The sequence below is a fragment of the Metabacillus sediminilitoris genome (genome assembly GCF_009720625.1).
Lineage (GTDB): Bacteria > Bacillota > Bacilli > Bacillales > Bacillaceae > Metabacillus > Metabacillus sediminilitoris.
This window is the reverse complement of sequence record NZ_CP046266.1, coordinates 100,001-292,500: the sequence shown is the minus strand read 5'-3', so window position 1 is coordinate 292,500 and position 192,500 is coordinate 100,001. Positions and strand designations below refer to the sequence as shown.

The 192,500-nt window shown below is 38.0% G+C and carries 174 protein-coding genes, 32 tRNA genes, 11 rRNA genes, 2 riboswitches and 2 other annotated features (2 of these 221 running past the window's edge); of the genes, 25 read left to right on the top strand and 192 right to left on the bottom strand.

The features are described 5' to 3' along the window. The 5 genes from GMB29_RS01565 to GMB29_RS01545 form a co-directional block, all read right to left on the bottom strand. A protein-coding gene (locus GMB29_RS01565) for an NCS2 family permease (RefSeq protein WP_155443820.1) crosses the window boundary here: on the bottom strand, nt 1-1,164 show its 5' portion. The gene continues 159 nt to the left of window position 1, outside the view; 1,164 of the gene's 1,323 nt are visible here — the first part of the coding sequence; it begins with the start codon at nt 1,162-1,164; its stop codon lies beyond the left edge, outside the window. A gap of 144 nt (nt 1,165-1,308) precedes the next feature. After that, nucleotides 1,309-1,410, bottom strand: a riboswitch (purine riboswitch). Nucleotides 1,411-1,492: 82 nt separating this feature from the next. Continuing rightward, nucleotides 1,493-3,013 (bottom strand): glutamine-hydrolyzing GMP synthase, encoded by a 1,521-nt coding sequence (guaA, locus tag GMB29_RS01560; protein ID WP_406600329.1) that lies wholly within the window; start codon nt 3,011-3,013, stop codon nt 1,493-1,495. Between the two features lie 201 nt (nt 3,014-3,214). Beyond that, a riboswitch (purine riboswitch) is annotated at nt 3,215-3,316 on the bottom strand. Nucleotides 3,317-3,346: 30 nt separating this feature from the next. Further along, nucleotides 3,347-5,557 (bottom strand): DUF4129 domain-containing transglutaminase family protein, encoded by a 2,211-nt coding sequence (locus GMB29_RS01555; protein ID WP_136358417.1) that lies wholly within the window; start codon nt 5,555-5,557, stop codon nt 3,347-3,349. Continuing rightward, on the bottom strand, nt 5,554-6,774 hold the full coding sequence (locus GMB29_RS01550) for a DUF58 domain-containing protein (protein ID WP_136358415.1): 1,221 nt from the start codon (nt 6,772-6,774) through the stop codon (nt 5,554-5,556). Before GMB29_RS01550 ends, GMB29_RS01555 begins: the two co-directional genes overlap by 4 nt. Next, the gene (locus GMB29_RS01545) at nt 6,774-7,736 is read right to left on the bottom strand and encodes an AAA family ATPase (protein ID WP_136358413.1); all 963 of its coding nucleotides are present in this window, start codon (nt 7,734-7,736) and stop codon (nt 6,774-6,776) included. The genes GMB29_RS01550 and GMB29_RS01545 overlap by 1 nt, the downstream gene beginning before the upstream one ends. Before the next feature lie 218 nt (nt 7,737-7,954). Here GMB29_RS01545 and GMB29_RS01540 point away from each other — a divergent pair, with 218 nt between their 5' ends. Continuing rightward, entirely contained in the window at nt 7,955-9,928 is a 1,974-nt protein-coding gene (locus GMB29_RS01540; RefSeq protein WP_136358411.1) for a methyl-accepting chemotaxis protein, read from the top strand. A gap of 68 nt (nt 9,929-9,996) precedes the next feature. Here the strand turns inward: GMB29_RS01540 and GMB29_RS01535 are convergent, their stop codons facing one another. The 4 genes from GMB29_RS01535 to GMB29_RS01520 all read right to left on the bottom strand — a co-directional run bounded on the left by GMB29_RS01535 (nt 9,997) and on the right by GMB29_RS01520 (nt 15,582). Then, a complete protein-coding gene (locus GMB29_RS01535; RefSeq protein WP_319941462.1) occupies nt 9,997-11,136 on the bottom strand; it encodes a CAP domain-containing protein in 1,140 nt (379 codons plus the stop codon). Nucleotides 11,137-11,293: 157 nt separating this feature from the next. Continuing rightward, nucleotides 11,294-12,103 carry an endonuclease/exonuclease/phosphatase family protein gene (locus GMB29_RS01530; RefSeq protein ID WP_136358407.1) on the bottom strand — a complete coding sequence of 270 codons (810 nt, stop codon included), beginning with the start codon at nt 12,101-12,103 and terminating at the stop codon, nt 11,294-11,296. A gap of 3 nt (nt 12,104-12,106) precedes the next feature. Continuing rightward, nucleotides 12,107-13,753, bottom strand: coding sequence for a PTS transporter subunit IIBC (locus tag GMB29_RS01525; RefSeq protein ID WP_136358405.1), 1,647 nt, complete (start codon nt 13,751-13,753; stop codon nt 12,107-12,109). Nucleotides 13,754-13,914: 161 nt separating this feature from the next. Next, nucleotides 13,915-15,582 carry a glycoside hydrolase family 13 protein gene (locus tag GMB29_RS01520; RefSeq protein WP_136358403.1) on the bottom strand — a complete coding sequence of 556 codons (1,668 nt, stop codon included), beginning with the start codon at nt 15,580-15,582 and terminating at the stop codon, nt 13,915-13,917. Between the two features lie 390 nt (nt 15,583-15,972). Here GMB29_RS01520 and GMB29_RS01515 point away from each other — a divergent pair, with 390 nt between their 5' ends. Both GMB29_RS01515 and GMB29_RS01510 read left to right on the top strand, forming a co-directional pair. Then, the gene (locus tag GMB29_RS01515; protein ID WP_136358401.1) at nt 15,973-16,992 is read left to right on the top strand and encodes a LacI family DNA-binding transcriptional regulator; all 1,020 of its coding nucleotides are present in this window, start codon (nt 15,973-15,975) and stop codon (nt 16,990-16,992) included. Nucleotides 16,993-17,158: 166 nt separating this feature from the next. After that, nucleotides 17,159-17,536, top strand: a complete 378-nt coding sequence (locus GMB29_RS01510; RefSeq protein ID WP_136358399.1) for a PH domain-containing protein — start codon at nt 17,159-17,161, stop codon at nt 17,534-17,536. Between the two features lie 133 nt (nt 17,537-17,669). Here GMB29_RS01510 and GMB29_RS01505 read toward each other — a convergent pair whose 3' ends face one another. Both GMB29_RS01505 and GMB29_RS01500 read right to left on the bottom strand, forming a co-directional pair. Further along, nucleotides 17,670-20,015 (bottom strand): Ig-like domain-containing protein, encoded by a 2,346-nt coding sequence (locus tag GMB29_RS01505; protein WP_136358398.1) that lies wholly within the window; start codon nt 20,013-20,015, stop codon nt 17,670-17,672. Nucleotides 20,016-20,368: 353 nt separating this feature from the next. Further along, complete coding sequence (locus GMB29_RS01500) at nt 20,369-22,495, bottom strand: glycoside hydrolase family 3 protein (protein WP_136358396.1); 2,127 nt, start codon at nt 22,493-22,495, stop codon at nt 20,369-20,371. A gap of 360 nt (nt 22,496-22,855) precedes the next feature. On the opposite strand from GMB29_RS01500, the gene GMB29_RS01495 reads away from it, so the two are divergent. Further along, nucleotides 22,856-23,767 (top strand): AraC family transcriptional regulator, encoded by a 912-nt coding sequence (locus GMB29_RS01495; RefSeq protein ID WP_136358394.1) that lies wholly within the window; start codon nt 22,856-22,858, stop codon nt 23,765-23,767. 436 nt (nt 23,768-24,203) lie between these two features. Here the strand turns inward: GMB29_RS01495 and GMB29_RS01490 are convergent, their stop codons facing one another. Continuing rightward, nucleotides 24,204-24,599, bottom strand: a complete 396-nt coding sequence (locus tag GMB29_RS01490) for a hypothetical protein (protein ID WP_136358392.1) — start codon at nt 24,597-24,599, stop codon at nt 24,204-24,206. A 615-nt stretch (nt 24,600-25,214) separates the two neighbouring features. Here GMB29_RS01490 and GMB29_RS01485 point away from each other — a divergent pair. Next, on the top strand, nt 25,215-25,706 hold the full coding sequence (locus GMB29_RS01485; protein WP_136358390.1) for a hypothetical protein: 492 nt from the start codon (nt 25,215-25,217) through the stop codon (nt 25,704-25,706). Between the two features lie 619 nt (nt 25,707-26,325). On the opposite strand, the gene GMB29_RS01480 is transcribed toward GMB29_RS01485, so the two are convergent. The 10 genes from GMB29_RS01480 to GMB29_RS01435 all read right to left on the bottom strand — a co-directional run bounded on the left by GMB29_RS01480 (nt 26,326) and on the right by GMB29_RS01435 (nt 38,634). Further along, a complete protein-coding gene (locus GMB29_RS01480; protein ID WP_136358388.1) occupies nt 26,326-27,927 on the bottom strand; it encodes a phosphodiester glycosidase family protein in 1,602 nt (533 codons plus the stop codon). An 875-nt stretch (nt 27,928-28,802) separates the two neighbouring features. Next, nucleotides 28,803-29,468, bottom strand: a complete 666-nt coding sequence (locus GMB29_RS01475) for a GntR family transcriptional regulator (protein ID WP_136358386.1) — start codon at nt 29,466-29,468, stop codon at nt 28,803-28,805. 216 nt (nt 29,469-29,684) lie between these two features. After that, nucleotides 29,685-30,434 carry a tyrosine-protein phosphatase gene (locus tag GMB29_RS01470; protein WP_136358384.1) on the bottom strand — a complete coding sequence of 250 codons (750 nt, stop codon included), beginning with the start codon at nt 30,432-30,434 and terminating at the stop codon, nt 29,685-29,687. A 17-nt stretch (nt 30,435-30,451) separates the two neighbouring features. Next, nucleotides 30,452-31,246, bottom strand: a complete 795-nt coding sequence (locus GMB29_RS01465) for a PhnE/PtxC family ABC transporter permease (RefSeq protein WP_136358382.1) — start codon at nt 31,244-31,246, stop codon at nt 30,452-30,454. 25 nt (nt 31,247-31,271) lie between these two features. Next, the gene (gene phnE, locus GMB29_RS01460; RefSeq protein WP_136358380.1) at nt 31,272-32,069 is read right to left on the bottom strand and encodes a phosphonate ABC transporter, permease protein PhnE; all 798 of its coding nucleotides are present in this window, start codon (nt 32,067-32,069) and stop codon (nt 31,272-31,274) included. After that, nucleotides 32,062-32,880 (bottom strand): phosphonate ABC transporter ATP-binding protein, encoded by an 819-nt coding sequence (gene phnC / locus GMB29_RS01455; RefSeq protein WP_136358378.1) that lies wholly within the window; start codon nt 32,878-32,880, stop codon nt 32,062-32,064. Before phnC ends, phnE begins: the two co-directional genes overlap by 8 nt. After that, complete coding sequence (locus tag GMB29_RS01450) at nt 32,877-33,812, bottom strand: phosphate/phosphite/phosphonate ABC transporter substrate-binding protein (RefSeq protein ID WP_136358376.1); 936 nt, start codon at nt 33,810-33,812, stop codon at nt 32,877-32,879. The genes phnC and GMB29_RS01450 overlap by 4 nt, the downstream gene beginning before the upstream one ends. Before the next feature lie 783 nt (nt 33,813-34,595). Then, nucleotides 34,596-35,594: a carbohydrate kinase family protein gene (locus GMB29_RS01445; RefSeq protein WP_136358374.1), complete on the bottom strand. Its 999-nt coding sequence runs from the start codon at nt 35,592-35,594 to the stop codon at nt 34,596-34,598. Nucleotides 35,595-35,683: 89 nt separating this feature from the next. Next, a complete protein-coding gene (locus GMB29_RS01440; RefSeq protein WP_136358372.1) occupies nt 35,684-37,078 on the bottom strand; it encodes an MFS transporter in 1,395 nt (464 codons plus the stop codon). A gap of 494 nt (nt 37,079-37,572) precedes the next feature. Then, nucleotides 37,573-38,634 carry an NAD(P)-dependent alcohol dehydrogenase gene (locus GMB29_RS01435; protein ID WP_136358370.1) on the bottom strand — a complete coding sequence of 354 codons (1,062 nt, stop codon included), beginning with the start codon at nt 38,632-38,634 and terminating at the stop codon, nt 37,573-37,575. A 507-nt stretch (nt 38,635-39,141) separates the two neighbouring features. Between GMB29_RS01435 and GMB29_RS01430 the strand changes: the two genes are divergently transcribed. Further along, the gene (locus GMB29_RS01430; protein WP_136358368.1) at nt 39,142-41,664 is read left to right on the top strand and encodes a tetratricopeptide repeat protein; all 2,523 of its coding nucleotides are present in this window, start codon (nt 39,142-39,144) and stop codon (nt 41,662-41,664) included. 380 nt (nt 41,665-42,044) lie between these two features. On the opposite strand, the gene groL is transcribed toward GMB29_RS01430, so the two are convergent. Further along, entirely contained in the window at nt 42,045-43,682 is a 1,638-nt protein-coding gene (groL, locus tag GMB29_RS01425) for a chaperonin GroEL (protein ID WP_136358366.1), read from the bottom strand. 56 nt (nt 43,683-43,738) lie between these two features. Next, the gene (groES, locus tag GMB29_RS01420) at nt 43,739-44,023 is read right to left on the bottom strand and encodes a co-chaperone GroES (RefSeq protein ID WP_026561982.1); all 285 of its coding nucleotides are present in this window, start codon (nt 44,021-44,023) and stop codon (nt 43,739-43,741) included. A 336-nt stretch (nt 44,024-44,359) separates the two neighbouring features. Here groES and GMB29_RS01415 point away from each other — a divergent pair, with 336 nt between their 5' ends. Both GMB29_RS01415 and GMB29_RS01410 read left to right on the top strand, forming a co-directional pair. Further along, nucleotides 44,360-45,103 (top strand): CPBP family intramembrane glutamic endopeptidase, encoded by a 744-nt coding sequence (locus GMB29_RS01415; protein ID WP_136358364.1) that lies wholly within the window; start codon nt 44,360-44,362, stop codon nt 45,101-45,103. After that, the gene (locus GMB29_RS01410; RefSeq protein ID WP_196305219.1) at nt 45,100-45,303 is read left to right on the top strand and encodes a YdiK family protein; all 204 of its coding nucleotides are present in this window, start codon (nt 45,100-45,102) and stop codon (nt 45,301-45,303) included. Before GMB29_RS01415 ends, GMB29_RS01410 begins: the two co-directional genes overlap by 4 nt. Before the next feature lie 6 nt (nt 45,304-45,309). On the opposite strand, the gene tatC is transcribed toward GMB29_RS01410, so the two are convergent. The 4 genes from tatC to moaC form a co-directional block, all read right to left on the bottom strand. Next, the gene (tatC, locus tag GMB29_RS01405) at nt 45,310-46,068 is read right to left on the bottom strand and encodes a twin-arginine translocase subunit TatC (protein ID WP_136358359.1); all 759 of its coding nucleotides are present in this window, start codon (nt 46,066-46,068) and stop codon (nt 45,310-45,312) included. Between the two features lie 17 nt (nt 46,069-46,085). Beyond that, nucleotides 46,086-46,298, bottom strand: a complete 213-nt coding sequence (locus GMB29_RS01400) for a twin-arginine translocase TatA/TatE family subunit (RefSeq protein ID WP_319941459.1) — start codon at nt 46,296-46,298, stop codon at nt 46,086-46,088. A gap of 25 nt (nt 46,299-46,323) precedes the next feature. Next, on the bottom strand, nt 46,324-46,971 hold the full coding sequence (locus tag GMB29_RS01395) for a redox-sensing transcriptional repressor Rex (RefSeq protein WP_136358357.1): 648 nt from the start codon (nt 46,969-46,971) through the stop codon (nt 46,324-46,326). Nucleotides 46,972-47,391: 420 nt separating this feature from the next. Continuing rightward, entirely contained in the window at nt 47,392-47,880 is a 489-nt protein-coding gene (gene moaC / locus GMB29_RS01390) for a cyclic pyranopterin monophosphate synthase MoaC (protein WP_136358355.1), read from the bottom strand. A gap of 195 nt (nt 47,881-48,075) precedes the next feature. Between moaC and GMB29_RS01385 the strand changes: the two genes are divergently transcribed. Continuing rightward, nucleotides 48,076-50,010 carry an ABC-F family ATP-binding cassette domain-containing protein gene (locus GMB29_RS01385; RefSeq protein WP_136358353.1) on the top strand — a complete coding sequence of 645 codons (1,935 nt, stop codon included), beginning with the start codon at nt 48,076-48,078 and terminating at the stop codon, nt 50,008-50,010. 372 nt (nt 50,011-50,382) lie between these two features. Here the strand turns inward: GMB29_RS01385 and tsaD are convergent, their stop codons facing one another. From tsaD to GMB29_RS01275, 22 genes are all read right to left on the bottom strand, one after another. Beyond that, complete coding sequence (gene tsaD, locus GMB29_RS01380) at nt 50,383-51,405, bottom strand: tRNA (adenosine(37)-N6)-threonylcarbamoyltransferase complex transferase subunit TsaD (RefSeq protein WP_136358351.1); 1,023 nt, start codon at nt 51,403-51,405, stop codon at nt 50,383-50,385. After that, entirely contained in the window at nt 51,402-51,854 is a 453-nt protein-coding gene (gene rimI, locus GMB29_RS01375; protein WP_136358349.1) for a ribosomal protein S18-alanine N-acetyltransferase, read from the bottom strand. Before rimI ends, tsaD begins: the two co-directional genes overlap by 4 nt. A 13-nt stretch (nt 51,855-51,867) precedes the next feature. Continuing rightward, a complete protein-coding gene (gene tsaB, locus GMB29_RS01370) occupies nt 51,868-52,557 on the bottom strand; it encodes a tRNA (adenosine(37)-N6)-threonylcarbamoyltransferase complex dimerization subunit type 1 TsaB (RefSeq protein WP_136358347.1) in 690 nt (229 codons plus the stop codon). Next, nucleotides 52,538-53,011: a tRNA (adenosine(37)-N6)-threonylcarbamoyltransferase complex ATPase subunit type 1 TsaE gene (gene tsaE / locus GMB29_RS01365; RefSeq protein ID WP_136358345.1), complete on the bottom strand. Its 474-nt coding sequence runs from the start codon at nt 53,009-53,011 to the stop codon at nt 52,538-52,540. Before tsaE ends, tsaB begins: the two co-directional genes overlap by 20 nt. Nucleotides 53,012-53,026: 15 nt before the next feature. Next, nucleotides 53,027-54,010 (bottom strand): thiamine-phosphate kinase, encoded by a 984-nt coding sequence (gene thiL / locus GMB29_RS01360; protein ID WP_136358343.1) that lies wholly within the window; start codon nt 54,008-54,010, stop codon nt 53,027-53,029. Between the two features lie 212 nt (nt 54,011-54,222). Then, nucleotides 54,223-54,299 (bottom strand) — tRNA-Asp (locus GMB29_RS01355). Nucleotides 54,300-54,303: 4 nt separating this feature from the next. Next, nucleotides 54,304-54,380: transfer RNA gene (locus GMB29_RS01350), tRNA-Met, on the bottom strand. 47 nt (nt 54,381-54,427) lie between these two features. Then, nucleotides 54,428-54,543, bottom strand: a 5S ribosomal RNA gene (rrf, locus tag GMB29_RS01345). A gap of 79 nt (nt 54,544-54,622) precedes the next feature. Beyond that, a 23S ribosomal RNA gene (locus tag GMB29_RS01340) occupies nt 54,623-57,552 on the bottom strand. Between the two features lie 177 nt (nt 57,553-57,729). After that, nucleotides 57,730-59,279, bottom strand: a 16S ribosomal RNA gene (locus GMB29_RS01335). Together the 16S, 23S and 5S rRNA genes with 13 tRNA genes alongside form the textbook arrangement of a ribosomal RNA operon. 102 nt (nt 59,280-59,381) lie before the next feature. Further along, nucleotides 59,382-59,455, bottom strand: a tRNA-Gly gene (locus GMB29_RS01330). Nucleotides 59,456-59,468: 13 nt separating this feature from the next. Then, nucleotides 59,469-59,545 (bottom strand) — tRNA-Pro (locus GMB29_RS01325). Between the two features lie 6 nt (nt 59,546-59,551). Beyond that, nucleotides 59,552-59,628 (bottom strand) — tRNA-Arg (locus GMB29_RS01320). A gap of 95 nt (nt 59,629-59,723) precedes the next feature. Then, nucleotides 59,724-59,809, bottom strand: a tRNA-Leu gene (locus tag GMB29_RS01315). A gap of 11 nt (nt 59,810-59,820) precedes the next feature. Then, nucleotides 59,821-59,906 (bottom strand) — tRNA-Leu (locus tag GMB29_RS01310). Between the two features lie 12 nt (nt 59,907-59,918). Beyond that, nucleotides 59,919-59,994 (bottom strand) — tRNA-Lys (locus GMB29_RS01305). A 6-nt stretch (nt 59,995-60,000) separates the two neighbouring features. Further along, a tRNA-Gln gene (locus tag GMB29_RS01300) sits at nt 60,001-60,075 on the bottom strand. 137 nt (nt 60,076-60,212) lie between these two features. Continuing rightward, nucleotides 60,213-60,289 (bottom strand) — tRNA-Asp (locus GMB29_RS01295). An 89-nt stretch (nt 60,290-60,378) separates the two neighbouring features. Beyond that, nucleotides 60,379-60,450, bottom strand: a tRNA-Glu gene (locus tag GMB29_RS01290). Between the two features lie 13 nt (nt 60,451-60,463). Next, nucleotides 60,464-60,554: transfer RNA gene (locus GMB29_RS01285), tRNA-Ser, on the bottom strand. Between the two features lie 3 nt (nt 60,555-60,557). Next, nucleotides 60,558-60,632: transfer RNA gene (locus tag GMB29_RS01280), tRNA-Asn, on the bottom strand. Nucleotides 60,633-60,752: 120 nt separating this feature from the next. Then, the gene (locus GMB29_RS01275) at nt 60,753-61,211 is read right to left on the bottom strand and encodes a SprT family protein (protein ID WP_136358425.1); all 459 of its coding nucleotides are present in this window, start codon (nt 61,209-61,211) and stop codon (nt 60,753-60,755) included. Between the two features lie 234 nt (nt 61,212-61,445). Here GMB29_RS01275 and cmpA point away from each other — a divergent pair, with 234 nt between their 5' ends. Further along, nucleotides 61,446-61,559 carry a cortex morphogenetic protein CmpA gene (gene cmpA, locus GMB29_RS01270; RefSeq protein ID WP_136358426.1) on the top strand — a complete coding sequence of 38 codons (114 nt, stop codon included), beginning with the start codon at nt 61,446-61,448 and terminating at the stop codon, nt 61,557-61,559. 9 nt (nt 61,560-61,568) lie between these two features. On the opposite strand, the gene GMB29_RS01265 is transcribed toward cmpA, so the two are convergent. The 14 genes from GMB29_RS01265 to acpS form a co-directional block, all read right to left on the bottom strand. Continuing rightward, a complete protein-coding gene (locus GMB29_RS01265) occupies nt 61,569-63,731 on the bottom strand; it encodes a Tex family protein (protein WP_136358428.1) in 2,163 nt (720 codons plus the stop codon). Nucleotides 63,732-63,924: 193 nt separating this feature from the next. Then, the gene (locus GMB29_RS01260) at nt 63,925-64,524 is read right to left on the bottom strand and encodes a PP2C family serine/threonine-protein phosphatase (RefSeq protein ID WP_136358430.1); all 600 of its coding nucleotides are present in this window, start codon (nt 64,522-64,524) and stop codon (nt 63,925-63,927) included. Next, the gene (gene sigB, locus GMB29_RS01255; protein WP_136358432.1) at nt 64,521-65,312 is read right to left on the bottom strand and encodes an RNA polymerase sigma factor SigB; all 792 of its coding nucleotides are present in this window, start codon (nt 65,310-65,312) and stop codon (nt 64,521-64,523) included. Before sigB ends, GMB29_RS01260 begins: the two co-directional genes overlap by 4 nt. Further along, a complete protein-coding gene (gene rsbW / locus GMB29_RS01250) occupies nt 65,278-65,760 on the bottom strand; it encodes an anti-sigma B factor RsbW (protein WP_136358434.1) in 483 nt (160 codons plus the stop codon). Before rsbW ends, sigB begins: the two co-directional genes overlap by 35 nt. Further along, a complete protein-coding gene (locus GMB29_RS01245) occupies nt 65,757-66,089 on the bottom strand; it encodes an anti-sigma factor antagonist (protein WP_136358436.1) in 333 nt (110 codons plus the stop codon). Before GMB29_RS01245 ends, rsbW begins: the two co-directional genes overlap by 4 nt. Nucleotides 66,090-66,145: 56 nt before the next feature. Further along, entirely contained in the window at nt 66,146-67,153 is a 1,008-nt protein-coding gene (locus GMB29_RS01240) for a PP2C family protein-serine/threonine phosphatase (protein ID WP_136358438.1), read from the bottom strand. Between the two features lie 9 nt (nt 67,154-67,162). Further along, nucleotides 67,163-67,564, bottom strand: coding sequence for an anti-sigma regulatory factor (locus tag GMB29_RS01235; protein ID WP_136358440.1), 402 nt, complete (start codon nt 67,562-67,564; stop codon nt 67,163-67,165). Between the two features lie 3 nt (nt 67,565-67,567). After that, entirely contained in the window at nt 67,568-67,930 is a 363-nt protein-coding gene (locus tag GMB29_RS01230) for an STAS domain-containing protein (protein WP_136358442.1), read from the bottom strand. Nucleotides 67,931-67,933: 3 nt separating this feature from the next. Beyond that, nucleotides 67,934-68,764: an STAS domain-containing protein gene (locus GMB29_RS01225; RefSeq protein ID WP_136358444.1), complete on the bottom strand. Its 831-nt coding sequence runs from the start codon at nt 68,762-68,764 to the stop codon at nt 67,934-67,936. A gap of 136 nt (nt 68,765-68,900) precedes the next feature. Then, entirely contained in the window at nt 68,901-69,251 is a 351-nt protein-coding gene (gene ndoA / locus GMB29_RS01220; RefSeq protein ID WP_026562078.1) for a type II toxin-antitoxin system endoribonuclease NdoA, read from the bottom strand. Nucleotides 69,252-69,255: 4 nt separating this feature from the next. Then, nucleotides 69,256-69,537: a CopG family ribbon-helix-helix protein gene (locus GMB29_RS01215; RefSeq protein WP_136358446.1), complete on the bottom strand. Its 282-nt coding sequence runs from the start codon at nt 69,535-69,537 to the stop codon at nt 69,256-69,258. Nucleotides 69,538-69,901: 364 nt separating this feature from the next. Then, complete coding sequence (alr, locus tag GMB29_RS01210) at nt 69,902-71,071, bottom strand: alanine racemase (protein ID WP_136358448.1); 1,170 nt, start codon at nt 71,069-71,071, stop codon at nt 69,902-69,904. A 343-nt stretch (nt 71,072-71,414) separates the two neighbouring features. Continuing rightward, on the bottom strand, nt 71,415-72,434 hold the full coding sequence (locus tag GMB29_RS01205; protein WP_227551446.1) for a LolA family protein: 1,020 nt from the start codon (nt 72,432-72,434) through the stop codon (nt 71,415-71,417). A 346-nt stretch (nt 72,435-72,780) separates the two neighbouring features. Then, nucleotides 72,781-73,143: a holo-ACP synthase gene (gene acpS, locus GMB29_RS01200; protein ID WP_136358452.1), complete on the bottom strand. Its 363-nt coding sequence runs from the start codon at nt 73,141-73,143 to the stop codon at nt 72,781-72,783. Nucleotides 73,144-73,303: 160 nt separating this feature from the next. Between acpS and GMB29_RS01195 the strand changes: the two genes are divergently transcribed. Next, complete coding sequence (locus GMB29_RS01195) at nt 73,304-74,026, top strand: rhomboid family intramembrane serine protease (RefSeq protein ID WP_136358454.1); 723 nt, start codon at nt 73,304-73,306, stop codon at nt 74,024-74,026. Between the two features lie 37 nt (nt 74,027-74,063). Here the strand turns inward: GMB29_RS01195 and GMB29_RS01190 are convergent, their stop codons facing one another. From GMB29_RS01190 to GMB29_RS01165, 6 genes are all read right to left on the bottom strand, one after another. Beyond that, nucleotides 74,064-75,503 carry a PH domain-containing protein gene (locus GMB29_RS01190; protein ID WP_136358456.1) on the bottom strand — a complete coding sequence of 480 codons (1,440 nt, stop codon included), beginning with the start codon at nt 75,501-75,503 and terminating at the stop codon, nt 74,064-74,066. Further along, nucleotides 75,493-75,972, bottom strand: coding sequence for a PH domain-containing protein (locus GMB29_RS01185; RefSeq protein WP_136358458.1), 480 nt, complete (start codon nt 75,970-75,972; stop codon nt 75,493-75,495). The genes GMB29_RS01190 and GMB29_RS01185 overlap by 11 nt, the downstream gene beginning before the upstream one ends. Nucleotides 75,973-76,369: 397 nt before the next feature. Continuing rightward, nucleotides 76,370-77,866, bottom strand: a complete 1,497-nt coding sequence (locus tag GMB29_RS01180) for a degradosome RNA helicase CshA (protein ID WP_406600307.1) — start codon at nt 77,864-77,866, stop codon at nt 76,370-76,372. Between the two features lie 438 nt (nt 77,867-78,304). After that, on the bottom strand, nt 78,305-79,030 hold the full coding sequence (locus GMB29_RS01175; RefSeq protein WP_136358462.1) for an alpha/beta hydrolase: 726 nt from the start codon (nt 79,028-79,030) through the stop codon (nt 78,305-78,307). A 114-nt stretch (nt 79,031-79,144) separates the two neighbouring features. After that, a complete protein-coding gene (locus GMB29_RS01170) occupies nt 79,145-80,506 on the bottom strand; it encodes a UDP-N-acetylmuramoyl-tripeptide--D-alanyl-D-alanine ligase (RefSeq protein WP_136358464.1) in 1,362 nt (453 codons plus the stop codon). A 105-nt stretch (nt 80,507-80,611) separates the two neighbouring features. Further along, the gene (locus tag GMB29_RS01165; RefSeq protein ID WP_136358466.1) at nt 80,612-81,694 is read right to left on the bottom strand and encodes a D-alanine--D-alanine ligase; all 1,083 of its coding nucleotides are present in this window, start codon (nt 81,692-81,694) and stop codon (nt 80,612-80,614) included. A gap of 435 nt (nt 81,695-82,129) precedes the next feature. Between GMB29_RS01165 and GMB29_RS01160 the strand changes: the two genes are divergently transcribed. From GMB29_RS01160 to GMB29_RS01150, 3 genes are all read left to right on the top strand, one after another. Then, nucleotides 82,130-82,570 (top strand): DMT family transporter, encoded by a 441-nt coding sequence (locus tag GMB29_RS01160; RefSeq protein WP_136358468.1) that lies wholly within the window; start codon nt 82,130-82,132, stop codon nt 82,568-82,570. A 14-nt stretch (nt 82,571-82,584) separates the two neighbouring features. After that, nucleotides 82,585-83,166 carry an LOG family protein gene (locus tag GMB29_RS01155; RefSeq protein WP_136358470.1) on the top strand — a complete coding sequence of 194 codons (582 nt, stop codon included), beginning with the start codon at nt 82,585-82,587 and terminating at the stop codon, nt 83,164-83,166. Nucleotides 83,167-83,352: 186 nt separating this feature from the next. After that, complete coding sequence (locus tag GMB29_RS01150; RefSeq protein WP_136358521.1) at nt 83,353-83,826, top strand: divergent PAP2 family protein; 474 nt, start codon at nt 83,353-83,355, stop codon at nt 83,824-83,826. 136 nt (nt 83,827-83,962) lie between these two features. On the opposite strand, the gene GMB29_RS01145 is transcribed toward GMB29_RS01150, so the two are convergent. After that, nucleotides 83,963-84,589, bottom strand: a complete 627-nt coding sequence (locus tag GMB29_RS01145; RefSeq protein ID WP_136358472.1) for a LysE family transporter — start codon at nt 84,587-84,589, stop codon at nt 83,963-83,965. Nucleotides 84,590-84,839: 250 nt separating this feature from the next. On the opposite strand from GMB29_RS01145, the gene GMB29_RS01140 reads away from it, so the two are divergent. Next, nucleotides 84,840-85,823 carry a DMT family transporter gene (locus GMB29_RS01140; RefSeq protein ID WP_136358474.1) on the top strand — a complete coding sequence of 328 codons (984 nt, stop codon included), beginning with the start codon at nt 84,840-84,842 and terminating at the stop codon, nt 85,821-85,823. 245 nt (nt 85,824-86,068) lie between these two features. On the opposite strand, the gene GMB29_RS01135 is transcribed toward GMB29_RS01140, so the two are convergent. From GMB29_RS01135 to GMB29_RS01120, 4 genes are all read right to left on the bottom strand, one after another. Further along, nucleotides 86,069-86,854: an alpha/beta hydrolase gene (locus tag GMB29_RS01135; protein ID WP_136358476.1), complete on the bottom strand. Its 786-nt coding sequence runs from the start codon at nt 86,852-86,854 to the stop codon at nt 86,069-86,071. Nucleotides 86,855-87,042: 188 nt separating this feature from the next. Further along, a complete protein-coding gene (gene ribD, locus GMB29_RS01130) occupies nt 87,043-88,152 on the bottom strand; it encodes a bifunctional diaminohydroxyphosphoribosylaminopyrimidine deaminase/5-amino-6-(5-phosphoribosylamino)uracil reductase RibD (RefSeq protein WP_136358478.1) in 1,110 nt (369 codons plus the stop codon). Continuing rightward, nucleotides 88,145-88,909 carry a GTP cyclohydrolase II gene (locus tag GMB29_RS01125; protein ID WP_136358480.1) on the bottom strand — a complete coding sequence of 255 codons (765 nt, stop codon included), beginning with the start codon at nt 88,907-88,909 and terminating at the stop codon, nt 88,145-88,147. Before GMB29_RS01125 ends, ribD begins: the two co-directional genes overlap by 8 nt. Before the next feature lie 293 nt (nt 88,910-89,202). Continuing rightward, nucleotides 89,203-90,672, bottom strand: coding sequence for an MFS transporter (locus GMB29_RS01120; protein ID WP_136358482.1), 1,470 nt, complete (start codon nt 90,670-90,672; stop codon nt 89,203-89,205). 443 nt (nt 90,673-91,115) lie between these two features. Between GMB29_RS01120 and GMB29_RS01115 the strand changes: the two genes are divergently transcribed. Beyond that, nucleotides 91,116-91,496, top strand: coding sequence for a cytochrome-c oxidase (locus GMB29_RS01115; RefSeq protein ID WP_136358484.1), 381 nt, complete (start codon nt 91,116-91,118; stop codon nt 91,494-91,496). Between the two features lie 99 nt (nt 91,497-91,595). Here the strand turns inward: GMB29_RS01115 and GMB29_RS01110 are convergent, their stop codons facing one another. The 5 genes from GMB29_RS01110 to GMB29_RS01090 are packed head-to-tail and all read right to left on the bottom strand — an operon-like array spanning nt 91,596 to nt 95,707. Further along, nucleotides 91,596-92,789, bottom strand: coding sequence for an FAD-dependent monooxygenase (locus GMB29_RS01110; RefSeq protein WP_136358486.1), 1,194 nt, complete (start codon nt 92,787-92,789; stop codon nt 91,596-91,598). Between the two features lie 35 nt (nt 92,790-92,824). Then, complete coding sequence (locus GMB29_RS01105; RefSeq protein WP_136358488.1) at nt 92,825-93,937, bottom strand: cupin domain-containing protein; 1,113 nt, start codon at nt 93,935-93,937, stop codon at nt 92,825-92,827. Between the two features lie 20 nt (nt 93,938-93,957). Then, nucleotides 93,958-94,455 (bottom strand): DinB family protein, encoded by a 498-nt coding sequence (locus tag GMB29_RS01100; protein WP_136358490.1) that lies wholly within the window; start codon nt 94,453-94,455, stop codon nt 93,958-93,960. 2 nt (nt 94,456-94,457) lie between these two features. Further along, on the bottom strand, nt 94,458-95,414 hold the full coding sequence (locus GMB29_RS01095) for a fumarylacetoacetate hydrolase family protein (protein WP_136358492.1): 957 nt from the start codon (nt 95,412-95,414) through the stop codon (nt 94,458-94,460). A gap of 38 nt (nt 95,415-95,452) precedes the next feature. Further along, on the bottom strand, nt 95,453-95,707 hold the full coding sequence (locus tag GMB29_RS01090) for a YciI family protein (protein WP_136358494.1): 255 nt from the start codon (nt 95,705-95,707) through the stop codon (nt 95,453-95,455). 202 nt (nt 95,708-95,909) lie between these two features. Between GMB29_RS01090 and GMB29_RS01085 the strand changes: the two genes are divergently transcribed. Then, on the top strand, nt 95,910-96,677 hold the full coding sequence (locus GMB29_RS01085; protein ID WP_136358495.1) for an IclR family transcriptional regulator: 768 nt from the start codon (nt 95,910-95,912) through the stop codon (nt 96,675-96,677). Nucleotides 96,678-96,812: 135 nt separating this feature from the next. After that, nucleotides 96,813-97,250, top strand: a complete 438-nt coding sequence (locus GMB29_RS01080) for an SRPBCC family protein (RefSeq protein ID WP_136358497.1) — start codon at nt 96,813-96,815, stop codon at nt 97,248-97,250. A gap of 59 nt (nt 97,251-97,309) precedes the next feature. On the opposite strand, the gene GMB29_RS01075 is transcribed toward GMB29_RS01080, so the two are convergent. The 3 genes from GMB29_RS01075 to GMB29_RS01065 form a co-directional block, all read right to left on the bottom strand. Further along, on the bottom strand, nt 97,310-97,804 hold the full coding sequence (locus GMB29_RS01075; protein WP_227551445.1) for a flavin reductase family protein: 495 nt from the start codon (nt 97,802-97,804) through the stop codon (nt 97,310-97,312). 262 nt (nt 97,805-98,066) lie between these two features. Continuing rightward, on the bottom strand, nt 98,067-99,485 hold the full coding sequence (locus tag GMB29_RS01070; protein ID WP_136358499.1) for a sodium:solute symporter family protein: 1,419 nt from the start codon (nt 99,483-99,485) through the stop codon (nt 98,067-98,069). Beyond that, entirely contained in the window at nt 99,482-100,801 is a 1,320-nt protein-coding gene (locus GMB29_RS01065) for an aspartate aminotransferase family protein (RefSeq protein ID WP_136358501.1), read from the bottom strand. Before GMB29_RS01065 ends, GMB29_RS01070 begins: the two co-directional genes overlap by 4 nt. A gap of 566 nt (nt 100,802-101,367) precedes the next feature. Here GMB29_RS01065 and GMB29_RS01060 point away from each other — a divergent pair. Continuing rightward, nucleotides 101,368-102,249, top strand: a complete 882-nt coding sequence (locus tag GMB29_RS01060; RefSeq protein WP_136358503.1) for a LysR family transcriptional regulator — start codon at nt 101,368-101,370, stop codon at nt 102,247-102,249. A 49-nt stretch (nt 102,250-102,298) separates the two neighbouring features. Here the strand turns inward: GMB29_RS01060 and GMB29_RS01055 are convergent, their stop codons facing one another. The 22 genes from GMB29_RS01055 to GMB29_RS00950 all read right to left on the bottom strand — a co-directional run bounded on the left by GMB29_RS01055 (nt 102,299) and on the right by GMB29_RS00950 (nt 117,964). Further along, entirely contained in the window at nt 102,299-102,736 is a 438-nt protein-coding gene (locus GMB29_RS01055) for an SgcJ/EcaC family oxidoreductase (protein ID WP_136358505.1), read from the bottom strand. Between the two features lie 393 nt (nt 102,737-103,129). After that, on the bottom strand, nt 103,130-103,654 hold the full coding sequence (locus GMB29_RS01050) for an SRPBCC family protein (protein ID WP_136358507.1): 525 nt from the start codon (nt 103,652-103,654) through the stop codon (nt 103,130-103,132). Nucleotides 103,655-103,897: 243 nt separating this feature from the next. Beyond that, complete coding sequence (gene glmS / locus GMB29_RS01045) at nt 103,898-105,703, bottom strand: glutamine--fructose-6-phosphate transaminase (isomerizing) (protein WP_136358509.1); 1,806 nt, start codon at nt 105,701-105,703, stop codon at nt 103,898-103,900. Between the two features lie 497 nt (nt 105,704-106,200). After that, entirely contained in the window at nt 106,201-107,547 is a 1,347-nt protein-coding gene (gene glmM, locus GMB29_RS01040; RefSeq protein WP_136358511.1) for a phosphoglucosamine mutase, read from the bottom strand. Between the two features lie 30 nt (nt 107,548-107,577). Then, a complete protein-coding gene (locus tag GMB29_RS01035; RefSeq protein WP_136358513.1) occupies nt 107,578-108,822 on the bottom strand; it encodes a CdaR family protein in 1,245 nt (414 codons plus the stop codon). Then, nucleotides 108,815-109,636 (bottom strand): diadenylate cyclase CdaA, encoded by an 822-nt coding sequence (cdaA, locus tag GMB29_RS01030; protein ID WP_136358515.1) that lies wholly within the window; start codon nt 109,634-109,636, stop codon nt 108,815-108,817. Before cdaA ends, GMB29_RS01035 begins: the two co-directional genes overlap by 8 nt. A 302-nt stretch (nt 109,637-109,938) precedes the next feature. After that, entirely contained in the window at nt 109,939-110,550 is a 612-nt protein-coding gene (locus GMB29_RS01025; protein ID WP_136358517.1) for an anti-sigma factor family protein, read from the bottom strand. Between the two features lie 12 nt (nt 110,551-110,562). After that, a complete protein-coding gene (sigW, locus tag GMB29_RS01020) occupies nt 110,563-111,126 on the bottom strand; it encodes an RNA polymerase sigma factor SigW (protein ID WP_136358519.1) in 564 nt (187 codons plus the stop codon). Nucleotides 111,127-111,410: 284 nt separating this feature from the next. Continuing rightward, a tRNA-Ala gene (locus GMB29_RS01015) sits at nt 111,411-111,483 on the bottom strand. Between the two features lie 10 nt (nt 111,484-111,493). After that, nucleotides 111,494-111,568: transfer RNA gene (locus tag GMB29_RS01010), tRNA-Gly, on the bottom strand. Nucleotides 111,569-111,574: 6 nt separating this feature from the next. Continuing rightward, a tRNA-Lys gene (locus GMB29_RS01005) sits at nt 111,575-111,647 on the bottom strand. Nucleotides 111,648-111,783: 136 nt separating this feature from the next. Next, nucleotides 111,784-111,858: transfer RNA gene (locus tag GMB29_RS01000), tRNA-Gln, on the bottom strand. A gap of 166 nt (nt 111,859-112,024) precedes the next feature. Next, nucleotides 112,025-112,108, bottom strand: a tRNA-Tyr gene (locus GMB29_RS00995). 15 nt (nt 112,109-112,123) lie between these two features. Beyond that, nucleotides 112,124-112,196, bottom strand: a tRNA-Thr gene (locus GMB29_RS00990). Between the two features lie 7 nt (nt 112,197-112,203). After that, nucleotides 112,204-112,279: transfer RNA gene (locus GMB29_RS00985), tRNA-Val, on the bottom strand. A 16-nt stretch (nt 112,280-112,295) separates the two neighbouring features. Then, nucleotides 112,296-112,370: transfer RNA gene (locus GMB29_RS00980), tRNA-Glu, on the bottom strand. 21 nt (nt 112,371-112,391) lie between these two features. After that, nucleotides 112,392-112,464, bottom strand: a tRNA-Thr gene (locus tag GMB29_RS00975). Nucleotides 112,465-112,466: 2 nt separating this feature from the next. Further along, a tRNA-Asn gene (locus tag GMB29_RS00970) sits at nt 112,467-112,541 on the bottom strand. A 10-nt stretch (nt 112,542-112,551) separates the two neighbouring features. Beyond that, a 5S ribosomal RNA gene (rrf, locus tag GMB29_RS00965) occupies nt 112,552-112,667 on the bottom strand. Between the two features lie 122 nt (nt 112,668-112,789). Continuing rightward, nucleotides 112,790-115,719: ribosomal RNA gene (locus GMB29_RS00960) — 23S ribosomal RNA — on the bottom strand. Between the two features lie 233 nt (nt 115,720-115,952). After that, a 16S ribosomal RNA gene (locus tag GMB29_RS00955) occupies nt 115,953-117,502 on the bottom strand. A 249-nt stretch (nt 117,503-117,751) separates the two neighbouring features. Then, nucleotides 117,752-117,964 carry a hypothetical protein gene (locus tag GMB29_RS00950; RefSeq protein ID WP_136357847.1) on the bottom strand — a complete coding sequence of 71 codons (213 nt, stop codon included), beginning with the start codon at nt 117,962-117,964 and terminating at the stop codon, nt 117,752-117,754. Between the two features lie 122 nt (nt 117,965-118,086). On the opposite strand from GMB29_RS00950, the gene pdaB reads away from it, so the two are divergent. Beyond that, a complete protein-coding gene (gene pdaB / locus GMB29_RS00945; protein WP_136357849.1) occupies nt 118,087-118,851 on the top strand; it encodes a polysaccharide deacetylase family sporulation protein PdaB in 765 nt (254 codons plus the stop codon). A gap of 85 nt (nt 118,852-118,936) precedes the next feature. On the opposite strand, the gene GMB29_RS00940 is transcribed toward pdaB, so the two are convergent. Then, nucleotides 118,937-119,542 (bottom strand): KinB-signaling pathway activation protein, encoded by a 606-nt coding sequence (locus tag GMB29_RS00940; protein WP_136357852.1) that lies wholly within the window; start codon nt 119,540-119,542, stop codon nt 118,937-118,939. Nucleotides 119,543-119,690: 148 nt separating this feature from the next. Here GMB29_RS00940 and gerD point away from each other — a divergent pair, with 148 nt between their 5' ends. Next, nucleotides 119,691-120,326: a spore germination lipoprotein GerD gene (gene gerD, locus GMB29_RS00935; RefSeq protein WP_136357854.1), complete on the top strand. Its 636-nt coding sequence runs from the start codon at nt 119,691-119,693 to the stop codon at nt 120,324-120,326. A gap of 45 nt (nt 120,327-120,371) precedes the next feature. On the opposite strand, the gene GMB29_RS00930 is transcribed toward gerD, so the two are convergent. The 3 genes from GMB29_RS00930 to GMB29_RS00920 form a co-directional block, all read right to left on the bottom strand. After that, complete coding sequence (locus GMB29_RS00930) at nt 120,372-121,433, bottom strand: Mrp/NBP35 family ATP-binding protein (RefSeq protein ID WP_136357856.1); 1,062 nt, start codon at nt 121,431-121,433, stop codon at nt 120,372-120,374. A 91-nt stretch (nt 121,434-121,524) separates the two neighbouring features. Beyond that, nucleotides 121,525-122,238, bottom strand: a complete 714-nt coding sequence (gene cwlD, locus GMB29_RS00925) for an N-acetylmuramoyl-L-alanine amidase CwlD (RefSeq protein ID WP_136357858.1) — start codon at nt 122,236-122,238, stop codon at nt 121,525-121,527. Between the two features lie 83 nt (nt 122,239-122,321). Next, entirely contained in the window at nt 122,322-122,756 is a 435-nt protein-coding gene (locus GMB29_RS00920) for a DUF2521 family protein (RefSeq protein ID WP_136357860.1), read from the bottom strand. A 325-nt stretch (nt 122,757-123,081) separates the two neighbouring features. Here GMB29_RS00920 and GMB29_RS00915 point away from each other — a divergent pair, with 325 nt between their 5' ends. The 3 genes from GMB29_RS00915 (at nt 123,082) to GMB29_RS00910 (ending at nt 126,748) form a co-directional block, all read left to right on the top strand. Next, on the top strand, nt 123,082-124,503 hold the full coding sequence (locus tag GMB29_RS00915; RefSeq protein WP_136357862.1) for an amino acid permease: 1,422 nt from the start codon (nt 123,082-123,084) through the stop codon (nt 124,501-124,503). Between the two features lie 390 nt (nt 124,504-124,893). Then, nucleotides 124,894-125,040, top strand: coding sequence for a CotH kinase family protein (locus GMB29_RS27880; protein ID WP_168733954.1), 147 nt, complete (start codon nt 124,894-124,896; stop codon nt 125,038-125,040). Nucleotides 125,041-125,740: 700 nt separating this feature from the next. Further along, nucleotides 125,741-126,748: a L,D-transpeptidase family protein gene (locus GMB29_RS00910; protein ID WP_319941454.1), complete on the top strand. Its 1,008-nt coding sequence runs from the start codon at nt 125,741-125,743 to the stop codon at nt 126,746-126,748. Nucleotides 126,749-127,722: 974 nt separating this feature from the next. On the opposite strand, the gene GMB29_RS00905 is transcribed toward GMB29_RS00910, so the two are convergent. Continuing rightward, nucleotides 127,723-128,031, bottom strand: coding sequence for a phosphatase PAP2 family protein (locus GMB29_RS00905; RefSeq protein WP_155443819.1), 309 nt, complete (start codon nt 128,029-128,031; stop codon nt 127,723-127,725). A gap of 141 nt (nt 128,032-128,172) precedes the next feature. Between GMB29_RS00905 and GMB29_RS00900 the strand changes: the two genes are divergently transcribed. Next, the gene (locus GMB29_RS00900) at nt 128,173-128,778 is read left to right on the top strand and encodes a site-specific integrase (RefSeq protein ID WP_227551444.1); all 606 of its coding nucleotides are present in this window, start codon (nt 128,173-128,175) and stop codon (nt 128,776-128,778) included. 104 nt (nt 128,779-128,882) lie between these two features. On the opposite strand, the gene rpsI is transcribed toward GMB29_RS00900, so the two are convergent. The 82 genes from rpsI to GMB29_RS00490 form a co-directional block, all read right to left on the bottom strand. Continuing rightward, nucleotides 128,883-129,275: a 30S ribosomal protein S9 gene (gene rpsI / locus GMB29_RS00895; RefSeq protein WP_136357868.1), complete on the bottom strand. Its 393-nt coding sequence runs from the start codon at nt 129,273-129,275 to the stop codon at nt 128,883-128,885. A 20-nt stretch (nt 129,276-129,295) separates the two neighbouring features. After that, nucleotides 129,296-129,733 (bottom strand): 50S ribosomal protein L13, encoded by a 438-nt coding sequence (gene rplM / locus GMB29_RS00890; RefSeq protein ID WP_136357870.1) that lies wholly within the window; start codon nt 129,731-129,733, stop codon nt 129,296-129,298. A 153-nt stretch (nt 129,734-129,886) separates the two neighbouring features. Further along, nucleotides 129,887-130,627, bottom strand: a complete 741-nt coding sequence (truA, locus tag GMB29_RS00885; protein ID WP_136357872.1) for a tRNA pseudouridine(38-40) synthase TruA — start codon at nt 130,625-130,627, stop codon at nt 129,887-129,889. A gap of 9 nt (nt 130,628-130,636) precedes the next feature. Continuing rightward, complete coding sequence (locus GMB29_RS00880) at nt 130,637-131,434, bottom strand: energy-coupling factor transporter transmembrane component T family protein (protein WP_136357874.1); 798 nt, start codon at nt 131,432-131,434, stop codon at nt 130,637-130,639. Next, complete coding sequence (locus GMB29_RS00875; RefSeq protein ID WP_136357876.1) at nt 131,431-132,297, bottom strand: energy-coupling factor ABC transporter ATP-binding protein; 867 nt, start codon at nt 132,295-132,297, stop codon at nt 131,431-131,433. The genes GMB29_RS00880 and GMB29_RS00875 overlap by 4 nt, the downstream gene beginning before the upstream one ends. Beyond that, complete coding sequence (locus GMB29_RS00870; RefSeq protein WP_136357879.1) at nt 132,273-133,112, bottom strand: energy-coupling factor ABC transporter ATP-binding protein; 840 nt, start codon at nt 133,110-133,112, stop codon at nt 132,273-132,275. Before GMB29_RS00870 ends, GMB29_RS00875 begins: the two co-directional genes overlap by 25 nt. A 410-nt stretch (nt 133,113-133,522) precedes the next feature. Next, the gene (gene rplQ, locus GMB29_RS00865) at nt 133,523-133,918 is read right to left on the bottom strand and encodes a 50S ribosomal protein L17 (protein WP_136357881.1); all 396 of its coding nucleotides are present in this window, start codon (nt 133,916-133,918) and stop codon (nt 133,523-133,525) included. 92 nt (nt 133,919-134,010) lie between these two features. After that, entirely contained in the window at nt 134,011-134,955 is a 945-nt protein-coding gene (locus GMB29_RS00860; RefSeq protein ID WP_136357883.1) for a DNA-directed RNA polymerase subunit alpha, read from the bottom strand. Nucleotides 134,956-135,135: 180 nt separating this feature from the next. Beyond that, nucleotides 135,136-135,525, bottom strand: coding sequence for a 30S ribosomal protein S11 (gene rpsK, locus GMB29_RS00855; RefSeq protein ID WP_066330403.1), 390 nt, complete (start codon nt 135,523-135,525; stop codon nt 135,136-135,138). Nucleotides 135,526-135,547: 22 nt separating this feature from the next. Then, nucleotides 135,548-135,913: a 30S ribosomal protein S13 gene (gene rpsM, locus GMB29_RS00850; protein WP_136357885.1), complete on the bottom strand. Its 366-nt coding sequence runs from the start codon at nt 135,911-135,913 to the stop codon at nt 135,548-135,550. 22 nt (nt 135,914-135,935) lie between these two features. Further along, nucleotides 135,936-136,049, bottom strand: coding sequence for a 50S ribosomal protein L36 (gene rpmJ, locus GMB29_RS00845; RefSeq protein WP_003156543.1), 114 nt, complete (start codon nt 136,047-136,049; stop codon nt 135,936-135,938). Nucleotides 136,050-136,084: 35 nt separating this feature from the next. Further along, nucleotides 136,085-136,303 (bottom strand): translation initiation factor IF-1, encoded by a 219-nt coding sequence (infA, locus tag GMB29_RS00840; RefSeq protein WP_047972366.1) that lies wholly within the window; start codon nt 136,301-136,303, stop codon nt 136,085-136,087. 191 nt (nt 136,304-136,494) lie between these two features. Next, nucleotides 136,495-137,241: a type I methionyl aminopeptidase gene (gene map / locus GMB29_RS00835; RefSeq protein ID WP_136357887.1), complete on the bottom strand. Its 747-nt coding sequence runs from the start codon at nt 137,239-137,241 to the stop codon at nt 136,495-136,497. Next, nucleotides 137,228-137,890: an adenylate kinase gene (locus GMB29_RS00830; protein ID WP_136357889.1), complete on the bottom strand. Its 663-nt coding sequence runs from the start codon at nt 137,888-137,890 to the stop codon at nt 137,228-137,230. Before GMB29_RS00830 ends, map begins: the two co-directional genes overlap by 14 nt. A 59-nt stretch (nt 137,891-137,949) precedes the next feature. Beyond that, nucleotides 137,950-139,242 (bottom strand): preprotein translocase subunit SecY, encoded by a 1,293-nt coding sequence (gene secY, locus GMB29_RS00825; protein ID WP_136357891.1) that lies wholly within the window; start codon nt 139,240-139,242, stop codon nt 137,950-137,952. After that, the gene (gene rplO, locus GMB29_RS00820) at nt 139,242-139,682 is read right to left on the bottom strand and encodes a 50S ribosomal protein L15 (protein ID WP_136357893.1); all 441 of its coding nucleotides are present in this window, start codon (nt 139,680-139,682) and stop codon (nt 139,242-139,244) included. Before rplO ends, secY begins: the two co-directional genes overlap by 1 nt. A 31-nt stretch (nt 139,683-139,713) precedes the next feature. Continuing rightward, on the bottom strand, nt 139,714-139,896 hold the full coding sequence (rpmD, locus tag GMB29_RS00815; protein ID WP_136357895.1) for a 50S ribosomal protein L30: 183 nt from the start codon (nt 139,894-139,896) through the stop codon (nt 139,714-139,716). A 13-nt stretch (nt 139,897-139,909) separates the two neighbouring features. Then, on the bottom strand, nt 139,910-140,410 hold the full coding sequence (rpsE, locus tag GMB29_RS00810; protein WP_136357897.1) for a 30S ribosomal protein S5: 501 nt from the start codon (nt 140,408-140,410) through the stop codon (nt 139,910-139,912). Nucleotides 140,411-140,433: 23 nt separating this feature from the next. After that, nucleotides 140,434-140,796, bottom strand: coding sequence for a 50S ribosomal protein L18 (rplR, locus tag GMB29_RS00805; RefSeq protein ID WP_136357899.1), 363 nt, complete (start codon nt 140,794-140,796; stop codon nt 140,434-140,436). Between the two features lie 33 nt (nt 140,797-140,829). Continuing rightward, a complete protein-coding gene (rplF, locus tag GMB29_RS00800; RefSeq protein ID WP_136357901.1) occupies nt 140,830-141,369 on the bottom strand; it encodes a 50S ribosomal protein L6 in 540 nt (179 codons plus the stop codon). Nucleotides 141,370-141,398: 29 nt separating this feature from the next. After that, entirely contained in the window at nt 141,399-141,797 is a 399-nt protein-coding gene (gene rpsH / locus GMB29_RS00795; RefSeq protein ID WP_136357903.1) for a 30S ribosomal protein S8, read from the bottom strand. A gap of 31 nt (nt 141,798-141,828) precedes the next feature. Continuing rightward, nucleotides 141,829-142,014 (bottom strand): 30S ribosomal protein S14, encoded by a 186-nt coding sequence (gene rpsN, locus GMB29_RS00790; protein ID WP_010285078.1) that lies wholly within the window; start codon nt 142,012-142,014, stop codon nt 141,829-141,831. 25 nt (nt 142,015-142,039) lie between these two features. After that, nucleotides 142,040-142,579 carry a 50S ribosomal protein L5 gene (rplE, locus tag GMB29_RS00785; RefSeq protein ID WP_136357905.1) on the bottom strand — a complete coding sequence of 180 codons (540 nt, stop codon included), beginning with the start codon at nt 142,577-142,579 and terminating at the stop codon, nt 142,040-142,042. Nucleotides 142,580-142,604: 25 nt separating this feature from the next. Continuing rightward, nucleotides 142,605-142,916, bottom strand: a complete 312-nt coding sequence (gene rplX, locus GMB29_RS00780) for a 50S ribosomal protein L24 (RefSeq protein ID WP_136357907.1) — start codon at nt 142,914-142,916, stop codon at nt 142,605-142,607. A gap of 36 nt (nt 142,917-142,952) precedes the next feature. Further along, nucleotides 142,953-143,321: a 50S ribosomal protein L14 gene (gene rplN, locus GMB29_RS00775; protein ID WP_136357909.1), complete on the bottom strand. Its 369-nt coding sequence runs from the start codon at nt 143,319-143,321 to the stop codon at nt 142,953-142,955. Nucleotides 143,322-143,360: 39 nt separating this feature from the next. Then, complete coding sequence (gene rpsQ, locus GMB29_RS00770; protein ID WP_095301364.1) at nt 143,361-143,624, bottom strand: 30S ribosomal protein S17; 264 nt, start codon at nt 143,622-143,624, stop codon at nt 143,361-143,363. Between the two features lie 20 nt (nt 143,625-143,644). Continuing rightward, nucleotides 143,645-143,848 carry a 50S ribosomal protein L29 gene (gene rpmC / locus GMB29_RS00765; RefSeq protein WP_066330419.1) on the bottom strand — a complete coding sequence of 68 codons (204 nt, stop codon included), beginning with the start codon at nt 143,846-143,848 and terminating at the stop codon, nt 143,645-143,647. Beyond that, the gene (rplP, locus tag GMB29_RS00760) at nt 143,838-144,272 is read right to left on the bottom strand and encodes a 50S ribosomal protein L16 (RefSeq protein WP_136357911.1); all 435 of its coding nucleotides are present in this window, start codon (nt 144,270-144,272) and stop codon (nt 143,838-143,840) included. The genes rpmC and rplP overlap by 11 nt, the downstream gene beginning before the upstream one ends. Nucleotide 144,273: 1 nt before the next feature. Then, entirely contained in the window at nt 144,274-144,930 is a 657-nt protein-coding gene (gene rpsC / locus GMB29_RS00755) for a 30S ribosomal protein S3 (RefSeq protein ID WP_136357913.1), read from the bottom strand. A 3-nt stretch (nt 144,931-144,933) separates the two neighbouring features. Continuing rightward, the gene (gene rplV / locus GMB29_RS00750) at nt 144,934-145,278 is read right to left on the bottom strand and encodes a 50S ribosomal protein L22 (RefSeq protein WP_136357916.1); all 345 of its coding nucleotides are present in this window, start codon (nt 145,276-145,278) and stop codon (nt 144,934-144,936) included. Between the two features lie 17 nt (nt 145,279-145,295). Next, nucleotides 145,296-145,574 carry a 30S ribosomal protein S19 gene (rpsS, locus tag GMB29_RS00745; protein ID WP_111618103.1) on the bottom strand — a complete coding sequence of 93 codons (279 nt, stop codon included), beginning with the start codon at nt 145,572-145,574 and terminating at the stop codon, nt 145,296-145,298. A 57-nt stretch (nt 145,575-145,631) separates the two neighbouring features. Further along, complete coding sequence (rplB, locus tag GMB29_RS00740; protein WP_136357918.1) at nt 145,632-146,462, bottom strand: 50S ribosomal protein L2; 831 nt, start codon at nt 146,460-146,462, stop codon at nt 145,632-145,634. A gap of 28 nt (nt 146,463-146,490) precedes the next feature. Continuing rightward, the gene (rplW, locus tag GMB29_RS00735) at nt 146,491-146,778 is read right to left on the bottom strand and encodes a 50S ribosomal protein L23 (RefSeq protein WP_136357920.1); all 288 of its coding nucleotides are present in this window, start codon (nt 146,776-146,778) and stop codon (nt 146,491-146,493) included. Further along, a complete protein-coding gene (gene rplD, locus GMB29_RS00730) occupies nt 146,778-147,401 on the bottom strand; it encodes a 50S ribosomal protein L4 (RefSeq protein WP_136357922.1) in 624 nt (207 codons plus the stop codon). Before rplD ends, rplW begins: the two co-directional genes overlap by 1 nt. 27 nt (nt 147,402-147,428) lie before the next feature. Continuing rightward, complete coding sequence (gene rplC, locus GMB29_RS00725) at nt 147,429-148,058, bottom strand: 50S ribosomal protein L3 (RefSeq protein ID WP_136357924.1); 630 nt, start codon at nt 148,056-148,058, stop codon at nt 147,429-147,431. Between the two features lie 43 nt (nt 148,059-148,101). Then, nucleotides 148,102-148,410: a 30S ribosomal protein S10 gene (gene rpsJ, locus GMB29_RS00720; RefSeq protein WP_066330427.1), complete on the bottom strand. Its 309-nt coding sequence runs from the start codon at nt 148,408-148,410 to the stop codon at nt 148,102-148,104. Between the two features lie 477 nt (nt 148,411-148,887). After that, nucleotides 148,888-150,075, bottom strand: a complete 1,188-nt coding sequence (tuf, locus tag GMB29_RS00715) for an elongation factor Tu (RefSeq protein ID WP_136357926.1) — start codon at nt 150,073-150,075, stop codon at nt 148,888-148,890. Between the two features lie 111 nt (nt 150,076-150,186). After that, complete coding sequence (fusA, locus tag GMB29_RS00710) at nt 150,187-152,265, bottom strand: elongation factor G (RefSeq protein ID WP_136357928.1); 2,079 nt, start codon at nt 152,263-152,265, stop codon at nt 150,187-150,189. Nucleotides 152,266-152,318: 53 nt separating this feature from the next. Then, nucleotides 152,319-152,789, bottom strand: a complete 471-nt coding sequence (gene rpsG / locus GMB29_RS00705; RefSeq protein WP_136357930.1) for a 30S ribosomal protein S7 — start codon at nt 152,787-152,789, stop codon at nt 152,319-152,321. 41 nt (nt 152,790-152,830) lie between these two features. Next, on the bottom strand, nt 152,831-153,253 hold the full coding sequence (gene rpsL, locus GMB29_RS00700; RefSeq protein ID WP_026561215.1) for a 30S ribosomal protein S12: 423 nt from the start codon (nt 153,251-153,253) through the stop codon (nt 152,831-152,833). Nucleotides 153,254-153,357: 104 nt separating this feature from the next. Further along, nucleotides 153,358-153,606, bottom strand: a complete 249-nt coding sequence (locus GMB29_RS00695) for a 50S ribosomal protein L7ae-like protein (protein ID WP_136357933.1) — start codon at nt 153,604-153,606, stop codon at nt 153,358-153,360. Between the two features lie 120 nt (nt 153,607-153,726). Continuing rightward, on the bottom strand, nt 153,727-157,326 hold the full coding sequence (gene rpoC, locus GMB29_RS00690) for a DNA-directed RNA polymerase subunit beta' (RefSeq protein ID WP_136357935.1): 3,600 nt from the start codon (nt 157,324-157,326) through the stop codon (nt 153,727-153,729). Nucleotides 157,327-157,530: 204 nt separating this feature from the next. After that, a complete protein-coding gene (gene rpoB / locus GMB29_RS00685) occupies nt 157,531-161,109 on the bottom strand; it encodes a DNA-directed RNA polymerase subunit beta (RefSeq protein WP_136357937.1) in 3,579 nt (1,192 codons plus the stop codon). A 357-nt stretch (nt 161,110-161,466) separates the two neighbouring features. Next, entirely contained in the window at nt 161,467-162,069 is a 603-nt protein-coding gene (locus GMB29_RS00680; RefSeq protein ID WP_136357939.1) for a class I SAM-dependent methyltransferase, read from the bottom strand. A gap of 131 nt (nt 162,070-162,200) precedes the next feature. After that, complete coding sequence (gene rplL / locus GMB29_RS00675; protein WP_078433096.1) at nt 162,201-162,560, bottom strand: 50S ribosomal protein L7/L12; 360 nt, start codon at nt 162,558-162,560, stop codon at nt 162,201-162,203. A gap of 66 nt (nt 162,561-162,626) precedes the next feature. Further along, nucleotides 162,627-163,127 carry a 50S ribosomal protein L10 gene (gene rplJ / locus GMB29_RS00670; protein ID WP_136357941.1) on the bottom strand — a complete coding sequence of 167 codons (501 nt, stop codon included), beginning with the start codon at nt 163,125-163,127 and terminating at the stop codon, nt 162,627-162,629. Between the two features lie 43 nt (nt 163,128-163,170). Beyond that, nucleotides 163,171-163,314: a sequence feature (ribosomal protein L10 leader region), on the bottom strand. Between the two features lie 48 nt (nt 163,315-163,362). Continuing rightward, nucleotides 163,363-164,061 carry a 50S ribosomal protein L1 gene (gene rplA, locus GMB29_RS00665; protein ID WP_136357943.1) on the bottom strand — a complete coding sequence of 233 codons (699 nt, stop codon included), beginning with the start codon at nt 164,059-164,061 and terminating at the stop codon, nt 163,363-163,365. A 111-nt stretch (nt 164,062-164,172) separates the two neighbouring features. Then, on the bottom strand, nt 164,173-164,598 hold the full coding sequence (gene rplK, locus GMB29_RS00660; protein WP_026561207.1) for a 50S ribosomal protein L11: 426 nt from the start codon (nt 164,596-164,598) through the stop codon (nt 164,173-164,175). Between the two features lie 244 nt (nt 164,599-164,842). Next, on the bottom strand, nt 164,843-165,376 hold the full coding sequence (nusG, locus tag GMB29_RS00655; RefSeq protein ID WP_136357945.1) for a transcription termination/antitermination protein NusG: 534 nt from the start codon (nt 165,374-165,376) through the stop codon (nt 164,843-164,845). A 429-nt stretch (nt 165,377-165,805) separates the two neighbouring features. Beyond that, nucleotides 165,806-165,988 (bottom strand): preprotein translocase subunit SecE, encoded by a 183-nt coding sequence (secE, locus tag GMB29_RS00650; protein ID WP_136357947.1) that lies wholly within the window; start codon nt 165,986-165,988, stop codon nt 165,806-165,808. A gap of 59 nt (nt 165,989-166,047) precedes the next feature. Beyond that, a complete protein-coding gene (gene rpmG / locus GMB29_RS00645) occupies nt 166,048-166,197 on the bottom strand; it encodes a 50S ribosomal protein L33 (RefSeq protein WP_136357950.1) in 150 nt (49 codons plus the stop codon). Between the two features lie 97 nt (nt 166,198-166,294). Then, nucleotides 166,295-166,975, bottom strand: a complete 681-nt coding sequence (gene sigH, locus GMB29_RS00640; RefSeq protein WP_406600305.1) for an RNA polymerase sporulation sigma factor SigH — start codon at nt 166,973-166,975, stop codon at nt 166,295-166,297. A 210-nt stretch (nt 166,976-167,185) separates the two neighbouring features. Further along, nucleotides 167,186-167,695, bottom strand: coding sequence for an NYN domain-containing protein (locus tag GMB29_RS00635; RefSeq protein WP_136357954.1), 510 nt, complete (start codon nt 167,693-167,695; stop codon nt 167,186-167,188). A gap of 6 nt (nt 167,696-167,701) precedes the next feature. After that, nucleotides 167,702-168,445 (bottom strand): 23S rRNA (guanosine(2251)-2'-O)-methyltransferase RlmB, encoded by a 744-nt coding sequence (rlmB, locus tag GMB29_RS00630; protein ID WP_136357956.1) that lies wholly within the window; start codon nt 168,443-168,445, stop codon nt 167,702-167,704. Then, entirely contained in the window at nt 168,445-168,870 is a 426-nt protein-coding gene (locus tag GMB29_RS00625; protein ID WP_136357958.1) for a Mini-ribonuclease 3, read from the bottom strand. The genes rlmB and GMB29_RS00625 overlap by 1 nt, the downstream gene beginning before the upstream one ends. A gap of 116 nt (nt 168,871-168,986) precedes the next feature. Next, nucleotides 168,987-170,390 (bottom strand): cysteine--tRNA ligase, encoded by a 1,404-nt coding sequence (gene cysS, locus GMB29_RS00620; protein WP_136357959.1) that lies wholly within the window; start codon nt 170,388-170,390, stop codon nt 168,987-168,989. Then, entirely contained in the window at nt 170,341-171,039 is a 699-nt protein-coding gene (cysE, locus tag GMB29_RS00615; protein WP_155443818.1) for a serine O-acetyltransferase, read from the bottom strand. Before cysE ends, cysS begins: the two co-directional genes overlap by 50 nt. A gap of 126 nt (nt 171,040-171,165) precedes the next feature. Next, nucleotides 171,166-171,423, bottom strand: a binding site (T-box leader). 40 nt (nt 171,424-171,463) lie between these two features. After that, nucleotides 171,464-172,921 carry a glutamate--tRNA ligase gene (gltX, locus tag GMB29_RS00610; protein ID WP_136357963.1) on the bottom strand — a complete coding sequence of 486 codons (1,458 nt, stop codon included), beginning with the start codon at nt 172,919-172,921 and terminating at the stop codon, nt 171,464-171,466. Between the two features lie 241 nt (nt 172,922-173,162). Next, nucleotides 173,163-173,642 carry a 2-C-methyl-D-erythritol 2,4-cyclodiphosphate synthase gene (ispF, locus tag GMB29_RS00605; RefSeq protein WP_136357965.1) on the bottom strand — a complete coding sequence of 160 codons (480 nt, stop codon included), beginning with the start codon at nt 173,640-173,642 and terminating at the stop codon, nt 173,163-173,165. Nucleotides 173,643-173,719: 77 nt separating this feature from the next. After that, a complete protein-coding gene (ispD, locus tag GMB29_RS00600; RefSeq protein WP_136357967.1) occupies nt 173,720-174,391 on the bottom strand; it encodes a 2-C-methyl-D-erythritol 4-phosphate cytidylyltransferase in 672 nt (223 codons plus the stop codon). Between the two features lie 414 nt (nt 174,392-174,805). Further along, the gene (locus tag GMB29_RS00595; protein ID WP_136357969.1) at nt 174,806-175,903 is read right to left on the bottom strand and encodes a PIN/TRAM domain-containing protein; all 1,098 of its coding nucleotides are present in this window, start codon (nt 175,901-175,903) and stop codon (nt 174,806-174,808) included. Between the two features lie 190 nt (nt 175,904-176,093). After that, entirely contained in the window at nt 176,094-177,173 is a 1,080-nt protein-coding gene (disA, locus tag GMB29_RS00590) for a DNA integrity scanning diadenylate cyclase DisA (RefSeq protein ID WP_136357971.1), read from the bottom strand. A gap of 3 nt (nt 177,174-177,176) precedes the next feature. After that, nucleotides 177,177-178,550: a DNA repair protein RadA gene (radA, locus tag GMB29_RS00585; protein WP_136357973.1), complete on the bottom strand. Its 1,374-nt coding sequence runs from the start codon at nt 178,548-178,550 to the stop codon at nt 177,177-177,179. A gap of 229 nt (nt 178,551-178,779) precedes the next feature. Beyond that, the gene (gene clpC, locus GMB29_RS00580) at nt 178,780-181,218 is read right to left on the bottom strand and encodes an ATP-dependent protease ATP-binding subunit ClpC (RefSeq protein ID WP_136357975.1); all 2,439 of its coding nucleotides are present in this window, start codon (nt 181,216-181,218) and stop codon (nt 178,780-178,782) included. Continuing rightward, nucleotides 181,215-182,312 carry a protein-arginine kinase McsB gene (locus tag GMB29_RS00575; RefSeq protein WP_136357978.1) on the bottom strand — a complete coding sequence of 366 codons (1,098 nt, stop codon included), beginning with the start codon at nt 182,310-182,312 and terminating at the stop codon, nt 181,215-181,217. Before GMB29_RS00575 ends, clpC begins: the two co-directional genes overlap by 4 nt. 2 nt (nt 182,313-182,314) lie before the next feature. Beyond that, a complete protein-coding gene (locus GMB29_RS00570) occupies nt 182,315-182,866 on the bottom strand; it encodes a protein-arginine kinase activator protein McsA (protein ID WP_136357980.1) in 552 nt (183 codons plus the stop codon). Nucleotides 182,867-182,881: 15 nt separating this feature from the next. Continuing rightward, nucleotides 182,882-183,343, bottom strand: coding sequence for a CtsR family transcriptional regulator (locus GMB29_RS00565; protein WP_136357982.1), 462 nt, complete (start codon nt 183,341-183,343; stop codon nt 182,882-182,884). A 125-nt stretch (nt 183,344-183,468) separates the two neighbouring features. Next, complete coding sequence (locus GMB29_RS00560) at nt 183,469-184,164, bottom strand: MgtC/SapB family protein (RefSeq protein WP_227551443.1); 696 nt, start codon at nt 184,162-184,164, stop codon at nt 183,469-183,471. 333 nt (nt 184,165-184,497) lie between these two features. Further along, nucleotides 184,498-184,613, bottom strand: a 5S ribosomal RNA gene (gene rrf / locus GMB29_RS00555). Between the two features lie 81 nt (nt 184,614-184,694). Next, a 23S ribosomal RNA gene (locus tag GMB29_RS00550) occupies nt 184,695-187,624 on the bottom strand. 233 nt (nt 187,625-187,857) lie between these two features. Further along, nucleotides 187,858-189,407 (bottom strand): 16S ribosomal RNA (locus GMB29_RS00545). Between the two features lie 181 nt (nt 189,408-189,588). Beyond that, nucleotides 189,589-189,664: transfer RNA gene (locus GMB29_RS00540), tRNA-Ala, on the bottom strand. 18 nt (nt 189,665-189,682) lie between these two features. Beyond that, nucleotides 189,683-189,759 (bottom strand) — tRNA-Pro (locus tag GMB29_RS00535). Between the two features lie 6 nt (nt 189,760-189,765). Continuing rightward, a tRNA-Arg gene (locus GMB29_RS00530) sits at nt 189,766-189,842 on the bottom strand. A gap of 37 nt (nt 189,843-189,879) precedes the next feature. Continuing rightward, nucleotides 189,880-189,968, bottom strand: a tRNA-Leu gene (locus GMB29_RS00525). A 6-nt stretch (nt 189,969-189,974) separates the two neighbouring features. Further along, nucleotides 189,975-190,049, bottom strand: a tRNA-Gly gene (locus tag GMB29_RS00520). Between the two features lie 10 nt (nt 190,050-190,059). After that, a tRNA-Leu gene (locus GMB29_RS00515) sits at nt 190,060-190,145 on the bottom strand. A 12-nt stretch (nt 190,146-190,157) separates the two neighbouring features. Next, nucleotides 190,158-190,233: transfer RNA gene (locus GMB29_RS00510), tRNA-Lys, on the bottom strand. 158 nt (nt 190,234-190,391) lie between these two features. Beyond that, nucleotides 190,392-190,467, bottom strand: a tRNA-Thr gene (locus GMB29_RS00505). A gap of 8 nt (nt 190,468-190,475) precedes the next feature. After that, nucleotides 190,476-190,551 (bottom strand) — tRNA-Val (locus GMB29_RS00500). 31 nt (nt 190,552-190,582) lie between these two features. Further along, nucleotides 190,583-190,698: ribosomal RNA gene (gene rrf / locus GMB29_RS00495) — 5S ribosomal RNA — on the bottom strand. Nucleotides 190,699-190,779: 81 nt separating this feature from the next. Then, nucleotides 190,780-192,500, bottom strand: a 23S ribosomal RNA gene (locus GMB29_RS00490); it runs 1,209 nt beyond the window's last position.

Here is a 192,500-nt window from a genome sequence, read left to right as displayed (position 1 = left end):
AATCGTAAAGAATGCTGGAACTGCAATCTCAAGACGATTCCAATCAATACTCTTTAATGATGAAACCATTAAAATACCAACTACAATTAAGGCTGGTGCTGTTACAGATGGTGTGATAACACCTAATAAAGGTGATAAGAAAAGTGCTAATAAAAATAGAATCGCTGTAACGACAGCTGCAAAACCAGATCGAGCACCAGCAGCAACACCTGAAGATGACTCCACATAAGCAGTAGTTGTTGATGTACCCAAAATTGAACCAATTGTCGTCGCTGTAGCATCAGCAAACAACGCTCTTCCTGCACGCGGTAATTTATTATCCTTCATTAAACCAGCTTGATTTGCAACCGCCACAAGAGTACCTGCAGTATCAAAGAAATCAACAAATAAAAATGTTAAAATGACAACAAGCATTTGAAGAGTAAAGATTTGATCGAAATTTATGAAAGCTTGTCCAAATGTCGGTTCTATACTTGGGACAGCACCTACAATTTGTTTTGGAATATCAATTAAACCAAAGATCATTCCTACTATTGCAGTAAGAAGCATTCCATAGAAGATCGCTGCTTTTACTCCACGTATCATTAAGATGACCGTAATGATGACACCAAAAATCGCTAATAATGTAGCACCGTTGCTGAAGTCCCCTAAACCAACTAAAGTTGCATCATTGTTTACAATAATTCCAGCATTTTGAAAACCAATAAAAGTAATGAACAATCCAATACCTGCGCCCACAGCGTGTTTAAGTTCTGCTGGTATTGCATTAATAATGGTTTCTCGAAGACCAGTAAGAGTCAATAATATAAAGATAATTCCAGAAACGAGTACACCTGAAAGAGCTGTCTGCCAAGGTATTCCGTATGTAAGTACAACAGTAAAAGCGAAAAATGCATTTAATCCCATTCCTGGTGCTAATGATATCGGATACTTTCCAATAACCCCCATTATTAATGAGCCAATTGCTGCAGCGATGGCTGTTGCAACGAAGACAGCACCTTGATCCATTCTCATTGCATCTGGCAGATCAGGTACAGCCTGTAAGGAAAGTGTAATAGGATTAACGAATAATATATAGGCCATTGAAAGGAATGTTGTTAATCCCCCTATAATTTCACGTCGGTAGTTTGTCCCCAATTCATCAAATTGAAAGTACTTTTTCATAATGTTGAAACCCTCCTTTATTTGGTAGCATGCGCTATTACGAAATAAATAGACGAGTCTAAGGTGAGTTATTTAATAAAAATGAAAAAACGCTCCATGATTCGGAGCGCTTGACATTTAAAATATTAACAAAAAGGACTTTTCACCTATTTATCAACACTTCGTAGTCAAGCTCTTTACGGCAGCTTGGTAGAAACTTTCGGGCCATATCCCCAATATTATACGACGTATTTCGACTTATTTAATTCAACTTTATTCTATCAGCCCATTTTCTCAGCGTCAATAAAAAACGAACATTACTTGGTATAATGTTCGTTTCGTTCGTGTTTTATTCCCACTCAATTGTTGCAGGTGGTTTACTTGTAATATCATAAACAACTCTGTTAATATGTTTAACTTCATTCACAATACGGGTTGAAATTACTTCTAATACTTCCCAAGGGATTCTTGCCCAATCAGATGTCATTCCATCAATTGATGTTACCGCACGGATACCGATTGTATAATCATATGTTCTTGCATCTCCCATAACTCCAACACTGCGAATGTCAGGTAAAACTGTGAAGTATTGCCATATATCCCGTTCAAGTCCAGCTTTTCTGATTTCCTCACGTAAGATATAGTCTGATTCACGAACAATTTCAAGTTTTTCCTCTGTAATTTCACCTAGAACTCGAATTCCAAGACCTGGTCCTGGGAATGGTTGTCTCCATACAATTTCATCAGGAATGCCAAGTTCTGTTCCTAAAGCACGAACCTCGTCCTTAAATAATGTGTTTAATGGCTCAATCAATTCAAATTCCATATCTTCTGGAAGTCCGCCAACATTATGGTGAGATTTAATTGTTTGAGCTGTAGCCGTACCACTCTCAATAATATCAGTGTAAAGTGTACCTTGTGCTAAATAGTCAATTCCTTCTAATTTAGCTGATTCATCGTCAAACACGTAAATAAATTCATTACCAATGATTTTACGTTTTTGTTCAGGGTCTGATACACCTTTTAATTTATTCATGAAACGATCTTTCGCATCAACTTTAATTACATTCATATTGAAGCCTTCTCTGAATGTCTTCATTACACCTTCAGCTTCATCTTTACGTAATAGTCCATGGTCAACAAAAATACATGTTAATTGGTCGCCGATTGCTTTATGGATTAAAACCGCAACAACTGAAGAATCGACTCCACCACTTAACGCACAGAGAACTTGTTTATTTCCTACTTTTTCTTGAATTTTAGCAGTTTCAATCTCAATGAAGTTCTCCATTGACCAGTTTCCTGCACACTCACAGATTTTAAATACAAAGTTTTTTAATAAATGGTTACCATATTCTGAGTGACGTACCTCTGGATGGAATTGAACGCCGTAAAATTTACGTTCTTCATTACTCATCGCTGCATACGGACAAGAGATACTAGTTGCATCAACCTGGAACCCTTGTGGGATTTCTTTCACAAGATCTCCATGGCTCATCCATACAACTTGTTGCTCTGGTAATTCCGCAAAAAGTGAAGACTTTTCTTGAATATCAATTGTTGCTTTTCCATATTCACGATGATTTGCCGGTTCAACCACTCCACCAAGTGTATGGGTCATAAGCTGCATTCCATAACAAATGCCTAGTACAGGTACACCTAGATCAAAGATAGCTTCATCACATTTAAATGCATTTTCACCATATACACTATTAGGACCACCTGAAAGAATAATCCCTTTTGGATTCATTTTTTTGATCTCTTCAGCAGTAAGGGTATGCGGGTGCAACTCACTATAAACGCCAAATTCACGAATACGACGAGTAATCAATTGATTATATTGACTACCGAAGTCTAATACTACTACCATTTCTTGAATATTTGCCAAAATCGTCACCTCATCCGTTTAATCACTTCAAAATAAAATATTTATACTAAGAAGACTCTAACGCATCAAACTTTAGGACTTACTATTATTTATCTGCGATATGCTTTAAGATTATGTCTAATTAGCAAAAAAACTAGATTCCTGCCCTCCAATATAAAAAGAAGGCAGAATTCTAGTTTCATGACGAACTTATTCTGCCTTCATAGTCAGGTTATTATCGGTTACCCGGTAGAAACTCTCGAACCATATTATCGAGTATATATGAAGGAATAAATATTATAATTTTTATTATTCTATCAATCTCTTAATAGATGGTCAAGATGAACTCCTTTTAATTAAATTTTCCCACAATTCAACTGATTTTATCCATTCCTCTTTTGCATTATAACGGCGATATAGGGCTCTTTCATAGCGTTTCGTTAATGTTGTCATCTGTTCATTGTGAAAATACCTATCAATATCATGAGCATATTCCCTTAATGTTTGACCTTCTTTTCTTTTCAGTCCGAGACGCTCGTATTGCTTTAATAAAGCATCGTACGCCTGGAAAAACACTTCTTCATCCGCTCGTTTTTTGTATTTCTTAATGTTCATCAATGGTAGCCACTTTATTCTTGTTTTATAGATTGTAAATCCCGCTAGAACAATCATAACGATTGATCCATATACGAACCAACCACCTAGTCGAATATCAAATAAATTTAATTCCTTATTTTCAGGTGATAATGAACGATTTTGTTCTTTGGGCTCTTGCACCTCAGGAGTTTCTTTTTGTTCTTGTTCTATTCTTTTTTCTTGCTCTTCCTTTTGTGCTTGATTCTCTGTATTTTTATACTCATTCGTTAATTCATAAGGATTTTCAAACCCTTTTGTTGGTTCAAATGGTACCCAGCCAACACCTGTAAAGTAAACTTCCACCCATGAGTGCGCATTATTATTTGTCACTTGATATTCTTTTTTATCATCATTAATATTTTTAATGAAATCCCCTTCTGTGTATCCCTTCACCCATCTTGCAGGAATATCAAGTGAACGTAATAATACGATCATCGATGTTGAAAAGTTATCACAATAACCTGCGAATGTCTCAAAGAGAAATTGATCGACATAATCTTGATCTCCCGCTGGGATTGCAACATCCTCCGTTTCATATGAAAACTCGACTGAACCTAGATAATTCTCAATTGCTTTTGCTTTATCGAATTGATTATTTTCTTTCTCGGTAATTTGTAAAGCTAGTTCCCTTACCCGTTCAGGCAGCGATTCCGGGAGTTGAGTATAACGATCAATAAAACCTTCCGGAACATCCGTAAATTCTTGCTGCTTCTTCATCTCATTGATTGGATAAGTTGGGAGTTCATAATGAACTTGATAAGCCATAAAATCTGTTCTAGAACCCTCATTTTCTTTAAAAGGAGTAATCATTTCGGTATTTTGATTAAGGAAATAGCTCATATCATTTTCCGTTTCAATCGATGTTAGTCCTAAGGGATACATAACATGGAGATAACGATATCCTTCATCAATCGAAATAGAAGCTTCTAAGCTTTTCGTTGCAACTCTTTCATCTGTCCAATTGAGCTGATTTTTTACATTTGTTAATTCTTCTAAATCCGCTTCAGGATCTGATACATCCCATCCTTTACCTGTATAAACATCCTTTGTTTCTACTCGCCAATAATGGCGGTCAGCAGATACATGTGTAAAAACTTCTTTATCATCCGCTACAAAGCCGCCACCAAGCTTCTTATCATTTTGACTATAACCGATTTTCTTAAGACTGCCTTCAACTTCCCCCTCTTCCTCACCACCAATGGCTGTAATGAACGGAACTGGATCCGGCCACTGTGGAGAAGCTTTAGGAGCTAATATAGCAAGGAACAATGACAAGATAATAAAAGCAAATAGTGGTAATATCCAACGAAATGAGGTGAATCTCTGCAAATATAAGTTTTCAACCATTTTTAAGCGGTCAAAATAAAGTAAACCGATCATAAAGAAACCAATTAGCACCGTTCGTACAATGGCAAATGTAGCGTCATATGGTGTAAAGGTATCTAGTATGGTTATATATAGTAGGGTTAATACAAAGAAAAACAATATTCGCCTTTGATAGAGAATCCAATAATGAATCAAATAAACGAGTAACCATAATAAGATAAAAAACAAAAGTGTACGATAAGAAGATGTCATACTCATCCAATCAGCACTTTGGATGAATGTCATATTCCCTATAATATCTTTCTTTAAATTTTCCACCCATAAGAAACTAAAAAATACACCTTCATAATAAAGCCCATTGAGGAGAAATAAAATAACAATTAGTTTCACTGGAAATGTAACGTACCAACGCGCCTTTAGAAAAGTTAAGAAAAAACTAATTCCGATGAAAAAGACAAAAATAAACGTGTTTGCTGTATCCGTAATGGCTTGAAGGGGCCGCAGCCATTCCCACAGCAATAAAAAAGCAAATAAATAATAAACAAAGGCAATTGTTTTACCATCATGAGAAGTTTGAGTATTCAAGATCTGCTCACCTCTCTTATCCCTTTTGGACCCTCTAAATCATTTACTAGTTTTACATCAATATGAAGCTTTTTCAGTCTGTCTATCAAGACATTTTCTTCTTTTGTGAGGAGCTGCTTTTCATATTTCACAACAAATAGCTTGTACATTTGGTTCCGGCCTGAAAGGTTTTCAAGTTTTCGTACCAAATCGATTGTCAAATAACTTGTAACAATCATGTGTGTAACATGTTTCATTTCCGTCTTACCTATATCACTTTTTAAAATTGTGGCTAAACCTGTATGGCTATCACATTCAACTAATGCTAAATGATAAAAAAGATGTCTAAGATGTTCCTCATCAGACTGCAATGGAAAAACTTGCTTGTATCTGCCGACAGATACGAGTCCTACACGAGCCCCGCTTTTCATCATTGTCCGTAATAAAGAAGCAGTATATGTAACCATTGTTTCAAATAAAGCAGACCTTTCGCGATCCAATATAATCATGACATCATGACTTTGCATTTGTTCGAACTCTTTGGTCATAATCGAATCTCTTCGCGCGGTTGCTTTCCAATCAATGCTGGATAATTTATCACCAGGCTGATATTCCCTTACACCTACTGCCATCGTAGAGTCCTGCCAATATGTTGCCAGACTCGAGGTTGAGCCTTGTTCAAATTCTCTTCTTGTCGGGCTGTAAACTAAATCAACATATGAAGGATAGACGAGAAAATAATGTTTCACATCAACATACACTTCTTTTTCGATTAAGCCAAAAAGATCACCCGTCTTGATACGAATCTTTGTAAAGTGATGCTCTCCACGAGGTATATTTTGAATGGAATAACTGAAAGAAACTTTTCTTTTAAACCAAGGAAATAGCAACTTCTTTGGTTCTTCTATTTTATTACTTCCTTGCAGTTTCTTAGAAATCACATCTTCTACTATTAGATAAAATAAAGGAAAAGGAACTTTTCTTTTCACCGTTATCGTACCTATAAGTTGTTGACCGACAGTAAATTGTTCTTGATTAATTATTCTTGTTACTTGAAATTGACCAATAGGATAAATCAATAATAAAAGCGAGTAAATCGCAAAAGGTGAAAAACTATAAAAAAGGAACCAACTGACAAATCCGCCTTGAAACATCGCATAGCTAAACGCGGCTAACGTAAAGAACAAGAGGGAAATTAACTTCCAAGCTGTATGGATCTTATTGAATGAAATTTTCATTAACGACTTAACGACCTTTGGACTGGAACATTTGTTGATACGATTAAATCATTTACTAATTCATCCGCTGATTTCCCCTCAAATTTCGCTTCAGATCTTAAAATAATGCGATGTGGCAGGGTATACTGTGCTAAATATTGAATATCATCAGGAATGATATAGTCTCTACCAGTAATAAATGCATATGCTTGTGCAGCCTTCATCAAGGCAATGGATGCACGCGGACTTGCTCCTAAGTAAACAGATGGATGCTTTCTTGTTTTACTTGTAAGATCAATAATATAGTGCTTAATCGTTTCATCTACATAAACCTTTTGAATTTCACTCTGCAGCTTTATTAATTCCTCTTTCGTTATGACACTATCAATTTTATGAATTGGCCTTTCTTTTTCCGCTAATGTCAGAACTTCATATTCTTCACTTTTAGTTGGGTAGCCCATCCTTAATTTAAATAAAAACCGATCCAGCTGTGCTTCTGGGAGAGGATATGTCCCTTCATAATCAATTGGGTTTTGTGTTGCCATGACAAAGAAAGGCTTAGCAAGGATTCTTGTTATTCCATCAACCGTGATGCTTCCTTCCTCCATCCCTTCTAATAAAGCAGATTGAGTTTTCGGAGAGGTACGGTTTATTTCATCAGCTAATATTACATTCCCAAAAAGGGGTCCCTCACGAAACTCAAACTTTTGATCCTTCGGGTTATAGATCGATACACCTGTAACATCTGAAGGGAGTAAATCTGGCGTAAACTGAATTCGTTTAAACTCTACTCCAACCGATTTTGCCAAGGCACGCACCATCATCGTCTTCCCTACACCAGGCACATCTTCTAGTAATACATGTCCATTTGCAAGTAATGCAACAAGACTAAGTATACTTACATCTCTCTTACCAATCATCACATTCCCTATATTTTCAATAACTAATTTTAGTTTTGGATGCAATTCTTCAATTTCAGACATTCTTATCCTCCTAGGATGAATTTAGAGCATAATCTCATTATAGTATTCTGAAAAACTTAGCAAATACCTGTTGATTTTTGCAATCTATCCAAGTTTTTCTATATGTTAGAGTTAAATCTCCCTTTGTTTGTAGTAAAAAAATCCTAGGATCAAGATTTTTTATACGGTATAATTGTCAAATAAATTACGCAACTTCTGCCGTAAAGGGGACAACATGAATGTTACAAACAAAATCTTTGAACAAAAAGCTACTATTTACCCTTTGTTCAACCTCAATTATCCCATTAACTTTGTTAAGTGGGATTCTTTTGTACTATAGCAATCAAGGTTTTTCTACACTTATAAACCAAAGCCAGGAATCTACTAAGCAATCTGTCATTAATAGTCTTGATATAGCTTCAAAGGAACTATTGGATCTTACAAAAATATACGCTCAAGATCCAGAACTTATCGAGGCTTTTCGCTCTAATGATCGTGATTCGTTAGCTAGTACGGCGAAATCCTTTTTTGACCGACTTCAAGAAGAGCAGAACTTAAATGTGTTTGAATTCGGTGATAAAAATGGCATGGTCTATTTCAGAGGACATAACCCTGGAAAATTTGGCGATGATAAAAGTGATCTTCCAGCCATACAAGCAACGTTAAACGGAGAAGATCTTTCTGGTTTTGAATTTGGCAGCAGCGGGTTAGCAATTCGAGCTTTTGCACCTATTCGATATAACAATGAAACCATCGGTACGTTACAAACTGGGGTTGATGATCAGTTTCTAAAAAACTTATCACAAACGAATGACGGTGTACAGCTTGATCTTTATAATGGAACAGGAGAATCAATTGTTTCATCTAATAAAGAACACATTGGCACCATTCTTACTGATCAAGCTTTGATTAAACGTGTCCTATCAGGAAAAGAAATCGTACAAGAAAATGGAGAAGCTCTCCGAACATTCATACCAATGTATGATCCTACAAAAACAAAAGCAATTGGAATAATTGGAATCACCCAAGATATTTCCATCATTAAACAAGTCGAAACAACTACAAAGTGGGTAACTGTAATTGTAGTGGGTCTCACATTACTACTTGTTTCGATTATCGCATTCTTTTTTAGTAAATCAATTTCACATCCAATAAAACAATTAGCTTATTTTATGAATGAACTTGCCAAAGGAAAGTTGGATAAACGATACCAAGGGAAAAATAGAAGAGATGAAATTGGACAATTAACAACTTCTATCCTGCAAATGCAGAAAAATTTTAAAGAAATAGTCATGCAATTGACAAATTCAGCTGCTGTGATTAGTAAGCATAGTACACTTCTTACCCATTCATCACATGAAATCAGTGAAGGCAGTCAGCAAATAGCAGCTACCATGCAAGAATTGTCACATGGAGCTGAATCACAAGCAAATTCATCATTAGAATTAGCTGAATCAATGACGGAATTCTCAAAGAAAATTGAGTTTTCATCAGAAAGTGGTCATGAAATATCTTCAAAAACAAAACAAGTGCTAAGCTTAACAACTAAGGGAAATGAACTTATGTCACAATCTGTTAATGGTATGAGTAACATCCATGAAATCGTCAAAGAGTCAGTTGATAAGGTACAAGCTTTAGATGAACAAGCAAAACAAATTACCGGGATGATAAAGGTTATTCAGGATATAGCTGATCAAACCAATTTATTAGCTTTGAATGCAGCCATAGAAGCAGCTCGAGCAGGAGAACATGGTAAAGGCTTTTCTGTAGTGGCAAATGAAGTACGAAAACTATCAGACCAAGTAAAACATTCAATTAATGATATTACGCAAATGGCAAACAATATCCAACAAGGTTCCAAACATGTAACAGACTCCTTACATGAAGGTTATAAAAAGGTCTCAATAGGGGCAACACAAATTCAAACAACAGGAAAAACGTTTGAGGAAATAACAGATTCTATTTCCTTTATGGCAGATAAAATCAATGATATCTCTACAAACCTATCACATATTAAAAATGAATCAACAACAATCCATGCTATCGTAGAAAATATCGCATCATTTTCAGAGGAATCTGCTGCAGGGATTGAAGAAACAACAGCATCAGCCCAACAAACAAGCAATTCTATGGAACAGATCAGCCATAATGCAAAAACATTAGAAAAACTAGCAATCAATTTAAATGAATTAGTCCATAAATTTACACTTTAGTAAATCAAAAAGGACCGGACCCCGCTTTTCTTTTTATGTAAGGGTTCGGTTCTTTTTTGTATTTTATGTCATTGTGTTAAAAAGTTTTCCGTATAATATGGACGTGATTCTTCATTAAAGGCAACACCAACACCTAGCGACTCAAAACCTGATTGCAAAATGTTTTCCCTGTGGCCAAGAGAGTTCATCAAACCTTCATGAGCAAATATACTGCTAAGTTGACCTGTTGCAAGATTTTCTCCAGCAATACGAAAGGCAATATCGTCTTCCTTCATTCGGTCAAATGGTGATTGACCTTCAAGATTTGTATGGTTGAAGTAATTGTTGTCAGCCATATCTTTACTATGGTTACGGGCTGTTTCTCGTACCGATTCTTCCCAAGAAAGAATTGACAGACCATGATTGACTCTAGCCGCATTTGTCAGGTCAAACAATTGATATTCAAAGCCTTCTTTCAGCTCCTCACTTGGATCAGTAAAGTACTCTGCTTTTTGCTTTTCAAGTTCGTCACTAATGATTTGAATAGCTGTCACAGTCTTATTTTCATGTTTATCATAAAAAATGGTGACAAAATGGTTATCTATGAGAAATGTGTCATATTCTTGATTGTTCTGAATTTGATATGATACAAGTCCTTTTCGAATGCTTTTTAGAGGTTCATTTAATTTTGAAAGGACGATATCTCTTGAACTTTTAAAAGTGATGTCTTTTGTTGAAGATACTAAATCCTGATTTGTATATAGCCCACTTACTTTATTTTGCTGATTATATGCTACCATAAAGAAATTTTGGTAGTTATCATGATACGTAACCCAATTTACACCATATTCATTCAAGGAAGAACGCTTATGCGTGCCTACTTTCCCTTCTACTTCTGAACGGTCGTCACCTAGTTCAACATTATGAACCGAAAATGATTGTTCTGAAGGAGAATCCAATGTAGGTTTTTCAACATTCTTTTGAATCGGTTGTTCCTTATCTGAAAGTTGATCCGTAAGTTCGCTGATCAATAGTTGAAATTCTTTATTCAATGTCTCAAATGCAGCCATTACTTCCGGATTCTCTTTTATACCGTTAACATCTGAGCGAATGTCTTCAAATACACCTTGAACACCAAATTGTTTGAATGTCTCTCCATAAAAATGCCAAAGTCCGCCTGCAACGAGCAATAAAAAGATAATATTTCTTACTTTTGGCAAAATGGACACTCCTGTCTTCATTTTATTTATTTTATAATAAGTATATCAATTTTTTACTAGTCCAAACAAATCAATGGGTTACAATCACAGTATGTTATAAAGATACGCAAACAAAAAACACCTTCAAAGCGTATCAAATACGACTTAAGGTGTTATTGTTTATAGGCTATTCTAAATCATTCTTTTCTAATTCAACTTCAATTTCTACACCAAAATGATCTGAAATAACAGATTTGGACTCACCATTAAAAATAACATTTGAATTTTTTATCCGACGAGGCTGACTTGTTAAAATAAAATCGATTCGTAAATCATGTTTATTTTGATCCCATCCTGCTATCTTTCCTTTAACGGTTATACCCTTATCCTTTTCTTCAGCAAGGTTAAACGTATCATAAAGACCACGGCTCATCAAATAGTCATAGCCTTCTCCCTTAACAAATGCATGATTATTAAAATCGCCCATTAAGAAGTAAACTTCGTCTTTCTGAACAAATTTTAATAGCGAATCTACTTGATTTTTAAACGGTTCTTCTTCATCATGCCACCAGCCAAGATGACATGAATAAAATGCGATCGGTTTATCATGATAAGAAATGTTTGCCCCGACTATTTTTCTTGTTTTCCAGTAGTTGGTATCTTTATTTCCCGATACAAAAAATGAGTATGTTTCTAAGATTGGATGCTTTGTTAAGATGGCAAGGCCTTCCTCATATATTTCATAACCTATGTGGGAAAAGTCCCACACAAGTTGATAATCGGCTACACCAAGCTTTTGAAGCTCATTTAATAATACAAGTCCAAAATTCCCCTTTTTGATATTCCCATCAATGATTTGCTCATTCACCAATTGACTTACCTCTTGTAAAGCAATGACATCATATGATTTTTCTTGAATTGTTTTTGCAAGAATTTTTATTTTAGCTATCTGATTTTCTTCTTGCCACGAATGGCAGTTTAAGGTTAATAGCTTCATCCCTTATACCCCTAAGTGATCTTGAATATCTGATTTTAATACGTCTGCTTTTGGACCATAAATCGCTTGTACCCCTTTATCTTTTACAATTAATCCTAACGCCCCGTTTTGCTTCCATTGCTTTTCTGCAGAAACGGCATTTGCATCTTTTACAGTTACACGTAAGCGGGTCATACAAGCATCAACATCTTCAATATTTTCTCTACCGCCTAATAATCCGATAATTGTTGTAGCAAGTGAGTCATCATTTGTGCTTGCAATATTACCTTCTTGAGTTGATTCTCCATTTTCCTCTTCAATATAGTTTCCTGCACGCCCTGGAGTTGGGAAGTTGAACTTCTTAATTAAAAAGTTTGCAACAAAGAAGTTTAATCCGAAAAAGACTACGCAAGCGATCACAAAATTCAATAAGTCTAACCATAGACCTGCTTTAATAATCATTGGTGTTCGTGTTAAAAGTTCAATAATACCAAATGAGTGAACACGAATATCAATAATATCTACAATGGCGAAAGCCAGGCCCGTCATAATGGCATAAGCGATATATAAGACTGGAGCAGCAAACATGAACATAAACTCAATTGGTTCTGTTACACCTGTTAGAAATACAGCAAGTCCAGCAGATAAGAACATAGACGTATATTTCTTACGCTTATCCTTATCAACATTACGGTACATCGCGAAGGCAATTCCTATTAATGCTGCACAGGAAAGAATCATTTGACCTACTTTAAAACGAGCAGGCGTGACATCATTTAATAATTGTTTATAGCTTTCCGTATCCCCAGCTGCTAAAAAGTTATTTAAGTCAGCAATCCAAGCAAGCCATAATGGATCTTGCCCCGCAACAGTTTGTCCAGCACTTGAGCCTGTCAAGATTGTGTACGTTCCTCCAAGCTCTGTATAGTTCATCGGAACCGTTAACATATGGTGTAAACCAAAAGGTAATAGTAAACGTTCTAATGCCCCAAAGATAAATGGAGCAATAATTGGTGCTGTATCACGAGAAGACGCAATCCAACGACCAAAATCATTCAATAATCCTTGAATAAACGGCCAAACGACGGCTAAAACGACAGCGGTTACAACAGAACCGGCAATGACAACAAATGGAACAAATCGCTTACCGTTAAAGAATGAAAGTGATTGTGGTAATTTATTATAATTATAATATTTGTTGAATAGATTGGCTCCTAAGAAACCAGAGATAATCCCTACAAATACTCCCATATTTAATGCTGGTGCACCTAGAATAGACGTGAAATAATCTTTTACAATTAATTCACTTCCAAATAAGGATTGAACGGTTGCATCAGGATCTGCTAACATATCACTGTTTACACCAAAGATAGCTCCAGTAATCCGATTAATCAAAATAAAAGCAATTAATGCTGCGAAAGCACCGCCCGCACGTTCTTTCGCCCAAGAACCACCAATAGCAACAGCAAACAATACGTGAAGGTTAGTAATAATCCCCCAACCAATATCCTCCATAACACGTGCAATTATTTGGATGAGTGCCAAATCGCTGCCTGTCATACCAACCAATTTCCCAAGAGAAATCATAATTCCTGCTGCAGGCATAACTGCTACAACAACAAGTAAGGCTTTACCAAATTTCTGCCAAAAATCAAATGAAAGAAATTTCATTTCTTATATCCTCCCTATATAGTTCGAAACAAGAAGTAAATCATATTCCTAGGCAAACGTTTGCACATTTGCTTGTTTTAAGTCCTTCATAATGAAGGAACATGAGATTTTATAGCTTAGACTTACTTCATTGTTTCAAAATTAGATTTATTAATAACTACCTACTTTAGTCGATAAACCCTTGCTTCATAAGGTCTTAAGTTAATGTTTTGAATAGCTTCTTCCTCGTTGACTTCATAATTACTAATCAACAACTCTGGTGATTTAAACGGTAAATTTACTGGCAAAATAAAGTCTGCTTCTTGTGGGAATAAGTTTGTCATAACAAGAATTTTCTCGTTTTCAAATGTTCTTGTATACGCATAAATTTGTTCATGATTTTTTAAGATAAGATCATAAGAACCATAAACAAAGACCTCATTCATTTTTCGTAATTTTATAAGTTTCTTATAATAATGATAGATTGATTTTCGATCATCTATCGCTTGTTCAACATTAATTTGTACATAATTCGGATTTACTTTCAGCCATGGAATACCATTTGAAAATCCTGCATTTGGTTCTTTGCTCCATTGCATTGGTGTCCTAGAATTATCTCTGCCACTCATCCAAATGATCTCCATAATTTCTTCGTGGAGTTTGCCATTTTCCTTTTCAATTCGATATAAGTTTTTAATAGCGACATCATTGTAATCTTCAATGGAAGGAAATTGAACATTCGTCATGCCAATTTCTTGTCCTTGATAAATAAACGGTGTTCCTTGCATGAGAAAATACATCGTAGCAAGGCATTTAGCAGATTCAGCCCAGTATTCTTTATCGTTTCCCCATGTTGAAACAGATCGCGGCTGATCATGGTTTTCTAAAAATAAAGCATTCCAGCCATTTCCTTCTAATCCTTTTTGCCATTTCGTAAGTGCGCTCTTTAAAGCATGAATATCAAGGCTATTATCTGCACTTTTATTCCAAAGCTCTAAATGCTCGAATTGGAAAACCATATTAAATTTCCCTTTTTCTTCGCCAACCCAAAGACCAGCATCCTCTACAGTCACCCCATTAGCTTCTCCTACGGTCATAATGTCATATTGATCAAAGGTTTCACGTTTTAGCTCATCAAGAAATAGATGAATTCCAGGGCGGTTCATATGCCCTTCAAAGGATGGCACATATCGTTTATTCTCTGGATTTATTATATCTGGGAATCCAGGTACCTTTTTAATATGTGAGATAGCATCTACACGGAAACCATCAATTCCTTTATCTAACCACCAATTAATCATTTTATATAAATCTTGGCGGACATTTGGATTTTCCCAGTTTAAGTCAGGCTGTTTCCTTGAAAATACATGCAGATAGTATTCCTCTGTATTCTTATCATATTCCCATGCAGAACCGCCAAATATGGATTCCCAGTTATTCGGCTCATCACCATCTTTACCAGGATGCCATATATAATAGTCTCGGTATGCGCTTTCTTTCGATGCACGTGCTTCAATAAACCATGGGTGCTCATCAGACGTATGATTAATAACGAGATCCATGATAAGTTTCATTCCTCTTGCATGAATTTCCTGTAATAACTGATCAAAATCATCGATTGATCCAAACTCTTTTAATATATCTTGATAGTCACTAATATCGTAACCGTTATCATCATTGGGTGATTTATAAATCGGACAGATCCAGATCACATCTATGCCTAAATCTTTTATATAATCAAGTTTTGAAATAATTCCTTGGATATCGCCGACCCCATCACCATTTGAATCCATAAAGCTGCGTGGATAAATTTGATAGGCAACGGCTTCTTTCCACCATTTTTTCATCATGAAGCCCCCTCTCTTACTTAATTAAGAGATTAACATATCCATTTTATTTGCGCAATCGTTTGCGCAAAAGTTTTTTTGGTACATTTTAAAAACTCCTTTTGAAATAACATCTATTTTATCTTGGTCAAAGTGTGCTCACGCTTATCATTGCACATATTCAAATATTTAACTGTAAAGATCTCTTTTTTAGTAGTGTATGATTATATAGGAACTTCAAGATGGTTAATGATAAGATAGGATTTAAGGCTATGAACCCGGACAGATTATCGTTATTATAATTAGCGATAATTTCCACAATCCTAAAATGAACAAAAGAATCTTACAAATACATATCTTTCATAAATTTTTATAGATGCAGTACGTTAACTAGGAGATTTGGAGTGAATTTTTATGGCAGTAACAATTAAAGATGTCGCGAAGCTTGCAAATGTAGCCCCATCAACCGTTTCGAGGGTCATTGCAAACAACCCTCGTATTAGCGAACAGACCAAAAAGCGCGTAAGAGAAGCAATGGAAACGCTGGGATACCATCCAAATTTTAACGCCAGAAGCCTCGCTATTAAAAGTACGAAAGCAATAGGTCTTGTGATGCCAAGTTCAGTTGATAAGGTCTTTCAAAACCCCTTCTTTCCAGAAGTTATAAGAGGTATTAGTACAATGGCACATGAAAGAGAATTTGCCATTTATATGTCAACCGGACAAAATGAGCAGGAAATCTATGATGGTGTTGAACGAATGATTCATGGAGGTCGGGTTGATGGTGTCCTCCTTCTTTATTCACGTATAGATGATAAAATTATGACCTTGCTGCAGGAGAAGAAATTTCCTTTCTCAGTGATCGGTAAGCCATATCAGCATTCTGAGCACATTTCTCATGTCGATAATGATAATTTTAGAGCTGGCAAAGACGTGACTGAATATCTCATTAAGCTTGGCCATAAACAGATTGCCTTTATTTGTGGAAGTTTAGATCTAGTTGTGACCATTGACCGTGTACTCGGGTATAAGAAGGCATTAGAAGATGCAAATATTCCTTATCAAGATGAGTATGTCGTTCAAGAAGAATTCCTAAATGATGGCGGAATGGCAGGATTTAAGAAGCTTATGACATTGCCAGCCCCCCCGACAGCACTTATTGTAAAGGATGATTTATTATCCTTTAGCATTATGGGCATGATCGATAAAATGGGGCTTTCAATCCCTGAAGATATTTCACTCATCAGTTTTAATAATTTGATGCTGAGTGAATTCACAAGACCTCCATTAACTTCAGTTGATATCGATATTTTCAAACTCGGTTATTATGCGGCTGAATGTCTATTGGATCAACTTGATAGCCCCGATCAAGAGGTAAAACAAGTCATTGTGCCTCACACATTAATTAAACGGCAAACATGTCATCGCATATAACCGCATGTTTTAAATAATACGTTTAAATCATAACAAAAGGATGATATATTTAACTCTAGGTGGAAATACTTGGTATCGACCTCCGGGTAGCTACTACGCTTTTTGTAATTGCATTACTGGGTATTTGCCCAATAATTCATAAATAATTAATTTAGGAGGAATGATGATGGGATTATTGAGTAGTCTTTTAGGAAATGCCTCTACCGTTGACAAAGAAGCTGTAGCAAGTGAACTGCAACAAATATTAGCAGCTGGTGAAGAAGTAGATGTTGCTTTTAAACTAATTAGGGATTTAATTGTTTTTACGGATAAGCGCCTATTACTAGTCGATAAGCAAGGTCTTACTGGTAAAAAGATTGAATATCATTCCATTCCTTTCAAAAGTATTTCCCACTTTAGTATAGAAACAGCCGGACACTTTGATTTAGATGCTGAATTAAAAATTTGGATTTCCGGAGCTCAAACCCCAGCAATCGCAAAACAATTTAAGAAGGATAAAAGCATTTACGATATTCAGAAAATATTAGTTGCTGTTTGCACATAATGGTATAACAATTACTAATAATAGTAAAAGAGGCTTCCCAAAAGGTTTACATAGCTTTTGGGAAGCCCTCTTTTTTATATTGAAAAGATTTTAGCAGCTATCACTTATTTCTTCTTTTCATTTTCCATCAAAATTATTTCACTTTTATTGAAGCAGCACTGCTTATGTTGCCGGAAGCATCCTTCGCATAAACGGTTAAGACCGTCCCTCTCTTTTGTTTCCCTATACTTACAGAAAATGTACCTTTTGAGGTAACATTCGCAGACTTTAAAAACGTTTTTCCACGGTAAACAGAAATTGTCGCAAACGTTTCTGCCTTTCCTGTTAAGCTGCTTTGCTTGTAAGTTATACTGTTCAGAATCGGTTTACTCGGTGCAATTTTATCAATAACAGTTAACGAGATTGCTTTACTACTATTTCCTGCCGAATCTTTAGCAATAATCGTTAATTTTGTACCTTGTGTTTGTTTTGGAATGGTAACCTTGAATTTACCGTCGCTAGCCGCTTTTCCTGATCCTACCGTTTTTGTTCCATTACTAATGATAATAGAGGCATTTGCTTCTGCTTTTCCAGTGACGGTTACAGCCAAATTTGAAATAGCATCTACAACTGGACTAGTAGGAGCTGTAACATCCTTTACAATTACATCTAAAGAATTTTGATTTCCTACAAGATCTGTTGAGTAAACTGTTAAGAGCGTTCCTGCCTTTTGTACAGGTATTTTCAATGAGAACTTCCCATCTACTCCTGCCGTACCAGTTACTAGAGATGTAGTACTTCTTTTAATTGTTATCGTTGATAATGGTTCAGCTTTCCCCGTAATCACTGTACTTTTATCAGTTACACTATCTGTTGTTGGTTTTACTGGTGGCGTATGATCAACAGTAATTTTTGATTCGTATGTCGATAAATTACCTGCCAAATCCTTTGTAATGACAGATATTGGATAGTTCCCACTTGGAAGCTTAGACGTATCCCAGTTCGTTATGAAATCTCCAGGGATGTTACCTGAGTAAAGAACTAGCCCATTTGCCGTTACTGTAACTTGTGAAATATGATTGTCACTAACATGACCACTTATTGCAACAGAATTTTTCACAACAGACGGTAGACGAGTTATCTTTAAAACAGGTGGTGTCTGATCTAATGTCAAAACCTTTCTAGTAACAGCAGATTCAGCACCCCAACTTGCCACCCATTTTGCCTCAATTGATTTTTCTCCATCTCCTTCAGTCAATAGAAACTGTGAAGAAGGCAATTCCATCCACTCATTTCCTGGTTCGCGAATATATAAGGAAACACCATTTAGAGAATATGATTGAGGCTGCAAGGTTACATATCTTGAATTAGTAAAAATGTTTCCTTGGTTTAATACAAAATCAGATGTCGGCAAAACTGGATAGCTCGATATGACGTTTACTGTTGAGCCGACATACATTCTTTGACCATTACGTTCTAAGTCAAATGAAAATGTATGATTTCCTTCTGAAAAAAATGACAGTTTGTGAGAGAACGTTTTAGTTTGTCCTGGTTGGATAACTTCCTGATTATTTAACTGCAGACGTACACCTTCTAATTCAGGTTCATCATAAAATTGTATTTCAATATTAGAATCATTAGTCCAAGCAACTGACTCATTATTCTTTACTTGAAAATTCCAGTTGGCTTGATTTCCAATTATATATTGATTAGGGATCGAATAACCTAAAAAGGTTGTAGCTGGAAGGAAAAAGCTGCTCCATGTCTTTGAATAATTTCCCTCTTGATCCTTCGCGATTATTTCAAAGGTAAAACCAGATGTGGTCCTGTTAAACAGATCAGGTATCTCAATTTCTGTTTCCTTTGTAGAATAGTAATCAATCCATGAGCCAGATAAATTTTTAAACTTTATTTGGTAGGTTAAATCTGTTGTTGTATTATCTTGTGAAGATGTCCACTTCACTTTGTTTCCCTCTATTCTCACTTGTTCAGGAGCGCTTGGCGCAGTTACATCTTGCAGCGTCATGATTGTTTCAGGAGAATCCTCGAATGTAGAATCGGGATAATACGCTCTTACTTTAAATCGATATGCTCGACTAGATTCTACAGCTTCGTTGGCCATGTAAAGTGCTCTCGGATCATCTGCTAATTCTTCTCCGTTTCCATCGATATGAAAATGACTTTGATTACTAGTTATCTCTTCCTCTGTCGGAAATATTCCTTTACCTTGTGATGTCCAAGACGTTTGTAACCCGACAGGAATTTCATCATATTGCTTCCCATTCCATAATAACAATGAATAATGTGTAGCTTTGTGCATTGTTGTCCATTGTAGATCCAATCTGCCCTTCCCACTATTTACACCATATGTTACCGTTGTTCCTCTTATTGTTAGAGGAGGTTGATATGGCGTATTTTCATATGCATGTGTGAAAGATGGAATAATTGCTGAGGAAAATAGTAATAATGTAATAATCAATGAGCCAATTCTTTTAAGCATAATAGCTCCTCATTTCTTCTCGTTTTTTTACTCTAAGAATATATGATTTGCTGAAAAAACACCCAGTTCGAAAGGCCTATTTCAAACGGAAAATAGTATGAAATTCAAACTTTTATTGCCTGTTTATAGATAAGGAGACATGTTAGGTTTTCCAAACCGCATTCCATATAAGGAACAATGGCACCAAACGTTAACATAAAAAGAAGCAGAGATATCCCTGCTTCTTCCAAATCATTTCTTTAGTAAATACTCTTCTGACAATCAACATTAAAAAAGGCCTTTCATCTGTTCACTGAGCAATGAAAGACCTTTTCTCATTTTTAAACACATATTATCATTAAAATAAACACTTATTATGCATATGTTAGTCCATGACCGAGTTTATAGATATTACCATCGCTATCCTTATATGCATATGATTGTCCTGCAGGCATATATTTGTCCTTATCATAGCCAGGTACATCATTTCTTGACACAGATTCGCCATTCTGACGAACCGCGATTACATCCTCACTTGCTGGTAATGTCAATGGTAAAACACCTACTGGATTACTATTACCTGCGATAACTTCAAGCTGTGCATTATAGAAGGTATCATATCCAGCGATTAATGCATCTGCCATTGGTTCAATATTTCCAAGTATCCATGGCAATGTTACATTAACACTCATAACAACTTTTCCACCACGGCTATGAAGGCTGTTTGTCACTTCTTTTAAATGATCCATACCAGTTATAGTCGTTTCCTGATACAATGAGCCATCTAAAGCTGATACTACTTTATCCTCACAAATCTCAAGCTCTAATAGTCCAGGTGTCGCGTTGAAGTAAGAGCCTGATTTTGGATGCAAGAAAATGATCGCTACGTCAGCTTCTTCATAGTTATCTATCATCGTAAATAGGCCGAGCTCTTGACATTCTTTTCTTGCTTGCTCAGTGTATTTTGTTGCTCGTTCTACTTCCTTGTGTAATACTTCCACATAAATCTTTTTATTATTAAGCTTTTCAACTGTTAATGGTAACGTCTCATTTTGATTTTTAAGGATCGTTACAGATTTTTTATGTCCTTCATAAGCTGCTTCCCAATTCGCTATGTTGCTAACTACAACTGTAGCCTCTTCTGGTGAATTATATGTGCGATCATCAAAAATACCTAACGTAAACATTTCAGTAAGGAGTCGTACATTCGCTTCATTAATACGCTTTTCACTAATCCAGCCTTTGCTAACAGCGATTTTAAGATTTTCTATATCATTTGTGTCAGCAACGATATCTGTCCCAGCATTAATTGCTTTCGCAAAACGTTCAGCCTCGCTTAATTCTTCTACTCCCCAGCTCATATTATTTACAATACCACTGTCACTATTAATATAGCCTTTAAAACCAAGCTTGCCTCTTAGAATATGGTTAATGAAATAGTGGTTGAATGTGAAGCCTACTTCTTCAAATGGAATGTCTTCGCCTTCAAACTCTTGTACCACACTCTTCTTGATGCTTGGGATCGAATAATATGGCATGATAGATGATGTTCCATGCTCTACCGCTGCTCTAAATGGTGGTAAGTGATATTTTTCTAAGCTGCCTGGAGTTGGGTAAAGATTCCACTTTCCTTCTTTATAGTGAGGGTCAAATCCATTCTCCCTTGCTCCTCCACCTGGGAAGTGCTTCGTTGTCATTGCAATACTGTGCTTCCCTAATTCCTCACCTTGGAATCCGTCAATAAGACGACCAATAGCATCAGAAATAAATTCTGGATCTTCTCCAAACGTACCATACGTACGTTGCCATCTCGGATCTGTAACAGTATCCGCCATGTACATATAACCTTTTCTAATACCAGTAGCATCCCACTCTTTGCGAGCGATTTCAGCAAATTCGCTAATAAGTGATGCATCGCCACCGTTTTTAATCTCGCCTTTAGCTGCCGCTGCAAGTCCTAAAGTTCCAGGCCATGTAGAGAAAACTCCTCCTGCATCATTCATACCAAAGATAGATTCTGCATTTTCATTTCTTGAATTCGATGTAACCAAGCAAGGAATACCTAAGCGTGTTCCCTCAGCAATTTCATTCATTTTATTAATCCACTCTGCGATTTCAGATGGACTAAAGTTGTCTCTTAATATAAAGTGTCTTAAATGTCTTTTCTCAATAGTATGTGTTGTTCCATATACTTTTGATTGTGCGAAGATATTTTCCCCTTTTTCGATAATTGCCTCGTCTAATACACCATCATGACTTGTCTTTTCCTTATCTTCCTGAGCAAGTCCCATTTTACGTGAATTAATCAGCATCATACCGATTTTTTCATCGATATTCATCAATGAAACTAGGTTCTCTGCACGTTCTTTAGGGCTCAAACGCCAATCCTCGTAAGGATCTAGCTTCCCATCATTATTTAAATCTTTAAATTTTAATCCATCCACTTCAATGATTTTCTTAGCTCTAACTTCTAATTCTGGTTGGTTATGATTAACTTCCACTACTATTCCTCCTAAATATCGTTTATCTGTATATATCGCATCTATATGATTCTTTTGGCTATTCTACTGTTAGATGATTAAAAATCTTATGATAGGGTGCCCACTCTTTGTTTAATAAACTTCTGCTAACAAATGAATACTACGAAAATTGCCAATATGGTATTAGTCATGCGGTTGATTATTTATCACTATCTGAATGGTAAAATGGTTTTTCAGATGTCCCTATTATTCCCTATACATTCTTAAAATTTTTGTTAGTGCTTTCATTCATAGTGTTATAATAGCAACAAAAAGTTAAAAAAAAATGACACTTATTGCTATAAAGATTGTAAATCTTGCTGTATGAGAGAGGATACCATGATGAATCAGTCTGTTTTTATTCCAGCAAAAAATCAAGACTTTGAAATTTATTCCTTTATCAAAAATAATGAATCCTATGAATGGCTTAAGAAACATAACCAATCTGCAGAGAGATTTTACCAAACAGATCCATTATTCCGTTTACACAGTCACGATGTTATGGAGGTTCTTGTATTTTTAGGCGGGGATTGTGAATTTTTTTGTGAAGGAAAGACATATGCCTTAAGGAGAGGAGATGTTGTAGTGATTCCTCCTTATGCTGTTCATAAGGCTACTGTAAAGGATTTCGATAACTATGAGCGCATAGTTTTAACTGTTAGTCCGCATTTAATGTCAGACTTTGAATCTAGTTCACCATCTTTGAAAGAGAATATTATTTATCAAAAGACACAAGGCTCTTATGTGTTAAATTTGAATGCAAAAAACTTTCAGAATATCATTTCTTTCCTTTCTGAAATAACGAATAGAACAAATAGCGGAGAAAACTTTTCATTTACATTGCATTACCTATTATTTCAAGTGCTTCAAATCATCTTCAATCCTGCAAGCAGTATGCCAAATCTTAATAACAAAGATGAACTGGACCCAAGGCTAGTATCTATACTAGAATACATTGAATCACATTTGACAGATCCGGATTTAAGTTTAGACAAAGTATCCAGTTATTTCCATTTAAATAAATATTATTTTTCTCATTATTTTAAAAAGAACATGGATCTGCCCTTTTACCGTTACGTATCATTAAAACGTCTAGCTTTTGCTGTAACGATGATTAAACAAAATCAGATGTCCATAGAGAATATTGCCTTACAATGCGGGTTTCCTGATTATTCGAGTTTTTACAGACTCTTCAAAAAGGAATACAATCTTTCTCCTAAAAATATACAAAAAGAATACAAAAATAAATTTTAAGATGTATGTAGTACTTCACTCATTCAGATATTCGTTCCTTGTTAGTTATTAGAATAGAGTTAACTATTTCATGGATGTTTTGGCTTAAATGCCTTACATCATGCGGCCTATTCATCATGATATATAATAGAGGAAAATAGATTTAAAGAATCATTTAATATTATAGGTATATATTCTTTCACTTAAAATATTTCAAAATAGTATGAGCGTTTTTTAAGATCATTGGGTAGGTGTTTTCCTACCCTTTTATAACACATTAAATGTTATTAACTTTACTAATTATTTTGCAGTTATTCTTCTAGATAAAATTTTAAATAAACATCTTTTTTATGAACAAAAGAAAAGGTATAAATCACTTTTTTTAAGCAATTATACCTTTTAACATTTATGACATTTCAGTGTTCACTGATTATTAGATACACAAACCTTTTTCTTATTAATAGCAAGTAAACGATTGAATTTGTCGTAAGTCTATTCCGAAATAAACCCATCTAAATCCAGTCCAACGATACCCTGCGACAGAGTCTCTACCTACAAATGTTGGATAAAACCAAAATGATTCAAAACCTCTCAGCCACACATACGTGTATCTAAATAAACATCCTCTAATACCTCCTGGGTCAACTGCATATGCTTCTACTTGTTGTTGAGGAACAAATGATGGCGGTGGTGAAGTTGGTGGTCCTGCAGTTGAACCTTGACCAGGTGGTGCAAACGGAGGTGGAAACCCACCAAATTGTCTTTCATCAGGGATTGCATGGTAATAATTCTCAGCTTGGAATGGAGTTGAATACAAATAAGCTTCATGACTATATGGATAGTTATAATACATAAAATGAACTCCTTTACTTTCTTAATCTCACATCATCATATTCCTTAGTCATTTACCTATCAACTTGTACTCTCAGAAATGTGTGTATACCTATAAAATAGTTATTTTTGTAAAACTCCTTGCAGACCTCACTAAATTGTTAGCCCCTTTGATGGTTTTATTAACAATTCACATTTTTTCACTTTTCAATCCCCTTAGCATTGCTATACAGATCATTTTCCTAACCTTTATGGTGTCATATAGGTATTGACCTGCATATGGTACACAAAGTAATTCACAAATGTTTATCTAACACAGCTTTACTATGAAATGGTAAATTAGATCAAACCGTTAAAGGCGAAATTCTTGCTGTAGCTGCTTTAAATCCCGTTGTTAAAAATAAAAAAAGAAAAATCTGCGTTATGATTTACTTTTTTTAACTTATTATTGGTATTTCTAGTTCGGATACATTAGGATATGCCGAAAACCTTTTAACATGGAAAGGAACTCAAACTATATCCGCAAGTTGGGCAGCATCGATAATTGGAACAAAGTTAAGCAGCCCTACTAATGTTGAAATACACGCTTGTTATATTGTTCAATGCATTATCTTTTCAAAAGAATGGAGGTATGCGTATGATTAATTTTTATTCTTTTCATGGGACGGTCACTATGATAAGTGATTTTATTACAGGGCAAAATGGCGAAGGAGAAGACTGTTATAAATTAATATCAGTAGAAAATGGAATGGGAGCATTAGTAAACTTCGTGGTGTCACCCACAACTTACTTTGTAGACCATGTAATGGTAGCAGTAGGAGATCGAATAACTGGATATTATGATGGTAATGCACCTGTACCTCTTATTTACCCCCCACAATATCAAGCACTTGTCATGGCAAAAGATAACACATATCAAAATGTAAAAGTAGATTATTTTAATAGTCAGCTGGAGAGTAGTGATGGACGATTACGAATAAATATATCTCCATATACTCAAATAGTATTAACAAATGGGCAATCCTTTTCAAAAACCCCCGCTAACCGTGATCTAATTGTTATTTATGGACCTGCCACAAAAAGTATCCCTGCCCAAACTACACCATATAGAATAATCGTTTTGTGTTAGAGGTTATTATAAAAAATGCCTGTTTGGCATAATAGTTTGTATTTAAAAACACAAAAAACACTAAGTGATTAGAAAAGATACTAAAGGCCATAAAAAACCGACAAATGAATGTATTTAACGGTTTTTCTTTAATCATTTTTATATAGTTTTTCCAATGGGCCCCCAATTGCAAAATATAATTCCAGTGTCTCGTTAACAATCCTCGTTTTGCCGCCGTTGTTAAGGTCTGCAGCTTTTTCTAGTTTTTTAAATTTTTTTAGACCAGCACACAGTCCAATTCATCGATCATGCAGATGATATAGGGCAAAGGTTTATGAATCAGTTTGTTGACCTCATCCATATGAGAAACCTCGTTTTTTTTTCCATTAATTCATACCTTCTATTCACTAACTGGAGATACAGTTTGGTATGAAGCGATCCAAGAAGTAATAGATACACATAAACCAGAAATGATTGTGGAAATGCTATCATTTTACCCAAGAAAATCAAAAAAGCTGTCCAAAAAGTTGTTATTCAGCAACTTTTTGAGTCAGCCTTCTTTGTATAGGTTATTCTTCAAAAGCTCAATCAAATACGAATCAAAGGATTAAGGTCTATTTCCATATCACATTCTAATCTATTATTCTATTAACAATATTGCGTCGGCAATTGGCCGTTCACCTGCTGCATCAGAGGGTCTTGTTACTAAATCATTACCAACGGTCATACTAGTTGATCCTCCACCATCAAGGTTAATGGCATCCACTGCTCCTAATGACTTCATCACTTTAGCACTTTCTTCAAAATTAGCACCAACACTCCATCCTGGAGCACGTCCGTCGATTGTTACAAATAATAGGTTGCCATTTTCCTTAATTCCTGCAAGAGTTCTTGGATTACGTCGTTCCCCAAATCGGTAGTAGAACCCTGGATCTTCCTCCCAGTGAAATCCTTCCTCCACTGCATTAATAGCGATTTTACCGTTTTCCAATAAACGAGGGCCACCATTTAAGATGCTGGTTGTTTGCTCTAGTTCTAATGGCTTTCCATCAGCAATGATGTCACTATTAACCTGGATCTTCATTCCCTGTTGAGCATGATCGTGAAGCCACTCTGCTGCTTCTCCCGTTCCCGCAAGAACAGAACCACTATTTGGAATTTCGCCTCCAAGTTGGTTGCGAATTTCAACTACCTCACCAGAATCATTTAATACTACTTCCACCCCTTGACCGGGTTCCGTCTTCTCACCAAATACGGAAGTATATTGGATCAGTTCACTCTCGTCTGTGCAAGTATAATCATGCTTCGGTAATTCTGTCGTTGTGTCTCCACCAACACCACCACAATTGCGGATCAATCCTGGCTTTCGGTTTAATCCATCAACTTCCCGAACAGCACCGTCAGAAGATGCCGCTTGAATAGAAGTAGAGACCGAAGCGATTTCTGCATCTTCTCCAGTTGAAGATAGAATCAGAGCTGAACGGCCATTAATCGCTTCACTCACAAGTTGTCCATTATTAGCAAATATACCTGCAAGATCTCCAGATGTTCCATCCTTTTCACCCACAACAAAGTATCCTGCATTAATTCCAGCAATGGCCTCATTCCTTTCAGCCATTTGGGTTAAAGTTTCTTTACCTGTCACAATGTCATTCCCTAATTCAGGCATTACTTTTCCTTTAAATGTATCGGGATTGACTTCTAAAACATTTATAACCCATGGTCCTGTAGTTTGGTCTCCGTCTTCACCGGTATACACCACTCGATGGCCCGTATACCCTTTTTCAGATAAGGTTTGTTGAAATGCTTTAGCGTCAGCTTCTAGCTCAAAATGACCAACACGGACAATAAATCCTAGCGGGTCTTTTTCTTGATCATCCATCGCCCGATTCGGTTCTCGAATGATATGGTTCTTAAAACCATCCTTCTCTAATTTTTCCGACAATCCTTTTGCTTGCTCATGTGTTGCTACAAATGCCACATCGATTGTAAAAAAATCTTTAGGCGATGTTTCACTGCGATTGATTCTTGTATAAGTTACTCCAGGGGCTAGACTTACAGATATTCTTTCCTCTTGTAAATTAGGTGTTCCCAATGGAAGAGAATTGTTCTTCATTTGTACCTGGGATTGAGCTTTCGACTCCGCTTGAACTAAAGTTTCTGGAATGGTATGTATCAACAACACAGATGCTATACTGATAGAGGCAATGGGTAAAATCGCTTTTTTCCATACATTCTTCATTTTTCCAACTCCTTCAACATTTTTTGCTTATCATTAAGTATTACTATCATTCTATAAAAACAAGTTGAAGGAAATATAAAATATAATTACAAGAGTGTGAATAATTAACAAATTTATCGTAAAGTAGGACAAGGGGACAATTTCACTTTGTTTCCACAAAATTCATACTATGATTATCTCTGAAGTGTTCTTAAATCTTCTGTCATCCAAAAAATCTTGATATACAAATTTTAACAACTTAAAAACCACTCCCTAAATTTTATAGAAAGTGGTTATTGCTATTGATATAAATCATTTACATGACTAGTTCTCAAAATGGGAGAAAAATAGAGTTAGATGTTTGGCTTAAAAGCCTTACATCATTTTGCCCATAGATTGGGGGTTTTACACGAGAACATATTACAATCTAACCTTAATTAAACCACATAATGAAACATTTGGTCCTCACTAGAATGTTCACTCAAAAATATATAATAATATCGATATCGGCACCCAGGGTGTTTTTCTTCTATTAAACTGATCGTTAGTAGCTAGAAGCTATTGAGCTTATTACACAAACGCCCTTTAATTGAAAATGACTTTAAGTTAATTCCTTTTAACGCTAAAAAAAATCAACTAATATCTCATAGCTATCAGTTCTATACTCTTCACCTTTAAACACTATATATATCGGTAAATTTTCAATATCTAAAACTGGGAAATCATCTTGAGCTTTTTTGAGGCTCGATGAATTATAAATCATATCAAATACATTTTCCTTAACTCCGTCATTGGTAAGATCCAAACCATCTAATTCATCACCAACAACTAATATATAGTTGATTCATTCAGATAGGATATACGTCTCTATCAACTATTTTTGTGTCAAAAAAGTTTTAAAATGGTGAGGACATAATGATTCTTTCTCGGGTTTTTAAGAATGTTTCTTTACAAATCTGCTTAATGCTGGAGTATTTCTGCAAACAAATTGCGTCATAAATTATCTTATTTAATTGATTTGCTGAATAATGCTTTTGGTTTGGGGTTAATTTCCAATTAACCATAGCCATTCGTATAAATTTATCTTTCAACGAATCCATGAATTCTAGCATGACTTTATTGTTTGCAGATGAAATCATACATTGAGTAAAAAGAATATGGTATTGAATATACTTATAATAGTCATCATTCTTTTCTGCTTCAAGTTGCAGCTCTAAATACATTTTTAATTTCTCAAGATCAAAGCAAAGCCCTCTTGCCTCTACTTCATCTACAGTAAATTCTTGCAAAAATAAGATTACTTGCGAAATGTCTAGCAATTCTTTCATAGAAATCTCTTTCACGAAAATTCCACGATTTTTAATAGAGGAGACAAATCCCTCTGACTCTAAACGGGAGATTGCGCCTCTAATAGGGGTGCGGCTCATATTTAGTTCTTTTGCTAATACATTTTCTGATAAAAGCATTCCTGGCATATAATTTGCAGTAATTAAATTTTCACGGATTTTCGTATAAGCTATGTCAACAAGAGAGTGTTGGGTCATTTTTACAATTCCTTTCAACAGACATACACAGTAATTCTAAATTACCCTACAATTATCCGCAAGGTTATTTTCCCTTCCATCGGATGCTAAGCGGAAGTAAAACCAATCTAGTATATTATATAATAATTTGTCTATGATAAGTTAGATTGTGATTATTATTGTTTGTGATTTCCAACATTGAGAGAACGAAAAAAGAAGTGCTTTAACACTTCTTCTTCTAACTTATAAACGTCTCTATGATGCAACAGTTTCACCTAAACCTATAAACCGTCCCTTCACTCGATCAATCACATCCTGCCCCACACCTTTTGCCATCAAAAATTGATCGACACTTTGATATGTATGAAGAATATACTTATAGGCTCTTAGGATGTAGTCTCGATTTGAATACATGTACTCATTTGGAATATTTCCATACGGATTTTCGATCTGTTGAATAGACTCCAAGTTCGTGTAGGTTACTTCATAATTTGAGACAATATCCTTCTTTTCTACTCCTGCTAAGCCTAACAGCAGCATGGCTAAGATCCCTGTTCGATCTTTTCCGGCCGCGCAATGAAAGACGATGCAGCCTTCTTCAGCCTGATCAATCGCATCAAAAATTCTCTTCACCTGATCGTTTTTTTGCTCCAGCAAATCAATATAGAAATCTCCCATGGAAACTTCATATGAAGATAGAGTAATATCTGAAACCCGTTCGGTAATAAACGGGATATTATGATATTCGCAAAAATCTTCTTCAGCAAGTGGATTTTTATGAGTTTCGATTTCATCTTCTCCTCGCAAATCAATGACGGTTCTCACCCCGTACTCTTTTAAAAAGACGATATCCTCTCGAGTAAGCTTACTCATGTCACTTGATCTTAAAAAAGAGTGCCACGTTGTTTGTTGCCCATATTCGGTACTGTACCCACCTAACTCTCGACAGTTTTCTAGACTATTAATCGGCAAGCGTACCCAATTTAATTTTGCATTTTTCATCATCTTAGTATCCTCCTAAATCAACTGTTCCCAAATTTAATCTTATTTTTAATCCTCGTCATCACCAGTTCAAGCACAACCATAAGTAAACAAATCATAATGACAATCGTCGTTGTTTGTGCATAATTATACGTATTAATCGCTTGTGTCAATAAAAGACCAATCCCACCGACCCCAATGATTCCTAAACCGATAGATTCAGAAACATTGGTTTCAAAGCAAACGGTAATCCAAGCAACAAAAGCGGTAATACAAAGCGGAATCAATCCGTGATAAACAACTTTGAACCAAGAAGCCCCTGTTGACTTCATCGCTTCAATAATCTCGCCGCCCGTCTCTTCAATACTCCCTGTAAAAGTTTTGGTCAGAAAGCCAACAGCAGAGATCAAAATTGCAATAAAGCCTGACACATTGCCAAACCCAAGACTCGCAATCACCATTAGCCCCCATACCAATGAAGGTACGGAGCGAATGATGGCAAAAAAACCTTTTATAAAAATCGCTAAATATCGATTCGGTGCAATATTTGATGCTGCTAAAAAACTTAAAAACATGGCTAAAAAAACAGCCACGACCAATGTTAACAAAGCCAATGCTAAACTGGTCACAATATTTAAAAGAGCATCAGGAACAATTGAAAAATCGACAGCCATCATTCGACTTAAGACGTCGGGAACATTTTCTAACCGTTCATAAAATTTTTGCATATCTAAGTTGATAAGCTTCACAGCTGCAATAAACACCGCACCCAATATAAGAACAAGAAGAATCGACTTGCCAACACTTCCTTTTGAAGTGACTCGAATGTGCTCCATTATGTCTTCAATCTCCTTACTTTAATTAAACGAAACGTTTACGAATCGAATTGGTTACTAACTCTGTTAATAAAATAATCATGACAACGACCGCAATAATCGTAATCGCTTCTCCGTATTTAAATAAATTAATATTTGTATCAATTAAGACGCCAATCCCGCCGGCTCCAACAAGACCTAAAACAGCAGATGCACGGACATTAATTTCGAAAGCAAATAACGTCCAATTAATCCAAGCTGGAACAAACTGCGGGATGACTCCATGAAACAAGATTTGAAAATAAGAAGAACCATTCGCCCGTAACGCTTCAAGCTTGTCTCCAGAAATTTCATCGATCGATTCTGCGTAACTTTTACTTAAAAATCCGATTGTTACAAGAATCAACGCCAAAACGCCAACAATCCCGCCTATTCCGAAAATATAAACCAATAAGGCTCCCCAAATAATAAAAGGGATATTTCGTAATATTGATACAAAACCGCGGGTAATCACCCTCAATGTTTTAAATTTATTCGTATTTTCCGAGATTAAAATCCCGAAAATAAATGCAAAAATCGTAGAAATGTAGGTTGAGATAACCGCATAACCGAGTGTATCGACCACCGCTGGAATATATTGTTGAAAATTATCTGCGTTTGGCGGAAAGAACTTTTCAAAGAAAAACATAACAAAGCTTGGTAAACCCATGAGCATCTCTATAAAGGAAATCTCTAAATAAAAACCGGAAAAAATCAACACGGCAAAGATGGCTGCCACAACTGCATAGATTTTTTTAGAATCTCTATGATCGAGCGGGATCTTTTGAATTGTTTTATTATTCATCGTTTTGTCCCACCGCCAATTGCATTGACTGTGTTCCACTTACACCTTGTAGCGTCATTTGCGATTCTTTTCCCTCATAGATATCCCGAATCATGTCATCCGTTAATCGTGAGGGAGCGCCATCAAACACAATCGTCCCTTTTTTAATCCCAATAATTCGTGTGGCATACTTTTTGGCGTAGTCCACTTGATGGAGATTCACAATACAGGTTAATTTCTTTTCTTTAGAAATTGTATGAAGCTGTTGCATCACAATATTGGCAGAAAGCGGATCCAGCGACGCGATCGGCTCGTCCGCAAGCAGTAGCTTTGGTCTCTGCAATATCGCTCGACAAATTCCAACCCGCTGCATTTGCCCTCCAGAAAGCTCATCGGCTCGTTTATAAATTTGGTCTTGAAGACCCACTTTTTTAAGAAGTTCAACGGCTTCTTTCTTATCTTCAAAACGATAGAGCCCAAGCAAACTCTTGTATAAAGGAATGTTGCTTAATTGGCCATGGAGAACATTTTTAATTACATTCGTTCTACCAACTAAGTTATAATGCTGGAAAATCATCCCGATTTTGGACCTTTCTTTTCGCAGTTTCCTCCCACTAAGTTTCTCCAGATGCTGCCCATCAAATATAATATCCCCTTCGGACGGATCCACAAGGCGATTGATACATCGGATAAAGGTGGACTTTCCAGCACCAGAAGGACCGATGACAACAATAAATTCACCTGGGTAGATATCTAAAGAAATTCCATTCAACGCACGTGTATCTTTACCATAGACCTTAACTAAATTTTTTATTGTTAATAATGGATTCATTTTGCTTCTTCCTCTAACGCATTTATAGCATCTAACATTTCAATCGTAGGATCATAATAATCTTGTTCAGTCGCTACAAAACGTGCCTTTGGATCATTATGGACGGCCTCAAAATATTTCTCATCTTCAAATGATACAAACGCATCCCTTAAGGCCTTTTTAAAATCTTCAGGTAAATCCTCACGAACAATATAAGAAGCATCAGGAATATCATCTGTACGTCCAATTGTTTTGAATTCATCTTCCTTAATGGTTCCTGCCTCAATCATACTATCCAGCTGCCCTTGAGCTACTGCCGCTGCGTCAAAGTCACCCATCTTTACTCCCATGACACTATTTGGGTGGGATTCGGAAAAGGTCACATTTTCAAAAAAGTAGCCAGACTGCTCGACCAAATCTGGATCTAGGTTAAACTCTTGAACCAGGGTTCCCTTTGGATAAAGATAACCTGAAGAAGAAGCGGCATTTACAAACGCAAAGTTCTTTCCTTTTAAATCCTCCATCTTGTTGATTTCTTCATTATCTTTTTTTGTAATAAAAGCAGTATAATATTCAAGACCCTCTACTTGAGGAGTAACTAACAATTCCGCACCTGCAAGTTTATCTGCTTGGTAATAGCTCATTGGACTAGCGAGCATAATATCTAAATTCCCACTTGCTAATGCTTCAATACCAACAGCGTAACTGCCGCCTTCAAACTCTTTCACCTCAATTCCTAATTCCTCAGAAAGGTGATCTCTCAAGGATGTATGCATAGAAGCTGCATTTGGATTGTTTTCATTTGGCATTTGAACCAATGTCAGTTCTTCCGGCCATCCCTTGTTTTCTGTACCTTCGGAAGCTGAAGATGTTGAACTCGCTTGATTCCCACACGCTGCCAAAGTGGATACAAGTCCTACTGTTAGGAAGAATTTTGATAATTTTTTCATCATTTTGTTTGTCTCCTTCTTAGAGTTAATTTAACAATCATTAAATGGACACTTAATTCGAAATTTCTAGACCCTAAAAACTCTGAAACTTAAAACTTTAAACCATTGATTACCCTACTAAGTTCCTTCTTACCTATGTAAAAATTGAGATTGGATTCTCTCTCACCTCTCGTGGTATTCAACTTGTATTCAACTAACAATATACAGATGGATTGTTAATTTAATATTTTCCTGGCGTAAAGATTAAGTTAATAATTGTAAAGTAAATATAGGGATTCTGATAATGCTTTTTTAATCGGGGAAAGATAAAAAGGGACTGTACCTTTTCTATTCAACATATCTAAGGGGTTCAAAACGGATTTGGAAATATCACCTTAATTGATAAAGCGAGTGAAAAGTTAAAAGAAACAAAAGTTGAAACGAACGACCAGACCGTCCCAACCTTATCTATGGGTACAAATGCTCGATACTTCGCTTCAAACTTTTTTCGAAATTCAATGAAAAAAGAAGCTTCCCACAAGTTTTCACAACTCATGAGAAGCCTCCGTTAAAATCCTCAATGTTAGCATTCCACTTACAAACCCAGTCATATCAAGGGTTTGAGGCACTTATTAATCATACCGCCTATTTATCATGGCATTTAATAGAGATAATAGTTTAATAAAATCATTGATATTAGGTCTTTATCTTTCACTTAAAATATTTTAAAACAGAAGAAAAAAAGTCTATGAACAAAATTTGAGCAATTTTTATTATAGAGATAAATAAAATTTTGTTTAATCTCTGTTAAATTTCTACATACTTTTGAAACAAAGATCTTTCTATCTCTTGAATAGAAGGCAGTGCTTCAATCGCTCCTATTTTTGTACAAACGAGAGCGCCAACCTTATTCGCAAAAGTCACAATTTCACGTAGCTGCTCAAAATCGTTATTAATAGATTTAATATGATCAGTGTTCGCTAATCTGAATAAAGTTGCCCCGACAAAAGCGTCTCCTGCGCCTGTAGAATCAATTGATGTAACAGGAATGCTTTTTACAATTTCATTTCTCTTACCATTAGACAGCAGTGTTCCTCTTTTACCTAGCGTAACCGCTATAATCTTGGCTCCAATTGTATGAAGGATATTAACACCTTCTTCATAATCTTTAGTACCTGTGATTATCTCCAGCTCGTCATCACTTACCTTAACAAAATCACTTAAAGCTATCGCCTTTTTTGCGAATGTAACAAATTCATTGACTCTTCCCTTCCATAAATCGCCGCGATAGTTAGGATCAAAAGATATAAATTGACCCAAATCCCTAGCATTGGACATAAGCTTTAAATAGGTTGTACAAAATGGATCAGATAACATAGCTGTTGCCGAACCAAAATGGAGAATTTTCGCATCACTTATTTTATCTTGATCTATATCCTCCATTGTTAACAGAGCATCTGCTCCCCTTTGGAAGACAAAGTCTCGCTCTCCATTTTTCTTTAATGAAACAAAGGCCAGCGTTGTTGCTGCTTTCTTATCCATGACAAGCATGGATGTATCAACATTTACAGTGTTCAATGTTTGTTTTAAAAAATAACCAAACGGATCCTTTCCTACTTTTCCGCTAAACGCTGCGTCTCCACCTAATTTTGCTATCGCAGCTGATACATTGGCCGGTGCACCGCCAGCACTTTTTAAAAATTGACGTCCCTCTATTAAATCAACGTCAACTTCAGTACAAAAGAAATCAATTAATAACTCTCCAACACATACAACTGAAAGATTTTTACTTCTATAATTTTGCACGTATATCACACTCTTTTACTTATTCTAAATTTATGTTAGTCCAAGAAAGATTTACATCTCTGTTGATTATTGAATAACGATATTCACTCCTAGTTAGACCTTTGCTCCAACTCTGAAATCATCTTTTTATATACTTTTTCAGTTAAAGAATAGAAGCAGATGATTATGATGGAAAGTAAAATAAAAAGTCCTGGTATCAATGCATTCATATTTTTAATAGCGTTTAGTGAAGTTACTGTTTGATCTGCATTAGGAATATATCCTGCTATCCCTAAATAAATTGCAGAGAACGACCCAGCAAGTGCAACTCCTAATTTATTCGTAAAACTCATACTTGAAATAACAACTCCATCTGCTCGAACTCCAGTTTTCCATTCAGCATAATCGACACAATCTGCAATCATGCCCCAAGCAAGCGTATTCAATGGAGTCGTAAAGAATCCTGAAGCAAACAACCAAATTAAAATGAAGGTGATCGAAGAATAGGGAGTAAAATGCAGCCCGATGTACGAAATAAGAGATATAGCGGCCGATATAATCATGACATTCTTTCTACCCCATTTTTCAGAAAATACAGGTATAAATAAGTTACTAATTAACGCTGCACCAAAAAATAAAACAGTTCCAAAGAACACTAATTCCTTTTGATCGACATTGTACATAAAGTAGTACACCATTGTACTGAGTTTAATATTAAACCCAATGGCAAACGCCAAAAATGATGAAGCAAGGATTAACAAAGGCTTGTTTTTAAACAAAACAGATAAAGTCATTTTCAACCCATGCTTTTCGCTCTTTTTCGGGACAATTCGCTCTCGTACTGTAAAAAAGCTAAAAAGGTTTAAAACGATACTGACAATCGCGTAGACTAAAGCCGTCATCTGAAATCCAAATGCTTGGTTCTCACCACCTAAAGCTGTAGCAAGTGGTGTTGCACATGCAATGGAAAGAAGGATCCCAATATAAACCAATATCATACGTGTTGTCGTTAGTACCGTTCTTTCTTGGACATCATTTGTAATCCGCCCGGTTAAGCTGTTAACTGGAATCGTTTGCATACTAAAGGACATGCCGAGTAAAATATAGGTAATGTACGCATAGATAATGTTTCCAGTTGGTCCAAAGTAAGGAGTCGTAAAACACAAGAAAGTGAATAATGCAAAAGGAAGTGAGACCCATAATAAATATGGTCTTGCTTTTCCCCACCTCGTGTTGGTTTTATCTAAAATAACTCCCATAATTGGGTCAAATATCGCATCTAAAACTCGTACGACTAGAAACAAAGTTGCGATCACCGCGGGATGAATCCCACCCACGTCCGTATAATAAAATAGAAGATACGCGTTAACAAATTGGAATACAATATTATAGGACATATCCCCTATTCCGTATCCAATTCGTTCTAGCCAGGACAAACCCGCACTAGAGTTAGATTTCTCGTTGTATTTAGACTTTACTACCGGTAATTGTTCTGTTTCGATCATCATTTATACCTCCAGAATCCGTTTTCATTATTCATTTCATTGGAAGTATTCAAGTCGATAAGATGGATATGCCAAACCAATCTCTCAATCCCTCTTCCTATAAAGTGAGACTGCCATCAGTGGAGGTTTTCTTCATCCCCCACTGATGGTAAGCGAAACTTATCACGCTTAGTACGCCACTTTATGTCTCGCCTGATCTTTTGACGTCCTGTCCTTCGTCGGATCTTTACGGGCAGGTATCTCCCACTATCTTCTTTTGTTTCTCTCGAATCTTGAAGTGAAAGTCTTACTACCCGTTAACAATGGGGTAAAAAGTAACGCCTTGGTTTTTGAACCTTAATCAACGTTCCTCTTCACTTACAATCTTTTAAAGATAGAACTGGAAACGGATTAACCATAATCATTAAATCCGCTCCAGGAGAATTAGACTTATTACTAATTAAAAGGCTAGGCACTTTAGCCTAAGTGTCGGAAATATTCATCATTAGCACAGGTTAATCATTTGGATAGACGATAATTTTTAAGCATTCATTTTTAAAATTAAGTGCTCGTTCCATCGCTTCACGTGTATCTGCTAATGAATAGCGATCTGTTATAAGGTGCTTAGTGTCAACGATACCGTTAGCGAGGAATTGAATCCCTTTTGGATACGTGTTTGCATATCTGAAAATGCCATAAATATCAATTTCATTGTCAGCGATAAATGGGACATTAAGCAGTATTTCATTTTGCGAAGGTAAACCGACAATCGCAAGTTTTCCACCACGGCGCACAGAAGCTAGTGCAGATTGCAGCGCTGCTGGATTTCCAGCTGTTTCCCAAGCAACGTCAACTCCTCTGCCATTTGTAATACAAGAGATTTCATGGAGAGCGTCTTGTTCACGGATATTGATCACATGAGTTGCACCCATTTTTTTTGCGGCATCAAGTCGTAACGGCTCCAAGTCAGTCACGATGATGGTGCCTGCCCCAAATGCTTTGGCAGCAGCAACAGCCATTAACCCAACCGGACCCATTCCCATAATCGCAATCGTTGATCCAGGTTGGAGATTTGTTCTATTCGCTGCATGAATACCAACAGAAAAAGGTTCAATTAAGGCAGCATCTTCAAAGGACAGCGAATCTGGAATCGAAAAGACAAAGTCTTGGCGCATTTTGATATATTGGACAAACGCACCGTCTACCGGTGGTGTTGCCAAAAACTGTACATCTGGACAAAGATTATAACGGCCTTCTTTACACGCTTCGCAATGTCCACAAGTTACACCTGGTTCGACCGCCACGCGATCACCAACTTTAAATTGATTTACAGACGATCCAACAGCAGCAATCACACCTGAGCACTCATGACCGAGGATAAATGGCTTTTCCACAATGTATTTGCCAATTCTGCCATGGGTATAATAATGTAAATCTGAACCACAAATTCCAACGGCCATGACTTTAATCAAAACTTCATCATGGTTGATTCCGGGTACAGGCAATGTTTCAATGCTAATTTCTCCCGTGCTGTGCATAACAGCTGCTTTCATGTTTTTCGGTACTGTGTTTTTCATCGACAATTTCCTTTCTTTCATCAAACTTGTCTATACATGTCTAAAATCATTTTGATAACTTCATCTTTTTTTCACAAAATACATCCATTTATTCTGCTCTTGTTGACGATGATGCCTCCTAGTATCGCGATGTAAGTGCATACATTTCAGATCCCTCTGTTACAAGGCTAATTTTACATGCTTATCCAAAGGTCAAGTAGCTTTTTATACTGTATAAAAGTACAGTAACGCTGTACCTTTTACGTGTTAATTTTTCATATACAAAAAGAGATCTATTGGTAAAATAAAGTGAGACTTCCATCAGTGGGGGTTTTCTTCATCCCCCACTGATGGTTAGCGAAACTTATCACGCATAAAACGCCACGTCCTTATGTCTTGCCTGATCTTTGGACGTCCTGTCCTTCGTCGGATCTCCCACTTATCTTTTTTGTTTCTCTCGAATCTTGAAGTGGGAGTCTTACTGCCCGTTAAGAATGGGATAAAAATATTAGGAGGTGGGTAGGTACTATGGCTGAACTTGAAGATCAGAAAAATTTCGCGGAACTGTTATCTGCTGGTGTTAAGTCATTAAAACTCCATCCTGATTATAAGATTCGAAGAAAAAAAAATGAAACTAATCCTTCAGGACAATCTTATTTAGATAAAATTGCTTACCAGCTAGGCGTCTCTTCCAACACGATTAAAAGCTGGATTGGACAGATGGGCGCAAAATATATTCCCGGACGAATTGACGACGGAAAGCTTTTCGGGATTCTCTGGATCATTCTTGAAAAAACGGATATGAATATTCAATGGTTTATAAAACTACTCGAGACCACTACGATACCTGTTATCAAACCTGCCTTACCTGTATGGGTAACGTCATGTCTTAAAAAAGCAAAAACGTTACGAAATGATGAGTCATTCGGTGCACCTCTTGATGAAGAGATTGAAAAAGTAGTGACACGTTTGTTTCACGATATACAAGACAGTGACACGAATACATATCAAGAACAACCATTAACGCATAATTTGCCAACACGCTGGACAGGCAACTTTATCGGACGGAGATTTGATGTGGAAGCAATCCGTCAGTGGCTTCTTTCTCCTTCACCAGTTTGTTTAATTACCGGATGGGCAGGTATGGGGAAAACGACAATTGCTCTTGAGGTAGCCTATGCCTGTGCTGGGGACCCCTACGGAGATACTGTTAGAGTTGGCGTAGGTTGGCCAACATTTAAAAGTATCATCTGGGTTAGTGCGGATTGGAAAGGGTTAAGCTTTAGTGATTTTTTAAATACAATTGCTTACCAACTCGGACGTGTGGAACAAATAGATAAATCAATTAATGAAAAACGGTTTGTTGTCCGGAATGCATTAGCTCATTATTCCAGGAATGAACCTGTTTTGCTTATTGTAGACAGCATCGATACCGCCGAAAGTGCAATACACGAATTCATTACTAACCTTCCACAAGGTGTTAAGGTCATCCTTACATCTCGCGAGAACTTAAATCTAAGATATAGGGATGCTTTTCGGGAAATGGTGACCACTCAGCTTAAAGGCCTTGAAAAAGAGGAAGCTCTTGATTTTCTTTCTTATGAAATACATCGTTACTTACAAACATGTAATTCTCCAATGAAACGAGAAAAAATCGAACAGTTATTAACGATATCCCCTGAAATCAAGCATCAGTTAATTTTAGCAACCGCTGGAAACCCTAAAGCGATGGCCCTAAGCATAGCGTATATTTCAGATGATGACATTCCAGCTCAGCAACTAATTCACGATCTAGGCAAAGCAGGCTACTCCCTGTTAGAACTTTTTGACTTCCTCTTCGGGCGCACATGGAAACGATGTGATGAAAATACCCAGCGACTATGGCAGGTGCTATGCTTTTTCAGCAAACCTCCTGATGAAGAGAGCTGGGCTGCAGCTGCGGGATTAGATGTTCGAAAGTTTCATTATGCGGTTGAACAAATGCGGACCTATGCCCTCATACAGCCAGAACGTGTTGAAGGGAATTTATATTATCTCGGACATCAAACTGTCGTAGCTTATGGCGAACAACACTTGTCTGAGAATCAAGATTTTGAAAAGGAAGCGCGCTTTCGATGGGGCAAATATTATATTCATTACTTAGAAACACATTTAAAACGGGAACAGCCAAATTCTGTTTATTGGAGTTATCTTCTCGGTCGTGACTTGGAGCAAATTAAGAAAGAATGGCCGAACATCCTTAAGGTTTTAGAGTGGTCAAGTCAGGCTGAAAAAAAGGAGATATTAATTGAACTCATCACCCGGATAAGTCATTTTTTAAGTCGGATTAACTTGCCATTACGAATCGAATATGGCCTAAAAGCGGCTGATTATGCCAATCAATTAGAAAGAAAGACGCTTGAAGCATTTTTTAGAATCGATACATTAGGTTGGGCACTTATAGAAGTCAATGACTTGGACGGAGCCCTTCAACAAATCGAAGCCGGTCTTCAAATACTCGAGCATTTAAATTCTGATCATACCGATGTTTACGACTTAAAGGTTTGGGGACTTGCCTTAAAATCGCGACTTTTTTTAAAAGCAAACAAACGAGAGAAAGCGGAAGCTATTTTAGAAAAAGTAAAGGATGTTCAGACTACACCTATTATTCAGCATCGAGTTTTATTAGTTCGAGGAGACCTATGCTTATTGTACAGAAATTTTGAAGAAGCAATTCAATTATACGAAGCTGCCAACGAAATTAGCTCTATCTATGGCGGTGAAAAAACGATTGAAGCCTATTTTCATCTTGGTGTCGCCTATGTGAATTGTGACGAATTCGAAAAGGCAATAGCAGCTTTTGATCGTATTCTCTATGACAAAAATAAGGCGAATCAAATTGAGTTAATTTATTTTCACTATGGGATGGCCCAATTGTTATTACACAAAGGAGATTATACAAAAGCGCTAAAATCAAATCTAAAGGCTATCAACCTTATCGATTCATGGGAACCTACCATTAGTATTCGAAAAGAAGTAGAACAGCTAAATAAGTTAATTGAAAATAATTAAACAGAAACAATAATTAAAACATTTTAAAAGTGATTCTTTAAGGTTTTGCCCTTAAAATTAAATATAGGTTTTTTAACATCTCTCAACGCGTGAGTTCGAATTGAAATGGGCTCATGCTTTTTTAATTTTACAATAAAAGAGATTCACCATTGTTTAAGTAATACAGAGGTTATTTCAAAAACCAATGAACATTTATTCATATAACAGCCAAAATAAAAGAAAAGGCCTTCCACCAGTTTAGTAAACTGATGAAAGACCTTCTCTGATTAGATGGTTTTTTATGAAAAAAGTGAGCATTTTTTGCTTACTATGAGCAAATTATGAGCATTTATCTTTATTCCACTTAAAAACCCCTATATATCAAGGCTTAATGATGTTGATTACATCATGCCGCCCATTCCACCCATGCCGCCCATGCCGCTCATGTCAGGCATGCCGCCGCCGCCTTCTTCAGGCTTGTCAGCGATAACAGCTTCAGTTGTTAAGAACATAGCTGCTACAGAAGCTGCGTTTTGAAGTGCAGAACGAGTTACTTTCGTTGGGTCAACGATACCAGCATCGATCATGTTTACCCATTGACCGTTTGCAGCATTGAATCCAATGCCAGCTTTTTCGTTTTTCAAGCGCTCAACGATAACAGATCCTTCAAGACCTGCATTGTGTGCGATTTGACGAACTGGCTCTTCAAGAGCACGAAGGATGATGTTAACACCTGTTTGAGTGTCACCCTCTTCTTGAATTGCAGCTACTTTGTTATATACGTTTACTAGAGCAGTACCACCACCAGCAACGATACCTTCTTCTACTGCAGCACGAGTAGAGTTAAGAGCATCTTCGATACGTAGTTTACGCTCTTTTAATTCAGTTTCAGTTGCAGCACCAACTTTAACAACTGCAACACCGCCAGCTAATTTAGCTAAACGTTCTTGTAATTTTTCTTTGTCAAATTCAGAAGTTGTTTCTTCTAATTGAGCACGGATTTGAGATACACGACCTGAAATTTTATCCGCTTCACCAGCACCTTCAACAATTGTTGTGTTTTCTTTTGTTACAACAATTTTAGAAGCGCGGCCTAATTGAGTAATATTAGCAGATTTAAGGTCTAAACCTAAATCTTCAGTGATTACTTCACCACCAGTTAAGATCGCAATATCTTCAAGCATTGCTTTACGGCGGTCACCGAATCCTGGAGCTTTAACAGCTACTGCATTGAATGTTCCGCGAAGTTTGTTCACTACTAAAGTAGCTAATGCTTCACCTTCTACATCCTCAGCAATTAATACTAGTGGTTTACCTTGTTGAACAACTTGTTCTAATACAGGTAAAATTTCTTGAATGTTTGTGATTTTTTTGTCAGTGATTAATACATATGGGTTATCAAGAACTGCTTCCATTTTGTCAGAATCAGTTACCATGTATGGAGATGCATAACCACGGTCGAATTGCATACCTTCTACTACTTCTAGTTCAGTAGAGAATCCTTTAGATTCTTCGATTGTGATAACACCGTCGTTACCAACGCGTTCCATTGCTTCAGCAATTAATTGACCTACTTCTTCATCAGCTGCAGAAATTGCTGCAACTTGAGCAATAGATTCTTTGCTTTCAATTGGTTTAGAAATTGCTTGTAACTCTTCTAATGCAACAGCTACAGCTTTTTCAATCCCTTTACGAACTACCATTGGGTTTGCACCAGCAGTTACGTTTTTTAATCCTTCGCGGATCATAGCTTGAGCTAAAACAGTTGCAGTAGTTGTACCGTCACCAGCAACATCGTTTGTTTTGCTCGCTACTTCTGCAACAAGCTTAGCACCCATGTTTTCGAAAGCATCTTCTAATTCGATTTCTTTCGCGATTGTCACACCATCATTCGTAATTAAAGGAGAACCGAATTTCTTTTCTAAAACGACGTTACGTCCTTTAGGTCCTAATGTAACTTTTACAGCATCTGCTAATGCGTCAACACCACGTAGCATTGAACGACGAGCTTCTTCGCTAAATCTAATATCTTTTGCCATTTTTACATAACCTCCTCAAAGTTTTAAAAATGATTCTATGGTATGGGCTGTAACGATTATCCGATAACAGCTAAAATGTCGTTTTCACGTAAAATTAAGTATTCAGTACCTTCATATTTCACTTCAGTACCTGCATATTTTGAGAAGATAATACGATCGCCTTCTGCTACTTCAAGAGCTACTTTTTCTCCACTATCTAATACACGACCTGTACCAACAGCTACTACTTTACCTTCTTGTGGCTTCTCTTTCGCACTATCTGGAAGGACGATACCACTAGCAGTTTTTTCTTCTGATTCAACTAACTCAATAATAACGCGATCACCTAATGGCTTTAACAAGTGAAACAACCTCCTCAAATTCTTTTAAAAAATGATTATTTTTCCTTTTTATTAGCACTCAATAACCTTGAGTGCTAACACAATTAATATATTATATAAGATCTCTTTCAATTTCAAGTATGAAGTTAAAATTTTTTTCGGGCGTTTTCATAAGTCTTGTCTTTTCATCATTTAAACTAATTCTTAAACGTTATCATACATATGTTCATATCAAGGTATGATACAATAAATCTGTAAAAGAACAGAAGAATTTCATTTAGAATTCTTCGTTCATTCGCTCATCATCATGTAGAAAAATGCAAATAGTAATGGGGACGTTTTTTAAAGGAGGTTTACATGAAAAAAGAGTATTGGTTTATTTTATTAACATATATGCTTATGCAACTATCAGGTATAGTCGGAATCAGCATATTAAATTATTTACATATAGGGGAAACGACCACTGAAAAATTTGGTTATTGGACCATCTTTAGCTTTACACTTGCGTTTCTTATTATTCTTTTTTTACTAAGAAATGATCGTAAAGAGGTAAGACTGCTGCGAGGGAAACCTTCATCGGTTTTGGCGACAATTGGTTGGTCGATTGGTGGCGTATTTTTAGCATATTTCTCCCAAGTCTTTGCAGCTAGTATTGAAATTAATCTATTTGGGGTAGATCCTGGATCTGAAAACACGCAAATGCTTGTGAATGTAATAGAGGTTACACCGGTGCTCATTCTTGTTACCTCTATAATAGGACCTATCTTAGAAGAGATCATTTTTCGTAAAATACTATTTGGCGTCTTATATATCAGAACAAATTTTTTCATAGCAGCTCTCATCAGTTCAATTATCTTTTCACTTTTACACGGTGAGCCGCATCATCTTCTCTTGTATGCATCAATGGGCTTTACCTTTGCGTTTCTTTATGTGAAAACAAATCGAATCATAGTTCCGATCTTGGCACATGTAACGATGAATACACTAGTCATATTAATTCAAACCGTTTTCCGTGAAGATATTGAAAAAATGATGAAGCAATATGAGGACATGCAACTAGAGCAACACGTGCAACTAATAATTGGAGGCTTTTTATCATGAGAACAAACCCTATTTCCATGGGAATTTTTTATTTAACGATGGGGTTACTGTTTACCTACTTAGCTATTAACAGTGCTGAAAATGGAATTTTTTCATTTCCAACAATCATCCTAATGATCATCGCAACCTTCGATATCGGTGTTGCCATTAGAATGTTTAATTTATCTAGAAGATTAAAAAAAGTAAATGCGAAAAAATGAGACTGATCATCCAGTCTCATTTTTTGTATTCTCCTCTTCAAACCGCAGCTTCTGAGCTCTTCGATACGTAATTCGAGATACCCAAATACTAATTTCATATAAGATAAATAATGGTATTGACACCATTAAGTGTGAAGTTAATTCTGGCGGTGTGATTAGTGCGGCAATGACCAACAGAACAAAGTATGCATATTTTCTTACTTTTGATAGAAACATTGGCGTAACAATTCCTAATCTCGTCAGAAACATAATAACGACTGGTAATTGAAACAGCAGCCCAAACGGGATGGTTAGCTGTAATAAAAACGTGAAATATTCATGGATTCCAATCACTTGATTTACTTCTAAATCATTTGAGATCTTTTCCATGAAATCTACGACAAACGGAAACAAAATAAAATAGGAAAAGGAAATACCCGCTAGAAATAACAAAAGTGATAGTGGAATATAGCTTAAAGTAACACGTCTTTCCTTTTCATATAAACCTGGACTAACAAATGCCCAAAGTTGATACAAAATGACAGGTGACGTAATGATAAATGCAATAATAAATGCAAATTGCATATACACCATTAAAGGGTCTGTTAGATTAAAGGAATTTAGTGTTAAATTCCTAGCTTGATCTGTTTGTTGTAAATAAACGATAATCGGTCTTGAAAGCAAAAAGCCAGCTATTACAGCTATGAAAAAGAAAACGACAACAATGATCAGTCGTTTTCTAAGCTCTGTAATATGTTCAATGACCGACATTTCATTATGTTTCATATCGGATTCATCCTATCTTACTTGACTTCTTCCTTTTTTTCGATCTTTTTTACATCATCATCTTCATCATCTGCTAAGCCTTTTGTTGCAGTTTTAAATTCACGTAACGAACTCCCAACTGCTTTACCTAAATCAGGTAATTTTTTAGGGCCAAAAATAAGCAATGCTACAAATGCGATTAATAATAGGCTACCAAATCCCATTGATGCTCCGAATCCAAGTGTTAGCATGGAGATCCACCTCCCTTAAATAATTTTAAGATTTATCTTCATTTGGATAATGCTTTAAAAAATAAACAAGTGACTGAAGTTCCACTGCTAAATCAATATGATGGATCCGTATATCATCTGGAACATTTAACCTTGCAGGTGTAAAGTTTAAGATCCCCTTAATCCCCTTTGTTATCAGCCGATCTGTAATCGCCTGAGCAGCTGGAGCCGGTACCGTTAATATCGCAACAGTCACATCTTCAGGTAGTATCTCTTCAAGTTGATCTAAGTGAAAGACTGGTACCCCACCTATTTCTTCTCCAACTTTTTCGGTGTCTACATCAAATGCAAGTGAAATAACAGTGTTATTATTCTTTGTGAAATTATAATGCAAAAAGGCAGTTCCTAGATTCCCTACACCAATTAAACATACCTTTGTCATTTCGTCTTGATCCAATGTTTTTCTAAAAAAGGATAACAAATAATTAACATTATAACCATATCCCTTTTTTCCTAACGCACCGAAATAGGAGAAATCTCTCCGTATTGTTGCAGAATCAACCTTTACAGCATCACTTAATTCAGCAGATGAAACCCGCTGTTTTCCTGATGAGTGTAAATTTTTTAAAAATCGATAGTACAAAGGCAAACGCTTAGCAGTTGCCTGAGGTATTTTAGATTGTTCAATATTCATTCACTCTTATCCCTCACTCTAGAAATGCGTAAGCGCCTTGTTCAGCCACGACAGACATAAGACGCGCATGAATAGAAGATGCTTTTTACCTTCAATTCATGCGTGGCTTATGACCCCGAGTGGCTAGGCGCTGGAGCTAGACATGAAAACTAAGTCTAAAACCTTAAACTAATTATCCTTTAAGAAATGCGAAGTGCCTTGTTTAGCCCAAAAGGCATAAGACACGTACATGACTAGAAGGTGTTCTTTACCTTCAATTTATGGGTGACTTAAGACCCTAAGATGCTGGGTGCTTGAGCTAGACATAAAAACTCAGTCTAGTTTATTACCTTAAATCCTTTAGAAAATGCGTAAACGCCTTGTCCAGATTCGACAGCAGGCATAAGAACACTTCATACATTTAGAATTCTTTATGATACATCATTTATCTACCCGATGGAAGTCACCACTTTTTCCTCCGGTTTTTTCTACTAAATAGGTAGGACCTATGACCATTCCTTTATCTACAGCTTTACACATATCATAAACTGTCAGAGCTGAAACACTTGCAGAAGTTAACGCTTCCATTTCAACACCTGTACTCCCTGTTGTTTTAACAGTTGAAGTGATCATTAATTCATAATTACTTTCTTCTATTTTCCATTCAAACTCAATATCTACACCTTTAATGGGAATTGGATGACACATTGGAATGACATTAGCTGTTTGTTTTGCTGCCATAATACCTGCTACTTGAGCAACTGAAAGAACATCACCTTTACCAATTTCATGATTAGTGATTTTTTTATATACCTCTTCAGTTAGTTGGATGCTCGTTTTTGCACGTGCAGTTCTCTTTGTTGTTTCTTTCGCAGAGATATCAACCATTTTGGCTCTGCCTTGATCATTGAAATGGGTAAATTCTGACATATACAAATCCCCTTATACGTAGACTATACACTATTTTTTACTATCTGTCTGTTTGTTATTGTGACAATTGATTAAATTTATAAATCTCTCTCATATCTCTATTTTATCGTTGTTTTTTAAGAGAAATCATATGTATCATTGTTGCCCATTGGTTCCTATTAAGCTAAACTAAAGGCATTGATAGAGGTGAATACAATGATATTGTTACAAATAAATCAACTTAGCAAATATTTTGGTCCTGATCCTATTCTAACGAATATTAAGCTTGAAGTACAAACAAGAGATAAGATTGCCATTGTTGGCCGTAATGGAGCTGGAAAATCTACTCTTTTAAAAATTATTGCTGGGTACATGTCACATGATTCAGGTGAAATAATCAAGCCGAAAGATGTTTCTGTTGGATATTTAGCTCAAGATACTGGGCTAGAATCTCAATTATCAATCTGGGATGAAATGAATTTAGTTTTTAAAGAGCTTCAGTCCATGGAAAAAGAGATGAGAAACCTAGAACAACAGATGGCTATTATTGATCCCGCATTAGAATCAAAGAAATTCGAACAGCTATTAAAGGAATATGATAGCTTGCAAGTAAAATTCAAGGAAAGCGGCGGCTACCAATATGAAGCAGATATCCGATCAGTACTTCATGGTCTTGGATTCAGTACATTTGATTCCGATACGAAAATAGCCTCATTAAGCGGCGGCCAGAGAACCAGACTTGCCTTAGGTAAATTACTGTTAACAAACCCAGACCTGCTAATTTTAGATGAACCGACGAATCATTTAGATATTGAAACATTAACATGGCTTGAACAATACTTGCAAAATTACTCAGGAGCTATTTTAATTGTTTCGCATGACAGATACTTTTTAGACAAAATTGTAACACAAGTATACGAAATTAGTCGTCAAACGAGCACAAAATATATTGGCAATTATAGCAGTTACTTAAAATACAAAGCAGAAAACTATGAAAAAGAGCTCAAAACCTATGAAAAACAACAGGAAGAAGTAGCTAAACTAAAGGATTTTATTCAGCGAAATTTAGCACGTGCTTCAACAACAAAGTTAGCACAAAGCAGAAGAAAAAAATTAGAAAAGATGGACATACTGAATAAGCCGTTGGGCGATGAAAAATCAGCCAACTTTCAATTTGATATTGAGAGACAAAGTGGCAATGATGTACTAAAGGCCACGAACATATCTGTCTCATATGATTCGCAGCATCCTATTATTTCAAATATTTCCTTCTCGATTTCCCGCGGTGATAGCATTGCTCTAATTGGTCCTAATGGGATTGGTAAATCTACATTACTTAAATCGATTGTTCAAAAACTAGATGCTTTGTCTGGAACTTTTGCCCTTGGCTCTCATGTTCAAATTGGCTATTATGATCAACAACAAGCAGACCTTACATCAAATAAACGATTGTTAGATGAGCTTTGGGACGATTATCCACAGAAGACCGAAAAGGAAATCAGAACGGTACTAGGAAATTTCCTCTTCTCTGGAGATGATGTTTTAAAGCCAGTTTCAACACTAAGTGGTGGCGAAAAGGCTAGACTTGCCCTAGCAAAGCTGATGCTTCAAAATGCTAACTTTCTTATCCTTGATGAACCGACAAACCATCTTGATTTAGATAGTAAAGAAATTTTGGAAAATGCTCTTATTGATTATCCGGGAACGATCTTATTTGTATCACATGACAGGTACTTTATTAACAGGATTACTACAAAAATATTTGAACTCTCAAGTGATAATCTCAAGGAATACCTTGGGGACTATGATTATTACATGACAAAAAAAGAGGAGCAATTAGAGCTTCTGCGTTTAGAGCAAAAACCTGTGGATAAATCTTCGCAAAAGGCGGCCTCACCTCAACAAGAAGCGAAACTGTCTTATCAACAAGAAAAGGAATTAAAGAAGCAAGAAAGACAAAAGCAGCGAAGAATTGAAGAAATTGAAGATGAAATTGCAACAATTGAGGAGCAGGTAGAAAAAAATGATGCTCTTCTCTGTGATCCTGATATCTACCAAAATCATGAAGAAGTACAAAAAATTAATACTGAAAACGATCTACTTCAGGCCAAATTAGAGAATTTGATGAATGAATGGGAGCAATTGCACTAAAAAAACAGCGAATTTCTCGCTGTTTTTTTATGTTTAATTTTTTTGTCACATTGTGTATTTCTTTATATTTTTATCATTTTTTATCCACATCACAGTACCTTTATTTTCAACATATCAACAGACTTATACACATTATCCACAATTTTATTAAAAATTGTCCTAGTTATTCACACCCCCTAGTAGTATTGATATGACAGGAATTTTCGTTGTTTTACACAATTCTACAAAAATCGTGCATATTTTGTGGATAACTATGTTTATAACTAAATGAGAGCGATTCCTTAACCTCATAGACATAAGGTATAGAAATTTCCCATGAGTGCCTTTTGGTCTAGTGTCGTAAAATAAAAAGACTTCCGAATAATCGAAAGTCTAAAAAGAGGGTAATTCTAACCCAGGATTAGCATTTAGAGCTAAATCGCTCCTAACCCCTTTTTCATATAGAATACTGCCTACAGCTGCAATCATTGCTGCATTATCCGTACATAGAGATAGAGGTGGAATGACCAATTTCAATCCTTCTCTAGAGGAAAATTCCTTTTCTAGTGCTGCACGCAAACCTTTATTTGCAGCAACACCACCTGCTAATAAAAGTTGCTTAACTTGATATTTATCCACAGCTTGTGCTGTTTTTGTTACTAAAACATCAATAACACTTGCTTGAAAGCTCGCAGCAACATCTTTTGCCTCTAACTCAATTCCTTTTTGCTTAGCATTATGAAGCGTATTGATAACGGCAGATTTTAGTCCGCTGAAGCTAAAATCAAATGAACCTTCCCCTAACCAGGCTCTTGGTAAATCAATTGTTGCCTCACCTTCATGTGCTAATCGATCAATATGTGGACCACCTGGATATGGAAGACCTAACGTTCTTGCAACCTTGTCATATGCTTCACCAGCAGCATCATCCAAAGTTTCACCTATAACTTCAAAATGAGCATGTTCTTTCATATAAACAAGTTCAGTATGGCCACCAGAAACGACAAGAGCAAGTAATGGAAATTCCATCTCAGTTAAGAGTCGATTTGCATAAATATGACCTGCTATGTGATGGACACCTATAAGTGGGAGATCTTGTGAAAACGCCAATGCCTTAGCCGCGTTTATACCTGTTAAAAGAGCCCCCACTAAACCAGGTCCTTCTGTAACTGCAATCGCTGTAAGATCACCAAAACCAAGGTTAGCTTGTTTCATTGCTTCTTCAAAAACAATGGTCAATTGTTCTACATGATGCCTTGAAGCAATCTCTGGTACCACACCGCCAAATCGCTTATGACTTTCAATTTGTGAAGCCACTACATTCGCTACAATTTCATGACCATTTTTAATAATGGCTGCTGCTGTTTCATCACAGCTTGTTTCAATACCTAAAATATATTGATTTGTCTGTTTCATCCTAAATTCACCCACATTACTAAAGCATCTTCTTGATTATCCGTATAATATCTCTTTCTAATTCCTCCAGCCTCAAAACCGAGCTTAGTATAGAGAGATTGAGCAATATGATTGGAAACTCTCACTTCTAATGACAATCGTTTTGCACCCATTTCTTTACTTAACTGAAGTGAAAATGTTAGTAAACCTTCACCAATTTTCATTCCTCGAAAATCAGGGTGAACGGCTATATTAGTTATTTGCGCATCATCCATAATTACCCATAGACCACAGTAGGCGATTACTTTTTCTTCACATTCAACCACTAAATATTTTGCAAATAAATTTTGCTCAAGTTCATAATATAGAGATTCCTTAGACCATGGTGTAGAAAATGACAGTAATTCTATTTCATAAACCTCATCAATATCTTCTCTTTGCATTTTTCTTATCTTAAACCTATTATCCAAGTTCCCCACCATCTTACTTTTGCTGTTCTAGCCATTTTGCTTCTGCTTCAGCTAGTCGGATATAATTTGGAACAAGAGAATGAACATCTTGTGCTTCCCGATTTAAACCAATTATCCCTAATTCGCTAGGTCTCGGATTATTATGTACGACCTGTGCAATTTCACCCATAGTACCTAAAATATGTACAATAGATTCTTTATGTATGACTACATCGTTTCCTAACAATAATATTCTTTCATTTTTCTCTTTAAGCATTGAAAGCCAATCAACTAATAAAATATTTTGATCTGCTTCTATTGTTACTAAACCTTCATTCGTATACTGATATAATCCTGTATACACCTGACCTCTTCGCGCATCAAATAATGGAGAGATATACCCCGAAAAAAATCTGCCATTTGCTGCTAGAACTTCTAGGCTCGAAATACCAACAATCGGTATTTGAAGAGACCATGCCATTGTTTTAGCAATTGATACACCGATCCGAACACCTGTATATGAACCAGGCCCAGTAGCAACAATTATTTTTTCTAACTGTTTTGGACTAACATCACAATCATTTAATAATTGCTCAATAGCAGGCATTGCCCGAACAGAATGGTTCTTTTTTAAATTTGTAATATATTCCCCAATTACTCTTTCTTCCTCGACCAGTGCGATCCCTAACACATTATTTGTGGTATCAATTGCTAGTGCTTTCATTGCTTAACTCCTTACATATTTCAAGATAATGAGTACCATATGGAGTCATCATAATTTTTCTTTGTGATTCATTTACATATAGGATTCGAATATCTAATCGCTCTTTTGGTAGTTGATCCTCAATGAGATGTGCCCATTCTACCACAGTGACCCCATCTCCGTGAAAGTATTCATCAAAGCCTAAATCCTCATCAGCATCCTCTACACGGTAGACATCCATATGATATAAAGGCAATCTTCCATCCTTATATTCCTTAATGATCGTAAAGGTAGGACTGTTGACATTCCTTTTAATGCCTAGACCTAATGCTAACCCTTTAGTAAAAGTTGTTTTTCCTGCACCTAAATCACCCTCAAGTGTAACAACATCACTTTTACCTAATAACTCTGATAATCTTTTAGCTATTCTAACCGTCTCACTTGACTCATTTGTTAAGAATTCGTACTCTGCCACTACATTTCACCTAACTTACCTTTTGAAGTGATTATACCCTGATTTCTCAAGAGTAATCGTATTATGATCTTTTGTTACCATTCGTACAGAAGAATGATCACTAGTTACTGTGCCAATTTTTGTGACTGAGATCGATTGATCTTCACATTCATTTCTTAATTTTTCCCATGATTCTTGAGAAGTAGTTCCAACCAACTCGAAATCCTCACCGCCAAATAAAACCCACTTGTTTAGTTCATGAGATGTTCCTAATTCTAGTAATGCTTCACTAATAGGAAGGTCAGCCTCGTTAATCGTAATTCCTAATTGACTTGCCTCTGAAATTTCATTTAATTCACTAGCTAATCCATCACTAATATCATTTAGTGATGCTCTTTCTAGCTTTGCAATGAATTGTCCCTCTTTTACTCGTGGGGTTGGTCGCTTGTGACGTTGAATAAGATACTCTTTATGGGACTTATTATTCAAGGTTACATGCTCCAATAAAAGCGCTAGTCCTGCTGATGAGTCACCAACATTCCCTGTAACAAAAACAATATCACCATCTCTTGCATTACTTCTAAGCGTTTGGACATTGGCATTAACTTCACCGATTACTGTAACTGTTACAACAAGTTTATCAGCTGTAGAGACAGTATCACCGCCTAATAGGTCCATCTCATACTCATTTGCTAACTCTTTCATCCCCTGATAGAGGTTTAAAAGCTCTTGCTCTTTCCAACTAGATGGGATAGCAATAGAAACTAAATAGTAAAGTGGAATTGCCCCCATTGCGGCGATATCACTTATATTTACAGCTAGTGCCTTATATCCAATTTCCTCGGGTGTAGAAACATGCTTAAGAAAGTGAACCCCTTCTACCATCGTATCCACACAAACTACCTGATGTGTATGTTCTGAAGTTTTATACACAGCTGCGTCATCACCGATACCTACTTTCACATCTTGATGAAAGTGACAGCTTGACTTCAATTTATTAATAAAATCAAATTCGTCCATTGCCTTCCCATCGTTTCCTTTATGAATAAGTTTATGAAAAAACCTTAGGAATCTTTTTCCTAAGGAGTTATCTCTACTTATAGTTTAGCTTATAGTCATAGTTTATCCAAGTTTTACTTGTTCTAACTTTACTCTTATCAAAATGTAAGATGTATACTAAAAAAAGACATAAAAAAAACGAAACATGTTTGTTTCGTATATTAATCATATAATGGCGGTCCGGACGGGACTCGAACCCGCGACCTCCTGCGTGACAGGCAGGCATTCTAACCAACTGAACTACCGGACCATTTTGGTTGCGGGGACAGGATTTGAACCTGCGACCTTCGGGTTATGAGCCCGACGAGCTACCGGACTGCTCCACCCCGCGACAATAAAAGTAAATAAATATTTTATTTGCATTTAATTATAATAACTACTTGGCAACGTCCTACTCTCACAAGGGGAAACCCCTAACTACCATCGGCGCTGAAGAGCTTAACTTCCGTGTTCGGCATGGGAACGGGTGTGACCTCTTCGCCATCGTCACCAAATAATTATTAAGTTGAAGGATGTTCCCTCAAAACTAGATAACGATTCACAATTCAATTCACTTTGTTTAACGCATTATATTAGGTTAAGTCCTCGATCGATTAGTATCAGTCAGCTCCACACGTCACCGCGCTTCCACCTCTGACCTATCAACCTGATCATCTTTCAGGGATCTTACTAGCTTACGCTATGGGAAATCTCATCTTGAGGGGGGCTTCATGCTTAGATGCTTTCAGCACTTATCCCTTCCGCACATAGCTACCCAGCTATGCCTTTGGCAAGACAACTGGTACACCAGCGGTGCGTCCATCCCGGTCCTCTCGTACTAAGGACAGCTCCTCTCAAATTTCCTACGCCCACGACGGATAGGGACCGAACTGTCTCACGACGTTCTGAACCCAGCTCGCGTACCGCTTTAATGGGCGAACAGCCCAACCCTTGGGACCGACTACAGCCCCAGGATGCGATGAGCCGACATCGAGGTGCCAAACCTCCCCGTCGATGTGGACTCTTGGGGGAGATAAGCCTGTTATCCCCGGGGTAGCTTTTATCCGTTGAGCGATGGCCCTTCCATGCGGAACCACCGGATCACTAAGCCCGACTTTCGTCCCTGCTCGACTTGTAGGTCTCGCAGTCAAGCTCCCTTGTGCCTTTACACTCTACGAATGATTTCCAACCATTCTGAGGGAACCTTTGGGCGCCTCCGTTACATTTTAGGAGGCGACCGCCCCAGTCAAACTGCCCACCTGACACTGTCTCCCAGCCCGATAAGGGCTGCGGGTTAGAATTTCAATACAGCCAGGGTAGTATCCCACCGACGCCTCCACCGAAGCTAGCGCTCCGGCTTCTCAGGCTCCTACCTATCCTGTACAAGCTGTACCAAAATTCAATATCAGGCTACAGTAAAGCTCCACGGGGTCTTTCCGTCCTGTCGCGGGTAACCTGCATCTTCACAGGTACTATAATTTCACCGAGTCTCTCGTTGAGACAGTGCCCAGATCGTTACGCCTTTCGTGCGGGTCGGAACTTACCCGACAAGGAATTTCGCTACCTTAGGACCGTTATAGTTACGGCCGCCGTTTACTGGGGCTTCGGTTCAAAGCTTCGCTTGCGCTAACCTCTCCCCTTAACCTTCCAGCACCGGGCAGGCGTCAGCCCCTATACTTCGCCTTGCGGCTTCGCAGAGACCTGTGTTTTTGCTAAACAGTCGCCTGGGCCTATTCACTGCGGCTTTTCGCAGGGCAAGCCCTGAAAAAGCACCCCTTCTCCCGAAGTTACGGGGTCATTTTGCCGAGTTCCTTAACGAGAGTTCTCTCGCTCACCTTAGGATTCTCTCCTCGCCTACCTGTGTCGGTTTGCGGTACGGGCACCTCTCACCTCGCTAGAGGCTTTTCTTGGCAGTGTGGAATCAGGAACTTCGGTACTATATTTCCCTCGCCATCACAGCTCAGCCTTTACGACAACGGGATTTGCCTCGTTGTCAGCCTAACTGCTTGGACGCGCTAATCCAACAGCGCGCTTACCCTATCCTTCTGCGTCCCCCCATTGCTCAAATGGTGAGGAGGTGGTACAGGAATTTCAACCTGTTGTCCATCGCCTACGCCTTTCGGCCTCGGCTTAGGTCCCGACTAACCCTGAGCGGACGAGCCTTCCTCAGGAAACCTTAGGCATTCGGTGGAGGGGATTCTCACCCCTCTTTCGCTACTCATACCGGCATTCTCACTTCTAAGCGCTCCACTAGTCCTTCCGGTCTAGCTTCACAGCCCTTAGAACGCTCTCCTACCATTGTTCGTAAGAACAATCCACAGCTTCGGTGATACGTTTAGCCCCGGTACATTTTCGGCGCAGAGTCACTCGACCAGTGAGCTATTACGCACTCTTTAAATGGTGGCTGCTTCTAAGCCAACATCCTGGTTGTCTAAGCAACTCCACATCCTTTTCCACTTAACGTATACTTTGGGACCTTAGCTGGTGGTCTGGGCTGTTTCCCTCTTGACTACGGATCTTATCACTCGCAGTCTGACTCCTGAACATAAGTCTTTGGCATTCGGAGTTTGACTGAATTCGGTAACCCGATGGGGGCCCCTAGTCCAATCAGTGCTCTACCTCCAAGACTCTCAATTTCAAGGCTAGCCCTAAAGCTATTTCGGAGAGAACCAGCTATCTCCAAGTTCGATTGGAATTTCTCCGCTACCCACACCTCATCCCCGCACTTTTCAACGTGCGTGGGTTCGGGCCTCCATTCAGTGTTACCTGAACTTCACCCTGGACATGGGTAGATCACCTGGTTTCGGGTCTACGACCACGTACTCTTTCGCCCTATTCAGACTCGCTTTCGCTGCGGCTCCGTCTCATCAACTTAACCTTGCACGGGATCGTAACTCGCCGGTTCATTCTACAAAAGGCACGCCATTACCCATTAACGGGCTTTGACTACTTGTAGGCACACGGTTTCAGGATCTCTTTCACTCCCCTTCCGGGGTGCTTTTCACCTTTCCCTCACGGTACTGGTTCACTATCGGTCACTAGGGAGTATTTAGCCTTGGGAGATGGTCCTCCCTGCTTCCGACGGGATTTCACGTGTCCCGCCGTACTCAGGATCCACTCTGGAGGGAACGAAGTTTCAACTACAGGGTTGTTACCTTCTTTGACGGGCCTTTCCAGACCTCTTCATTTACTCCGTTCCTTTGTAACTCCGTATAGAGTGTCCTACAACCCCAAGAGGCAAGCCTCTTGGTTTGGGCTAATTCCGTTTCGCTCGCCGCTACTTGGGAAATCGCGTTTGCTTTCTCTTCCTCCGGGTACTTAGATGTTTCAGTTCCCCGGGTCTGCCTTTATCACCCTATGTATTCAGGTGAAAATACTACTCCATTACGAGCAGTGGGTTCCCCCATTCGGAAATCTCCGGATCAAAGCTTACTTACAGCTCCCCGAAGCATATCGGTGTTAGTACCGTCCTTCATCGGCTCCTAGTGCCAAGGCATCCACCGTGCGCCCTTAACAACTTAACCTTTGACATCATTGATGTCGTTTTAATCAATTATTAAGAGAATCACTAAACTAAGCGTTTAAACTCAGTGAATTACTTGAATTGTTATCGTTATCTAGTTTTCAAAGAACATATTAAAGAAAGATCAGAATGATCTCTCAAAACTAAACAAAAACCAAGTGTGCCTCATTTTCCTTAGAAAGGAGGTGATCCAGCCGCACCTTCCGATACGGCTACCTTGTTACGACTTCACCCCAATCATCTGTCCCACCTTAGGCGGCTGGCTCCTTACGGTTACCCCACCGACTTCGGGTGTTACAAACTCTCGTGGTGTGACGGGCGGTGTGTACAAGGCCCGGGAACGTATTCACCGCGGCATGCTGATCCGCGATTACTAGCGATTCCGGCTTCATGCAGGCGAGTTGCAGCCTGCAATCCGAACTGAGAATGGTTTTATGGGATTGGCTTGACTTCGCAGTCTTGCAGCCCTTTGTACCATCCATTGTAGCACGTGTGTAGCCCAGGTCATAAGGGGCATGATGATTTGACGTCATCCCCACCTTCCTCCGGTTTGTCACCGGCAGTCACCTTAGAGTGCCCAACTGAATGCTGGCAACTAAGATCAAGGGTTGCGCTCGTTGCGGGACTTAACCCAACATCTCACGACACGAGCTGACGACAACCATGCACCACCTGTCACCACTGTCCCCGAAGGGAAAGGTATATCTCTATACCGGTCAGTGGGATGTCAAGACCTGGTAAGGTTCTTCGCGTTGCTTCGAATTAAACCACATGCTCCACCGCTTGTGCGGGCCCCCGTCAATTCCTTTGAGTTTCAGTCTTGCGACCGTACTCCCCAGGCGGAGTGCTTAATGCGTTTGCTGCAGCACTAAAGGGCGGAAACCCTCTAACACTTAGCACTCATCGTTTACGGCGTGGACTACCAGGGTATCTAATCCTGTTCGCTCCCCACGCTTTCGCGCCTCAGTGTCAGTTACAGACCAGAAAGTCGCCTTCGCCACTGGTGTTCCTCCAAATCTCTACGCATTTCACCGCTACACTTGGAATTCCACTTTCCTCTTCTGCACTCAAGTTCCCCAGTTTCCAATGACCCTCCACGGTTGAGCCGTGGGCTTTCACATCAGACTTAAGAAACCACCTGCGCGCGCTTTACGCCCAATAATTCCGGACAACGCTTGCCACCTACGTATTACCGCGGCTGCTGGCACGTAGTTAGCCGTGGCTTTCTGGTTAGGTACCGTCAAGGTACCAGCAGTTACTCTGGTACTTGTTCTTCCCTAACAACAGAACTTTACGACCCGAAGGCCTTCATCGTTCACGCGGCGTTGCTCCGTCAGACTTTCGTCCATTGCGGAAGATTCCCTACTGCTGCCTCCCGTAGGAGTCTGGGCCGTGTCTCAGTCCCAGTGTGGCCGATCACCCTCTCAGGTCGGCTACGCATCGTCGCCTTGGTGAGCCGTTACCTCACCAACTAGCTAATGCGCCGCGGGTCCATCTGTAAGTGATAGCCGAAGCCATCTTTCAATGTCGAACCATGCGGTTCGAAATATTATCCGGTATTAGCTCCGGTTTCCCGGAGTTATCCCAATCTTACAGGCAGGTTACCCACGTGTTACTCACCCGTCCGCCGCTAATCTTTGGGAGCAAGCTCCCTCAGATTCGCTCGACTTGCATGTATTAGGCACGCCGCCAGCGTTCGTCCTGAGCCAGGATCAAACTCTCCAATAAAGAGTTGATGTAGCTCATAATTTTTGTACTATATAGTACGTTTTGTTAATCGAAATTAACGTTGGCACGCTTGGTTTTGTTTAGTTTTCAAAGATCATTTTTTGGAGCGGGTGAAGGGAATCGAACCCTCATCATCAGCTTGGAAGGCTGAGGTTTTACCACTAAACTACACCCGCATTACGACAAGTCTGGTCGGGAAGACAGGATTCGAACCTGCGACCCCTTGGTCCCAAACCAAGTGCTCTACCAAGCTGAGCTACTTCCCGTCATTATGGCGCGCCCGAGAGGAGTCGAACCCCTAACCTTTTGATCCGTAGTCAAACGCTCTATCCAATTGAGCTACGGGCGCATTTTAACTTGCATCCTAAGTTCGCCGTTATTGAGAAGCGACTTTTATATCATAACACTTCTTAACATCAAAGTCAACATCTTTTTTATTTCTTTTGGTGCGGCCGAGAGGACTTGAACCTCCACGGGGTCGCCCCCACTAGGCCCTCAACCTAGCGCGTCTGCCATTCCGCCACGACCGCGAAAAAACCTTTGGTGCGGGTGAAGGGACTTGAACCCCCACGTCACAAGGACACTAGATCCTAAGTCTAGCGCGTCTGCCAATTCCGCCACACCCGCAAGGTGTGTATATGGTGAGCCATGAAGGACTCGAACCTTCGACCCTCTGATTAAAAGTCAGATGCTCTACCGACTGAGCTAATGGCTCTAATAATGGCTGGGCTAGCTGGATTCGAACCAACGAATGACGGAGTCAAAGTCCGTTGCCTTACCACTTGGCTATAGCCCATTGAAATTATTGCGTGATTTCACTCCCGTGAACAATCACCACAACCACTTATTAAAACTTCCTTTGAAATAACAAGAATTTAATATTATCATATCTGTTCCATCAACTCAAGCGTTATTTTTTACCAATAACTTGAATGGCGGTCCGGACGGGACTCGAACCCGCGACCTCCTGCGTGACAGGCAGGCATTCTAACCAACTGAACTACCGGACCAAATGTTGAATTTTACGGAAATAAATAGGAGGTGAGTTTTGTGCATTGTTCTCACAAGTGCCCACTTCCTGTTTTTCCACGATATGATATGACCCGTACGGGATTCGAACCCGTGTTACCGCCGTGAAAGGGCGGTGTCTTAACCGCTTGACCAACGGGCCGTAATATAATATATGGCGGAGAAGGAGGGATTTGAACCCTCGCGCCGCTTACGCGACCTACACCCTTAGCAGGGGCGCCTCTTCAGCCACTTGAGTACTTCCCCATATGGCTCCGCAGGTAGGACTCGAACCTACGACCGATCGGTTAACAGCCGATAGCTCTACCACTGAGCTACTGCGGAATAATCATTACAGACTTCCTTTATTATATAAAGGGCATCTTGTCCTGTCAAGACTTATTCTTAATAATTAAGTCCCATCAGCGACGGCTTTTATAATTTATCACAGCATACTATTCCGCGTCAACCCTTTTTATAAAGATAGATTTTCCCTCCGCATTTTCCACAGACAAGTCTAGTAGTATCTACCTTTCTCTTCCTTTTATAAATAAGCGAACAGCTTTTACATTTATAAATGAGGGGAGCACTATTTGACTTTATTTCTTTCTTTAGAGGTTTGCAAAACCTTGGTGCTCCGACTTCTTTTAGCAAGTCTTTAAAATCTTTATCTCCATGTTTATATCCTTTCCCCTCTAAATGTAAATGGTAGTGACATAATTCATGTTTAATGATACCGATTATTTCTTCTAGACCATGTTCGATATAGTATTTTGGATTAATATCTATATTATGACTTCTTAATAGATACCTTCCTCCAGTCGTTCTAAGTCTTTTATTAAAGGTCACTTGATGATTAAATGGTTTATGAAAATAGTTCAAGGATATTTCTTCAACAAGTTGTTGAAGCTTCATATCATCCATTATTGATTCCCCCAACTTTTAGTAACTCTGTACTAGCAATCCGCATACATTATAAACACCCATACTCCATTATAAAGCGAGACTTCTATAGTAGGAAGTTTCTTTATCCACTGATTATTATAAATAATAATAAGCATATACGGCCAGCCCCCCAGTCTACATCAGACCCTCTACGTCTTAAAGTAGTGAATGACTGCCCGTTAATTTGCGATAATAAATAAGGAGGAATGATCAATGCCATCATGGTTACAAAATCAAATGCAGCGAGCATTTTATGAAAAAAATCGTTATCAAATCAAATTATTGAATCAATGTTGGTTTTTTTATAAAGAAAAACACTGCTCATAAAGCAGTGTTTTAACTTTTCACCATTGTTAAGGCTACTCTTCCCTTTTTAAAATCAACATCATCTACCCATACTGTTACTACATCACCAACAGCTACAATATCAAGAGGATGTTTTACAAAGGATTTACTTAATTTAGAGATATGAACAAGACCGTCCTGCTTAACACCAATATCGACAAAGGCACCAAAATCCACTACATTTCTTACCGTTCCTTGTAATTCCATTCCTTGTTGCAAGTCTTCTAATTTCAGTACATCCTTCTTCAATAATGGTTTTGCAACATCATCACGGGGATCCCTTTCAGGACGTATTAACGCATCACAAATATCTTTAAGAGTTAACTCACCTATCGAAAGAACATCTGCTACTTCCTTGTGATTGATACTTTTGACTTTGTTTTTTAAATCTTCACTTCCCAAATCAGATACAGTCGCGCCTAATTGATCTAGTAATTTGTTTACCTCTGGATATCTTTCAGGATGAATACTTGTTCGATCAAGAGGTTGATTACCCTCATTTACTCTTAGAAAGCCAATACATTGCTCATACGTTTTAGCTCCTAAACGAGGTATGTCTTTTAATTGTTTTCTATTAGAAAAACGTCCGAGTTCCTCTCTCTTTTTAACAATATTATTAGCCACCGCTTTACTTAAGCCAGCCACATACTGAAGGAGTGAAGATGAAGCAGTATTAACATTCACACCAACTTGGTTTACTACTGTTTCAACAACAAATGTTAATGATTCATTTAACTTTTTTTGCGAAACATCATGCTGGTATTGCCCAACTCCAACAGACTTTGGATCAATTTTCACTAGTTCAGCCAAAGGATCTTGGAGTCTTCTTGCAATCGAAACTGCACTTCTCTCTTCAACTTGTAAATCAGGAAATTCTTCTCTAGCTAAATCTGAAGCAGAATATACACTTGCTCCTGCTTCATTCACAATTATGTACGATACTTCACTATCAATTTCTTTTAAGATATCTACAATAAATTGTTCAGTTTCTCTTGATGCTGTACCATTTCCAATTGCCACAATTTCCATTTCATACTTTTTCAATAAATCCGTAACTGCTTCTTTCGCTTGTTCTTTCTTGCTATCAGAAGTATGAGGATAAACGACTCCGATATAAAGCACTTTTCCTGTTTGATCAACAACAGCTAATTTACACCCTGTTCTAAATGCAGGATCTACACCAAGGACCATTCTCCCTTTTAATGGTGGCTGTAAAAGTAAATTTTTGAGATTTTCCGAAAATATATGGATGGCACGATCTTCTGCCTTTTCTGATAACTCTTTTCTAATTTCTCTCTCAATAGATGGTTGGATTAATCGTTTATATGCACCTTCAATCGCCTCTACCATAACATCATGAACGATTGAATGATTAATCTTCAATTCTTGTTTTTGGATATATTCTACAATTTGTTCGATTGGGGCCTGAATTGAGATGCGAAGAATGTCTTCCTTTTCGCCACGGTTAATTGCTAGTACACGATGTGGGACAATTTTTTGAATCGGCTCTTCGTACTCATAATACATTTCATATATATTTTTTTCGTCTTTTTCTTCATCTTTCACAACTGAGGAGATGCTTCCCTTTTTAAACGTGATATCACGGATCCATTGGCGATACTTTGGTTGATCAGATATATGCTCTGCAATGATATCTTTTGCACCTTGAATTGCCTCTTCAACTGATTTAACTTCTTTTTCTTCATTAAGAAATTCTTTAGCCTTTTCGATCATATCTCCTTGAGCAGGTAACTGGTGAATCCACTCCGCAAATGGTTCAAGTCCTTTTTCCTTTGCGACAGTTGCCTTTGTACGTCTTTTTTGTTTATATGGTCGATACAAATCTTCAACCTGTTGCAGCTTTGTTGACTTATGAATGTCAGCTGCAAGCTGTTCCGTTAATTTCCCTTGCTCTTCGATAAGACGAATTACTTCATCTTTTCGATTTTCAAGGTTTTGCATGTACTCCCACTTTTCGGAAATGTCGCGGATTTGCACCTCATCTAGTGCACCAGTTTGTTCTTTTCGATATCGAGCAATAAAAGGAACTGTGTTTCCCTCTTCAAGTAGTTTTATTACATTTGTTACTTGCTTGAAATGAATAGCCAGTTCTGTACTAATATGTTGAATGATTTGATTTTGTTTGTCTATCATTGATAAGCCTCCAGTGATTTGATGCCGATCGTGTCATTTATTTAAGGTCTGAGCAGGTATGTTAACCCTTTTAGAGAAACATATGTAAACATTTTACCAAAAATAGATGGTCTATTAAAATGTTTCGAAAGATAATAAGAATTTTACTTTTTCCTTTAAACAAAATAATAGTCGCCCAACTACTCTAATCACATTAAAATAGTTGACCGACTATATATGTTAAATCATCGCCTCGATTTTCTGTGTATGATTCTAAGTTTCTTGATAAATCTTCTACAGATTGACCTTTGTTTAATAATGATTTAATCCCTGGTAATAATAAACCGTCTGAATGAATAATAAATTTAGACCCTTTCTCATACGAGAAGGTTTGAGTTCTGTATTTTTGAGGTTTTCCGGAAAGGTAACCTAATAAAGGAAGAGGATATATAAACGATCCAGATGGTGCACAGAGTATAAAACGGATATTTCCAACTGAACTATACGTGAACTGTCTATTTTTAAAATCAATTTTCAAAATAGACACCGTGGCACCACGTTTATCTTTCATTTCTTGATTGCATAGTTCCATCATCAATTCGACATCTTCACCATGCATTTGTTCAACTATCGCACTCACAGCAGAAGACGATTCATTCGCATGTTCTCCACTTCCTAAGCCATCCGCCAAAGCACAAATAAAGTAATCCTCTGTTGCCTTTAAATAAAAACTATCACCACAACAAATTTTTCCTTCTTTAGGTAACTGAAATGCTAGAGTATGTACATAGTTGTTAGATTCTCGTACAATCATCTATTTAACTCCGGCGGCATGTCATTTAAAAGTGCTTCTTTTAACTTTTGAATCGCTCTTCGCTGTAATCTTGAAACATGCATTTGTGAGATACCTAGCTGTTCACCTGTTTCTTTTTGACTCATATTCTTACTAAACGTACAAGCAATAATCTCTTTTTCTCTGTCTGTTAGGACATGCAGCACACTTTGCAGCATAAGCTTTTGATTCACTTTTTCATATCCTTGATCTTGCGAGCCTATAATATCAAGCAGGGTGACAGTACTTCCTTCCGAATCAGCTTCTATCGCATGGTCAACAGATAAAGCCTGATAGCTTTTACCCATTTCCATTGTTTCTAATACTTCTTCTTCTGTCACACCTATATAATCTGCTATCTCTTGTACTTTAGGCGACCTTTGATTTTCATTTGTTAGTGCATCAACGGCCACCTTAATCTTAGGCCCTAATTCTTTTATCCGTCTTGGAACATGAACACTCCATGTTTTGTCTCTTAAAAACCGCTTAATTTCACCGATTATAGTCGGAATAGCGAATGCTTCAAACGGTTTCCCGATTGTTGGGTCATATCTCCTTATTGCACCTAATAACCCAATCATTCCAACCTGTTTAAGGTCTTCGTGGAAACTTTTACCTTTCGAGTACTTTTTAGCCAATGATTGAACTAGACCTGTATAATGCTCTACTAGTGCTAATTGTGAATGTTTATTCTCAGTTTGTTGGAAGTCAATAATCAACTCATAAACTTCTTCTTTAGTTAGCTTCATAGTTTGAGATGGTTGTGCCATGATCTATTCGCTCCTCGCTTAAATACTTAATCATGAAGACCGTAACCCCTGAGTTAACAAGTACACGGACTTCATCCATGAGCGTTTCCATCAAATAGAGACCTAACCCTCCTTCTGGAAGCTGGTCTACTTGACTTGAAGCTGAATAAGGACCAAGTTCTTTTTTTGTCTTTTCAAAATCAAAGCTCTTTCCGTTATCAGCAATCATCACCTCTAAGCGGTCAGAATAAAGACCGAACCCAACAACAACTTCACCGCCTTCATTTTGTTTATAAGCGTGTTGCACAGCGTTGGTACAAGCTTCACTAGTGGCAATTTTCAAATCTTCTATTATCTCATATGAATATCCCATTCTACTTGCAATGCCAGATAACGTTAATCTTATAATTCCTACGTATTCTGGTTTAGCCGGAATCTTCATTTCTATATAATCTACTAATTCTTTCATTGTACCCCACCCTCTGACTTTGTAGAAATATCAATGATGTCACTTAGCCCAGTAATACTAAACAAACGTTCCAAACGGTCTGTTAGTTCTACAAGCTTGAGTTGACCACCCTCACTTCTTACTGCCTTTAACAAACCAACAAAAACACCTAGACCAGTACTATCCATATAGGACACATTTTTCAAATTAACAATTATATTAGGTTTAGACTCATTAGTTAATGGTGTTAATGCTTCCCTTAACTTCGGAGCTGTGTATGCATCAATTTCCCCTGCAACAGAAACAATCGTCTTGTCAATTTGTTTATCTATATCAACCTTTACATTCATCCGTAATCACCCCAAAAAGAATTATTATGTTATTACATACCCATATGAAATACACATTAAACCATTCTTTTAAGAATTATTAACGTAAAATCATCCCTTAATTGGAAATCCTGCATTTTTTCAAAATTCCGATAAATCTTTTCAACAATTTGTTGTGACGGAAGGTCTTTGTATCGGCGTATAAAATCGGTAATAACAGATCTCTCAACAAACCCTTCATCTGTCCGTGATTCCGTTACACCATCTGATAGAAGAACAATCATATCACCAGGCAGAACAGGTTTTTCATATTTCTCATATTTCACATTTCTATCTATCCCTAAAACAAGACCCTTTGCAGTCATGTCTTCAAATGTATCTGAAATAGAATGATAATAAAAACCAGGTTCATGGCCAGCAGAAGCAAATGTAAATACATGTTGCTTCGTGTTATATATGCCATAAAACATTGTTATAAACATACTTGGATCTACATTACGTTCAACAACTCTATTTAAATTTTCTAAAATTTGATTAGGATTTCTTCGGGATTCAGGAAAACTATCCATTGCATATTTTATCATGGACATACAAAGTGCAGCAGGAATCCCTTTCCCGATTACATCAGCAACAGCGATACTAATCCCTTGTTCATCCTCAACAAAATGATGATAATCACCGTTCATTTGTTTAGCGGGAACACTAATTGCTCCAATATCCAATGAATCAACATTTGGAATTGACGTCTCTAACAATGTTTGTTGAACATTTGCAGCAATTTGTATTTCAGATTTAATCTCAATTTGCTGATCACGCAAGCTTTGATGTTCTTGATATGCAAGTCCGTAGCCCATCATCACTTCAAGTAAGAAATCAAACGATGATAAAACCTCATTCTGAATTTCTGGGAAAAGCTCATGCAAAATTTTCCGATGTGTACTCACGATCTCCTCTGGTGGAACTTGGTGCTCGATCGTTTTCCGACTAAACTTTTGCCCTTGATACAGCGCAATTTCGGTTGGTTCATTTATGTAATTTCTTAATAACTCTCGATATTTCGTTTCTAAAAAATCACGATAATCCATTTTATCCTCCTACCGAAGCCATTTCACCGCCTGAATATCTGTTCCTTCTCCTACCGAGGATGTTATATCAAAATCATCCATTAAGCGTTTGACTCCCGGCAAACCAGCACCTAATCCACCTGATGTCGAAAACCCATCTTCCATGACTTTACGGATATCTGGTATTCCGGGTCCTTTATCAATGGCTGTAATTTTTAAACCTTTTTTGCCAAGGTCACTGATGCGCTCAATCCACATTTCACCATGCCCTGCATATAAATAGATATTCCGAGCAAGTTCAGAAATAGCAGTTGTAATTCTCGCTTGATCAACTGTTCCAAACCCAAGCTCTTTTGCAACATTCCGACCTAGCTGTCGTGCTGCAACAATGTCCCATTCGGTGACAATTTTAACACAGGATTGGTTCTCCATACTTCACTCCCCCAACTCCCGTTGTAAAGTTTCAAGCCCTTTTTCTAAATCTAGGGCAGTCTGAACATCCTCAAGCTGAATACCTAATTCAATTAATGTAATGGCTACAGCAGGTTGAATGCCTGTTAACACAACTTTTGCACCCATAAGCCTAGACATATTAATAACATCGCCAAGTACTTTTGCTATGAATGAATCAATCACATCAATAGATGTTAAATCGATCACAACACCATTGGCACCAGTTTCATATATTTTTTGCAGTAAATCTTCTTGAAATTGAAGTGCAGTTTGATCATCTAGTTCCCATTGAATCGATACAAGCAAACAATTACGCAACTTCAAAATTGGTATTCTAGCAATCATCCTTTATTCCTCCAACCTAACAATTTGGCGATCTGTCATTTCAAGGGCATACTCTATCCCTTTTTGTAAACTATTTTTTGTTGTAAGCTGACTTAAATCTATCCCAAGATTTACGATTGTTTGAGCGATTTCGGGTCTTATTCCGACAAGCAAGCATTTCGCACCTACAAGACGAACAGCTTCTGATGCTTGTATGATATGATGGGCCACCATTGTATCAACTACTGGTACTCCCGTAATATCAATTAAAACGACTTCAGCACGATGTTTCACAACACCTTGCAGAAGATTCTCCATTATACTTTTTGCTCTCTCCGTATCAATTGTACCAACTAGCGGCATGACTGTAATATTATCAAATACCGGAATTAATGGGGCTGATAATTCCTGAAGTGCAATTTTTTGAAGAGAAACAGTTCTTTCCCATGAGGATGCGTACTGATGAAGCACCTCGCTCGTAATAGGAGAAATCAATTTATCAAATTCCCAAACAAGCGACATTTTCTCTTCTTCAGTCTTATCTACTGTCATCATTTCAAAAATTATTTTGTTTAGTTCACTTAATCCAGCTAGGATTAATTTCAAAGACCACCCTAATTGGACTATTTTTATAGAAAATTCATTTATTTTACTTATGAGATCATCTTCAGGTCGTCTAAATTTTTGGTGTAAAATCACAATAAAATCATTACATATATTATAATAAACTTGATCAGATATAACAGATGAAACTCTTTCATTATCAAGTTCTTTCATCTTTTCAGTCCACTTGTCCAACAATTCATCACGATTCATTTCTATAAATCTAAGAAACGGATTAGAAACTTGAGTCATTCTTAATAATCCTCCTTTACTTCTACCTAATACGATACTTCTTATTTTATTATATCGACTTTCCTTTAATAGATAAAACAAAAAAGGTTGCTACATCAAGCAACCTTTTTAATTTTTAATATATTTTTTAAAATCGCTAAAAATCAATAAGTCCTAAGCTTATTTGCAAGGCTTCATCTACTTTATCCATCATCTCATCATCAAGATGGGTAATTTTATCAGTCAGCCTTTGCTTATCAATCGTTCGAATCTGTTCAAGAAGGATAACAGAATCCCTTTCAAACCCGTAACGCTTTGCATCAATCTCAACATGAGTTGGCAACTTCGCTTTTTGAATTTGGGCTGTAATTGCCGCTATAATTACTGTAGGACTAAAGCGGTTTCCAATATCATTCTGTATAATTAATACCGGACGTACGCCACCTTGCTCAGAACCTACTACAGGGGAAAGATCAGCAAAATAAACGTCGCCTCGTTTAACAATCAAATGATTAACCCCCGCTTACTAAGCGTTCAACGGTATGGTCAGCCTCAGATTCTGCCAGAAATGCTTCAGATGCAATGTTTAGATTAATTTTCGCCATCTCCATGTAACCACGTCTCATAGATTCGCGAATTTGGCGCATTTTACGCTCACGAATATACATCTTCGTTGCTTGATAAATAAGCTCGTTTCTGTTCCCATTCTCCTGTTTTACAAGTCCATCCAATTCTGATACTAATGCTTGAGGTAACTGAATTAAGATTTCTGTTGTTGCGCTGGATTCAGACACAAACATACACCTCCACCAAACTTAACCATCCAATATTCATTCCAAATTTAATAATACCATTAACTGCCCAAGATGCAAAGTCTTTTAATAAGAAAACCGCAAGCTCCTAGATGATTTTTGACCAGGTTTAAGACAAAAAAGATAGTTCATTTTCTTCCCTCAAAATCAAATGGCAGCAAAAGGTAACAAAAGCTATACATCTTATTTTTTCAAAAACGGAAGCACCTTTAAAATAAAAAAGAATTCCTGCGAATGACAAATCGGTTAAGGACACCATCAATTTATATGCAATTTATTTGAAAGCCATTCTCTATTATCGTCATATACAGGTTATTTATTCATATTTATGATAGCATTTCACATCTTAACTTTCTTTGGATACATTAGATAAAAGAGGATTGCTCAATTCAATGATCTTCTTGTCTCTCACAAACTTACGAGGAACACGTGAAGAGATCATACAGGTAACCTCATAATTAATTGTATTAAGTCGCTTTGCAACTTCATCAACAGATATTCTTTCATTATGCTGTTTACCTATGAACGTAACTGTTGTTCCTACAGGAATTTCGTAAGGAAGTCTCACCATACATTGATCCATGCAAATTCTTCCGACCAATGGTGCACGTCTACCTTCAATTAACACATCTGAATCCCTCAAGCTCCTTATCCAGCCATCCGCATATCCAATTGGAATTGTTCCAATCCATTCATCTTCTTCTGCCTCATATGTTGCTCCATAGCTAACCTTTGTACCTTTGGGAATCCTTTTAACATGGACTAACTTCGCATGTAAAGAAAAAGCCTCTTCAAGAATAAAAGGTAACTCATTCTTTATTTCAGCAGAAGGTGATAAACCGTACATTGAGATCCCAAGTCTCACAGCATTATACAACTTACCAGGAAAACGAAGCCCTGTAGCGCTATTCCCACAATGAACAAGCAAACCTTGATGTGAAACAGCACGTAGTAACTCCTGAAACTTTTCATATTGGGCATGAAAATAATGTAAATCCTTTTCATCTGCTGTTGCAAAATGTGTAAAGATACCTGTAATAGTGAACTCTGAAGATTCTTTAACAAAATTAAATATGGTTGCAAGGTCTTCTGATTCTCTAACTCCTAATCGACTCATTCCGGTATCAAGCTTTACATGTAGTTGAAGTTCTCCTGCTTCAATATATTGTTTAGCTTCATTTAGCCAATCTAATGAAAAGACGGTTAACGTAATATTATACGTAATAGCCAATTGGGCATCTGCTGCTCTTGTAGCTCCTAAAATTAATATCGGTGCTTCAATCCCCGAATGTCTCAGCGCTATTGCTTCATCTAAAAACGCGACAGCTAACATTGTCGCACCTGAAGTAAGCGCAGATTCTGCAACCTTTAAAGCTCCATGACCATAGCCATTTGCTTTTACAACTGCAATAATTTCAGTATCTTCTCCAATATGATGTTTCATTGATTTTACATTATGTGAAATGGCATCTAAATTAACTTCCACCCAAGTATCACGATAAAAATCATGCTGCATTATTCTTCACTTCCTCATCCTAACATTACTATAGTATAATTATCGCGATTAAGATGTGGAAATGTCAAATGGTGAAAAGGTAAATGACAAAAAGAAGAGAAATAATATCGTCTTTCAAAAAAAAGATTTACATTCAAATATGTGAGCAATAAAAAATCGGATGGTTCGCACCACCCGATTTTTTATCCCGCATGAAATGACAGTGATACCCTATCTCTAAGTTTGATTAAAACAAAGAAGCAAAGGGTGGAAGTTAACTGCCCTTAAATGTCTGACGAACGATTAATGTCCAAGTCAGGCGAAATACACAGAATGTTGCGTTCTATACGTGATAAGCCTCGCTTTATTTAGCAGCTTGGCCTTGAACAGATTTGGCAACCATAAGCATTTCTTCTTCTGTCAAATCTTCGGAAGCAAGCATATAGTCAACACCGTCATGTGACCAAGTTAAAGTATTTTCAGACATCGCTCCAATTGTAAACCCAAGATCTGCCGGGTGGCCATTTACAAATGTTGAAGTTGATGCAGATGCAGGTGTGGCAATCTCTGCATTTTCCTGAATTAAAGTAAAGGATTTTTCTCCGCCAAATGTTAGAATGACACGCTTTCCATTTTCAGTATTCATTTCTTTTTCCTCTACTAACTCAACACCATTAGGTTGTTCCAGCGGATATTTAACCGCAAATGGTTCACGGTCACCTGAAGCCATTGTTGGTACCTCAATTTGAGCACTTGACATATTTTTTTCCACATCGAATGAATTATCATCAAATGAAGCATTAAATTCAAAGCTTGTAAATTCAACAACAACAAGTGGATTACGGTCTGTATCCATTACCTTAACCATAGAAGGTGATAAATCCTTTTTATTAAAAGTTATCTCTTGAGTAGGCAACATTTTATTATTTTGATAATTTGTTTTTGTTTCAAAAACGTATTTATTTTCGGCTACCTTAAACTTCGCCTCTGGATCATTTAATATGTCTTTCACCAATGATTCATGAAGGTAAGCTTGACTACTATTTTGCGGCCAGTCACTTTGGAAACGGAAGCTTTTGTTAAGTGCTGGAGTTAACACAAACACTCCCTCATCATTACGTAAAATCATTTGGCTTTGTTCTTTTTGGGAGTTTTTAAGATTAACCCTGTAATACGTAGGTCCTTTGTGCCAAATTTCAATTTCATACTCTTGAGGCTCACTGCCAGTTTGAAGCGTCATCTTCCCTTTGGCCTTATACCCCGACATCTCATCAATCTTCTTTTCTAACGCTTGAACTACATCTGCCTGAGATTTTTCTCCACATCCTGCAAGCATGAGTACTGTTAAAAGCCCTACTAAAAGTAACACCCAGCTTTTTTTCAACATATTCAACCCCTTTGCCTCATATCACGTTAAAAAGGAAGAAATCGTTTGCTAGACCTCATCTTTACCAAAAGGCTAGGCTCTAAAATGATGGATATTTTAAGCCAAAGATCAAAAGATGAACTCCAAAAACAACCTGTCTTCCCTATCGCATTACCAAATATATGAGACAACCATTTCAAATATGCAGAAATAATTTATAAGCGAAAGCACCTTGTTCAGCTCTAACAAGCATAAGACAATTCTGAATAAAAGGTGTTTTTTACCTACAATTACGACTCGAGGAGCAGGCACAAACACGAATTCCAAGAGTCTCATTTTTCAACCTCTCGAATATGATTCAGCTCTATTTCTCTAAAATCACCTGTGCTGCTGCATTTTGACGAGTATGTGTAATAGAAACATGAATGTTATATGTAATAGGAAATTCTTTGAGTAGTTGAATATTCGGTTTTCCCTTTTCATCATTTAAAACTTCAATATCGTGAAAGCTGATTTCTTCCCCTATTCCTGTACCTAACGCCTTAGAAAATGCCTCTTTTGCAGCAAAACGTCCTGCTAAAAATTCAACTTTTCTTTCCTTAGATAAGGTTGTAAATTTTTCAATTTCACTTATTGTTAATATACGTTTAATAAATCCCGGTTGACTCTCAACGATTCTTCTAATTCGATCAAGTTCAATAATATCTAAACCAATTCCTACTATCATATTGACACAACACCTTCCAAAAACCTTTTATTGTACTATTTTAAACAACTCGTACATATCCGTGTTAGTATGATGCGACCACATTATTTTGCTTTTATGTTGATCTATAATTGTAACTTAACGGTTACCAAAATAAAAATGCTTGAAAAGGAGTATTCAAATGTTTACTAGAAGAGAAAGCTTTCGAACATTTCTTCAATTATATCCAGTTGTATCAATTCTTGTTTGTATTCACATCTTATTTTGGTTACTAGTCCAACTTCCCATTCCTGCTGTTCAAATTTTCTTCAGTTTATTAGATGGCTATAATGCAGGTATTGCAAGTGGAGAATATTGGCGGCTTGTAACACCTATTTTTTTGCACGTCAGCTTTGGTCACCTTTTTTTTAACTCACTCTCACTAATTTTGTTTGCTCCCGCACTCGAAAAAATGCTAAACAGACCCAAATTTATTTTATTCTATTTATGTACAGGCATCATCGCGGATATCGCTACCTTTCTCTTTGAACCTTCAAACTATTCTCATATAGGTGCTTCAGGAGCGATTTTCGGATTATTTGGCGCCTATCTCTTCATCGTATATTTTAGAAGGGGAACGATTGACCAAGCAAATTCACAACTGATTATCAGCATTTTAGTGATTGGACTCATCATGACCTTTTTCAACCCTAACATTAACATTGTTGCTCATATTTTTGGATTAATCGGAGGCCTTGCCATCGCACCTCTCTTTATAAGAAAACAACAACAATTTGTTCATCAAACATATTACACTCCTAGTCCTCCTTCTAGAGGTACGCTAAAAAAATTAAAGCTATATCATGCTTTCTGGATCATTTTCATTTTATTAATCGTAATTGGCTTAATCTTTAGATTTGGGTAAAAAAATCAGACATGGTTTGATTACCATGTCTGATTTATTAATGATCATTTCGTCTTGAATAGGAGTACCAACCAACTAAATGCTCGAGATCATAAAGTTCGATATCTTTAACAGTAAATTGTTTACCGCCAATTCCTGATTTTATAGAGATTTGAAATGTTCTTAATGATTGCTTCTTTTGAAAATATGAGGTCTTGCATTTCATCGATTGAATTCTATTTCGGTAAACCAGAACCGATGTCTTTGAGAATATCCGAAATTGCATCTGCAGCTGATGACCCCTTAAGTGCCAACCTGAGTTTTTATAAGAAGAATAACCCCAATATGCCCCAATTGGCAGTAAGAGCAACGAAAGAAATCCCCAAGGAGCTAAAAAATAAATAGCTGGGATGCATAAAATAGCCAATGGAATTACTTTTCTAGATACATATTTTATCATCGACCTTTTCGGTAAACGATGTAATTCATCATCACTGCTAAATAAAGGTAAATATTGAGATAAGAGTGGCGCAACCTCTTTTTTGGGGACAATCGGAAAGAGAATCATGGAAGATCCCTCATCCGCAACACTGCTTCCTGCACTTTCAATATAAACTGTTACATACCCCAATAGCTGTCGCAATGGATTTTGAACAATCCTAATCGCTTGAATTCGTGAAATAGGAATAGATACTTGATGTTTTTCAAAAATCCCTCTTGATACTTTTAGTTCTTCCCCTTCTTTTACGAGAGTAAAATAAGCATATTTTAAGAGAACCCCAATAACACTTAAAACCCATGCAATAAAAAAGGCAATAAAGATAAGTACAGCATAAATGGTGAGACTTGCATTTTCTAAATATTCAAATTGATGGATGATTTCTTCATATGGGATAATCTCATCAAATTGTGATAAAAAGGCAGCAATAGCTGATAAGACCACCCCTATTCCACTAGAGGTTGATGCAGCAACAAGCAAATCTTTAGGCTTTATCTTGTAAGTTGGAATTTCCGACGTTTCAACAAGTGGAACATCACTTGGTTCAGAGGATTCTTGCTTATAAACGGCAATTGCTTTTTGAATTCTTTCAGCTTCATGTTGTTTAATCGCTGTTAAAACAGCTTCAGCCTCCATTCCTCCTCCTGCTGTTTCAACCTGAACCTTTACTAAGCGGAAAATTTGTTGAACGATACCTGCACTTATGTTAATCGTCTGAATTCGCTCAATGGGTATATAGCGTTTTTTCTTAATAAACACACCATTCTCGATCCTAAGTTCGCCTTCCTCCAACCAATAAGTAAATTTCCACCAATCTAAAAAACTAATAATAACAATTAGGAGAAAAATGACCGTTATACAAATAATAAAAAGGAATTCAAATTGATCGTAATTTCCTAAAAAATAGAAAAGAACAACCGGAATGATATAAGATTTAATAATTCGAATAAAACTTAAAATGACTCCTACAGGATGTATTCGCTTCGGTTCAAACATCATCGTCTGTCACCCTTGCTAGTTTAGAAATTCGATCTCTAAGCAGATCCGCTTCTTCTAGATCTAAAGCAGGGATTTCATGCTTCGTTGCAGCTGTCGAAATTTCAACAGTAGCTAATTTATATTTTCGTAACAAGGGACCTTGATTTGTTTCAACATGTTGAACTCTCACCATCGGAATAAGGACCCTTTTTATAACAATTAGACCATACTGTAAATCTATCTCATGTTCATGGACCTCATACCGCCAGAATCGATGCTTAAAATTCGGAACGACGAATATTGTCATAAAAGAAGTAATAACCCAGATAATGGCTAATGCAACTGTAATCCAATAGGTTAATTCTAAAAAATAGACACCGATCCCTACAGAAATTACGCACGCAAAAAAAATGATCGCCCCAATTAGTGCACTTTGCCTCCAAACGGTTAGAGCCTTCAAACTAATTTTATTTTTAGGTAGCTCTCTCACTCTTTTCTCCTCCTGCTAATATATGTAAATATTCCTATTTGATTATAGCATATGGAGATACCTTTCAAATGATCATTTATTAATAAAGCGAGACTTCAATCTCGATTGATAGCGAGACTTATCGGATCTTTACAGGCAGTTATCCCCTACCAATATGCTTTGTTTCCCCAAAAAAATCTTAATCTGGGGATTTAATGCCTGTTATAGATGGGATAAAGCGAGACTTCAATTAGCGGGAGTTCTCCTCATCCCGCTAATTGATAGCGAGACTTATCGGAACTTTACAGGTAATTATCCCAAATCTTAAGGTAGGGATTTCCCCCCCTGCTCTGATGAGAGTACTCTTTTTCTTATAACAAAAAAGCCGAATCCAAATTTGGACTCGACCTCAATTATATTATTTAGAATTTGAGTAACGACGTTTATTGTTATCTCTGCTTCCTTTACTTCTGTCACGATCTCCGTATGCGCGGTTGTTGTTTTTCTTAGCTCCTGATCCGCCACTTCCACTACGATTATAGTCTCCTCTTCTTCTGTTGCTAGAAGAACGACCTTTGTTTTTAGACTTAGAGAATGCAGGTGCTTCATCTGTTAACTTGACTTCTACAGCGCTAGGCTCTTTTGTCATGAATTTAAGAGCAGCAGCTACAACTACTTGTGCATCAAATTCTTCAAGAAGCTCTTCAGCAGTACGCTTATAGAAAGCAAGGTTATCACTTTCAACAATCGAACGAATCTTTTCAACAGTCATTTGTTGTTGACTTTCAATTGCTTCATCAACTGTTGGCGGCTTCATGCGATCCATTTTACGTTTTGTTGTACGCTCAATGTTTTTCACGATATCCATTTCTCTTGGTGTAACAAATGTCATCGCCATACCAGTTTTACCAGCACGTCCAGTACGTCCGATACGGTGAACATAACTTTCCGGATCCTGCGGAACGTCAAAGTTGTACACGTGAGTAACACCTGAAATATCTAACCCACGAGCAGCAACATCTGTTGCAACTAATACTTCAATTGCGCCTTCTTTAAATTTACGTAAAGTAGACATACGTTTCGCTTGTGTTAAATCACCATGAATCCCTTCTGCTGTATAACCTCTTAATGTTAATGCCTCAGACAACTCGTCAACACGACGTTTTGTACGACCAAAAACAATAGCAAGCTCAGGAGATTGGATATCAAGTAATCTTGTCAGGATGTCAAATTTCTTTCTTTCCTGAGTTTCTAAGTAGTACTGAGTAATGTTAGGCACAGTCATTTCCTTCGCCTTAACTTTAACTAACTCAGGATTTTGCATGAATTTCTCTGCAATGCGACGAATTGGATCTGGCATTGTTGCAGAGAAAAGAAGAGTTTGGCGTTCTGGCGGCACATTAGAAAGAATTGATTCAATATCTTCAATAAAGCCCATGTTTAACATTTCATCTGCTTCATCCAATACCATTGTATGAACAGTGTTTAAACGGATTGTTTTACGGTTGATATGATCCAATAATCGGCCAGGTGTCCCAACAATAATATGTGGATTTTTTTTCAGTGAACGAATTTGTCTATTAATATCTTGACCACCATAAATCGGAAGAACACGAGAACGTTTATGGTAACCGATTTTGTATAGTTCTTCAGATACTTGAATAGCAAGTTCACGAGTCGGAGCAACAACAACCGCTTGGATGCCTTCATTTTTCACGTCAATTTTTTCAATAAGAGGGATACCAAATGCAGCTGTTTTTCCTGTTCCTGTTTGTGCTTGACCAATTACATCTTTGTTCTGTAAAGCTAATGGAATCGTTTGTGCTTGGATTGGAGATGGTTCCTCAAAACCCATTTTACTTACTGATTGCATTAGTGACGAACTTAAACCTAATTCTTGAAACGTTAATGTCAATGTATTCATACTCCTTCTATATCGTTTACTGTAAACATTTACAGACCTTATAGGTAACAGATTTCTAAATCGTCTTCATAATGAAACGATGTTTATAGTAATTTTAACACTAAGGGTCACACCCATTAGCTATAAAGTAGATTATCAACTGCTGTGTCATCATGAAAAACAGTCAGATATAAAAAACTGCGCTGATTATTTGTGTAATTAACAATGGAAAATAACCGCTATCTTGTTGAAATTATTATATTTCCCCATTTCCTTTACACAAAAAATGCCCTCTTTCAAACAAGGGCAGCAGTTTACCTTATTTAAAGCCCGCAAACACTTTAAATGTTATCATACCACTACCAGTTTCTTATTTCAACTCAATGTAAGACAGCATTCTCTAAAACGGCATGCTTTAAACCAAATTTATCCTATTACTTTTTTCCCATCTTACTGTACCTTAACAGGATGGTTCAATTTTTCTTTCGTACCCTCGTATAGAAATGTTTCGACATACTCTTTTAGATCTTCATACTCTTCTCCGTGGCAAACATGGTGTTTAGAGCAAGGAAGTAACCGAAGTACCTTCTCTTTAGAAGGAATAGTTTTATACAAATAATGTGCGCTTTTTACAGGTACTATTCCATCGCATTCTCCCTGAATGATGAGAACGGGTAATGTTAATTCATTAAGATACGGCTTTACTTTTTTTACTAATTTTTGGAATTCAAATGTTGCACGTAAAGGTGTCTCGAGTAATTTCCTTTTATATCGATTGTATAACTCGTTTTGATTGAGATTTCCATTCCAGAAATCTTTTATCATTTCTTTACAATCCAACAATATTTGTTTCGGATTAACATAATAAATGGCTGCGCTTAAAAGAACCAGTTTCTTCACTTCATATTTGGCAGCTAAATATGATGCAATAACTCCCCCCATGGAAAACCCGATGACATACACTTCGTCAACCTCATCCATTAAAGCTAAAAGCTCTTGTTCAGCGCACTCAACCCATTCATTATATGTATGCCCTTTTAATGAAAGAGTTACTCCATGTCCAGGAAGAGTAGGAACCCTTACAAGCCACCCGGTCTTTTTCTTAATATCATTCGCTAATGGGTCTACTTCATATGGAGCGCCTGTAAATCCATGTATAAAAAGACATCCAATCATATGATTGTATACCTCCTTTTTAAGCCTGCACACATTGGGTGAAAATTTCTTTCATAATAATACATCGGTTATATTTTTTGCATTTTCTTATGAATTCATCCATTTTTGCCAAACTTAAATTAACGCATGAACAACTTCTTCAAGTTTCATCCCACGTGATGCTTTAACAAGGACAATATCGTCTTTGTTTAGCATTCTTTTTAATTCCCCAATTAAATCTTGTTTATTCTCAAAATGGTGGACAAATTCATCAGAGCGATTCTTTTTGGCACCCTTTGCAATTTCTGCACCTAATTTTCCATATGTAAAAATATGCGAAATTTCGCCATATTTAATAGAACTTCCTACTTGGTAATGATATTCCTTTTCTTCATCACCTAATTCAAGCATATCACCAAGAACAACAAATTTTTTATCGAAGCCTTTTAGATCTTCTAAAAGATTAATCGCCGCCATCATAGAAGTTGGACTTGCATTATACGCATCATTAATAACAGTTATACCACTATCAGATTGAATTAATTCCAACCGCATACCTGTAATTTTCATCTTTCCAAATCCTTCTTTGATCGCTTCCTCTTTCACTTCCAAAAATTTAGCGACCGCATATGCTGCTAAAGCATTATTAACATTATGTTTACCAAGAACAGGAATAAAGTACTCCGAATCAGCCACACAAAATGACGTTCCATTTACTTCTTGAACGACATTCGTAGGGAAGTATTTATTCCTGTGATCCTCACCAAATGTAATGGACGAAACAGATAAAGAAGGTACTCGTTCTTGTAATAAAGGTTCATCACCTTGGTAAATTAATACTCCATCATTCTTTAATCCCTCTACTATTTCCAGCTTTGCTTCTGCAATTCCCTCTCTAGAACCTAGGTCCATTAAATGGGCTTCCCCAATATTTGTAATGACAGCCAAGTCAGGTTTAGCAATGTTTGATAAAAGCTCAATTTCTCCTTTTCCGCTCATTCCCATTTCTAAAACCGCTACTTCTGTCTCCTCATCCATACTTAAAACGGTTAATGGCAGCCCGATATGGTTATTAAAATTCCCTTTAGTTTTATGTACTTTATACGTTGTTTCCAAAACAGCTGCAATCATATCTTTTGTCGTTGTTTTACCATTGCTTCCTGTTACACCGACTACTTTTACATTCAATTGATTTAAATACGCTTCAGCAAGGTCCTGTAATGCTTGTAATGTATCCTCAACTAATATAACCGGGATATTTTTTGGTGGATTAGGCTCTGTTTTTTTCCAAATAACGGCTTTTGCCCCTTTTTCAATTGCCTTTCCTACAAATTCATGACCGTTAAAAATGTCTCCTACTATAGGAAAAAACAAATTTCCCACTTCAACTTGGCGAGAATCCGTTGTCACGCCGGAAATGTGATGACTTTGATACTTCTCATCTAACCCGGCACCTTTAATCATGTCATTTATTTCAGCTAGTGTACGTTGAATCATTGTGTTCACTCCTTTTAACATAAAAATATCGTTGAAAAAGGAACTGATATTCAGTTCCTCTTATTTACATCTAGTTAGGTTTTTTTACTTTCTATATTCAACAAATCAAAAAGTGTGTTTAATTTGTTGCTTTTGTTCATAACGTTCAAGTGCAAGATCGACAAGCTTTTCGATTAATTGAGGATATTCTAAGCCTGTTTGCTTCCAAAGCATTGGAAACATGCTGAATGGTGTAAAGCCAGGCATTGTATTTACTTCATTAATTAATGCCTTTCCATCCTCTGTTAAGAAGAAATCAGCACGTACTAATCCAGAACCGTCAATTGCTTTAAATGACTTAATAGCCATTTCCTTAATTGTTTCATACTCTTCTTCTGTAATATTCCCCGGAATAATTAGGTCTGTATCTCCATCCTCATATTTCGCTTTATAGTCATAGAATTCCTTTTTAGGGGCAATTTCTCCGACAACAGAGCAAACAGGCTGGTCATTTCCAATTACCGCAATTTCAATTTCACGACCGATAATTCCCTCTTCAATAATAATTTTACGGTCAAATTCGAAGGCTTCTTTAAACGCATTTTCTAAAGATTGTCTATCTTTACATTTATTAATCCCTACGCTTGAACCCAGATTAGCAGGTTTAACAAAGCAAGGGTAGCCTAATGATTCTTCAACTTGGTTGTATGCAGCTTCAGGATCTTTTTCAAAATCGGATTTAATATATGCAACATAATTTGCTTGTGCTAATCCTGCTTGCGCAAATAGATTTTTCATGACTACTTTATCCATTCCTGCTGCAGAAGCTAACACACCATTCCCAACATATGGGATATTTAATAACTCAAGTAATCCTTGAACAGTCCCATCTTCACCATTAGGTCCATGTAGTAATGGGAAAATGACATCAATTTTCCCGTGCTCCTCTACTGTTGCAGGGAATAATTCTGAGTTTAATGAAACTGGAGAAACTGTAGTTCCTCCGTCTTGTAGCTTAAGTGTTTGCACTTCTTTGACAGGCGCCTCTAGAGCCTGCCCCCTTACCCATTCTCCATTTTCACTTATATAAATTGGATGTATATCAAATTTATTCATATCTAATGCATTTATAACTGCTAAGGCAGTTTGCAAAGACACATTATGCTCTGCAGACTTACCACCGTATATAAGACCTAACTTAATTTTCATAAAGAATTTCCTCCTCAAGTTTCATCATTCCTATTTTATCACTTTAATCAGAAATTGTTATTAACGATTCCTTTATTTCTTATATAAGTTTACGTAGTAAGGTGGTCCTTTTTAACGATATTTGCAAAGAATATTTTATTTAAGTAAAATAAGTACCATTTATTGCTACTATATCCTTCCCTATTCACTAAAGTATTAATTGGTTTTTCGGTACTCTTCCTAGTTTCCTTAATTATTTAAGATATAGCGTTTTTGAAAGACATAAAAATAGTTTTTTCACCATCTATATATGTAATAAAGGGCTATCTATTATTTCGTGGTATAGCCCTATACTTTGTTTAAATGAAAAACATATAGATTTCTTATTTTTTGTTTCTAAATTCATTAAAACTGATCTAAACTAAAGATGACAGTTATTTTGAAAGAAGGATCTATATGACGTACTTGTTTATTTTATTTGCTTTTATAGCTGGCATAGTATTACCTGTCCAAGCTAGTATTAATGCACAATTAAAAAACTATGTAGGTACCCCATTAATAGCATCTGCTATATCTTTTTTAGTAGGACTACTAGCACTTTTAATTGGTACACTTATACATGGAACATGGAATCTTGGAAAGAACCTTACATCTGCGCCATGGTGGATTTGGACAGGCGGGCTCTTAGGGGCATTTTATGTTTTAGCCACCATTATACTTATACCGAGACTTGGTGCTGCCACAACTGTAGCATGTGTTCTAGCTGGTCAAGTTGTGGTTTCAATAATTATTGACCATTTCGGTCTATTACAAGTAACCATTAACCAAATATCGATTCCTCGTTTAATTGGAGCTGTTCTTATTATTGTAGGAGTAATTTTAGTTCAAAAATTCTAAGGATGTGAATGTAGTTGAAACGAGTGAGTGTTTTTTGCGGTTCTAGTCCTGGTGCCAATAAGATTTATTCAGAAGAAGCAGAGCAACTTGGCGCTCAACTTGCTAAAGAAGATTTAACATTGGTTTATGGCGGAGCAACAGTTGGGATAATGGGCACTGTAGCTAACGCAGCCTTAAAAGAAGGCGGAAAAGTAATTGGGGTCATTCCAGAAATGTTAACAGGGCGTGAAAATGCTCATACTGGATTATCAGAATTAATTATCGTCAATTCGATGCATGAACGTAAAGCACAAATGGAAAAATTATCTGACGGTTTCATTGTTTTACCAGGGGGTCCTGGAACAATGGAAGAGTTTTTTGAAATGTATACATGGGCACAACTTGGCGAACATCAAAAACCGATAGGCTTATTAAACATCAATAACTACTATGATAAGCTGCTTACTTTCTTTGAACATATGATTGCGGAACAATTTCTAAAGCAGGAATACCGATCATTACTTATTGTAGAAAAAGATCCAAAGCAATTATTAAACAAATTTAGAAATTATGTCCCACCTAAGCTGCCAAAATGGATCTCACGCAAAGAAACGTAACAGTGAAACTACAGGCTTTATCTGCTTCGCTTTTTTGTACATGAATCTATCTTTATTTTTCGGGAAATATTTTGTCTAATATTGACGATAGAAATTTTTTATGAATCCGTTTTCCTCACATTTACATTTTATTTATTCGGGTACTTGAATATCATATGCAATTTGATAAACACTACTTACATAGAGGTGATGGATGTGAATCGAGGGATATGGACTGCTCTTTCAGGTATTGGAATTGCTCAAGGACTAAAAGTTTTCACACACAAAAAAGTAAATGATGTGTGGGATTGGAGACCTATTTTTTCAACAGGTGGAATGCCAAGCTCACATTCTGCTGGAGTATCAGCATTAGCTACCTATGTTGCAATGAAAAAAGGCTGGAATTCAACAGATTCGGCACTTGCCGTTATTTTTGGCATTATTGTCATGTATGATGCACAAGGAATTCGCAGGCATACTGGTGAAATTGCCAAAATTGTTAATGATCTTGACGCAGATATCGAAGTTCTCTCTGGTCATATGCCAGGTCTCTTTCATGTCAAACAAGAAAAAGAATTAAATGAACTTCTAGGTCACCAGCCAGCTGAAGTTGCGGGTGGAGCTTTATTAGGAATAGCTATTGGTCTCATTAGCGCCTTTCTTGAAGGTCGAAAAAACTAAAGGAGAAGTTCCCTAACATATCCAATGCACAGGAATTGAAGTTGCCTTTTCCTTCAATTCCTCTGTAACTATATATATAACCGGTATATTGAGGGATTATCTAAATAAAGAATCTATAGGATATATAACATTCTTTTTACTGCATAAACATCTTTACTGCCTGGTACCCAAAATACAGACCAAATCCAATCAGTGAAAAACCAGATATAATGGAAATCGTTGTTAGTAGCTTGTTGGTTAAGAACTTACGAAAAGTACTTGCGACACATGCCATTGTTAAATCCCAAATAAGCAATCCAAAAATAATTGCTGAACTATAGACGATTAGTTGATTCGGACTAAATGAAGCTTTTGCATTTGCTAAAACAGCCCCATAAATACCGAGCCAAAACATAATCGTAAGCGGATTCGATAAACTCATAAAAAAACCGGAGAAAAATGATTTAGAATATGTAGGACTTGTCCGTTGGTTTGACATTGAGATTTTGCCTGCCCCTAGAAGACTCTCTACCCCTGTATAAACTAATACAAAGAATCCAAACAACCATAGAAACGTTTTTAAAATGGGAATTTCAAGAAAATGAACTAAACCTAAATAAACAAATATCATATAAATAATGTCAGCTAGAGTTGCTCCTAAACCAACTAGCCATGCATTTAAAAATCCTCCTTTAATCCCCCTATCTAATTGTGCAGCATTAACTGGTCCTATTGGTGCAGCTAACGAAATCCCTAAAAAAATATAGCTGAAAATTAAGCTCATTTCTTTCCCCCCACATTAAAACAAGCAATTTTTTTGTGTGCTTGTACATTTTTATTCAAAGGGGAACATTTTATCACCATTTTCTGAATTCGGTTCATGTAGCTACGTTATAAAATGAAAATCAACCCATAAAATTTAATTTTGAGGTATTGATTAATTGAAAATTCTTACAAATACCATCATCATATGGTATAGTATGTTACACCTATTCTAGTTCAAATGTATTTATTGTTATAAAGAGGTGATCCATGTGCGAGCTATTGGATTAGGGATTTGTTCATCTTTTTTCTTTGCATTTACTTTTGTGTTAAATCGTTCAATGGAACTCTCAGGAGGAAGCTGGTTGTGGAGTGCATCTTTACGGTATTTTTTCATGCTTCCATTTTTATTTCTACTAGTGTTGGGCGGAAAAAGGTGGAAAACACTTATCGAAGAAATGAAAAAGAATCCTTTGAAATGGCTTTTATGGGGAACGGTAGGATTCGGACTTTTTTATGCTCCAATTTGCTTTGCCGGGGCATATGGGCCAGGCTGGTTAATAGCTTCTACTTGGCAAATAACCATTCTTTCCGGCTCACTCCTCGCACCACTGTTTTATGAGGAAATAAAAACGGCGAAAGGGCCAATAAGAATAAAAGGGCAAATTCCTTATAAAGGTTTAAGTATGTCGATCATTATCCTACTCGGCGTTGGAATGATGCAATTTGAGCACGCAAGCCACTTGTCTATAAAGCATGTACTGCTAAGTATTGTACCAGTCATAATCGCTTCGATTGCATATCCGTTAGGCAATCGAAAAATGATGGTCATTTGTGAGGGAAAATTAGATGTTTTTCAACGGGTACTTGGCATGACAATAGGTAGTTTACCTTTTTGGGTTATACTCGGTACGATTGCTATGTTTACTGATGGACTTCCTACAAAAACTCAAACAGTCCAATCCTTTTGGGTTGCAATATGCTCAGGAATAATAGCGACACTGCTGTTTTTCCAAGCAACGAATTTCGTCCAGCATAATATGGTGAAGCTAGCAGCTGTTGAAGCAACGCAGTCAATTCAAGTTCTCTTTGTACTAGTTGGTGAAATCATCTTTCTCAATGCACCGCTTCCAACCCCAATCTCTTTAGCAGGAATGATATTTGTTATTGGCGGCATGGTGTTACATAGTTATGTTTCAAGAACCGATCGTATCGATGCAATCCAACACATTGATTCTTCTAAACAATTTTCATAAAGTCAAATGAGCTGTAATCTATATAGCAAAGGTAAAAGCTCGCTTAATGCGGGCTTCCCAAATTTCCAAGTAGATAATACCCTTTCGTCATAAAAAACAAAACGCTTTTCTTCTTAAGCGTTTTCAATATTGTTAATAAATATTAAGAAATGTTAATAACCTGTGGATAACCACTATAGTTATCCACTTTTTAGCTATTAATCCACATTAAGGGGCAGTCACCCATACTGTTGTGAGTGCTAATTTTATGCCATACTTGAAGCTTTTGTTCTTACTGACTTACCCTGTGAAATCATATAAATATGTTGATGAATGTTATCCACAATGATCTGTGAATCGTAATCCATTGATGCCACATGATAGGAATTTTGTAAGACAATCATTTTTTTCTCTAATGTATTTATATGATCAAAGATAAACTCTGAGTTTGCTGGAGGAACTACGTGATCAATAGCTGATTTAAAGATAATCGTTGGACTTGAAACATGTGATACCTTTTTCTGTGTGTCCTCCATTAAGTTTAAAAGTTGATGAACTGCATTTATCGGTACCTTATCATAAGTAATTTCAAAAACTGCTGGTTTCTTTATATCCGGAGAACCTTCTTCAATATATAATGGCTTTTCTTTGTTGCGATATTCCTCATAGCTAACTTCTGTTACAGCTGCATTAATCAAAAAGATTCCATCCACGTTTAAATGATTTGCCGCCACTTGTAATGTCAAAGCACCGCCCATTGATTGACCAACAATAAATACCCTTTGACATTGTTTCAATAAGCCTTTGTATGCATTCTCAAGATCGGATATCCAACACTCGTAAGAACTAGTTTCCATATCTAAATAATGTGTTCCATGTCCGTTTAAGCGAGGAATAGAAACCGTATAACCTAGCATAGAGAGTTGTTCTCCAATAAATTGCATGCTCTGTGGTGTACCGTTAAACCCATGGCACAGCACTACCCCAATTTCATTCCCTAAGAAAAATAAGTCTTCTGCCCCGGTTACAACGGGATGTAATTCTTCATTCATTTGCTATTCCTCCTTACATCAACTGAATCATAAAATCGATCTCATTTTTATATTTCATAATTCTTATAAGTTTACTTGGTTTTATCTTACTCTATCTTCAAAAGAATAACAATACCTATGAAATAAAAAACACCACCTTTAGAGACATTGCTCTATAAGATAGTGTTTTAAGAACTCATTCTTTTTATTCAAGAATGAGTCACAAGATTTTTGTACACCGGATAGCCTGTAAACTTAAAATCTTTCCCGATTTTTTGTATGTCCAAATGCTCAAGGTCAATAGCATCTGCCATTTTCTCAAAGCCCGTTCCGCCTAAAAAGCCTGGTGACTGCTTTCCGCCAATCAACTTAGGAGCTACATATAAAACAAGCTTATCAATTAATTGTTGGGCAAGAAAAGATGCATTCACTTCCCCTCCACCTTCTATTAAAACAGAGGATACAGAATGTTCACCTAATATTGTGAGAGTGTCATGTAAATCTACACGGTTTGAACCGCTTGTTACAAATACCTTTATCCCTTGCTGTTCAAGTTTTTTCTTCGCTTCCTCTTTGTATTGGTTTGATGTAAAGATCCATGTATCAGCTTTTTGATCTGTCACGACTTTAGAATCTAAAGGAATTCTTAATGTGCTATCTAAAATAATTCGGATTGGATTACGGCCATTTTCAATTCGAGTTGTTAATTCAGGATCATCCTTGATTACTGTGTGAACACCAACTAATATGCCTACATTTTCATGACGCAGCTGATGGACATCTTTACGTGCTTCCTCTGAAGTGATCCATTTACTATCCCATGTTGCAGTCGAAATCTTTCCATCTAATGTTGTAGCAGATTTTAATGTTATGAATGGCTGCTTTTTCAAAATAAACTTATTGAACACTTCATTCATTTTTCTAGACTCTTCTTCACAAATCCCTACAATCACTTCGATGTTTGCATTCTTTAATATATTAATCCCATTTCCGGCTACGATTGGATTTGGATCTAAAGTAGCAACAATTACTTTTTTTATTCCAGCTTTCACAATTGCTTCTGCACAAGGGCCGGTGCGCCCGTGATGTGAACAAGGCTCAAGAGTTACATATATTGTTCCTCCCCTTGCTTGTTCTCCAGCCATCCTTAAAGCATGAATTTCTGCGTGTGGTTCCCCAGCCTTTAAATGTGCACCTACACCTACGATTCGATTGTGATTGATAATGACTGCACCTACAAGTGGATTTGGATCAGTTTGGCCTTTCATTGCCTTTGCATTATTGATCGCTAAGTTCATATAAAACTCATGTTCACTCAATCGGGTAGCCTCCTCTAAAATGACCCGCTTTCTCCATCTTCGTTTTTAAATAATGTTTATTATAGTCAGAAATATCTCCCCACAATGGAATTCGATCTGCTACATTGGCGCCAGAATCTTGAAGAGCTTTAAGCTTATTTGGATTATTCGTAATAAGTGTCACAGGCAATTGACGAAGTGTCTGTAATACTCGAATTGCTTCATCATAACTTCTCGAATCATCTGCGAAACCCAAATGTTCATTCGCCTCAACTGTATCTAGTCCTTCTTCTTGAAGAAGGTAAGCTAGTGCTTTACTAAATAACCCTATTCCTCTTCCTTCATGATTAGCAAGATAAAAAAGCGCCCCCGCACCATGCTCAGAAATCATTTTCATGGATTGCTTTAATTGGAATCCACAATCACATCGTTTACTACCAAAAATATCTCCAGTATGGCAAATACTATGCATGCGAATAAGAGCATTATCAGCGTGCTCAAAATCTCCGTATACTAGTACACTCGATTGCTGACTATGTGCTAAATTTGCATTTGGCAGATTTTTAATCAATTCTTCAATTTGATTCCCTGATTGAATACCTTCGACATCTTTGACATCTAACCAACAATACCATTTAAAAAAAACGGTTTTCCCTTCTAATTGAACGGGTAAATTAATTGGCCCTATAATATAAGTTTTGCCTTCTTTATATGGAACCATTTGTATTTTTTCATTTATTATTTTAGACGAAATATTATTCGTTGTTTCAATTATCATAAACTTTTCCTCCTCAGCCACCAATTATGACAGGAATTATATAACATCTTCCAATTCGAAATCCGCTTACTTATTGTAAGTAAGTATAAATTCAGAAGCGTTTTTCGTCAAGTATTACGTGATATTTTTCTATAAGAAAAGATCTATATGTCTATTTCTTATTTTAGAGAGAACTTTTTCTAAATGAAAGATATAAAATAGACTTAATAAGTAGCATAACATGAAAAAGATCCGGCAACCTCTTAGAGACCGGATCATGATAAATTTATTAAATTAGCTAACTACTAATTTGCTTAAGCGCTTTTTCCTTCCGCTTGTGCCTTAATTTCTGCAATACCTTTTTGAATTTCAGCCATTTTCTTGCTATCAAGAGAATAAAACTTCATTGCAATAATAGAAATAACCAATCCTAGAGCTGGTAAACCAAATGCTAATACTAATGTCGCTCCAAATAATTCAGGAGTTAATACATCGCCAACCTCTGGGAATTTTGATTTAAAACCTATTACAGCAACAACTGCACCAACGATTGTCGGAGCTAATGATGAAACCAATTGATCAATAAAAGAGAAAATTGTTCCCATCATACCAGGTACATAATGTCCGGATTTATGAGTCTCATAGTCAGAAACATCTGCGATCATTGGAACAACAAGAGTTGTTGGAAGGCTCGCAAAACCCATTGCTAACGCATATAGCACGATAAATAATATCGTATTCATCCCGATATTTTCAAGTGAGATCGATGCAGGATTATCAATGACTAAGAAAAAGACAATCAGACCGACTAATGATAGCATACCTATCCACGCCGATGTTACATACGCTTTTTTCAATCCTGTTTTCCTTGCAATTGCAACCCCGGCAAATGTTATTAACAGTGTTGGTATGACGGTGATTAATCCCATTGTACCACTTAGCGCATAATTCCCTAGCAAGATCCCAAACAACATAACAACGACATTAGAATGTCTTAGTAGACTAATAGCTAGCTTGTCCATTGAAGCAGAAAGAGATAGCATTTGTAATGGTCTATTTCCTTTAATAATTGGCCAATAATCACGTAGTTTTGTTTTGACCGTTTCGTCTGCCAATCCATAATATTCTTTACGGTCTTTTGCCGAAATGCCGACTATAGCTAGGATTGCAAATAATCCTGATAGTATAAGTCCATAAACATTTAATTCCGTAAATAACGCTATATTAAATTCACCGTGTTTTGCCATTAAATATGAAGAAACGAAAATTTGTCCACCAGTAAAGACACCAACATTATAGATCCCGTCAAAAATAGCATAAAGCGGGCGCTGCTTTGGATCATTTGTCAAAACAGTTTGCGCTGCTTTTGTTACACTACATTGAAGTGAATAACCAATTTTATTTATGATTAACATTGCAACAAAGAAAACTAATTGTAATGAATCTGGTAATAAATGAGTGACACTGTAAACAAGTATGATCGTACCTGCTGAAATGATATTTCCTATAATGATCAATGGTTTAAACTTACCAAATTTAGACTCTGTTTTATCGATAATATATCCTATCGTTGGATCGATAATACCATCAAATAACCGCGTAGCCATTAATATCGTACTTATTAACATTACAGCAAGTCCAGCTATACCTGTCGCATAAAAAGTAACAAACCCTAAAATAAATAAGTGAAGATTTGTTGAAGTATTATTTAATGTAAAAAATCCGATTTGCCACAACTTTGCTCTGTTATAATTTTGTCCACTATTGATTGATGTATTTGACATAAAAATTCCCCCCTGTTATTAAAATTTTCTCCCCTTTGTTGTGTAAGACAATAAAACGATTAAAATAATTACCCCTTAATGGAAACCCTTTCAAAAAAGTATTCTCAATAAGAAAGAACAACCAAATGACATGCCATTTTCCACCCATTACTGGATCGTAGAAAATGATTATAATTACTTCGTTTACTAAACAAATATTATAATACCTTCATATTAAATGTAAGCGCTTAAAAAATCAAGCGTTTTTTTTTGCTATTTTTTAAAAATTTATATAAATATTGGGACTCTGCTTACATTTTTACCCATGCCTTTATTCATAGTTGTTCAACTGTGCCTTTTCACATAAAAATTTCATTATTTTTACAGAATAATAGTTCTATCTTACTTATTTTATATGTAAGATATTTATGAAATAAAAAATACGAATAAAGGAGGAGATCGTTTTGGGGATTAAATTTTTTAAGATTGCCGTTGTTTACCTGCTGATAGGAGTAAGCATTGGGTATATCATGGGAATGACTCATAATTTCAGCTTCACGTCTGTTCATGCTCACGTAAACCTGCTTGGCTGGGCTTCTATGGCACTTTTCGGACTCATTTATCATTTCTATCCACAAGCAGGTGAAACAAAGCTAGCGAAAGTCCATTTTTGGCTTCACAACATTGGGACACCATTCTTAACTGCTGGTGTGTTTTTAATTGTTTACCTTGAAAATGAGGCGTTAACAGTTCTACCTATTATTGGTTCAAATCTTGTCTTAATCGGTATTATTTTATTTTTAATTAATGTTTTCCGTCACGTAAAAGCTGAAAACCTTAGGTAGTCCTTGTATCATCATATGAAAATATTTCACTTTAAACCGAATAGACCAGCCAACTCTGTAGTTGGCTAGTCTATTCAAATATTTATTATCTCAATCTCTTTATTTAACCTTAGATTTTACCTTCTCATACCCGTATAACCAGTCAACCATTTCAAATTCTTTTGCTGGTGTTTTCTCTAAAAGAGTATTTCTCAATAAGATAGAAGTAGAATCTACTGCATGAATAATTTCTCCCCATTTCCGCGCACTTGATTGTACTTTAGTCGTACGTGGAATGCGTTCTTCTTGATAAGCTAAAAATGCTTGTTCAAAGTTCTCACCATGTTCTAATAGCATATCTGCTAAGTAAGAAGCATCTTCTAATGCTTGGCATCCCCCTTGTGCCAAATATTGAAGCATTGGATGTGCTGCATCTCCAAGTAAAGTGAAGTTCCCCTTCGTCCAGTTCTCGATTGGTAATCTGTCATACATTGGCCAACGAATTTGACGTTGAATGAAGGATAATGCAGTCTCCACTAGAGGGTGGCAGCCTTCAAACACTTTATCCATTTCTTCAGGTGTTCCCCAATCATCTGAATCTGGCTTGTAATTTAAACTTTTAAACACAACAACTTGATTGTATAATTCCCCTTTGCGAACCGGGTATTGTACAACGTGAAGATTTGGGCCAATCCACATAATGACATCATCCATATTTGCATCAGAACTGATTTCTTCAATCGGAACGGTTCCGCGATAGGCTACATATTCTGAGCAAATAGGTTCATCATCAACAAAGTATTTACGTGCTTTTGATTTAAGGCCATCTGCTCCGATAACAGCTTTTCCTGTAAACTGCTCGCCTCTTTGATTTGTTACAGTTACACCTGATTCATTTTCTTCGACAGTTTCAATAATTTGATCATTTACAAGGCTAATAAGCGGATTTTTCTCTGCTGCGTCTACTAGTACACGATGCAAATCTGAACGGTGTAATACGATGTATGGGAAGCCGTATTTCGCCTTAAACTCATCACCTAAATCCAATGATGCTAATTCCTTTGCTGTATAAACATCTTTTAAAACAAGTCGTTGCGGGAAAACTGCCACTTTTGCGATTTCATCAGCAACGCCAAATCGGTCTAAAACAGCCATTGCATTTGGTCCCATTTGAATACCTGCTCCAATTTCCCCGAACACAGGAGCTTGTTCTAATATTGTCGTTTTATGGCCTGCCTCAGCAGATGCAAGAGCAGCTGCTACTCCACCGATTCCTCCACCTATGACAAGTACTTCTTTTTCTGCAATACCCATTGTGTAGTCCCCCTTAGCTGATTTTTTAGCTTTATTTATACTAAAACTGGATTAAATTCACTTTTTACTTCCTGATGACCATTGTTACTTTCATATGGCTTTTCTTGCTCAAGATCGAATTTCTCCATAATCGGTAAATCATTTACAGAGAAGAAGAAAGTATCTTCTAACGCTACATGCTCATGTACTGCCCAGTTTGGAATAATAAAGTAATCACCTTTTGACCAATCAAAACGAACGCCGTTAATAATGCTATAGCCTGATCCTTTAAATACTTGATAAATCGCTGAATGTGTATGGCGGTGTGCCTTTGAATGGAATCCTTTAGGAAGCTTCTGCATCCATGAACCAATATTCGGATTAGCCGTTTGACCGTTTGATGGATTAATAAACTCAACAGCATAACCATCATATGGATCTGGCTCAAAGCGGGATAATCCATCAATTGCTTTTAATGTCTGATTCCATTTGTAAGCGCCAAGTGGTGCTACTTTTGGATGTCGGTCTGAAATTGGACGAACCATTCCACCCTCATAGCGTTGAGCTGTATAGTTGTCAGGAACTTCTGGTTGTTGAAGTTTTTCTGGATGTGGCTCGAAGAACGTACCACCCATCATATAAATTGTAGGGATATCAAGAACATCCATCCAAATCATTGGCTCAGTTCCTTCGTGGCCGTGACCATGCCAAAGATTTTTAGGTGTAATGACAAAATCGCCTTCTTCCATGAAAATACGTTCGCCTTCAACAATCGAGTAAGCGCCTTCACCATGTGTAATAAAACGAAGTGCATTTTGTGTATGACGGTGAGATGGTGCTACCTCACCAGGTTGAAGCAACTGCACTGCTGCATAAAGTGTTTGCGAAGTAGAAGCCCATCCCCAAGGCTGACGATAGTCTAATCCAGGGTTTTGAAGATAAATCGCTCTTCGTTCACCACCGCGGTCAGGAGTGAAAATTTGTGCTGCTTCTCCTAATTTTTTCTCAAGTAAATCCCATTTCCAAAGATATGCCTGTGCATGTGGCTCAGGTTGATGATGCATCAACTCTGGAATCGCTTCCCAAAGTGGACCTAGATTATATTGGCGTATATCCTTCGTAAAGTCTTGGACAATTTTACTTTTAAAAAAATCATTTGTTTCAGCCATACTTTATTCCCCCTCTTCGATTAATGATTTACTTTCGATAAGTTACGGTTGATTTGTCCTAAATGCTTACTCACATGCTCAACGATTAAATGATCAACGATAAATGAGATTGGTTTTGTACCAAAACGCGGATTTCGGCTCGGTGCCTCCATCGCTAATTTTTCTTCATCTAATTTATTAAGCGTTTCTTCCACTTGTGGTTTTACCGCTTCCAAATCCTTTAAAACATCTGATAAAGAAGTGCTATCAACCTTGCTTTTACTAACAGCAGCTAAACGACCTTCATGCTGTAAGCCTCGACCCCATTCTTTACCTGGAGTTTCTAAAAGCTGCTCGATTTCATCACACCAATAAGGAATTGCTTCCACAACATGAGTAAGAATTTGCATAACAGACCATTCTTCTTCAGTAGGGTTAAAGCGAAGTACATCGTCGGAAAGCCCTTTAGCAGTTTCAATCATTTGATCAAGTGATTGGTGAACAGATTGGATGGAATCGTTAACACTTAAAGTTGCCATTTTCACTTCACCTCCGCTGTTTCTTTCACACTTGTTACACGGTTTTCAAGAGCGCCAATTTTATCGATTTCAATTTTTACAACATCTCCATCTTTTAAGAAGACTTGTGGATTACGTGCAACACCTACTCCTCCAGGAGTTCCAGTTAAAATCACATCGCCTGGCTCAAGTGTCATTAAGCCTGATAAGAATTCAACCAAGTACTGAACAGAGAATACTAGGTTTGCAGTGTTAGAGCGTTGACGTTCTTCTCCATTAACAGTAAGAACAACTTCTAATCCTGAAGGATCTTGAAGTTCATCTGAAGTTACAAGATAAGGACCCATTGGAGCGCTTCCATCAACAGTCTTTCCTTGTAGCCACTCTATTGTACGACGTTGAATATCGCGGTAGGTCACGTCATTAACAATTGTATATCCAGCTACATAATCAAGAGCATCTTCTTGAGATACATTTCTTGCACGTTTACCAATAACAAATGTAAACTCTGCTTCATAGTCAAGTTGTTCTGAAATTGGGTGGAATGGGATATCATCTTGTGGACCAACAACCGTGTTTGCAAATTTAGCGAATACGACTGGATATGGTGGAAGCTCTCTTCCCATTTCTAAAATGTGCTCACGATAATTATGTCCAACACAGATCATTTTTCCTGGTGCAGGAACTGGTGCTTCCACTTTTACCTCATTTAAGTCATAAACAAGTCTATACCCGTTATCTGTTTTATTTTCTAACGCGTATTCAATTGCTTTTTTTGCAAGTTTAACGCTTTCATTTCCACCTTGTAAAAAACCGGTCATATCAGCAGGAACAAATGCATCCGCAATTTGCCCGGCACGAATTTTCCCTTCTGATGTAAGTAAAGACTTATATGCAACATGTAAATCGATTACTGCTTCATTAACAATAGCTCCAACGCGTTGTGTGATGCCTTCACGGCTAAATGTAATTAATTTCATTCGTAAACTCCCTTTCTAGTAAAAGTTTTAGTTAGTAGTTAAACAACATTCCATTCTTTCAAACTGTAAACGGATTCATTTTCTTCATACATTGGATCTTTAATAACAATATTTTTAGCTGCTTCTAGAGAAGTTGCTTGAATTACATATGCTCCCCCAGACTGATCATCATATCCACCAGCCATCAAAAGAGTATCTGTTTCTTTTAAACGTAGGAGAAATTCACGATGTTCAGGAATAGAGTTTCCGGTAAAATTCGGTTTTCTTTCAATCATAACGAGGAACTTTTTCACTTTATCACCTCTTTGGTAAGTTATCGCTCCCAAAAGTGTATTTCACTTTTAGATAACTGTGTTCCCTATTTATAGAATAAAATCATTTTTAACATATGTCAACACCTTAATAAATAAATTTTCTGATACTTTAAAACAATTTTGTTGAATATTATTTTGTCTGATATACTAAGAAATATTTCAATTACGGGGAGTTATTAAAATGGAGAATGCTAAAAACAATACGATGATCCAGTCGCTTCAAGTAGGAATGAGTATTATAGACTTAATTGCTATTCAAGAAAATCCCTTAAAATTTACAGAGATACAGGAATTAACAAGTATTACGAAAAGTAATTTATACAAATATTTAAATACATTAACACATTTAGGCTTGCTTGAAAGAGATAAGAAAAACGGTACTTATTCGCTTGGGAGCAAAATGATTGAATATGGAATGGCTGCCATCGGTAACCAGGATATCATCAGTAAAGTTACGCCATATTTACAGGAAATAAGTCTACACACTTCATTTTCAGCTTTGTTTGCAGTTTGGACAAACGACGGGCCCGTCATTGCTAACATTTGGAGTTCAAATAACGGATTAAACATTGGTGCAAATATTGGAACACGCCTCCCAATCCAATCGTCAAGCGGAAAAATATTTTCAGTTTTTAATCCTCCTAATCTAACAAAGGAATGGAAGGACAAAGAACTAGCTGTTTTAACAGACAAAGAGAGAACATATCTCTTAAATGATGAAGGATTAATTGAAGAAAATTTCATTTCATTTGCTAAGGAGCCTCTTGTTCCTTATGTATCTTCCCTATCAACTCCTATCTTTAATTACAATAAAGAATTAATTGGAGCTATTACAGTTGTTGGATTTTCTCAGCTTATCTCCCAGGATTTGAATGACGATTTGAGTCAATATTTGCTCTCAATGTCAAACCAGGTTTCTAAAAGGTTCGGTTATAAAAGGCCAGTTTAGCGAGATTAATTATCCAACTAGCAGCATCCGGAAAATAATAGTTACATTACCCGCACTATCGAACAAATGTTTGTTCACCTTTTGACTATCATATATAATGTTAGTATCCTCCAGTACAAGAAGGAGTTAGATACAATGACTGAAAAATTAATTGTAAAAGATGAAATTCTTATCGAAGCAACATCTGCTAAAGTGTGGGAAATTCTTACGAAACCTAAATATGTTTCACAATGGGATGAACTTCCTGAAAATTATCCTGAAGAGGATATGACTGTGGGTAGTAAAGTTGTATGGGAACTTCCTAATGGTGGTCAGTCAATAACAACAATTATTGAAGCCGTTCAGCAAAAACGGTTAAAAATATCTTTATACGGATCCAATTGGGAAGTAAAGCCTAATGAAGGTGATGTAGCGTATGTATACCAATTAGAAGAAGGAGACAGTCAGACGCTATTAAAAATTGAGATTGGGGATTTTTCACTGATCAAAGATGGACAAATGTATTATGATGCATCTTGTGAATTCGCAGTAAATGCTAAGAAAGTCATCAAGGAGTTAGCAGAAAATCAATAGAGGTTTTTGTCTTAACAATGACCGGATAGAAGATCTATCTTCTATCCGGTCATACTCAACTAAATGTAAAAATTCTCAGGAATGCCCCCGAATTTTCTTCGATGATATAAAAGTGGTTCTTTCTTTTCACTAATAATATCAATCACTTCTCCTATTAAAATCGTATGATCTCCAGCTTCAATAGTTTTATACGTTTTACATTGCATAACACCGGAAGCTCCAGCAATAATCGGAAGAGAATGCTCTGAAAGCTTCCATTCACAATTTCCAAAACGGTCTACCCCTTTACTTGCAAATAAGGAACAAATATCACTTTGATCACTTGCTAATACATGTACAGCAAATTTATCTGTTTTAATAAATTCTTCATAAGAGGATACTCTTTTATCAATTGACCATAGGATTAACAAAGGGTCTAAAGATACTGATGCAAATGAATTGACAGTTAGTCCAAGAGGTACACTTTGTTCGTTAACAGTTGTAACCACCGTTACTCCTGTCGGGTAATTGCCCATTACTTCTTTAAAAAGCGTAGTATTCGTACTGTTATCCATATTTAAGCACTCCTCTTTTTTATTTCTAACTAAATTCATATTTCGTCTAATTTATTATAAAGAAAATGATCGCTAATTTCGAATATTAAAAATTTATTCTGACGATCACAACATATACCTGTTATTTATGTTGGGCATCAACACTTCTTTTGGTGACCTGTTTGATCCGCTTTTCCACATGCTAAAATGAGCTGAAACATTTGGGTTCCAGCTCATTTTTTAAACACTTACGTTCATTTTTTAGGGAAAGAAATAACGAAGTTTATGCTCTTTTACTACTACTAAACTCAACATCACTATCAATCTTCTTATGTTTGTTTGTATTTACTAATGTTACACCTACTATGAAGATAACTCCCGTGATAATTCCGTAAATGATTGGCAGAGTAGATGTTACTCCATAAATGATAAAGGTAATTAATATAACAATAGAACTGGCAATAATTGCAGAGAAAGCAGCTGTACTCGTGACACGCTTCCAAAACAAGCCAAGCACTAGAGGCACGAAAATAGCTCCTGATAAAATAGCGTAGGCCATATCTAATGCAACGAGAATGTTTTGAATCCATACTGAGAAAATAATAGATAACACACCTAATCCAAGAGTTACAATACGAGAAGTGCTGATGACCTCTTTATCCTTCATATCCTTCTTAAAGTAAACTTTTATAATATCATTCGTGATTAACGTTGCAGATGCAAATAATGCTCCTGAAGCATTTGACATTAATGCAGAACAAACACTTGCTAATACTAGCCCTAACATACCTGGAGGTAAGATTTCTAATGCTAAACTTGTAAATGCTGATTGTGATTCACTTAAATCTGGCAGCACTACTAAGGCACACATGCCCACAATACTTAAAGCCAAAGCATAAAATACACTGTATATACCAGCTGATACCGCACTACTTTTCATCACTTTTTGGTTTTTGGCAGTAAATACACGCTGCCATATGTCTTGGGAAACAATTAAACCAAAGAAGTATAATAGAAAATACTGAAAAATCCGCTCCCAACCAATATTAGTTAAAGAAAGATGATTTTCTGGGACACTATTAAACAAAGTAGTCAATCCACCTACACTACTTACGCTATAAGGAAACATGATAAAGAATACACCTATAGTCATAACGGCAAATTGAATAATATCAGTTAATGTAATACTCCACATTCCGCCTAAAATCGTATAAAAGAGGACAATCCCTCCGCCTATAAGCATAGATGGTATAACAGACCAACCTAATAAAACGTGGATGACGCTACCCATACCAATTACTTGTGTAACAACGATCATGAGAGTATAAATTGCCGTAACAATCGCACTAATAAGCGAAGTTCCTTCGCCAAAACGCTTTCCAAGTAACTGGCTAATCGTGAAGACATCATAACCACTAATTTTATTTACAATGAATAAACCTAATGCGGCAATACCTAAACCCATCATTGTTACAAACCAAAAACCAGAAATACCGAAATCATAACCTAAAGTTGTTGAACCCATTGTAGCAGCACCACCGATAATAACAGCCGCTAAACACCCTACATGGGAAAAGTAGCCTAAACGACTTCCAGCTAGTAAAAAATCTTTTTCTGATTTTGCCTTATTAATACCAATCACACCAACAACAATCAGCACACCAAAATAAAGGATAAGTACAGCCGTATCAAGTATGTTCATCTTATACCTCCAATGCCAAATTCTAATTCATATTCCGTTATCGCTTCATCAAGCAGCGATATCCCTAGATCTAAATGTTCTTGATCGATCGTTAATGGCGGCATCATTCTAATAACCTCGCCTTTATTACCACTTAAATAAAATATCACCCCTTTTTCAAGGCTCTTCTGTAAAATTTTCATTAATCCTTCTCCATTTGGTTCACCTGTTAAAGGATCTATAATTTCGATACCTAACATTAATCCAATCCCTCGTACCGAGCCAATGACAGAGTGTTTTTCTTTTAGATCTACTAATTTATCTAATGCATAGTCACCTAAAACCCTTGCATTTTCAACTAGACCTTCATCCGTTAAAACATCAATCGTTGCACATGCCGCAGCACATGCCACAGGATTTCCGCCAAATGTTGTACTGTGGCTGCCAATTGTCCACAGCTCCATCAATTCTTTTGAAGCCACAGTCGCACTAAGTGGTAAACCACTAGCAATCCCCTTTGCGATTGCCATAATATCCGGTGTCACACCAAATCGATTTGCAGCAAACCAGTCTCCAGTTCGTCCAAAACCTGTTTGAACTTCATCAAAAATCAATAATATTTGGTGATGATCGCAAATGTCTCTGATTTTCTGTAACCATGCTTGTGGGGGTATGACATATCCACCTTCACCAAGTACAGGTTCTAAAATGACTGCAGCCACTTCTTCCGATGCTACTTGATGATTAAACAATTTTTCAAATTCATTTTCAACCTGTTCAGACCAGTACACTTCTGGGTTCATCCCTTTAGGTGTCTCAGCTGGATTTGCATATGGCAATTGATACGACATATTTGCCCCGACAGGTAAACATCTTCTATACTTACTTTTAGAAGTAGTAAGACTCAGTGCCCCCATCGTTCGTCCATGAAATCCCCCTAAAAAAGAGATGACATAAGGTCTTTTCGTCACATGTCTTGCAAGCTTTACCGCCCCTTCAATCGCTTCAGCCCCGCTGTTACCAAAGAAAAAGCAATCTAACGAATCAGGTAAAACCGCTTTCATTTTTTTGGCTAATTGCAAAATAGATTCATAATTTATAATACCGATAGGTCCATGGAGTAAGTGATCAACTTGTTCTTTTATTGCTGCTACAACTTTTGGATGTCTATGACCTGTATTTTCTGTCGCAATCCCTGATGTAAAATCTAAATACTTTCTGCCATCAACTCCAAAATAAAATAAACCGTCAGATTTTACAACTGGTAGATTTGGAAAGTCTTTAGCCATTGTTGGTGCTAAAAGGCCTTCATCATTTAGTGTCTTCCATTCAATCATAATCACATCCCCTTTTTATCTGAAAATTTAAAACATTGAAGTTGATTTTTCCACAATTCTCACCTTTCGTCAAACGTCAATCATTAAGAAATTTAATAGTAAACTATCTTACATGAAAATGAATAAGCTAGGGATCACATAGGTTATACAAGAAGTGATAAATTAAGAAAAGACACGTATGGTATCAACTTATCTTCAAACTTGGATAGAATAGTCCAAATGAATGTCCTGGAGTTGGAACTTCAGTATTAAGTGGCTTTTGTTTAATCGTTATGAGAGACCTCAAATCAAAGAGAGAATATCCATATAAAGAAATTTAAGAATAAGTGGATATTTATATATATCAATTCAGATTTAGTATTAAAAAAAATTATGGATCAACTTGTTTAGATGATCCATCATGATTCGTAATTTCCCCCTCCCCCTCTTTCTTTTTATGATCAGCCATTCACACATACCAATTAACTTCTAGTAGTAATGAAATCATTATTCTATAATATTAGTAATAAAGGTGTTAAGAGGTAGTTTTAATATGTGTTTAAAGCAAACAACAAAGAGGCGATAGAATGGAACTTAGATATCTGAAAACGTTCAAAGTTGTAGCAGAAGAATTAAATATCACGAAAGCCGCAAAACAATTAAAATATACTCAACCAACAATCACATTACAAATACAATCTTTAGAGAAAGAGCTGAATCATACTCTCTTTACTAGAGTTGGGAAAAAGACATTTCTGACAGCTGCCGGTAGAAAACTGAAATCCCATGTAGACAACTTATTTGTACTCGTTGAGGAAATTGAAAAAGATATGGAGGAATTGCGTGGACCAGCTGGGAATCTGACAATAGCTGCTTCTGAATACTACTGTACAAGACATCTTACCGCTATCTTAAAAACGTACAAGGAAATGTATCCAAATGTGCGGTTAAATCTTCTGCCTCTTAACAGTGTACATGCCATTCAAAGTGTTAAAGATCATGTTGCTGATATTGCAATTATTGCAAGTGAATGCGGTGATATCAATTTAAGAAAAAATTTTTTAGAGGAAGAACAGACCCTCTTAGTCGCTTCATCAGAAATTAGTAAAGGTAATAGTATACAAGATATTTTAAGTCGTTTTCCATTTATTTCCTATAATGATGATTGTAGTTTTAGTAATATTATCGAACAGCATTTCAAAAAAATGAATTGTCAACCTGTATCAACCATTGTATGCGGCGGTAGTGATGAAACAATAAAACGTGCGGTCCTTAACGGTATTGGTTATGCCATCTTAGGTGAAAATGTGATTAAGAATGAACTAAATGACCAATCAATTACCATCCTACAAAAAGTGAATGAGCCTATTATTACCTCTTCTATAAATTTGAAAGTAAGGTCAGAAGAGCCTAATATTCAAATGTTTAATGAACTCCTGCAAAATGCTTGGCCTTTAATTAAAAACTAAGTAACTTGTCACAACATCATTCTATTAGTGATGTTGTGATATTGAACTATCACTTGAGCAACTCTCTTAATTCCTCAGTCATTTGCTCAACTAATTCAGGTCTTCCATGAAACTGAGCTGGTGTATTTTGAAAAAGCTCAATACTCCAATTTCCTCCGTCTTTTATGGCAACTATAGTATGATGTGTGTTTACTTGCGGGTTAATGTCTGACTTTCCTGGTGGCACCATGCCTGCAATTGCTCGTAAAATTGCTACCTCAGAACTAAGATAACGTACCTCTTTCACTTTGCTTACAAATTGCGCAGTAGGATGATCTTCAAATATCGGATTTAGGTGAGAAAAGATCTCTACACTGCCAATCACTTCACTTCCATCATAGCCAATTTGGACACCCTTCTCTGTAAATAGCTTTGCCATTCCATGAGCATCCTGATGATTCCATGCAGTTAATAATTGCTGATAAAGTAATTCAATTTGATTTTTCATATACGATTATCATTCCTCTTTAATTTTTTCAACAGTTTCCACAGACGTTGCGTTTAATTTAATCGTAATAAAATATATTCCACAATCAATGGCTTAATTAACTGTCACATTCTACTTCTATTATTCTTGCCGACTCTTGCTTTTTCCTTCCTAAATGCCTGTAAGCTTCCGGCTGAGGCATACAATTTCATCATACACGTATAGAATTTGTTTCCTTATACGTTTAGTAATTCCTATAGAAAAATGAGAGTATCTTCATCAAACGACTAAACATAAAAAAACACGCCTAACGATGCTTAATTAGGTGTGTTCCCGTTCTCCACTCTTTCAAATATTTATATTAATGTTTTCATACTTACTAAAACAATTTCGCATTAAAGACTTGATACATTACTACGGAAGCTCTTTTAAATAGTCATCAAGGCTCTCTAATTGTGAGGCGAATCCCTCAACAACCCCCATATCCATTACTTGTTGAAGAGTATCAATTGATATGAATTGAGAACGCGTAACGAGTTTCGTCTTACCTTCGTATTCAACGAACATGATCGTAACTAGTATCTCTGGCATACCATCGACAGCATTCCCTTCCTTATCAGAAAACGTATCAGTATAGACAATCTTCTCTGGTACAATTATTTCATGGTACACAGCTTTCCCCCAAGATTCCTGCCCATAAAAATCTCCTTGGCTCCTATCATTACACCTCATACAATAATGCCATACGCCATTAGGCTCAAACTCAAATTTGTAATTTTCGGTTTGCCATCCCTTAGGTCCCCACCAGCTCTCTAAATTCTTAGAAACCGAAAATGCCTTAAATACAAGATCTCGCGGAGCATCAATAATCCTCTCAATGATTAGTTCTCGACCTTCAACTTTCGTAATCAAACTATTCTTTGGCTTGTTATCGGACATTCCTGTTCCTCCTATTAATCATGTTTTTAATAAGACTCTTCTTAAGATTCTATTTAATTGCTGGAGTTCCTTTTTTATTTTGCTTTAATTAGTAATTCTAGAATAAAGATTGTATTACAAGTGAAGCTATTTAAGCCTGTTAAAACAAAAACCCTTGATACAGCAAAACTGTATCAAGGGTTTATTTGATATCATAGTCATAATCACTTACATTACAGCGATCATTTATTATTTAAAGCTTCCTTACTCGACCGTAACACTCTTCGCAAGATTACGTGGTTTATCAACATCACAACCACGGTGTAAAGCTGCATAGTAAGAGATCAATTGTAATGGAATAACTGCTGCAAGCGGTGCAAGCTGTTCATGAATGCTTGGAAGAACAAAACGATCGTCTTCTTCTTCAAGACCTTTCATCGAGATAATACATGGATTAGCCCCACGTGCTACAACCTCTTTTACATTTCCACGAATGCTTAAGTTTACATGTTCTTGTGTAGCTAATGCAATAATCGGTGTACCATTTTCGATTAATGCAATCGTACCATGTTTAAGCTCTCCACCCGCAAAACCTTCTGCTTGGATATAAGAGATTTCTTTTAGCTTAAGTGCGCCTTCAAGTCCTACATAGTAATCAACAGAACGGCCAATGAAGAATGCATTACGAGTAGTAGAAAAATACTCTTTAGCAATAGCTTCCATTTCTTCTTTTTGATCACAAAGAACTTCCATTGCATTTGCTACGATTCCTAGTTCTTTTGTTAAATCAAATTCTAAAGAAAGTCCTTTACCATGAGCTGCAACAGCTGCAAGAATCGATAATACCGCTAGTTGTGCTGTATATGCTTTTGTCGAAGCAACGGCAATTTCAGGACCTGCATGTAATAGAAGCGTATAGTCTGCTTCACGGGACAATGTAGAACCTTGTACATTCGTAATCGTCAATGCTTTATGTCCAAGCTCTTTAATTTGCACAAGAACGGATCGACTATCTGCTGTTTCACCACTTTGTGAAATAAAGATAAATAATGGATTTTCAGAAAGCAATGGCATATTGTATGAGAATTCACTTGCGATGTGAACTTCTACAGGGATCTTTGCCCAGTTTTCAATAAATTGTTTTCCAATTAAGCCAGCGTGATAGCTTGTTCCTGCTGCAATGATATAGATTCTATCAGCAGCATTTACTGCATTAACAATATCTGCATCAACTGTTAGTCCGCCGACTGCATTACGGTATTTATCAATGATTTTTCTCATTACTAGAGGTTGCTCATCGATTTCTTTCAACATGTAGTGAGGATATGTGCCCTTTTCAATATCACTAGCATCGATTTCAGCTTTGTAAGGTGCACGATTAATTACGTTTCCTTGTAAATCTTTAATTGTAACAGATTCACGTTCAACAAAAACCATTTCTTTGTCCATAATTTCAACGTATTGGTCCGTTACTTGGAGCATTGCCATTGCATCTGATGCAACAACATTGAAGCTGCCATCACCTAAACCAACAAGAAGTGGGCTTTTGTTTTTTGCTACATAAATCATATCAGGATTTTGCTCATCTAATAGTGCAATTGCATATGAGCCTTTTAAGATTGATAACGTTTGACGGAACGCTTCCTCAACCTCTAATCCTTCCGCTACAAATTTTTCAATTACTTGAACGATTACTTCTGTATCTGTATCACTTATCAATTGAACATTATGCAAATATTCACGTTTTAAAATAGCGTAATTTTCAATAACACCGTTATGCACAAGTGTAAATCTGCTAGTTGTACTTTGGTGTGGATGAGCATTGATTCGACTTGGTATGCCGTGAGTTGCCCATCTTGTATGACCAATACCTGTCATGGCTTCAACTTTTTCATCAACACTTTCACGAAGCTCAGCGATACGACCTTTTTCTTTAAAAATATGAACTCCATCATTATTCATTGTTGCAATACCAGCAGAGTCATACCCACGATATTCTAACTTTTCTAATCCTTTAAGTAAAATTTCCTTAGCATCTTTTTGTCCAATATAACCTACGATTCCGCACATAATGTTTTCCTCCCATAGTGTGTTACTAGGGACAGGAAGTCAATTTAATTTTCGGAGACATTCACTGTCCCCTCACACATGTTTTCTTTTTGGAAGGCTATGATTTTCCCTTTGTACAAAAAGTTACCTCTTTGTTTTAAGGAAAAACTTACGGTTGTAACCAATCAACCGGGAGGCATCCGCCGAAAATTCGATAACCTCCATCCTCGTCAACTAAGCTTTTTTCGTCCACTTAGTTCAGGCGCTTTGAATAAAACAGTTTTATTACCTTTGACTATGCTCCTTTCTAGTATTAGTAAAAATACAAATTTAATCATACAACATACCAAAATAAAGCGTCAATCAATTTTTCCCATCCTCATGAATGGTTATCATCTATTTTATGTCATTTGTTGCATTTATGTGAACAAATGGAATGAAAGTAGGGCGTCATTTATCACATATATTGCAGGATTTTTTTCCTATATGTAAAAAGGCGGGTTTCCCCGCCTTTTTGCTTATTCAATACCCATTTCTTGCTTTACTACTGCGACAATTCTTTCAACATATTCACGGCATTGTTCTTCTGTTGGAGCTTCGGCCATTACCCGAACCAATGGTTCTGTTCCTGACGGACGAACTAAAATACGTCCGTTACCGTTCATTTCTTGTTCTACCGTTGAAATGATTTCTTTTACTTTTTCATTTTCGGTTACTTTATATTTATCTGTAACCTTTACATTAATAAGCAATTGAGGATATTTTCTCATTTCACCAGCAAGCTCTGATAATTTTTTTCCAGTAAGTTTCATGATGTTTACTAGTTGTAATCCAGTTAGTAATCCGTCACCAGTTGTATTGTAATCAAGGAAGATAATATGACCGGATTGTTCTCCACCAAGATTATAATCATTTTTCTTCATTTCCTCTACAACATAGCGATCTCCAACTGCTGTTGGGATACTTTTAATTTCATGCTCTTCAAGCCCTTTGTAAAAGCCAAGATTACTCATTACTGTTGATACAACAGTATTTTTCTTTAATCTGCCTTCACTGTTTAAGAATTTCGCACAGATATACATAATTTGGTCACCATCAACGATTTGACCATTTTCATCAACCGCAATAAGGCGATCACCATCACCATCAAATGCTAGCCCGATATCTGCTCCCTTTTCTTTTAGAAATGCTGCCATTGCTTCTGGATGTGTTGAACCAACTCCATCATTTATATTTAATCCATTTGGAGATGTACCCATTGTCGAAACATCAGCATCTAAATCCGCAAACAGATGTGTAGCTAGTGAAGAAGTAGCACCGTGTGCACAATCTAAAGCAACATGGATGCCAGTAAAGTCCTCATCAACAGTTTGTTTCAAAAATTGAAGATATTTTTGACCGCCTTCAAAATAATCATTAACTTGTCCTAAATGTTCACCAACAGGTCTAGGTAATGTATCCTCTTCTTGGTCCATTAAACGTTCAATTTCAAGTTCTTGTTCATCAGACAGCTTAAAACCATCAGGACCAAAATACTTAATTCCATTATCTTGAACAGGATTATGTGATGCAGAGATCATAACACCCGCTTGCGCACCAAGAACCTTTGTTAAATAAGCTACACCAGGTGTAGAGATTACGCCTAAACGCATTACTTCAGCTCCAATAGATAGAAGACCTGCTACAAGAGCTCCCTCTAACATATGACCTGAAATGCGAGTGTCTCTCCCGATTAAAACTTTTGGTCTTTCTTTATCTTTTGTTAATACATATCCACCGAACCGGCCAATTTTAAAGGCTAATTCAGGTGTTAATTCACTATTAGCAACTCCACGTACTCCGTCTGTACCAAAATACTTTCCCATTGGTTTCGCTCCTTTATTTAATCCTCTGCCTTATGAGGCCGACGAAATTTTCACTTTTACTTTATCCTGTTGCAATGACCATGTTATATCTTGCGGGCCATTTACTTCTACATCTACCTCATGCTCACCATCACTAAGGTCAGCTAAGTTTATATATAATTCTATATCTGATGATTTTATATCTTTTATGACTGAAGGTGCCCCGTTAATTTTCACATCAAGTGTTCCAGACTCAGGGCTTATGATCTCTACAATTTTCCCTTCAGATAAACCAACTGTTTTTACCGACTTATTAGTAAAAGATTTTTCTTCTTGCTTTTCTACATCAACCTTAATTTCAAGCTTTTCTGGATTTACTTTATTAATCCCTTCAGGTTTAGGCACATCAACTTCTAGTACAGTATCCTCTTTGATTTTACTTAGATCAACCTTAACTCCATCAATAAATTCTAGTTTTTCTAAAACATCTAATGGACCAAAAACAGTAATTTCCTTTAGATCTGATTCAATGCTAGATATACTTAAGCCTTTTTCTAGCTCACCTTCCCTAATTATTTTAAAAGGCAAGACTTTACTTGGACTTTTTATAGGAACTGTTACATCAACAACAGAAGGCTCAACCTCAACCGGAAGTATATTTCCATCACGATCATAGATTGTAATCCGTGATTCCTTATTAATCGTTTCTTCTGCAGTTTCGAGATTTACTTGTGCTTTCACACTCTCTATTTGATCGATTACTTCTTTAGAAGCTGTTACTTTAATCAAATTTGGCGTTACAATCGGCTGATCAGGTGTGTAACCTACCTCAAGCTTATTCTCATTAAGATAATCGACTTCAACTGTAAAATCTTTAGAAATCTTTTCTTCAAGTGTAACTGTAATGACTGAGGGGCTTATACTCGCTTTTAAGTCTTCAGATAGATTTTTATATTTAAGTCTTACTTCATGTGTTCCAATTGATAATTTTGTTAAGTCTGCATAAACTTCGAAATCTCTAAGTTGCCTTGCCTTTGTTAATGAAATCCTTGAACCCTCTAAGGTCACATTTACTGATTCAGGGACACCTGTAACAACTAGGTTTTCCTGATCAAAGTATGTAACAACTGGTACATCTGTTACAGTTGCCTGGTCTGAGGTAGGTGATTGAGCTAATGGCGTTGTTGGTTGATTAACAGGTGAGCCTGAATCAATATTAACGGTTGCATATAACATTAACGCTAAAAACAGAGCAATAATCCTCATTACCCAACGATTATCTATCAACTTATCCATTTTTCTTTCCCCTCCATTGCCAACGGTTTGAGGAAACAGCTTTTGGACTATGATTTAACTCAGTTTGCAAAATCTCTCTTAATTCATCTTGAGATAGATCCCGATGTAGTTCACTGTTACGCGCAGCAGAGATACTGCCTGTCTCTTCAGAAACAATAATGGTTAAACTATCCGTTACCTCACTAATCCCTAAAGCAGCCCGGTGCCTTGTACCAAGCTCCTTTGAAATAAACGGACTTTCCGAAAGCGGTAGATAACAACCTGCTGCTGCAATGATATTCTTATGTATAATCACTGCCCCATCATGAAGAGGTGTGTTAGGAATAAAGATATTAATCAATAATTCCGAAGAAATCATTGAATTTAAAGGTATCCCAGTTTCTATGTAATCGCTCATCCCTGTTTCTTTTTCAATCGACATTAATGCGCCAATACGTCGCTTAGCCATATATTCTGTTGCCTTAATAATTGCTTCAACAGTTATATCCGAATCATCTTCTCCAGGTACACCACCTCGAGTAAATATTCGTCCTCTACCTAGCTGTTCCAATGCTCTTCGCAGCTCTGGCTGGAAAATGATAATAATGGCTAAAAATCCCCATGTTAAGGCTTGATCCATTAACCACTGTAATGTACTTAAACCTAAGTATTGACTCAACATGCGTACAACAATTATCACTGTAATTCCTTTTAATAGCTGGACAGCCTTTGTTCCCCTTGCTACCATAATTAATTTGTAAATCACGTACCAAACAAGGAGAATATCAACAGCTATGCCGAGGTAATGTAATATTGGTATATCCTCATATCCCATTCACTCGTCCTCCATGAGTTTCACTCTTATTTTACCAAAAAAGGTTTTGGAGTTTTAACGCCACCAATGGAAAATGAAGGAGATACGTTCAATAATATCCACTTCAATTTGGCGCCTAAAAGAAGCAAACTCCATATCATTCACATTAACCAGATTCGCCTATTTTTTAGAATAGGATGGTTTTTATCAATTTAGTGAAGTTTTAACCCCATCTCCATATTTAATATAGTTGTTTGATAACTATCATATTATATCATTTCCTATTAAAATGTAAAAAGGTCACCGTTTCGATGACCCTTAGTTTAACTAAAAACACCTACAACATCTTCAGAAATAGATTTTATATGGTACCATAACCATTCAAACAACTCGTCAACTTCCTCGATCTCTCCTGTTACCTGACCAGCTTGCGCAAGATAATTATCACCATTAATGACTGTGACATCTCCTTGGATCGTACCTTCGATTATTAATTCTCCATTTTTAACAGTAACATCCCCTTTTACTACCTCTCCCTTAGGAACAGTAACCTTACTGTTCTCCACAACCAAATTAGATTGTTTCGAAACGCTAAAATCCTGATCCTCATTCCATGCAGAAAAGAGACTACCTGTCATAAGTAAGACAAACATAGATGCTGCTGCTAATAATGGGTGACCTTTAAACCATCTCTTCCATGAAACAGTTCGTTTTTCCTTTGGAAGTTTATCCATGACTGCTTTTGTAAAATCTATTGGAGCCTCAATATGAGATGTGCTCTTTACAAGTGCTACAGTCTTTTCTAGTTCGTGAAAATGCTGATAACACTCCTTACAAGTTTGTAGATGTTCTTTTATCTTCTTTTCTTCCTCACTAGTTACTTCATGATCCATATATTTATGCAAAAGCTGAACAAATTCCGAAGAACAGCTCATCGTATCACCTCTTTATAAATGCCTTAATTGTTTTCTAAGGGCCTCTCTCCCTCTGTGAATTCGTGTTTTTACGGTACCTATTGGTATGTCTAGTATTTCACTAATTTCTTTCAATGATAGCTCATCTATATACTTTAAGACAATCACCGATCGATACTTATCAGGGAGCTTTAATATTTCCTTTTGAATCGTTTGCTGGAGTTCAATTGTTTCAAGCTCTTCCTCAGGTAATGCTACATCTGCAGCGACTTGGGAATACATTGTTAGACCTTCAGTTCCAGCTATTTCTGCATCTAAAAAATAATCTGGTTTCTTTTTTCGAATTCGATCAATCGAAAGATTTGTAGCGATTCGATAAAGCCATGTAGAAAACTTTTTATTCATATCATATGTATGAATGTTTACATATGCACGTATAAAAGCTTCCTGTGCAGTATCTTCTGCTTCATGGGCATTTCCAAGCATTCGATAACATAACTGATAGATTTTATCTTTATACAAATCAACTATCTCAGCAAATGCATTTTGATCGCCTTTTTTAACTTGCTTTATCCTAGTTTTTACAATCGTTTCCATTTAACATACCTCCGCACTTGCGGGTCTCTTTATATACGTATAAGATTTCTTCAGGTTTCATTTTTTTCACATAAAATTATTTTAACAAATTTTGGTGGATTTAGGGGGTAAAATTTCAATCTTATATTAATGATAAATAGAAATCAGTTTACATTTTCAATAACCACCTAAAAATCATAACCCTAAGTAGGATTACTTACTGAAACAGAAATATGTATCGTATATCAGTCAATGTTCTAAATACAAAAAAAACCATAAACTTTCGTTTATGGTTTTTTGTATTATGGAGCCTAGCGGGATCGAACCGCTGACCTCCTGCGTGCAAAGCAGGCGCTCTCCCAGCTGAGCTAAGGCCCCGTGCTGCCTATGGAGCGGAAGACGGGATTCGAACCCGCGACCCCCACCTTGGCAAGGTGGTGTTCTACCACTGAACTACTTCCGCAAATGATGAGCCATGAAGGACTCGAACCTTCGACCCTCTGATTAAAAGTCAGATGCTCTACCGACTGAGCTAATGGCTCTTAGTTACAAAACACTCTTAGTATGGCGCCCAAATCTCAGAAGGACTATTCAAGGAGCGACTCGATTTGTGCGCTGATGTTTCGCTACGCAGCTTATTCGAACGTGCTCTACCGACTGAGCTAATGGCTCTAAAATTGGCTGGGCTAGCTGGATTCGAACCAACGAATGACGGAGTCAAAGTCCGTTGCCTTACCGCTTGGCTATAGCCCAATGATTTTCAAGAGAATATTTATTATCCATCAAAACGATTATGTAAAAATTAGTATGAACAATATAAAGTGAAAATATTCACAACCAACCTTTAAAGAAGAACAAAAATAAACAAATTATGAAATGGATCCCATTTTCATTCGTTTATTGAATATTACTATTTAAATGGTGGAGGGGGGCAGATTCGAACTGCCGAACCCTAAGGAGCGGATTTACAGTCCGCCGCGTTTAGCCACTTCGCTACCCCTCCATATATGTGAAACAGTGCCGGCGAGAGGACTTGAACCCCCAACCTACTGATTACAAGTCAGTTGCTCTACCAATTGAGCTACACCGGCAAATAAATGGTGGAGGATGACGGGATCGAACCGCCGACCCTCTGCTTGTAAGGCAGATGCTCTCCCAGCTGAGCTAATCCTCCATATTAAAGATGTAAATGGTGACCCGTACGGGATTCGAACCCGTGTTACCGCCGTGAAAGGGCGGTGTCTTAACCGCTTGACCAACGGGCCAATATGATAATACTTTTTCTAAGCTTCCAACCGGGCTCGAACCGGTGACCTCTTCCTTACCATGGAAGTGCTCTACCAACTGAGCTATGGAAGCAATGGCTCCGCAGGTAGGACTCGAACCTACGACCGATCGGTTAACAGCCGATAGCTCTACCACTGAGCTACTGCGGAATATTATATAGCCTGGCGACGTCCTACTCTCACAAGGGGAAACCCCTAACTACCATCGGCGCTGAAGAGCTTAACTTCCGTGTTCGGCATGGGAACGGGTGTGACCTCTTCGCCATCATCACCAGACAATTGCGACAAGAATTATTATACTATTTATCATGAATATTTCAAGTGTTTTTTGTACTTTTATATTCCTTCAAAACTAGATAACGATTCACAATTCATTCACTTTGTTTTAACGCATAAATTTGGTTAAGTCCTCGATCGATTAGTATCAGTCAGCTCCACACGTCACCGCGCTTCCACCTCTGACCTATCAACCTGATCATCTTTCAGGGATCTTACTAGCTTACGCTATGGGAAATCTCATCTTGAGGGGGGCTTCATGCTTAGATGCTTTCAGCACTTATCCCTTCCGCACATAGCTACCCAGCTATGCCTTTGGCAAGACAACTGGTACACCAGCGGTGCGTCCATCCCGGTCCTCTCGTACTAAGGACAGCTCCTCTCAAATTTCCTACGCCCACGACGGATAGGGACCGAACTGTCTCACGACGTTCTGAACCCAGCTCGCGTACCGCTTTAATGGGCGAACAGCCCAACCCTTGGGACCGACTACAGCCCCAGGATGCGATGAGCCGACATCGAGGTGCCAAACCTCCCCGTCGATGTGGACTCTTGGGGGAGATAAGCCTGTTATCCCCGGGGTAGCTTTTATCCGTTGAGCGATGGCCCTTCCATGCGGAACCACCGGATCACTAAGCCCGACTTTCGTCCCTGCTCGACTTGTAGGTCTCGCAGTCAAGCTCCCTTGTGCCTTTACACTCTACGAATGATTTCCAACCATTCTGAGGGAACCTTTGGGCGCCTCCGTTACATTTTAGGAGGCGACCGCCCCAGTCAAACTGCCCACCTGACACTGTCTCCCAGCCCGATAAGGGCTGCGGGTTAGAATTTCAATACAGCCAGGGTAGTATCCCACCGACGCCTCCACCGAAGCTAGCGCTCCGGCTTCTCAGGCTCCTACCTATCCTGTACAAGCTGTACCAAAATTCAATATCAGGCTACAGTAAAGCTCCACGGGGTCTTTCCGTCCTGTCGCGGGTAACCTGCATCTTCACAGGTACTATAATTTCACCGAGTCTCTCGTTGAGACAGTGCCCAGATCGTTACGCCTTTCGTGCGGGTCGGAACTTACCCGACAAGGAATTTCGCTACCTTAGGACCGTTATAGTTACGGCCGCCGTTTACTGGGGCTTCGGTTCAAAGCTTCGCTTGCGCTAACCTCTCCCCTTAACCTTCCAGCACCGGGCAGGCGTCAGCCCCTATACTTCGCCTTGCGGCTTCGCAGAGACCTGTGTTTTTGCTAAACAGTCGCCTGGGCCTATTCACTGCGGCTTTTCGCAGGGCAAGCCCTGAAAAAGCACCCCTTCTCCCGAAGTTACGGGGTCATTTTGCCGAGTTCCTTAACGAGAGTTCTCTCGCTCACCTTAGGATTCTCTCCTCGCCTACCTGTGTCGGTTTGCGGTACGGGCACCTCTCACCTCGCTAGAGGCTTTTCTTGGCAGTGTGGAATCAGGAACTTCGGTACTATATTTCCCTCGCCATCACAGCTCAGCCTTTACGACAACGGGATTTGCCTCGTTATCAGCCTAACTGCTTGGACGCGCTAATCCAACAGCGCGCTTACCCTATCCTTCTGCGTCCCCCCATTGCTCAAATGGTGAGGAGGTGGTACAGGAATTTCAACCTGTTGTCCATCGCCTACGCCTTTCGGCCTCGGCTTAGGTCCCGACTAACCCTGAGCGGACGAGCCTTCCTCAGGAAACCTTAGGCATTCGGTGGAGGGGATTCTCACCCCTCTTTCGCTACTCATACCGGCATTCTCACTTCTAAGCGCTCCACTAGTCCTTCCGGTCTAGCTTCACAGCCCTTAGAACGCTCTCCTACCATTGTTCGTAAGAACAATCCACAGCTTCGGTGATACGTTTAGCCCCGGTACATTTTCGGCGCAGAGTCACTCGACCAGTGAGCTATTACGCACTCTTTAAATGGTGGCTGCTTCTAAGCCAACATCCTGGTTGTCTAAGCAACTCCACATCCTTTTCCACTTAACGTATACTTTGGGACCTTAGCTGGTGGTCTGGGCTGTTTCCCTCTTGACTACGGATCTTATCACTCGCAGTCTGACTCCTGAACATAAGTCTTTGGCATTCGGAGTTTGACTGAATTCGGTAACCCGATGGGGGCCCCTAGTCCAATCAGTGCTCTACCTCCAAGACTCTCAATTTCAAGGCTAGCCCTAAAGCTATTTCGGAGAGAACCAGCTATCTCCAAGTTCGATTGGAATTTCTCCGCTACCCACACCTCATCCCCGCACTTTTCAACGTGCGTGGGTTCGGGCCTCCATTCAGTGTTACCTGAACTTCACCCTGGACATGGGTAGATCACCTGGTTTCGGGTCTACGACCACGTACTCTTTCGCCCTATTCAGACTCGCTTTCGCTGCGGCTCCGTCTCATCAACTTAACCTTGCACGGGATCGTAACTCGCCGGTTCATTCTACAAAAGGCACGCCATTACCCATTAACGGGCTTTGACTACTTGTAGGCACACGGTTTCAGGATCTCTTTCACTCCCCTTCCGGGGTGCTTTTCACCTTTCCCTCACGGTACTGGTTCACTATCGGTCACTAGGGAGTATTTAGCCTTGGGAGATGGTCCTCCCTGCTTCCGACGGGATTTCACGTGTCCCGCCGTACTCAGGATCCACTCTGGAGGGAACGAAGTTTCAACTACAGGGTTGTTACCTTCTTTGACGGGCCTTTCCAGACCTCTTCATTTACTCCGTTCCTTTGTAACTCCGTATAGAGTGTCCTACAACCCCAAGAGGCAAGCCTCTTGGTTTGGGCTAATTCCGTTTCGCTCGCCGCTACTTGGGAAATCGCGTTTGCTTTCTCTTCCTCCGGGTACTTAGATGTTTCAGTTCCCCGGGTCTGCCTTTATCACCCTATGTATTCAGGTGAAAATACTACTCCATTACGAGCAGTGGGTTCCCCCATTCGGAAATCTCCGGATCAAAGCTTACTTACAGCTCCCCGAAGCATATCGGTGTTAGTACCGTCCTTCATCGGCTCCTAGTGCCAAGGCATCCACCGTGCGCCCTTAACAACTTAACCTTTGACATTATAAATGTCATTTTAATCATTATTAAGAGAATCACTAAACTAAGCGTTTAAACTCAGTGAATTACTTGAATTGTTATCGTTATCTAGTTTTCAAGGAACATAAAGCACAGGACGTGCAAATGCTACAAGCATTTATACTCCTATGTTTTGTATCTTACATATAAGAAAGATCAGAATGATCTCTCAAAACTAAACAAAAACCAAGTGTGCCTCATTTTCCTTAGAAAGGAGGTGATCCAGCCGCACCTTCCGATACGGCTACCTTGTTACGACTTCACCCCAATCATCTGTCCCACCTTAGGCGGCTGGCTCCTTACGGTTACCCCACCGACTTCGGGTGTTACAAACTCTCGTGGTGTGACGGGCGGTGTGTACAAGGCCCGGGAACGTATTCACCGCGGCATGCTGATCCGCGATTACTAGCGATTCCGGCTTCATGCAGGCGAGTTGCAGCCTGCAATCCGAACTGAGAATGGTTTTATGGGATTGGCTTGACTTCGCAGTCTTGCAGCCCTTTGTACCATCCATTGTAGCACGTGTGTAGCCCAGGTCATAAGGGGCATGATGATTTGACGTCATCCCCACCTTCCTCCGGTTTGTCACCGGCAGTCACCTTAGAGTGCCCAACTAAATGCTGGCAACTAAGATCAAGGGTTGCGCTCGTTGCGGGACTTAACCCAACATCTCACGACACGAGCTGACGACAACCATGCACCACCTGTCACCACTGTCCCCGAAGGGAAAGGTATATCTCTATACCGGGCAGTGGGATGTCAAGACCTGGTAAGGTTCTTCGCGTTGCTTCGAATTAAACCACATGCTCCACCGCTTGTGCGGGCCCCCGTCAATTCCTTTGAGTTTCAGTCTTGCGACCGTACTCCCCAGGCGGAGTGCTTAATGCGTTTGCTGCAGCACTAAAGGGCGGAAACCCTCTAACACTTAGCACTCATCGTTTACGGCGTGGACTACCAGGGTATCTAATCCTGTTCGCTCCCCACGCTTTCGCGCCTCAGTGTCAGTTACAGACCAGAAAGTCGCCTTCGCCACTGGTGTTCCTCCAAATCTCTACGCATTTCACCGCTACACTTGGAATTCCACTTTCCTCTTCTGCACTCAAGTTCCCCAGTTTCCAATGACCCTCCACGGTTGAGCCGTGGGCTTTCACATCAGACTTAAGAAACCACCTGCGCGCGCTTTACGCCCAATAATTCCGGACAACGCTTGCCACCTACGTATTACCGCGGCTGCTGGCACGTAGTTAGCCGTGGCTTTCTGGTTAGGTACCGTCAAGGTACCAGCAGTTACTCTGGTACTTGTTCTTCCCTAACAACAGAACTTTACGACCCGAAGGCCTTCATCGTTCACGCGGCGTTGCTCCGTCAGACTTTCGTCCATTGCGGAAGATTCCCTACTGCTGCCTCCCGTAGGAGTCTGGGCCGTGTCTCAGTCCCAGTGTGGCCGATCACCCTCTCAGGTCGGCTACGCATCGTCGCCTTGGTGAGCCGTTACCTCACCAACTAGCTAATGCGCCGCGGGTCCATCTGTAAGTGATAGCCGAAGCCATCTTTCAATGTCGAACCATGCGGTTCGACATGTTATCCGGTATTAGCTCCGGTTTCCCGGAGTTATCCCAATCTTACAGGCAGGTTACCCACGTGTTACTCACCCGTCCGCCGCTAATCTTTGGGAGCAAGCTCCCTCAGATTCGCTCGACTTGCATGTATTAGGCACGCCGCCAGCGTTCGTCCTGAGCCAGGATCAAACTCTCCAATAAAGAGTTGATGTAGCTCATAATTTTGTACTTTATAGTACGTTGTTTTGTTAATCGAAATTAACGTTGGCACGCTTGGTTTTGTTTAGTTTTCAAAGATCATTTTTTGTCGTTTCTCTCAGAAGCGACTTTATTAATTTAACACATCTCATCAGGTTCGTCAACTTCTTTTTAAAACTTTTTTTACATCAAGTTAACTAGTCGCTCATTGGCGACGGATATAAATATATCATTTTCTTATTTAAGGGTCAACTATAAATTATATTTTTTTTGATTATAGTTTGAAACCTTATTTATTAGACTCAAAAGGAGATCCTGTTTTTCTTTTAAAGCTCTCTCTTTTATCACATCACCTCTATCTATTCCTTCTACTTTACGTAATAAACTATTTACAATTGTCAGCTCATTTAATACAAGATCTTCTAATTCCCTCCGTTCCTTTTCACTAAACATATAATAAATCACTAAACCTAACTCCTTTCAACTGTCTTTTCCTCATTCTTTCTAATAAATTGCATTTCTAATCATTTTCAATAAAGTCCAAGCATAAACTTGTGACATGAGAAAGTTGGACGAGGAGGATCCTTATGAATCATTTTCATGTCATTCATATGAAAAAAATCAAACAGCTAGCGTTGATTATGATAGCTGCATTCTTTACTGCTGGAATTTTGTATGTAGAAAATGTATTAAATTACCCTGTTTTTTCTACTTCTGAAGGACCTAAAGCCATTTATCGAGGAGAGACGAAAAACAATGAAGTTGCATTAACCTTCGATATCAGCTGGGGAGATGTTAACGCCGAGCCTATCTTAGATACATTAAAAAAACAAAAAATCAATAATGCTACATTCTTTTTATCTGCTTCATGGGCAGAAAGACATCCAGATATAGTGAAGCGGATCGTTGATGAGGGACATCAAGTTGGCAGTATGGGATATGCTTATAAAAATTACACCGATCTGGAACCAAATGATATTAGAAGAGATTTATCTTTAGCAAATGAAGTATTTACTGAATTAGGAGTTAAAAATGTTACTTTGTTACGGCCACCAAGTGGGGGCTTTAACAAGGATGTCCTTAAAATTGCAGAAAAACAAGGGTATACCGTTGTTCATTATAGTATTGATTCAGACGACTGGACAAATCCGGGTGTTGAAATAATTGTCAAAAATACAACATCATCTTTAAAAGGCGGGGATATCATCCTATTACATGCTTCTGATTCAGCTAAACAAACAAATAAAGCATTACCTGCTATCTTGAAAGAACTAAATAACAGAGGCTTGAAAAATGTAACTGTTGGCGATCTCATCGCTAATGCTGATGCAAAGTCCTCAGAAGTAAAATAGAATGGCGTACTCTTCTTTGCCTTAATAAAAAAACACTAGATGAATTAAACATTCAATTGATTAACATGTAAAAAGCTAGCATACGCTAGCTTTTCTTTGTTCCAATGAATTTAGGCAGCATCAGTAATTGATACGCATTACAAACCTGTAAGGGCACAAGCATAAGTAACAACCAATCGCTTTCATTTACTCTCAAAGCTGGAAACCATTCTATTGTTGTAACAACAATCATAAAAAACAGTGCAGGAATAAAAGCTTCTTTATTTGTACTTGATTTTTTAAAAAACGCAATAATAAGACCGACAATTAATATATATAATGCCAGTAAAACATAAGATACAATGGATTCATTTCCCTCAGCAAATAATTGAAAACGGAAATAAACTAAATCAAATATGACAAAAATAATTAAAATGATTTGTGCTAAATTCCATAACGAAACAGTACGGAATATACCTAAACCAAACCTATGTACAGTTAAATAAGCAAAATAGCCCATTTGACTAATAACACTAAATATTAACCCGACTCCAAAAAGCCAGAATAAAATAGATAGTATTTCTAGAATATCAAAGCTGCTAAATAGCTCTTTATATTCTGACCATTTAAAAGCAAATCCAATAATACTTGTGGTTACCCCACCTACAAGTAAAGTACTTAAAAATAAACGCACCCAATTTCGACTATTCACTACTTTATCCTCCATTTTGTTCCTACTACTGATTTTACCAATCCTTTAGTAAAAATGCCATATCAGAAGCATTTTCCTCGTATAAAATCTCTTATCTAATTCAAAATATAATTAGTAATACGTAAAGAAGAAAGGGGCTTGGATTAACATGAAGAGACACACGCTCCTAATGATATTAGGGATGGCGGTATTTGGTTTAATGTTTTCTGGATGTGCACCCCAAGAAGAATCCGGTGGACAAATTGATTATGAAGAAACAAAAAAAATGGTTGTTGATATATTAAAAACAGATGATGGAAAGAAAGCACTACAAGAAGTTATGAAAGACGAAGAAATGAAACAGGTACTCGTTATGGATCAAAAGATCATAACAGAAACAATTCAAAGTACATTAACCTCTGACAAAGGAACAAAGTTTTGGCAAAAAGTTTTTGAGGATCCGAAATTTGTTGAGAGTTTCGCAACAAGCTTACAAGAGGAACATGAAAAAGTTATAAAATCTTTAATGAAAGATCCAGAATATCAAAAATTGCTTATCGGAATTTTTCAAGATCCTGAAATGCAAAAAACGATGCAGACTTCCATTAAAAGTCAGGAGTTTAGAAAACACCTTCAAGATGTCATTCTGGAAACATTATCAAGTCCATTATATAAAGTTAAAATACAAGAAACATTATTAAAAGCTGCTGAAGAAGCTGGACAGCAGCAAAGCGGCGGGGAACAATCTTCTCAACAAGGAAGTGGTGGTGGTCAAGGTGGAGAACAAGGTGGAAGTGGTAGCTAATTTATAAAATTTCTCCTACTTAAAAAAGCGCCCTTAGGCGCTTTTTTATGCTTTTACAGGAATAAGATTTGTCACCTGTTTTCCGATCGATAGATAGATTTGACCGATTGGATGATCTTCACCATATACAGATGGTGCAAAATCCTCTTCATTCCAATCAGGCTGCTGTAATGGAATTTTCCCAATAAGGGGTACTCGGAGTTCTTCGGCAAGTTTTTCCCCGCCACCGCGACCAAAGATATACTCCTTCTCACCAGTCTTAGCACTTTCGAAATATGCCATATTTTCAATGACACCAATAATTTCATGATCTGTTTGTATAGCCATTGCCCCAGCTCTTGCAGCTACAAAAGCAGCAGTCGGGTGTGGTGTTGATACGATAATTTCTTTACATGCTGGCAGCATAGAGTGAATATCTAATGCCACATCACCTGTTCCTGGTGGTAAATCTAATAGTAAGTAATCAAGATCTCCCCATTCAACCTCATGGAAGAAATTTGTAAGCATTTTTCCTAACATTGGGCCCCGCCATATTACTGGTGCGTTGTCTTCAACAAAGAATCCCATTGAAATGACCTCCACGCCAAATCTTTCAACAGGAATAATTTTTTCGCCTCTAACAACTGGTCTTTTTGTAATTCCCATCATATCAGGTACACTAAAACCATAAATATCTGCATCAATAAGTCCTACTTTTTTCCCTAAACGTGCTAGAGCAACAGCAAGGTTAACCGAAACTGTTGATTTACCTACTCCACCTTTTCCACTTGCAATAGCAACAAATGTAGTCTTACTATTAGGTGATAATAAAGAATGTGATTCACTAGTAGATGAATCCTGATAGGCAGCAATCGTTTCTTGTGGAAGCTCATGGAACCGAATCCCTACCGATTCAGCACCCGCTTCTTTTACTGTGTCGACAATTTGCTGCTGTAACTTAAGTTGTTCAGCAGTGTTTGTTTTAGCAATACCAATTTTTAAACTAACATGTGATTTTTCCTCTTTTATTTTCACTTCTTTAATGGCGTTCAGCTCTTCTAACGTTATATGTAAAAAAGGATCCTGCAGTTGTCCTATTATTGTACGTAATTCTTGTTCTCGTAGCATATTAACCACCCTTAGCTGAATTCGTTTTCATTAGTATAACATAATTTAAAGGGTATTAAGAATATTTAGTCTTCAAATGTTTAGACTCATATTATTCAGGTGGGTTCTTTTCATTGGAGAAGTATCTTAAAATACCATTATAAATAGATGCCGCTACTTTCTCTTGATATTGTTCAGAATTTAGCAGCTTTTCCTCTTGAGGATTAGATAAAAATCCAACTTCTACTAACGCTCCTGGCTTTTCACTATTTTTAAGTAAATACACCCCATCAATTGGTTTTGCTACACGTTCAGTATTCTCAAGATTTCTCCGCAACTCATCTTGAATGTATTTTGCTACATCTTCATTTTCAATAAACCTTCCATTATAAAAGGTTTGTGCTCCGCTCCATCTCGCAGAAGGAATTGCATTCAAATGGATACTTAAAAACAAATCAGCTTCGGATTCATTAATTAATTTCACACGCTTTTTCAAATCCTCTGCTTTTCTTCTGCTGTAACCTGATGTATCTTCATCCGCTAAGTCTACATCCTCTTCTCGAGTTAATAGCACAAGCGCTCCTTGTTCTTGTAAATAATCTCTTAATAATAAGGTAATACTTAGTGAGATGTCCTTTTCTAGAGTATTGTTACCTACCGCCCCACCATCTGGACCGCCATGACCTGGATCAAGATAAATGACTTTTCCAGTAAGCGGGAGATTCCACGATTCCCAGGATTTATCATTTGTAAATTGCCACTGGAAAAGAATAAGCAACACGATAAAACCCACGGTAAAACCTAACCACTTAAATTTTTTCTTCATATTATTCCCTCCTGCTCGTCCCCTCTCTTCAATATATGGGACAATTAGGAGGAATATGATAAAGAAGTACAATAAGTCAATGATTAGTGGAGTCTCATTTTATATCGCTTTTCTCCTTTTATATAGCCTTGTTTCCACCATGATTGAATATAATATTCACAAACTAGAAACACCTCATCGAAAGAAATATCTTTTATATTCAATTTTCCCCAGTTTATGAAATAATCAAATAAGTCATCAACCAACCGCTTCTCTTCTATCCAGCACCTTCTATTCGCATCCTCCATCGACTCCCCATAAAATCCAAATCGGCTATACTTTGCACCTAATAAATAGGCTTCAATTGCAAAATCAATACACCCGTCCTCTATCATTTCTTTTTTCCCCTTTTCAAAAAAACCAAAACAATCCTCAAATCTCTTTTTTATATCTGTTAACGAAAGTTCACGGAGCATCTTTTTCTCATAAATTAATTCTTTTTGGTGCCTCTTCTGCTTTAAAGAAATAACATCATTCATCTACTAACCCCCTTATATGTATTGTTTATCTGTCGATCTATATCATTCGTGAAATCTCTTCCATTTTTTATTTCCCAGAAAATTTAAAAGTGTTTAGATTTATCTGCATGAATTATCTAAATATAGTTTTTATTTTTCTAAATATATTGATTTCAATTAATTCAGAATATATTATTACCTAATAAAGGTGCTTCTTCCACAGACCTTTAGAAAAAGAATATAGCAGTTTATTTATTAGTAAAATTTATACATAGAGTGTATAATCCTAGTATTTATTTCAGAAATAATTAAACCGCTTACACTTGGGCAAGGGGGGAGTTTTAACATGCAACAAAACAATCAATTAAAACGTGAATTGAAAAGCCGCCATGTATTTATGATTGCTTTAGGGGGAGTAATTGGGACAGGTCTTTTTCTTGGTTCTGGTTATACAATTGGTGAGGCTGGTCCTGGGGGAGCATTAATCGCTTATCTATTTGGCGGGTTTGTTATGTATTTGACAATGCTTTGTTTAGGAGAATTGGCAGTAAGACTCCCAGATGCAGGTTCTTATCAAACATATGCCACAAAGTACATTTCTCCATCTACGGGTTATATGATTGGCTGGATGTCCTGGTTAAACTGGGCTGTAACGATTGGCTTAGAATTAATTACCGTTAGTATCTTAATGAAACGATGGTTTCCTGATACACCTACTTGGATTTGGTGTGTGGTATTTGCTGTAATTTTATTCGCTATTAATGCTTCATCAACTAGAAGCTTTGCAGAAGTGGAATTTTGGTTTTCGAGTATTAAGGTTTTAACGATCATTGTTTTCATCATATTAGGTTTAGCAGCCATGTTTGGTTTGATTGAGATGAAAGGTAGCCATTCTGCACCACTGTTTTCAAATTATTTTGACCATGGTGGTCTATTTCCAAATGGATTGATTGCCATTCTAATCACAATGATTGGAGTTAATTATTCCTTCCAAGGAACAGAGCTTGTAGGTATTGCTGCGGGTGAAAGTGAAGATCCTGAGAAAAATATTCCTAAAGCAGTAAATAGTACTGTTTGGCGGATTCTCGTTTTCTTTGTTTTATCGATCTTTGTTGTTGCAGGTTTATTCCCTTGGAAAGAAGCCGGTCTATTAGAAAGTCCTTTTGTTGTTGTTTTTGACAAAATAGGAATCCCTTATGCAGCAGATATTATGAATTTTGTTATTATTACTGCTGTGTTATCTGTAGCAAACTCTGGTTTATATGCGACAACACGTATGCTTTGGTCGATGTCAAACAAAGGTATGATTCATCCGGTTTTCGGTAAGCTTTCAAAACGTGGTGTACCGTTAAATGCCCTTATTATTAGTATGGCAGTAGGATGTTTATCCTTACTCTCTGGAATATATGCAGAAGATACTGTTTACTTATGGCTTTTATCAATTGCTGGTTTCGGTGCTGTAGTTGTCTGGGCCTCTATCGCCCTATCTAACTTACTAGGAAGGAAGCAGTTTATTAAGGAAGGTGGTAAAGTAAGCGAGTTAAAGTTTAAAACACCGCTTTATCCACTGGTACCACTGCTATCGCTTTTCTTCAACACAGTGGTAATTGTTAGCCTTGCCTTTATACCAGAACAACGAATGGCTCTTTACTGTGGGATTCCATTTATGATAATGTGTTATGCTTACTATTACATAGCAGTTAAGAGGAAATCAAAAAACACAATTGTTAACACAATACCTGTTGAAGAAAAGAAAATAAGTATATAATTTTTGAATTAGAGTTTTATACTTTTCAATTAAAGAGCGTCCTTGCTGTAGATACTTGGTTCTTCTGCATTAAGGATGCTCTTTTTTGTGGATGAAATTTGAAGCATGTTTTAGTAATTTACAAAGCTCCTTTAGAATCGTTTACTATGGGGTATCAACGGAAATTAAACAATAATTTGGATATACAATACTCCTCATGAAGACTTTGCAGAAAAAATTTCAAATTGCCTGGCGGTAGTCAATTATCTTCACTGGTTGGCAGTTGCAGTCAATATCGAATCAGTCTTATTTGAAATTATTTCATGGGACTATGATACAACATTTGGCTGCGAATGGAATGGTGATCTTCATGACTTGGATTCCATTAGTACTGAGGGCAAAAATACATGAATCAAAAAGATTTTAGAAATACCTAACTTTAGAAAGCCGTACCGGGATTTGATGGAGAAACTTCTTGATACCCTTTTTACCACTGAATATCTCGAACCAATCATTACATCTTTCATTGAGTCCATCCGCTCCTATCTTTTCTTTTAAGACGCTGATCTAGCTGAACAATTTAATGCTGAAAAAGATTTGATGATTACATTTATAAAAGATAGAAATCAATACTTAAGGAACCATTTAAACTGCTTAAGCTAATACAAAAATTATTTAGAAGGAAACATGGGAGAAAATGTGTTGGAAGAAAGACATAGATAATAATATTAAATAATAATATTAAATAAAAGAGTGGTCGATCAATAGTAGCCACCTTTTATAAGACACTAAGTCAAAAGATGATAGACGAGATATCTCAATAAATTACACCTGTAAATAATAAAAAGATTCAAGCAAACAAACTTTCAAGTATGCTTAAAAAATGTATATTTACTCAAATAATCCTCTTGATCTTGTAAATATTCCTAAACAGTACAACGATACAGACTTCGAATGGAACTTTACTTACACACGCTACTGAATTCATCTATTCCCCCCTTTATGTATTATTTATCTGTTGATCTATACATTCGCGAATTCTCTTCAAATTACTAATACAATGGTCACCCTTTCACTTTTAGAAACAGACACCATTTCACAAGAAATTTAGATTTCGTAGCATTTAAATCATACACTTTACAGCAAAAAATATAAATTACCCTCACTAGATTTTTATTTTATTTGTTAATTTTTGGAAACACTTTCTCATTATCTTTCGTTTAACAAGTGAATACGACATCAAAGGGGGAAGGCAAGGTTGATAAAAAAATTATTTATTCTTTTAATTTTAGCATTTCTTGCATTTTTCAGTTTAGATTTACCCTCTAGTACTGCAGCAGGTAGCAAATTCATTATTATTAACAAAGCAAACAACCAGCTAGCTTACTATGAAAACAGTCAGTTGCAAAAAGTTTTTAAGGTGGGTACTGGGAGAAGTCAAACCTTAACACCAGAGGGCAAATTTAAAATCGTGAACAAAATCAAGAATCGGCCTTACTACAAAGGTAATATTCCAGGAGGTGACCCGCGTAATCCGCTTGGCAACAGATGGCTTGGATTAAATGCTAGAGGAACGTGGGGTACAACTTATGCCATTCATGGGAATAATAACCCGAATTCAATTGGCGGATATGTAAGCTCTGGATGTATACGAATGTACGATAATGAAGTCGAATGGTTATTTAATCAAGTACCAACCAATACAACAGTTATTATCACAGATTCTAATAAAACATTTGATTCCATTGCCGCAGCTAATGGATATAAAGTAACAGCGAGCTCAGGATCTCCTGAAGTGCCAGCTATATCTAATGGAAGCACTTTAAAAAGAGGCAGTAAAGGTACAGCCGTTCAAGAACTCCAGCGCAAACTTACTTCAATCGGTTTTAACACAAAAGGGCTAGATGGGATCTTCGGTGCAAATACAGAGCAGGCAGTCCGCCAATTCCAAAAATCTCGACGACTGTCAGTAGATGGGATTGTCGGTCCCTCAACAAGAAAAGCAATTTGGGGGATCTTAGGATCGAACCAAGCGAAACCTGTTACAGATGTACACAAAAGCAGTCCTCTTAAAACGGGGAGTCGAGGAAAAGAAGTAAAAGAGCTTCAACACATATTGACTGCTCATGGTTACAATACAAAGGGTATAGACGGGGTTTTCGGTCCTAATACAGCTCAGGCAGTTCGTCAATTTCAAAAAGCACAGGGTTTAGTAGTAGATGGGATTGTCGGTACTTCAACGAAAAAAGCTCTTGGACGTATCTAACATGAAAATGCTAGGTAGAAATTGATCTACCTAGCATTTTTTATGAATTCTCTCAATTAAAATCATGTACTTAGAGCCCGCCAAGTATCTGTATCGTCCTCATGCTGAACTTTGGTTAAGAGCAATTTTTTTTGAAATAATAAAGATCCCCAACCAAATCGGTTGAGAGCCTTCCAAACGCCAATAATGACCCGTACGAAGAACCGGAAGCTCCGGAGATTATTGTTGAAACTGACAAGTTCACTATAGAAGAATTTTCAGAGAAAATAATTAATATTTAAAAGAAAAGAAATAAATTTAGAGAGACACAGTATTTTCTCCAATAAAAATCCAACAGCACTTTTAGTTTATTAAGTATTCGATTTATAAGTAATTTTCTTTAGAATTGAATCCCTAACCAAATGTCGTGACAAGCATTAATTGTTTCTCACGACATTTGGTTAGATACAATTTCTATACTAGATGGTAATAATAAAAATAACTATATAAATCTCTTCTATTATCAGTTTTTATACCATTGGCATATTATTAGTAAGCAAAAAAATCTTGATTCTAAGGAATCTCAGGTACGAAAAAAAGTTGAAGAACCCCTGTACAATTCCTCGGTGGAATCTAATATTTTTTACCAAATTTTCTTACCGGATTTTTTACCATAACCTGGGCAGGTTGATTGTTATATCCATTTGGAATCTGTACTGGTCTGCCTTGAAACAACACCCGTGGCTTTGGAGTTTTTTTACATGAACACATTAAAAACACCTCGCTTTCTAAATTTATTATATGAAATGAATTTTCTTATGCTTGTACGAAATACACAAAAAAGGAGAAGGCTGATCTCAAAATGTCATATTTAAGGACAGTTTAGTCAGTCTTTTTGTTATTTAGAATAAATTCTCTATTTATATGTGATGCGAGTACTGGAATGGTAATTGTTGCAAATTTTCTTGCCCAATTTACACATGTAGCCATTTCTTTTATATGGTAATTTTCGTCCCGTCAAATTTTGTTAGGGAAAAGCCCTTAAAAATTCCATTGTATGTTGGCCTATAGGCCCTAAGAATACCTATAGCAACGGATTCCCCTAATTCCAGACCCGCAACTCCATCGGATCGCCAGTGAATAGCTGCTGTATCACGTCTATGTGCGATATTGGAGGCAAGTTTATTTAACTCTCCTCCTATTGTTAGTGCTTGACCTCCATAAAGGATTAATGCTGTGCCATCATTATTAGTAACTACAGGATCTGGAATAATGAACAATTCATTAAAGAAAGCTTTCAGCATAGTAACTCCTGCTCCAGTAATACATGCATGTCCTGCAGGGTATGCTGGTTGGGTAGGACAACCTTCCGGATAAGCTATCGGTAACAGGTACATACCATATTTAGTTTTTACATGACCATACCTAAACTGGCATTAGAATTAATGTCAGAACAAAATGCTGCTAATGAACGTAATTACTGGACAAAGGAAGAAATAAAAAATTTCCTATTCATTACTAAAAATGAATTATCTTTACGTGATCATGTTATTTTTCAACTATTAATTTATACTGGAGCACGAAAAGGTGAATTATTAGCTATTTCTTGGGAAGATATTGATTTTGAGGCTAGATCATTAAAATTGTGGAAAACACTTTTTCAAACTGACGGAAAGCATCTTCTTCAAACGCCTAAAACTAGGGATTCTAAGCGTTTAATCAGTTTAGATACCCAATCCCTTTCCCTATTAAAAAAGTGGCGTATAATCCAAATGGAGGAAAATTTAGCATTTGGAAGTAGGAATGCGAATAATAATATTATATTCACCAGACCAGACGGAACTCCATTGAGATTGGCTTATTTAAACGAGAAGCTCAACATATTAATTAAGCGACACAACCTTCACCCCATTACAATACATGGGTTACGACATACCCATGCTTCTCTGTTATTTGAGGCTGGAGCAAACATTAAAGAGGTTCAAGAACGATTGGGTCACTCAGATATTCAAATGACCATGAACGACTATACGCATGTCACAGTATATTGAGCTTTGAGTTGTGGTCATAGTGGTCAAAATGTAGTCAAAAGAAGCTTTCAGGCATAAAAAAGACCCCCGACCAATTTGGTTGAGAGCCTTTGAAACGTTGATAATTAACGTTTTGAGAACTGAGGTGCACGACGAGCGCCTTTAAGACCGTATTTTTTACGTTCTTTCATACGAGCGTCACGAGTTAATAAACCTGCACGTTTAAGTGTTGGACGGTATTCTGGATCTGCTTCTAATAAAGCACGAGAAATACCATGACGGATAGCGCCGGCTTGACCTGCAATTCCACCACCTGAAACATTTACAAGAACATCATAGCTACCTGTAGTTTCAGTTAAGTTTAATGGTTGTTTGATATCTTCAATTAAAGCTGCTGATGGGATGTAGTCTGTAATTTCACGACTATTTACAACGATACGGCCTTCACCTGGAACTAAACGTACACGTGCTACTGAACTCTTACGACGACCAGTACCGTAATATTGAACCTGTGCCAAATTAATAACCTCCTTTTTAATTATCCGCGAAGTTCGTAAACTTCAGGTTGTTGTGCTTGGTGTTGATGTTCGCCACCAGCGTATACATGTAATTTTTTACCAATTTGACGTCCTAATGAACCTTTTGGAAGCATTCCTTTGATTGCTAATTCAAGCATTTTCTCAGGATAGTTCGTACGCATTTCGTTTGCAGTTCTAGTTTTTAATCCACCAGGAAAATTGCTGTGACGGTAGTAAATTTTATCAGTTAATTTTTTACCTGTTAATTCAATTTTCTCAGCGTTGATGATGATTACATGATCTCCAGTGTCAACGTGTGGTGTGAAAGTTGGTTTGTGCTTACCACGTAAGATAGATGCTACTTCACTTGCAAGACGACCAAGAGTTTGGCCAGATGCATCTACTACGTACCATTTACGTTCGATATTGCTTGCGTTTGCCATAAACGTTGTACGCATGTTATTCCCTCCTAGTTGATAAAAATATATATTGGTTCTTCTTCTATTTCATAACACGATAAGTTTCCGGGGCTTATTCGTGGGGTTGAAATACATACCATCAAATATAATATAACTTATATAACCTAATGTCAAGAAAATGTTACACCTGGTTTAGTTGTCATAATGAACTTTCCATAAATATAACCCACGACCAGGAACTGTTTTACCACTCAAGCTTCTATTGCGTCCTTCTAGTATTGTTGGTATTTGATCAGCATTTATTTTACCTTGCCCTACATCTAACAAGGTTCCAACAAGTATTCGTACCATGTTATACAAAAATCCGTTACCGATAAAACGAAATATGATTTCTTTTTCATTTTCAATAACTTCAATTGAGTAAATCGTTCTAACTTTGTCTCCAACCTCTGTTTTTGCTACACAAAAGCTCGTAAAATCATGTGTCCCACATAAATGAGTGCAAGCCCTTCTTATGGCGCTTAAATCGAGTTTATATGGGTAATGAAAGCTATAATTACGTTTAAACACATTAATCATCTTTTGCTGATCAATTCGATAGCGATATTCCTTAGCAGTCGTATCAAACCGTGCGTGGAAATGCTCATCGACATAGTTAGCCTCAACTATAACAATATCTTCTGGAAGTAAGCTATTTATTGCATATGGCCATCTTTCTTCAGGAATTGTTAGATGTGTATCGAAATGAAAAACTTGTCCTACCGCATGAACCCCAGCATCTGTTCTTCCAGAGGCATGTACCTTAATAGGTTGTCCTTTATGAAGTTTAAATAGAACTTCTTCAATTTCCCCTTGAACTGTCCTCTTTTGTGGTTGAACTTGGTACCCGCTAAAATGTGTACCATCATAAGAAACAATACATCTTACCCTCATTTTCTGCTCCTATGCCCGTAAATAAATTAATAATAATCCCAAAATGATTAGTAGTACAAGGACAGCTGTGTCTAAAAACTTCCAGTTTAATTGTCTTAGTTTTGTTCTGCCTTCCCCACCTTGATAACCCCTTGCTTCCATTGCTGTAGCAAGCTCATCAGCACGTTTAAAAGCACTAATAAAAAGTGGAACAAGTAATGGAACAATTGCTTTGATCCGGTTTTTAATAGGACCGCTCGCAAAGTCAACACCTCTTGCCATCTGTGCTTTTAAAATCTTATCCGTTTCCTCCATTAAGGTTGGTATGAAACGTAATGAAATTGACATCATTAAAGCAAGTTCATGTACAGGTAAACCAAGCTTTTTGAATGGAGCCAATAAGCTTTCCATTCCATCCGTAATTTCGATAGGTGTCGTTGTTAGGGTTAATATAGTTGTCATCAAGATCAAGAATAAAAAGCGTAAAGATATATATATCCCTTGTCTTAGACCTTCCTCATAAATTTGGAAGAAACCTAAATCTAACAAAATTTCTCCTTCCTTTGTTACCAAAAGATGGAGAATAAACGTAAATAAAATAATCCATAATACAGGCTTAAGACCTTTTATTAAGAAATTTACTGGTAATTTTGTTAATAACACAATCGTAATTGTGAATAATCCTAGCAATACATATGTTAGAGCATTATTAGCTAGAAAGACAATAAACACGAACAAAAAGATCATGATTAGTTTTGATCGTGAATCCATTCGGTGAATAAGTGAGTGTCCTGGAACATATTTTCCAATGATCATACTATCCATCATTTTGAAACCACCTCACCTATTAATGCCTTAATTTGTTTAACAGTCTCATCTAAAGTTAGGGAAATCTCGTTTGAGGATAGTCCTTTATCTGCTAATAATTGTTGGAGCTTGACTGTTTCAGGCAGATCTAATCCTAATGACGCTAATTTATCTGCCTCATTAAATACCTCTCTTGGGCTGCCCTGCATTGCTACCGTACCCTTATGCATAACAATAATCTCATCTGAGTATTTAGCAGCATCCTCCATACTATGTGTAACTAGAATAATCGTAAGGTTTTGTTCTTTATGCAAACGGTAAAATAAGTCCATGATCTCTTTTCTACCCTTAGGATCCAGACCAGCTGTTGGTTCATCTAACACAAGGACTTCAGGTCCCATAGCTAACACACCTGCTATTGCAACCCTTCGCATTTGACCACCACTTAAATCAAAAGGTGATTTTTTTAGAATGGACTCTGGTAATCCTACAATTTCTAAGCATTGTCGTGCTTTAAGGATTGCTTCTTTTTCGCTTACGCCAAAATTCATTGGTCCAAAGGCAATATCTTTCTCGACAGTTTCTTCAAAGAGTTGATGCTCAGGAAATTGAAAGACAATTCCAACTAGCTTTCTTACAGCCTTCAAATCTTTATGTTTTTTACCTGATTGAATCATATAATCCCCAATTTGAATCGAACCTTTAGTTGGTTTTAAAAGCCCGTTCAAGTGCTGAAGAATCGTTGACTTACCAGAACCAGTATGTCCTATAATAGATACATACGTACCTTCTTTAATCGTTATATTTATATCATAAAGTGCAAGCCTTTCAAAAGGGGAACGAGCCTGATAGCGATGTTCTAAGCTTTTGATTTTAATGTCCATAGCTCATTCACCAGACCTTCCTCTGTTAGATGGTTATGTCGAATTGGAACACCAGCTTCTCTTAGCTTTTTACTTAATTGAAATGGAAAAGGTAGATCTAGACCAATTTCAACAAGCTTTTCATCAAGCATGAAAATATCCTCTGGTATACCTTCAGCGAACTTTTCCCCACCGTTCATTACAATTATTCTATCGGCCTTAGAGGCTTCCTCTAAATCATGTGTTATTGAGATAACTGTTAATAATCCCTGATTGTTTAATTCACGTATCGTGTGAATCACTTCGCTTCTTCCAATTGGATCTAACATTGATGTTGCTTCATCTAGAATAATAATATCGGGTTGTACAGCGATAACCCCTGCAATTGCTACACGCTGTTTCTGACCTCCTGAAAGATGGTGTGGTTCATGATCCAGAAAAGAATCCATTTTTACTTGCTTCGTTGACCAATCAATTCTTCTCACCATTTCATCTCTAGAAATACCGATATTTTCAAGTCCAAATGCAACATCATCTTTAACTGTTGTTCCGACAAACTGATTATCAGGATTTTGAAAAACCATACCAACATGTTTTCTAATTTCCCAAATCGTTTTTTCAGAAAGTTCAATTCCACTTACACGGACTTTCCCACTATCAGGAATAAATAATCCATTCAATATTCTTGCTAACGTAGATTTACCAGATCCATTATGACCTACAATTGCAAGCCATTCTCCTTTATTAACATGTAATGATACATCATTTAAAGCAGGAGTCGATTCCTGATGATAATGGAAGGTTATGTTTTCTACCTCTATGATTGGTTGACCCATCGCTCGTCTCTCCTAACCTCTATTTAGAAAAGCGCAAGGCGCCCTCCCAGCAGCGAGAAGCATATGACAAGATATCTGTCTGCTCTGGCGATTTATTTCTACCACAAGGCATTCTAAGCTGTCATCACAGGTTAATTGTACCAAACAAATCCTGTGCTTCGCTGAAAACACCTGAGTTAGACATTCAACAAAGACGCATACGCCTTATTAGCCTTTAAAATATAGACAGATAGGGATAAGAATGCGCTCTTCTCATTTCAATCGCTGTAAACATTAATCGAGGGCATGCCCTGGAGATGGCTGTGTATGCGCTTAGCCACATTTTGTGAAATACTTATACATTCTAATATATAAAAAAAGGGCATTGATCCAGTTCTGCAACTGTCACGCCCTTGTAGTAAAAAATTTAATTAAACTAATTCAATGATAACCATTGGTGCACCGTCACCGCGACGAGGTCCAATTTTCATGATGCGAGTGTACCCACCTTGACGCTCTTGGTAACGTGGAGCAATATCAGTGAAAAGTTTTTCTAAAGCATATTTTGGCTTATCCTTCTCTTTACCTTCTTCTGTTGTAACAGTTACAACTTCAGCAACTTCATTACGAACGTAAGATGCTGCTTGACGGCGAGCATGAAGATCTCCACGCTTTCCTAATGTAATCATCTTTTCAACAGTTGAACGTAATTCTTTAGCTCGTGCTTCAGTTGTTTCAATACGCTCACTAATGATTAAATCAGTAGTTAAATCACGAAGCATAGCTTTACGTTGTGCACTAGTACGGCCTAATTTTCTGTATGACATGTGATGTCCCCTCCTTCGTTGTATAATGTATGTTTTTTAATACATATATCTATTGAAACATACGAAAACGCTAGTTAATTTCTAACTAGTCGTCAGTCGTCTTTGCGAAGACCTAAACCTAGTTCTTCTAATTTCGCTTTAACTTCTTCAAGAGATTTACGACCTAGATTACGAACTTTCATCATATCTTCTTCTGTTTTATGAGCAAGCTCTTGTACTGTGTTAATACCAGCACGTTTTAAACAGTTGTAAGAACGGACTGACAAGTCTAATTCTTCAATCGTCATCTCAAGAACTTTTTCTTTTTGATCCTCTTCTTTTTCGACCATAATTTCTGCATGTTGAGCTTCATCTGTAAGCCCTACAAAGATATTAAGGTGTTCTGTAAGGATCTTTGAACCTAAAGCAATCGCTTCTTTCGGTCCTGTACTACCATCAGTCCAAACATCTAATGTCAGTTTATCGTAGTTAGCAACTTGGCCAACGCGTGTATTCTCTACTTGGTAGGAAACACGTGAAACTGGTGTGTAGATAGAATCGATTGGAATAACTCCAATTGGTTGATCCTCTCTTTTGTTTGAATCAGCTGGAGTATAGCCACGTCCGCGCTTTGCTGTAAGTCTCATTCTAAAGCTAGAATCTGATGCAAGAGTTGCAATATGAAGATCTGGATTAAGAATTTCAACGTCACTGTCATGAGTAATGTCAGAAGCAGTTACACTTCCTTCGCCTTGAACATCAATTTCAAGCGTCTTCTCTTCATCTGAATAGATTTTAAGAGCAAGCTTTTTAATGTTTAAGATAATCGAAGTAACATCTTCAACAACACCTTCGATTGTTGAAAACTCATGAAGTACGCCATCAATTTGGATTGATGTTACAGCGGCACCAGGGAGTGAGGATAAAAGAATACGACGTAAGGAGTTACCCAAAGTTGTACCATATCCACGCTCAAGTGGCTCGACGATGAATTTACCGTATTTGGCATCATCGCTGATTTCAACCGTTTCGATTTTTGGTTTTTCAATTTCTATCATCTATAAACCCTCCTTCAAAACGTCGAAACCCCGGCTAGACAAAGAGTTTTGTTATACGTCTAACCGAAATTCCCCATTCAAAAGTTCCCGAATGTGCACAACAACATAGTGATTCTGCTAGAACTTATATACTGTATCATAACCCATTATAGACAGGGATACAAAATCTATACAGAAAATTTACACACGACGACGTTTTGGTGGACGGCATCCATTATGTGGAACTGGTGTAACGTCTCTGATAGCAGTTACTTCTAAGCCTGCAGCTTGTAGTGAGCGGATCGCCGCTTCACGACCAGCACCTGGTCCTTTAACTGTAACTTCAAGAGTTTTTAAACCATGTTCCTGTGATGCTTTTGCAGCTGTTTCAGCAGCCATTTGTGCAGCGAAAGGAGTAGATTTACGTGAACCTCTAAAACCTAACGCTCCAGCACTTGACCATGAAATTGCATTACCATGAGTATCTGTAATAGTAACAATCGTGTTGTTGAAAGTTGAACGAATATGAGCAATTCCACTCTCTATATTCTTTTTCACACGACGTTTACGAGTGTTCGTTTTACGTGCCATTATGGATTAACCTCCTTTTACCTTATTTTTTCTTGTTTGCTACAGTACGACGTGGTCCTTTACGTGTACGAGCATTATTTTTCGTATTTTGTCCACGAACTGGTAAACCACGACGGTGGCGGATACCACGGAATGAACCGATCTCGATTAGACGTTTGATGTTAAGAGAGATTTCACGACGAAGGTCACCCTCAACTTTTAGCTTATCGATTACGTCACGAATTTTACCTAATTCTTCTTCTGTTAGATCACGTACACGTGTATCTTCAGAAACTCCAGCATCAGCTAAAACTTTCTGAGCAGTTGAACGTCCGATCCCGAAGATATATGTTAATGAAATGACAACACGCTTGTCACGAGGAATATCAACACCTGCAATACGAGCCATTAAGCTTGCACCTCCTTATAGATTAACCTTGTTTTTGCTTATGTTTAGGATTCTCACAAATAACCATGACTTTGCCTTTTCTGCGAATGACTTTACATTTTTCACAAATCGGTTTAACAGATGGTCTGACTTTCATGATTTTAATACCTCCTTAGTAGTACGGAGTGCTAATTATTTAAAACGGTACGTAATTCTTCCACGAGTTAAATCATATGGAGATAATTCTACCGTTACTTTGTCTCCAGGTAAAATACGAATGAAATGCATGCGAATCTTTCCAGATACATGCGCCAATACCGTATGACCGTTCTCAAGTTCTACCTTGAACATTGCATTCGGCAATGTTTCCATGACAGTTCCTTCTACTTCAATTACATCGTCTTTCGCCATCGAACTGTTCTCCCTTCTCAAAATCAGTAACTTGCTCATTGACAAACTAAGGTATTTCACTATCCTTTTTGTCACACGACCTGTTTCCATTATACTGTTCTGAACTTCCGGAGATACGAAGATAAAGAATTCTAGATGATGAACATTCATTCAATTTGGAGATTCAAACTTTCGCTTTTCTCCATCAGTAGTTAGGCTTTTGTTAGAATTTCATAGCCTATTTCAGTTATGGCAATCGTATGCTCAAAATGGGCACATATTTTACCATCTACTGTTACAACTGTCCATTCATCAGCCAATGTTTTAACATAACGGGTACCCGCATTAACCATTGGTTCAATCGCTAACACCATTCCAGGCTTGAGCCTTGGACCTTTATTAGGTGGACCATAATGGGGAATTTGCGGATCTTCATGTAATTCTTGCCCTACCCCATGACCAACATATTCTCTTACAACAGAAAAATTATGTTCTTCAACATAAGTCTGAATGGCGTGAGAGATATTTGAAAGTCTATCTCCAGGTTTCGCTTCCTTAAGTCCTCTATATAAAGACTCCTCAGTGACATTTAAAAGTCTCTGAGCTTCGTCAGAAATTTCACCTACAGCATAAGTCCAAGCAGAATCACCATGATATCCATTATATTTTGCACCTATATCAATACTAATTATATCTCCTTCACGCAATAGGCGATCACCTGGAATTCCGTGAACGAGTTCTTCATTAACAGAAACACAAATGCTCCCGCGAAAACCATTATACCCTTTAAAAGATGGAATTGCATCACATCGACGAATATACTTTTCGGCAATTGCATCCAATTCTTTCGTAGTGATACCTGGTTTAACATATTTTTGAAGTTCTTGATGTGTTAGTGCAACAATCCGACCAGCTTCTCTCATAATTTCAAGTTCACGCTGGGTCTTACATATGATCATGCACAAGGCCTCCGAGCAATTGATTTACATCTACGAAGACTTTATCGATATCCTGTTCACCATTAATATTTGTTAAATAACCTTTTTCGTTATAAAAGTTTAATAATGGTTCAGTCTGCTTTAGGTTAACTTCCAAACGATTTGCAACCGTTTCTTCATTGTCGTCTGCACGTTGATATAGTTCTCCACCACATTTATCACATTCACCAGCAGCAGCAGGTGGATTGAATATTAAATGGTAAGTAGCGCCACATTGTTTGCAGATACGACGACCTGTTAAGCGTTCCATCAAGATATCTTTATTTACTTCAATGTTGATGACATAATCAATCTTTTTGTCTAGATCTGCTAGAATATTTTCAAGCGCATCAGCTTGAGCAACAGTTCTAGGAAAACCATCTAAAAGAAAACCTTTTTGGCAATCATTCTTTCCTAAACGTTCACGAACAATACCTATTGTAACTTCATCCGGTACAAGTTCACCTTTATCAATGAATGATTTCGCTTGTAGACCTAGTTCTGTTTCTTCTTTCATAGCAGCTCTGAACATATCTCCTGTTGAGATATGAGGGATGTCGTACTTCTCTACAATACGTTCAGCCTGTGTGCCTTTACCAGCACCTGGAAGGCCCATCAATACTAGATTCATTTGTATACCCCCCTCAGTCTCTATTTTGAGGGATGGGAAACGGGTCTCCCATATCCTCATTATTTAATAAAGCCTTTATAATGACGTTTAACTAATTGACTTTCAAGCTGTTTCATTGTTTCTAGAGCAACCCCTATAACAATTAGCAAACTTGTTCCACCAATCTGTGCAGATTGTGGAAGATCAGCAAACTGAATGAAGAAAACAGGAAGAACAGCTATAACTGCTAAGAAAAGAGAACCGACAAAAGTTAAACGATATAATACCTTTGTAACATATTCTTGCGTACTTTTACCTGGTCGAATCCCAGGAATATAGCCGCCTTGTTTCTTCAGGTTTTCCGACATTTGTTCAGGATTTACTTGTACAAATGTGTAGAAATATGTGAAAGCAATAATTAATGCTATATAGATGATCATTCCTATTGGCTGTGTGTAATCAAATGTTTTCTGGATCCAATCCGTTACATCATTAGGTCCAAAGAACGAAGCAATCGTCGGTGGAGTAATAATGAATGACACTGCGAAGATTACAGGAATAACACCAGCAGGATTAACCTTTAATGGAAGATGAGTCGTTTGACCACCAGCCGCATTGTTATTTCCAGAACGCTTAGCATATTGAATTGGAATCTTACGAAGTGCTTGTTGGATAAAGATAACACCAACAACAACAGCTAATATAGCTAATATAAGAATGATTACGGTGATAATTCTTATGAATAGTTGATCACCGGCATTTTGAAATTGTTGAGCATAAATTTGGTTAACAGTTGTAGGAATTCCTGCAGCGATCCCAGCAAAGATGATAATGGAAATACCATTACCAACACCTTTAGAAGTGATCTGTTCTCCTAACCACATTAAAAAAGCTGTACCAGCTGTTAATACAATCGCAATTAATAGGTATGTGGCAACACCAGGGTTTTCTATAAGAATGCCGCCTGACATGTTGTTAAAACCATAAGACATACCTAACGCTTGGATGAAACCTAATATTATCGTAAAGTATCGTGTAAACTGAGCGAGCTTGCGTCGCCCAACATCACCTTGTTTAGACCATTCAGTAAATTTCGGAACAACGTCCATCTGTAAAAGCTGAACAATGATCGAAGCTGTGATATATGGCATAATTCCCATCGCAAGGATTGAGAAATTATACAATGCACCACCACCGAATGTGTTTAAGATTCCGAAAACATTTAGCTCATCCTGTGCTTTTAGAACCTCGGCGTTGACGTTCGGCACAGGAATGAACGTGCCTATACGAAATACTACTAACATTAAAAGGGTGAATATGATCTTTCTTCTAATATCACCCACGCGCATAAAATTGGAGATTGTTTTAAACATTAGATCACCTCAACTGTACCGCCAGCAGATTCAATTGCTTCTTTTGCAGTAGCAGAGAATTTGTTAGCTTTAACAGTTAGTTTTTTCTCTAATTGACCGTTACCAAGGATTTTTACACCAGCTTTTGTATTGCTAAGAACACCAGTTTCTAGCAATAATTCTGGAGTAACTTCAGTACCCTCTTCAAAGCGGTTAAGAGTCTCAAGATTTACAATAGCAAAGTCCTTGCGGTTGATGTTCTTGAATCCGCGTTTAGGTAAGCGACGGAACAAAGGAGTTTGACCACCTTCGAATCCAGGACGAACTCCACCACCAGAACGAGCATTTTGTCCTTTATGACCTTTACCAGCTGTTTTACCGTTTCCAGAACCAGTACCACGACCAACACGATTACGTGTTTTACGTGAACCTTCTGCTGGTTTCAATTCATGAAGTTTCATTGGGACACCTCCTTATTTATTGATGTTTCTTTTATTGTTCTTTAACTGTAACTAAGTGAGCAACTTTATTAATCATACCGCGAATCGCAGGATTATCATCTTGAACTACAGTTTGATGTAACTTATTAAGTCCAAGAGTTTTAACAGTAACACGTTGATCTTCAGGACGACCAATCACACTGCGAGTGAGGGTAATTTCTAACTTATTCGCCATTTTAGTTCCCTCCTTATCCTAACAGTTCTTCTACCGTTTTTCCACGTAACTTCGCAACATCTTCAGCACTCTTTAATTCACTTAATCCAGAAATTGTAGCACGGATCATGTTAATTGGAGTGTTTGAACCTAAAGACTTAGAAAGAATATCTGCAACACCTGCTAATTCTAATACCGCACGAACAGGTCCTCCAGCGATTACTCCTGTACCTTCAGATGCCGGTTTTAAAAGAATATTTCCTGCTCCAAATTGACCGATAACTTGGTGAGGAATTGTAGTACCAACCATTGGTACTTCAATTAAGTTTTTCTTAGCATCTTCGATTGCTTTACGAATTGCTTCTGGTACCTCTTGTGCTTTACCAGTACCGAAACCTACATGACCGTTTTTGTCTCCTACAACAACAAGTGCTGCAAAACGGAAACGACGACCACCTTTAACAACTTTCGCTACGCGGTTAACGGTAACTACGCGTTCTTCAAGCTCTAATTTGTTTGGATCAATACGACGCATCTTTTGTGTCCCTCCTTTTGCGATTAAAATTCAAGTCCAGCTTCGCGCGCTGCTTCAGCTAGAGCTTTAATACGACCATGATATAAATATCCTCCGCGATCGAATACAACAGTTTTAACGCCTTTTTCGATAGCACGTTTAGCTACTAATTCGCCAACTTTTTGCGCAGCTTCAACGTTACTATTAGAATCAAGAGTTAAATCTTTATCTAAAGTAGAAGCACTAACTAAAGTAACAGAGTTTGCATCATCAATTACTTGTGCGTAAATATGTTGGTTAGAACGATATACGTTAAGACGAGGACGAGTTGTAGTTCCAACTAATTTAGAACGTACACGCGCATGTCTTTTTTTACGTACAGCATTTTTATCAGCCTTAGTAATCATTTAGGTCACTCCTTTCTTATCATCTAGGCGACATTACTTCGCTGTTTTACCTTCTTTACGACGTACAAATTCGCCTTCGTAGCGAATACCTTTACCTTTATAAGGCTCTGGTGGACGAACGTCACGAATGTTAGCTGCAATAGCACCTACACGCTCTTTGTCAGTACCTTTAACAACAACCTTTGTTTGAGATGGTACTTCAATTTCAATACCAGATTCAGGTGTGATCTCAACAGGGTGTGAGTAACCAACGTTAAGAACTAATTTATTTCCAGATTTAGAAGCACGGTAACCGACACCGATAAGTTCTAATCCTCTTTCAAATCCTTTAGAAACACCTTCTACCATGTTTCCTAGTAGACTACGTGTTGTACCGTGAAGTGCACGGTGTTCTTTCACATCAGAAGGACGGCTCACCGTTAAGACGTTCTCTTCGATTGTGATTTTAATATCAGAATTGAATGTACGAGTTAACTCACCTTTAGGTCCTTTTACTGTAACAGTATTATCTTCAGCGATAGTAACTGTAACACCAGCAGGAATTTCAAGTGGTTTCTTACCAATACGAGACATTCATTACACCTCCATTCTTTTTGTGCTTATTACCAAACGTATGCTAATACTTCTCCACCAGTTTGTTTTGCACGAGCTTCTTTATCAGACAAAACACCTTGAGAAGTTGAAACGATCGCAATACCTAATCCGTTAAGTACACGTGGTACTTCATCAGCTTTTGCATATACACGTAAACCTGGTTTACTGATTCTTTTAAGACCAGTAATTACGCGCTCATTGTTTGCACCGTATTTTAAGAAAATACGAATGATGCCTTGTTTGTTGTCTTCTACATACTCTACATCACGAACGAAACCTTCACGCTTAAGAATTTCTGCGATTTCCTTTTTAATTTTAGATGCAGGGAACTCAAGCTTTTCGTGACGAACCATGTTCGCATTACGAATGCGAGTAAGCATATCTGCAATAGGATCTGTCATAACCATTACTAAATAACCTCCTTCCCGTTTTACGGTTTTACCAGCTAGCTTTTTTCACGCCTGGAATTTGACCTTTATAAGCAAGTTCACGGAAACAAATACGGCAAAGCTTAAATTTACGTAGCACTGAGTGTGGACGTCCGCAACGTTCGCAGCGAGTGTACTCTTGTACTTTAAATTTTTGCGTGCGTTTTTGCTTAGCAATCATTGATTTTTTAGCCACAATTTCGCCTCCCTTTACTTAGCGATTATTTTTGAAACGGCATACCGAACTGTGTTAATAGTTCGCGAGCTTCTTCATCAGTATTCGCAGTAGTTACGATAACGATATCCATACCACGAACTTTGTTTACTTTATCATAATCAATCTCAGGGAAGATTAATTGCTCTTTCACACCTAATGTGTAGTTTCCACGACCGTCGAATGATTTCTTAGAAACCCCACGGAAGTCACGTACACGCGGTAATGATACAGAAATTAACTTATCTAAGAATTGGTACATACGCTCACCACGAAGTGTAACTTTTGCACCGATTGGCATACCCTCACGAAGACGGAAGCCTGCGATTGATTTTTTTGCTTTTGTTACCATAGGCTTTTGACCAGTAATTTGAGCTAACTCCTCAACAGCAACATCAAGTGCTTTTGAGTTTGATACCGCATCACCAATACCCATGTTAATAACGATTTTCTCCAATTTAGGAGCTTGCATTACTGAACTGTAAGAAAACTTGCTCATTAATGCAGGTGTAATTTCTTTTTGATACTTTTCTTTAAGGCGGTTCATGAACTAGACCTCCCTTCCTTATTTACTATTTATCTAAAGTTTCACCAGATTTTTTTGCTACACGTACCTTTTTACCGTCTACCACTTTATAACCAACACGAGTTGGTTCACCTGATTTAGGATCAAGTGGCATAACATTTGATACATGGATAGGTGCCTCTTGGCTTAAGATTCCACCTTGTGGATTAGCTTGAGAAGGTTTTGAATGTTTTTTCACTACATTTACACCTTCAACAAGTACACGATCTTTTTTAGGATAAGAAGCAAGAACTACGCCTTGTTTACCTTTATCCTTACCAGAGATAACCATTACTTTATCACCTTTTTTAACATGCATCCTAGTTGCACCTCCTTAGTAAGGCAATCAGATTTATTATAGAACTTCCGGAGCTAAAGAAACAATTTTCATGAAGTTATTTTCACGTAATTCACGAGCAACCGGTCCGAAAATACGTGTACCACGTGGGCTCTTGTCATCACGGATGATAACACATGCATTTTCGTCAAATTTGATATAAGTACCGTCCGAACGACGAGCACCGCTCTTTGTACGTACGATAACAGCTTTAACAACATCACCTTTTTTGACAACGCCACCTGGTGTTGCTTGTTTTACCGTACAAACAATAATATCTCCGATATTAGCAGTTTTACGACCTGAACCGCCCAATACTTTGATTGTTAGTACTTCACGAGCTCCAGAGTTGTCAGCGACTTTTAAACGAGATTCTTGTTGGATCACTTATGTTACCTCCCTTCGGAATTAACTATCCGAACAATATTAAATAATAATAGCTTCTTCTACTACTTCTACTAGACGGAAACGTTTAGTAGCTGATAATGGACGAGTTTCCATTATTTTAACGATGTCACCAATTTTCGCTTGGTTGTTTTCGTCATGTGCTTTGAATTTCTTAGAGTATTTAACTCGTTTGCCGTATAGTGAATGTGTTTTGTATGTTTCAACAAGAACAGTAATTGTTTTATCCATTTTGTCAGAAACAACACGTCCAGTATATACTTTACGTTGGTTACGTTCACTCATTCCGTAAACCTCCTCTCTTATTAATGATTATTAGCTGCGATCTCTCTTTCACGGATAACAGTTTTCATACGAGCGATCGATTTACGAACTTCACGGATGCGAGCAGTATTTTCTAATTGGCCTGTCGCTAGTTGAAAGCGAAGGTTAAATAACTCTTCTTTAAGAGACTTTACTTTTTGTTCTATTTCAGCAGTGGTAAGGTCACGAATTTCATTAGCTTTCATTAGATTCACCACCAATTTCTTCTCGTTTTACGAATTTCGTTTTAATCGGTAATTTATGAGAAGCTAAACGTAGCGCTTCACGTGCTACCTCTTCAGAAACACCAGAAATTTCGAATAATACTTTACCAGGTTTAACAACTGCTACCCAACCTTCTGGAGCACCTTTACCAGATCCCATACGTACCTCTAGAGGTTTTGCAGTATAAGGTTTTGAAGGGAAGATTTTAATCCAAACTTTACCGCCACGTTTCATGTAACGTGTCATCGCGATACGAGCCGCTTCAATTTGACGGTTCGTGATCCAAGAAGCTTCTTGAGCTTGAATACCGAATTCACCGAAGTGTACTTCAGTACCACCTTTTGCACGACCACGCATTTTTCCACGATGCTCTCTACGATATTTTACGCGTTTTGGCAATAACATATTATTTTCCTCCTTCCTCAGTTTTCTTCTTAGTAGGAAGAACCTCTCCACGATAGATCCAAACTTTTACGCCTAATTTACCGTAAGTTGTATCAGCTTCAGCTGTTCCGTAATCGATGTCAGCACGAAGTGTGTGAAGTGGAACTGTTCCTTCGCTATAATGTTCAGCACGTGCGATATCTGCTCCACCTAGACGACCAGATACTTGAGTTTTGATACCTTGTGCACCTGCGCGCATTGCACGTTGTATTGTTTGTTTTTGAGCACGACGGAAAGAAATACGGTTTTCTAATTGACGTGCAATATTTTCAGCAACTAATTTAGCATCTAAATCAGCTCTTTTGATTTCTAAGATGTTGATGTGTACACGTTTGCCAGTTAATGAGTTAAGAGCTTTACGTAACGCTTCAACTTCTGTACCACCCTTACCGATTACCATACCAGGTTTCGCAGTGTGGATTGTAATATTTACACGATTAGCAGCGCGTTCGATCTCAATCTTAGATACAGACGCATCACTAAGGCGTTTGCTAACATATTCACGAATTTTGATGTCTTCATGTAAAAGAGTTGAGTAGTCTTTACCAGCGAACCATTTAGACTCCCAATCACGAATGACTCCAATACGAAGACCGACTGGATTTACCTTTTGACCCACGGATTATCCCTCCTTCTTTTCTGTTAAAATGATAGTGATGTGACTAGTACGCTTGTTGATAGCACTCGCACGACCTTGAGCACGTGGACGGAAACGTTTAAGAGTTGGACCTTCGTTAGCATAAGCTTCAGATACAACTAAGCTATTAATGTCCATTTCATAGTTATGCTCAGCGTTAGCCACAGCTGATTTTAATACTTTCTCTATGATTGGTGAAGCAGCCTTTGGCGTGTGATTTAAAATCGCAACTGCTTCGCCTACTTGCTTACCTCGAATAAGATCTAGAACTAAACGAGCTTTACGAGGAGCAATACGAACTGTTCTTGCGACAGCTTTAGATTGTTGCATTTAAATGCCTCCTCTCATTAACGTCTTGTTTTTTTGTCATCACTTGCATGACCTTTGTACGTACGTGTAGGTGCAAACTCACCAAGTTTGTGTCCTACCATGTCCTCAGTTACATATACAGGAACATGTTTACGACCATCATAAACTGCAATTGTGTGACCAATGAATTGTGGGAAAATAGTAGAGCGACGAGACCAAGTTTTAATAACTTGCTTCTTTTCCGTTTCATTTAATTTTTCAACTTTGTTAATTAAATGTTCATCCACGAATGGTCCTTTTTTCAAGCTACGGCCCATGATTGTACCTCCCTTCGCGATCGTGCTACGGTTCTATCGAACCGTAGTTCAATCACGTTATTTTTTACGGCGACGCACGATAAACTTATCTGATTTGTTCTTCTTCTTACGAGTTTTAGCTCCAAGAGTTGGTTTACCCCATGGAGACATTGGTGATTTACGTCCGATAGGAGCGCGTCCTTCACCACCACCGTGTGGATGGTCGTTAGGGTTCATTACAGATCCACGTACTGTTGGGCGTTTGCCTAACCAACGAGAACGACCTGCTTTACCAATGTTGATAAGCTCATGTTGTTCATTACCTACTTGACCTACAGTTGCACGGCAAGTAGCTAGAATCATACGAACTTCACCAGAGTTTAAACGTACCAGTACGTATTTACCTTCTTTACCCAATACTTGAGCAGAAGTTCCTGCAGAACGAACTAATTGTCCGCCTTTACCAGGTTTTAATTCGATGTTGTGTACAACTGTACCAACAGGAATGTTTTGAAGTGGTAATGCATTACCTACTTTGATGTCTGCTTCAGGACCAGACATAATTTCTAAACCTACAGTTAGGTTTTTTGGTGCAAGAATATATCTTTTTTCACCATCAACATAATTGATAAGTGCGATATTTGCAGAACGATTTGGATCGTATTCGATTGTAGCAACGCGTCCTGGTATACCATCTTTGTCGCGTTTGAAATCAATCACACGATATTGGCGTTTATGTCCGCCGCCTTGGTGACGAACTGTTAATTTACCTTGGTTATTACGTCCACCTTTGCTATGAAGAGGTGCAAGTAATGACTTTTCCGGCTTGTCAGTCGTAATTTCAGCAAAATCAGATACTGTCATATTACGACGACCGTTTGTGGTTGGTTTATATTTTTTAATCGCCATATCGATATCCCTCCTTTTCTATTAAAAATTATACTTCAAATAATTCGATTTCTTTACTATCTGCAGCAAGCTTAATGATTGCTTTACGACGACGATTTGTTAGTCCGCTATAACGCCCAACACGTTTGAATTTACCTTTATAATTCATGATGTTTACTTTTTCAACTTTTACGCCAAAGATTGATTCGATCGCATCTTTAACTTCAGTTTTATTAGCCTTAACATCAACTTCAAACGTATATTTTTTCTCAGTCATGAGATCAGTAGAACGTTCAGTGATTACGGGGCGCTTAATAATATCACGAGGATCTTTCATTATGCAAGTACCTCCTCTACTTTTTGCACCGCTGCTTTCGTCATAATAAGTTTATCATGGTTAAGAACATCAAGTACGTTTACTCCATTAGCTGTAACTACAGTTACACCAGGAATATTACGTGCTGATAATGCAACATTTTCATTGTTGTCAGCTGTAACGATTAACGCTTTTCTCTCAACTGAAAGACCTTTAAGAACTGAAGTCATTTCTTTTGTTTTAGGAGCGTTAAAAGCTAAGTCCTCTAATACAACGATGTTGTTGTCAATTACTTTAGATGATAAAGCAGATTTGATCGCTAAACGGCGAACTTTTTTAGGTAATTTATAAGCGTATGAACGTGGAGTTGGTCCGAATACGATACCACCACCGCGCCATTGTGGCGAGCGAATTGATCCTTGACGAGCACGACCAGTACCCTTTTGACGCCAAGGTTTACGACCTCCGCCTGCTACTTCAGAACGATTTTTTACTTTGTGAGTTCCTTGACGTAAGGAAGCTCTTTGCATGATAACCGCATCAAATAATACGTGCTGATTAGGTTCGATACCAAATACAGAATCATTAAGTTCGATTTCACCAACGTTTGATCCAGATTGGTTTAATAATGCTACTTTCGGCATTATCTAATTCCTCCTTTCCTAAAGAAATTATTTAGATTTAACTGCGCTTTTCACAGTGATAAGTGCTTTTTTAGGTCCTGGAACGTTACCTTTGATTAATAATAGATTGCGTTCTGCATCTACTTTAACAATTTCTAAGTTTTGAACAGTAATACGTTCTCCACCCATACGGCCAGGTAATAGTTTGTTTTTGAATACACGGTTTGGAGCAACAGGTCCCATTGAACCAGGACGACGGTGGTAACGAGAACCATGTGACATAGGTCCGCGAGATTGTCCGTGGCGTTTGATTGAGCCTTGGAAACCTTTACCTTTAGAAATTCCTGTAACGTCTACTGTTTCACCAGCAGCGAAAATATCAACTTTGACTTCTTGACCAACTTCGTACCCATCTAAGCTTGCTTCACGAAGTTCTTTAACGAAGCGCTTAGGTGCAGTATTAGCTTTTGCAACGTGACCTTTTTCAGGTTTGTTAGCTAACTTTTCACGTTTATCTTCAAATCCTAATTGAACTGAATTGTAACCGTCAGTGTCAACAGATTTCTTTTGAAGAACAACGTTTGGAGTAGCTTCAATAACAGTTACCGGAATTAAATCACCGTTTTCTGCAAATACTTGCGTCATACCAATTTTTCTTCCTAAGATTCCTTTGGTCATGAGTCACACCTCCTATAAAAGTTCATTAAATGTATTTTAATAATTAAAGTTTAATTTCAATGTCAACACCAGATGGTAAATCTAAACGCATTAATGCATCAACAGTTTGTGGTGTTGGGTTGATGATATCAATTAAACGTTTGTGCGTACGCATTTCGAACTGCTCACGAGAATCTTTGTACTTATGAACCGCACGTAAGATTGTGTATACTGATCTTTCAGTTGGTAACGGAATTGGACCAGATACATTTGCACCAGAACGTTTTGCAGTTTCTACAATTTTCTCAGCTGATTGATCAAGAATTCTGTGATCATAAGCTTTTAAACGAATACGAATCTTTTGTTTTGCCATTATTTTCCCTCCTTTTCGCCTATTTTCAAAATAGACATTTTCTCCGCAGAAATTTTCCTACACACGCCATGGCAAAGCGGCCGTGTGTATCGGCAACCTCCTGCTTCATCGCAGTCAAAGACCAACATTGTCTATTATACATTCAATCCATGATGGTTGCAAGAAATTTTTTATATAAATATCAATTTCTTGAGCACTTTTACTATTATACATAGATTGTATATGAATATCAAGCACATCACCATTGGTTTAATTTTCAAATAACTGTTTCTGCATTATTAAATAGTTTATCTTTTTGATCAACTTCACAAATCGTATTTTAGATTGAATTTTTAATAGAAGTAAAAATAAAAATCTGAATATCATTGTAGTTTTTGCAACTTGAAAAAGAATTACATATTAATCTAATCCTTTATCCAAAAATTATATAAAAAAGGTGAGCAATTTATGCTCACCTTTTAAACGAAAGATTCGTTATTATTCTTGGATAGTAGCAACTACGCCAGCGCCTACTGTACGTCCACCTTCACGGATTGAGAATTTAGTACCTTCTTCAATCGCGATTGGAGCGATAAGTTCAACTGACATTTCAACGTTATCTCCAGGCATAACCATTTCAACGCCTTCAGGTAATTGGCAGATACCAGTTACGTCAGTTGTACGGAAGTAGAACTGTGGGCGGTAGTTAGTGAAGAATGGAGTGTGACGTCCACCTTCTTCTTTTGATAAAACGTATACTTCTGCTTTGAATTTTGTATGTGGAGTAATTGTACCTGGTTTAGCAAGTACTTGGCCACGTTGGATTTCTTCACGAGCTACTCCACGAAGAAGTGCTCCGATGTTATCTCCAGCTTCAGCATAATCAAGAAGCTTACGGAACATTTCAACACCAGTTACAGTAGTTGATTTTGGCTCTTCAGTTAAACCGATGATGTCAATAACGTCACCAACTTTAACTTGTCCACGCTCAACACGACCTGTAGCAACTGTTCCACGACCAGTGATTGAGAATACGTCCTCAACTGGCATCATGAATGGTTTGTCAGTGTCACGTTCTGGAGTTGGGATATACTCATCAACTGCAGCCATAAGCTCGATGATTTTTTCTTCCCACTCAGCTTCTCCTTCAAGAGCTTTAAGAGCAGAACCTTTGATTACTGGAATATCATCGCCAGGGAAATCGTACTCAGATAGTAAGTCACGAACTTCCATTTCAACTAATTCTAATAATTCTTCGTCATCAACCATGTCACATTTGTTTAAGAATACAACAAGGTAAGGTACACCTACTTGACGAGATAAAAGGATGTGCTCACGTGTTTGTGGCATTGGGCCGTCAGCAGCTGATACTACTAGGATACCGCCGTCCATTTGTGCAGCACCTGTAATCATGTTTTTAACATAGTCAGCATGTCCTGGGCAGTCAACGTGCGCATAGTGACGAGTAGCTGTTTCATACTCAACGTGTGCAGTGTTGATTGTGATTCCGCGCTCGCGCTCTTCTGGAGCAGCGTCGATTTGATCGTAACCTTTTGCTTCAGCACCGCCTGCTTTCGCAAGAACAGTAGTGATTGCAGCAGTTAAAGTAGTTTTACCATGGTCAACGTGACCAATTGTACCGATATTAGCATGCGTTTTGGAACGGTCGAATTTTGCTTTAGCCATTCTAAAAATCCTCCTTAGAGTTTAATATTATAGGATATATGTAACAGAAAGTGATACTTCACTCTCTGTTCTCACATAAGTAGTTATACTTCATCAAAGGGGTAAAATCAATTACTCACCTTTATTTTTTTTGATAATTTCTTCTGAAACTGATTTTGGTACTTCTTCATAGTGATCAAAGTGCATTGTAAACACGCCGCGACCTTGAGTACTTGAACGTAATGCCGTAGCATAACCAAACATTTCAGAAAGTGGAATCATAGCACGAACAACTTGTGCATTACCACGAGCTTCCATACCTTCAACACGTCCACGACGAGCTGTTACTTGGCCCATGATATCTCCCATGTATTCCTCTGGAACAACTACTTCAACTTTCATGACAGGTTCAAGGATAACTGGGTTACATTTAGAAACAGCATTTTTAAGTGCTAATGATGCAGCTACTTTAAACGCCATTTCACTTGAGTCAACATCATGGTAAGAGCCATCAACTAATGCAGCTTTAATATCAACTAATGGATATCCAGCTAGTACACCGTTTTTCAATGCATCTTCAAGTCCAGATTGAACTGCAGGTACATATTCACGTGGTACTACCCCACCAACGATTTTGTTCTCAAACTCGAATCCTTTACCTTCTTCATTAGGTTCAAACTCGATCCAAACGTGTCCGAATTGTCCACGACCACCCGATTGACGTGCAAATTTACCTTCTACCTTTGCACCTGCACGGAATGTTTCACGGTATGCAACCTGAGGAGCACCAACATTTGCTTCTACTTTGAATTCACGTTTCATACGATCAACTAGAATGTCTAAGTGAAGCTCACCCATACCAGCAATAATTGTTTGACCAGTTTCAACATCAGTATGTGCTCTGAATGTAGGATCTTCTTCTTGAAGTTTTTGTAAAGCTGTAGTCATTTTATCTTGGTCAGCTTTTGATTTCGGCTCAACAGAAAGTTGAATTACAGGCTCTGGGAATTCCATTGACTCTAAGATAACTAGGTTCTTATCATCACATAGTGTATCTCCAGTTGTTGTATCTTTCAAACCAACTGCTGCAGCAATATCTCCAGCATGTACTTCAGAAATTTCTTCACGACTGTTTGCGTGCATTTGTAGGATACGTCCTACACGCTCACGTTTACCTTTAGTAGAGTTTTGAACATATGATCCAGAACTCAATGTACCTGAGTAAACACGGAAGAATGTTAATTTACCAACATAAGGATCTGTCATTACTTTAAATGCTAAAGCAGCGAACGGACCTTCATCGCTAGATTCACGAACTACTTCTTCATCAGTATCAGGAGTTATACCTTTGATTGCAGGTACATCTAATGGTGATGGAAGATAGTCGATAACCGCATCTAGCATTTTTTGAACACCTTTGTTTTTGAATGCTGATCCACAGATAACAGGATAGAATTCAACATTAACAGTACCTTTACGAATTGCAGCTTTTAGCTCTTCGTTAGTGATTTCTTCACCGCCAAGGTATTTTTCCATTAATTCTTCATCAAGTTCTGCAACTGCTTCTACTAGGCTTTCACGGTATTCGTTAGCTTGATCTAGGTATTCTTCAGGAATTTCTTTTTCTTGAATGTCAGTTCCTAAGTCATTACCATAGAATGTTGCTTTCATCTCAACCAAGTCAATGATTCCTTCAAATTGATCCTCTGCACCAATTGGTAATTGGATTGCATGAGCATTTGCTTGTAGGCGTTCATGTAGAGTTTTAACAGAGTATAAGAAATCCGCACCGATTTTGTCCATTTTATTAACGAACACAACACGTGGAACTCCATAAGTTGTAGCTTGACGCCAAACTGTTTCTGTTTGTGGCTCAACACCTGATTGAGCATCAAGAACTGCTACAGCACCATCAAGTACACGTAGAGAACGTTCAACTTCAACAGTGAAGTCTACGTGCCCTGGAGTATCGATGATGTTAACACGATGGCCTTTCCATTGCGCTGTTGTTGCAGCTGATGTAATTGTGATACCACGTTCTTGTTCTTGCTCCATCCAGTCCATTTGAGATGCACCTTCATGAGTTTCACCGATCTTATGAATACGACCAGTATAATAAAGAACGCGTTCAGTAGTAGTCGTTTTACCGGCATCAATGTGAGCCATGATGCCGATATTACGAGTATTATTTAAGGAGAACTCTCTTGCCATTGGGTAATTTCTCCTTCCTCATGGGAATTTTTATTATAGTTATAGTGTATTGATTACCAGCGATAGTGAGCAAATGCTTTATTTGCTTCAGCCATTTTGTGAGTATCTTCACGTTTCTTAACTGCTGCTCCAGTGTTGTTAGCTGCATCAAGAATTTCGTTAGCTAAACGCTCTTCCATCGTTTTTTCTCCACGAAGACGTGCGTAGTTTACTAACCAGCGAAGACCTAAAGTAGTACGACGATCAGGGCGTACTTCTACAGGTACTTGATAGTTAGCACCACCAACACGGCGAGCTTTAACTTCAAGAACAGGCATGATGTTTTTAAGTGCTTGTTCAAACACTTCCATAGCATCTTTACCAGTACGTTCTTTGATTAGATCAAAAGAATTGTAAAGTACAGATTGTGCTTTACCTCTTTTTCCGTCAATCATAATTCTGTTTACTAAACGTGTAACAAGCTTTGAATTGTAAAGTGGATCAGGTAATACGTCTCTTTTTGTTACAGGACCTTTACGTGGCATGTTATGTCCTCCCTTCATCATAATTTATATCTATTTTGAATTTATTTTTTTGCAGCTTTAGGGCGTTTTGTACCGTATTTTGAACGGCCTTGCATACGTCCGTCAACTCCTGCAGTGTCAAGTGCACCACGAACGATGTGGTAACGTACCCCCGGTAAGTCTTTTACACGACCGCCACGAATAAGAACAACACTGTGCTCTTGTAAGTTGTGGCCAATACCAGGAATATAAGCTGTAACTTCGATTCCGTTTGTTAAACGAACACGAGCATATTTACGAAGTGCCGAGTTAGGTTTCTTTGGCGTCATCGTACCTACACGAGTACATACACCACGTTTTTGAGGTGAAGATACATTCGTTTGCTCTTTTTTGAAGCTGTTGTAACCTTTGTTTAATGCAGGTGATTTTGATTTCTCAATTTTGCTTACGCGACCTTTGCGCACTAATTGGTTAATTGTAGGCATTTGATTTTCCTCCTCTCATTCTTTAATACCACACATCCAGGTGGTTCATATTAAGGCAAAAACAAAGTTTCTGCAAAATGAATAAACATATCGCAAAAACAGTTTTACTGGATTATAGCTACAGCTGCAGCTCCTACCTCTATTCCACAAGCTTTTCCAAGCATTTTCATAGAAGAAACTTTTGCTAAAGGGACTTGCTTTTCTTCTGCTGTTTGAATAACCTTCTCGGTAATTCGTTCTTCAGCATCTTCAGCAACAATGATCTCTTTAACTTCATTATTCATCAGAGCTTTAACTGATTGCTTTGTACCAACAATAATTTTGTGTGCCTGTGATACTTTTTCATAAGACATAATCAAATATCCTCCAAAGCAACAGGTTAAGATTGAACACCTTGAATATAGTAACATTGGATGAGATGGATGTCAACAATCCTTTGAAAATTATTTATTCATCCATCTCTATCTTCTTTATTAGTCTACTGAAACAACTTCTTCCGTTTGTTCAACCTTTGAAATTGGCTCAGCTTGACGATATCTTGGCATTCCAGTACCAGCCGGTACAAGTTTACCAATAATTACATTCTCTTTAAGACCTAATAATTCGTCACGTTTTCCTTTAATTGCTGCATCGGTAAGAACACGAGTTGTTTCTTGGAATGATGCTGCAGATAAGAAGGAATCAGTTTCAAGAGATGCTTTCGTAATACCAAGTAAGACTGGACGACCTGTTGCTGGACGTTTGCCATCTAATAACACTTGCTTGTTGGCATCTGTAAATTGATGGACATCAAGAAGTGTACCTGGTAATACATCAGTGTCACCAGCATCCATTACTCTTACTTTACGTAGCATTTGTCGTACCATTACCTCTACGTGCTTATCTCCAATTTCTACCCCTTGCATACGGTATACTTTTTGAACTTCACGTAAGAGATATTGTTGTACTGCTTGTAAATCTTTAACTTTCAGTAATTCTTTAGGATCTATTGACCCCTCGGTTAAAACTTGGCCACTCTCGATTTTATCACCTTGAGTAACCTTTAAACGCGCATTGTATGGCGCTGTGTAAGAACGTGATTCAACATCACCTTGAATGACGATTTCTTGCTGTTTGTCACGTACTTCATTAATTTCAGCTACAACACCACTGATCTCAGAAATAATTGCTTGACCTTTAGGGTTTCTAGCCTCAAATAACTCTTGAATACGCGGTAAACCTTGTGTAATATCATCTCCGGCAACCCCACCTGTATGGAAGGTACGCATTGTTAACTGTGTACCAGGTTCACCGATTGATTGTGCAGCGATAATTCCAACAGCTTCACCAACTTCAACTTCACTACCTGTAGCAAGGTTTCGGCCATAGCATTTTTTACAAACACCATGTCTAGTGTTACATGTAAACGCAGAACGAATCCATACCTGATCAATACCAGCTTCGATTATTTCAACAGCAATATCTTCAGTTATTAACTCGTTTTCATTTACAAGTATCTCACCCGTTTCAGGATGCTTCACAGCTTTTCGGCAGTATCTTCCGATTAAACGTTCATCTAGCTTTTCAATTACTTCTGTACCTTCTTTAATTGCTTTTGCTAGAATACCTCGATCTGTTCCACAATCGTCATCACGAATAATAACATCTTGTGCAACATCAACAAGTCGACGTGTTAAGTAACCTGAGTCAGCCGTCTTTAAGGCAGTATCGGCAAGACCTTTACGAGCACCATGTGTAGAGATGAAGTACTCTAATACTGTTAAACCTTCACGGAAACTTGATTTGATCGGTAATTCGATAATACGTCCTGCCGGGTTGGCCATAAGACCACGCATACCAGCAAGTTGCGTAAAGTTAGATGCATTACCACGGGCTCCAGAGTCACTCATCATAAAGATTGGGTTGCGTTTATCAAGAGATGCCATCAATTTTCCTTGAATTGTATCTTTTGCCGCACTCCAGATCGATATAACACGCTCATAGCGCTCATCCTCAGTAATCAAACCTCTTCTAAATTGCTTTAATACGTTATCAACTTTAGTTTGACCTTCGCTGATAATCTCTTGCTTTTCTTTTAATACGATAATGTCAGATACACCAACAGTAATACCTGCTTTAGTTGAGTATCTAAATCCAAGATTTTTCATTCGATCTAGCATTTTAGAAGTCTCAGTTATGTGGAACTTCTTGAAGATCTCCGCAATAATCTGTCCTAGAATACCCTTTTTAAATGGAGCAATTTCTTCTTGAGCAGCAATATGCTCCTTCACATTTACAGATGGTTGAACAAAATACTTTTCAGGTATTTTTTCTTCAATATTTTGTTTAGTTGGTTCATTCATATACGGGAATGATTCCGGTAAAATTTCATTGAAAATCAATTTACCCACTGTTGTTATTAACAACATTTTATTTTGTTCTTCAGTAAATGTTTGTTTATTTAATGCGCCTGCATGTACAGCAACACGAGTATGTAAATGCACATAACCGTTTTGATATGCAAGTAACGCTTCATCTGTATCTTTGAAAATCATACCTTCACCAATTGAACCCGCGCGTTCTAGTGTAAGGTAATAGTTACCTAAAACCATATCCTGGGAAGGTGTTACAACAGGCTTACCATCCTTAGGATTAAGAATGTTTTGTGCTGCAAGCATTAGAATACGTGCTTCGGCTTGTGCTTCAGCTGATAATGGAACGTGAACAGCCATTTGGTCTCCATCAAAGTCTGCGTTATAAGCAGTACATACAAGTGGATGCAGACGAATTGCACGTCCTTCAACTAAAGTAGGTTCGAAAGCTTGAATTCCTAATCTATGCAGAGTCGGGGCACGGTTAAGTAATACTGGATGTTCTTTAATAACTGATTCTAAAACATCCCATACTTCTGGTTGTACTCTTTCTATTTTACGTTTTGCACTTTTTATGTTATGAGCTAACCCTTTTTCTACTAACTCTTTCATAACAAAAGGTTTGAATAATTCAAGGGCCATTTCTTTAGGTAAACCACATTGGTACATTTTTAGGTTTGGTCCGACTACGATAACGGAACGGCCAGAGTAGTCAACACGTTTTCCTAATAGGTTTTGGCGGAAACGTCCTTGTTTCCCTTTTAACATATGTGAAAGTGATTTTAACGGACGGTTACCCGGACCAGTAACAGGACGGCCACGACGGCCATTATCGATTAATGCATCCACTGCTTCTTGCAGCATACGCTTCTCGTTTTGAACAATGATGCTTGGAGCACCTAAATCTAATAAACGCTTTAAGCGATTATTACGATTGATCACACGTCTGTATAGGTCATTCAAATCTGATGTAGCAAAGCGACCACCATCAAGCTGAACCATCGGACGAAGCTCAGGCGGGATAACTGGAAGCACATCAAGAATCATCCATGATGGATGGTTGCCAGAATGGCGGAATGCTTCAAGAACTTCTAAACGTTTAATAGCTCGTGTTCTACGTTGTCCTTGAGCCGTTTTTAGTTCTTCTTTTAAAGCATCTACTTCTTTATCAAGATCGATATCAGATAATAGTTTTTTAATCGCCTCAGCACCCATTGATGCTTGGAATGTATTACCGTATTTTTCACGGTATGCACGGAATTCTTTCTCAGATAATAGCTGTTTTTTCTCTAATGGCGTATCACCTGTATCAGTTGTTACATAAGAAGCAAAATAGATTACTTCTTCTAATGCACGAGGTGACATATCAAGGACAAGTCCCATACGGCTAGGAATTCCTTTAAAATACCAAATATGAGAGACCGGTGCTGCTAACTCAATATGCCCCATTCGCTCTCGTCGTACTTTTGCACGTGTAACCTCAACTCCGCAACGATCACAAACGACACCTTTATAACGTACGCGTTTATATTTACCACAATGACATTCCCAGTCTTTTGTCGGTCCAAATATACGTTCACAGAAAAGACCATCTTTTTCTGGTTTTAATGTACGATAGTTAATTGTTTCTGGCTTCTTAACTTCACCGAAAGACCAAGAACGAATCTTGTCTGGTGAAGCCAATCCGATGCTCATATATTCAAAATTATTTACATCTAACAAGGGGCCTACCTCCCTTTTCGTCTTCAGGTTTTACCCTTTTTAAAAGTTAAGAAAGAATGTGTATATTATATTAAGTTTGTATGTGAAGCTCCAGAGCATATCTCTAAAGCCATTGTTATACAACCACAGACAGAAGGGAGACATGAAGTCTCCATCTTGTCCGCTTAGCATTATAAGCTTGTTCATGAGCTTAAGTTTAGTAAATTATTCTTTCGCTACTGTGTCTTTTTCTAACTCCACAGTTTCTGGCTCTACTTCGACTTGTTCATTGATTGATAGACCTTCTGCTTGTTGGGAATCATCCTCATCATCAAGATCTCTCATTTCAATTTCTTGTTCGTCACTAGAAAGCATTTTAACATCCATACCCAAACTTTGAAGCTCTTTAATTAATACTTTAAATGATTCTGGAACACCAGGTTCAGGAACATTTTCACCTTTAACAATTGCTTCATAAGTTTTCACACGACCAACAACGTCATCTGACTTAACAGTCAAGATTTCTTGAAGAGTATATGCAGCACCATAAGCTTCAAGTGCCCAAACCTCCATCTCTCCAAAGCGCTGACCACCAAACTGTGCTTTACCGCCAAGTGGCTGTTGTGTAACAAGTGAGTATGGACCAGTAGAACGTGCATGTAATTTATCATCAACCATGTGAGCAAGTTTAATCATATACATGATACCTACTGATACACGGTTATCAAATGGTTCACCAGTACGGCCATCATAAAGGACAGTTTTAGCATCACGAGCCATACCTGCTTCTTCAAGTGTTGACCATACATCTTCTTCTCGCGCACCATCAAATACAGGTGATGCAACATGGATACCCATTTTACGAGCAGCCATTCCTAGGTGAAGCTCTAATACCTGACCGATATTCATACGTGAAGGTACACCTAGTGGATTTAACATAATGTCTACTGGAGTTCCGTCTGGTAAGTAAGGCATATCCTCTTCAGGAAGGATACGTGAGATAACCCCTTTGTTACCATGTCGTCCGGCCATTTTATCGCCTTCATTAATTTTACGTTTTTGAACGATATAAACACGTACTAATTGGTTAACACCTGGTGGCAGTTCGTCTCCATCTTCACGGTTAAAGACTTTCACATCAAGAATGATCCCATCTCCACCATGTGGTACACGTAATGATGTATCACGAACTTCACGTGCTTTTTCTCCAAAGATAGCATGTAATAGTCGTTCTTCAGCTGTAAGCTCGGTTACCCCTTTAGGTGTAACTTTACCAACGAGAAGATCACCGTCTTTTACTTCTGCACCAACGCGAATAATACCACGCTCATCAAGATTTTTTAGTGCATCTTCACCAACATTTGGAATGTCACGTGTAATTTCTTCTGGTCCTAGCTTTGTATCACGAGATTCTGATTCATATTCTTCAATATGAATAGATGTATAAACATCATCTTTTACAAGTCTTTGACTCATAATGATAGCATCTTCATAGTTATATCCATCCCAAGTCATGAAGGCAACCATTACGTTTCTTCCAAGTGCAAGTTCACCTTTTTCCATTGAAGGACCGTCGGCTAGAATTTCACCTTTAACAACTTCATCCCCTGCACTTACGATTGGACGTTGATTGTAGCATGTTCCTTGGTTTGAACGAACGAATTTTAATAAGCTATATTTATCTAAATTACCTTTAACCTTTTGACCATTTACTTCTTCATAACGACGTACCCAGATGTTCTTCGCTTCTACACGTTCAACAATACCAGGGTATTTACAAATAACAGCAGCACCTGAATCTTTACCAGATACATACTCCATACCTGTTCCAACAATTGGAGCTTCCGGATTCAATAATGGTACAGCTTGACGTTGCATGTTCGCTCCCATTAATGCACGGTTTGAGTCATCATTTTCTAAGAACGGAATACATGCTGTTGCAGCAGATACTACTTGCTTCGGAGATACATCCATATAATCGATACGATCTCGATGAATAACTGTATTCTCACCACGGAAACGAGCAACAATATCGGTATCTATAAATGAGCCGTCATCATCTAATCTTGCATTCGCTTGGGCAACAACATAGTTATCCTCTTCGTCTGCTGTTAAGTAGTCGATACGAGAAGTAACCTTTCCAGTCTCAGGATCAACTCTTCGGTATGGTGTTTCAATGAAACCGAATCTATTTACCTTCGCATAGGAAGAAAGTGAGTTTATTAACCCGATGTTCGGACCCTCTGGCGTTTCAATCGGACACATACGACCATAGTGAGAATAGTGAACGTCACGAACTTCGAATCCTGCACGCTCACGAGTCAAACCACCAGGTCCTAATGCTGATAAACGACGTTTATGCGTTAACTCAGCAAGTGGGTTCGTTTGATCCATGAATTGAGACAATTGTGAACTACCAAAGAATTCTTTAATAGATGCGATAACTGGACGGATATTAATTAATTGCTGTGGAGTAATTGTATTCGTGTCTTGAATTGACATTCTCTCACGAACAACACGCTCCATTCTGGATAAACCAATTCTAAATTGGTTTTGTAACAATTCACCGACTGAACGTAATCTACGGTTTCCTAGGTGGTCGATATCATCCGTATCACCAACACCATGCAATAAGTTAAAGAAATAACTGATAGAAGCTAAAATATCTGCTACTGTAATATTTTTGATTGCTTCCTCAACATAAGCATTACCGATTACATTGATGACCTTTTCACCTTCTGGATCATTAGGTGCATATATCTTAATTGATTGAAGTGTAACTTCATCAACGATCACACCACCTGATGGATGCTCTTTTTTGAAGCCAACACCACTTTCAAGGTTAGGTATGATACGATCTAGAGTTCTTCGATCAATCATTGTGCCTTTTTCTGCAATGATTTCACCAGTCTCTGGGTCTACAAGTGTTTCTGCAAGACGTTGGTTGAATAAACGATTTTTAATATGAAGCTTCTTATTAATCTTGTAACGTCCAACATTTGCTAAATCATAGCGTTTTGGATCAAAAAATCTAGAGTCTAATAAACTCTTCGCATTTTCAACTGTTGGTGGTTCACCCGGGCGAAGACGTTCATAGATTTCAAGCAAAGCTTTCTCAGTACTTTCCGTATTATCTTTGTCAAGAGTATTACGTAGGTACTCGTTTTCACCCAATAAGTCGATGATTTCTTGATCAGAGCCAAACCCAAGAGCTCGTAAAAGGACCGTTACCGGTAATTTACGTGTACGATCTATACGAACATAAACAACATCCTTCGCATCTGTTTCATACTCTAGCCAAGCTCCACGGTTTGGAATAACAGTTGCAGTAAAGCCTCTTTTACCATTTTTGTCTACCTTGCCACTGTAATATACACTTGGAGAACGGACTAACTGAGACACGATAACGCGCTCTGCTCCGTTAATAACAAATGTACCTGTCTCCGTCATAAGAGGGAAATCTCCCATAAAGACATCTTGATCTTTTACTTCACCAGTTTCCTTGTTAATTAAACGCACCTTCACACGTAATGGTGCAGAATAGGTAACATCGCGTTCTTTTGACTCCTCAACAGGATACTTAGGATCTCCTAAGCTATAATCAATAAACTCTAGCGAGAGGTTACCAGTGAAATCCTCAATAGGAGAAATATCCTGGAACATTTCTCTCAAGCCCTCATCAAGAAACCATTGATACGAAGAGGTTTGAATTTCGATAAGATTTGGTAATTCTAACACTTCACTAATGCGTGCATAACTTCTACGTTGGCGGTGTCGTCCATACTGAACTAGTTGACCTGTCAACTCATTCACCCCTCAAATCTAGCGTAATAGATCTTGCGTTGTACAAGTATGTATACCTTGAATTTTTTAGACAGACGAATAAGAGAACTCACATAAGATCATTCTCTTAAAATCAATATCTTCATATACAGCCTTATAAAATCTGAAATAAAATCAAAGGAAAATCAAGTACTAACGCAAGGAAAAAACAAAAAAATAAAAAGGGTTTCATCTTAGAAAACCACAATTTGAATCGTACTATTGATTTTATAAGTATTTCCATAAATCAAACTTTCATACATTTTTTTCCTAAAAATTAGACAGTTATGGAAATTATATATTGGCATTTTATAATACTATCATAGCAAAAATTTTGCGTCAACTTTTTTTTGCTTTAATAATAAAATAGCCTTTTTTCTTTTCAACGACCTCTACCTCAGCAAACAATTCATTTAATTTATCAATAGCGGAAGGTGCTCCTTGCTTTTTCTGAATGACAATCCATAGCTCTCCGCCTTCCTTTAAGTGCTTATAGCTTTCTTCAAAAATCGAATGAACTACTTTTTTACCAGCTCTTATAGGAGGATTTGATAGAATTGCTATGTATTTTTGATTAGGCTCTATTTTTTGAAATAGATCGCTTTGAAAAATCGTGACATTCTCAACTGAATTGAGTGCAGCATTATCGGTTGCTAGTTCAATAGCTCGTTCATTAATATCAATTAAATCAACATGCTTTTGATAATGTTTTGCAATAGAGAGTCCAACCGGTCCATATCCACATCCCACATCAAGGATATCCCCTTCACTTTCAGGAATCACAAATGTTTCTATTAATAATCGTGAACCAAAATCTACTTCATTTTTCGAAAACACCCCCCGGTCACTTTGAAATGTGAAGAGGTGTCCCAATAGGGTAAAATCCCATGTTTTTCGTTCACTTTGAACTGTAGGTTTTTGAGAATAATAATGATCACTCATATAGTTCCTCCTCTTTCAGGAGATTAGGATTTGTCATTTGCTTGCATTTTATACAAAAAAATTCAAATAAATTAGGATACATAAAAAGCTCGCCAATAATAGCGAGCTTTTTACAGTAAGTTTCGTTGTAATTACTTAACTTCTACAGAAGCGCCAACTTCTTCAAGTTTAGCTTTTAATTCTTCAGCTTCTTCTTTAGATACGCCTTCTTTAAGAGCTTTAGGAGCGTTATCTACTAATTCTTTAGCTTCTTTTAAGCCTAAGCCAGTAGCTTCACGTACAACTTTGATAACTTTGATTTTTTGTCCGCCAGCACTTGCAAGTACTACGTCAAATTCAGTTTGCTCAGCAGCAGCTTCGCCACCAGCAGCAGCAACAGCTACAGGAGCTGCAGCAGTTACACCAAACTCTTCTTCGATTGCTTTAACTAAGTCGTTTAATTCTAAAACAGTCATATTCTTAACTGCTTCAATGATTTGTTCTTGAGTCATTATAATTTCCTCCTTGTTTTTCCTGATTAAGTTTTTTATTAATAGTTGAATACTAGGCTAATTGAATTATGCGCCTTGTTCTTCTTTTTGATCTGCAACAGCTTTTGTAGCAAGTGCAAGGTTACGGATTGGAGCTTGAAGAACGCTAAGCAACATAGAAAGTAAACCTTCGCGTGATGGAAGTTCAGCAAGAGCTTTCACTTCTTCAACTGTTGCAATATTACCTTCGATTACACCAGCTTTGATTTCAAGTGCTTCATGTTTCTTTGCGAAGTCATTTAAAATTTTTGCCGGAGCAACAACATCATCATTACTGAATGCAATTGCATTTGGGCCTGTTAATGCATCGTTAAGACCAACTAACTCAGCTTGTTCTGCCGCACGACGAGTCATTGTATTTTTGTAAACTTTGAATTCAATACCTGCATCACGTAATTGCTTACGTAATTCAGTTACTTCACCTACAGTTAATCCACGGTAGTCAACGACAATAGTAGATTTACTTTCACGGAACTTAGCAGAAATTTCTTCTACCAACTGTTTCTTTTTTTCGATAACTGCGCTCATTGTTACACCTCCTGTAGTTTCATGTAACACTAGTACCGTTCGGTAAGGCATTTAAAAACCTCCACGGCGTTAGACATGGAGGTTCGTATATACAATAAGCAAACATATGCTTTATTCGTAAATACACCTCGGTAGGAAATTAAGCTAATTTAGCACCTACTGTCTACGGTATAGCGATATTCTTTTTAACAACATTAGTTATTATATATAAACTTCATTCCGAAGTCAATAGTAATTATTTTACAGCGAAGCTTGAAGAATCAACTTTCACGCCAGGACCCATAGTTGAAGTTGCATTTACGCTCTTCATGTAAGTTCCTTTTGCTGCAGCTGGTTTCGCTTTTATTAAAGTTTCATAAACAGTTGTGAAGTTCTCAACTAGTTTGCTGTCTTCAAATGACACTTTACCGATAGGAACGTGGATAATACCAGCTTTATCTAAACGGTACTCAACTTTACCTGCTTTAATTTCATTAACAGCTTTTGTTACATCAAATGTAACTGTACCTGTTTTAGGGTTTGGCATTAATCCTTTAGGTCCTAATACACGTCCTAATTTACCAACTTCACCCATCATATCAGGTGTAGCAACGATTACGTCAAAGTCAAACCAACCTTGTTGGATTTTGTTGATGTAATCAGTATCGCCAACATAATCAGCACCTGCTGCTTCAGCTTCTTTCGCTTTTTCACCTTTAGCAAATACTAATACGCGTTGAGTTTTACCAGTACCATTAGGTAGTACTACTGCACCACGAATTTGTTGATCAGCTTTCTTAGGGTCAACTCCTAAACGGAAAGCAACTTCTACAGTCGCATCAAATTTAACGATGCTAGTTTTCTTCACTAGTTCTACAGCTTCTTGAACTGTATAAAATTTAGTACGATCTACAAGCTTTGTAGCTTCTGCTAATTTTTTACCTTTTTTAGCCATTTTTATTTCCTCCTTAGTGGTTTTAGCGGAATAACCTCCCACGAATAAAGGTTGCGAACTTGTTTTTAAGCAAACTCGCAACCCCAAAAAAACATCCCTAACTAATGAAAATTAGTCTTCGATAACGATACCCATGCTACGTGCAGTACCTTCAACCATACGCATTGCTGATTCAACGCTAGCTGCGTTTAAATCAGGCATTTTTGTTTCAGCGATTTCACGTACTTTGTCACGTTTAACAGTCGCTACTTTATTACGGTTTGGTTCACCAGAACCAGACTCAATACCAGCTGCTTTTTTAAGTAATACAGCAGCAGGAGGAGTTTTCGTAATAAATGTAAATGAACGGTCCTCGAATACTGTGATTTCAACCGGAATGATTAAACCAGCTTGATCAGCTGTACGAGCGTTAAACTCTTTACAGAATCCCATGATATTAACACCAGCTTGACCTAATGCAGGACCAACTGGTGGTGCTGGATTAGCTTTCGCTGCAGGAATTTGCAATTTTACAATTTTAATTACTTTTTTAGCCACGAGACACACCTCCTTAAGTCCGTGATGTGGTAATTGGGTTAAAACCCTCCCACTCATCTAAACCATTTGTAATACAAATAGTTAAAATTCGGGCATTCACTAATCTTAGTCTTTATACCCTTATCCATTCAGAAATAATTGAATTTCTGATCAGTGTAAGATAGATAATCTGTCTCAATACCTTGAGACATACTGACCTATGAAATTTTACCACTATCCGAATTTGATTTCAAGTTTTTTTACATTATAATTTCGTTACCTGTGAAAAGTCTAATTCTACAGGTGTTTCACGACCGAACATATTTACAAGAACCTTAAGCTTGTTTTTATCTTGATCAATTTCTTCAATTGAACCTGTAAAGTTAGCAAAGGGTCCTTCTGTAACTTTAACTGTTTCATTTAATTCATAATCAATTTCAACTCGGCGTTCATCCATTCCCATGCGTTTCAAAATAAAACTAACCTCATCAGGCAGTAGAGGTGTCGGTTTTGAGCCATGTCCAGCAGATCCTACAAATCCAGTTACCCCAGGTGTATTACGGACAACATACCAAGAATCGTCAGTCATCACAATCTCAACTAATACGTATCCAGGAAAAACTTTCTTTTTCACAACTTTCTTTTTGCCATCTTTATAATCTGTTTCTTCTTCTTCAGGCACAACCACACGGAAGATCTTATCTTCCATACCCATTGATTCTACACGTTTCTCGAGATTTGCTTTAACCTTATTTTCATAACCTGAATACGTGTGTACAACATACCAATTCTTTTCCATAGTGTCAGGACAAAATGTCCTTCCCTCCCCACAATAGGTTTTAATACATAGCGTTAATGGCGAAAAACCAGCCATCAAAAATAAAGGAGAAATTAAGCTTCAAATACAAGCCCAGTTTCTAATTGGGGCGAAACAAGCAAATATAGTTTCACCGTTTGACAATTACTAGTTTTATAAAATCTGTGTTAAGAATGCTTGTTAAGTTAATCGGGTTCCGTCCAACTTTCAAAATGAAGGTAAAAATAAATAGGATTCTACTCTCTATACTCTTTCAATACAATCATCGTAAATAAAGCTAGTTACACAAAGCCTTCCCTAACCTTCAAACACATCTAATGTAATGAGCTTTTTTAAACAATTAAAAAACCCGCATAACGGGTTTTGCAGATAAAGATTAATATTTTCTATTATAGCACGATTTTCCATCTGTTATTCAATAAACAAACGAATTACAGAAGAAATACCTAAGTCAATGACCGCAAAGAAAACAGAAGCAAAAATGACAGTTGTTAATACTGTAATTGTATACTTTCTAAGCTCTTTACCTTTCGGCCAACTTACCTTCTTCATTTCACGAGACACATCTCGGAAAAAATTAATTATACGTTGCATGTATGCTACCTCCAGGAATAATAGAGAAACTTCGCATAAATAAATAATAGATATAAAGACTACTTTGTTTCACGGTGGTTCGTATGCGAGTTACAAACTTTACAAAATTTATTTATTTCTAACCGTTCAGTTGTACTTGAAGAATTTTTCATCGTTGAATAATTCCTGCTTCCACAAGTTGTACATGCCATTGTAACTTTTTTTCGCAATCTTCTCACCTACCGTTACACTTTTATTCCTTAAAACTGTATCATAGTGAGGTTTTTTCGTCAATAAACGATAAAAATCAACTTTAAGCATACTCTATTACAAACTTATTTCCCTTAACTCTAAATATCGCTCAAGCTTTCTTTTCACACGTTGAAGGGCATTATCAATTGATTTAACGTGCCGATTTAGTTCTTCCGAGATCTCGTGATAAGATCGGCCATCTAAGTATAAAACTAATACCTTGCGCTCTAAATCACTCAATAATTCTCCCATTTTAACTTCAATATCATCAAATTCCTCTTGGTTAATAATGAGTTCCTCAGGGTCCATAGCTTTTGTACCTGTTATAACATCCATAAGCGTCCGATCTGATTCTTCGTCATATATTGGCTTGTCCAATGATACATAGGAATTAAGTGGAATATGCTTCTGACGTGTTGCTGTCTTTATTGCAGTAATGATCTGCCTTGTAATACATAATTCTGCAAATGCTTTAAAGGAAGTAAGTTTGTCCTCTTTAAAGTCGCGGATAGACTTGTACAAACCAATCATTCCTTCTTGAATAATATCCTCTCGATCGGCACCTATTAAGAAATAAGATCTAGCCTTTGCACGAACGAAATTGCGATACTTCGTAATTAAGTAGTCAAGTGCTTCACTTTCTCCATTATGCACGAGTTCAACCACTTGTTCATCTTCCATTAATGACAATTGTTCCTTGTTGACCTTACCCCTGTTGAATGGTGAATTCAAGCCGATCCCCCCGACCGCACACATGATATCAATAGTATACAGTATGAATTTTGAAAGCGTCAACCTAAGAAAAGTGCAAATTCCTTGACAACTCTGACATTTAAGGGCTATCAAAAAAAGCGACGACCTAATCACTTGACTGCATTTGTACGTCTTTTGCGATCTCCATGAGAGCGATGCTTGGCTGGTAAAATGTGCATATGCCCGACCAAAATAATTATTGTTGCCTAACAACTATAGGTCACCTCTGCGCCATTTTTCCAGCTTTTCCTTTACATCATCAGGAAATAAAATTTTTGAAGATGGGCGCTTTTCTTCAAATTTTTTTACTTTTATTTTTATCCTGTTCTCAATTGAATTCATTTCATTTAATAATTCCCTTGCTGATTTACGAAGAGCACCTTGACCAAAAATGGCCCATTGTTCTGTAAAATCAGAAGTGGCAACATGTACTTGAGTCTTTATGTTATTTAATGAGATTGCCAGTTTTTCGATTCGTTCATCCGCTGTTTCATTTTCTCGGGTAAAAATAACTTCTACTCGATAGTTTTTTTGCTTTTTTTCAATTCCTTTTACAAGATGGGCATCGAAAACAATAATGACACGATAGCCTGTGTATGCTTGATATTCCGCCATCTTCTCAATTAATTGATCCCTAGCTTCAGATAGATTGTCCTTCTTTAGCTTTTGCAGATCCGGCCATGCTCCGATAATGTTATATCCATCCACTAATAGGATATCCATTCTCCCTTACTCTCCTAAAGGATATCGCTTTCGGTATACCTCATACATTAAAAGGCTTCCTGCTACAGATGCATTTAGTGATGTGACATGGCCAATCATTGGCATTTTAATTAAAAAATCACATTTTTCTTTAATTAGTCTGCCAATCCCTTTGCCTTCGCTACCTATAATTAATGCTAACGGCATATTCCCATCTAAATTACGGTAATCATCTGCACCTTTAGCATCCGTTCCTACAATCCAAATCCCGCGTTCCTTTAATTCTTCGATCGTTCGAGCCATGTTTGTTATACGTGCAACAGGGATATGTTCAATTGCACCAGTCGATGCTTTAGCAACCGTTGCCGTCAGCCCAACAGCTCTTCTTTTTGGAATAATAATTCCGTGAGCACCAACAGCATCCGCAGTTCTCATAATCGATCCTAGATTATGCGGATCCTCTATTTCATCCAATAGCAGTAAAAACGGCATTTCACCTCTTTTTTCTGCAATTGCTAAGATATCATCTACATGGACATATTCATATGCCGCAACTTGCGCTACTACTCCTTGATGATTACCTTCCACCATCTGATCGATTTTTTTCTTAGGTACAAAATTAATCGTGACACCTTTTTCCTTTGCAAGCTGTGTAATTTGCTGTGCTTGTCCTTTTAATGAATTTTCAGCAACCCAGATTTTATTTACATCGCGAGATGATTTTAAAACTTCGATTACAGGGTTACGCCCAATAATAAGATCCTGATCCATTAATTCTTCCTCCTTTCTTCGAGTGTAATAAATTGAAAAGCCTCTTGAATTAGTTCTTCTAATCGAGTATGTTTCTTTTCCAGGTAAAGATATCCGATCAATGCTTCAAACGCCGTACTATATCGATAAGTTTGTACATCTGTATTTTTAGGAATTGTACCTGACTTTGCATTTCGGCCTCGTCTAATGACAGCCTCTTCCTCTTCAGAAAAATTCTCAAACGTAAATAAGTGATGCAATATCCTTGCTTGAGCCTTTGCTGACACAAACCTTTTAGCTTGATTATGAAGCTGGTTTGGTCGAATATTCCCATTAGCCAAAAGGTGATGTCTTACATAAATTTCAAATACAGCATCACCAATATATGCCAAAGCTAAGCTATTCAAATGCTTAGAATCCTTTATTTCTTCTAAATCTAAAAACATGTTGGTCCTCTTTTCTACTAAAAAAGGGAAGAGCCTTAACAAGTGTGTCCTTCGTTATGTGGGCTCCTCCACCTTCTTTACTTACTAACTTTATTCCCATATTATAAAAATCGTAATCATTCCACGATTCGCTTCCATCTTGTTCCTTGAGGAGTATCCTCTAAAATAATATTCATTTCTTTTAATTGATCTCTAATTTCATCCGCTAATGCGAAATTACGATCTTTTCTCGCTTGAATACGTTTTTCGATCAATTCATCAATTTCTGCATCTAAAAGTTCTGTCTGGGAAAAATTCACCCCTAAAACGTCTCCTAATTGATCAAATTCATTAAGGAATGCTTGAATGACTTCTTCTGAAGTATTTAGTTCTTGTAAGTAATAATTTGCTTGTTTCGCTAAGTCAAACAAAACAGAAACTGCATTTGCTGTATTAAAGTCATCATCCATTTCTTTCTTGAATTGATCACGATAATCATGAATCTTACTTATCCATGCTTCATTATCATCCGTTAAATTTGTGCTGCTATTTTTACGGTGTTGAAGATTAGCATATGAAGTCTTTAATCGTTCAAACGCATTTTTTGTACTTTCAAGCAGTTCTTGTGAAAAATTAATCGGATGTCGATAATGAACAGACAGCATAAAGAATCGGACAACCTGCGGGTCAATTTCTTTTATGATATCGTGAACAAGGACGAAGTTACCTAATGACTTCGACATCTTTTCATTATTAATATTAATATATCCGTTATGCATCCAATACTTTGCAAATAATTTTTCATTTAAAGCTTCAGATTGAGCAATTTCATTTTCATGATGAGGAAATGTTAAATCCTGACCGCCTGCATGGATATCAATTGTATCACCAAGGTACTTTTTCGCCATCGCCGAGCATTCAATGTGCCAGCCTGGACGACCATGTCCCCATGGACTTTCCCAAGAAATTTCGCCTTCTTTAGCTGCTTTCCATAAAACAAAATCAAGTGCATCTTGTTTTTTCTCGCCGATATCAATACGATTACCTAACCGTAATTCATCAATTGACTGGTGGGAGAGTTTTCCGTATTCTTTAAACTCTCTTGTTTTATAATAGACATCCCCGCCAGCTTCATAAGCATAGCCTTTATCAATTAAAGCCTGAATAAAATCAATAATGATATCAATGCTCTCTGTAACGCGCGGGTGAACTGTTGCACGTTTACAGCCAAGTGCAGAAACATCTTCAAAATAAGCATCAATAAAACGATCTGCAATTGTTGGTACATCTTCACCTAATTCGTTAGCAGCTTTGATTAATTTATCATCAACATCCGTAAAATTTGATACATAGTTTACTTCATACCCGCTGTACTCTAAATATCTGCGAACTGTATCATAAACGATTGCTGGTCTGGCATTCCCAATATGGATATAGTTATATACGGTAGGACCACATACATACATTTTAACTTTCCCTTTTTCAAGAGGCTCAAATGTTTCTTTTTCCCTCGTGAGCGTATTGTACAACTTTATCGCCATGTTCACTCGTTCCTTTCCTTAACTGCTCGACTTCATTTTTTAAATTTGCAAGCTCTGTCTCTAGCTCTTTAAAACGATCTGCAACCGGATCTGGCAGATCACAATGGTTTAAATCTTGACCAACTTTTCTTCCGTTTTGGATGACCACCCGACCAGGAATCCCCACAACAGTTGAATGATCTGGCACATCTTTAAGGACAACAGAACCTGCTCCTATTTTAGAGTATGCACCAACCGTGATAGATCCTAACACTTTTGCTCCTGTAGCAATTAAAGCATGATCCTTAATTGTAGGGTGTCTTTTTCCTTTTTCCTTCCCAGTTCCGCCAAGTGTTACCCCTTGGAATACCGTAACATTATCCCCAATTTCACACGTTTCCCCGATCACAACACCCATTCCATGATCTATAAAAAACCTTCGGCCTATTGTTGCTGCTGGATGGATTTCTATACCTGTAAAAAACCTACTTATTTGAGAGATAGCTCTTGCGAAGAAATAGAACTTTCTTTTGTATAAGGCATGTGCAACCCGATGTGCCCAAATCGCATGCAGCCCCGAATACGTTAAAATGACCTCAAAATAACTCCGTGCAGCCGGATCTTGTTCAAATATGATTTCTACGTCTTCTTTCAACATTTTAAACAAAATTTACCCCTCCCATCATTACTTACGTTCAATATTTGTTGAAGGAAAAAACCTAAAATGAATATTTCCCTCCCGATTCCCCAAACTAAAATACCAATTTTTTATACAAAAAAGCGCCTCTGTAATAAATACAGAGACGCTTGTATGCGCGGTTCCACTCTGTTTAGGTATGAGTAGGTTTCGTTCCCGATACACAATATCCTCATGACCTCAACTTTAGCTCTGTAACGTAGAGCGACACGCTATTACTTACTAATCAAACAGTTGATGTTTAGTAAAAGACTCAAAGGTGCATTTCAAGAGTTATTTCACTTAAACCCCTTTCAGCCAGTGGAGGTTCTCTCTAAAAAGGAAATAAAACTTTACTCTCCTTATCAACGTTTTAACTATTGGTTTAACCATACTATATTACATTTTTATAAAAAAGTTAACTAATAATATTTTTTAATCTTGAAATTACCTTATTTCTACCTAATACAGCAATTGATTTTGGTAAATCAGGTCCATGAGTCTGCCCAGTAATTGCAACACGAATTGGCATAAATAAATTTTTACCTTTTTGACCTGTTGCTTTTTGAACAGATTTAATAGACGCTTTAATTGTTTCTGCTGAAAAGTCCTCAGCATTTTCTAACTCTGACACAAATGCAGATAACACAACTGGTACTTGTTCACCAGAGAGTACCTGTTCAGCTTCTTCGTTATAAGCAATATCCTCTTTAAAAAACAATTCAGTTAGGCTAATAATTTCAGCACCGTAACTCATTTGATCCTGGTACAACGCAATCAAACCGCGAACTTGGTCATTTTCTTCGTCACTCATCTGCTCAGATACTTTACCCGCTTTAATTAAATGCGGTAAAGAAAGCTTAACAAGTTCCTCTACTTCAAGCTGTTTTATATATTGATTATTCATCCACGCAAGCTTTTGTTTATCAAAAACTGCAGGGGATTTAGAGAGGCGCGCAGCATCAAAAATATCAATTAACTGATCTTTGCTATATACTTCTTCTTCTCCACCTGGAGACCAGCCTAGCAAAGAAATAAAATTAAATAAAGCTTCTGGTAAATAACCAAGCTCTTCATATTGTTCAATAAATTGGATGATAGACTCATCACGTTTACTTAATTTTTTACGATTTTCATTCACGATTAATGTCATATGTCCGAATACCGGAATATCCCAACCAAATGCTTCGTAAATCATAATTTGTTTAGGTGTATTTGAAATATGATCTTCCCCACGTAACACATGGGAAATTTTCATTAAATGATCATCAATTGCTACCGCGAAGTTATATGTTGGAGTACCATCTTTTTTCACAATAACAAAATCGCCCATGCCCTCTGATTCAAATGAAATATCACCTTTCACCATATCTTGAAAGCGATATTCTTTATTCACTGGGACCCTAAAACGAATACTATATTCTAACCCTTGCGCCTCAAAGCTCTTTTGCTCTTCAGGAGTTAAGCTAGCGTGCTTGCCGGAATATTGAGGTGTTTCTCCACGAGCCATTTGTTCCTCGCGTTCTTTTTCTAGCTCCTCTTCCGTACAATAGCATTTATAAGCTAAACCGTTCTCTAATAATTGATCATAATATTTTTTGTATATATCATTTCTTTCAGATTGACGATATGGTCCATACTCACCGCCGACATCTACACTTTCATCCCAATCAATACCAAGCCAGTTTAAATACTTTAGCTGACTTTCTTCCCCGCCTTCAATGTTACGTTTTTTATCAGTGTCTTCAATACGGATAATAAACTTCCCGCCTTGATTTTTAGCGAATAAATAATTAAATAAGGCCGTTCTTGCATTTCCAATATGTAGATGTCCTGTTGGACTTGGGGCATAACGTACCCTTACTTCATTTGTCATCTCTAAACCTCCAGCAAACTCATTAAAATATGTAAAAAATTATATAAGATGATACATTTCATTACTTTTTAAGTCAGCACTTATTTTATCATCAATAATAGTGAGATACAAACGCTCTTGTCATCTATAGTATTATTCAAATAAGAAGGTTACCATTATTTCAAATTTGGACGGGACAAGTAACAATGACAGATTAAAGGAAATGAAGCGAATAGCGCTTGTTTTCCTTCATACGATTTAATTATTGATGCTTCTGAATTAAAACTGTTGCTTGTGAAGCAATCCCCTCTTGCCGGCCAGTAAATCCTAACTTTTCGGTTGTCGTTGCTTTTACATTTACTTGAGAAAGATCTGCCTCAAGTAATTCAGCAATCCGTTTTCTCATTGAATCTATATGTGGAGCCATTTTGGGTTTTTGTGCAATGATTGTACAATCTATGTTACCAAGTTCATACCCTTTTTCTTTCACCAGATTCCATACATGTGAGAGCAATTTAGCAGAATCAGCATCTTTAAAATTAGGATCTGTATCTGGGAAGTGTTTTCCAATGTCACCTTCCGCAATCGCCCCTAAGCAAGCATCCGCTACCGTATGTAATAACACATCAGCATCTGAGTGTCCTAGCAGCCCTTTTTCATATGGAATCTCGATTCCTCCAATAATTAAAGGTCGGCCTTCAACTAACTGATGTACATCAAAACCTTGTCCAATTCTAATCATTTTCTTCCCTCTTTCTTAACCTACTTAATCTTACATCTACTCTTATTCTCTAACCATCTTTACGATTTACATATTAATCAATCAAGGATAGCCTTTGCTAGTAGTAAATCATCTGGTGTTGTTAATTTAATATTTGTGTAATCCCCTAAGATGATCGAAACGGGCTTTCCAATTCGTTCAATTAGGCTGGCATCATCTGTACCAAGATAGTTTTCTTGATTCGCATGATGATGGGCAGCAAGTATAAGCTCGAGTTGAAATGCCTGCGGGGTTTGCACTGACCATAGTGTAGAACGTTCCACTGTTTCAATGACTTTCCCATTTTCAACCCGTTTTATCGTATCCTTTACAGGGACTGCTAATGTTGCTGCCCCTGTTTCATAAGCTTTTTCTACTAAATCTTCAATTCTTTTATGCGAAATAAACGGTCTAGCTCCATCATGAACAAGAACCAGCTCACCTTTATCAACAGCATGTAATCCATTATGCACACTATACTGTCTCTCACTTCCACCTGACACGATCGCTTTTATTTTTGTAACATCATACTTTTCTAATAGTTTTTGAAAATCTTCCTTTTCTTGATCATTAATAACAAGAATGATTCCTGAGCACATGGTATGCTTTTGAAATACTTTTAAAGTATGTATGATGATAGGGACTTGTTCAAGTTCAATAAACTGTTTATTTTTACCAGCATTCATTCGTTTCCCTTGTCCAGCTGCTAGAATAACGACTTGATATTTCATTACACTTACTCCTCACGAATATTCAGTATACTATCATCATAAAAGATTCCTTCAAATATGTAAAATAGCCCATGAGACACTAGTCACCTAATGTTCCACGGGCTATTGAAAAGCGGAAGCGCCTTGTTCTGCCCCGACAGGCATAAGACGCGCATGAATAGAAGGTGTTCATCGCCTTCAATGCATGTGTAGCTTGCGACCACGAGGCAGTTTAAAACGCGACGTCCTGTCGCTGAAACTGCACTTGCATATCCTGCGCGATCTAAGGCCAGGTGCTGAAGCTAGACATCTAGACTCCCATCATATTTCATTTTAATTCCTTTTCTTATCGAGCAGTACTACCTTACCTAAAGCTTTATAGACAAGCAAAGCAGATAGATTAAGAATAACTTTCATAAAGATCGGAGTAACGCTTTATAATGCCTTCTCTAATAATTTAGGTTTAGCAAAGATCATTCTTCCTGCAGAAGTTTGCAGAACACTTGTTACAAGCACATCTATATGTTTACCAATATAGTTTCGTCCTTCTTCAACAACGATCATCGTGCCATCATCTAAATAAGCGATGCCTTGATTATGTTCTTTCCCATCTTTTATCACTTGTACGTTCATTTCTTCACCAGGGAGTACTACAGGCTTAACGGCATTAGCTAAATCATTAATATTGAGAACATGCACTTTTTGCAGTTCACATACTTTATTCAAATTAAAGTCATTTGTCACAACTACACCGGAAGTCAACTTCGCCAATTTCACTAGCTTGCTATCAACCTCTTGTATATCCTCAAAATCACCTTCATAAATTTCTACATTAATCGCAAGCTCTTTTTGAATTCTATTTAGTATATCTAGCCCTCTGCGACCTCTGTTGCGTTTTAATACATCAGACGAATCGGCAATATGTTGAAGCTCTTCTAGCACAAATTGAGGAATAACAATTGTTCCTTCCAAAAAGCCGGTTTGACAAATATCCGCAATACGACCATCGATAATAACACTTGTATCTAAAATTTTTAGTTTTTTATCTTCTATTTCACTTTCTTCTTCTGCTGCACCCTTTTTCTTACCGATTCGATTTTGTGTAGAAAAAAGATTGATCAATTCATCTCGCTTTTTAAAACCAATTTGAAATCCTAAATATCCAAGTAGTAATGTTAAAAAGATTGGAATGATTGTATTAAACACTGGATATTGAATTTCATTTAAAGGAATACCAATAAGAAAAGCAATTATAAGGCCAAATATTAAACCTAAACTACCAAATAACACATCTGTTACAGGTGCTTTGACAACAGCCTCTTCCAAGACCTTAATCCAATTTACGACATAATCTACTAACCAAAATGTTGCTACAAAAAAAACAATTGCACCTAATACAGCTAAAGTATAAGGTGTATTAATAAAAGGTATGTCTTGCATATTTAATATTCTAAGTAGTTCTGGCATAAAAAGGATTCCTAACATACCACCTATACTTAGAAATAATAACTGTATAATGCGCTTTATTAACATACCTTCACCTCCCTTTTACGATATATCTACTTTATCCTACTTCTTGTACATGTGAAATAGATATTTAAATTTGTAAATAGATTGAAACAAGCCTGTAACGTTACTAAAAAAGATAATTTAAAAAACAATTTTAATATACCCTTATTTAATGAAATTAAAACCAAATTGCTAAAATTTTGATGAAAAATTCTTATAGATGGCGGTCAATTAAAAGCTGATCCTTTAATCTCTTCATCCCTTCAATAATTTTCTTTGCTCTTACCTCACCTATTCCATCTACTTCATCTAATTGTTCTACGGATGCTTGCATAATATGTTTCAACTTTTTATAGTCTGTCACTAAATTTTCAATAATAATCGTTGGCAATCTAGGAATTTTACTTAACATTCGATATCCTCTTGACATGACAGGAGTATCAATGTTTGTAAATGAAGAGTACCCAAGTAATTTAAATAAGACTGAATCCTCTATAAGCTCAAAACTAGAAAGGTCTTGAAGCTGTTTAACAATTTGATGTGGATCAACAGCCTTGTCATTTGCATAATCCTTAATAAGAAGGACAGCTTCTCCTTCTATCCCAGTAAGGAGCTCTGCCAATTGTAACCTAATAAGATGACCTTCTGCCCCCAGCTCGTTCACATAATCATTTATTTCATCTTTTATACGCAATACCATCTCAAATCGATGCAACACTTGCAGCACTTCTTTAAAAGTAACCAAATCTTCAAGCTCTAATGCACCTAAATTCAAGATCGAGTGATCAAGAACAGTCTTATATTTTTCTAGTGTTTGGATCGCCTGATTAGCCTTAGTTAAAATAACACCTATTTCTTTAAGTGCATATCTTAGTTCACCATGATAGAGAGTAATCACATTTCTTCTTTGTGAAATGGCTATCACCAAATTACCTGTTTGTTTTGCCACTCGTTCAGCTGTTCGATGTCTCATCCCAGTTTCAGAAGAATAAATAGAAGGGTCAGGAACTAGCTGAGCATTTGCATAGAGAATCTTATTACCAGAGTCACTTAAAATAATCGCCCCATCCATTTTAGCTAACTCATACAAGTGGGCAGAGGAAAATGTACAATTTATTGAAAAGCCACCGTCTAAAATATCCTTAACTTTATCATTATGACCAATGACAATTAATCCACCTGTTTTTGCACGAAGGACATTTTCGATACCCTCACGCATTGGCGTACCAGGTGCTACAAATTGCAAAATTTCATTTAGCCTTTTTTCACCAGATTTACTCTCTACATCTGTCATCTCCTATCCTCCTAACGTTTTATGGAGGGCCTCAGCTACATTTTTTATCCCAACGATCTCAATGTTATCCGGAGGACTCCACCCACCAATATTTGCTTCAGGAATAATCGCCCGCTTAAATCCAAGCTTTGCAGCTTCTATGACCCTTTGCTCAATCCTCGAAACTCTTCTAACCTCTCCAGTTAAACCAACTTCACCAATTATGACATCTGTTGGTTTTGGTGGTGCATCTTTAAAGCTTGAAGCAATACTTACAGCAACAGCTAAATCGATAGCTGGTTCATCAAGTTTAATTCCACCCGCAACCTTCAAATAGGCATCTTGATTTTGCAGAAGGAGTCCTACACGTTTCTCTAACACTGCCATTAATAATGGGACACGATTATGATCGATACCTGTTGCCATTCTCCTTGGATTACCAAAGCTTGTAGGTGAAATTAATGCCTGAATTTCAACAAGAACCGGTCTAGTTCCCTCCATTGAGGCTACTACCGTTGATCCAGCAGCACCTTTCGATCTTTCTTCTAAAAATATTTCTGAAGGATTTTTTACTTCTTCTAAACCTGATTCCTTCATCTCAAAAATACCCATTTCATTCGTTGATCCAAAACGATTCTTCACGGCTCGTAAAATGCGGTATGTATGATGTCTTTCTCCTTCAAAGTAGAGTACAGTATCTACCATGTGCTCTAATAAACGCGGACCAGCAATTGATCCTTCCTTTGTAACATGACCGACAATAAAAATAGCGATACCTTTTGTTTTAGCAATTCTCATTAGATCTGCTGTTGATTCTCTTACTTGTGATACACTTCCTGGAGCTGAGCTTAATTCACTATGGAATACCGTTTGAATGGAATCAACAACAACAAATGAAGGGTTTGTTTCCTCAATTGCCTGAGAAATATAACTCATATCTGTTTCTGATAAGACGAATAGTTTATCTGCTTTTACTCCTAAGCGATCTGCTCTTAATTTCGTTTGTTTAACAGATTCTTCTCCGGATATATATAAGACATCGTGACCATTATCTGCTAATTGGGAGGATACTTGCAGCAGAAGCGTAGACTTACCAATACCAGGATCACCACCAATTAACACGAGAGACCCTTTAACAATACCGCTTCCTAATACACGGTTAAATTCTTTTAAATTTGTAAAAATCCTTGGTTCTTGGGTTGTTTCGATATTTGTAATCGGGGAAGGTTTTTGAACGGTTTGGTTGGAATGAGCAAAAGTAGCCTTTCTTGGCGATACAGGCTTCAAAATCTCCTCTGTCATTTTATTCCATTCTCCACAACCTGGGCATTTACCCATCCATTTCGGTGATTCGTATCCACATGATTGACAAATAAATTTCACCTTTGTTTTAGCCATGAAAGTGTTCCTCTCTTATTAGATTACCAAGTAGTAGAGTTAATTATGATACTTATCTCAATTATATAGAAAGTAGAGGATATTTTGAGGAATCTTTTTTAACATAAAAATTGAAATTCCTCCAAATATAAGAAAGTGAGGCACACATTTCGTAGTATGCCTCAATTGGTTTACACATTTTTATTCTATATGTCCTACTCTTACATTTGATTGTAGGTAGCTATAAAATTTATCTAACTTCTTCCTTTTCAGCCGTCTTAACGACAAATTCACCGTTTTCTACATCTAAAATAATTTTTTGGCCTTTATCAATTGTACCCCTTAATAATTCTTCTGAAAGTCGATCCTCAACATTCTTTTGAATAGAACGACGTAAAGGTCTTGCACCATATTCAAGATCAATCCCCTCATCTGCAATTTTTTCGATAGCAGATTCAGTTAATTCCAATGATAAATCTTGTTCTTTTAGTCGTTTCGTTAATTGATCTGACATAAGAGTAACGATTTCTTTTAAATGTTTCTTTTCTAATGAGTGGAACACGATAATTTCATCAATACGGTTAATGAATTCTGGTCGGAATGCACGTTTTAACTCATCCATTACTTTGCCTTTCATATCCTTGTAATTTTGAGTTTCGTCTTGAACATTAAAGCCAACATATTTATTTCGCTTTAATTCACTTGCTCCAACATTTGATGTCATAATTAAAATTGTATTTCTAAAGTCTACAGTACGTCCTTTAGAGTCAGTTAATCGGCCATCCTCTAGTACTTGTAATAAGATATTGAATACATCAGGATGAGCTTTTTCAATTTCATCTAAAAGAACAACAGAGTATGGCTTTCTTCTAACCTTTTCAGTTAATTGACCGCCTTCTTCATAACCTACGTAACCAGGAGGTGAACCAACTAAACGAGAAGTAGAGTGTTTCTCCATATACTCGGACATATCGATACGAATCATGGCGTCTTCATCGCCGAAGATTGATTCTGCCAATGCTCTTGCAAGCTCCGTTTTACCTACACCAGTCGGTCCTAAGAAAATAAATGAACCAATCGGACGTTTTGGATCCTTTAACCCTGCACGTGCACGACGGACAGCTTTTGCAACAGCAACAACTGCTTCATCTTGCCCGATGACTCTAGAGTGAAGGAGACTTTCCATGTTTAATAATTTATCTGTTTCCGTTTGAGCTAACCGGGATACTGGTACTCCGGTCCAACTAGAAACGACCATTGCAATATCATCAACCGTAACTTCTGTATTCTCTTGACCTTGCTTTTCTTTCCATGTTTTCTTTGTTTCTTCAAGCTGTTCACGCAAGCGTTGCTCTGTATCACGTAAGGAAGCTGCTTTTTCAAACTCCTGACTTTGTACAGAAGCGTCCTTCTCTTTGCGAATTTCATCAAGCTTATGCTCAAGCTCTTTTAAATTAGGCGGTGTTGTGAAAGAGCGTAAGCGAACTTTTGATCCTGCCTCATCAATTAAATCAATTGCTTTATCTGGTAAAAATCGATCAGAAATATAACGATCAGATAATTTTACAGCAGCATCAATGGCTTCATCTGTAATAGAAACTCGATGATGTGCCTCATAACGATCACGTAATCCTTTTAAAATTTGAATACTTTCCTCAGGTGTCGGCTCATCTACTTGAATTGGTTGGAATCTACGTTCTAATGCAGCATCTTTCTCAATGTATTTTCGATATTCATCAAGTGTTGTTGCTCCAATACACTGTAATTCACCTCTAGCTAATGAAGGCTTTAAAATATTTGAAGCATCAATGGCACCCTCAGCTCCACCAGCACCGATTAATGTATGAAGCTCATCAATAAAGAGAATGATATTTCCAGCTTGACGTATTTCATCCATTACCTTCTTAAGACGGTCCTCAAACTCACCTCGGTATTTCGTACCAGCAACAACTGTACCCATATCAAGTGTCATAACACGTTTATCACGTAAGATTTCCGGCACTTCATTTTGTACAATTTGTTGAGCAAGACCTTCTGCAATCGCAGTTTTACCTACACCTGGCTCACCAATTAAAACAGGATTATTTTTAGTACGGCGGCTTAACACTTCAATAACTCGTTGAATTTCCTTGCTTCTACCAATAACAGGATCCAAACTTCCTTCTCTAGCAATAGCCGTTAAATCTCTAGCAAGGCTATCAAGCGTTGGCGTATTAGCACTTGCCATACTGCCTTGATGATTTGAAGACGTTTCATTGCTACCTAATAGTTGAAGTACTTGTTGTCTTGCTTTATTTAAACTTACACCTAGATTATTCAGTACTCGTGCAGCAACTCCTTCGCCTTCACGAATTAAGCCAAGTAATATATGCTCTGTTCCAACATATGAATGACCTAACTTTCTCGCTTCATCCATAGAAAGCTCAATAACTTTCTTTGCCCGCGGTGTGTAATGAATTGTTTGAGAAGCATCTTGGCCTCTGCCAATTAAGCCTTCAACCTCTTTTTGGATTTTTTCAGGACCTAAGCCTAATGCTAATAAAGCTTTAGCAGCTATTCCTTCACCTTCACTAACAAGCCCTAAAAGAATGTGCTCTGTTCCAATATTATTATGACCTAAACGAACTGCTTCCTCTTGTGCTAATGCAAGTACCTTTTGAGCGCGCTCTGTAAATCTTCCAAACATCATGATTCATCATCCTCCATCCGTTTTTTACGTTCCATTTCTAAATTCAACCGTTCTCTAATTAAAGCTGCACGGCGAATATCTCTCTCATTTGGACGTAATGGTCCACCAAAATATTGTTGTAAAAATCCAGGTTGAGTTAAAATCATAAGTTCATTTAGAATAGTGCGAGATAGATCTTTTATAATTCCTAAATCAATACCCAATCGAACATCTGATAAACACTTTGCTGTTTCACTAGATTCAATAATACGACTATACGTTAACGTACCTAAAGATCTGAACACTCTATCTTCTAACTGATTTTGGGAGCTGTTGTAAAGAGCTTCACGAGTTGTTCTTTCTTGGGTTATTAATTGTTGAACTACACTGATAAGGTCTTCAACGATGTCTTTTTCGGATTTCCCTAGTGTTATTTGGTTCGAAATCTGAAAAATATTGCCAACTGCCTCGCTGCCCTCACCATAAATACCTCTTACCACTAGCCCCAAATGGTTAATAGCGGGAATAATTCGATTTATTTTCTGTGTTAGAACCATTGCTGGTAAGTGCATCATAACAGATGCCCTTAATCCTGTACCTACATTTGTTGGACAACTTGTTAAATAACCACATTGTTCATCAAACGCGTAATCTACTTCTTCTTCAATCCAATTATCAAACTTATTTGCCATTTCTAATGCCTCTCCCAGTTGTAACCCAGGAAATAGACACTGAATTCGGATGTGATCTTCTTCATTTATCATAATACTTACTTCTTCGTTTTCAGAAAGTAAGCATCCTCCAAAAATAGCATTCTCAGATAAGTTCGGACTGATTAAATGCTTTTCGACTAACACCCTTTTTTGAATTGGCTGTAATTCATTCATTTTTAGTAACTCTAACCTGCCAATTTTGGGGAATGTTTTGTTTTTTAATGTTGTTTCAAAAAAATGTAGAACTTCTTGTGATTCTTCATACGTGGAGAGCGTCGGAAAATTAAACTTTTCGATATTACGTGCTAAACGAATCCGACTGCTTAATACAATATCTGAATCAGGTCCTTCCTTGTTCATCCACGAACTCATTGCATGATTCATAAAATTTTGGAGTGACACTATTAAGATCCCTCCTCTTGTGAGCTACTCAATTTCTTTTCAAGAGATCTAATTTCGTCTCTTACCATTGCAGCTTGCTCAAACTCTTCTTGGATAATAAACTCATGAATTTTATTTTTCAACCCTTCTATTTGCTTGCGTATATGGATATCTCCTCCAATACGTTCAGGAATCTTCCCTGTATGAACTGTATTTCCTCCATGCACACGCTTAAGGATTGGATTGATATAAATATTAAATGTATGATAGCAATTTGAACAGCCAAAACGTCCAGTTTGTTTAAATTGAGAAAATGTCATTTTACATCTGTCACATTGAAGTTCATCACCAGTATTAAAGACTTTTTGTTCTTTCTTCTTATGAAGATCAGCTTCAATATTAAGTAAACCAGTAAGTAAATTATTTAAAGAAAAGCCCGTGTTAGCATTAAACATAAAAAGTTCACTGTTTTCTTGTGCACAATGCTCACAAATATGAACTTCTGTTTTTTCACCATTGACTACCTTCGTAAAGTGAAACGTTGCCGGTCTTTCCTTACACTCTTGGCATATCATCCGTCTCCCCTTCTTTCACTTGTATTTCAATGTTGTTATCATGGCCTTAAACATCCTTGCTCTTAACTCATCCCTATGTGGGAGATCTATATATAGGACTGAGCGATCAATCACGCTTAACATTAATTTTGCTTCACGAGCAGAAATCACTTTTTCTCTTATTAGCCGACCTATAATGTCTTCCGCAGAAGCTTGTGAAAGTCGATTTTGAATTAAGTGTAAGATTTGGTCTAGTAGATGGGCTTGATTATTCGATTGCACTTTTATAATACGTATATAACCGCCCCCGCCGCGCTTACTTTCTACAACATACCCTCTCTCAATTGTAAATCTGGTATTTATTACATAGTTTATCTGTGAAGGCACACACTGAAATTTATCGGCAATTTCACTCCGTTTAATTTCAACGATTTCTTTGCCACTATTGTCCAGTACATGTTTAAGATACTGTTCAATAATGTCTGAAATATTTCTCACTCAACCTCCCCCTCACTGACTTTGACTATATTTGACTATAGTCATACTATAAATGGAACAGAAAAATTTTTCAACTCTTCTGTCTCATTTTAAATATTGCCAAAATAAGTTCAGGTAAAACGTACTTAAAATATTTTTTCCACTTCATCAATTTCTACTAAAATTTCCCCTAAATCGGCATGAAATAGAGAAGAAATGTCAAAGTCTAACTGATACTGAAACATTGCATGATTATTTTTATCCTTACTGCAGGATGTCAAAGTTATTTTATGTACTGTTACGCCATAGGGTGCTAGTTTCGCTATTACTTGATCAATGGTTGTCTTTTGTGAATGGACCACTATTTTCATTTTCTTTCTTGTTCTTTTAACATTCATATATTTTTCAAGTCGATTTAAAAATACCAAACACATTAATACAATTACAGTAGTAAAAAATGCAATAACATACATACCTGCTCCAATAACTAAGCCTAACCCAGCAACAATCCAAATGGATGCAGCTGTCGTTAACCCTCTTATCGTTGCACCTTTCACAAGAATCGTACCCCCGCCTAAAAAACCGATACCGCTGATGACATACGATGGAATCCTAGCTGGATCAAACTGAACTTGGGAAGTATGACGTTCTATATAATTTTCAAATCCATATAGAGATAATATCATCATTAAACATGAACCTAATCCTACTAGTAAATGTGTCCGAAAACCAGCAGGATGATTATTAAACTCTCTTTCTAGCCCTATTAAACCGCATAAAACTGTTGCGATTAATATACGAGTAAACATGATATATGTATCTTGATTTAAAAACTCAAACATATTCAATCTTGTCTCCTCTTTTGCCTAAATAAATGATCTAATATATATATACTCAAATCATTATTTTTAAACACATTTATTAATAAAAATAAATATTTTTATTTTTATCCTATAACTAAATATATTTTTATGAATGGATTAAAGGCCTTGTTAATAAGGATCATGAGTTTAGTAGGATAGGTTAATGAAGAGGGTTGTTTGAGTATAAGTACTGAAGATAAAATTTTCGACACACATTTCTCGACTATATCGATATCTTTACGTGATTTTCCTACAATTTTTGTTAAAAAACAACAAAAAAGACCAGTATCTCTACTGATCTTCTCTCTTCTTACTTGGCAACGTCCTACTCTCACAAGGGGAAACCCCTAACTACCATCGGCGCTGAAGAGCTTAACTTCCGTGTTCGGCATGGGAACGGGTGTGACCTCTTCGCCATCGTCACCAAATAATATTAAGTTTGAAGGGATATTCCTTCAAAACTAGATAACGATTCACAATTCAATTCACTTTGTTTAACGCATATATATTAGGTTAAGTCCTCGATCGATTAGTATCAGTCAGCTCCACACGTCACCGCGCTTCCACCTCTGACCTATCAACCTGATCATCTTTCAGGGATCTTACTAGCTTACGCTATGGGAAATCTCATCTTGAGGGGGGCTTCATGCTTAGATGCTTTCAGCACTTATCCCTTCCGCACATAGCTACCCAGCTATGCCTTTGGCAAGACAACTGGTACACCAGCGGTGCGTCCATCCCGGTCCTCTCGTACTAAGGACAGCTCCTCTCAAATTTCCTACGCCCACGACGGATAGGGACCGAACTGTCTCACGACGTTCTGAACCCAGCTCGCGTACCGCTTTAATGGGCGAACAGCCCAACCCTTGGGACCGACTACAGCCCCAGGATGCGATGAGCCGACATCGAGGTGCCAAACCTCCCCGTCGATGTGGACTCTTGGGGGAGATAAGCCTGTTATCCCCGGGGTAGCTTTTATCCGTTGAGCGATGGCCCTTCCATGCGGAACCACCGGATCACTAAGCCCGACTTTCGTCCCTGCTCGACTTGTAGGTCTCGCAGTCAAGCTCCCTTGTGCCTTTACACTCTACGAATGATTTCCAACCATTCTGAGGGAACCTTTGGGCGCCTCCGTTACATTTTAGGAGGCGACCGCCCCAGTCAAACTGCCCACCTGACACTGTCTCCCAGCCCGATAAGGGCTGCGGGTTAGAATTTCAATACAGCCAGGGTAGTATCCCACCGACGCCTCCACCGAAGCTAGCGCTCCGGCTTCTCAGGCTCCTACCTATCCTGTACAAGCTGTACCAAAATTCAATATCAGGCTACAGTAAAGCTCCACGGGGTCTTTCCGTCCTGTCGCGGGTAACCTGCATCTTCACAGGTACTATAATTTCACCGAGTCTCTCGTTGAGACAGTGCCCAGATCGTTACGCCTTTCGTGCGGGTCGGAACTTACCCGACAAGGAATTTCGCTACCTTAGGACCGTTATAGTTACGGCCGCCGTTTACTGGGGCTTCGGTTCAAAGCTTCGCTTGCGCTAACCTCTCCCCTTAACCTTCCAGCACCGGGCAGGCGTCAGCCCCTATACTTCGCCTTGCGGCTTCGCAGAGACCTGTGTTTTTGCTAAACAGTCGCCTGGGCCTATTCACTGCGGCTTTTCGCAGGGCAAGCCCTGAAAAAGCACCCCTTCTCCCGAAGTTACGGGGTCATTTTGCCGAGTTCCTTAACGAGAGTTCTCTCGCTCACCTTAGGATTCTCTCCTCGCCTACCTGTGTCGGTTTGCGGTACGGGCACCTCTCACCTCGCTAGAGGCTTTTCTTGGCAGTGTGGAATCAGGAACTTCGGTACTATATTTCCCTCGCCATCACAGCTCAGCCTTTACGACAACGGGATTTGCCTCGTTATCAGCCTAACTGCTTGGACGCGCTAATCCAACAGCGCGCTTACCCTATCCTTCTGCGTCCCCCCATTGCTCAAATGGTGAGGAGGTGGTACAGGAATTTCAACCTGTTGTCCATCGCCTACGCCTTTCGGCCTCGGCTTAGGTCCCGACTAACCCTGAGCGGACGAGCCTTCCTCAGGAAACCTTAGGCATTCGGTGGAGGGGATTCTCACCCCTCTTTCGCTACTCATACCGGCATTCTCACTTCTAAGCGCTCCACTAGTCCTTCCGGTCTAGCTTCACAGCCCTTAGAACGCTCTCCTACCATTGTTCGTAAGAACAATCCACAGCTTCGGTGATACGTTTAGCCCCGGTACATTTTCGGCGCAGAGTCACTCGACCAGTGAGCTATTACGCACTCTTTAAATGGTGGCTGCTTCTAAGCCAACATCCTGGTTGTCTAAGCAACTCCACATCCTTTTCCACTTAACGTATACTTTGGGACCTTAGCTGGTGGTCTGGGCTGTTTCCCTCTTGACTACGGATCTTATCACTCGCAGTCTGACTCCTGAACATAAGTCTTTGGCATTCGGAGTTTGACTGAATTCGGTAACCCGATGGGGGCCCCTAGTCCAATCAGTGCTCTACCTCCAAGACTCTCAATTTCAAGGCTAGCCCTAAAGCTATTTCGGAGAGAACCAGCTATCTCCAAGTTCGATTGGAATTTCTCCGCTACCCACACCTCATCCCCGCACTTTTCAACGTGCGTGGGTTCGGGCCTCCATTCAGTGTTACCTGAACTTCACCCTGGACATGGGTAGATCACCTGGTTTCGGGTCTACGACCACGTACTCTTTCGCCCTATTCAGACTCGCTTTCGCTGCGGCTCCGTCTCATCAACTTAACCTTGCACGGGATCGTAACTCGCCGGTTCATTCTACAAAAGGCACGCCATTACCCATTAACGGGCTTTGACTACTTGTAGGCACACGGTTTCAGGATCTCTTTCACTCCCCTTCCGGGGTGCTTTTCACCTTTCCCTCACGGTACTGGTTCACTATCGGTCACTAGGGAGTATTTAGCCTTGGGAGATGGTCCTCCCTGCTTCCGACGGGATTTCACGTGTCCCGCCGTACTCAGGATCCACTCTGGAGGGAACGAAGTTTCAACTACAGGGTTGTTACCTTCTTTGACGGGCCTTTCCAGACCTCTTCATTTACTCCGTTCCTTTGTAACTCCGTATAGAGTGTCCTACAACCCCAAGAGGCAAGCCTCTTGGTTTGGGCTAATTCCGTTTCGCTCGCCGCTACTTGGGAAATCGCGTTTGCTTTCTCTTCCTCCGGGTACTTAGATGTTTCAGTTCCCCGGGTCTGCCTTTATCACCCTATGTATTCAGGTGAAAATACTACTCCATTACGAGCAGTGGGTTCCCCCATTCGGAAATCTCCGGATCAAAGCTTACTTACAGCTCCCCGAAGCATATCGGTGTTAGTACCGTCCTTCATCGGCTCCTAGTGCCAAGGCATCCACCGTGCGCCCTTAACAACTTAACCTTTGACATTATAAATGTCATTTTAATCATTATTAAGAGAATCACTAAACTAAGCGTTTAAACTCAGTGAATTACTTGAATTGTTATCGTTATCTAGTTTTCAAGGAACATAAAGCACAGGACGTGCAAATGCTACAAGCATTTATACTCCTATGTTTTGTATCTTACATATAAGAAAGATCAGAATGATCTCTCAAAACTAAACAAAAACCAAGTGTGCCTCATTTTCCTTAGAAAGGAGGTGATCCAGCCGCACCTTCCGATACGGCTACCTTGTTACGACTTCACCCCAATCATCTGTCCCACCTTAGGCGGCTGGCTCCTTACGGTTACCCCACCGACTTCGGGTGTTACAAACTCTCGTGGTGTGACGGGCGGTGTGTACAAGGCCCGGGAACGTATTCACCGCGGCATGCTGATCCGCGATTACTAGCGATTCCGGCTTCATGCAGGCGAGTTGCAGCCTGCAATCCGAACTGAGAATGGTTTTATGGGATTGGCTTGACTTCGCAGTCTTGCAGCCCTTTGTACCATCCATTGTAGCACGTGTGTAGCCCAGGTCATAAGGGGCATGATGATTTGACGTCATCCCCACCTTCCTCCGGTTTGTCACCGGCAGTCACCTTAGAGTGCCCAACTGAATGCTGGCAACTAAGATCAAGGGTTGCGCTCGTTGCGGGACTTAACCCAACATCTCACGACACGAGCTGACGACAACCATGCACCACCTGTCACCACTGTCCCCGAAGGGAAAGGTATATCTCTATACCGGTCAGTGGGATGTCAAGACCTGGTAAGGTTCTTCGCGTTGCTTCGAATTAAACCACATGCTCCACCGCTTGTGCGGGCCCCCGTCAATTCCTTTGAGTTTCAGTCTTGCGACCGTACTCCCCAGGCGGAGTGCTTAATGCGTTTGCTGCAGCACTAAAGGGCGGAAACCCTCTAACACTTAGCACTCATCGTTTACGGCGTGGACTACCAGGGTATCTAATCCTGTTCGCTCCCCACGCTTTCGCGCCTCAGTGTCAGTTACAGACCAGAAAGTCGCCTTCGCCACTGGTGTTCCTCCAAATCTCTACGCATTTCACCGCTACACTTGGAATTCCACTTTCCTCTTCTGCACTCAAGTTCCCCAGTTTCCAATGACCCTCCACGGTTGAGCCGTGGGCTTTCACATCAGACTTAAGAAACCACCTGCGCGCGCTTTACGCCCAATAATTCCGGACAACGCTTGCCACCTACGTATTACCGCGGCTGCTGGCACGTAGTTAGCCGTGGCTTTCTGGTTAGGTACCGTCAAGGTACCAGCAGTTACTCTGGTACTTGTTCTTCCCTAACAACAGAACTTTACGACCCGAAGGCCTTCATCGTTCACGCGGCGTTGCTCCGTCAGACTTTCGTCCATTGCGGAAGATTCCCTACTGCTGCCTCCCGTAGGAGTCTGGGCCGTGTCTCAGTCCCAGTGTGGCCGATCACCCTCTCAGGTCGGCTACGCATCGTCGCCTTGGTGAGCCGTTACCTCACCAACTAGCTAATGCGCCGCGGGTCCATCTGTAAGTGATAGCCGAAGCCATCTTTCAATGTCGAACCATGCGGTTCGAAATGTTATCCGGTATTAGCTCCGGTTTCCCGGAGTTATCCCAATCTTACAGGCAGGTTACCCACGTGTTACTCACCCGTCCGCCGCTAATCTTTGGGAGCAAGCTCCCTCAGATTCGCTCGACTTGCATGTATTAGGCACGCCGCCAGCGTTCGTCCTGAGCCAGGATCAAACTCTCCAATAAAGAGTTGATATAGCTCATAAATTTGTACTTTATAGTACGTTGTTTTGTTAATCGAAATTAACGTTGGCACGCTTGGTTTTGTTTAGTTTTCAAAGATCATTTTTTGTCGTTTCTCTCAGAAGCGACTTTATTATAATACCAAACTTCACAACCATAAGTCAAGAAGTTTTTTTAAAATATTTGGTGGAGCCTAGCGGGATCGAACCGCTGACCTCCTGCGTGCAAAGCAGGCGCTCTCCCAGCTGAGCTAAGGCCCCGTAATTTTTTAAAAATAATGGTCGGGAAGACAGGATTCGAACCTGCGACCCCTTGGTCCCAAACCAAGTGCTCTACCAAGCTGAGCTACTTCCCGAATATATGGCGCGCCCGAGAGGAGTCGAACCCCTAACCTTTTGATCCGTAGTCAAACGCTCTATCCAATTGAGCTACGGGCGCATATTATTTATTATTATCTTGTTGATCTTTTCTATATTGGTGCCGAGGACCGGAATCGAACCGGTACGGTAGTCACCTACCGCAGGATTTTAAGTCCTGTGCGTCTGCCAGTTCCGCCACCCCGGCACTTACTGGAGCGGAAGACGGGATTCGAACCCGCGACCCCCACCTTGGCAAGGTGGTGTTCTACCACTGAACTACTTCCGCAATATTTAAATGGTGCGGGTGAAGGGACTTGAACCCCCACGTCACAAAGACACTAGATCCTAAGTCTAGCGCGTCTGCCAATTCCGCCACACCCGCAAGGTGTATAAATGGTGAGCCATGAAGGACTCGAACCTTCGACCCTCTGATTAAAAGTCAGATGCTCTACCGACTGAGCTAATGGCTCTTAGTTTTAAAACACTCTTAGTATAGCCGCCCAAATCTCAGAAGGACTATTCAAGGAGCGACTCGATTTGTGCGCTGATGTTTCGCTTCGCAGTTTATTCGAACGTGCTCTACCGACTGAGCTAATGGCTCATTTCAATATGATTCTATTAAAATAAGTGGTGCCGGCGAGAGGACTTGAACCCCCAACCTACTGATTACAAGTCAGTTGCTCTACCAATTGAGCTACACCGGCAAATAAAATGGTGGAGGATGACGGGATCGAACCGCCGACCCTCTGCTTGTAAGGCAGATGCTCTCCCAGCTGAGCTAATCCTCCGGATTAAGGTTGTACAATGTACAGCCTTCTTACTTGGCAACGTCCTACTCTCACAAGGGGAAACCCCTAACTACCATCGGCGCTGAAGAGCTTAACTTCCGTGTTCGGCATGGGAACGGGTGTGACCTCTTCGCCATCGTCACCAAATAATATTAAGTTTGAAGGGATATTCCTTCAAAACTAGATAACGATTCACAATTCAATTCACTTTGTTTAACGCATATATATTAGGTTAAGTCCTCGATCGATTAGTATCAGTCAGCTCCACACGTCACCGCGCTTCCACCTCTGACCTATCAACCTGATCATCTTTCAGGGATCTTACTAGCTTACGCTATGGGAAATCTCATCTTGAGGGGGGCTTCATGCTTAGATGCTTTCAGCACTTATCCCTTCCGCACATAGCTACCCAGCTATGCCTTTGGCAAGACAACTGGTACACCAGCGGTGCGTCCATCCCGGTCCTCTCGTACTAAGGACAGCTCCTCTCAAATTTCCTACGCCCACGACGGATAGGGACCGAACTGTCTCACGACGTTCTGAACCCAGCTCGCGTACCGCTTTAATGGGCGAACAGCCCAACCCTTGGGACCGACTACAGCCCCAGGATGCGATGAGCCGACATCGAGGTGCCAAACCTCCCCGTCGATGTGGACTCTTGGGGGAGATAAGCCTGTTATCCCCGGGGTAGCTTTTATCCGTTGAGCGATGGCCCTTCCATGCGGAACCACCGGATCACTAAGCCCGACTTTCGTCCCTGCTCGACTTGTAGGTCTCGCAGTCAAGCTCCCTTGTGCCTTTACACTCTACGAATGATTTCCAACCATTCTGAGGGAACCTTTGGGCGCCTCCGTTACATTTTAGGAGGCGACCGCCCCAGTCAAACTGCCCACCTGACACTGTCTCCCAGCCCGATAAGGGCTGCGGGTTAGAATTTCAATACAGCCAGGGTAGTATCCCACCGACGCCTCCACCGAAGCTAGCGCTCCGGCTTCTCAGGCTCCTACCTATCCTGTACAAGCTGTACCAAAATTCAATATCAGGCTACAGTAAAGCTCCACGGGGTCTTTCCGTCCTGTCGCGGGTAACCTGCATCTTCACAGGTACTATAATTTCACCGAGTCTCTCGTTGAGACAGTGCCCAGATCGTTACGCCTTTCGTGCGGGTCGGAACTTACCCGACAAGGAATTTCGCTACCTTAGGACCGTTATAGTTACGGCCGCCGTTTACTGGGGCTTCGGTTCAAAGCTTCGCTTGCGCTAACCTCTCCCCTTAACCTTCCAGCACCGGGCAGGCGTCAGCCCCTATACTTCGCCTTGCGGCTTCGCAGAGACCTGTGTTTTTGCTAAACAGTCGCCTGGGCCTATTCACTGCGGCTTTTCGCAGGGCAAGCCCTGAAAAAGCACCCCTTCTCCCGAAGTTACGGGGTCATTTTGCCGAGTTCCTTAACGAGAGTTCTCTCGCTCACCTTAGGATTCTCTCCTCGCCTACCTGTGTCGGTTTGCGGTACGGGCACCTCTCACCTCGCTAGAGGCTTTTCTTGGCAGTGTGGAATCAGGAACTTCGGTACTATATTTCCCTCGCCATCACAGCTCAGCCTTTACGACAACGGGATTTGCCTCGTTATCAGCCTAACTGCTTGGACGCGCTAATCCAACAGCGCGCTTACCCTATCCTTCTGCGTCCCCCCATTGCTCAAATGGTGAGGAGGTGGTACAGGAATTTCAACCTGTTGTCCATCGCCTACGCCTTTCGGCCTCGGCTTAGGTCCCGACTAACCCTGAGCGGACGAGCCTTCCTCAGGAAACCTTAGGCATTCGGTGGAGGGGATTCTCACCCCTCTTTCGCTACTCATACCGGCATTCTCACTTCTAAGCGCTCCACTAGTCCTTCCGGTCTAGCTTCACAGCCCTTAGAACGCTCTCCTACCATTGTTCGTAAGAACAAT

Excerpts from the sequence above, each read along its gene's own strand:
- GMB29_RS00905 (WP_155443819.1), bottom strand. The coding sequence starts at position 128,031 with ATGCTGAAAGCTTTCTTTAATGAATTGTTCATTATTCCAGATCCTGTA.
- GMB29_RS01450 (WP_136358376.1), bottom strand. The coding sequence starts at position 33,812 with ATGATGAAAAAATTATCAAAATTCTTCCTAACAGTAGGACTTGTATCC.
- GMB29_RS00595 (WP_136357969.1), bottom strand. The coding sequence starts at position 175,903 with ATGTTAATAAAGCGCATTATACAGTTATTATTTCTAAGTATAGGTGGT.
- sigH (WP_406600305.1), bottom strand. The coding sequence starts at position 166,975 with ATGTGTGCGGTCGGGGGGATCGGCTTGAATTCACCATTCAACAGGGGT.
- tsaB (WP_136358347.1), bottom strand. The coding sequence starts at position 52,557 with ATGAAAGCACTAGCAATTGATACCACAAATAATGTGTTAGGGATCGCA.
- GMB29_RS01275 (WP_136358425.1), bottom strand. The coding sequence starts at position 61,211 with ATGGATGATATGAAGCTTCAACAACTTGTTGAAGAAATATCCTTGAAC.
- rpmC (WP_066330419.1), bottom strand. The coding sequence starts at position 143,848 with ATGAAAGCTAATGAAATTCGTGACCTTACCACTGCTGAAATAGAACAA.
- GMB29_RS01050 (WP_136358507.1), bottom strand. The coding sequence starts at position 103,654 with ATGTCCGATAACAAGCCAAAGAATAGTTTGATTACGAAAGTTGAAGGT.
- rplD (WP_136357922.1), bottom strand. The coding sequence starts at position 147,401 with ATGCCGAAAGTAGCATTATTAAACCAATCTGGATCAAACGTTGGTGAA.
- GMB29_RS01265 (WP_136358428.1), bottom strand. The coding sequence starts at position 63,731 with ATGATAGACAAACAAAATCAAATCATTCAACATATTAGTACAGAACTG.
- GMB29_RS01195 (WP_136358454.1), top strand. The coding sequence starts at position 73,304 with ATGTTTACTAGAAGAGAAAGCTTTCGAACATTTCTTCAATTATATCCA.
- GMB29_RS01435 (WP_136358370.1), bottom strand. The coding sequence starts at position 38,634 with ATGAAAAACACAGTACCGAAAAACATGAAAGCAGCTGTTATGCACAGC.
- rplC (WP_136357924.1), bottom strand. The coding sequence starts at position 148,058 with ATGACCAAAGGAATCTTAGGAAGAAAAATTGGTATGACGCAAGTATTT.
- rpmD (WP_136357895.1), bottom strand. The coding sequence starts at position 139,896 with ATGGCGAATAAGTTAGAAATTACCCTCACTCGCAGTGTGATTGGTCGT.
- GMB29_RS01480 (WP_136358388.1), bottom strand. The coding sequence starts at position 27,927 with ATGAAGAATGTATGGAAAAAAGCGATTTTACCCATTGCCTCTATCAGT.
- GMB29_RS00695 (WP_136357933.1), bottom strand. The coding sequence starts at position 153,606 with ATGTCTTATGAAAAAGTATCACAGGCACACAAAATTATTGTTGGTACA.
- GMB29_RS00920 (WP_136357860.1), bottom strand. The coding sequence starts at position 122,756 with ATGAATGATGTTATTTCTTTAAAGCAGAAGAGGCACCAAAAAGAATTA.
- rplP (WP_136357911.1), bottom strand. The coding sequence starts at position 144,272 with ATGTTATTGCCAAAACGCGTAAAATATCGTAGAGAGCATCGTGGAAAA.
- cysS (WP_136357959.1), bottom strand. The coding sequence starts at position 170,390 with ATGGCGATAAAGTTGTACAATACGCTCACGAGGGAAAAAGAAACATTT.
- GMB29_RS01495 (WP_136358394.1), top strand. The coding sequence starts at position 22,856 with ATGAATCAGTCTGTTTTTATTCCAGCAAAAAATCAAGACTTTGAAATT.
- GMB29_RS01175 (WP_136358462.1), bottom strand. The coding sequence starts at position 79,030 with ATGATTGGATGTCTTTTTATACATGGATTTACAGGCGCTCCATATGAA.
- GMB29_RS01510 (WP_136358399.1), top strand. The coding sequence starts at position 17,159 with ATGGGATTATTGAGTAGTCTTTTAGGAAATGCCTCTACCGTTGACAAA.
- rplX (WP_136357907.1), bottom strand. The coding sequence starts at position 142,916 with ATGCATGTTAAAAAAGGTGATAAAGTAATGGTTATCTCTGGTAAGGAT.
- GMB29_RS01165 (WP_136358466.1), bottom strand. The coding sequence starts at position 81,694 with ATGAAAATTAAGTTAGGTCTTATATACGGTGGTAAGTCTGCAGAGCAT.
- GMB29_RS01055 (WP_136358505.1), bottom strand. The coding sequence starts at position 102,736 with ATGAAAAATCAAATTGAATTACTTTATCAGCAATTATTAACTGCATGG.
- sigB (WP_136358432.1), bottom strand. The coding sequence starts at position 65,312 with ATGGCACAACCATCTCAAACTATGAAGCTAACTAAAGAAGAAGTTTAT.
- GMB29_RS01125 (WP_136358480.1), bottom strand. The coding sequence starts at position 88,909 with ATGATAATTGAAACAACGAATAATATTTCGTCTAAAATAATAAATGAA.
- rpsE (WP_136357897.1), bottom strand. The coding sequence starts at position 140,410 with ATGCGTCGTATTGATCCAAACAAATTAGAGCTTGAAGAACGCGTAGTT.
- GMB29_RS00875 (WP_136357876.1), bottom strand. The coding sequence starts at position 132,297 with ATGGACATTAAAATCAAAAGCTTAGAACATCGCTATCAGGCTCGTTCC.
- rplA (WP_136357943.1), bottom strand. The coding sequence starts at position 164,061 with ATGGCTAAAAAAGGTAAAAAATTAGCAGAAGCTACAAAGCTTGTAGAT.
- GMB29_RS00860 (WP_136357883.1), bottom strand. The coding sequence starts at position 134,955 with ATGATAGAAATTGAAAAACCAAAAATCGAAACGGTTGAAATCAGCGAT.
- rplF (WP_136357901.1), bottom strand. The coding sequence starts at position 141,369 with ATGTCTCGTATTGGTAAGAAACCACTTGAAATTCCTGCTGGTGTTACA.
- GMB29_RS01505 (WP_136358398.1), bottom strand. The coding sequence starts at position 20,015 with ATGCTTAAAAGAATTGGCTCATTGATTATTACATTATTACTATTTTCC.
- rplQ (WP_136357881.1), bottom strand. The coding sequence starts at position 133,918 with ATGTCATACAGAAAATTAGGCCGTACTAGTGCACAACGTAAAGCTATG.
- moaC (WP_136358355.1), bottom strand. The coding sequence starts at position 47,880 with ATGTCAGAATTTACCCATTTCAATGATCAAGGCAGAGCCAAAATGGTT.
- phnE (WP_136358380.1), bottom strand. The coding sequence starts at position 32,069 with ATGAATAATAAAACAATTCAAAAGATCCCGCTCGATCATAGAGATTCT.
- rpsS (WP_111618103.1), bottom strand. The coding sequence starts at position 145,574 with ATGGGCCGTAGCTTGAAAAAAGGACCATTCGTGGATGAACATTTAATT.
- guaA (WP_406600329.1), bottom strand. The coding sequence starts at position 3,013 with ATGGTAGTAGTATTAGACTTCGGTAGTCAATATAATCAATTGATTACT.
- map (WP_136357887.1), bottom strand. The coding sequence starts at position 137,241 with ATGATCATATGTAAGACCCAGCGTGAACTTGAAATTATGAGAGAAGCT.
- GMB29_RS01100 (WP_136358490.1), bottom strand. The coding sequence starts at position 94,455 with ATGGCAACTTTAAGTGTTAACGATTCCATCCAATCTGTTCACCAATCA.
- GMB29_RS01410 (WP_196305219.1), top strand. The coding sequence starts at position 45,100 with ATGAGAACAAACCCTATTTCCATGGGAATTTTTTATTTAACGATGGGG.
- GMB29_RS01470 (WP_136358384.1), bottom strand. The coding sequence starts at position 30,434 with ATGATGAAAAATGCAAAATTAAATTGGGTACGCTTGCCGATTAATAGT.
- GMB29_RS01080 (WP_136358497.1), top strand. The coding sequence starts at position 96,813 with ATGACTGAAAAATTAATTGTAAAAGATGAAATTCTTATCGAAGCAACA.
- nusG (WP_136357945.1), bottom strand. The coding sequence starts at position 165,376 with ATGGAAAAGAATTGGTATGTTGTACACACGTATTCAGGTTATGAAAAT.
- secE (WP_136357947.1), bottom strand. The coding sequence starts at position 165,988 with ATGCAACGTATAATTAATTTTTTCCGAGATGTGTCTCGTGAAATGAAG.
- rplR (WP_136357899.1), bottom strand. The coding sequence starts at position 140,796 with ATGATTACTAAGGCTGATAAAAATGCTGTACGTAAAAAAAGACATGCG.
- cdaA (WP_136358515.1), bottom strand. The coding sequence starts at position 109,636 with ATGGGATATGAGGATATACCAATATTACATTACCTCGGCATAGCTGTT.
- gltX (WP_136357963.1), bottom strand. The coding sequence starts at position 172,921 with ATGACAAATGAAGTAAGGGTACGTTATGCCCCAAGTCCAACAGGACAT.
- GMB29_RS01135 (WP_136358476.1), bottom strand. The coding sequence starts at position 86,854 with ATGAATGAAGAATTACATCCCGTTGTAACCGGGGCAGAAGACTTATTT.
- alr (WP_136358448.1), bottom strand. The coding sequence starts at position 71,071 with ATGCAGCATGATTTTTATCGTGATACTTGGGTGGAAGTTAATTTAGAT.
- rplM (WP_136357870.1), bottom strand. The coding sequence starts at position 129,733 with ATGCGTACAACGTTTATGGCAAACGCAAGCAATATCGAACGTAAATGG.
- GMB29_RS01485 (WP_136358390.1), top strand. The coding sequence starts at position 25,215 with ATGATTAATTTTTATTCTTTTCATGGGACGGTCACTATGATAAGTGAT.
- GMB29_RS00830 (WP_136357889.1), bottom strand. The coding sequence starts at position 137,890 with ATGAATCTAGTATTGATGGGCCTTCCAGGTGCTGGTAAAGGCACACAG.
- GMB29_RS01230 (WP_136358442.1), bottom strand. The coding sequence starts at position 67,930 with ATGATTGCTAGAATACCAATTTTGAAGTTGCGTAATTGTTTGCTTGTA.
- GMB29_RS01075 (WP_227551445.1), bottom strand. The coding sequence starts at position 97,804 with ATGGATAACAGTACGAATACTACGCTTTTTAAAGAAGTAATGGGCAAT.
- GMB29_RS01235 (WP_136358440.1), bottom strand. The coding sequence starts at position 67,564 with ATGGAGAACCAATCCTGTGTTAAAATTGTCACCGAATGGGACATTGTT.
- ispD (WP_136357967.1), bottom strand. The coding sequence starts at position 174,391 with ATGAAATATCAAGTCGTTATTCTAGCAGCTGGACAAGGGAAACGAATG.
- radA (WP_136357973.1), bottom strand. The coding sequence starts at position 178,550 with ATGGCTAAAACAAAGGTGAAATTTATTTGTCAATCATGTGGATACGAA.
- phnC (WP_136358378.1), bottom strand. The coding sequence starts at position 32,880 with ATGAATCCATTATTAACAATAAAAAATTTAGTTAAGGTCTATGGTAAA.
- rplJ (WP_136357941.1), bottom strand. The coding sequence starts at position 163,127 with ATGAGCGCAGTTATCGAAAAAAAGAAACAGTTGGTAGAAGAAATTTCT.
- GMB29_RS01060 (WP_136358503.1), top strand. The coding sequence starts at position 101,368 with ATGGAACTTAGATATCTGAAAACGTTCAAAGTTGTAGCAGAAGAATTA.
- rplB (WP_136357918.1), bottom strand. The coding sequence starts at position 146,462 with ATGGCGATTAAAAAATATAAACCAACCACAAACGGTCGTCGTAATATG.
- GMB29_RS01395 (WP_136358357.1), bottom strand. The coding sequence starts at position 46,971 with ATGAATATTGAACAATCTAAAATACCTCAGGCAACTGCTAAGCGTTTG.
- groL (WP_136358366.1), bottom strand. The coding sequence starts at position 43,682 with ATGGCAAAAGATATTAGATTTAGCGAAGAAGCTCGTCGTTCAATGCTA.
- GMB29_RS01240 (WP_136358438.1), bottom strand. The coding sequence starts at position 67,153 with ATGGATTATCGTGATTTTTTAGAAACGAAATATCGAGAGTTATTAAGA.
- GMB29_RS01430 (WP_136358368.1), top strand. The coding sequence starts at position 39,142 with ATGGCTGAACTTGAAGATCAGAAAAATTTCGCGGAACTGTTATCTGCT.
- GMB29_RS01385 (WP_136358353.1), top strand. The coding sequence starts at position 48,076 with ATGATATTGTTACAAATAAATCAACTTAGCAAATATTTTGGTCCTGAT.
- rplV (WP_136357916.1), bottom strand. The coding sequence starts at position 145,278 with ATGCAACAATCTAAAGCTGTCGCAAGAACAGTTCGTATTGCTCCTCGT.
- rpmJ (WP_003156543.1), bottom strand. The coding sequence starts at position 136,049 with ATGAAAGTCAGACCATCTGTTAAACCGATTTGTGAAAAATGTAAAGTC.
- secY (WP_136357891.1), bottom strand. The coding sequence starts at position 139,242 with ATGTTTAAAACAATCTCCAATTTTATGCGCGTGGGTGATATTAGAAGA.
- rplO (WP_136357893.1), bottom strand. The coding sequence starts at position 139,682 with ATGAAACTTCATGAATTGAAACCAGCAGAAGGTTCACGTAAAACACGT.
- sigW (WP_136358519.1), bottom strand. The coding sequence starts at position 111,126 with ATGGAAACGATTGTAAAAACTAGGATAAAGCAAGTTAAAAAAGGCGAT.
- tuf (WP_136357926.1), bottom strand. The coding sequence starts at position 150,075 with ATGGCTAAAGCAAAATTCGACCGTTCCAAAACGCATGCTAATATCGGT.
- GMB29_RS01145 (WP_136358472.1), bottom strand. The coding sequence starts at position 84,589 with ATGAGCTTAATTTTCAGCTATATTTTTTTAGGGATTTCGTTAGCTGCA.
- GMB29_RS01095 (WP_136358492.1), bottom strand. The coding sequence starts at position 95,414 with ATGAAATTAATTACATTTAGCCGTGAAGGCATCACACAACGCGTTGGA.
- glmM (WP_136358511.1), bottom strand. The coding sequence starts at position 107,547 with ATGGGAAAGTATTTTGGTACAGACGGAGTACGTGGAGTTGCTAATAGT.
- rpsG (WP_136357930.1), bottom strand. The coding sequence starts at position 152,789 with ATGCCACGTAAAGGTCCTGTAACAAAAAGAGACGTATTACCTGATCCA.
- GMB29_RS00880 (WP_136357874.1), bottom strand. The coding sequence starts at position 131,434 with ATGATGGATAGTATGATCATTGGAAAATATGTTCCAGGACACTCACTT.
- rpsQ (WP_095301364.1), bottom strand. The coding sequence starts at position 143,624 with ATGAGTGAACGTAACCAACGTAAAGTATATACTGGACGTGTTGTTTCT.
- GMB29_RS01245 (WP_136358436.1), bottom strand. The coding sequence starts at position 66,089 with ATGAATGTAAAGGTTGATATAGATAAACAAATTGACAAGACGATTGTT.
- GMB29_RS01065 (WP_136358501.1), bottom strand. The coding sequence starts at position 100,801 with ATGATTGAATGGAAGACACTAAATGATGAAGGCCTTTTAGCACCAACA.
- GMB29_RS01490 (WP_136358392.1), bottom strand. The coding sequence starts at position 24,599 with ATGTATTATAACTATCCATATAGTCATGAAGCTTATTTGTATTCAACT.
- GMB29_RS01515 (WP_136358401.1), top strand. The coding sequence starts at position 15,973 with ATGGCAGTAACAATTAAAGATGTCGCGAAGCTTGCAAATGTAGCCCCA.
- GMB29_RS00900 (WP_227551444.1), top strand. The coding sequence starts at position 128,173 with ATGTCAGAACAAAATGCTGCTAATGAACGTAATTACTGGACAAAGGAA.
- GMB29_RS00930 (WP_136357856.1), bottom strand. The coding sequence starts at position 121,433 with ATGCTACGAGAACAAGAATTACGTACAATAATAGGACAACTGCAGGAT.
- rplW (WP_136357920.1), bottom strand. The coding sequence starts at position 146,778 with ATGAAAGATCCTCGTGATATTATTAAGCGCCCCGTAATCACTGAACGT.
- GMB29_RS01260 (WP_136358430.1), bottom strand. The coding sequence starts at position 64,524 with ATGATTGTACGAGAATCTAACAACTATGTACATACTCTAGCATTTCAG.
- GMB29_RS00570 (WP_136357980.1), bottom strand. The coding sequence starts at position 182,866 with ATGATATGCCAAGAGTGTAAGGAAAGACCGGCAACGTTTCACTTTACG.
- gerD (WP_136357854.1), top strand. The coding sequence starts at position 119,691 with ATGAAGAGACACACGCTCCTAATGATATTAGGGATGGCGGTATTTGGT.
- GMB29_RS00635 (WP_136357954.1), bottom strand. The coding sequence starts at position 167,695 with ATGGATATCCTATTAGTGGATGGATATAACATTATCGGAGCATGGCCG.
- fusA (WP_136357928.1), bottom strand. The coding sequence starts at position 152,265 with ATGGCAAGAGAGTTCTCCTTAAATAATACTCGTAATATCGGCATCATG.
- GMB29_RS00870 (WP_136357879.1), bottom strand. The coding sequence starts at position 133,112 with ATGGGTCAACCAATCATAGAGGTAGAAAACATAACCTTCCATTATCAT.
- GMB29_RS01035 (WP_136358513.1), bottom strand. The coding sequence starts at position 108,822 with ATGGATAAGTTGATAGATAATCGTTGGGTAATGAGGATTATTGCTCTG.
- rpsK (WP_066330403.1), bottom strand. The coding sequence starts at position 135,525 with ATGGCACGTAAAACGAACACTCGTAAACGTCGTGTGAAAAAGAATATA.
- GMB29_RS01540 (WP_136358411.1), top strand. The coding sequence starts at position 7,955 with ATGTTACAAACAAAATCTTTGAACAAAAAGCTACTATTTACCCTTTGT.
- pdaB (WP_136357849.1), top strand. The coding sequence starts at position 118,087 with ATGAATCATTTTCATGTCATTCATATGAAAAAAATCAAACAGCTAGCG.
- rpsH (WP_136357903.1), bottom strand. The coding sequence starts at position 141,797 with ATGGTTATGACAGATCCTATTGCAGATATGCTTACTCGCATTCGTAAT.
- truA (WP_136357872.1), bottom strand. The coding sequence starts at position 130,627 with ATGAGGGTAAGATGTATTGTTTCTTATGATGGTACACATTTTAGCGGG.
- GMB29_RS01070 (WP_136358499.1), bottom strand. The coding sequence starts at position 99,485 with ATGAACATACTTGATACGGCTGTACTTATCCTTTATTTTGGTGTGCTG.
- rsbW (WP_136358434.1), bottom strand. The coding sequence starts at position 65,760 with ATGAAAGAATTAGTAGATTATATAGAAATGAAGATTCCGGCTAAACCA.
- rplE (WP_136357905.1), bottom strand. The coding sequence starts at position 142,579 with ATGAACCGCCTTAAAGAAAAGTATCAAAAAGAAATTACACCTGCATTA.
- GMB29_RS00625 (WP_136357958.1), bottom strand. The coding sequence starts at position 168,870 with ATGTTTTTAGATTTAGAAGAAATAAAGGATTCTAAGCATTTGAATAGC.
- cwlD (WP_136357858.1), bottom strand. The coding sequence starts at position 122,238 with ATGAAGAAAAAATTTAAGTGGTTAGGTTTTACCGTGGGTTTTATCGTG.
- cmpA (WP_136358426.1), top strand. The coding sequence starts at position 61,446 with ATGCCATCATGGTTACAAAATCAAATGCAGCGAGCATTTTATGAAAAA.
- GMB29_RS01465 (WP_136358382.1), bottom strand. The coding sequence starts at position 31,246 with ATGGAGCACATTCGAGTCACTTCAAAAGGAAGTGTTGGCAAGTCGATT.
- GMB29_RS00915 (WP_136357862.1), top strand. The coding sequence starts at position 123,082 with ATGCAACAAAACAATCAATTAAAACGTGAATTGAAAAGCCGCCATGTA.
- rplL (WP_078433096.1), bottom strand. The coding sequence starts at position 162,560 with ATGACTCAAGAACAAATCATTGAAGCAGTTAAGAATATGACTGTTTTA.
- ispF (WP_136357965.1), bottom strand. The coding sequence starts at position 173,642 with ATGATTAGAATTGGACAAGGTTTTGATGTACATCAGTTAGTTGAAGGC.
- tsaD (WP_136358351.1), bottom strand. The coding sequence starts at position 51,405 with ATGAAACAGACAAATCAATATATTTTAGGTATTGAAACAAGCTGTGAT.
- infA (WP_047972366.1), bottom strand. The coding sequence starts at position 136,303 with ATGGCGAAAGACGATGTAATTGAAGTAGAAGGAACTGTCATGGAAACA.
- GMB29_RS01440 (WP_136358372.1), bottom strand. The coding sequence starts at position 37,078 with ATGATCGAAACAGAACAATTACCGGTAGTAAAGTCTAAATACAACGAG.
- glmS (WP_136358509.1), bottom strand. The coding sequence starts at position 105,703 with ATGTGCGGAATCGTAGGTTATATTGGACAAAAAGATGCTAAGGAAATT.
- GMB29_RS01545 (WP_136358413.1), bottom strand. The coding sequence starts at position 7,736 with ATGTCTGAAATTGAAGAATTGCATCCAAAACTAAAATTAGTTATTGAA.
- GMB29_RS01550 (WP_136358415.1), bottom strand. The coding sequence starts at position 6,774 with ATGAAAATTTCATTCAATAAGATCCATACAGCTTGGAAGTTAATTTCC.
- GMB29_RS01520 (WP_136358403.1), bottom strand. The coding sequence starts at position 15,582 with ATGATGAAAAAATGGTGGAAAGAAGCCGTTGCCTATCAAATTTATCCA.
- GMB29_RS00680 (WP_136357939.1), bottom strand. The coding sequence starts at position 162,069 with ATGAGTGATCATTATTATTCTCAAAAACCTACAGTTCAAAGTGAACGA.
- clpC (WP_136357975.1), bottom strand. The coding sequence starts at position 181,218 with ATGATGTTTGGAAGATTTACAGAGCGCGCTCAAAAGGTACTTGCATTA.
- thiL (WP_136358343.1), bottom strand. The coding sequence starts at position 54,010 with ATGGACGAATTTGATTTTATTAATAAATTGAAGTCAAGCTGTCACTTT.
- GMB29_RS01170 (WP_136358464.1), bottom strand. The coding sequence starts at position 80,506 with ATGATTCAACGTACACTAGCTGAAATAAATGACATGATTAAAGGTGCC.
- GMB29_RS01120 (WP_136358482.1), bottom strand. The coding sequence starts at position 90,672 with ATGTCAAATACATCAATCAATAGTGGACAAAATTATAACAGAGCAAAG.
- GMB29_RS01530 (WP_136358407.1), bottom strand. The coding sequence starts at position 12,103 with ATGAAGCTATTAACCTTAAACTGCCATTCGTGGCAAGAAGAAAATCAG.
- GMB29_RS00560 (WP_227551443.1), bottom strand. The coding sequence starts at position 184,164 with ATGTTTGAGTTTTTAAATCAAGATACATATATCATGTTTACTCGTATA.
- GMB29_RS01525 (WP_136358405.1), bottom strand. The coding sequence starts at position 13,753 with ATGAAATTTCTTTCATTTGATTTTTGGCAGAAATTTGGTAAAGCCTTA.
- GMB29_RS01190 (WP_136358456.1), bottom strand. The coding sequence starts at position 75,503 with ATGATGTTTGAACCGAAGCGAATACATCCTGTAGGAGTCATTTTAAGT.
- GMB29_RS01400 (WP_319941459.1), bottom strand. The coding sequence starts at position 46,298 with ATGCTAACACTTGGATTCGGAGCATCAATGGGATTTGGTAGCCTATTA.
- GMB29_RS01160 (WP_136358468.1), top strand. The coding sequence starts at position 82,130 with ATGACGTACTTGTTTATTTTATTTGCTTTTATAGCTGGCATAGTATTA.
- rpsL (WP_026561215.1), bottom strand. The coding sequence starts at position 153,253 with ATGCCTACAATTAACCAATTAGTGCGCAAAGGTCGCGTAAGCAAAATT.
- rpsJ (WP_066330427.1), bottom strand. The coding sequence starts at position 148,410 with ATGGCAAAACAAAAGATTCGTATTCGTTTAAAAGCTTATGATCACAGA.
- GMB29_RS01025 (WP_136358517.1), bottom strand. The coding sequence starts at position 110,550 with ATGAGCTGTTCTTCGGAATTTGTTCAGCTTTTGCATAAATATATGGAT.
- GMB29_RS01415 (WP_136358364.1), top strand. The coding sequence starts at position 44,360 with ATGAAAAAAGAGTATTGGTTTATTTTATTAACATATATGCTTATGCAA.
- rlmB (WP_136357956.1), bottom strand. The coding sequence starts at position 168,445 with ATGGATCAGGATCTTATTATTGGGCGTAACCCTGTAATCGAAGTTTTA.
- GMB29_RS01110 (WP_136358486.1), bottom strand. The coding sequence starts at position 92,789 with ATGGGTATTGCAGAAAAAGAAGTACTTGTCATAGGTGGAGGAATCGGT.
- disA (WP_136357971.1), bottom strand. The coding sequence starts at position 177,173 with ATGACAGATGTAGAGAGTAAATCTGGTGAAAAAAGGCTAAATGAAATT.
- acpS (WP_136358452.1), bottom strand. The coding sequence starts at position 73,143 with ATGATAGTAGGAATTGGTTTAGATATTATTGAACTTGATCGAATTAGA.
- GMB29_RS01225 (WP_136358444.1), bottom strand. The coding sequence starts at position 68,764 with ATGACTCAAGTTTCTAATCCGTTTCTTAGATTTATAGAAATGAATCGT.
- GMB29_RS01085 (WP_136358495.1), top strand. The coding sequence starts at position 95,910 with ATGGAGAATGCTAAAAACAATACGATGATCCAGTCGCTTCAAGTAGGA.
- tatC (WP_136358359.1), bottom strand. The coding sequence starts at position 46,068 with ATGAAACATAATGAAATGTCGGTCATTGAACATATTACAGAGCTTAGA.
- rpsM (WP_136357885.1), bottom strand. The coding sequence starts at position 135,913 with ATGGCTCGTATTGCAGGTGTTGATATTCCTCGTGACAAGCGTGTTGTC.
- GMB29_RS01105 (WP_136358488.1), bottom strand. The coding sequence starts at position 93,937 with ATGGCTGAAACAAATGATTTTTTTAAAAGTAAAATTGTCCAAGACTTT.